The 230,686-nt window shown below is 62.0% G+C and carries 207 protein-coding genes and 5 pseudogenes (1 of these 212 running past the window's edge); 110 read left to right on the forward strand and 102 right to left on the reverse strand.

The annotated features are described in order from the left end of the window. The first annotated feature begins 120 nt into the window (after window positions 1–120). The 5 genes from CD04_RS0111055 (at window position 121) to CD04_RS23725 (ending at window position 4,509) form a co-directional block, all read left to right on the forward strand. Complete coding sequence (locus tag CD04_RS0111055) at window positions 121–381, forward strand: SHOCT domain-containing protein (protein ID WP_031406747.1); 261 nt, start codon at window positions 121–123, stop codon at window positions 379–381. Between the two features lie 69 nt (window positions 382–450). Next, window positions 451–1,167 carry a Spy/CpxP family protein refolding chaperone gene (locus CD04_RS22615; protein WP_156030225.1) on the forward strand — a complete coding sequence of 239 codons (717 nt, stop codon included), beginning with the start codon at window positions 451–453 and terminating at the stop codon, window positions 1,165–1,167. A gap of 610 nt (window positions 1,168–1,777) precedes the next feature. Next, entirely contained in the window at window positions 1,778–2,461 is a 684-nt protein-coding gene (locus CD04_RS0111065; protein ID WP_031406751.1) for a heavy metal response regulator transcription factor, read from the forward strand. Next, entirely contained in the window at window positions 2,451–3,854 is a 1,404-nt protein-coding gene (locus CD04_RS0111070; protein ID WP_031406753.1) for a Cu(+)/Ag(+) sensor histidine kinase, read from the forward strand. Before CD04_RS0111065 ends, CD04_RS0111070 begins: the two co-directional genes overlap by 11 nt. A gap of 262 nt (window positions 3,855–4,116) precedes the next feature. Further along, the gene (locus CD04_RS23725; RefSeq protein WP_197033084.1) at window positions 4,117–4,509 is read left to right on the forward strand and encodes a hypothetical protein; all 393 of its coding nucleotides are present in this window, start codon (window positions 4,117–4,119) and stop codon (window positions 4,507–4,509) included. Window positions 4,510–4,822: 313 nt separating this feature from the next. On the opposite strand, the gene CD04_RS0111080 is transcribed toward CD04_RS23725, so the two are convergent. From CD04_RS0111080 to CD04_RS0111095, 6 genes and pseudogenes are all read right to left on the reverse strand, one after another. Continuing rightward, complete coding sequence (locus CD04_RS0111080) at window positions 4,823–5,611, reverse strand: universal stress protein (protein ID WP_051849118.1); 789 nt, start codon at window positions 5,609–5,611, stop codon at window positions 4,823–4,825. A 150-nt stretch (window positions 5,612–5,761) separates the two neighbouring features. Next, window positions 5,762–6,217, reverse strand: a complete 456-nt coding sequence (locus tag CD04_RS0111085; RefSeq protein ID WP_304413001.1) for an NADPH-dependent FMN reductase — start codon at window positions 6,215–6,217, stop codon at window positions 5,762–5,764. A gap of 14 nt (window positions 6,218–6,231) precedes the next feature. Next, window positions 6,232–7,350: a transposase gene (locus tag CD04_RS21745; RefSeq protein ID WP_231480543.1), complete on the reverse strand. Its 1,119-nt coding sequence runs from the start codon at window positions 7,348–7,350 to the stop codon at window positions 6,232–6,234. A 9-nt stretch (window positions 7,351–7,359) separates the two neighbouring features. After that, complete coding sequence (locus tag CD04_RS24590; RefSeq protein WP_231480536.1) at window positions 7,360–7,521, reverse strand: helix-turn-helix domain-containing protein; 162 nt, start codon at window positions 7,519–7,521, stop codon at window positions 7,360–7,362. Between the two features lie 135 nt (window positions 7,522–7,656). Beyond that, a pseudogene (locus CD04_RS24595) lies at window positions 7,657–7,761 on the reverse strand (ACP phosphodiesterase); the annotation flags it as partial. A gap of 512 nt (window positions 7,762–8,273) precedes the next feature. Then, window positions 8,274–11,282, reverse strand: coding sequence for a transglycosylase domain-containing protein (locus tag CD04_RS0111095; RefSeq protein ID WP_051849119.1), 3,009 nt, complete (start codon window positions 11,280–11,282; stop codon window positions 8,274–8,276). A 587-nt stretch (window positions 11,283–11,869) separates the two neighbouring features. Between CD04_RS0111095 and fumC the strand changes: the two genes are divergently transcribed. The 5 genes from fumC to CD04_RS24605 all read left to right on the forward strand — a co-directional run bounded on the left by fumC (window position 11,870) and on the right by CD04_RS24605 (window position 17,037). Further along, window positions 11,870–13,264 carry a class II fumarate hydratase gene (gene fumC / locus CD04_RS0111100; protein WP_231480624.1) on the forward strand — a complete coding sequence of 465 codons (1,395 nt, stop codon included), beginning with the start codon at window positions 11,870–11,872 and terminating at the stop codon, window positions 13,262–13,264. 184 nt (window positions 13,265–13,448) lie between these two features. Beyond that, complete coding sequence (locus CD04_RS22620) at window positions 13,449–14,363, forward strand: alpha/beta hydrolase (RefSeq protein ID WP_051849120.1); 915 nt, start codon at window positions 13,449–13,451, stop codon at window positions 14,361–14,363. A 125-nt stretch (window positions 14,364–14,488) separates the two neighbouring features. After that, a complete protein-coding gene (locus tag CD04_RS0111110) occupies window positions 14,489–15,520 on the forward strand; it encodes an IS630 family transposase (RefSeq protein ID WP_031406767.1) in 1,032 nt (343 codons plus the stop codon). 231 nt (window positions 15,521–15,751) lie between these two features. Next, on the forward strand, window positions 15,752–16,276 hold the full coding sequence (locus tag CD04_RS24600; protein WP_231480544.1) for a helix-turn-helix domain-containing protein: 525 nt from the start codon (window positions 15,752–15,754) through the stop codon (window positions 16,274–16,276). Continuing rightward, window positions 16,273–17,037 carry a transposase gene (locus CD04_RS24605; protein ID WP_231480545.1) on the forward strand — a complete coding sequence of 255 codons (765 nt, stop codon included), beginning with the start codon at window positions 16,273–16,275 and terminating at the stop codon, window positions 17,035–17,037. Before CD04_RS24600 ends, CD04_RS24605 begins: the two co-directional genes overlap by 4 nt. A gap of 32 nt (window positions 17,038–17,069) precedes the next feature. Here CD04_RS24605 and CD04_RS0111120 read toward each other — a convergent pair whose 3' ends face one another. From CD04_RS0111120 to CD04_RS0111130, 3 genes are all read right to left on the reverse strand, one after another. Then, window positions 17,070–17,576: an RES family NAD+ phosphorylase gene (locus tag CD04_RS0111120; RefSeq protein WP_031406769.1), complete on the reverse strand. Its 507-nt coding sequence runs from the start codon at window positions 17,574–17,576 to the stop codon at window positions 17,070–17,072. Next, window positions 17,573–18,151: an antitoxin Xre/MbcA/ParS toxin-binding domain-containing protein gene (locus CD04_RS21755; protein ID WP_051849121.1), complete on the reverse strand. Its 579-nt coding sequence runs from the start codon at window positions 18,149–18,151 to the stop codon at window positions 17,573–17,575. The genes CD04_RS0111120 and CD04_RS21755 overlap by 4 nt, the downstream gene beginning before the upstream one ends. A 198-nt stretch (window positions 18,152–18,349) precedes the next feature. Next, complete coding sequence (locus CD04_RS0111130) at window positions 18,350–19,579, reverse strand: AI-2E family transporter (protein WP_231480546.1); 1,230 nt, start codon at window positions 19,577–19,579, stop codon at window positions 18,350–18,352. 411 nt (window positions 19,580–19,990) lie between these two features. On the opposite strand from CD04_RS0111130, the pseudogene CD04_RS0111135 reads away from it, so the two are divergent. After that, window positions 19,991–20,212 (forward strand): annotated as a pseudogene (locus tag CD04_RS0111135) (IS110 family transposase); the annotation flags it as partial. Window positions 20,213–20,391: 179 nt separating this feature from the next. Here CD04_RS0111135 and CD04_RS0111140 read toward each other — a convergent pair. After that, entirely contained in the window at window positions 20,392–20,892 is a 501-nt protein-coding gene (locus tag CD04_RS0111140; RefSeq protein ID WP_031406779.1) for a hypothetical protein, read from the reverse strand. Window positions 20,893–20,942: 50 nt separating this feature from the next. Here CD04_RS0111140 and CD04_RS0111145 point away from each other — a divergent pair, with 50 nt between their 5' ends. Next, window positions 20,943–21,209, forward strand: coding sequence for a hypothetical protein (locus tag CD04_RS0111145; protein ID WP_031406781.1), 267 nt, complete (start codon window positions 20,943–20,945; stop codon window positions 21,207–21,209). Window positions 21,210–21,253: 44 nt separating this feature from the next. Here CD04_RS0111145 and CD04_RS22625 read toward each other — a convergent pair whose 3' ends face one another. Both CD04_RS22625 and CD04_RS24610 read right to left on the reverse strand, forming a co-directional pair. Beyond that, on the reverse strand, window positions 21,254–21,703 hold the full coding sequence (locus CD04_RS22625; RefSeq protein ID WP_156030231.1) for a hypothetical protein: 450 nt from the start codon (window positions 21,701–21,703) through the stop codon (window positions 21,254–21,256). Window positions 21,704–22,031: 328 nt separating this feature from the next. After that, window positions 22,032–22,292 carry a hypothetical protein gene (locus tag CD04_RS24610; protein WP_231480625.1) on the reverse strand — a complete coding sequence of 87 codons (261 nt, stop codon included), beginning with the start codon at window positions 22,290–22,292 and terminating at the stop codon, window positions 22,032–22,034. A 309-nt stretch (window positions 22,293–22,601) separates the two neighbouring features. On the opposite strand from CD04_RS24610, the gene CD04_RS21765 reads away from it, so the two are divergent. Both CD04_RS21765 and CD04_RS0111165 read left to right on the forward strand, forming a co-directional pair. Next, window positions 22,602–22,805: a BrnT family toxin gene (locus CD04_RS21765; RefSeq protein ID WP_231480547.1), complete on the forward strand. Its 204-nt coding sequence runs from the start codon at window positions 22,602–22,604 to the stop codon at window positions 22,803–22,805. A gap of 55 nt (window positions 22,806–22,860) precedes the next feature. Further along, a complete protein-coding gene (locus CD04_RS0111165; protein WP_031406785.1) occupies window positions 22,861–23,103 on the forward strand; it encodes a BrnA antitoxin family protein in 243 nt (80 codons plus the stop codon). A 348-nt stretch (window positions 23,104–23,451) separates the two neighbouring features. On the opposite strand, the gene CD04_RS0111170 is transcribed toward CD04_RS0111165, so the two are convergent. Together CD04_RS0111170 and CD04_RS0111175 are read right to left on the reverse strand one after the other, a co-directional pair. After that, on the reverse strand, window positions 23,452–23,652 hold the full coding sequence (locus CD04_RS0111170; RefSeq protein WP_031406787.1) for a hypothetical protein: 201 nt from the start codon (window positions 23,650–23,652) through the stop codon (window positions 23,452–23,454). Window positions 23,653–24,091: 439 nt separating this feature from the next. Then, window positions 24,092–25,447, reverse strand: coding sequence for an IS1182 family transposase (locus CD04_RS0111175; RefSeq protein WP_031405719.1), 1,356 nt, complete (start codon window positions 25,445–25,447; stop codon window positions 24,092–24,094). A gap of 185 nt (window positions 25,448–25,632) precedes the next feature. Here CD04_RS0111175 and CD04_RS0111180 point away from each other — a divergent pair, with 185 nt between their 5' ends. The 4 genes from CD04_RS0111180 to CD04_RS0111195 are packed head-to-tail and all read left to right on the forward strand — an operon-like array spanning window position 25,633 to window position 28,155. Beyond that, entirely contained in the window at window positions 25,633–25,923 is a 291-nt protein-coding gene (locus CD04_RS0111180; protein WP_031406789.1) for a nucleotidyltransferase family protein, read from the forward strand. Continuing rightward, on the forward strand, window positions 25,920–26,315 hold the full coding sequence (locus CD04_RS0111185) for a DUF86 domain-containing protein (RefSeq protein ID WP_038167740.1): 396 nt from the start codon (window positions 25,920–25,922) through the stop codon (window positions 26,313–26,315). Before CD04_RS0111180 ends, CD04_RS0111185 begins: the two co-directional genes overlap by 4 nt. Next, on the forward strand, window positions 26,305–26,808 hold the full coding sequence (locus CD04_RS0111190; protein WP_156030233.1) for a hypothetical protein: 504 nt from the start codon (window positions 26,305–26,307) through the stop codon (window positions 26,806–26,808). The genes CD04_RS0111185 and CD04_RS0111190 overlap by 11 nt, the downstream gene beginning before the upstream one ends. A gap of 3 nt (window positions 26,809–26,811) precedes the next feature. Then, window positions 26,812–28,155, forward strand: coding sequence for an ISL3 family transposase (locus CD04_RS0111195; protein WP_031406794.1), 1,344 nt, complete (start codon window positions 26,812–26,814; stop codon window positions 28,153–28,155). A gap of 379 nt (window positions 28,156–28,534) precedes the next feature. Here CD04_RS0111195 and CD04_RS0111200 read toward each other — a convergent pair whose 3' ends face one another. Then, window positions 28,535–28,984, reverse strand: a complete 450-nt coding sequence (locus CD04_RS0111200) for a hypothetical protein (RefSeq protein ID WP_156030235.1) — start codon at window positions 28,982–28,984, stop codon at window positions 28,535–28,537. Window positions 28,985–29,350: 366 nt separating this feature from the next. Here CD04_RS0111200 and CD04_RS0111205 point away from each other — a divergent pair, with 366 nt between their 5' ends. The 10 genes from CD04_RS0111205 to CD04_RS0111250 all read left to right on the forward strand — a co-directional run bounded on the left by CD04_RS0111205 (window position 29,351) and on the right by CD04_RS0111250 (window position 44,169). After that, window positions 29,351–30,904 carry a sigma-54-dependent Fis family transcriptional regulator gene (locus CD04_RS0111205; protein WP_038167743.1) on the forward strand — a complete coding sequence of 518 codons (1,554 nt, stop codon included), beginning with the start codon at window positions 29,351–29,353 and terminating at the stop codon, window positions 30,902–30,904. Between the two features lie 131 nt (window positions 30,905–31,035). After that, window positions 31,036–31,377: a DUF4258 domain-containing protein gene (locus CD04_RS0111210; protein WP_038168276.1), complete on the forward strand. Its 342-nt coding sequence runs from the start codon at window positions 31,036–31,038 to the stop codon at window positions 31,375–31,377. Window positions 31,378–31,400: 23 nt separating this feature from the next. After that, complete coding sequence (locus CD04_RS0111215; RefSeq protein ID WP_231480548.1) at window positions 31,401–32,201, forward strand: VWA domain-containing protein; 801 nt, start codon at window positions 31,401–31,403, stop codon at window positions 32,199–32,201. Continuing rightward, window positions 32,202–32,912 (forward strand): protein phosphatase 2C domain-containing protein, encoded by a 711-nt coding sequence (locus tag CD04_RS0111220; RefSeq protein WP_031406804.1) that lies wholly within the window; start codon window positions 32,202–32,204, stop codon window positions 32,910–32,912. A gap of 8 nt (window positions 32,913–32,920) precedes the next feature. Then, entirely contained in the window at window positions 32,921–34,348 is a 1,428-nt protein-coding gene (locus tag CD04_RS0111225) for a lipopolysaccharide kinase InaA family protein (RefSeq protein ID WP_051849122.1), read from the forward strand. A gap of 6 nt (window positions 34,349–34,354) precedes the next feature. After that, entirely contained in the window at window positions 34,355–37,663 is a 3,309-nt protein-coding gene (locus tag CD04_RS22630; protein ID WP_031406807.1) for a DEAD/DEAH box helicase, read from the forward strand. 61 nt (window positions 37,664–37,724) lie between these two features. After that, entirely contained in the window at window positions 37,725–39,107 is a 1,383-nt protein-coding gene (locus CD04_RS0111235) for a hypothetical protein (RefSeq protein ID WP_231480549.1), read from the forward strand. A gap of 16 nt (window positions 39,108–39,123) precedes the next feature. Next, the gene (locus tag CD04_RS0111240; protein ID WP_081857903.1) at window positions 39,124–41,520 is read left to right on the forward strand and encodes an AAA family ATPase; all 2,397 of its coding nucleotides are present in this window, start codon (window positions 39,124–39,126) and stop codon (window positions 41,518–41,520) included. Continuing rightward, window positions 41,517–43,352 (forward strand): hypothetical protein, encoded by a 1,836-nt coding sequence (locus CD04_RS22635; RefSeq protein WP_051849123.1) that lies wholly within the window; start codon window positions 41,517–41,519, stop codon window positions 43,350–43,352. The genes CD04_RS0111240 and CD04_RS22635 overlap by 4 nt, the downstream gene beginning before the upstream one ends. Before the next feature lie 28 nt (window positions 43,353–43,380). Further along, window positions 43,381–44,169 (forward strand): hypothetical protein, encoded by a 789-nt coding sequence (locus CD04_RS0111250; RefSeq protein WP_031406815.1) that lies wholly within the window; start codon window positions 43,381–43,383, stop codon window positions 44,167–44,169. Window positions 44,170–44,186: 17 nt separating this feature from the next. Here the strand turns inward: CD04_RS0111250 and CD04_RS23730 are convergent, their stop codons facing one another. From CD04_RS23730 to CD04_RS0111270, 4 genes are read right to left on the reverse strand one after another with little or no spacing between them, the layout of a single operon-like run. Further along, window positions 44,187–44,576 carry a hypothetical protein gene (locus tag CD04_RS23730; RefSeq protein WP_156030237.1) on the reverse strand — a complete coding sequence of 130 codons (390 nt, stop codon included), beginning with the start codon at window positions 44,574–44,576 and terminating at the stop codon, window positions 44,187–44,189. Window positions 44,577–44,597: 21 nt separating this feature from the next. Then, window positions 44,598–45,557, reverse strand: coding sequence for an AAA family ATPase (locus CD04_RS0111260; protein ID WP_031406820.1), 960 nt, complete (start codon window positions 45,555–45,557; stop codon window positions 44,598–44,600). A gap of 7 nt (window positions 45,558–45,564) precedes the next feature. Beyond that, entirely contained in the window at window positions 45,565–47,619 is a 2,055-nt protein-coding gene (locus CD04_RS0111265) for a hypothetical protein (RefSeq protein ID WP_031406822.1), read from the reverse strand. Beyond that, window positions 47,616–47,879, reverse strand: a complete 264-nt coding sequence (locus CD04_RS0111270; RefSeq protein WP_031406824.1) for a hypothetical protein — start codon at window positions 47,877–47,879, stop codon at window positions 47,616–47,618. Before CD04_RS0111270 ends, CD04_RS0111265 begins: the two co-directional genes overlap by 4 nt. 372 nt (window positions 47,880–48,251) lie before the next feature. Here CD04_RS0111270 and CD04_RS0111275 point away from each other — a divergent pair, with 372 nt between their 5' ends. Beyond that, the gene (locus tag CD04_RS0111275) at window positions 48,252–49,613 is read left to right on the forward strand and encodes an IS1380 family transposase (RefSeq protein ID WP_031406827.1); all 1,362 of its coding nucleotides are present in this window, start codon (window positions 48,252–48,254) and stop codon (window positions 49,611–49,613) included. A gap of 527 nt (window positions 49,614–50,140) precedes the next feature. Here CD04_RS0111275 and CD04_RS0111280 read toward each other — a convergent pair. After that, complete coding sequence (locus CD04_RS0111280) at window positions 50,141–50,326, reverse strand: hypothetical protein (protein ID WP_031406829.1); 186 nt, start codon at window positions 50,324–50,326, stop codon at window positions 50,141–50,143. A gap of 193 nt (window positions 50,327–50,519) precedes the next feature. Continuing rightward, on the reverse strand, window positions 50,520–51,509 hold the full coding sequence (locus tag CD04_RS0111285; protein WP_031406831.1) for an IS5 family transposase: 990 nt from the start codon (window positions 51,507–51,509) through the stop codon (window positions 50,520–50,522). Window positions 51,510–51,801: 292 nt separating this feature from the next. Between CD04_RS0111285 and CD04_RS24615 the strand changes: the two genes are divergently transcribed. Both CD04_RS24615 and CD04_RS0111295 read left to right on the forward strand, forming a co-directional pair. Further along, a complete protein-coding gene (locus CD04_RS24615) occupies window positions 51,802–52,287 on the forward strand; it encodes a YafY family protein (protein WP_051849124.1) in 486 nt (161 codons plus the stop codon). A 237-nt stretch (window positions 52,288–52,524) separates the two neighbouring features. Continuing rightward, complete coding sequence (locus CD04_RS0111295; protein WP_197033085.1) at window positions 52,525–53,679, forward strand: PD-(D/E)XK nuclease family protein; 1,155 nt, start codon at window positions 52,525–52,527, stop codon at window positions 53,677–53,679. Window positions 53,680–53,927: 248 nt separating this feature from the next. Here the strand turns inward: CD04_RS0111295 and CD04_RS0111300 are convergent, their stop codons facing one another. The 10 genes from CD04_RS0111300 to CD04_RS0111350 form a co-directional block, all read right to left on the reverse strand. Further along, complete coding sequence (locus CD04_RS0111300) at window positions 53,928–54,332, reverse strand: hypothetical protein (RefSeq protein ID WP_051849125.1); 405 nt, start codon at window positions 54,330–54,332, stop codon at window positions 53,928–53,930. Between the two features lie 191 nt (window positions 54,333–54,523). After that, window positions 54,524–56,005 carry a PcfJ domain-containing protein gene (locus tag CD04_RS0111305; RefSeq protein WP_156030239.1) on the reverse strand — a complete coding sequence of 494 codons (1,482 nt, stop codon included), beginning with the start codon at window positions 56,003–56,005 and terminating at the stop codon, window positions 54,524–54,526. A gap of 42 nt (window positions 56,006–56,047) precedes the next feature. Next, window positions 56,048–56,686, reverse strand: coding sequence for an ATP-binding protein (locus tag CD04_RS0111310; protein ID WP_031406839.1), 639 nt, complete (start codon window positions 56,684–56,686; stop codon window positions 56,048–56,050). Further along, the gene (locus tag CD04_RS0111315) at window positions 56,683–58,806 is read right to left on the reverse strand and encodes an AAA family ATPase (protein WP_081858008.1); all 2,124 of its coding nucleotides are present in this window, start codon (window positions 58,804–58,806) and stop codon (window positions 56,683–56,685) included. The genes CD04_RS0111310 and CD04_RS0111315 overlap by 4 nt, the downstream gene beginning before the upstream one ends. 162 nt (window positions 58,807–58,968) lie before the next feature. Next, window positions 58,969–59,979 (reverse strand): YafY family protein, encoded by a 1,011-nt coding sequence (locus CD04_RS0111320; protein ID WP_051849126.1) that lies wholly within the window; start codon window positions 59,977–59,979, stop codon window positions 58,969–58,971. Between the two features lie 2 nt (window positions 59,980–59,981). After that, window positions 59,982–61,469, reverse strand: a complete 1,488-nt coding sequence (locus CD04_RS0111325; protein ID WP_231480550.1) for a DUF2779 domain-containing protein — start codon at window positions 61,467–61,469, stop codon at window positions 59,982–59,984. Between the two features lie 197 nt (window positions 61,470–61,666). Continuing rightward, entirely contained in the window at window positions 61,667–62,002 is a 336-nt protein-coding gene (locus CD04_RS0111330) for a hypothetical protein (protein WP_197033086.1), read from the reverse strand. Between the two features lie 657 nt (window positions 62,003–62,659). Further along, window positions 62,660–63,937 (reverse strand): AAA family ATPase, encoded by a 1,278-nt coding sequence (locus tag CD04_RS0111340; protein WP_031406851.1) that lies wholly within the window; start codon window positions 63,935–63,937, stop codon window positions 62,660–62,662. Continuing rightward, the gene (locus tag CD04_RS0111345) at window positions 63,924–65,054 is read right to left on the reverse strand and encodes a hypothetical protein (RefSeq protein ID WP_231480551.1); all 1,131 of its coding nucleotides are present in this window, start codon (window positions 65,052–65,054) and stop codon (window positions 63,924–63,926) included. Before CD04_RS0111345 ends, CD04_RS0111340 begins: the two co-directional genes overlap by 14 nt. Window positions 65,055–66,175: 1,121 nt before the next feature. Continuing rightward, window positions 66,176–66,874, reverse strand: a complete 699-nt coding sequence (locus CD04_RS0111350) for a TnsA endonuclease N-terminal domain-containing protein (RefSeq protein WP_231480552.1) — start codon at window positions 66,872–66,874, stop codon at window positions 66,176–66,178. Window positions 66,875–67,234: 360 nt separating this feature from the next. Between CD04_RS0111350 and CD04_RS0111355 the strand changes: the two genes are divergently transcribed. Then, window positions 67,235–68,437 (forward strand): IS4 family transposase, encoded by a 1,203-nt coding sequence (locus tag CD04_RS0111355; protein WP_031406857.1) that lies wholly within the window; start codon window positions 67,235–67,237, stop codon window positions 68,435–68,437. 755 nt (window positions 68,438–69,192) lie between these two features. Here CD04_RS0111355 and CD04_RS0111360 read toward each other — a convergent pair. From CD04_RS0111360 to CD04_RS0111380, 5 genes are all read right to left on the reverse strand, one after another. Next, on the reverse strand, window positions 69,193–70,590 hold the full coding sequence (locus CD04_RS0111360) for a TniQ family protein (protein WP_031406859.1): 1,398 nt from the start codon (window positions 70,588–70,590) through the stop codon (window positions 69,193–69,195). Then, the gene (locus CD04_RS0111365) at window positions 70,590–70,955 is read right to left on the reverse strand and encodes a helix-turn-helix transcriptional regulator (protein WP_031406861.1); all 366 of its coding nucleotides are present in this window, start codon (window positions 70,953–70,955) and stop codon (window positions 70,590–70,592) included. Before CD04_RS0111365 ends, CD04_RS0111360 begins: the two co-directional genes overlap by 1 nt. Before the next feature lie 61 nt (window positions 70,956–71,016). Next, the gene (locus CD04_RS0111370) at window positions 71,017–72,774 is read right to left on the reverse strand and encodes a TnsD family Tn7-like transposition protein (RefSeq protein ID WP_031406863.1); all 1,758 of its coding nucleotides are present in this window, start codon (window positions 72,772–72,774) and stop codon (window positions 71,017–71,019) included. A gap of 693 nt (window positions 72,775–73,467) precedes the next feature. Then, the gene (locus CD04_RS0111375) at window positions 73,468–74,091 is read right to left on the reverse strand and encodes a tyrosine-type recombinase/integrase (RefSeq protein ID WP_031406864.1); all 624 of its coding nucleotides are present in this window, start codon (window positions 74,089–74,091) and stop codon (window positions 73,468–73,470) included. Window positions 74,092–74,397: 306 nt separating this feature from the next. After that, complete coding sequence (locus CD04_RS0111380; RefSeq protein ID WP_031406866.1) at window positions 74,398–75,216, reverse strand: DNA-binding transcriptional regulator; 819 nt, start codon at window positions 75,214–75,216, stop codon at window positions 74,398–74,400. Window positions 75,217–75,312: 96 nt separating this feature from the next. Between CD04_RS0111380 and CD04_RS0111385 the strand changes: the two genes are divergently transcribed. From CD04_RS0111385 to CD04_RS25025, 19 genes are all read left to right on the forward strand, one after another. Beyond that, entirely contained in the window at window positions 75,313–76,293 is a 981-nt protein-coding gene (locus tag CD04_RS0111385; protein ID WP_051849128.1) for a tripartite tricarboxylate transporter substrate binding protein, read from the forward strand. A 31-nt stretch (window positions 76,294–76,324) separates the two neighbouring features. Beyond that, window positions 76,325–78,085, forward strand: coding sequence for an FAD-dependent monooxygenase (locus tag CD04_RS0111390; protein ID WP_031406870.1), 1,761 nt, complete (start codon window positions 76,325–76,327; stop codon window positions 78,083–78,085). Then, a complete protein-coding gene (locus CD04_RS0111395) occupies window positions 78,082–79,035 on the forward strand; it encodes a 3-carboxyethylcatechol 2,3-dioxygenase (RefSeq protein ID WP_031406872.1) in 954 nt (317 codons plus the stop codon). The genes CD04_RS0111390 and CD04_RS0111395 overlap by 4 nt, the downstream gene beginning before the upstream one ends. A gap of 10 nt (window positions 79,036–79,045) precedes the next feature. Then, a complete protein-coding gene (gene mhpD / locus CD04_RS0111400; RefSeq protein WP_031406874.1) occupies window positions 79,046–79,834 on the forward strand; it encodes a 2-keto-4-pentenoate hydratase in 789 nt (262 codons plus the stop codon). A 24-nt stretch (window positions 79,835–79,858) separates the two neighbouring features. Next, the gene (locus CD04_RS0111405) at window positions 79,859–80,800 is read left to right on the forward strand and encodes an acetaldehyde dehydrogenase (acetylating) (protein ID WP_031406876.1); all 942 of its coding nucleotides are present in this window, start codon (window positions 79,859–79,861) and stop codon (window positions 80,798–80,800) included. Window positions 80,801–80,811: 11 nt separating this feature from the next. Beyond that, window positions 80,812–81,870, forward strand: coding sequence for a 4-hydroxy-2-oxovalerate aldolase (gene dmpG, locus CD04_RS0111410; protein ID WP_031406877.1), 1,059 nt, complete (start codon window positions 80,812–80,814; stop codon window positions 81,868–81,870). Between the two features lie 55 nt (window positions 81,871–81,925). Continuing rightward, complete coding sequence (locus CD04_RS0111415; protein WP_031406880.1) at window positions 81,926–82,783, forward strand: alpha/beta fold hydrolase; 858 nt, start codon at window positions 81,926–81,928, stop codon at window positions 82,781–82,783. 86 nt (window positions 82,784–82,869) lie between these two features. Then, entirely contained in the window at window positions 82,870–83,982 is a 1,113-nt protein-coding gene (locus tag CD04_RS0111420) for an alcohol dehydrogenase catalytic domain-containing protein (RefSeq protein ID WP_031406881.1), read from the forward strand. Window positions 83,983–83,995: 13 nt separating this feature from the next. Then, window positions 83,996–84,538 (forward strand): cupin domain-containing protein, encoded by a 543-nt coding sequence (locus CD04_RS0111425; RefSeq protein ID WP_031406884.1) that lies wholly within the window; start codon window positions 83,996–83,998, stop codon window positions 84,536–84,538. A 55-nt stretch (window positions 84,539–84,593) separates the two neighbouring features. Continuing rightward, a complete protein-coding gene (locus CD04_RS0111430) occupies window positions 84,594–85,706 on the forward strand; it encodes a zinc-binding dehydrogenase (protein WP_031406885.1) in 1,113 nt (370 codons plus the stop codon). Between the two features lie 54 nt (window positions 85,707–85,760). Next, window positions 85,761–86,447: a flavin reductase family protein gene (locus tag CD04_RS0111435; RefSeq protein WP_031406887.1), complete on the forward strand. Its 687-nt coding sequence runs from the start codon at window positions 85,761–85,763 to the stop codon at window positions 86,445–86,447. Window positions 86,448–86,509: 62 nt separating this feature from the next. Then, window positions 86,510–86,758, forward strand: a complete 249-nt coding sequence (locus CD04_RS24620; RefSeq protein ID WP_231480554.1) for a hypothetical protein — start codon at window positions 86,510–86,512, stop codon at window positions 86,756–86,758. Between the two features lie 2 nt (window positions 86,759–86,760). Continuing rightward, the gene (locus CD04_RS0111440; protein ID WP_231480555.1) at window positions 86,761–87,498 is read left to right on the forward strand and encodes a tripartite tricarboxylate transporter substrate binding protein; all 738 of its coding nucleotides are present in this window, start codon (window positions 86,761–86,763) and stop codon (window positions 87,496–87,498) included. 34 nt (window positions 87,499–87,532) lie between these two features. Then, window positions 87,533–88,039 (forward strand): MaoC/PaaZ C-terminal domain-containing protein, encoded by a 507-nt coding sequence (locus CD04_RS0111445; RefSeq protein WP_197033088.1) that lies wholly within the window; start codon window positions 87,533–87,535, stop codon window positions 88,037–88,039. An 843-nt stretch (window positions 88,040–88,882) separates the two neighbouring features. Further along, window positions 88,883–89,086 (forward strand): hypothetical protein, encoded by a 204-nt coding sequence (locus CD04_RS23740; RefSeq protein WP_156030241.1) that lies wholly within the window; start codon window positions 88,883–88,885, stop codon window positions 89,084–89,086. 75 nt (window positions 89,087–89,161) lie between these two features. Further along, window positions 89,162–90,088, forward strand: a complete 927-nt coding sequence (locus tag CD04_RS23200) for an NAD(P)-dependent oxidoreductase (RefSeq protein ID WP_081858010.1) — start codon at window positions 89,162–89,164, stop codon at window positions 90,086–90,088. After that, window positions 90,085–92,436 carry a glycosyltransferase gene (locus tag CD04_RS0111460; RefSeq protein ID WP_031406896.1) on the forward strand — a complete coding sequence of 784 codons (2,352 nt, stop codon included), beginning with the start codon at window positions 90,085–90,087 and terminating at the stop codon, window positions 92,434–92,436. The genes CD04_RS23200 and CD04_RS0111460 overlap by 4 nt, the downstream gene beginning before the upstream one ends. Then, on the forward strand, window positions 92,433–94,103 hold the full coding sequence (locus tag CD04_RS0111465; RefSeq protein ID WP_031406898.1) for a methyltransferase: 1,671 nt from the start codon (window positions 92,433–92,435) through the stop codon (window positions 94,101–94,103). Before CD04_RS0111460 ends, CD04_RS0111465 begins: the two co-directional genes overlap by 4 nt. 8 nt (window positions 94,104–94,111) lie before the next feature. Continuing rightward, the gene (locus CD04_RS25025) at window positions 94,112–94,759 is read left to right on the forward strand and encodes a histidine phosphatase family protein (RefSeq protein ID WP_156030242.1); all 648 of its coding nucleotides are present in this window, start codon (window positions 94,112–94,114) and stop codon (window positions 94,757–94,759) included. Between the two features lie 314 nt (window positions 94,760–95,073). Here CD04_RS25025 and CD04_RS21780 read toward each other — a convergent pair. Continuing rightward, window positions 95,074–96,104, reverse strand: a pseudogene (locus CD04_RS21780) (IS630 family transposase). A gap of 274 nt (window positions 96,105–96,378) precedes the next feature. On the opposite strand from CD04_RS21780, the gene CD04_RS0111480 reads away from it, so the two are divergent. The 4 genes from CD04_RS0111480 to CD04_RS0111495 are packed head-to-tail and all read left to right on the forward strand — an operon-like array spanning window position 96,379 to window position 103,374. Continuing rightward, the gene (locus CD04_RS0111480) at window positions 96,379–97,998 is read left to right on the forward strand and encodes a class I SAM-dependent DNA methyltransferase (RefSeq protein ID WP_031406902.1); all 1,620 of its coding nucleotides are present in this window, start codon (window positions 96,379–96,381) and stop codon (window positions 97,996–97,998) included. Window positions 97,999–98,000: 2 nt separating this feature from the next. Beyond that, window positions 98,001–99,239 carry a restriction endonuclease subunit S gene (locus tag CD04_RS0111485; RefSeq protein WP_031406904.1) on the forward strand — a complete coding sequence of 413 codons (1,239 nt, stop codon included), beginning with the start codon at window positions 98,001–98,003 and terminating at the stop codon, window positions 99,237–99,239. Beyond that, on the forward strand, window positions 99,236–100,189 hold the full coding sequence (locus CD04_RS0111490; RefSeq protein ID WP_031406906.1) for a DUF4268 domain-containing protein: 954 nt from the start codon (window positions 99,236–99,238) through the stop codon (window positions 100,187–100,189). The genes CD04_RS0111485 and CD04_RS0111490 overlap by 4 nt, the downstream gene beginning before the upstream one ends. Then, window positions 100,186–103,374, forward strand: a complete 3,189-nt coding sequence (locus tag CD04_RS0111495; protein WP_031406908.1) for a type I restriction endonuclease subunit R — start codon at window positions 100,186–100,188, stop codon at window positions 103,372–103,374. Before CD04_RS0111490 ends, CD04_RS0111495 begins: the two co-directional genes overlap by 4 nt. A gap of 803 nt (window positions 103,375–104,177) precedes the next feature. Here the strand turns inward: CD04_RS0111495 and CD04_RS0111505 are convergent. The 6 genes from CD04_RS0111505 to petA all read right to left on the reverse strand — a co-directional run bounded on the left by CD04_RS0111505 (window position 104,178) and on the right by petA (window position 113,072). Then, entirely contained in the window at window positions 104,178–105,827 is a 1,650-nt protein-coding gene (locus CD04_RS0111505) for a hypothetical protein (protein WP_031406910.1), read from the reverse strand. Beyond that, entirely contained in the window at window positions 105,824–107,575 is a 1,752-nt protein-coding gene (locus CD04_RS23205; RefSeq protein ID WP_081857905.1) for a TnsD family Tn7-like transposition protein, read from the reverse strand. The genes CD04_RS0111505 and CD04_RS23205 overlap by 4 nt, the downstream gene beginning before the upstream one ends. Before the next feature lie 11 nt (window positions 107,576–107,586). After that, on the reverse strand, window positions 107,587–109,008 hold the full coding sequence (locus tag CD04_RS0111520; RefSeq protein WP_197033089.1) for an ATP-binding protein: 1,422 nt from the start codon (window positions 109,006–109,008) through the stop codon (window positions 107,587–107,589). 187 nt (window positions 109,009–109,195) lie between these two features. Then, on the reverse strand, window positions 109,196–111,370 hold the full coding sequence (locus CD04_RS0111525; protein ID WP_031406916.1) for a Mu transposase C-terminal domain-containing protein: 2,175 nt from the start codon (window positions 111,368–111,370) through the stop codon (window positions 109,196–109,198). Then, window positions 111,370–112,218, reverse strand: coding sequence for a heteromeric transposase endonuclease subunit TnsA (locus CD04_RS0111530; protein WP_051849130.1), 849 nt, complete (start codon window positions 112,216–112,218; stop codon window positions 111,370–111,372). The genes CD04_RS0111525 and CD04_RS0111530 overlap by 1 nt, the downstream gene beginning before the upstream one ends. 269 nt (window positions 112,219–112,487) lie before the next feature. Continuing rightward, a complete protein-coding gene (gene petA, locus CD04_RS0111535) occupies window positions 112,488–113,072 on the reverse strand; it encodes a ubiquinol-cytochrome c reductase iron-sulfur subunit (RefSeq protein WP_031406920.1) in 585 nt (194 codons plus the stop codon). Window positions 113,073–113,453: 381 nt separating this feature from the next. Here petA and CD04_RS0111540 point away from each other — a divergent pair, with 381 nt between their 5' ends. From CD04_RS0111540 to CD04_RS0111610, 14 genes are all read left to right on the forward strand, one after another. After that, a complete protein-coding gene (locus CD04_RS0111540) occupies window positions 113,454–113,993 on the forward strand; it encodes an arsenate reductase (azurin) small subunit (RefSeq protein WP_031406922.1) in 540 nt (179 codons plus the stop codon). 27 nt (window positions 113,994–114,020) lie between these two features. After that, complete coding sequence (locus CD04_RS0111545) at window positions 114,021–116,546, forward strand: arsenate reductase (azurin) large subunit (RefSeq protein ID WP_031406924.1); 2,526 nt, start codon at window positions 114,021–114,023, stop codon at window positions 116,544–116,546. Window positions 116,547–116,697: 151 nt separating this feature from the next. After that, the gene (locus CD04_RS0111550) at window positions 116,698–117,009 is read left to right on the forward strand and encodes a c-type cytochrome (RefSeq protein ID WP_031406926.1); all 312 of its coding nucleotides are present in this window, start codon (window positions 116,698–116,700) and stop codon (window positions 117,007–117,009) included. Between the two features lie 108 nt (window positions 117,010–117,117). Then, on the forward strand, window positions 117,118–117,486 hold the full coding sequence (locus CD04_RS21785; protein WP_231480557.1) for a metalloregulator ArsR/SmtB family transcription factor: 369 nt from the start codon (window positions 117,118–117,120) through the stop codon (window positions 117,484–117,486). A 286-nt stretch (window positions 117,487–117,772) separates the two neighbouring features. Beyond that, the gene (locus tag CD04_RS24630; protein ID WP_231480558.1) at window positions 117,773–118,729 is read left to right on the forward strand and encodes a nitroreductase family protein; all 957 of its coding nucleotides are present in this window, start codon (window positions 117,773–117,775) and stop codon (window positions 118,727–118,729) included. Window positions 118,730–118,757: 28 nt separating this feature from the next. Then, a complete protein-coding gene (locus CD04_RS0111565; RefSeq protein ID WP_051849131.1) occupies window positions 118,758–119,054 on the forward strand; it encodes a hypothetical protein in 297 nt (98 codons plus the stop codon). Then, the gene (locus tag CD04_RS0111570; protein ID WP_031406935.1) at window positions 119,051–119,392 is read left to right on the forward strand and encodes a helix-turn-helix transcriptional regulator; all 342 of its coding nucleotides are present in this window, start codon (window positions 119,051–119,053) and stop codon (window positions 119,390–119,392) included. The genes CD04_RS0111565 and CD04_RS0111570 overlap by 4 nt, the downstream gene beginning before the upstream one ends. Window positions 119,393–119,433: 41 nt before the next feature. Then, on the forward strand, window positions 119,434–120,570 hold the full coding sequence (moaA, locus tag CD04_RS0111575) for a GTP 3',8-cyclase MoaA (RefSeq protein WP_031406937.1): 1,137 nt from the start codon (window positions 119,434–119,436) through the stop codon (window positions 120,568–120,570). 4 nt (window positions 120,571–120,574) lie between these two features. Then, a complete protein-coding gene (glp, locus tag CD04_RS0111580; RefSeq protein WP_031406939.1) occupies window positions 120,575–121,870 on the forward strand; it encodes a gephyrin-like molybdotransferase Glp in 1,296 nt (431 codons plus the stop codon). Between the two features lie 136 nt (window positions 121,871–122,006). Beyond that, the gene (locus CD04_RS0111585; protein WP_031406941.1) at window positions 122,007–122,501 is read left to right on the forward strand and encodes an Rrf2 family transcriptional regulator; all 495 of its coding nucleotides are present in this window, start codon (window positions 122,007–122,009) and stop codon (window positions 122,499–122,501) included. Further along, complete coding sequence (locus CD04_RS0111590) at window positions 122,501–123,394, forward strand: Crp/Fnr family transcriptional regulator (protein WP_031406943.1); 894 nt, start codon at window positions 122,501–122,503, stop codon at window positions 123,392–123,394. Before CD04_RS0111585 ends, CD04_RS0111590 begins: the two co-directional genes overlap by 1 nt. A 22-nt stretch (window positions 123,395–123,416) precedes the next feature. Further along, complete coding sequence (moaD, locus tag CD04_RS0111595) at window positions 123,417–123,674, forward strand: molybdopterin converting factor subunit 1 (protein WP_031406945.1); 258 nt, start codon at window positions 123,417–123,419, stop codon at window positions 123,672–123,674. Between the two features lie 4 nt (window positions 123,675–123,678). Next, the gene (locus CD04_RS0111600) at window positions 123,679–124,230 is read left to right on the forward strand and encodes a molybdenum cofactor biosynthesis protein MoaE (protein ID WP_051849132.1); all 552 of its coding nucleotides are present in this window, start codon (window positions 123,679–123,681) and stop codon (window positions 124,228–124,230) included. A 475-nt stretch (window positions 124,231–124,705) separates the two neighbouring features. Then, window positions 124,706–125,506 (forward strand): MBL fold metallo-hydrolase, encoded by an 801-nt coding sequence (locus tag CD04_RS0111610; protein ID WP_031406949.1) that lies wholly within the window; start codon window positions 124,706–124,708, stop codon window positions 125,504–125,506. A 324-nt stretch (window positions 125,507–125,830) separates the two neighbouring features. Here the strand turns inward: CD04_RS0111610 and CD04_RS25250 are convergent, their stop codons facing one another. The 4 genes and pseudogenes from CD04_RS25250 to CD04_RS23745 all read right to left on the reverse strand — a co-directional run bounded on the left by CD04_RS25250 (window position 125,831) and on the right by CD04_RS23745 (window position 128,302). Next, the gene (locus CD04_RS25250; RefSeq protein ID WP_369792827.1) at window positions 125,831–126,241 is read right to left on the reverse strand and encodes a CZB domain-containing protein; all 411 of its coding nucleotides are present in this window, start codon (window positions 126,239–126,241) and stop codon (window positions 125,831–125,833) included. A gap of 48 nt (window positions 126,242–126,289) precedes the next feature. Then, window positions 126,290–127,096: pseudogene (locus CD04_RS25255) on the reverse strand (methyl-accepting chemotaxis protein); the annotation flags it as partial. Window positions 127,097–127,482: 386 nt separating this feature from the next. Next, complete coding sequence (locus CD04_RS0111625) at window positions 127,483–127,974, reverse strand: cytochrome c5 family protein (RefSeq protein ID WP_197033091.1); 492 nt, start codon at window positions 127,972–127,974, stop codon at window positions 127,483–127,485. 115 nt (window positions 127,975–128,089) lie between these two features. After that, complete coding sequence (locus CD04_RS23745) at window positions 128,090–128,302, reverse strand: hypothetical protein (protein ID WP_141202306.1); 213 nt, start codon at window positions 128,300–128,302, stop codon at window positions 128,090–128,092. A 660-nt stretch (window positions 128,303–128,962) separates the two neighbouring features. Between CD04_RS23745 and CD04_RS0111635 the strand changes: the two genes are divergently transcribed. Then, window positions 128,963–129,526 carry a CoxG family protein gene (locus CD04_RS0111635; RefSeq protein ID WP_031406958.1) on the forward strand — a complete coding sequence of 188 codons (564 nt, stop codon included), beginning with the start codon at window positions 128,963–128,965 and terminating at the stop codon, window positions 129,524–129,526. Beyond that, on the forward strand, window positions 129,523–129,918 hold the full coding sequence (locus CD04_RS0111640) for a thioredoxin family protein (protein ID WP_031406960.1): 396 nt from the start codon (window positions 129,523–129,525) through the stop codon (window positions 129,916–129,918). Before CD04_RS0111635 ends, CD04_RS0111640 begins: the two co-directional genes overlap by 4 nt. 120 nt (window positions 129,919–130,038) lie before the next feature. Here CD04_RS0111640 and CD04_RS0111645 read toward each other — a convergent pair whose 3' ends face one another. The 9 genes from CD04_RS0111645 to CD04_RS0111685 form a co-directional block, all read right to left on the reverse strand. Beyond that, a complete protein-coding gene (locus CD04_RS0111645) occupies window positions 130,039–131,325 on the reverse strand; it encodes an arsenic transporter (RefSeq protein WP_031406962.1) in 1,287 nt (428 codons plus the stop codon). 4 nt (window positions 131,326–131,329) lie between these two features. Continuing rightward, complete coding sequence (locus CD04_RS0111650; protein WP_031406964.1) at window positions 131,330–131,812, reverse strand: CBS domain-containing protein; 483 nt, start codon at window positions 131,810–131,812, stop codon at window positions 131,330–131,332. Next, window positions 131,799–133,223: an FAD-dependent oxidoreductase gene (locus CD04_RS0111655; protein ID WP_156030243.1), complete on the reverse strand. Its 1,425-nt coding sequence runs from the start codon at window positions 133,221–133,223 to the stop codon at window positions 131,799–131,801. Before CD04_RS0111655 ends, CD04_RS0111650 begins: the two co-directional genes overlap by 14 nt. 88 nt (window positions 133,224–133,311) lie before the next feature. After that, a complete protein-coding gene (locus CD04_RS0111660; RefSeq protein WP_031406968.1) occupies window positions 133,312–133,824 on the reverse strand; it encodes an arsenate reductase ArsC in 513 nt (170 codons plus the stop codon). Window position 133,825: 1 nt separating this feature from the next. Next, window positions 133,826–135,610, reverse strand: a complete 1,785-nt coding sequence (gene arsA, locus CD04_RS0111665) for an arsenical pump-driving ATPase (protein ID WP_031406971.1) — start codon at window positions 135,608–135,610, stop codon at window positions 133,826–133,828. 17 nt (window positions 135,611–135,627) lie between these two features. Beyond that, window positions 135,628–135,972, reverse strand: a complete 345-nt coding sequence (gene arsD, locus CD04_RS0111670) for an arsenite efflux transporter metallochaperone ArsD (protein WP_031406972.1) — start codon at window positions 135,970–135,972, stop codon at window positions 135,628–135,630. A 31-nt stretch (window positions 135,973–136,003) separates the two neighbouring features. Continuing rightward, window positions 136,004–136,483 (reverse strand): arsenate reductase ArsC, encoded by a 480-nt coding sequence (locus CD04_RS0111675; protein WP_031406974.1) that lies wholly within the window; start codon window positions 136,481–136,483, stop codon window positions 136,004–136,006. Between the two features lie 3 nt (window positions 136,484–136,486). Further along, the gene (locus CD04_RS0111680; RefSeq protein WP_031406976.1) at window positions 136,487–136,858 is read right to left on the reverse strand and encodes a helix-turn-helix transcriptional regulator; all 372 of its coding nucleotides are present in this window, start codon (window positions 136,856–136,858) and stop codon (window positions 136,487–136,489) included. Between the two features lie 312 nt (window positions 136,859–137,170). After that, window positions 137,171–138,205, reverse strand: coding sequence for an IS630-like element ISCARN25 family transposase (locus CD04_RS0111685; RefSeq protein ID WP_031406978.1), 1,035 nt, complete (start codon window positions 138,203–138,205; stop codon window positions 137,171–137,173). A 351-nt stretch (window positions 138,206–138,556) separates the two neighbouring features. Here CD04_RS0111685 and CD04_RS0111690 point away from each other — a divergent pair, with 351 nt between their 5' ends. Beyond that, window positions 138,557–138,949: a hypothetical protein gene (locus CD04_RS0111690; protein ID WP_031406984.1), complete on the forward strand. Its 393-nt coding sequence runs from the start codon at window positions 138,557–138,559 to the stop codon at window positions 138,947–138,949. Between the two features lie 129 nt (window positions 138,950–139,078). Here CD04_RS0111690 and glmS read toward each other — a convergent pair whose 3' ends face one another. From glmS to CD04_RS0111705, 3 genes are all read right to left on the reverse strand, one after another. Continuing rightward, on the reverse strand, window positions 139,079–140,887 hold the full coding sequence (glmS, locus tag CD04_RS0111695) for a glutamine--fructose-6-phosphate transaminase (isomerizing) (RefSeq protein WP_031406985.1): 1,809 nt from the start codon (window positions 140,885–140,887) through the stop codon (window positions 139,079–139,081). 5 nt (window positions 140,888–140,892) lie between these two features. Next, window positions 140,893–142,305 carry a bifunctional UDP-N-acetylglucosamine diphosphorylase/glucosamine-1-phosphate N-acetyltransferase GlmU gene (gene glmU / locus CD04_RS0111700; RefSeq protein ID WP_231480559.1) on the reverse strand — a complete coding sequence of 471 codons (1,413 nt, stop codon included), beginning with the start codon at window positions 142,303–142,305 and terminating at the stop codon, window positions 140,893–140,895. A 124-nt stretch (window positions 142,306–142,429) separates the two neighbouring features. After that, window positions 142,430–143,230, reverse strand: coding sequence for a hypothetical protein (locus CD04_RS0111705; protein ID WP_031406989.1), 801 nt, complete (start codon window positions 143,228–143,230; stop codon window positions 142,430–142,432). Window positions 143,231–143,579: 349 nt separating this feature from the next. On the opposite strand from CD04_RS0111705, the gene CD04_RS0111710 reads away from it, so the two are divergent. From CD04_RS0111710 to CD04_RS0111720, 3 genes are all read left to right on the forward strand, one after another. Continuing rightward, window positions 143,580–144,959 (forward strand): chloride channel protein, encoded by a 1,380-nt coding sequence (locus tag CD04_RS0111710; protein WP_081857909.1) that lies wholly within the window; start codon window positions 143,580–143,582, stop codon window positions 144,957–144,959. A gap of 90 nt (window positions 144,960–145,049) precedes the next feature. Then, window positions 145,050–146,348, forward strand: a complete 1,299-nt coding sequence (locus CD04_RS0111715) for an MFS transporter (RefSeq protein ID WP_031406994.1) — start codon at window positions 145,050–145,052, stop codon at window positions 146,346–146,348. A 132-nt stretch (window positions 146,349–146,480) separates the two neighbouring features. Then, window positions 146,481–146,993 carry a Dps family protein gene (locus CD04_RS0111720; RefSeq protein ID WP_031406996.1) on the forward strand — a complete coding sequence of 171 codons (513 nt, stop codon included), beginning with the start codon at window positions 146,481–146,483 and terminating at the stop codon, window positions 146,991–146,993. 42 nt (window positions 146,994–147,035) lie between these two features. Here CD04_RS0111720 and CD04_RS0111725 read toward each other — a convergent pair whose 3' ends face one another. After that, the gene (locus CD04_RS0111725) at window positions 147,036–147,467 is read right to left on the reverse strand and encodes a hypothetical protein (RefSeq protein WP_081857910.1); all 432 of its coding nucleotides are present in this window, start codon (window positions 147,465–147,467) and stop codon (window positions 147,036–147,038) included. A gap of 117 nt (window positions 147,468–147,584) precedes the next feature. On the opposite strand from CD04_RS0111725, the gene ubiA reads away from it, so the two are divergent. After that, window positions 147,585–148,442 (forward strand): 4-hydroxybenzoate octaprenyltransferase, encoded by an 858-nt coding sequence (gene ubiA / locus CD04_RS0111730; RefSeq protein WP_031407000.1) that lies wholly within the window; start codon window positions 147,585–147,587, stop codon window positions 148,440–148,442. A gap of 168 nt (window positions 148,443–148,610) precedes the next feature. On the opposite strand, the gene CD04_RS0111735 is transcribed toward ubiA, so the two are convergent. From CD04_RS0111735 to CD04_RS0111810, 14 genes are all read right to left on the reverse strand, one after another. Next, entirely contained in the window at window positions 148,611–149,903 is a 1,293-nt protein-coding gene (locus CD04_RS0111735) for a Glu/Leu/Phe/Val dehydrogenase (RefSeq protein WP_031407002.1), read from the reverse strand. 142 nt (window positions 149,904–150,045) lie between these two features. After that, entirely contained in the window at window positions 150,046–151,032 is a 987-nt protein-coding gene (locus tag CD04_RS0111740) for an aldo/keto reductase (protein ID WP_031407004.1), read from the reverse strand. A gap of 125 nt (window positions 151,033–151,157) precedes the next feature. After that, window positions 151,158–151,295, reverse strand: a complete 138-nt coding sequence (locus CD04_RS24645) for a hypothetical protein (protein WP_231480560.1) — start codon at window positions 151,293–151,295, stop codon at window positions 151,158–151,160. 261 nt (window positions 151,296–151,556) lie between these two features. Beyond that, the gene (locus CD04_RS22640; RefSeq protein WP_156030244.1) at window positions 151,557–154,397 is read right to left on the reverse strand and encodes a hypothetical protein; all 2,841 of its coding nucleotides are present in this window, start codon (window positions 154,395–154,397) and stop codon (window positions 151,557–151,559) included. A 102-nt stretch (window positions 154,398–154,499) separates the two neighbouring features. Next, window positions 154,500–155,060, reverse strand: a complete 561-nt coding sequence (locus CD04_RS0111760; RefSeq protein ID WP_156030245.1) for a hypothetical protein — start codon at window positions 155,058–155,060, stop codon at window positions 154,500–154,502. Next, window positions 155,051–156,289, reverse strand: a complete 1,239-nt coding sequence (locus CD04_RS0111765) for a PilW family protein (protein WP_031407011.1) — start codon at window positions 156,287–156,289, stop codon at window positions 155,051–155,053. Before CD04_RS0111765 ends, CD04_RS0111760 begins: the two co-directional genes overlap by 10 nt. 7 nt (window positions 156,290–156,296) lie before the next feature. Next, window positions 156,297–156,761, reverse strand: coding sequence for a prepilin-type N-terminal cleavage/methylation domain-containing protein (locus CD04_RS22645; protein ID WP_156030246.1), 465 nt, complete (start codon window positions 156,759–156,761; stop codon window positions 156,297–156,299). Continuing rightward, window positions 156,751–157,242 (reverse strand): Tfp pilus assembly protein FimT/FimU, encoded by a 492-nt coding sequence (locus CD04_RS0111775; protein ID WP_031407015.1) that lies wholly within the window; start codon window positions 157,240–157,242, stop codon window positions 156,751–156,753. Before CD04_RS0111775 ends, CD04_RS22645 begins: the two co-directional genes overlap by 11 nt. A 3-nt stretch (window positions 157,243–157,245) precedes the next feature. Continuing rightward, window positions 157,246–157,716 (reverse strand): type IV pilin protein, encoded by a 471-nt coding sequence (locus CD04_RS0111780; protein WP_156030247.1) that lies wholly within the window; start codon window positions 157,714–157,716, stop codon window positions 157,246–157,248. A 408-nt stretch (window positions 157,717–158,124) separates the two neighbouring features. Next, a complete protein-coding gene (locus CD04_RS0111785) occupies window positions 158,125–159,360 on the reverse strand; it encodes a type II secretion system F family protein (RefSeq protein ID WP_031407018.1) in 1,236 nt (411 codons plus the stop codon). 15 nt (window positions 159,361–159,375) lie between these two features. Then, window positions 159,376–159,900, reverse strand: a complete 525-nt coding sequence (locus CD04_RS25105) for a prepilin-type N-terminal cleavage/methylation domain-containing protein (RefSeq protein WP_369792800.1) — start codon at window positions 159,898–159,900, stop codon at window positions 159,376–159,378. Continuing rightward, window positions 159,803–161,728 carry a PglL family O-oligosaccharyltransferase gene (locus tag CD04_RS0111795; protein WP_031407023.1) on the reverse strand — a complete coding sequence of 642 codons (1,926 nt, stop codon included), beginning with the start codon at window positions 161,726–161,728 and terminating at the stop codon, window positions 159,803–159,805. Before CD04_RS0111795 ends, CD04_RS25105 begins: the two co-directional genes overlap by 98 nt. A 44-nt stretch (window positions 161,729–161,772) precedes the next feature. Continuing rightward, window positions 161,773–162,240 (reverse strand): prepilin-type N-terminal cleavage/methylation domain-containing protein, encoded by a 468-nt coding sequence (locus CD04_RS25110; RefSeq protein ID WP_031407025.1) that lies wholly within the window; start codon window positions 162,238–162,240, stop codon window positions 161,773–161,775. 759 nt (window positions 162,241–162,999) lie between these two features. Further along, on the reverse strand, window positions 163,000–163,863 hold the full coding sequence (locus CD04_RS0111810) for an alpha/beta hydrolase (protein ID WP_031407029.1): 864 nt from the start codon (window positions 163,861–163,863) through the stop codon (window positions 163,000–163,002). Window positions 163,864–164,013: 150 nt separating this feature from the next. Between CD04_RS0111810 and CD04_RS0111815 the strand changes: the two genes are divergently transcribed. From CD04_RS0111815 to CD04_RS0111825, 3 genes are all read left to right on the forward strand, one after another. Continuing rightward, on the forward strand, window positions 164,014–164,415 hold the full coding sequence (locus CD04_RS0111815) for a MerR family DNA-binding transcriptional regulator (protein WP_031407031.1): 402 nt from the start codon (window positions 164,014–164,016) through the stop codon (window positions 164,413–164,415). Window positions 164,416–164,504: 89 nt separating this feature from the next. After that, on the forward strand, window positions 164,505–164,978 hold the full coding sequence (locus CD04_RS0111820) for a PaaI family thioesterase (protein ID WP_051849136.1): 474 nt from the start codon (window positions 164,505–164,507) through the stop codon (window positions 164,976–164,978). A gap of 61 nt (window positions 164,979–165,039) precedes the next feature. Next, window positions 165,040–166,218 carry an isovaleryl-CoA dehydrogenase gene (locus tag CD04_RS0111825; protein WP_031407036.1) on the forward strand — a complete coding sequence of 393 codons (1,179 nt, stop codon included), beginning with the start codon at window positions 165,040–165,042 and terminating at the stop codon, window positions 166,216–166,218. Between the two features lie 65 nt (window positions 166,219–166,283). Here CD04_RS0111825 and CD04_RS0111830 read toward each other — a convergent pair whose 3' ends face one another. Continuing rightward, window positions 166,284–167,447: an aminotransferase class V-fold PLP-dependent enzyme gene (locus tag CD04_RS0111830; protein WP_031407038.1), complete on the reverse strand. Its 1,164-nt coding sequence runs from the start codon at window positions 167,445–167,447 to the stop codon at window positions 166,284–166,286. A gap of 212 nt (window positions 167,448–167,659) precedes the next feature. On the opposite strand from CD04_RS0111830, the gene aceK reads away from it, so the two are divergent. The 11 genes and pseudogenes from aceK (at window position 167,660) to bioB (ending at window position 180,198) form a co-directional block, all read left to right on the forward strand. Beyond that, the gene (aceK, locus tag CD04_RS0111835) at window positions 167,660–169,528 is read left to right on the forward strand and encodes a bifunctional isocitrate dehydrogenase kinase/phosphatase (protein WP_081857912.1); all 1,869 of its coding nucleotides are present in this window, start codon (window positions 167,660–167,662) and stop codon (window positions 169,526–169,528) included. Further along, window positions 169,525–170,706 carry an acetyl-CoA C-acyltransferase gene (locus CD04_RS0111840; protein WP_031407042.1) on the forward strand — a complete coding sequence of 394 codons (1,182 nt, stop codon included), beginning with the start codon at window positions 169,525–169,527 and terminating at the stop codon, window positions 170,704–170,706. The genes aceK and CD04_RS0111840 overlap by 4 nt, the downstream gene beginning before the upstream one ends. A gap of 110 nt (window positions 170,707–170,816) precedes the next feature. Then, on the forward strand, window positions 170,817–172,058 hold the full coding sequence (locus tag CD04_RS0111845) for an RNA-guided endonuclease TnpB family protein (RefSeq protein ID WP_038168305.1): 1,242 nt from the start codon (window positions 170,817–170,819) through the stop codon (window positions 172,056–172,058). Next, the gene (locus CD04_RS0111850; protein ID WP_231480561.1) at window positions 172,051–172,563 is read left to right on the forward strand and encodes a RidA family protein; all 513 of its coding nucleotides are present in this window, start codon (window positions 172,051–172,053) and stop codon (window positions 172,561–172,563) included. The genes CD04_RS0111845 and CD04_RS0111850 overlap by 8 nt, the downstream gene beginning before the upstream one ends. Window positions 172,564–172,565: 2 nt before the next feature. After that, window positions 172,566–173,693, forward strand: a complete 1,128-nt coding sequence (locus CD04_RS0111855; RefSeq protein ID WP_031407047.1) for an acyl-CoA dehydrogenase family protein — start codon at window positions 172,566–172,568, stop codon at window positions 173,691–173,693. A gap of 41 nt (window positions 173,694–173,734) precedes the next feature. Further along, the gene (locus CD04_RS0111860) at window positions 173,735–174,337 is read left to right on the forward strand and encodes a 2-hydroxychromene-2-carboxylate isomerase (RefSeq protein ID WP_031407049.1); all 603 of its coding nucleotides are present in this window, start codon (window positions 173,735–173,737) and stop codon (window positions 174,335–174,337) included. A 68-nt stretch (window positions 174,338–174,405) separates the two neighbouring features. Next, window positions 174,406–176,102: pseudogene (locus CD04_RS21800) on the forward strand (AMP-binding protein). A 15-nt stretch (window positions 176,103–176,117) separates the two neighbouring features. Further along, on the forward strand, window positions 176,118–177,737 hold the full coding sequence (locus CD04_RS0111870) for a carboxyl transferase domain-containing protein (RefSeq protein ID WP_031407051.1): 1,620 nt from the start codon (window positions 176,118–176,120) through the stop codon (window positions 177,735–177,737). A 62-nt stretch (window positions 177,738–177,799) separates the two neighbouring features. Next, on the forward strand, window positions 177,800–178,357 hold the full coding sequence (locus CD04_RS0111875) for a DinB family protein (protein WP_231480562.1): 558 nt from the start codon (window positions 177,800–177,802) through the stop codon (window positions 178,355–178,357). Beyond that, a complete protein-coding gene (locus tag CD04_RS21805; protein ID WP_231480563.1) occupies window positions 178,284–179,147 on the forward strand; it encodes an enoyl-CoA hydratase-related protein in 864 nt (287 codons plus the stop codon). Before CD04_RS0111875 ends, CD04_RS21805 begins: the two co-directional genes overlap by 74 nt. 19 nt (window positions 179,148–179,166) lie before the next feature. After that, on the forward strand, window positions 179,167–180,198 hold the full coding sequence (bioB, locus tag CD04_RS0111885) for a biotin synthase BioB (protein ID WP_081857913.1): 1,032 nt from the start codon (window positions 179,167–179,169) through the stop codon (window positions 180,196–180,198). 126 nt (window positions 180,199–180,324) lie between these two features. Here bioB and CD04_RS0111895 read toward each other — a convergent pair whose 3' ends face one another. After that, a complete protein-coding gene (locus tag CD04_RS0111895) occupies window positions 180,325–181,464 on the reverse strand; it encodes an RNA-guided endonuclease TnpB family protein (RefSeq protein WP_031407055.1) in 1,140 nt (379 codons plus the stop codon). A gap of 297 nt (window positions 181,465–181,761) precedes the next feature. Here CD04_RS0111895 and CD04_RS0111900 point away from each other — a divergent pair, with 297 nt between their 5' ends. The 14 genes from CD04_RS0111900 (at window position 181,762) to leuA (ending at window position 195,035) form a co-directional block, all read left to right on the forward strand. Then, on the forward strand, window positions 181,762–182,820 hold the full coding sequence (locus CD04_RS0111900; RefSeq protein ID WP_051849137.1) for an IS110 family transposase: 1,059 nt from the start codon (window positions 181,762–181,764) through the stop codon (window positions 182,818–182,820). A gap of 315 nt (window positions 182,821–183,135) precedes the next feature. Beyond that, window positions 183,136–183,849 (forward strand): DUF4126 domain-containing protein, encoded by a 714-nt coding sequence (locus CD04_RS0111905; RefSeq protein WP_081858011.1) that lies wholly within the window; start codon window positions 183,136–183,138, stop codon window positions 183,847–183,849. Window positions 183,850–183,853: 4 nt separating this feature from the next. Next, window positions 183,854–185,935: a biotin carboxylase N-terminal domain-containing protein gene (locus tag CD04_RS0111910; protein WP_031407058.1), complete on the forward strand. Its 2,082-nt coding sequence runs from the start codon at window positions 183,854–183,856 to the stop codon at window positions 185,933–185,935. Beyond that, window positions 185,932–186,882 (forward strand): glyoxylate/hydroxypyruvate reductase A, encoded by a 951-nt coding sequence (locus tag CD04_RS0111915; protein ID WP_031407059.1) that lies wholly within the window; start codon window positions 185,932–185,934, stop codon window positions 186,880–186,882. Before CD04_RS0111910 ends, CD04_RS0111915 begins: the two co-directional genes overlap by 4 nt. A 168-nt stretch (window positions 186,883–187,050) precedes the next feature. Next, window positions 187,051–187,383, forward strand: a complete 333-nt coding sequence (locus CD04_RS0111920) for a DUF1508 domain-containing protein (protein ID WP_031407061.1) — start codon at window positions 187,051–187,053, stop codon at window positions 187,381–187,383. Between the two features lie 65 nt (window positions 187,384–187,448). Further along, window positions 187,449–188,387 carry a hydroxymethylglutaryl-CoA lyase gene (locus CD04_RS0111925; protein ID WP_031407063.1) on the forward strand — a complete coding sequence of 313 codons (939 nt, stop codon included), beginning with the start codon at window positions 187,449–187,451 and terminating at the stop codon, window positions 188,385–188,387. Beyond that, the gene (locus tag CD04_RS0111930) at window positions 188,384–188,896 is read left to right on the forward strand and encodes a YbaK/EbsC family protein (RefSeq protein ID WP_031407065.1); all 513 of its coding nucleotides are present in this window, start codon (window positions 188,384–188,386) and stop codon (window positions 188,894–188,896) included. Before CD04_RS0111925 ends, CD04_RS0111930 begins: the two co-directional genes overlap by 4 nt. 15 nt (window positions 188,897–188,911) lie before the next feature. Further along, window positions 188,912–189,142 (forward strand): DUF1289 domain-containing protein, encoded by a 231-nt coding sequence (locus tag CD04_RS21810; protein ID WP_255333635.1) that lies wholly within the window; start codon window positions 188,912–188,914, stop codon window positions 189,140–189,142. A 94-nt stretch (window positions 189,143–189,236) separates the two neighbouring features. Beyond that, window positions 189,237–190,241 carry a tRNA dihydrouridine synthase DusB gene (gene dusB / locus CD04_RS0111940; protein ID WP_031407067.1) on the forward strand — a complete coding sequence of 335 codons (1,005 nt, stop codon included), beginning with the start codon at window positions 189,237–189,239 and terminating at the stop codon, window positions 190,239–190,241. Further along, window positions 190,241–190,480 carry a helix-turn-helix domain-containing protein gene (locus CD04_RS0111945; RefSeq protein ID WP_031407069.1) on the forward strand — a complete coding sequence of 80 codons (240 nt, stop codon included), beginning with the start codon at window positions 190,241–190,243 and terminating at the stop codon, window positions 190,478–190,480. The genes dusB and CD04_RS0111945 overlap by 1 nt, the downstream gene beginning before the upstream one ends. 75 nt (window positions 190,481–190,555) lie before the next feature. Beyond that, window positions 190,556–192,142 carry a bifunctional phosphoribosylaminoimidazolecarboxamide formyltransferase/IMP cyclohydrolase gene (purH, locus tag CD04_RS0111950; RefSeq protein WP_156030249.1) on the forward strand — a complete coding sequence of 529 codons (1,587 nt, stop codon included), beginning with the start codon at window positions 190,556–190,558 and terminating at the stop codon, window positions 192,140–192,142. Between the two features lie 83 nt (window positions 192,143–192,225). Continuing rightward, window positions 192,226–192,831 (forward strand): crossover junction endodeoxyribonuclease RuvC, encoded by a 606-nt coding sequence (ruvC, locus tag CD04_RS0111955; RefSeq protein WP_031407074.1) that lies wholly within the window; start codon window positions 192,226–192,228, stop codon window positions 192,829–192,831. Window positions 192,832–192,932: 101 nt separating this feature from the next. Continuing rightward, window positions 192,933–193,055, forward strand: a complete 123-nt coding sequence (locus CD04_RS25035; RefSeq protein ID WP_255333616.1) for a hypothetical protein — start codon at window positions 192,933–192,935, stop codon at window positions 193,053–193,055. A gap of 267 nt (window positions 193,056–193,322) precedes the next feature. After that, window positions 193,323–195,035: a 2-isopropylmalate synthase gene (gene leuA, locus CD04_RS0111970; protein ID WP_031407076.1), complete on the forward strand. Its 1,713-nt coding sequence runs from the start codon at window positions 193,323–193,325 to the stop codon at window positions 195,033–195,035. Between the two features lie 121 nt (window positions 195,036–195,156). Here the strand turns inward: leuA and CD04_RS21815 are convergent, their stop codons facing one another. From CD04_RS21815 to fabA, 4 genes are all read right to left on the reverse strand, one after another. After that, the gene (locus tag CD04_RS21815) at window positions 195,157–196,269 is read right to left on the reverse strand and encodes a transposase (protein ID WP_231480566.1); all 1,113 of its coding nucleotides are present in this window, start codon (window positions 196,267–196,269) and stop codon (window positions 195,157–195,159) included. A 9-nt stretch (window positions 196,270–196,278) separates the two neighbouring features. After that, window positions 196,279–196,440 carry a helix-turn-helix domain-containing protein gene (locus CD04_RS24665; RefSeq protein WP_231480536.1) on the reverse strand — a complete coding sequence of 54 codons (162 nt, stop codon included), beginning with the start codon at window positions 196,438–196,440 and terminating at the stop codon, window positions 196,279–196,281. A gap of 191 nt (window positions 196,441–196,631) precedes the next feature. Beyond that, window positions 196,632–198,017, reverse strand: a complete 1,386-nt coding sequence (locus CD04_RS0111980) for a Fic family protein (RefSeq protein ID WP_031407078.1) — start codon at window positions 198,015–198,017, stop codon at window positions 196,632–196,634. Window positions 198,018–198,214: 197 nt separating this feature from the next. Then, entirely contained in the window at window positions 198,215–198,730 is a 516-nt protein-coding gene (gene fabA, locus CD04_RS0111985) for a 3-hydroxyacyl-[acyl-carrier-protein] dehydratase FabA (RefSeq protein ID WP_031407080.1), read from the reverse strand. Between the two features lie 97 nt (window positions 198,731–198,827). On the opposite strand from fabA, the gene ruvA reads away from it, so the two are divergent. Both ruvA and ruvB read left to right on the forward strand, forming a co-directional pair. Further along, the gene (gene ruvA / locus CD04_RS0111990) at window positions 198,828–199,406 is read left to right on the forward strand and encodes a Holliday junction branch migration protein RuvA (protein WP_031407082.1); all 579 of its coding nucleotides are present in this window, start codon (window positions 198,828–198,830) and stop codon (window positions 199,404–199,406) included. Between the two features lie 272 nt (window positions 199,407–199,678). Beyond that, window positions 199,679–200,728, forward strand: a complete 1,050-nt coding sequence (ruvB, locus tag CD04_RS0112000) for a Holliday junction branch migration DNA helicase RuvB (protein WP_031407084.1) — start codon at window positions 199,679–199,681, stop codon at window positions 200,726–200,728. A gap of 25 nt (window positions 200,729–200,753) precedes the next feature. Here the strand turns inward: ruvB and CD04_RS0112005 are convergent, their stop codons facing one another. The 15 genes from CD04_RS0112005 to CD04_RS0112075 form a co-directional block, all read right to left on the reverse strand. Further along, window positions 200,754–202,046, reverse strand: coding sequence for a DUF3443 family protein (locus tag CD04_RS0112005; RefSeq protein WP_231480567.1), 1,293 nt, complete (start codon window positions 202,044–202,046; stop codon window positions 200,754–200,756). Continuing rightward, window positions 202,043–202,531, reverse strand: coding sequence for a DUF2844 domain-containing protein (locus tag CD04_RS21820; RefSeq protein WP_051849139.1), 489 nt, complete (start codon window positions 202,529–202,531; stop codon window positions 202,043–202,045). The genes CD04_RS0112005 and CD04_RS21820 overlap by 4 nt, the downstream gene beginning before the upstream one ends. An 86-nt stretch (window positions 202,532–202,617) precedes the next feature. Beyond that, on the reverse strand, window positions 202,618–203,265 hold the full coding sequence (locus CD04_RS0112015) for a histidine phosphatase family protein (RefSeq protein WP_031407090.1): 648 nt from the start codon (window positions 203,263–203,265) through the stop codon (window positions 202,618–202,620). A 102-nt stretch (window positions 203,266–203,367) separates the two neighbouring features. Continuing rightward, the gene (locus tag CD04_RS0112020) at window positions 203,368–204,969 is read right to left on the reverse strand and encodes a DHA2 family efflux MFS transporter permease subunit (RefSeq protein WP_031407093.1); all 1,602 of its coding nucleotides are present in this window, start codon (window positions 204,967–204,969) and stop codon (window positions 203,368–203,370) included. Between the two features lie 8 nt (window positions 204,970–204,977). After that, window positions 204,978–206,297 (reverse strand): HlyD family efflux transporter periplasmic adaptor subunit, encoded by a 1,320-nt coding sequence (locus CD04_RS0112025; protein ID WP_051849140.1) that lies wholly within the window; start codon window positions 206,295–206,297, stop codon window positions 204,978–204,980. A 66-nt stretch (window positions 206,298–206,363) separates the two neighbouring features. After that, window positions 206,364–207,911: an efflux transporter outer membrane subunit gene (locus CD04_RS0112030; protein WP_231480568.1), complete on the reverse strand. Its 1,548-nt coding sequence runs from the start codon at window positions 207,909–207,911 to the stop codon at window positions 206,364–206,366. Between the two features lie 69 nt (window positions 207,912–207,980). After that, window positions 207,981–208,517: a MarR family winged helix-turn-helix transcriptional regulator gene (locus tag CD04_RS0112035; RefSeq protein ID WP_031407099.1), complete on the reverse strand. Its 537-nt coding sequence runs from the start codon at window positions 208,515–208,517 to the stop codon at window positions 207,981–207,983. Window positions 208,518–208,615: 98 nt separating this feature from the next. After that, window positions 208,616–209,806: a deoxyguanosinetriphosphate triphosphohydrolase gene (locus CD04_RS0112040; RefSeq protein WP_081858014.1), complete on the reverse strand. Its 1,191-nt coding sequence runs from the start codon at window positions 209,804–209,806 to the stop codon at window positions 208,616–208,618. Window positions 209,807–209,828: 22 nt separating this feature from the next. Next, the gene (gene aroB, locus CD04_RS0112045) at window positions 209,829–210,968 is read right to left on the reverse strand and encodes a 3-dehydroquinate synthase (protein ID WP_081857914.1); all 1,140 of its coding nucleotides are present in this window, start codon (window positions 210,966–210,968) and stop codon (window positions 209,829–209,831) included. Between the two features lie 107 nt (window positions 210,969–211,075). Further along, window positions 211,076–211,639: a shikimate kinase gene (locus CD04_RS0112050; RefSeq protein ID WP_081857915.1), complete on the reverse strand. Its 564-nt coding sequence runs from the start codon at window positions 211,637–211,639 to the stop codon at window positions 211,076–211,078. Between the two features lie 21 nt (window positions 211,640–211,660). Further along, window positions 211,661–213,916, reverse strand: coding sequence for a type IV pilus secretin PilQ (pilQ, locus tag CD04_RS0112055; RefSeq protein ID WP_051849141.1), 2,256 nt, complete (start codon window positions 213,914–213,916; stop codon window positions 211,661–211,663). Then, window positions 213,913–214,467 (reverse strand): pilus assembly protein PilP, encoded by a 555-nt coding sequence (locus tag CD04_RS0112060; RefSeq protein ID WP_031407110.1) that lies wholly within the window; start codon window positions 214,465–214,467, stop codon window positions 213,913–213,915. Before CD04_RS0112060 ends, pilQ begins: the two co-directional genes overlap by 4 nt. Further along, on the reverse strand, window positions 214,464–215,156 hold the full coding sequence (locus tag CD04_RS0112065) for a type 4a pilus biogenesis protein PilO (RefSeq protein ID WP_031407111.1): 693 nt from the start codon (window positions 215,154–215,156) through the stop codon (window positions 214,464–214,466). The genes CD04_RS0112060 and CD04_RS0112065 overlap by 4 nt, the downstream gene beginning before the upstream one ends. A gap of 7 nt (window positions 215,157–215,163) precedes the next feature. After that, a complete protein-coding gene (locus tag CD04_RS0112070; protein ID WP_051849142.1) occupies window positions 215,164–215,790 on the reverse strand; it encodes a PilN domain-containing protein in 627 nt (208 codons plus the stop codon). Further along, window positions 215,787–216,860 carry a pilus assembly protein PilM gene (locus tag CD04_RS0112075; RefSeq protein WP_038167762.1) on the reverse strand — a complete coding sequence of 358 codons (1,074 nt, stop codon included), beginning with the start codon at window positions 216,858–216,860 and terminating at the stop codon, window positions 215,787–215,789. Before CD04_RS0112075 ends, CD04_RS0112070 begins: the two co-directional genes overlap by 4 nt. 648 nt (window positions 216,861–217,508) lie before the next feature. On the opposite strand from CD04_RS0112075, the gene CD04_RS21825 reads away from it, so the two are divergent. After that, on the forward strand, window positions 217,509–219,731 hold the full coding sequence (locus CD04_RS21825) for a penicillin-binding protein 1A (RefSeq protein WP_231480569.1): 2,223 nt from the start codon (window positions 217,509–217,511) through the stop codon (window positions 219,729–219,731). A 40-nt stretch (window positions 219,732–219,771) separates the two neighbouring features. Here CD04_RS21825 and cyaY read toward each other — a convergent pair whose 3' ends face one another. Further along, on the reverse strand, window positions 219,772–220,089 hold the full coding sequence (cyaY, locus tag CD04_RS0112085) for an iron donor protein CyaY (RefSeq protein ID WP_031407117.1): 318 nt from the start codon (window positions 220,087–220,089) through the stop codon (window positions 219,772–219,774). A 23-nt stretch (window positions 220,090–220,112) separates the two neighbouring features. Here cyaY and CD04_RS25260 point away from each other — a divergent pair, with 23 nt between their 5' ends. Continuing rightward, window positions 220,113–220,271 carry a lipoprotein gene (locus CD04_RS25260; protein ID WP_081857916.1) on the forward strand — a complete coding sequence of 53 codons (159 nt, stop codon included), beginning with the start codon at window positions 220,113–220,115 and terminating at the stop codon, window positions 220,269–220,271. Window positions 220,272–220,334: 63 nt separating this feature from the next. Continuing rightward, a complete protein-coding gene (gene lysA / locus CD04_RS0112090; protein WP_031407119.1) occupies window positions 220,335–221,636 on the forward strand; it encodes a diaminopimelate decarboxylase in 1,302 nt (433 codons plus the stop codon). Window positions 221,637–221,655: 19 nt separating this feature from the next. Here the strand turns inward: lysA and CD04_RS0112095 are convergent, their stop codons facing one another. The 5 genes from CD04_RS0112095 to CD04_RS0112115 all read right to left on the reverse strand — a co-directional run bounded on the left by CD04_RS0112095 (window position 221,656) and on the right by CD04_RS0112115 (window position 228,249). After that, complete coding sequence (locus tag CD04_RS0112095; RefSeq protein ID WP_081857917.1) at window positions 221,656–222,339, reverse strand: sulfite oxidase heme-binding subunit YedZ; 684 nt, start codon at window positions 222,337–222,339, stop codon at window positions 221,656–221,658. 18 nt (window positions 222,340–222,357) lie between these two features. Next, on the reverse strand, window positions 222,358–223,359 hold the full coding sequence (msrP, locus tag CD04_RS0112100) for a protein-methionine-sulfoxide reductase catalytic subunit MsrP (protein ID WP_031407123.1): 1,002 nt from the start codon (window positions 223,357–223,359) through the stop codon (window positions 222,358–222,360). Between the two features lie 239 nt (window positions 223,360–223,598). Beyond that, entirely contained in the window at window positions 223,599–225,032 is a 1,434-nt protein-coding gene (ccsB, locus tag CD04_RS0112105; protein WP_031407125.1) for a c-type cytochrome biogenesis protein CcsB, read from the reverse strand. Window positions 225,033–225,044: 12 nt separating this feature from the next. Next, complete coding sequence (locus tag CD04_RS0112110; protein ID WP_031407128.1) at window positions 225,045–227,234, reverse strand: cytochrome c biogenesis protein ResB; 2,190 nt, start codon at window positions 227,232–227,234, stop codon at window positions 225,045–225,047. A gap of 283 nt (window positions 227,235–227,517) precedes the next feature. Further along, entirely contained in the window at window positions 227,518–228,249 is a 732-nt protein-coding gene (locus tag CD04_RS0112115; protein ID WP_231480570.1) for a cytochrome c, read from the reverse strand. Window positions 228,250–228,299: 50 nt separating this feature from the next. On the opposite strand from CD04_RS0112115, the gene yihA reads away from it, so the two are divergent. Beyond that, a complete protein-coding gene (gene yihA / locus CD04_RS0112120) occupies window positions 228,300–229,043 on the forward strand; it encodes a ribosome biogenesis GTP-binding protein YihA/YsxC (RefSeq protein ID WP_051849143.1) in 744 nt (247 codons plus the stop codon). Between the two features lie 19 nt (window positions 229,044–229,062). On the opposite strand, the gene CD04_RS0112125 is transcribed toward yihA, so the two are convergent. Further along, window positions 229,063–230,686, reverse strand: partial view of a patatin-like phospholipase family protein gene (locus tag CD04_RS0112125; protein ID WP_031407134.1) — the 3' portion only. 662 nt of this gene lie beyond the right edge of the window; 1,624 of the gene's 2,286 nt are visible here — the last part of the coding sequence; its start codon lies off the right edge, out of view; the stop codon is at window positions 229,063–229,065.

Consider the following 230,686-nt stretch of genomic DNA (forward strand, 5'->3'; position numbering starts at 1 on the left):
TCAATCCTCAGCAATGCGCGGCACCGGGTCGTGATACAGCGGTGGGCGATTCAATGATCCCGGTTTTGGGACATGTCCGCCAGACTTGCTCCGCGAGGATTTTTCAAAAGGAGAACGATCATGATGTGGTTCAACCATCCTGGCGGGTTCGGTTACGGCTACGGGTACGGAATGATGGGCGGCTTCGGCTGGATCTTCATGATTCTGATCATCGTCGTTGTCTTTGTGTTGCTGTTCGGCGTATTCCGACAGTTCGTGGATGATCGCCGTGATCGTCGGATGCTCACGCGTGGAGCACGCGACATTTTGGACGAGCGTTATGCCCGCGGCGAAATCGACGCCGATGAGTACAAGCGCAAGCGTGCCGATCTTGATGCCTGATCACATTCCCCGCGCTCTGTGGTAACGGGGCCATTTGCAAGCGTTTTCGTTTTTCACAAGGAGATCATCATGAACAAGCAAACCATGCGTGCACTCGTTGCCGCACCTGCGCTGTCCTTGGCCTTGGCCGCGGGCGGCTTTGTCGCGACGCACGCTGCCGAGCCGGCCAGCTCTGCAGCCCCCTCCTATGGGCCCGGTTACGGTATGGGGCCTGGCATGATGGGCGGCTATGGTCCGTGGGGCAATGCTCCCGGTGGTGGTGGCTACGCCTCTGGTGCAGGCTATCACCGAGGCGGGCCTGGCGGCTATGGCCCCGGATCGTCCGCACGAGGCTTCGGTTATGGCGCCCCCTGGATGATGGGTGGTGGTTATGGCGGCTTCGGCATGGGCCCGTGGATGATGGGCGGTGGCTATGGCGGCTATGGCATGGGCCCGTGGATGATGGGCGGCGGCTATGGCGGCTATGGCATGTGGGGGCATGGTGCAGGCGCCGCGTTGGGCTTGACCGATGCCCAGCAGCAGAAGATTGCGGCGATCGAAGACGCGCAGTTCAAGAAACAGTGGGCATTGATGCCGCAAATGCACGCGGCGATGTTGGCGTCTTCGCGCAACTTTGAGGCTGGAAAGATTGACGTTGACGCGGCAATGAAGTCAGCCAAGGCGATGGAGGACCTGCGCCTGCAGATGTTGCGTAATCACCTCGAGGCGGTCAAGCAGATTGACGCCGTGCTGACGCCAGAGCAGCGCGCCAAACTTCAACAGGGCAGACCATGGCGCTCGCAGTAGACGCAGTACACGGGTGACCGTGTGGTTGAGACCGAAAACAACTCACGAGGTCCAAGCCGGGCCGTACAAAGCACCGAAATGCAGCTTTGTACGGCCTGCTGACGACGGTCCGAATAATCGGGCTTTTGAGATCCTTTCCGTGGTCAGCGCCCGAGAGTCCTGCGCGGCTCAGACGCGCGCCAGAGTTGCCCCTTGATGTGCACCGGCGGGCTGCTTTTTCCGGTGGCATGGCTGCCCCCCGCGCGCTTGGCACATTGTGAACGGGCTGACACGCTCGGCGCCGTCCTCGAAGCTGCACTTCGTGCACGCAAAGCAGACCGGCGTTTGGCGGCCGTCTTTTGCCACCTGCTCACAGCAGGCGCAGGTGCGGCTAGTATTTGGCTGCCGCATGCCAGGCGACTTTTCGCCACCGTGGGAGCTTGCCGCGCAGTTTACGGCGGAATGTACCCCCCAGCGCGATCGAGGATGGAACAGATCAGGCGCCGTCTGGCCAGCCCAACCCTGTCGTTTGCAAGAATGTCATACTCCTTTTTGCCTGCAGTTGGCGTTGCCGCTCGAGTCGGGCAATACGGGGCAGAATTGAAGGCGGTCACTTTGTTCGGGAGCGTTGATGAAACTGCTGCTTGTCGAGGATGAAATCAAGACCGGCTCGTATCTCAAGCAGGGACTCACCGAGTCCGGATTCATCGTGGACTGGGCGCGCAGCGGCTTGGATGGCCATCATCAGGCGATGACCATGGCATACGATCTGATCGTGCTTGACATCATGCTGCCCGACGTCGATGGTTGGCGCATCTTGCGCTCGCTGCGCGAGAGCGGAAACGACACGCCGGTGCTGTTCCTGACCGCGCGCGATAGCGTCGAGGATCGGGTCAAGGGGCTCGAGCTGGGTGCCGATGACTATCTTGTCAAGCCGTTCGCGTTCACTGAACTGCTTGCGCGCGTGCGCACGCTGTTGCGGCGCGGGCGTAGTGCGCCGCCGACCGAGTCCCTTCAGGTGGCTGATCTGATTCTCGATCTTCCCCGTCGTCGCGCCGCCAGAGGCGGGACACGCATTGCCCTCAGCAGCAAGGAGTTCGCACTTCTCGAACTTCTGATCCGCCGCCAGGGCGAGGTCCTACCCCGCTCCTTGATTGCTTCGCAGGTGTGGGACATGAACTTTGACAGCGACACGAACGTGATCGACGTCGCCATCCGGCGCCTGCGCGCGAAGATCGATGATGGCTTCGAGCCCAAACTGATCCAGACCGTGCGCGGCATGGGCTACACCCTGGATGTGCCCGATGCGCCGTGACGATGGCATGCGCCGTCCGACCTCCCTGGCGGTCCGCGTCACACTGTTGGTTGGGCTCGCGACGACCACGATGTTCCTGCTTGCAGCCTGGGGCATCGAGCGTTCGATCGAACGGCATTTCGCGCAAATGGACCTTGTCGAGCTTCAGGGTGCGTGGCAGTCGGTCAGTGCAGCACTCAAATCGATGAATCGCGCAACGAACGGCGCATCGGAACAACGCAGGCTGGCCGATGCGGTGGCGGGAAGCCACAATGTCTATGTGCTTGTGCGCGACGCCAGCGGCCACCGTCTCTACGAGACGACGCCGCCAGCGCTGTCGGCGTTGACGCGCGGAACTCCTGCGGCCGAAAGCCTCAACCTGGATACGCTTGTGGTCTGGAAGACGCCACAACACACCTACCGCGGCGCGGTGTTGCGCAGCGGCCGGGACACCGTGGTCATGGCCACGACGATCGACTTCCATCTGCAATACCTGCTGCAGTTGCAGGAAGCGCTGTGGGCAGGAACGCTGCTGGCAAGCGTTGTCAGCGTGTTCATCGCACGCCTGGCTGTGCAGCAGGGGCACGCGCCCCTTCGTCGCATCAGCGCCCGAATGCGTGAGATGACGACCGAGCGGCTTCATGTACGTCTGAGTCCCCAACAGGTTCCGGTTGAGCTGGCTGATCTTGTGATCGCCTTTAACGCGATGTTGACGCGCATCGAGCAGAGTTTTCTGCGGCTGCGGGATGTGTCGGCCGACATTGCCCACGAGCTGCGTACCCCTGTCACGAACCTGACGACGCACACCCAGGTGGCGCTGTCCAAGGCGCGCGACGTCGAGGCCTATCGGGAAGTCCTTTATTCGAACCTCGAGGAATTTGAGCGCATGGGTTCGATGATCAGCGACATGTTGTTTCTGGCCCAGGCCGAGCAGGGTCTCACAAAACAGCGCACCGAGAGCGTTGATCTCGCGGTCGAAGTGCGGGCCCTGTTCGACTACTTCGAGGCTTGGGCGGAGGAGCGCAAGGTGGGGCTCGAACTCGAAGGCGGTGCCAGTGCAGTCGATGGTGACCGCGCGATGTTGCGCCGCGCACTCAGCAACTTGATTACCAATGCGATCCGCTACGCACCATCCGGCCAAGCAATCGTCGTGAGCCTGTCGCAGAACGGCCAGCGGGTCAGCGTCAAGGTCTGCAACCCGGGTCCTGACATTGCGCCGGAACACCTGGGGCATCTTTTCGAGCGCTTCTACCGGGTTGATCCCTCACGCCAACGGCGCGGCGAAGGCGCTGGCCTGGGGCTGGCCATCGTCAAATCGATCGTCGAAGCTCACGGCGGTGAGGTCTCGGTGACGTCAACGCACGGGACGACGTGTTTCGTGATGCACCTTCGCGCGGCAGGCCCCCAGACATAGCGCCGTCACACGAGTTTGCCATTCCATGGCGTGGTGCGCCGGCCACGCGCCCCCAGCCCACGGATCGGCAATGGTGCACACGAAGCCCACCAGCCCAAGCAGGGCGCGCACATGGCGTGGCGTCACTCATGGTCCGGACTGCGTGAGGGCACGGCTCTGCACCAACCTGTCGCTCGGCCTTGTTCCGCAGCTTGCCAGATTCCACGCGCGCCGCTCCAAACGAGACGAGGCTGTCATCCTTTTGTCATATGCCATCGCTGTAATGCGTCGATCCGCATACGCCCTCGGACTTGGAACTCACCAGCCGGTGAGCATTGATGCGCCGTCGCACCCTCCGGTGGATTCCCCGACCAAACACTCCGTCCTTCGTGTGCGCTTTGCTTCGTCCTCCTCGGATTGCAGCGACACCAACTCTCAGCCCGTGACGCCAGAAGCGGCTTTGCAACGCCTTCGCGAAGGCGACGCCTGGGCCGTGCTCGCAGTCAGCGGGCACGATGTGCGCGAAGTGGGCGCCTGCTACCAGCGGCTGGTTGTTGGTGGCCACGCTGATCGGCTCAGCGTTCTGGCAATCGATCTGACCATTGCACGCGCATTGCCTTTGCACACCGACGCGTGCTGGCACGCGCCGCCGTGCAAGCGCACCGGCAATGCCTGAGCGCCCGGGGGGTCGTGGGCCGCCCGGTCGCGATGGCGGAGACGATGCCGAGGTCCCCAGCAGACATGCGTCGTCCAACGCTGGCCGGCGCGCAAGACCTCACCCGTCCGCGAGAGCGCTGGGGCCGCGCAGCCTTTGGTCCGTTGCCTGGCCCCGGGGCGGGCGTCGAGCTCCCTCCCAGCCCGCATGACCGCGTCGCCACGCCACGCTGCTACCTCAGACGAAACCACAGTTCGGCCATGGCGCCCGAGATCCGGGCTGATGTCTGGCCGCCCTGACCAACGAACAGCCGCGATCGGATCGCCACGTGCTGTCAATGCGACATGAACACCGGCACCGTCATCGCCGACAGGATCGAGCGCGTCACGCCGCCGAGCAACAACTCATGCGCGCGCGAATGACTGTAGCCGCCCATCACGATGAGGTCCGCAGCCATGTCGGTGGCATGCGACAACAGCAAGTCTGCCACGGAGGCGTCGACCACGGTGGGCGTCATCATCCGCTCATTGAACGCAATGTCGCCCATGCGCTCGGCGGCGTATGAGGCATTCACCCCATGCAACCGCAGGTAAGCACTCGCCGCAGCCAGCGAATCCGCAGCGGGCGCCTGCCTCGAACCATAGGCGCGCAATTGGACGTCGGTTGCACGCTGCAAGAGTGGCAGGGCGTCCCTCAAGGCGCGCGCACTTTCTCGCCCCGGCCCCCAGGCCACCAGCACACGCGAGCAACAATTCTCGGCCAACGCCTCGGGACCTGGCACGAACAACACGGGACAGCTTGCACCGATGAGCAGCTGCGAGGCGAAATGCAATGACGACGGCCGGCCCTCGCCCGCGTCCCAAGGCTGCCCGATCACCAGCAAGTCTGCCGTGCGTGCGCGCTCGATCAGCGGCGCAGGGCCCCGGTCAATGACGTGATGTTCCGCGCGCACGCCGGAACCTCGCGCCAGCTCGGCCATCCAGCCGGCGACAACCGCTTCGATTGGATGCACCGCGTCCACATCAGCGCCCTGTCCTGCTGCCAGCTTCGCAGCCAGTCCAAAGACCTTGCGCTCCTGGGCGGTCTCCCCCAGATACGCCAAGACGCTTCGGTAACAGTTCATTTGGCATCCCCTTGTGTGGCAGATCATGGCCAATGCCGGCCCACACACTGAAGATTAGGCGATTAGTCGTCAAGCGAATTGACCCAGCTCAACCCATCATGCCGATCGGCCACTCCTCTGGACGCGTCCACGCCAAGGCCATGCCCATCGTCAAGCCTTGGCGTTTGCTCCAACCCATGCGGCATAGGCTTGCATGTAGCTTTCCAGAAACTTGCGCGTCCCCTCGTTGACCATCTTGCCACTTGCATCGAACAGTTTGTCGGCGCCACCGAGATACGCTTCTGGCTGCGCCATCGCAGGAACATTTAAGAACACCAGCGATTGTCGAAGATGGTGATTGGCGCCGAACCCGCCGATGGCGCCTGGCGACGCACTGACGACTGCGCCTGGTTTGCCGCTCCCGACGCTCTTGCCATAAGGCCGCGAGCCGACATCCAAGCCGTTTTTCAATGCCGCTGGCACAGAGCGATTGTGTTCGGGCGTGACGAACAGAACCGCGTCGGCCGCCTTGATCCGCTCGCGGAACGTCGACCATGCTGTGGGCGGATTCTCATCGCCATCCTGGTTATAGATCGGCAGTTGCCCAATTTCCACGATGCTGAGCATGAACTCTCCCGCCACTAAACCGCTTGCGCGGTTGTAGTGGGGGTTTCGCGGGTCACAGACTTCGACTTGCCACGTTGCCATGGCAGAGGTTTCGGTCTCGCCGCCACGCCCGTCCCAGGCGTGTGTTGCGTATTGAATGCGTCGATGAGCACCACCAACGCGCTGTTTTGGTCGCGTTGCATGACATGCCCGCAGTGCGGGCAGACATGCACACGCTGCGCCAACGTCTTGGGAGCGAGTTCCCAGCACGCCGCGCAGCGCTGCGACGGTTTGAGCTGGCGCGTATTGCTCAGATGCAGCCGCGTACCAGCTTCTTCCGCTTTGTACGCCAGCATCGGATGCGCCATGCCGAACCCCGCCGAGAGGATGTCCCGGTTGAGTCCGGCCTTTTTCCTGACGCGCCGGCCCGGTGCATCCACCGTGCCCTTCGCGCTGCGGCTCATGGTCTTCGGGGCCAATTGCTCGGTCGCCAGGACGGCGCATTGCCGCACCATCCTGGTTGTTTCCTTGTGCACGAAGTCCCGGCGCCGATTGCCGATACGCTCGTGCAGCCGGGCGATGCGACGCCCGAGCCGTTTGAAGCGCAGCGATCCGTTCTTCTTCCTGCCGCGCTGCCGCTGCAGCGCGGCAAGGCGCGGCAGTTCCTCGCGCAGCCAGCGCGGGTTATCGATGGTCCGTCCATCATCGAACGTCGCCCAGTCGTTGATCCCGAAATCCACCCCGCGGCGCTGATCGCCCGTGCGCCGGCGCGCACAGGTCGCGTCGGGCACGCGCAGCGTCACCGACACGAACCACCCACCACCTTTGCGCGTGAGGGTGATGTCGTTGGGTTTTGCCTCAACCCCGAAGCGGTGACGCCCGCGCGCCCGGACGGACAGGGCCGTGTCTCCACTGCCGATGCGCAGCGTGGCACCACGGCCGCCGTGCTGCATGAGCTTCCAGCCAGCCGGGTCGGGATAGGCAAAGCCCGCGAACCGCTTCGCGGCCTTGAACTGCGGGAATCCGGGCGTTTGACCAGCTTTGACCCGGCGAAAGAACGACTGGAAGGCGAGATCCAGCCGCCGCAGCGTCTGCTGCAAGGCGTGGCTGCCGAGTTCGTTGAGCTCAGGCCGATCCGCCTTGATCTGCGGCAATGCGTTCTGCTACGCGTAATAGCTGATGGATTTGCCGGCCTTGCGCCAGGCGTCGATGCGCTCTTCCAGCGCCGCGTTGTACAACTCGCAGTGCAGCCGCGTCCAAGCCTCAAGCCGCGCAGCTTGCGCGGCATTGGGATACAGCTTGAGCGTGACTTTGCGCCGTTGCAGACTGGTATTTTATCCAGCCTGGAGAGGAACAACAAGCGAAACCCGCCCGCTTGACCCCCTCCTGCCCGGTCGGCTTCGCCTAAGCGACGCTGTGCGTCGGGCCGGGTGAGGAAGGGGAATGCGCGGGCATTTGTTCAAGCCCGCAGGAGCAAGTTCGATGAGCGCATTGGCCACCTTGCGATTGATCGAATCCTTCCTCAGGCTTCCAACGAGTAGGGCAACGTCATGAATCTTGTCCATCTGGCATCTCCTGGTTTCTCAATGACAGGAGCCTCGCTAAAGCGCTCGATTGGATAGTACTGAGTTCAATGCGCTGATCGCGCGCATGCGCAGGCGCTTCGCCCCGACCCGCCACTGAAACTCACGCCATGCAAAGACACTGGCGAGCCTTTGAACGGGTTGCCTCAACGGCACGCCCGCTCTGCCACGAGGGGGTCAAAAAGTGTTGGAAGGCCAATCGGAGACAAGTTCTACCGTGCGGTCGAGGCGACGCTGATACCGCTCAGCGGTCATGGTGGTGGGGCCCCTTCCACGTGGATGGAATGAACGCTCCCCCCACGACAACCGCGCGTGCGGTTGAGTGGCGGGAGCGTTCATCTCAACTCCACTGCTCGTGCCAAGCTCACGAGCGAACCGCGCCGGCCATCGATCGTCGCCGCGTGCTGGGTTCAGGCCGGCCTGTGGTGATGTCGCTATTTAGCGAAAGCTCAATAGGGGTGGGTGCGCTCATGCTCGATGATTGTGCTTGAGCCTCAGTCAGCCGCGGGCGTGCCGCTCGGGGGCTGCGGCGCAAGCCTCGCGTGCGGCGCGATCAGCGGCATCAATTGCGGTGCCAGGTCGCGGAGGAGCTCAACGGTCAGCGCGCTGGTGAAACGGTACCGCGCGGCATAGGGCTCACGCGCATACGCAGTGATCGTGCCGAAGAAGCGGTCGCCGAGGAAGAACACGAACGTCGCCGAGCGCTTGACGCGGCGGGATTCGATTAATCGCCCTCCCGGCGAGTAGACGTCGAAGCGCTGGTCTCCCGTGCCGGTCTTGCCGCCGACGGCAATATCGCTGCCATCGGCCAGGCGATAGGCTCCGCGCAGTCTCACCCCGGTGCCGCCATCGACGACGGACAGCAGTACCGGTCGCAGGGCCTCGGCGATCGCCGCCGGCAGCACGCGCCGGCCCGGTGCGGTCGGCGCCGTGAGGCGCGTCGCATACGGCGTACCGGTGGCGAAGTCGAGCTCGCCGAATTGGCGCACCGGGTCGAGCATGCCGCCATTGACGACGATACCGATGAGCTCGGCCAGCGCCGCCGGGCGGTCGCCCGATGCGCCGAGCGCGCACGCAAACGACGGCGTTACGGTGGCGAACGGATAACCGAGGCCGCGCCACGCCGCCGCGATGCGCTGGTACGCCTTGGCCTCCAGGACCATGCGGATACGCATGTCCTGGCGCCGACGGTCGTGGGTGCGGAACAGCCAGGCGTAGACCTGCAAGCGCTGAGCCTGGCTGGCCTGCAAGGTCTGGCGCAACGCTGCCTGCGGATGTTCGAGCAGATAAGACACGACCCACAGCTCCAGCGGATGCACGCGCGCAAGGAAGCCGCGGTCGGAAAGGTCGAAACGCGACGCTGCATAGCGTTCATACAGCGCGTCCAGGAGCGCGTCGTCGAGCTTCGCGGTGGGCAGCGAGGCACGCATCAGCTCGGCAAAACGCTGAGGCGTCGCGCGCGGCTCGATCCCCAGGATCGCGGCGGCCTTGCGGTAGGGCGCGTCAGGCACATTGGCCAGCAGCGCCGTTTCCATCGCCTGCGCTTCGGAAGCGCGATACTTGCGATAGAAACGCTCGACGAATACCGCGCCCTCGGACTCGGCAAAGCGCCGCAGGTATGCGATGCGCAGCTGCGGGTCGCGCATGACCTGGGCAGCCAGATCGGAGCGGCTGTCCATCTCGTAGCGCACGATGTCGCGCATCAGCCGCACGAACACAAGATTGACGGAATGCTGCAAAGCAGTGGCCAAGCTGAGCACGGCGTGGTCATCGTCCGCATCGAAATTGCTGAATCGCTGCAGCGATCCGCCGGTGAAAAATGCCTCGCCCGGATTTCCGGAGTACGTGCGCTGAAGCGCGGCGCACAACATCGGCAACAGGGCACGGTCGCGAGTCGTCTCTAGGTACCGCAATGCCCACGCCTTGATCGGATCCTGCGGCGCCACGGCCACACGGCGCAGCGCCGGCGCATCCAGCTGCGCATAGCGCTCGTGCAACTGCCACACGATTTGCAGATACAGGATGATGGTGCGCAGCTTGGCCGTCGATCCGAGGTTGAGCCGCGCGCCTTGGTTGATGTCGAAGGGCTGGTCGCCGCTGTCAGTCTGAACGCGCAGGAGATTCGCCCCGCCCACATGCTCGTACAGCGTGAAGCTGAACAGGATGTGAGCGGGGTCCGCGCCGGGAAGGAGCATGTTGTGGCCGTACAGACCCGCTGACTCCGCTCCCGTCGTGGTGGCCGCCGCGCGCAAACGCGCCGTCACCGCGCGCTGCACCGCGTCGTCCAAGGTACTGCGCACGCCCAGATCGAGGTGATCGAGCGCATACAGATCGCGCATACCGAGCAACTGGCTGAGCCGCACGCGCGCTGCAGTCGCGGCCTTCTGTGCCACGTACGAGACGCTCGGCCCCGCCGCAAGCACGGGCACAAATTGCAATGGTTGCCTCAGTGCGGCGTCGCGCAACGACGCGGGGATGATCTTGGCTGCACCCAGACGCATCAAGTAATTGTCAGTGAGCCTGTCGAGCGCGCCCGGATCGTGCAACAGGAAATGCGTTGGCGCGCGCTGTGCGATCATCAGCGACAGCGCCTGTTTGTACACGAGGGCCTGGGCCGCCGGCGCCACCGTCGACGATCTCAGCAAAACATCGACGGCGCCCGGATCACGCCCATACCAGTCGCGCAGCCCATCGCGCAGTCCGTGGATCGCGCCCAGCCCCGGCCTTGCCGCCAGCGGCACCGTGTTCAGATAGTCGACGACGATGCGCTGGCGCGTCGTCAACGTGTTGACCCCGCCAAGGTACGCGCGCGTCGACGCCGATGCCATCTGCTGGAGCTTATCGATGTCGCTGCCCGTTCGACCGCCGGGCGAATGACGGAACTTCTCGATCTGGGTGGCAAGCGTGCTCCCCCCCGGCCTGCTCGCCGCGGGCTCGACAAAAGAACGCGCCTGGTCGAAGAGCGCACGGCTGAAACGGCTCCACGACACCGCCGGGTTGCGCATCGGTTGGTCGGCATCGAGCAGATCGCGATCTTCGATGTACAGCAGGGTGCGAACGAGAAGCGGCGGCACGGCGGCGAAGTTCGCGTAGGCCGATGCCGGGAATGGCGCCGCGTAGAAGCTGATGCCGTGCGCGTCGCGCAGCACCAGTCCGGCCTGATCCTTCTCGCGATACGGCGGATACAGCCCCATGCGCGCCAGCGCGAGCATGCGCGGCGACATGCGCGCCTGCTCGGCCACGATAAATCCCTCGCGCTGCAGGCGCTGCGCGAACTGCGGGATCAACGCATAACCGAAGCTCAGATCATACGGACCTGAGCGCGGAAACACGATCGCGTCGCTCGGGCCCTGCGAGACGGTGAACGTCAGCGATCGCGCATAGCGCGACAGCAGGTGCGCCTCGAGCCAGGACGTGCGCGCCTCGAACCAGGCCCCGGCGGCCAGGCTCGAAACCACAACAACGAGGATTCCCCACCCTACCAGTCTGGCTCTCGATCGCATCTAAATCCATCATTCAGTCGGAGCCTTGCATGGCCGTATGGAAGACGAACGCGCGACCTGACAATCCGTGGACACGACGCGCACAAGGGCTCGAAATATTCCTGTGCGCCTGATGTCGAGACCTGGGCGAGGCAGTGCCTATTCGGTTGTTGATGAGCCTGGAACTTCGCAAGTCAGTGGCATTGGGATCTCACCGCCATTGACGTTCGCCACCGCGGGCGACAGGACCCATTCTTGCAGCCGCTCGCTCCGGCCGAGGCGGATGCCAACAGCCGCACCCAATCACTGCAACCGGGTGCATCCATGCGCTCGTGGGACGAGGGGCAAAAGCAAGGGGGTTCCGCTGTTCCGTAAACAGAATGGCTTGCTGCCCGTTGCAGCCTCACGCGGCGGTGAATGTGGACCGCTACATCGTTGACGCGGACCCCGGCTAAGTGGAACAGCACGAAAATCGGCTTGACTGGATGCGGCGCATGCATTATCCCCAGAAGTACGAGGCCCTTGTCGAATAGGCCGGAGAACAGAGCATGGCTCAGAGTAACGCACAGCAGGGCGCGGTTCCGCCCATCGGCATTGCCGCCACTGGCATGCGCACGGAATCGGATTCGATGGGGCAGGTCGACGTGCCGGCGAACCGGTACTGGGGTGCGCAAACCCAGCGCAGCCTGCTGCACTTTTCCATTGGTGAGGATCGCATGCCCAAGCGCATCTATCACGCCTACGGCTGCGTCAAGAAAGCCGCGGCGCTGGTAAACCTGGCGGCAGGTCGACTCGACGCGGACCGCGCCAATGCCGTCGTTCAAGCCGCAGACGAAGCCATGGCAGGACTGCTCGACGCCGAATTTCCGCTCTACGTTTGGCAGTCAGGATCAGGCACGCAGTCGAACATGAACGTCAACGAGGTCTTGGCCAACCGCGCGACACAGATTCTGGGCGGAGAAATTGGTTCCAAGGACCCGGTGCATCCCAACGACCACGTCAATATGGGGCAATCGTCCAACGACACGTTCCCCACAGCCATGCACATTGCAGCGCTCATGGCCATCGACGAGCACCTCATCCCCAAGGTCGATGCTCTGGCGATCTGCATTGAGGCCAAAGCGGCGGGGTGGATGGAGGTCGTCAAAACCGGGAGGACCCATCTTCAGGATGCGATTCCGCTGACGGTTGGGCAGGAATGGTCCGGATACGCCCACCAGATTCGTGATGCGATTTCCAGGATTCAACGGGAGAAGACCGCTTTATATGAACTCGCGGCAGGCGGCACAGCCGTGGGCACCGGTTTGAATGCCCCTCCGCATTTCGGCCGCGAGATGGCCACCAAGATCGCCGAACTGACTGGAAAGCCGTTCATCACCGCGCCGAATAAATTCGCGGCGCAGGGCTCTCTGGATGCCATGGTCGCCGTCATGGGGGCCATCCGTGGGCTTGCGGTGGCGCTGATGAAAATTGCCAACGACATGCGCTGGCTCGCCTCCGGGCCGCGCTGCGGGTTGGGCGAACTGATCCTGCCTGCGAATGAGCCGGGATCCTCCATCATGCCGGGCAAGGTCAACCCGACCCAGTGCGAGGCCATGGTGATGGTATGCATTCAGGTCATTGGCGAAGATAACGCGGTGGCCTTTGCCGGAAGCCAGGGCAACTTCGAACTCAATGCGATGCGCCCCATCATCGTCAATAACGTCTTGCATGCGATGGGCATTCTCGGGGACGCTTGCGAGAAGTTCCAGCAGTATTCGGTCAGCGAAACGCAACTGAACCGGCAGCGCATCGATGCATTCGTGGGTCAGTCGCTGATGCTGGTCACGGCCTTGTCTCCGGTCATCGGCTACGACCAAGCCTCGGCCATTGCGCATTTGGCGAATGCCGAAGGGTTGACGCTGCGCGAAGCGGCCTTCAGATCTGGCTTGATCGACATGGAGAAGTTCGACGCCATCGTGCGGCCCGAAACGATGGTGGGCAGCGGGCTGGCGGGGAGTTGACACTCCCGCGCCAAGGCGACCGAAAATGACTTGCTAAAGCGACAGTTTCCGAAAATTCGCGAAGTGGAGTGGGAACCTGATCTAGCATGGTTCGTCGGGCTGTTCGCGCTGATGTCGATGCCGGCTCGTTTCCGCTTTTATGTGCATATGTCAGGCGTCAAATCACGCTCCGGGGAGGTGCCCTATGCCGGTGGAACAAGCTGTCGAGTTCCAGTCTGAAGGCGCAACGCTGAGAGGCTTTTTGATCACTCCAGACGGCCACTCCGGGAAGCTGCCGTTGGTCGTCATGGCTCACGGCACTTCGGCCACCATTCAGATGGTCGCGATCGAGTACGCCGAAGCCTTCGCCCAGGCGGGCATTGCCGCGTTGATCTACGATCACAGGAGCTTCGGGCGAAGTAGCGGCGAACCCCGCCGCGAGATCAACCCATGGGTTCAGTGCCGCGGATATCGCGATGCCTTGAATTTTGCTCTCGAATTGCCACAAGTGAACCCGAACAAGTTGGCGCTTTGGGGCGACAGCTACACCGGCGGCCAGGTGGTCGTCATCTCCGCCTGTGACGAACGGCCGAAGGTCATCGTCGCGCAGTGCCCTGTGTTCGGACCTGTCGCACCTTCGGTCCCGCCGAGCCGCCCGACGATGGAGAAGATTCAGCAGACGCTGCAGTCTGGCGACATCCGCGGGACACCTGAGACCACGACAGGCCCGATCCCCGTGGTCTCACCCAGCCAACTGGCTTATCCGTCACTACTTGCCCCGATCCAGGCGTTCCGCTGGTTCATCGAGTACGGAGGTCGCCCCGGGTCCGGATGGTCTAACGAGGTGACGCGGGTCATACCGCCGACACCGATCACCTACAGCCCTTTCCTATGCGCTCCATACGTGCAAGCAAAGGCGCTGTTCATGGTGGCCCCGGAAGACGAGATGGTGCATGCCAACTACGACGTCACCCGACAAGCATTTGACCTGATCCCAACAGAGAAGCGCTGGCACGACATTCGTGACGGCCACTTCGGCTTGCTGTACCAGCCTGGTGATCGGTTCAACGAGGCGTCGCGACTTCAGGCGGAATACCTTCGTGCCACGCTTGGCGCCTAGCGCCTCGCTCGAGCCGACCCGCTGCATCGTGCTGCTGCGTCACGACCACGATGCATTGGGCTGCGTGCTTACTCATTGGTCAGTAGATTAGGGCACAAATTGCCGTGACGACGGTCGAAGCTGACATGAAGATTGATGGCCGTACGTTGACGCGTGAAACGCTGGAAGCGATGCGCCTGATGGCGCTGGAGCGGATGGTGGAGGGCGAGTCGGCGGCGGCGATCTCGGCGTCGTTCGGGATGCACCGGAGTTGGGCCTACAAGGTGCGGCTGAAAGCACGGGGACGCGGCAAGGGCAAGCGCGCGCTGAGGTTGCGGAAAGCGCCGGGGCGGCGGACGTTGACCGACGCGCAAGAACGTCAGGCGTTTCGCTGGGTCAACGGCAAGAACCCGCAGCAGTACGGTTTCGACTTCGGGTTGTGGACGCGCCAGATCGTGGGGGAGTTGATCACGCAGCGTTTTGGCGTGACACTGAGCTTGGCGTCGGTGGGGGCGCTGCTGGCGCGGGTCGGGCTGACGCCGCACAAGCCGTTGCAGCGAGCCTACCAGCGTGACCCGGAAGCCATCACCCGCTGGCAGCGGGAGACCTACCCTGCGATCGCCCGCGAGGCCAAGCGCGACGAGGCGGACATCTACTTCTGGGACGAATCCGGCTTCCGCGCCGATGCGGTGCACGGCAAGACCTGGGGAGCCAAAGGCCAGACGCCGGTGGTTGACGTGCCCGGTCAGCGCCAGGGCATCAGTGCCGCCTCGGCGGTCAATGCGAAGGGAGCGTTCTGGTTCACCACGTACAAGGGCGGCCTGAATGGCGATCTGTTCGTGACCTTCCTGCGTCGCCTGATGCGTGGTCAGCGCAAACCGCTGCACTTGATCCTTGACAACCTGCCCGCGCACAAGACCCGCGCCGCCAAGGCGTACGTCGCCAGACTGAAGGGCAAGCTCTCGCTGCACTTCCTGCCCGGCTACGCCCCGGAGCTCAACCCCGACGAGCTTGTGTGGAGCCATGCCAAGCCCACCGGCAATGCCCAGCGGCCGCTGCGCGCCGGCGAAAACCTGGAAGATCGCATCCAGCTGCAACTGGCCGACATGGCGGCGCAACCAGACCTGATCCGTTCGTTCTTCCGGCACCCAAGTGTTGCCTATATTACTGACTGCTGAGGAAGCATGCGGTGCGCCTTCCTCTTCATCACCAACCGGGCCCGCAGGTCGGCTCGTTGTGAGCGCCGGCGGATGGTCAGCGAAAAACAGACCTTGAACAAATGCTCGCGCATTCCCCTTCCTCGCCCGGCCCGACGCACAGCGTCGCTCAGGCGAAGCCGACCGGGCAGGAGGGGGTCAAGCGGGCGGGTTTCGCTTGTTGTTCCTCTCCAGGCTGGATAAAATACCAGTATGCAACGGCGCAAAGTCACGCTCAAGCTGTATCCCAATGCCGCGCAAGCTGCGCTGCTTGAGGCTTGGACGCGGCTGCACTGCGAGTTGTACAACGCGGCGCTGGAAGAACGCATCGACGCCTGGCGCAAGGCGGGCAAATCCATCAGCTATTACGCGCAGCAAAACGCATTGCCGCAGATCAAGGCCGATCGGCCCGAGCTCAACGAACTCGGCAGCCACGCGCTGCAGCAAACGCTGCGCCGCCTCGATCTGGCCTTTGCCGCCTTCTTCCGCCGCGTCAAGGCCGGGCAGACGCCCGGCTTTCCCGGGTTCAAATCCGCGAAGCGGTTCTCGGGCTTTGCGTATCCCGACCCGGCTAGCTGGCAGTTCATGCAGCATGGCGGCAGCGGCGCAACCCTGCGCATTGGCAGTGGCGACGCGGCCTTGTCCATCCGGGCGCGCGGACGGCACCGCTTAGGGCCGGATGCCGAACCCAACGACATCACGCTCACGCGCCACAACGGTCAGTGGTTTGTGTGGTGACGCTGCGCGTGCCCGATGCGGCCTGTGCGCGTGAGCGCACCGGTGATTTTCGACGTGGCGTGGATTTCGGGGTCAACGACTGGGCCACGTTCGACGATGGACAGATCATTGCGAATCCCCGCTGGCTGCGTGAAGAACTGCTGCGCCTTGCCGCGCTGCAACGTCAGCGCGCACGCAAGCGCCGGGGCTCCATTCGGCACAAGCGGCTTGGCAGTGCCATCGCCCGGCTGCATGATCGCATCGGCAACCTGCGCCGGGACTTCGTGCACAAGGAAACAACCAAGATGGTGCGGCAGTGCGCCGTCCTGGCCACCGAACAACTCGCACCGAAGAACATGAGCCGCAGCGCACTCGGCACGGTGGAGACACCGGGCCGTCGCGTGCGGCAAAAGGCCGGACTCAACCGGGAAATTCTCTCGGCTGCGTTCGGCATGGCGCATCCGATGCTCGCGTACAAAGCGGAAGAAGCTGGTACGCGGCTGCATCTGAGCAACACGCGCCAGATCAAACCGTCGCAGCGCTGCTCGGCGTGCTGGAAATTCGCTCCCAAGACGTTGGCGCAGCGTGTGCATGTGTGCCCGCAGTGCGGGCACACGGCGCCGCGCGACCAGAACAGCGCAATGGTGGTTCTCATCGACGCGCACAACACGCAGGACACGCCTGGGACGGGCGTGGCGGCGAGGCCCAAACCTCTGCCACGGCAACGTGGCAAGTCCAGGCCTGTGACCCGCGAAACCCCCGCTACAACGCCATGCGTTTAGCGGCGGGAGAGTTCATGCCAAGTCGTGCGGGGTCAAGGATTGGCGCGCAGCCGCGGGTCGAGGGCGAAGCGCTCGGATTGGATGTTGGTCATTAGCGGCAGCGCCGTCGTCACGTTGACGAGCAGATTCCACGAGTGCCCGCTCACCGCGCTGGGCAGCAGCACGTACGGGTGGGCGTCGATCAGCTGGTCGCCAAACTCCTGCTGGTCCTTGTTCGGTGGGATTGGGTGGAGCCAGTGCGGATTGGGCACGCCACTCGGTTGCACGACATGGACTCGGCCCGGATCGGTGATCGTGAACGAGTAAAGGTTGTGGGCGACAGTGTTGAGCACCTTAAACCCTTTGTGCACCGCCACCTCCAGGATGGCGGTGGCCGGGTCCAGGGCCGCATAGATCACGCGTTTGCCGATGGAGTTCCAGCGGCCGCCGTACGTAGCCGAGCCGATGCCTGAGTTCCAGGTGTCGGCATAGCGCGCGTCCTGGAGCGTCCACCCCGTGAGGGAACCCGTGCCGCCAAGGGACGCCGGCAGCGGGATCAAGCGTAGACCCCGTATTTCATTCGCTGCAGCAGGGTCTTGACGGCTTCGGCGCCCGGCGAAGTGCTCACCAAGTCAATCGGCTTCCTGAACTCCAGACCCATCGCCTCGGTATTCAGCCACTCGTTGGCGGCCTCCGTGCTGCCGAGCACCTCTTCTGCCATGGCGCGCACGGACTCGAGCCGGTAGATCCCGTCCGTCGTGCGCGCATCCAGCGGCTTGTCCGGATCGGCCTTGATGCGGTGTGCGGTGCGTGCGCTCACGCCAATGGCCTTGAGAATGGCATCTGTGGGCAGGGTACCCCTGGTGCTCTCCCAGATGCGGGTCAACGTCCTGCCTGACACACCCTTCATCACCGCATCGTGGGCCATGACACTGGAGCCCGCGAAAGCGACGAACACACCGGCTTGTCGCTCACCCATTCCGCCGGTGAAGGTCTTCACCTTCACGGCCTTCTTACCTGGGATTCGATGGACCTTCTTATACCCAGTGGTGCGCGTGTTCTCCGCGACGGTTGCGGCAACCTTGGAGGCGCCCTTCTGGGGCTTGGTGGTGAAAGTTTGGCTAGACTGCTTCATGCTGTTACTCCTGCCATATGGCACAAATTATACGTCACATGGCAAAACTCCACCACAGGCGCAGTGCCGGTGCCGAAAGGGGCAATCAGCCTGGAGCGGATGCTCGTGCAAACGCAATGGGCGACTGCTTGTGGCGATTAACGCAAACCCTGTGCAACCGTTGCTTGCGGCCAGCGGGGGGCAGGTCAGGGATGCCGCTTAAGTTCCGAGAAACTCACCGATCGGTTTCAAGCCATCCAAACGATCGCAGACGACTTTGACAATCATCAGAATCGGCACACCGAGCAGTAAACCCCAGATGCCCCAGAGCCACCCCCAGGCAAGCAATCCGACAAATACGGCCACTGGGCTGAGTTGGCTGCTACGACTGGTCAGCCAAGGTGTTAGCAAATTGCCAACCAGGGTATGGATCGTGAGGGAGACCCCACCGATAACCAAGGCCATGTCGAGTGAGCCAAACTGCAAAAAAGCAACCAGTCCAGATGTCGAAGCCGTGATCAGGGAGCCGACATAGGGCACTAGATTCAAGACGCCCGCCACGACGCCCCAGACAGCGGCGTTTTGCAGGCCCAGCGCCAGCAGAGCTAAGCCGGTGAGCACAGCCACCAGCGCACTCGTGAAAATCTGCACGAGAAGGTAGCGCTGGATTTGCTCGGTGATTTCATGGAGTGCTTGCAGCGTGATCTTTTTGCTGCTCAGGTTTGGGCCTGCTAGTTTGATCAATTTACGCCGGAAGCTGTCGCCAGAAATGATCAGGAAGTAGGTCAGGAACAGCACGGCTGCAGTCTGACCCAACAGGGTCAGCAAGCCGATTGTGCTTGACCACAAATAGTTTTTGATATTGAAGTTTGAAGGCTCGACGATCACGCGCATGGCTTCATGGCTATTGTGGACCTCGGTCTGACTGCCGGCCGCTTTTTCGAGCTGGTTCGCGGCCTTTTGCACTGTTTCAAGAGTTGTGTCGTGATGGGCATCGCTCGGCTTGATTTCCATCTTGAACTTCTCGACCGCAGCCGGCAACGCGACAACCAAGCGCGTCGCCTGGTTGCTAAGCAAGTACGAAGCAATCCCTATCGCACTGCAAATCGTCAACAGGATCATGGCGGCGCCGAGCCAGCGCGGTATGCGACGGTGTCCCAGCCAGTTCACGGCCGGCGACAGTGCATAGCTCAGCATCAGACTCGTCATGAGCGGTATAAAAACGGCCTTGGCCCAGCTCAATACGAAAATACTTGCCAACGCGGCTAGAAGACCAAGCGACATGCTGCGAGTGTTGATCGGCACATGTAGCGGCAATGGCGTCGGCTCGCTCGGGCTGTGCTCCTGATTTGCTTGCCCAAGGTGTGACGTCCGGTTGTTTGCGTCGGATTTGCGCATAATGTGTTCACCAAAAGTTATCGAAACGATAGCAAGCGAAACGATCTGCATAGATTGCGGTGAAGTCATTGGCTGGAGCTGGCGCCAGCGGTTTCGTCCTGCTCACCGCAAACGCTTGAGTCAGGGCAACGAGCAAGTTCTTCGACCTAGGAACCCATCAAAAATAAAAATCGGTGGGTTCAAATTTCTCGTAGAGTCAATGTCTATGCGGCTCTCCGTGGTGTTTTACTTTCCTATATATACATAGGGTGGCGGCGCTGACTTGTCAGCCAGCTGTCTGCTCATGGGATGGACGCCCCCACCCGCGGCGGCATCGATGTGCCTAAGTGGAGGGGTTGTCAGTCCACTTGAACGGATAGGATCGTCCATCATGAAGGTTACGACCATCTGGATCGATCTGGCGAAGAACGTGTTTGTGCGACCTGAAAGTCGCCTGAGTCTCTGTTCCACAGGAGGAGTGATGACACCTATCTGCGTACGCTGCTGATTCACGGGGCGCGATCAGTGATCGACAGCGCCCAGCGCAAAGCCAATGAGGTCGGCTGGCTGGCCAAGCTGATCCACAGGCGCAACGCCAACGTCGCGGCGGTCGCGCTGGCCAACAAGAATGCACGGATCGTGTGGGCGCTCCTGGCCCACAACCGCGAGTACCAACCAGGCTACACGGCACGCGCGACAGCCTGATCCAGGCGCCGGCGTCGACAGACAACGAGCGGCACGACAGAAGGAGAACCGACAACCACCGATTGCTCAGGCGATCAAGACGTGATGGCAAAGCAGGTCAGACCGTGGCGGCCAAAGCCCGTAGAAGTCAGAGCACTTCGAGTGCGCTTGCTGATCGAGGAGGCCGCCAGCGCATTCCATCAGGGACAGCGGGCATGTGCCCGAACCAAAGTCCGGAACATGGCTGCAATCTCCTTCCCCTCCATCAACAGCGCGCGAAGCTTGACAAGCCGGGGTCGTCCATACATGACTTCCCAAGGCAACAGCGAGCCCCAGCACATTGATCGCAACCAGCGTTTCGAGTTCTGGCCTCTCAGCTTGATCTTCGGGTCGCTCAATCGGCCGATGACTTCGAACACATTGGGTGCTTGCTGGACCACGTGCTCCCACAGCCTGGGGTGAAAGCGTGTGCCACCCAGGAGCCCGTCGAACCAGTCAACCAAGTGTGCCAGCTTAGGCGATTTCAAGAACAACGGCTCGAAGCATTCCAGGTTGTTGCGGATCTTTAGCGCCAGGTCGGCAATGAAGCGGCTGAGCAGCCCAAACGTAGCTTCGGTTTCCTCGCGGTCCGCCGGCTCGACTGTCCCCAGGTCGGGGTCCCAAATCCATGGGGAAAATTGCCCCTGCGGTCCCGCGCCCAACCTTCGATGGCGCCCAGCGGCGTTGATCGAGGATCTGTCCGATCAGCCCGATGAGCGCGACGGCACCGAAGAACAGCAGCGCCAGATTGTCCAAGGCCGTCAGCATCGGCGCCAGAGCGCGTGTGAACAGGCTGGCCGACAACGACGCGGTGGACATCCGCAACCCCGCAAACACGGCAATCCCCAGCAATCCACGGCCCCACCAGGACAGGGTCAGGAGGATCCCCAAACTGGAGGGCTGCGAGGGTCGTGAACGTCTTCGGCGCGGCATGACGATGAACGTGAACACAAAGGGCGGTGCAGGGGCGCACGGCTAGTGTAATGAGGCCCTGTCCCCGTGCAGACGACGCGCAAACAAGGTTCAAGCGTCCCGCGCCAACACGATCACCTTCCCCACATCGAACCCCGTGGTCTCTTCGTCATAGCCACGTGGGTTGCTCAACACCCGACGCCCCTGATCCTGTTGGAAGCTATCGGGATGGTTGTGCTCGGCTGATGGCATGCGAAGCCATCGACCACCTTCTTGAAAATACATGTTGTCCCCGTACTGCCGCTCCAAGCCCCCAAGGGAGTCAAGCCGCTTGTTCGGGCACTGCTGGAAATACTCGTTCATGCCAAGCACCTTGGTCAAGCGCATCGCGTAGACCAGCCGGCAGCCGGTGGACTTGGTCGAGTGACCTATGACCCAGTCTCCAGGCTGGAGCCTCGCATTCTTGTGGTTCGGCGTGCAAAGTGCCAGAGAACAGACATCGAAATGCGGATTGGGGGTGAGGCCCGAATCGGTGGTTATGACATACTTTAGCAACTTCACGCATTTCTCCTGATCAGACTGGCCACCCAAGCTCCCAACTCGGGGTAGTAAGCGCCGTCGATGACGAATTCCTGGCCTTTCGCGGCGGAGCGAAGAATCGCCTCATTGCCCCGGATTTCCCATTGCTCGTCGCGCGGGTGGTAGCTCAGCGGTTTCCGACCCTGGGGGTAAACCAGCGTGGTAAGGACCAGACGCTTCGGGAACGGCCCGGAGACGTGAGTTGCAACTCCAGTTGCATCAGCCAGAAGCGACCGCCTCCGACGGTGCCTGTCGACGCGTACGCCGAAGCGCAGCGTCCTACATACAGCGTGTTGCGCGGGTCTGTATATCAATCCGGGGGTGCGACGCGCGGGTGATGAACGATCCAGGGGTGGCGACGGACTACGCCATCCCGCTGCGTCACGACCGGCAGCACCTCGTCTACTTCGAGCCAGCCAAAGAGCACATGCAGATCCGGAGCGTCCGGCGCGTACCGCCAGCAACCGGCAACAGATTCGGCGCGGCGGAACCAGCCGAAGAATAGGAAAACGTCGCCGACGCCAACACCCTGATGTGCAAGATGGCTCTGCGCCGCACCGGTCTGCCCCAGCGCTGGGCGCCAGCCACCAAGCCGTTGGTGTGGCCACCACCAAGATCAGGATCGTGGTGGACTCGCGTTTCTAGGCTGATCCTGCCGCCCGACAGGCCGCGAAGCACTGGCTCCAGAGCCTGATCGGCATGTCCAGGCGAGCGAGGGTCGCAGAATCGCGTGTACTTGGAATTGGCAGAGGAACAATCCGGCCATGTCTTTCAGCATTGGCCCGCTCCTGCGTGAATTCCAGTGGCGGCATAGCAGGACAGATGGCAGGCCGCCACTTGGCGCGCCTTGTATATGCATTGAATATGTATAATTGCAGCGGTGGACATTGAGTTTGATCCGGCCAAGGCCCGCAGCAATCTGCGTAAGCATGGGGTGAGTTTCACCCATGCCGAAGAGGCCTTGCATGACGACATGGCCTTGACCATCGAAGACCCGGACGCACGCGGTGAACAGCGGTTCATCACCCTGGGAATGGACACGCTGGGGCGCATGTTGGTGGTTGTCCATACGCCACGCGGATAGGCCGTGCGCATCATTTCGGCCCGCAAGGCCAGCCCAGGCGAAACGGAGAAATACCATGCGTGAAGAGTACGATTTCAGCAAAGGCAAACGCGGCGCAGTCGTCACCACGCCCGGCAAAAAGCGCATCACCATTTATCTGGACGCGGACGTAATCGACACCTTCCAGAAGCAGGCCGAGCAAAAAGGTGTGGGCTATCAAACGCTCATCAATGCGGCGCTGCGCGAGGCATCGAGCAAAGAACCGGTAACCCTCGACGCGCTGCGGCGCGTCATCCGCGAGGAATTGCACACGGCCTGAACTCCATGGCGGCGGGCTGGAGTTGGGGCCGACCCGCTCCACGGGAGACTGGTCGTCGGCCTTATGTGGAGCTCCACATAAGGCCGAACTGCGGTCAGCAGACCGAACAGCATGGCGATCACTGGCCCGCACACCATATTGCAATCAAGGTCATGCCCGTCCCTATAAGAGTCGACTGATGTTCAACCAAGGGAACGTCCAGGCGAACGGCCGCCTAGACGCCAACGCACTTTATTGCAGTCGCCGGCGGCTCCCGGAACAACTCTTTTAGCCATAGAGGACCGTCTTTAACGGCACAGACATCTTCCTCATGGCGGTTGATCGACCAACTCTCCGACGCAGACTGTTTCACCGCAAAATGATCTTCACGTCTCGGCCATTTTGCCGAATGATGATCGAGCCGTCTTCCTGCTCACTGCGACTGGCGACGTTAAGCAATGCGACGGCTTTGCGCAAAATCTCTGCTTTCGAGCTTGCGTGGTAATGCGCCTTCAATGTTTCGAGCGTCTGTTCGAGCTTCGAGTCGATGTTGAACGAGGTGACGGCCACGATGTTTCCCTTGAGGATCCCTGTGAAATATATATAGATTTCACATACTCAACAAGTCCAAGTCCAGTCTTGCTTGACAGAGAGATTTCTCGGTGTCTTGGACTCTCCGGGGATCAGGGCAGATTTGAATAGCAGCGATAAAGCGCCGGCCATGTCAAAACGATGGCTCCGTCATCAAAGTTAGGTGGCGCAAAACCGGCACGAACCCCAACACTGCGGCGAAGGTACCAAGTGGTTTAAATGGGTATCCGGATTAGAGTGTGTATCCGCCCTAGGAGTCTGTCGGACTTGAGTTCGAGCGAACCCGGATAATCAGTGCGGCGCGTTTTTTTGGACGGCGGCGCGCTGATCGAGTGTTCTGGAGGGTTCAGGCGGCGCAGTGAGGGGGCATGAGGCCGCCTGAGGACTCGGTTTTAGCGTGATTGGGGCGCATTTTCCCTCACGCCGCGCGCAGCACGTACATGCGCTTGATGTTCCAGGCCATGGTCACCAAGCTCCACTCGCCTTGCGCTTTGGCCAGCCCACGCAGGCTCATCTGGCGCCAGCCCATCACCCGCTTGATGATGCCGAACACCGGCTCCACCGTCTGCTTGCGCAAGCTGTAGAGGGCTCGCCCAGCCTGTGTGCGCAGCCGGTGCGCCATCCGCTCCACCGCATCCGTCGTCTGAGGGTCGGGCGCATCGGATGCGAAGCGCTCCATCACGGGCGTGTGATGCGACTGCCTCTTGAGCGCCAGCAGCGGCTCGACCCCGGCATCGCCGCAGGCGATCACGTTGGCCTGGCTGCAGTAGCCGTTGTCCGCAATCAGGGACTGCACCTCGCCCAGCACCGCAGGCAACGCCACAATCTGCTCCAGCGTGGGCACGACTTCGCGCTTGTCGTTGGGCGCCTGGCTCACATGCCGGGTGATCACCATCATCGTCTGGGTGTCCACGCCGGCTTGGGCGTTGTAACTCTGCTCGAAGCTCCCGCCCGACACGGGCATGATGCGTGACTCCTCATCCGTGAGGTTGACTTGGTCGCTGTCCATGGGACCCGCCTGGGGCGGCTCGGGGTCCTTGCCGCGGGGTTTCTTGCCCGCGTCGCGCTGGGCCTGGCGCTTGGCCTGCTTGGCCTCGAACTCCTGCTGCTCCGTCTTGAAGCGTTCGGCTGCGCGCTGCGCGATCTTGGCCTTGGCCTGCGCAATGGCTCTGAGGCGATCCTCCCGCCGGGCGATCTCGGCGGGCACATCCATGCCGTCGGGCGCGCTGGCGCGATCGCTCGTCTCCGCCAGCGCCAGCAGGCCCTGGACTTCCTCGCGCAACTGCGCCTCAATCTTGTTGGCATGCGCCCACGACAGCGCCTTGTGCTTGCTGGCGTTGGCGTCGATCTTGGTGCCGTCCAGCGCAATGTGTCCGAGTTTGAGCAGCTTCATCTCGCGTGCGAGCACCAGCACCTGCACAAACAGGGACTCGACTTCCTTGAGGAAGCGGTGGCGGAACGTCGCCAGCGTGTCGTGATCGGGGTGGGTATTGGCGGCAACAAAGCGAAACGCCACCGAGTCGTAGGTCGCGCGCTCAATCTTGCGGCTCGAATGCACGCCGTTGGCGTAGCCGTAGATCAGCAGCCCCAGCAGCACGGCAGGGTGATGCGCCGCCGATCCGCGCCCCGCATACTGCTTGACCAGATCGTCCAGATCAAGGCGATCGATGACTTCCACAACGAACCGTGCCAAGTGATCCTGCGGCAACCACTCGTCCACCGATGGCGGCAGGAGGTAGGCAGTGTCTCGGTCAACGCTAACGAAGCGGCTCATCGCAAAAAACCCAGGAATGCACTGCCTCCATTGTCATGCATCGCCTTCAAATCCGAAAGCCTCGAAAGTCCGACAGGCTCCTAGCAGCAGATGCGCGTCACAGAAGTGCAATCTCGGATTGCGATGTTGACACCGAGGCGAGCGTCGCCTAGGATGAAATCGGACTACCTTGTGGAGCGCACGTCATGAAACCATCGGCAGCCCTGGAGTCGCACCGCGCGGCGATCCGCCGGATCGTCGAGGCGCACCGCGCCCGGAACCCGCGCGTGTTCGGGTCGGTCTTGCACGGCGACGACGCCGAGGGAAGCGACCTGGACCTGCTGATCGACCCGACCGCCGAAACGTCGCTGTTCGACATCGGCGCGATCCGACTGGAACTGGGCGCGCTCCTGGGCGTGCCCGTTGATGTGCTGACGCCGAACGGACTGCCGGACAAGTTTCGAGCACGGGTCATCGCCGAAGCGAGGCCGGTGTGACTCACGACGATCTCCGACTGCCCGACTACCTCGGGCACATCCTGGACGCCATCGAGCGCATCGAGCGCTACACCGCAGGCATGGACGAAGTGGCGTTCGCGCAGAACTCCCTGGTCCAGGACGCGGTGGTCCGCAACTTCGAGATCATCGGCGAAGCCAGCCGGAACATCATCAAGCGGCATCGCGACTTCGCCGCTGCAAACCCCAATTTGCCGCTCGCCGTGGCCTACGAGATGCGCAATGCCGTCGCACATGGGTACTTCAAGGTGGATCTCGGAATCGTCTGGAAAACGGTTCGCGATGACCTTGACGCTTTGAAACGCAGCGTCGCATCGGCGCTCATTGAGGTATGCACCAACCACGGCTTAGCCGGGGCGGACCATGACGAGTAGCAAGTTCGTCGATCTCGGCGCTGGGATGTTCCTGTATGAGCAGACGGTGGACGATGAAACGTGGGTCTGCGATAGCCAATCTGCATCATCCGACGTTCAATTCGGGTTTGCTTCATGGGATGGATGGCACGGTCCCGTTTCGGGTCGTTGCATCCTGAAGGCGTTGCCGACCCGAGTCGGCGGGTGGGGCCAAGTAAGCGATGAGGTCTGGGCCTGGTGCATGCCTGACGGGCAGGAGCTAGATGAACCGCCTCCCTCATGGCCGCGAATCGTGAATGTTCTCGATAGCCCGCATGCAGCGGCATTCGCAGGGCTAGCTGGAACCGTCTTCGGTAGTGAGGCATTGCTGACCGATGCGCTGCGCGAGATCACACAAACGCTACCCAAACTGCCGCTCAGGTTGGCGGGCGCGGATGCTCGCCTGGTCGCGGCGCAGTGGGCTCACCCTCATATCTTTGGCGAGCCGCACATGGCATCGAGTGAGGCACATTAGGCGATGCCCGTCAACATTCTGAATCTTCCCGCCTACAAGATTCTGCGGGTCGAGGAAACCGAACACGATTACCACATCCGCACCGAGCTTGCGCAGTCACCCACGCGCTGCCCGGCCTGCGGCCACGCTCGACTCCAGCGCTACGGGCGCAATGAGCAGGTCGTCCGCGACCTGTCGATCCACGGCAAGCGTGTCGGTATTTACGTGGATACCCAGCGTTGGCGCTGCCAGGCGTGCGGAAAGACGTTCATGGAGCCGCTGCCGGCTGTCAACGCCAAGCGGGAGATGACCGACCGTCTGGTGGCCTGGATCGGCCAGCAGAGCCTGCGCCGCACCTTCACCAGCATCGCCGAGGACATCGGCCTCGACGAGAAGACGGTTCGGAACATCTTCCGCGACTACGTGAACGAGATGGAGGAGACAGTCCGGTTCGAGACGCCAGCCTGGATGGGCATCGACGAGATCCATCTCATCCGGCCGCGCTGCGTGATCTCGAACATCCGCAGCAACACCGTCGTCAACCTGCTCCCGAACCGGAACAAGGACACGGTGGTCCACTACCTCTCGCACCTCGACGGCCGGCACCAGGTGCAGACCGTGGCCATGGACATGTGGACGCCCTACCGCGAGGCGGTGCAGTCGGTCATGCCCGACGCTCGCATCGTCATCGACAAGTTCCACGTTGTGCGCATGGCCAACGACGCCGTGGAGAAGGTTAGGAAGTCACTGCGCGAATCGCTGACCCCGAAGCAGCGCCGTGGGTTGATGCACGATCGCTTCGTGCTGCTCAAGCGCGAGCGTGACCTGAACGACAAGGAACGGCTGCTGCTCTCGGGATGGGCGGCGAACTATTCCGAGCTGGGCGAGGCGTACAGGCTCAAGGAGGCGTTCTACGGGGTCTATGAGGGCATGGGGACGCTCGACCAGGCGTTGGCTCGCTACTCGGCCTGGCATCGCTCGGTGAGCCCAGAAGTCCGCGATGCCTTCGCCGACCTGATCCGGGCGTTCACCAACTGGCAGCCGCAGATCCTCGCTTACTTCGAGCACCCGGTCACCAACGCCTATACCGAGAGCCTGAACAGCCTCATCCGGGTCATGAACCGCCTGGGCCGCGGCTACAGCTTCGAGGCCCTACGGGCGAAGATCCTCTTCACCGAAGGCGTCCAGCGCAAGACCCAGCCGAAGTTCCGGCGCCGCGAGGCCGAGCCGAGCTTCGGCTACGCCGCATTCGAGATGGTTGGTCGGACATCGTTCGGGCAGGATCAACACGAGATGGTCGAAGCCGCGAAGAACTACGGCGCCGACATTTCAACGCTGACCCGGCTGATCGAAGAAGGCAAGCTCTGAGCCCTCCTACACAGCCAAATCCGGATACCCGTTTAAATCTGGTGTTTATGACGCTAATTGCTCAGAACGCCTAGGCTGATGTGCCGACGCTAGCGCGACCACAACGCTCCTGTCAGCCCCCGCAAAACCGCCAATCCTCGACGGACTCTATTTTGCTCCGACGGACTTTATTCCTTTCGATCAAAGCTTGATCTACAGGAATAGAGCCTGTCGGGGCTCTCCCTCTGAGGGCGTACACGTTTAGAACGTGACTCTACCCTGTCGGGGCACACTCTTGGGTCAAACTCCAGTGGTTTTTTCCATCGAGTGTCGAACAGCAGGTGGCGAGCCTTGGATACGCCGCGTCGTTGCGCATGGTCATGATCAGCCATCGTGCCATTTATGAGGCTCCGGTCGCATCTCCTGCCGCCTGCGCCATCGCTCGGGTGTCGAGGCAACGGGCGATACCAACGTACGTACCGATGCGCGCCCACTCCTCCGGCTCGGCGCCGTAAACGTAATCTGGCAGTTGCAGCATGTGGGCTCGCGCCTCCGCATTGGCAACGATCAGGCGGGTAAAAGCCTCTACGCGCGAAGCGTGGGCGAACAATTCGGCCACCAGACCTTGCGGCATTTCGGCCAGTTCCGCATCGCTGAACCAGACCCGAGGATCCGTGGGTGACAAAAGTCCTCTACCTGAGTGCAACAACTGCCAGTCAGTGCATACGTCCCAGGCTGGCGAATTGATCAGAACATGAATATCTGCCCCAAGTGGGGTGAGCACTTTCGTCCACCCAGGCGCAACCTCCGCATGAGGGTTGTCCGGCCAGCGCATCTGATAGTACGTCACAGCTCGCCATCCATCTGTTCACTCGAGAGTTGGGGAACTCAAATCACAAGTCTTCGGCTATAGCACCCGCATTATCCCGTGCACCTGGCGCCTTTCCACAGGGGGGGGGGCAGAGATTCGAATGCAAGGGCACTCATCCGTGGGTAGCTCGCTTTGAGGTGCTGCACCCCACTTCATTCCAGCCGCGATGGCGCGGTCGGCTTGCCCTCGCGACGAATGCGCCAATGTAGTCGTTATCAGGCTGTCGAGTTCGCTGCAACGGGCATTCATCAATGCCGTTGTACCTGTCTTGTTGAGCGCGTCGCCAAAGACCCGAAAACGCACATAAATATTATTACTCTTTACCAAAATTCCTTATGATTGGTCATGACACGGGAACGCTGGTTGATATCTTGGGTCGGTCGAACCGACCATGAGGCGGCTGAAAACGGCGCCGAGCAAGACGTCGGGCCGATAGCAACGGCACTAGCGGGCCCCAAGCGGTACGACCGCATTTATCTGCTCACCAACTATTCCTTCGAGCGGAGCAGAAACTATTGCCATTGGCTGCAGAAACGCACCGGGTATAGCGATAGCAGCGTCGACCTCTTTCAGGTTGATCTGCCGAGCCCAATTGACTACGCCGCCATTTATGCCGAGGTTTCGAAGAACCTTAAAGAGGCCCGACTCCCTAGAGACGACGTCGACCTGACATTCCACTTGAGTCCGGGCACACCCGCGATGGCGGCGATCTGGATCATCCTAGCAAAAACACGCTTTCCCGCCAGGCTGATTCAGACCTCTCGCGAGCGGGGACTTGAGTCGGTGGATTTCTTCTTCGATCTGGCGAACGACTTTCTGCCAGAGTTTCTCCAGCGTAGCGGCGATCGAATAGAGCGGCTCGCGACTGGGCTAACCAACACCTCTCCGGGCTTCGCAAAGATCCTCCATGCGAGTGATGTCATGCGACGTCAGATAGCTCTGGCGCAACGAATAGCGGTGCACGAGGTTCCCGTGCTGATCTTGGGCGAGACCGGAACCGGAAAGGAGCTGTTCGCTGAAGCTATCCACGCAACGAGCACGAGGTCGGACAAGCCGTTTCTCGCTGTAAATTGCGGCGCCATCGCGCCAGAGCTCGCGAACTCAGAACTGTTTGGCCACAAGAAGGGGGCATTTACTGGTGCGACGTCAAACCGTACTGGACACTTCCGCGAGGCCGATGGAGGAACGCTTTTTCTCGACGAAGTAGGAGACCTTCCACCCGATACCCAGGTGCGGCTTCTCCGAGTCCTGCAGTCAGGAGAGGTTACCCCCGTCGGAGCGTCTACACCCGTCAAAGTGAATACGCGGGTCATTGCAGCAACACATCGAGACCTCCCTGCCGATGTGGCCAGCGGACGTTTTCGGGAAGATCTTTTCCACCGCTTGGCCGGCGGCATCTTGCGTTTGCCGCCTCTCCGAGAGCGCGGGGAAGATGTGGCGCTGTTGATCGACGCATTTTTGAAGCGCATCAACCAAGACGCCCAAGGTCGACCCGAGGCCCAGGAGAAAACGATCTCTCCGCAGGCTCGGACCCTACTGCTTTCGCACACCTGGCCTGGAAACGTTCGGGAGCTTTATCACACCCTGGTTAGGGCCTCAATCTGGTCAACGACACAGCAGATCCAGGCTTCCGATGTGAGTGCAGCTGTTCTGCAGCCATTCAGACGCGACATGACGCTACTCGATCAGCCATTGGTGCCAGGCTTCAATCTACAGAACGTACTCGACGAAGTGACCAGAACTTACCTCGCTCGAGCCCTGAAGCAGGCAGGTGGACGGAAATCCGTCGCAGCTTCGCTGCTTGGGTTCGCCAATTACCAGACGCTCGACAACCGCATGCGCAAGGTGCATCTGACATCCGACAGTCAGGCCACAGACGTCAAGAACATAAAAAAATAACATGAAATATAACTATTTTTATACCTTACTCCGCGATTGCATTCGTAAGTCTTTGATTTATAAAGGCATACGTCTCACCAGAAGGTGGAACGACTTTCGCAATACAGATGGCACACAGATTGGAGGCCATCATGTTTCACGGCGAAAACTTGGAATTGAATACATCGATCCCAGACCTGACCAAGCATGCAAGCGTTCGGATGCAGCAGCGAGGTATCCGGCGGGAGGACGTCGACGCAGCACTTGCCTACGGACGCAGGATCCACGCCAAAGGTCTAACCTTCTTTGTCATCGGGGACAAGGAGGTCCGGCAGTACATGGACAAGGGTATCAACCTCGCTCAGCTGGTGGGCGTTCAGGTACTGGTGTCCCGTGAGGGTTCGGTCGTCACCACGTATCGCAGCCGCGATCTCCACGCAATCCGGGCGACACCACGCTCAAACCGCCGTGCACGTACCAAGCGTCCGCATTGAATCACGTAGAAGGAGGCAAGAACATGGGCTGGGCAAGCATGAATGAAGATAACGAAAGCCGATTCTTCAACGCAACGATCATCAGGAACGAGGTAGACAAGAAGATGAATACACCAAAGAACAGCCCCGAAAAGGGCAGCGCCATCACCAAACTCAAGGCATTCGCGGCCCCTCAGGCGCGCCCGCTCCCCGTGATCATTCTTGCGGACGTGAGTGGCAGCATGGCCGAGAACGGGAAAATCGAGGCACTCAACGTAGCGGTCAAGCAGATGGTCGAGAGCTTTGCCAAAGAGTCGCGCCTGCGCGCCGATATTCAGGTCGGACTAATCACATTCGGCGGCCGTAAAGCTGACCTCCACCTTCCGCTGATCAGCGCCCACGCGGTTAGCGAAGTCGAGGCATTCACCGCGGCGGGGGCCACGCCCATGGGCGCGGCCTTCGCACTCGCGAAGCAGTTGCTGGAAGACAAGGATCGCGTGCCCGCACGTGCATACCGCCCGGTGCTGGTTCTCGTTTCGGACGGCGCCCCTACCGACGACTGGGAGAACCCGCTGGCCGCTCTAAAGGGCAGCGAACGTGCTCAGAAGGTTTCGCGATTTGCGATGGCAATCGGCGCAGACGCGGACCGGGAACTGCTGGCGCAATTCACCAACGACGTCGAAGCGCCAGTGTTTGAAGCACACGAAGCAGAAGACATCCGGCGCTTCTTCCGGGCGGTCACGATGAGCGTCGTGGCACGTTCCTCCAGCCCTAGCCCGGACCAACCGCTTGCGATCGACGTGAGCGAGATTCCTGCGGATGACCTCGACTTGGACGCCATCTGAATGTTGCGTGCGGCAGGTGCCTGTGTCACTGGGCCCGGCCACTTGCGGCTGGGAGAGCGCTGTCAAGACGCCTTGTCCTTAAGGGGCTGGCGAGGCGGATGGATCGCAGCCGTCGCCGATGGGTTAGGGTCTCGAGCCCAAAGCGCCCGTGGTGCACGCGCAGCCGTCGAAGCTGCGCAGGCCGTGGCAAGGAACTGGCAGCGCTCCGGCGAATGGCGTGACCTGCCGGCACGTCAGGTCGCCACGGACATCTACCGTCGGTGGCTCCAGGCGCTCCCTTGGAGAGACAAGTCGATTGCCGCCACGACTCTGCTGATCGCCGTTTGTGACGCGCACGGTTACGCGCGCATATGGCAGATGGGGGATGGCTTGGTGGTCAGCCTGGTGAACGGTCGCGCTGCTGTTCTGACCCCAGCGCGAGGCGGATTCGGCAACGAGACGCGCGCACTGGGAACGGACACTTCCTGGTCTGCATGGACGGCGCAGGACATCGTTCTCAGTTGTCGTGGCGACGCAATCCTCCTTATGACCGATGGAATTTCCGACGATGTGCCTAGCGAAATGGTCGAAGGTTTCGCGGCGGTAGTGCGGCGAGAACTGCGTAAGCGATCCCGGCGGGCCGGACGCAAGTGGCTGTACCGGGAGCTTACTCAATGGGCGACACCTAGGCACACGGACGACAAGACTCTGGCTGCCATTTATTTGGATTGAGGAAAAACATGGGAAAAACCTCCGGGTCCGCGAGCACTACACCTCAGCGCAAACCTCGTGTCGTCGACGACAAGGGAGGCCTGTACGAATTGGGCAAGCGCATTGCCGAGGGTGGCCAAGGGATCGTTTGCCCCACGCAAGATCCCCGCTTTCTTGTCAAGGTCAGCAGACATCCTGCCGACGATCCTCGGACAGATGCATGGAGCCGGCAGATTGCGGCTGTCCAGCGGATGCCGATCGAGGAGAACGACCTGCCGATCGCGATGCCAGTGGCCTTGATATCAAAACCAAGGCCGGGGTACGTCATGGAACTAATGGATGGACTCGTCCCGCTGGAGGACGTACTGCGGCAAGCGCACGAGCGCTTACTTGCCGAAGACAGCCTGGCAGGTTTTCTCGCCACCGGCGGCCTCGCCCGCCGGCTTCGTCTGCTCGCACGGCTCGGTCGTGTTTTAGCCCGGCTACACGGGCTCGGTATTGCGCACGGAGACCTTTCACCAAAGAACGTATTCGTGTCTCGTTCGGTTGAGCATGACCAAGTGTGGTTGATTGACTGCGACAACCTAACGTATGCGGTGAGGAACAGCGACTTGCAGATCTACACGCCCGACTACGGCGCGCCCGAGATATTTCGAGGCGAGTTGGGCATCAGTACCTATACGGACATCTGGAGCTTCGCCGTCATGGCGTTCCAGACGCTCACGCTTCTGCACCCCTTTAAGAGCGGCGCCTTGGTCGATACAGATAGCGAACTGGAGGCGGCGGCCTTCCGCGGCGATATTCCGTGGATTGACCACGACGGTGACGAGCGCAATCGCGCCTCCGCCGGTTTGCCGAGAGAGATCGTCTGCACGCCACAACTTGCAGCACTTTTCCGTCGCTGCTTTCAGGACGGCCTGCGCGCACCCGAACGCCGGCCCGTCATGGCTGAATGGGCTCAGGCGCTGGAGGCTGCAGCCGCTTTGCAGGTCCAATGCGAGGAAGGCGATGGTGGCTGCGGCAGCACCTTTCTTTGGTCGGAATCCAGGGAGTGTCCGTTCTGTGGGCAGGTGGGTCGAGGGGCCAATTCGTCCGTGCTCATGGACCACCTGGTGTTCGCGCCCAAGTCGTTCCTGGGCGAGGATGCGAAGCCGCAGGACCAGTGGACCGCTACAGGGCAGGCGCAGGTCGTTGGCGGTACACCCGTGCCGTTGCGCCTATCGCCCCCAGGTACAGCCAGCTTTCCGGACAGCCGGGCGCTCGCTTCCGTCTGGATCCAGAGTGGTGCGCTGACGATTCAGGTCGCTAGTGGCGAGAACGTGACGCTGCAGACGTCGGGGGTGAAGAAACTCGAACCATTGCACGGTCGCACCCGCCTGCCTGCACGTGGTGTCCGAATCGCACTGCACATGGGGCGGATCGACGCGCCGCATGGCGTATGGCGCCTGACTTGGTGAAGCCCGATGCAGTTGCATGAATCTCCACTGCTGCAGCCGGAAGTGCTGATTGCGCGTCCTAATGAACCAGCGTTCGATCCGCAACCCTGGGCCGTCAACGAAGAAGTCATCGTAAGGGCTGAACACGATGTCATTCTCGTCCGACAGGGTTCGCGTATTGCACAGCTCGCACCAGGGCCGCAGTCTGGCCAGTTGGAACAGTTAGCCTCGAATACTGACGTGCTCTGGCTGTTGGTACGTGTGAAAGCCAACCAAATCGGGCTCAAGTGCATGGTGCCCGTCAGCGCAACCTCGCTCGAAAGACTGGACTTCTCCGTGGACCAGCGCATCGCAGACGAGCTGTACAGAAAGGGGCGCATCGACAGCCCCGCTATTACCGAAGCAATCGAATGGTTAAACGAGGAATTCGTACAGGTGGGCGACCCTCACCGTGTTTTCGCCGTAGTGCACCCCCGTGGCGATGAGCGCAGGCTGCAGTTGCACGGCCGCCGCTACTTGGCCGACCTTACGCGGACAGCCGAGGGCCCCATCGTGGTGGATCGCGTGGCCGACCGGCCGAGAAATTCCTTGGCTCCTATTGCCGTCTTGTCGGGCAAGATCCGTTTTGTCAACGTCTCGGATCCTGGCTTAGAGGTGCCGCACATTGACCGCACGCTGCTGGACAGCGCAGTCACCAGCTACGGTGCATACCTGGATCTTTGGCGCCTCTACAGCGAGAAGGAGTGGCAGCGCGATGTAGCGCGAGCAGCCGCGATTGGCGCAGTTCGCTACGCCTCATGGCGGCCAATCAGCGAAGAGGGAGGGGGCTGGATACTCGAAATTGAAGACAGGCAACTGGCAGCGCTCAAGAATGCCTGGCGCGACCATGGGACGGACGACGACCAAGTCGAGCTGGATGAAAGCGCGCCGGACTGGACTTCTGAGCGCTACACCGATCTCAGTGCGGTGGACAAGCGAAAACGCGTGCGCGGACTCCCCAAGTTCACTGCCGATAGGCTACTCATCAAAACCGACGACCGACTGGTACCGCCGGAATCGGGATTCGTCTACCTCTCACTCACCGGAAATCGGACGCAGCAGGAGCGACGAGATCGTGCGCGCCGCTCCATTGAAGCGGGTGTGGGCGTACCAACTCTGAACCGACTGCTTCAGGACATGCCGCTGCCTTGGCAACGCAGATCAACCCACGGAGGCCTTACATCCCATGCGCGACAAAGCTTCAGGGAAGGAAAACCCACCGAGATGCAAGAGCGGGCGGTGAAGGTCGCGATTGAAACGCCCGATGTGGCGCTGATCATCGGTCCGCCGGGAACAGGCAAAACGGAGGTGATTGCGGCTCTCGAACGCCAACTGGCCGACCTCAACGAGGGACGTTCAATTGCGCAGCAAGTGCTGATTTCGAGCTTCCAGCACGACGCAGTCGAAACGGCGCTGGACAGAACCGAGGTATACGGGCTGCCTGCAGTCAAGGTCGGTTCCAGATCTCAAAGCGGTACTGACCCAGTCGAAAGCTGGCGCTTGGCACAGCATGCGAAGGTAGCGTCGGAACTGGAGATACTGGAGGAGCAGGATCCCGCCGCGAAACTCCTGCAGCAACTCGATGGCATGCTCAATGAATTGCTGGTTGCAGGCGCTGCTGCGGATATCCGGAGTGCAAAGTTCGATCAGCTGGAGCAGATACTTGACCAGCTTGCAGCTACGGCGCGGATCCGTACATCGCTCGACTGGCGCAGCAGGTGGGATGCCTACCGCGAGACGAAGCCAGGCATTCATTCGTCGAGCGGCCACCTGTCGGCCGTCACTCGAAGGCAGCTGACCCGAGCGGTTCGATCCCTGCGTGTGTTGCCTACCTCATTCGAGGACGACGGACCGCGACGCGCATTGCTGGTCCTTCGTCTTGCACATGGCTCCGCGTGGTGTACGCCTTACCAAACAGAAATTCTCACGAAGCTCGCTGAGCTCACGACTCCGTCGATGGCGGAACTAGATGAGCTGCGCGGTGTACGTGACGAACTATTGCACAGCCTGCGGGTGGATCGCCGGCCGGCAAAAGTCCGCAAAACGCTGGATGAAGAGGCGATCAACTTGCTGGGCGAACTACAGCATGAACTGGCTGCAAAGGTGGCTAAATCGCGCGCCGGCGCCTACGGAGTAGTACAGCGCTTCGCGGACGCCCTCGTCTCGCAACCAGCGTGGGTGCGACGAGCGGTGGAGAACTACAGCAGCATCGTGGGCGCCACTTGCCAGCAGTCAGCCAGTCGCATGATGACACAGCTGAAGAACCTCTCACCGGATGCCGCGCAGGCGATTCAGTTCCAGAGCGTGATCATCGATGAGGCGGCACGGGCTAATCCCCTCGACCTTTTCATTCCAATGGCCATGGCCCGCCGACGGATTGTTCTCGTCGGTGATCACCGTCAATTGCCGCACCTCTTGGACCCAGAGATCGAAGAAGACATCCGCGCCGAACGAGGCGACCAGGTGCACGCAGACACCTACCGACACAGCCTCTTCGAACGGCTCTGGCGGCAGCTCACCAAGCGCCAAGAGATAGACGGCATCCCGCGCGTTGTGATGTTGGACAAGCAATTTCGGATGCATCCGACACTCGGTGATTTTGTAAGCAAGCATTTTTACGAATCAGCCGGGCTGGGCAAGGTTTCATCGGGCAAGGAGGCCTCAGACTTCCCAGAGACTGTTCCCATCTACGGTCGCGCAGTGTGTGCTTGGGTGGACGTGGCCGCTCATGAAGGTGCGGATGCTAGGGTCGACGGTGGCAGTCGACTTCGGGGTGCCGAGGCGGCTCGGACCGCACAGGAAATCAAGCGCATGCTGGAGCAGCTCCCGCTCAATCAAAGCATCGGCGTGATCACCTTCTACTCGGCACAGCGAGACCGCATTTTTGAGGAGCTGGCTGCGCTCGGGCTTGCCGAAAGGGGACAAGATGGCTGGCGCGTTAAGGAAGAACATGCGTCGAATCCGCAATGTCGCGAGCGTCTGCGAGTAGGCACGGTCGACGCATTCCAGGGCAAGCAGTTTGACGTGGTCTTCCTGTCCGTCGTCAGAAGCAACACGAAAAAGCTCGAATGTCGCGCGGATCAGGACAGTCACGATGCCTTCGAGCAGCTTGCCAGCCGGAAATATGGTCACTTGCGAAGCGCCAACCGTCTAAATGTGGCCATGAGCCGGCAACGGCGCCTACTCATCGCCGTTGGCGATAAGAGCATGTTCATGGACGCCGCGGCAAGGGAAGCGGTACCCGAACTGTGTGCGTTCCTAGAACTTTGCGACGCGGAGGCCAACCATGTCGGCTGAACGCTATCTTCGCTGGGATCACAAGGCGCCTCGGGGTAGGCAACAGTCGCTGCTTTGGCCAGTGGAGGTCTGGACCATTCTGGCGCCTGATGCCAATCGGCGCCTCAACGTCTTCCAGGAAGCCATTCTCGGCCTGCTACGAACTGGAATGCGCGATCGACAGCAGATCGCCAAGCTGTTGGGGCTGGAGGAGAGCCTCGTCGCCTTCATTCTCGCTCACGAGCTGATGCCCGCCGGCTGGGTCGACGGGCAATTCCGACCAACACCCGCCGGAGAGGATCTCCTGTCCGGTGGCATCGATACCCAGGGTGCCCCTTCGCTGCAGTACGCCTATCGAGATAGTGTGTTCGGACTCTGGCTGCCCCGTGTAAGCAGCGATTTACCCGATGTCTATCCGCTTGAGATGGGCGCCCAAAGGTTCCCCACTTTCCGCGAAAGCCGAGAGGGCGGCGGAGAGGTTCGCCCCTTTTTGCTCCCGCGCCGCCATGAAATCGCCACGCCGGCCAAGGCAGACATCCTGAAAGCTTGGCGCGCCGGCCTACGTGACGCGCGAAAGGCTAATGGCGACGAGGAAGGCGTGCCGGAGATCCGCAGCGACGACATTGAAATACTCGGAAACAAACCCACGCTGGCCTACGTTTGGTGCGAGGTCATCCACGTTCCGGGCGACCTCCACCCGTGGCTGGTGACGGATCCTTGGCGCATCACGCCGGTCGCCAGATGGCTGCGAGAACCGTTGCAGGGGAGCCTGGACACGATGCCGGCGCTGGCGAACCGCATTTCCGCCTTGCTCCCGACGGCAGATGCTTCAGTGCTTTCCGCTGATGCGCTGAGCAGACAAATTGAGCGAGATGTGGAACTTCATCTCTCTCGATGGCCCGCACTGGAGAAGCCAAGCTTTTCGGAGCTGAAGCATCACTTGGGGAGGGTGTTAAGACAGAAGGCCAGGACGGAAACGCTTGAAAGGGCCACACAAGAAGAGTTAGCCAGCCTGGTGCAGGAATGTGGGTCTCTTTTAGAAGCGCTAGTCCAGTGGATGCTGGAGCGATGGCCGGCCGGCGAAAGAGTCTGGCCGCGCGATGGCCAGAACCGAGGTGCTGCTGAAGCCTTACTCGATGCCGTCCCCCTTCGGGCCCCGCTGCCTGACCGCAGCAGGGGTATGTTGGCCGGCCAGAACTTTCGGGACATTCGCCTTGCCGCGAAATCCCGCGATCGCCCCTTCAAGGCATTGTTGTTCGCCGCCCTGCTCTCGACGCACGAACACCTGGATCACCCTTTGCGCGAGCTTGATGACACGCAGGTGCAATGGGAGCGGCTTCTGGACTTGATTGGTATGCGCAACAAGGGCGCACATGCGAGCGGCAGACGTCTGCTTCGGGGAGAAGCTCTTTCCGAAGCTGAATTCGCGATTGCCTGGTTCGAGAATTTTTCCAAGTATTTTTGAAGAGGCCTGAAGAAAAATGGGTAAGAAAGGCAAGAGCAATCAAGCGGGACGTCCCGCAATTCCACAACCGGTGGCCACGGCGTCACCTGCACCATCGGCTCTGGTGAGGCTAATGGCTTCGGTTTCGCAGGTAGCGCCGCTGGTCGGGGAGTCGGTTCCGGAGTGGTCGGAAGACATCGTCAAGGAATTTGTCACCAAGCTGCCGGAGGGCGATAGGAGTCCGTTTCTGACGTTTGTCGACGACTTCGCGCGCTTGGGCGCCAGAGCACGGGAGGTCGTTGACGAAGTCAAGGCAAAAGAGAAATCTTTGGCGGATGAGCGCGCCGCAGTGCGGGCAGACCGCGATGGACTGGCAGCCGAAAAAACGTCGCTTGACGCCGAGCGCTCACAGTTCAATGCCGACGCATTGAAGCTGGCAGCTGAACGCGATGAGGTCTCCAGGCTTCGAAGCGAGCTCGTCGGAACCGAACAGAAACTTGCTCTTCGGGAAGCCGAAGTTCGGGGAGGGCTCGTTCTCGAGCGCGAGGCTTCGCTGAGGGTTCTACAGGAACAGATCAGCACACTTGAACGGCAGCGAGACCAACTTCCAATAGAGATTGTCCAACGCAGAAAGGAGCTCCTTGAGGAGGCTAGGCATGAGGCGGCCCAACTCCTAGAAACTGCGCGGCAACAAGCTGCTTCACTTGAGCAGAAGGAAGCTGAACTTGCACTTCAGGATGTCAGCTTAAAAAGACGAGAGGACAAGATCCGAGTTGAGGAAGAGGTTCTTCGCGTTCGTCAGAGAAATCTCCAAGAAGACGCCCGCCTGCATGCAAAAGATCTCCTTGAGGAAAAGGAGACGGAGATCGCCCGACATATGCGAGAGATCGATCGGCTGCGCAAGGTGGTGAGCAGACAACAGTCTGAACTCGATGAACTTGACGCGCTTCGGCAGGCGACTGGTGATGATCCCGAGAGACTGTTGCAAGAAGTAGAGTCGCTGCGTGAGAAGAACAGGGAGCTGGATCGAAAACTGCAGGAGATGCGCTCTAGCCAGTCTGAAGGTGACGCCAGGGAACTTCGAGAACAGCGAGATGCATTGCAGCGAAGCCTTGATGTTGCGATGGGCGAGTTATTTGGCCTTAGACAGCAGCAGGAACAGTGGAAGCTCAGCGTGATGGAAAGGGAGAACGCCGAAACGATGCGCGTGGTTCTGGAAAAGCACAAGGCGCTCTTGGGTAACGCGGTGCAAGAGCTTCGAGCGCAAGTGGATGACCTCATAGACCAAGGAAAGGAGGCAACAGCCTTCCCAGAGCTTACGCGCATGGACAAGGAGCTTGCGCTACGGATACCCACGGAACCTGTGCCTGCCTTGTCGACCTTGGTCGGCGACCTACAGGCCCGCATCGCGTATGCGGAGGATAAGAAGCAGCTGCATTTCTCCAAGGAAATCCTGCAGCTGTTCGTGGGCGGATTGGCGATGAGCCGACTACACATCTTCCAAGGTATCAGCGGGACCGGCAAAACCAGCTTGGCAACGGCGTTCTGCGCAGCCATCGGCGCCACTTGCACCGTTGTACCCGTGCAAGCGGGGTGGCGCGACCGGGCAGATTTGATCGGGCACTACAACGCTTTCGAAAAGCGGTACTACGAGAAGGACACATTACAGGCGCTGTACCGTGCTCAGACCGAAGCGCAGACCGACATGCTGCATGTCGTCCTTCTGGACGAGATGAATCTTTCGCGGCCCGAGCAATACTTTGCGGAGTTCTTGTCGGCGATGGAGCTCTCGCCAGCCAAGCGGCTCATGACGCTCATGGAATCACGCCCCGCGAATGGTGCTCCTGCGCTGTTGGTGGATGGACGTCAGATCCGCTTGCCCCCTAACCTGTGGTTTATCGGGACGGCCAACCAAGACGAAACTACCAACGCTTTCGCCGACAAGACCCACGACCGCGCCTTCGTACTTGAACTGCCCAAGCAAGTTCCTCCGGCTGAAAAGATCGCGCGACCATCCAATCGTGTGACCTGGTCATACGACAGCCTGATGCACCTGTTCGACGAGGCCGGACGGAAGCATACGACGCACGTGAAAAAACTACTCTCTGCGCTCGATTCCAGCCGCCTCACGAAAATCCTGAACGATAGCTTCGGCCTGGGCTGGGGTAACCGGCTGGAGCAACAGATGGTTCGCTTCATGCCTGTGGTGCTGGAGTGCGGGGGCACTGAGGCTCTGGCCCTCGACCATATGCTGTCCACCCGCATGTTCCGCGATGGCAAGGTCATCGGCCGGCACGACAAGCGCGCCGACGATCTGCGCATTGTGGAAGAAGCACTGAACGCGTTCTGGAAAGATACCAAGCTCGGGGATATACCAACGTCCTGCCTCACTGCGATCGAAGCAGACATCCAACGGTTGGAGCGCGGCGGATGAAGGTCTGGGATCGCCATGCAGGTCAGGAGGTTGAGCTGCCGGCGACGGTAGAGTCCGGACGATTCGAAGTGCTGGCGCCTTGCGTTCTCAATGGGCACACGTCCCTCGACATTGGGGACATCCTCTGGGGCGATGGCAATGTTCGCTGCATCTTGTCCGGAGATAGCTCAGACCGGAAATTTTTGCTTCCGGCAACTGGGTCCGCGGGAGATTCGCCGAACCCGTTGATCGACGAAGCTGTCGGCGCAGTGACAGATGGGCTCTTGGCAGGGGAGCTGCCGTCGCCCATCATGCCTGCGCAACTCGAGAAGCACGTGGACCTGCTGGACATCGAGAGACTTCTTTCTGAACTTCTCGCTGCTGGGCACCTTCAGGCAATCTCGGAGAGACCAAGGCTCGACATGCGCTACGACGCGGAGGTGCTGCCAGTCTCCCGTTCCAGAAGACTGTCGCAGGACGCGCTGACGACGCTGGCATCCAACTCAAGAGATTGGAGCCGTCGCCGCATCACGGGGATCGTGCCTGCACGCCTGAAGAGCTTGGTCAGCGAGGACGAGTACGCCATCTATGAGAACGTGGTTTTCGCGCGGCTGATCGACCGAGTCCTGGCGCTTCTTCGCGCCCGGATCCACGAGGTACTGCAACTGCTGAAAAAGCACGAGCAAGCAAAGCAGCTTTCGGATGCGCAGCATCTGGATCACCGGCTTCGCCAGGAAATCTGCTCACTGTGGGGTCAGTCCTTTGCTGACAACCCGGAAGCAGGTGCGCGAGCCAAGAACACACATGAAGTGCTGACGAGTCTGTACGGCAAGGTCAAGCAGCTCACGTATCGTGGGCTGTACCCGCAGGTCCCTCGGACAATGAATGTTCCCATTGCCCTGCGGAATACGAACATCCTTCGTCACGATCCTCACTACCGGCACCTGCGTCCACTCTGGTTGCTGGCGAACTCTGGCGCAGCCAAGGAAGTGCAGACACCACAGCAGAAGTTCGAGGTTGCCAAGGTGCGAGGTGCAAGATACGCGGCATTTATCGAACTGCTCGCTCGCAAAGCGTTAGATGTCAGCGCGCTGCTTGCCTGGAATAACGTAAGTCGGTCCGCGAGCTTCGGTCCCTGGAAAGTGCTGCTGCAATTGGAAAAAGGTGCTTGCCGCCTGGAACTCCTAGATGATCAGGGTGACTCTGTTGACCGATTGACGCTGGTAGCTGGCTGGCGGGGCCGGTTGTCTTGGATCCAGCAGCGCGACAACTACTACGTTTTCTTTTGCCACGATAGCGAGTCTATGGATGACGAGCTTGGCGAAAACAGCATCCTGCATCCATTACAGTTCTACGCCGTAGAGAGGGTGCGACTGGCCATTGAGAAGTGGTTGCTCAAGCAGGTGCTGAGGCGGTATCCCTTCACGGTTTCGCCAATTCCGGGAGAGCTACAAAGCGCCATCATTGCCGCTGCGGGGACCAAGGTGCAAAAGGCGGGCTACGGCGTCAGGTTTGTGGGACTGCTAACTCCCAAGGTAGAGGCTGATGTGGAGGCAATAGTGCAGCGAAGCTCCGCCAACGAAGCTACCAAGAGAACGATTCTCACTTCACTTGGGCTGGCACGACTTATTGGCTTGTGCCGCGTTTGCGGCCACCAACTCCCGCCTTCTTCATTTCACGGCTCAGACAATGGCTTCAAAGCCAACTGTGGAGAGTGCGGCTCGACTTGGATGCTGGCAACAACCAATGGCAATGCTCGGAGTGAGTACAGGACAGGAAAATTGGAGCGTCCATTTGCCGAGGTTGGGTGCAGAGAATTGACGATTAGCCTCAAGGTCGGGAGTCAGTTTTGACGCACCGGATGGGTATCCTGAAACTCATATGAGCACGAATCTTTTTACGCGTGAGTTGATTCAGGCGGTAAGCGACTGGCAGCGGAAACCGAAGACCCGAAAGCAGCGGTATCAGCGAGCCACTGCGCTCCAAGAGCATTGCAATAAGCTACCTGAAACGTTCCGCCAGACAAGCCTGACCTGCTTCCGTCAAATGTCCTTAGACAACCAAGGCGTGTGGAAACTGCTTGGCGTTCAGGCTTTGGACGAGCAGATTTCTTCATGGACTCTGGACATGTCGGTAGCCAAGACGCTTTTTGGAGGGGTGCCGCAGGCCGACACAGGTTTGACGGAGGTGATTTTTGCGATCCTCCCGAAGCCGGAGCAAGTCGTGGTGAACTTGAAGACGCTGCTGGATAACGACCAATTCAAGTTAGCGGCTGACGCCCACAAGGCCGACATCGAATATTTCTCGGAGGGCCTTGGAAAGTACAAGAACGACCAATCGGAAATCGTTCTGAACGTGGGCGTACTGGTGGAAGCCGATGTCTGGAGTTTAGGAGGTCGCTCGAGCAGCTTCGAGGAGTTGGTGTACCGAGCGTTTCTGCTTTGCCACAATCGCGAACCGATGGACCAGAACGAGTTCAATGCGTTCCGCGCCGGAGTTTCAGAGATGGAAAGCCAGGCCGGCGCACGCTGGCTTAAACATGAGTCGACAAAGAATGTTCTGCGGCGTGTACGCCCTCGGGCCGAGGTGCTGCAGGCCATCAAGGAAGAACAAGAACGGATGTGGATAGATTCGAACGCCGAAGTCAAGGAGACATCGACCGGCGATTAGGCAAGCCATGCGCAGGCTCAAGCCTGCTTCGTCAATCCGGCCAGCAGATCGCCAGCCGTTCGAAGCGACGTCCGGCGCTTCGGTGACTTCTGTGGCGGCACCGGGCTTACAGAAGATGGCAGTTGGATCACCGCCTGCGAAGTGCTCGGGGTTGCCCCGGTCGTGGGTTTGATCTGCACTGCCGATTTGCCCAAGGCCGCTGCCAGCTCACTTTTAGCAAGATGCTGTTGGCGCAACTTATCGGCTCGCTGTTTCATCGCTTGGGCTTGCTGGAGAGGCAGCTCGAACGGGCATACGTACTCATCGGGGACGTTGCTCAACCCCAGCAATGCACGATGGCACTGTTCAACCAGTTTCCGGTCCTCTTCATAGTCCAGCGAGGCATACGCCCTGCGAAGGTGATCCATGTGAACAACGACCCTCTCTGACTAACGGCTCCACTCCCGTCGGGCCATCTTGTAAGCAACAGAAATCAAGCGAATGAGAGGTCGCTTGAGGCCGCCGGTCAATTCAACGATTTCATACGAATCTTTGAACGGGTCGATCTCCAGGCGCCCATCCATTACCACCTTCAAGTCATCCAGATAAGCGCGGTAGTCGGGATCGTCACCATCATCGGGCAGCATCACGATGGGCGAGGACAACACCCGAGCACGCTCTTCAGGCGGTCGCTTCTTCAACTTGTGAACTAAGCTGTAGTTCATGGTGAGGGTCAGGGGGAGGCCAAGGTCGGCCAATCGGGTGATCAACACCGACACTTGGCTGTTCGCGTTGCTGCTGCGAGTCACGAACTGCAGTTCATCGGTCAAGATGCCGCATGAACCATGCTGGATCATGCGAAGCTGCAGATGCCTGAGATTCGCATCGGAACGGGCCTCGTACTCATGGTCGAGTCCAATCTCTCGGGCAACCAAGGTGTACATCTCTGCCTTGCCGATGTTGGACCGAATCGGCAAATGAATGATGGGTTTGATCGGGAACGGTGGAAGTTCGGCGCACAGCTTAATTTTGTCGGTCCCATGTAGAAGCCGGGCGATCGCAAGCAGAAGGGCTGACTTTCCCACGCCGGGCTGCCCTGTTAACACGGTGATGCGCGGGTCGGGTGCCAAACTGACCTGACCCATGGAAGCGCGGATGAACTGCTCTTCACTGCCGTAGTGCAACACAGCATGCGCTGTCACAGGGCCCATGACTTGCCTGATGATCTGCACGTGCTGATCGGACGCACGGTACGGCACTTTCAGCGCTGCCTGAAGAATCTCGACCGCAAGCTCAATGGGAATTTCATCGATGGAGCTAACGGGGACTGGCCTAATTCGAACCGCCTGCTTCAGCGCTTGATCCGACGCGGGAAGGGTGACACTTTGAATCCAGGGTGTTTGCCTCATATTTACCTTATGCCGTTTGCTTCAAACGCTTGACTTCATCCCTCTTCTCAGGGGTACGGTCTTTGGGGCGGCCTCGACGGGTCTGACCAGAGAACCATTCCTTGCCTGTCTGCAACTTGAAATCCTCTTGTTCGCCAACCCGTTCAGCAACGACACTGCGTTTTTGTCGAGTCGCCATCTTGCTGCGAGCTTTGGCAATCTGTTCCGCCTCAATGTCGGTAGCCGGCAAAGCGTCATCGTATTCATGACCGGTGGCCGCCAGTTCGATCAATTCACCGCCGAACTCAACCCATGCAAACAAGGGCACCAAGGGGATCACGTATCCCTTCAAAGCGGTTTTCTCGGTGTATCGAACGATTGCCGCACCCAGAGTCCTGTAGTGCGACTCGGGCACAAGGTAGCGATGGCCGCGGAACCACAGCATTCCATCCTGTGCATGCAGTTCAACCGGCTTCAAAAAGCTACGAACGGCATCGGCAAATGAGACGTCGAGCAAACTGCTGCGCCCGCGCTTGACCATATACCGATAGAGATCATTCGGACTGGAGACCTTGTCCTCAACCACGGCCCGATCCGGAGCACGGCGTGAGACATCGTCACTCCGATTTTTGCGAACGGTCTGGAAAATTTCTCGCTGCATCAACTCAATGACTGTCAAGTTACTGAGTCGGTACTCCGGGGCTCCCAACTTTCGATGAGACCTTGCGTGCTTGGACTCCACGGTGGCGTTGCTCTTGGGCTGGTAGGACGGGGTTCCCTCAGAAACTACGACCCATTTGTCCAACTCTCTTCTCACGGCCATGCTGCCACCAGGTCCTCTATCCGCAACCAAACTGGAGGGCAATCCAACGGACGGCCAATCGTCTTCGTCAATCTTGATCCCCATAAGACGTCCAAACTCTGGCTTGGGAATGACCGCACAGAACAACGCCATCTTGTAAGCATCGGCATCTTCACCGCCTAAGGAGAAGCCGACACCCAGAGTTTTTCCCACTACGGCGTCCACCAGTTCAACCTTCTTCAATGGCGGAAGATGAGTATCTGAGAGGTAACTTTTGGGACGCTCAAGAACCTGGGCAGCATCCATATGCGCACGCTCACCCACGTAATACAGGCCATCCATGATCTTGCCCATGTTCGGCTGATATTCGTTTCGCATCCGGACATCGCCAAGCAGGACCCGCTTGACTTCATCGCGACCGATGATCTTGTAAAGGTAGTAATAGAACTTGTCAGGCGAGGGAAAGGGTAAACCATCCGGGTGGTAAGTCTCAGAATCCCCGTTAGGAAGCTTTCGACGTTTGCAGCCGAATTCACGACGCAAGATGACGGGAATGACAGCTCCCAGTGTTCCTGCCGATTTCGCATGCTTCCGAAACCCATCGACAATCTTCTTGATCATGTCTGGGGTCGTCCGATGTTTGTATTTGCAACCGTATTCTTCGCTGGGGCGGCCCAACAGCGAGTGCTCATACAGGGGCGACAAGCGGTCCCAGCGTCCGCAGCGAAAACGCGGCGGCAACAAGACCCACATTCTTCTGTCGAAAACCAGATACAAATAAAACCAGAGTCGAAATCGTGTTTCGTGGGTTTGAGTCGGCAGACTCTTGCGAGCAAATTTGTTCAGTTCGATGTCGGGATGGTCGGCTGTAAAAATGACATCCATCGCATCGATCGCCGGGCGGATTCGCACCAAGCGATCGACGACCTCATCTCGAGGCGAACGCTGCGACTTTCCATTCGCCTTCAGCATGGCGGGTTCTGCGTCCAAATCACGCCCTTCGATGTCCTGAAGCCAAGGAGGCATCGCGCCATCCTTGATGGTCAGGACCAGCGCGGGCCCATGTCCCCGAGCGTCCACGTTCAGACCCTGTTCGAAGTCATGTCGAGACAACACATGAAGGGTTGCATTGCGTTGGCGCTCTGCGGAGCGCTTCATCGGGTGCTCATGAAATGCCACCAGCAGCACCCGCTCCTTGCGAACAGTCGTCTGCAACAGGTAATAGATAACTCCCTTTTTGAGGGATTTGAATCCCTCAGGAGCCGTGACAATCGTGGTCATGATGAGCGCTTGAACCAGTCCGCAAACTCAACCAGAACATCTCTGGTTTCCGGAATCATGGGGTGATCAGGCAAGCAACGTCGGTACAAATCCACTCGGATACGTCGTTCATAGATGGCGTGCTCAAGGCAATGAAGAACAAGTTGGGGGTTGACACCTGATTTGGCAAAGTCAACCATCACGTCGATGGGGGGATTGCCCTTTTCGAACGCCTCACCCAAAGCCATCAAGATCTCGGCATGCAACACTTCGTTGATCATGGGCAACTGCGCATGCCGAATGAACAGATAACGAAGATTCTCCCGAAGCCCTTTGGGTATCTCTGCTCTAGAAACCCTGACGATTCGAATATTGAGTTCACGCAGGTACTCTCGATATACGCGCTCCCTCGCCTCTGCTTCCTTTAGCGCCTTGGGCGAGTGGCGCTTGGTGTAATCACCAGGTCCAGGTTTTCCATGGTCTTCCGGGCTGGACTTGATGTCCCATGAAACGCAGTAAGGACCTATGGCATCTTCCTAATTCCGTGACCTAAATCGCCAAGAATCTCCATAACTTGTTGATTCATAACGGTTAAATCGCTAGAATAGCGTCTTTGTCTTCTCACCCGGCGGGTGAGTTTTCGGGGGAATGCTGTGGGGTTTGGATTTCGCGTCAAGCAACTTGGTTATGACCTCACGCCTGTGGCTGGTCTGGCTCTTGTCGGTCACCATCTCAAGCGCCTCGATCCCCTGTTCAAACGCCTGGACGCCCAGTGGCCTTGCCGCGGCGGGTTGCCGCCCAGCACCTTGATGCGCAGCTATGTCGGCTTGCTCGCCCAGAGCAAGAGCGACTTCGATGCCATCGAAGGCTTTCGAGGCGATCGTTTCTTCCGGGAAGCGCTGGGCCTGGCCGGGGTGCCGTCTGCGCCCACCCTGCGCCAACGCCTGGATGCGCAGGCCGCCCTGTGGTTTGACTTCCCCTCCCAGGCGATTGAAGCGCTGCTGCGCAAGAGCCAACCGGACTATGGCCTTTTGCCTTGCGGTTATGTGCCACTGGACATCGACACCTTCGCGATGGACAACTCGGGCACGGCCAAGGACGGGGTGAGTCGCACCTATGCGGGTGTGGATGGCTACTGCCCGCTGGCAGCCTACCTGGGCACGCAGGGGTTTTGCCTGGAGTTCGCCCTGCGGCCGGGCGCGCAGCACTCGGCCGCGGAGACGACCTACAACCTCCAGACGGTCGTGCCCATGGCGCAGCGCCTGTCGAGCGCAGGCCCCAAGGCGCCGATTCTCGTGCGCATGGATGCAGGGTTTTGCTCGGCCGCCTTGATGTCCGAGCTGCAGCGCTGCAACACAGCGGGACTGCCCCGGGTGGACTTCCTGATCAAGTGGAATCCCCGCAAGACCGATCCTCTGGAGGTCCTGCAGCGGCAGGAACGGCACGAAGCGGTGGTGTGGCAGCATCCGCGCCCCGGCAAGCGTGTGGCGGTATGGGAGATCGCCGTGCAGGTTCAAGGCATTGCCCACCCCCTGCGCCGGATCGTGCGGATCACGGAGCGCACCATCGATGCCCGGGGCCAGCAGTTCCTGGTCCCCGAGGTCATCCTGGAGGGCTGGACGACGACCTTGCCTGCGGCCCTCAGCGCCGAGGCGATCCTCAACCTGTACGCCGGGCACGCCACGCACGAGCAGTTCCATGCAGAATTCAAAACCGACATGGATCTGGAGCGCCTGCCCTCGGGGAAGTTCGACACGAACTATCTGGTCTGTCAACTTGCAGCGCTGACGATGAACGTGCTGCGCCTCATGGGTCAGCAAGGGCTGCTGGGGCCGCATGCACCGGTGCGCCATGCGGCCAAGCGACGGCGTCTGAAGACGGTGATCCAGGAACTGGTCATCCGCGCAGCACGCGTGATCAACCATGGCGGGCGGCTGTGGTTGGGACTGGGTGCCAACGACAAGGCGGCCCGGGCCTTTTGCGATCTGCATGCGCAGTTCGCTGCCAGCGGCTGAAGCCGCGCACCGAGCGCTCCCAGCACTCCAGGGTGCCGACCGCAAGGACTCGGCAGGCAAGCGGCTGCGCGCCTTCCGCTCCAAACGGCCGATCCAGGGCGAAAATCGCCTGCACACGACCCCACAAACCGCTGCACCACGGGAATCAAAGCGTGAATCCGCGAGAAATCTGGAAAATCGGACTGTCACGAGCAGATCTCACGTCAAAGCATTATCTGAAGTCACGGATTCTGGAGAGAGATTTCTCGGTGTCTTGGACTCTCCGGGGATCAGGGCAGATTTGAACAGCAGCGATAAAGCGCCGGCCATGTCAAAACGATGGCTCCGTCATCAAAGTTAGGTGGCGCAAAACCGGCACGAACCCCAACACTGCGGCGAAGGTACCAAGTGGTTTAAATCTGGTGTTTATGACGCTAATTGCTCAGAACGCCTAGGCTGATGCGCCGACGCTAGCGCGACCACAACGCTCCTGTCAGCCCCCGCAAAACCGCCAATCCTCGACGGACTCTATTTTGCTCCGACGGAATTTATTTCTTTCGATCAAAGCTGGTGTTCTCGCCAATTAAAGTCGAAAACAGGGCCCAAGCATTGGCGCGGCTTGCGCGCCCGCCGCGTTTCTTGGTCTCTCGCCTAAAGTCGAAAACACTGCGCCGTGTCAAACGTTGGATCAGCGCATCGGCGCAAATATTGTCGAAAACTTCGAGATACTGCACACATTACTTCAGACGCCATCAAAAGGTGCGTTTTCAATGACGCAATCGCTAGGGAAGCGCTGAAGAAGTGGCCTTTTTGAAGAACCAGGCGGTGTCCATGGTTGCGAATCGCTCAAAAAATGAGCATTTTGGGGTCAGGAAGGCCGCTGCACGGCTGAAAACAGGGGGCGAACGCCGCCCTTTGGCTCATTTTTCATGCAGCGGACGCACCTCGGGTGTCGAAGTTCAAAATCAGCCGGCGCGCCAGCACCAGGTTCGCCATGCCGAACAGCGTGTGCAACTGCGCCGTGTTCTTCGCCAGGCCGCGGTAGCGGGTCTTGCGGTGCCGAAACAGGTTCTTCACGACATGGAACGGGTGCTCGACCTTGGCGCGGATGCTGGCCTTGATCTGCTCGACCCACTCCAGCTTTTGCTCCCAGCCGTGGCCGGCCAGCGCGCGGCGCTTGCCGGGGCGCATCGCCACGTGCCACGTCACCGGAACGCCGATGTTCTCCTCGCGCTTGTCCACGCCCTGGTAGCCGGCGTCACCGAATGCGTGCTCCTCGTCGCCATGCAGCAGGTCCTGCGCCTGGGTCACGTCAGCCACGTTGGCGGCGGTGCCGATGACCGTGTGCACCAAGCCGGACTCGGCGTCCACACCGATGTGGGCCTTCATGCCGAAGTGCCACTCGTTGCCTTTCTTGGCCTGATGCATATCCGGGTCGCGCTCGCCCTTCGCGTTCTTGGTCGACGGCGGCGCCTCGATGATCGTGGCATCGACCACCGTGCCGCGGCGCAGGAACAGCCCCTTGGCTGCCAGGTGCGCGTTGATGGTCGTGAAGATGGTCTCGGTCAGCTGCTTGTCTTCGAGCAGGCGGCGGAACTTGAGCAGCGTCGTGGCGTCGGGCGCCGTCTCGCGGCCCAGATCGATCCCCACGAAGCGCCGGATCGCCTGACTGTCGTAGATAGCGTCCTCGATCCCCTCGTCGGACAGCCCGAAGCAGTTCTGTGCGATGTACATGCGCAGCATGCGCTCAAGCCCGATCGGCGGGCGACCACGGCCTTCGCCCTTCGGGTAGTGGCCCGCAATCGCCGCCACCAGTTCGCTCCATGGCGTCATGGTCTCGATCTCCGCCAGGAAGCGGTCGCGTCGCGTCAGCCGCTTCTTGCTCGCGTACTCGTACTCGGAAAAGCTCGTCTGCATCGTCGTTCCTCGCGCCCTGTGGCGCCCAGGATCATTGTTCCAGTTCGTTCCTCGTCCGGCCAGCGCGCGACGCCGGCCGCCGGGAATTGATCAGTGTTTCCCTAGTAGCGCGCCCTGCCTTCCCTGTCGACGCAAGAGTCCCTGTTGCTCAAGATGGCGCACGAGCACCTGCGGGCGCTGCTCCTCCGAAGCTGTGCAAGGCCCCGGAGGGGTTCTTCGAACAGGCTGAGCGCAGCCTTGGACCCGGGACTCAGCGAAGCTGGAGCGCGCTTGGCTGAACAAGGTGCGCGTCATGCCGACCAGCCAACCGCTGCTGCCACCCGAGGTTGGTCCGTCCGTGTTTGAGACGGTGGCGAACGCGTTGTTCGAAAACCGCCTGCTCGACATTGTGTACCGCAATGCCGCCGGGCGGACCGTCGAGGCGAGCGTCATGCCTCTGGGACTGGCCCAGCAGGGTCCGCGCCTGTACCTCGTGTGGCGCTTCGATGGCTACGACAACGAGCGCAATCTCGCGCTGCATCGCATCGCTAAGATCACCGCGTCGACCCTGACCTTCGAGTACCCAAAAGATTTCGATCTTGCGCATTACGACGCCGATGGGCGCTTCGGATACGGCGATGGCGAGAAGGTCCGGCTGACGTTCAGGATCGACAAGGAAGCGGGCTTCCACCTCACCGAGTCCGAGTCGCCGCTGTCGAAGGACCAGAGCGTGGTCGAGCATGAGCACTGTTATGAGATCAGCGCGACGGTTGGGGATTCGGTTATGCTGGAATGGTGACTGAGGGGTTTGGGGATGCACTATGTGGGGACGTCACGCGGGTGCCACTCGGCAAGGACGTCCGCGGCGTGAATCCGCGCTGACGATGAAATGAAAAACGAACATACAGAGACAGAGACTGAGGCGACAGGCCGGATCGGCGCCGTCAGCGCAGGTGTCCACGCCCGGGAATTGCTGAACCGTGTCACGCTGCGCCGCAAGGTGGTCAGCGAGACTTTTGCGCGCGTCGCGCCGGAGTTGGCACCGGACTTCGAGTTCTTTCGCTACGCGCGGCTGGACGAGAACGCGCTTTCGGCGATCTTCGCGGAGATGCTCAGGCCTGAGGGTTCGCACGGGCAGGGGCAGACTTTTCTACGGTTGTTCCTGGAAACAGTAGGCCTGGATACCCTGAGTCCGCCGCCCGCTGTCGATGTCGAAACGGAGTCTCAGGCTAATGGCCAACGCCGAATCGACATCGTCGTGCGGGCCGACAAATTCGTGATCGTGATTGAGAACAAGCCGTGGGCCTGGGACCAAGACGACCAGCTTCGCGACTATGCGGCGTTTGTTCGCTCGCTACCGGGAGTGGGCGAAAACTGGTGGATGGTCTACCTTTCCAACCGAGAGCCCGAGGAACGCAGCTTGCCCGCACACGAGCGCAAAGTGATGGTTGAAGACGGGCATCTCGTTGAGGTCGATTTCCGGCAAGTCGCGGCCTGGGTCGAGGCGTGTGCCAAGGAAACGCGTGCCTTGCGGGTTCGCGTCTTTCTGGAGGAGCTTGGGAAATTCGTCCGGCACGACATCAACGGGGAATTGCAATTGAATGAAGATGAAGAGGTGAAGAAGGTCGCTCTCGCATCGTCGGAAAGCATCGAGTCGACCATGGCGTTGACCCGGGCTATGAGTGGTGTCAGGATCGAACTCCTGCGGCAGTTGCGCGACGGTATTCATGAGCAGATCAAGCGGCGCGAGCAGGGGGTGCAACTGGTCTGGGAGACGGCTGCCCTGGAGTCGTTCAAGCGAGGCGCGGGGTTCGGGTTCAAGCTCCACGACGACCAGGATATTCAACTTCGGTTTCAGTTTGAGCGATCCGGCCTGAACGGATTTTCTTGGGGATTTCGTCGTGATGACGAATCCACAATGAGTGACCCAACCCGGTGGGAGAATATCTCGAGAACCATGAGTCGCCATGCTGGAGGAGGCAAGGCTTCCCCATGGTGGCCGTGGTACTCAGACGTCCCGGACTCACGCTTCGACGCGTCGTATCGCGATTGGGAGTGGTCGCCGAAACCATGGGTGGATATCCATAGCGGTTCGCTGGCGAGAAGGCTGGTGGAATGCGCCCTTGAGGTCTACAGTGTTTTCGATATTGCACTGCTCCGGCCGGGGTGGGGCCGTATGGTCATAGGCTGAAGTGCGCCCTGTTGCGTCAGGCTGCGATGGACGGCGCGCAGTGCGGCGAGCGCACCAAGGGCTAAGCCAACGCCCTGATCAGCCGCGACAGCGTCATCGCTCGGGTTGATCCTCCCCTCCTTGGCCGAGTGGCGGGAGCGCGTCGCAGCGCTGAAGCCCACAGATCGCGAGGAAGTTGGAGACAAACGATACATGGGCACAGAAATTTGGTACCCCGCTCAAATTTCAACCGACAAGCAACATCCTCGTTACCGGTAGTGGGAATCGCTCCTGACAATGACCTCGGCCTGTTTCAATCCGAAGGCTGCTTTAAGCGCATCGATGATCACGGGCTGCTGCAAGCGACGATCGGCATACAGGACGAAGCGTCGCGCTGGTGTCTCGTAAACAATTCGACCGCGCGGCCATTCGTCGTACTCGGTTGATGCAATACAAGCTGGATAGCCTGCCAGCGCAAGCCCAGCCCCGCCTAGATCCTGCCACTCTTGCCAGCGGTCATAGTGACCGGCAGCATGGGTGATGCACTCCGCATAGGGCTCCGCATTGTCCAATGTCGAACGGTCGACAACCAGAACCCCCGCCACGCGCCAGAAGATCCCGACGGCTGGTTGTGTGGGGGCGACTGCAGCGTTGGGAGTAATGATGATCGTCAAGGGACCGTCAGCGGCTAAACATCAGCGACGGGGCGCACGGAACCGAAACCGTGAGGGTCTCTTTGTTCCATTTCACGCCTCGGCCCGCAGCCACAATCGTTGGCCGAGTGTACACCGCGAAAGCCCGCAAAACGCCTGGAAAGACGTGTCTGTGACATGCATCGAGGGCGGGTCGCATCGGCCCATGCGATTCAGCGGTGCCGAAGGACGGCTTCGATGGCGCTTCGCAAGCAGCGCTCCATTTCCAGTGCTGGAGGGGCGGGGGAGCTGTTGCCCTTGCCACGATGTTCGACACCGGCGATCCGGTCGGCCGTAAGAGCAAACGCGATGGTTGAAACACGTACTCCGTGGATGTCGCGGATCGAGAACACGCGCCAATCGCCGCGAAAGCAGTCCTTCCAGAAGTCTGCAACACAGTGCTCCATGGCATGCCCCTCCTCGTGCAAGGCTTGGCCACTGAGGAGCTCGATGGCGAGCAGTTCACCGAACTGCACTTGCTCATTCAGTAGTGACGGCCACGAGGCCAGACGTCCATCAGGCTCGAAGGGGGCAGTCTCGTCAAGCCAACAGTGGATGGCGTCGAGCGCCTTTGCCACGCCCCTTTCTATCAGGATGTTGCGAAGGACCGAAATCCCTTCCGCGCGGCACCCGCAACCGAGATGGTCGGCGTAGGCACTGAAAACCAACCCGAAGGCACTATCGTCCTCGTCCTCCTGAAGGTATTCGGCCAACCGTCGAACGCGCGCCACGTCCAGCGTGCGAGCAACGCTCTCGACGAGTTCACGATCATCGATCCATCCCAACCCTGCCAGCCCGTTCACGAGATCTGCCAGATCCGCGCTGTCTTCGAATTTCGGCGCACCCGGAAGGCAGGCATCGAAGAGCCAGGCTACAGCCCTCGCCCGCTCGGCACATCGATTGACGACGTCGGGCGTCTGACGCATCCGTCGGATCGCCGCTGGGCGAACTCCAAAGGACCGCGCGATCGCCGGAAGCAGCCGCTGAGCGAGGTCGATGCAGTGCACCAGCTCATGCGAGGGCTCGGCGCCACCCGCAGAAGGGTTGCCTAGCAATAGAGGTTCAATCCAGTCAAAGGACCAGATGGCTTGAAGGCGGTACAGCCTCTGGGGCTGAGGCCACGCGATATAGTGGTTGTAGTCCCCAACGGTCACCGGACGATGAGCCAGCCGGCTGAGCTGACGCAGGACATGCGGATCAAGACGTGACAGAAACTCGCGCGTCGCCCCTCGTAGCCTCCTGCGCGTCTCTTCGACTGCGGCCTGCATTGCCTCGTCCATGGGTTCACGGACATCGACCCAGTCGAAAGCTTCGCGCACCAATTCGTCGGCCGGCTCGAGCGTCGCGGCGCGTAGTGCCACGGCGCGGTACTCTGGCGGGAACAACCATTGACCTTGCAGGCGATCTTTCAACGCGCTCCAGTCGCTTGCTCCGGACTGCAGTGCTGCTGAGAACGCCTGCAGGAATTCCGTCGTCGGTTCGGTCAGGTCGAACACACTCCAGGCCATCAGCGGACCCGAGCGCATTTCGAGCCAGAGCCAGAGGTGCTTCGTCGATGCCTCCGGGCCATTGCGCCGGTCGGCCCTTCGCGCTTCCAGCCAGAACGCTTGCCGGATGGCAGGCAGCGGCAACGGCAGCGAGTCGACACAGAGCATCGTGGTGAGTGGCGCCTGGCTTTGCACGACCGAAGTGCGGGTTCAGACGAAGCCGGCCCGCCGAACGGGCATGTGCTTCAAGGAGCATTCGCGCTCCAGCAGCGCCCGGGCCTGTTCCGGCCTCAGGTCATCGAAGCCGATCTTGAGGTCGACGCAGCGCAGCGCCGCCGGGTCGACCCGCTCCAGCAGATTGGCCGTTGCAATGAGCGCCCCCTCGATGGCGTCCAGTTGCATGAGCACCTCGTTGAGCTGAGTGACCTCCCAGTTACGCGCGGCGTATTGCCGATCCTGGATCAGCCCGTCGACTTCGTCGATCATCAGGGTTGCCCCTTCGCGCTGCGCATCCAGAAATGCGCGGGCGATCAGCTTCTCCGATTCCCCGACGTACCTGGACAGCAAGTCCGAGGCACGGCACGCGTGCAGGGTGGGGCCGCGCTGCCTGGCGCGGTGTAGCGCGTAGGCGCTCTTGCGCGTCCCCGCTGGGCCGTAAAGGCAGATTCTTGCCGCGCCCGCATCGCTCACCACACCGGCCACTTGTTCGAGATCGGAATTGGCATGCGCAAGCGCCGTGTCGTCAGCCTTGTCGAGCTCTGCGTATCGCTGGGTGGGGTAACAGGTTGACTCCTTGCCGGGTGGCGTCGGCGGCACCGCTGAGCGACAAGGTGCCGCCGCGGCGATCATTTGAACCCTATGGCACGCTTGGGCGCGTGCTTGATCGCGCACTCGGCTTCGAGAGCTTCTGCGAGTGCCATCGTCGTGGCGATGGGACGGAACCGATGCTGACGCATGACAGCGGCGAAGTCCCCCGGGGTGAGCGTTGCCGGCAGGCTCAGGCGGGCCATGTCGTCCGTAGGCGGGATGTCGATCCCCAGTACCGCACACGCTTGAGAAAACAGCGCCCGGGCCTGCGCCGCGTCGAGATAGCCGAACTTCACCTTGAGGTCAAAGCGTCGCAGCGCGGCTTCATCGAGGTCGTCCATCAAGTTGGTGGATGCAATGAACACGCCGTTGAATGACTCCATCTGCGTCAGCATCTCGTTCACGAGTGACGTCTCCCAGGAGCGCTCGGCTCGAAGGCGACTGCGCAGGAAGCTGTCGACCTCGTCAATGAGGAGCACCGCACCGTCGGCCTCGGCTTCGCGGAATGCCTTGGCGATGTTCTTCTCGTTATCGCCAAGCCATTTGCTCAGAAGGTCCGAGGCCCGGCGCACGTACAGCGGTCGATCGAGTTGCTGGGCAAGCCAGCGCGCATAGGCCGTCTTCCCCGTCCCAGGCGGGCCATACAAGCACATGCGTGCACTCTCCGAGCGGCGGATGCCCTCGACCAACTCCACAAGATCAGCATCAGCATGCACGTCTTGCGGGTCATACCCTTCGGGCAACCCCGCCATGGGGTTGGGCGCAAGAGCTGCGTGACCCTGCGCCTGCAGCGTATGGCTGACCAGGCGCAGGAGTGCCTTCGGCCGTGCCGCGACCGCCAACTCGCTACCGACCGCCTCCACCACGCTTGCGGCGCGCGTCAGCACAGCAGGGGCCAGCGTCTCGCATTCGGCCAGATTGCGCAGCGTGGACTCATCAACCAGCGAGCCGCACGCCTTTTGCACGATTCGCGTGCGCACCGACAGCGGCGGAATGGGGACCTGAATGACGAGATCAAAGCGTCGCACATAGGCCGGATCAAGACCCTGAATGGAGTTTGTCAGCCACAGCGTCGGTGCCTGATTGGCTTCCAGGGCCTTGTTGACCCAGCCCTTGCGGTTGCTGGTGTTGTTGGTCTTTGCGCCGCGTTGCGTCCAGAGAATGCGCGGCTCCGCCACTTCGAAGACATCCTCCACCTCGTCAAAGAGAACCAGCACCTCGCGCTGGGCGAGAAAGCGCTGGGCAGCCTGGTACGCACGCAGTCGCCGCGCGCCGCCAATCGGGTCGCCATCGTTGTCCTCGGCGGAGACCTCAAAGAGCTCGCACCCGATGTCAGCTGCAAGAACGCGTGCCAGCTCCGTCTTTCCCGTTCCCGGCGGCCCATAGACGAGCACGTTGACGCCTGTCTTGCGCTCTCGCAGCGCCACGCGAAGGTATTGCCTCAGCACCTGGAGGTCCAGTCCGAGATGCGGAAAGTCGTCGAGGCGCAACGTCGGCGCCGAACTCGGAGCCACGGAGCCGCGAAGCAGCGACAGCGGCTCGACATCCGGCGACAGGATGAAGTCGCTGAACTGGTCCGAGAGCATCTCGAGTTTTCCGGTCAACTGCTCGTGGCTGCCGCGGGAAAGGGTCAGCAATCCGGACTGGGCCAACTGCCCGCGTGGCGCCAGCGCCTGGCGAATGGCGGCTTCGGGTTGATCCAGAATCACGGCCAATGCCGCAACCGCCTTGTTGCTGTTCAGCGAACCCAGGCAGTCCGCGGTGTCATCCAGCACCCGGTGTGCATGCAGCATGCTGGCAAGCTCCAGCAATGCGCACTCAGTTGCGTTGAGCTGGATGAGGTCAGCAAGCTTGGCAACGTTCGCACTCAGGGCTGGTGGTGGGTGCGTGTGGGCTGCCTCCTCTTCGGCTCGTTGCCAAAGAGGCTCAAGGGCCAGGCGAACCTGTCGTGCCTGCGCATCAACCGAGTGCGCATCGTCAAACTCGACCTCCAGGCCGAGCAAGGCAAGGGTCTCGTGTTCGTTCAACGATTCCTTGTGCAGCGCCCTTGCGCCATTGAGCGGCACCAGGATGCGCAACATCCAAAGCTTCACGATGGGCTCAGTGGCAGCCGATCCCTCCGAAGGACCCAGAGACGAGCGGTGAAAGCGGGGACGTGGCATGACGGGCTCCATGGACGATGCGAGGCATCCATTCTTGGCCCACGGTCCGACATCTTGTGTCGCAGGCCAAAAGGCAGCTGTCATGTGCAAATTCACGAGCGTCGCGTGGCGCCGGCCGGTGGCTGCACATCATGCAGCCCGGCCCATCCCGAAAGCCCTGCCTCAATGCGCAGGCTTAGCCTGGGCGATTGCCTGACTGGAGCCCTGTCTTGGTAGTCGCCGACGCCGCTTGCTCACGCCCCACACGTCGCCTCCAAAGCCTCGCAGCCACCAGTCGAGCATCGAGGAATTGACGACGGTTGCCGTGACCACGTAGTGACCTTCCTTCTCGATCATGGTCTGGTCCTTCGACAACGGCGTCTCGGTGAGATGAAACCCCGCCGTCTTGTCGATACTGAAGCGCAACTGGATTTCCTCTGCGCGGCCAAACCCAAATCCGCCTTCGGCGTCATACCGGGCAAGATCAAAGTCCTTCGGATAGTCAAAGCTCAGCGTCGTGATCGAAGCGCTCTGGATGCGGTGCAGCGCAAGACTGCGTTCGTCGTCATAGCCGTCGAACCGGCAGACCAGGTACATGCGTGGGCCTTGCTGCGCCAGGCCCAGGGGCATGACGCGCGCTTGCTGCTTCCATCCCGCCGCATTCGCGTAGTCGACATCAAGGTAGCGGTTGTCGAACAGCGCCTCGCTGACCGACTCGAACACGCTCGGTTTGATCTCGGGTGCCAGCAAGGGCTGGCTTGTCGAGACGACCCGCACTTTGCGCAGCCATTGGCGCTCCAGCCTTGCGTTGCTGTCCGGGCCCAGATTGCGCGAGGCCTGCTCAAAAAACCCCTCCATGGACCGCATGAGCTTTGGGGGAAGCAGGGCATGCAGCTGCGCATGCGCCAGCTTCAGCAGCAGCGATTCCTGCGGCGTGAGGCTCGGCAGCGCAATCCCTTGCGCGCGCGCCAGCCATGAATAGCCATACGGTTTTGAGCGTGCATCGCGCTCCAGCTCGAACCGATCGGCAAGCGTATCGAGGTGGCGCTGGACCGTGCGAATGTCCCGATCGAAGCCCTCGGCGGCAAGCTGCCGGTGCAGTTCGGCTGCCGTGATCTTGCGATGTTTCGGGATGCGCTTGAGGATTTCCAGAAGAATAAGGGCTGTATCCAGGCCTTCCTTGCGTTGACCCATGCTCAAAGCCTCCAGCGGGTTCGGCCCGCAAATACTTGCCACAGCCGCACCATGGCGTAGGTGTCGAGCGCGCAATAAGCCAGTAGCTGCTGGCGCAGCACGGTGCGGCGCTCGGCGCGGGTCTCCACCCGGATGGCTTCGAGGAACGCTTGCTGGGCGTCACCGCCGTTCTGCACTCCATCAAGCTTCGCGTAAGACAATTCCGGGACTGCCGCAGGCAGCACGGCCTTGATGCTCCAGCTCCCCTCCTGCGCCGGGTGGTAGTACCGGTTTCGTGCAATGGGAAGCAGATCGACCACCCGCGCGCGGATGGCCTCCAGGCGCTTGGCCAGTTCCGGGAAGCGCTGCGCGAGCTCCGCCAGGCGCGATGTCTCGAAGCTGGCGTTGTAGACAAAGACTGGGCCGCTGCGCCCGCAATGCTCGATCAGGTGCTCGGCGAACGGCCTTGATGGATCGCCCCCGGACAGATCCAGGAACTCCGCATGATCCAGGGAGCCTTGGGGCGTCAAGACGTGCAGGCTGTATTGAAACGGGATCTGCTGGTAGGGACGCGTGCCGGCCCACACGGGCACGCCAAACTGAATGGTCTCGAAATCCAGGAAATACCCGGGGAGGGTATGTTCAGCCAAGTCGGCCTTGGCGCCCTTGCGGTCGAAATGGATCTTGTCTCCAACCGTGCAGTCGCGCACGCGCCTCTGCACATCATTGAGCGCGTCATCCGGGATGTCACGCATGTCGCGCACGCCCTGGGCCACCCAGGTTTGCTTCGAGAGGCGCGGCAACCAGGAGATGGGCATCTCCGCCTGGGGCTCCAAGCTCGAGCAGTACCCATAAAAGGCACAGTCGTAGGGATGGCTGCACTGGGGTCCCGTCGTCGCGTCCGGCATTTCCCCCTGATCGGCAATTCTGGATGCCTCAACAATCCAGGACTGCGCTTCGTGCGAGCGCTGCGCTGCCTCGGCGGTCAGATCCACCTCGGTGAGCAGCCCCTCGTAGCGGCCGTCTCCCGGGTAGACCCACGAGCTATTGATGTGCGCAAGCGCAACCGCGCTGAGATCGACCCCGGCGGATCGAACGACATGGGCCTGCAGGGCGACGTCGTCGCGGTGCACGTCATTGACCGACGCTGCGGATTTCACTTCCACCATGCGCCATCCTGTTGTCCTTGCACGCGCCTTCGCCGGGAGCAGGATGTCGGCGAGAACAAGGGCACCACCCGCGCTGAAGCTTCCTTCGAAGATGGGCTTGCGGATCGCCAGGGCCTGCATGGTTGCAATGAAGGCTGCTGGAAAGCCGAGTTGCGGCAGGTCGATGAGTCGTCCAGTTCCCGCAGGGTCGTACAAGTCGCGCGCCAGCACACCAACCTCCTGGCCGGCGGCGATCGAGATTGCCGCGCCGGCGCCTCCGTCCTTGAGGTCAGGACGATGCACGTCAAGCCAGAGGCGCCTCGGACATTGCCGATACGCGAGGATATTGGACTTGGATAGCAAGGAACCTCCCACCGGTTCAAGCCAAACTGCACATCGCACAGACGAATGATGCATGATTGCTGCGACAACCTGTGTCGCTGGCGTGAATCTGGATGTTGGCGACTCTTCGAGGTGATGCGAATCGATGCCGTAACGCGATCGCCTTCGGGGGCGCGATCGCTGCACAGTCCGCGCCAGGCGGAGGAGCCCTCTCGGATTCACCCAAGCTCGATGCGCCACATACCGCGATAGCCACCTTCGATCCACGAGCCTTCGAGAATCGAGGACTCCGCAAACATGTGGAGCGAAGCGCGACCGCTGACTTGCTCGGCGTTCAGCACGAAGTGGCCGCTACCGTCATTGGCGCCGCGGTATTGCACCAACCCATCGTCCTCGTATTCGACCAGGATTTCACCATCCGTGATCTTGACTACACATGGATAGTTCTCCGAAGCGCTGTCGTCGGAGTAGTAGACGCTGGACATCTTGCTGTTGTTCCAGATGGTCATGATGGCAGGCTCTCTTAGGTTGAACGGATCGGGATGTCGCTTCATGGCGACTTGGCTCCGTGGCAGCAAGTGCCTCACTTGCCAGGGGTTGGAAGCATGATGCGCGAGCTGTGCGACAACATGTGTCGCAACGGAGAAGACTGCCGGGCAGCGCAATCGATGCGGTACACCAAGCTCTTCCTTTCGAAGGTTGGATTCAGGGAAGCTTGGTCGAAAGGCGCGCATTGCTTAAGCTCATACTTCTGTCACCAGCCCTTGTAAATTCTCATCGCCGGCCGTTTTGCGGCCGAGTCGCCCGCTGGTAGGCCACGGCCAATACCGATCGAAGATCAATCGAGTGGCGGTGTCGTATCAAGTCAAGATGAAGGGATGATGGCCCCAAAGCAAGTGCCGGCCGTGGGGAGCACGGATCAGCGGTCGTTCAACAGAGCCGAATCCTGCCGACTCGCCAAAGGCCACAGAGTCTCGGCGAATTTAGCAAAACCTGAGCGCCAATTGGGCCGCTTGTTCGCGCTGATGCCCAAATGGTCAGCGCGTCGGCGACCGCGTGATCTGGAGCCCTTGCCCGAGACATCATGTGCGACAAAAGCGGAATGAGACAGAGCCTGATCAAGGAAAAGCTGCACGCTGCGCAAATTCGCGCGGGCGCGCACAAGTCGGGCCTGCTCATTTTCGTGATCGACGCGGTTTGGCGTGTGCCTCTCAAGACGACGCGCTCGTGCTCCAAAACGAAGACCAGAAGCCTTCATCGCTTGGCATTAAATCCTCGTACCGCGCCATTTGGCGAGGATCCTTACTGAGCAGTGCGGCCACTGCAGGTGCAACTGGCGCAAGCAGAGTGCCCGCCGCCCGCTTGAAATCATCGATGCGCAGGTCATCAACCTTGCGCTCGAATGCAACTCGATGTGCGGCGATCCAGAGGCAAACGATGAGGCGCTGAATTCCGGCGGTCAATTGATACACAAGGTATCGCAGCTCGCGATCGACTGTGATCGGCTTCAGTACAAATTGGTACCGAGCCAACTGGTCAACGAAAAATTCGAAGGCTTTGTCCTCAGCGCTCTGGAACGGCTCCACCTTGTGATATCCGCAGGTCACAAATCGCTGCACGTTGCTCAGTCGCTTTGAGAGTGCGGAAATCCCGTCGGGTGTCCCAGAAATCACCAAGGGAATTTGAGCCGTATTCGTGAACGTGATAATCGATTTCAGCGCCTGATCCTCAATTAGACTTAACTCAAGGATGCCATCGACTTTGCGCCGGCCACGCTGCTCCAGCGTAGGAACTTTGAAAAAATTTTGAATCTCGTCGAGATGCAGAACACCTAGAAAGTGCCCTTTTGCAACCTGCATCCATTCATCAAGCATTTGCGAGCCATTGCGCCGGCCGCGCGCGAGCGCCGTCGCAAACCGCGGGGGACGATCCGGCAGGTAGCGCGCAAACGCCTCGTCCATGGCGAACATCAGATTCGCAGCTAGGTCGGCTGCTCGACCGCTCGACGGCACATCGGCAGACAGCCACACCACCTGGTAATGTGGTCCGACAAGCTTGGGAAATTTGGGGTGTTTGATGACTTGGCTGGGGTAGAGGCTCAGCCTGCGTTTGGTTGCCACAGTCTTGCCAACGCCCGAGTGTCCGACCACGGCGGCCGACATGGCCGGTGCCTGGAGCGGTCTGCGATCCGGTTCATTCGCGACCATAGACCAAGTTGAGGCTCGCATAGGGTCGCGATACCGGTAACCCTGGCGCGTCATCAAATCGATTGTCTCAGCGGCCCGCGCGCCCTCGAGTGAGGGGACGTGTAGGTCGCGCAAGGTTGGAAGCATGTGCAGCCGAATATGCTTCGGGACACCTTCCAATTTGCCTGGTGGAGTCGGCAGAAACGTCAGACGCGCGAGCGTCTCTGCGCGTGAGAAAATCGGCCCAAGGGCCTCCGTCAGGATATTGCCGGCGTATGGATCATGTGGGTTAGGCAATGTCATGGCGATCTCCGACGTGGTTGAGCGAAGCCAAGATGCGCTGCATTTCGGCGTTGTGGAGCTCCTCGGCTTCCTCTGGCGACTTCACCTCCGGCGCCGCCGCTGGCTGTAATTTGTCGTGTAGTTGTAGTGCCGAACCTGCCCGGACTTCCAATTCCTTAGCCTCCGTCAAAGTGGGCGGTGATCGACCATCGCGGCTAACGGCCATTTTGGTAAGTTTCTTCGCGTTTTCGACGATTGCCTGCTTATCTCGCAGCGACTCAACTTTGATCTTCAAATTGCTGTGCGCAATCTCAGCATTTCGGCACAGGCTGTATTGGTGTGCGTCCGTAACTTCGTCAAACGTCAGCTCGGGGGATGCTGTCGACTGATCCATGAGGTGCAGATCTAACATGCCAACCCCTCCGACATTGGGTGTCCAGATGCTCCCGACGGCCCCCGGAAAATAGTGGGCCAAGAGATCCCAACCACCGAAGTTTCGAGCCTGCGCGGTCCATTGGCGGTCTCCGATCTTCGGCGCGGTGTAGTCTCGGCCGGCGAATCTCACGCCGCTCCTTGTCACGCGGCCCGGACCGGTTGGCAAAAGCGAACTGATGAGCTGTGCCTTCGGAATGCTGCGCTGAAATCCGATCCCGACCGCATGTCCCCAATGCCATAGGCCAGATGGAGTTGGGAAGACCCCGGAGCCCTTCATGTGCGCATCGAGGCGGTGCGAGCGATTTGCAGTGAGGTTGTACTCTCTAAACGTGACATAGAGATACTGGACGAATTCGTGCACGGTAAGCACGGCTTCGTTCGGCTTGAATCGGCGCAGCTCGTACTCGGCGCGGCGCGGGTCAATGGCTCCGGGGACAAAATAGTACTGCTTGTCCTTTTCGATGCGATGCAAAACCTCGACGATGCCTTTGTAATCCGGACGATAGGGCGGCGCGTAACTCAAAGCGGGCAGCAATTCAACACCTGTCTGGCTCGCTGCGCGAGACAGATACTCCCCGCGGTCGCAGAGAAGCACAGCCGGGAGCGTTGCGGCTGGTGATAGGCCCAGGGCAGTGTCAAAACCCCATAGTGAAGCCAACAGATCAGCGCCGATGCCCGAGCAGAAAAGCGCCACTTTGGCCATTGACCAACTGGGACCCTGAAGGCAGACGAAGAACCCCACCACTGCAGTCGACCAAGTGTCAACCATGACATACACGATCGGCCGACCAATGATCCACGCGCGATTAATGGACGATCGCAAGTAAAGGTCACCGACCGTCGAATCGATGGCCCACGTGTGCCCAGGTCCGGCAACGCCCTGCCAGTTTTTCCCTGACAGCCCTCGCATGTTGCGATCGAAGTGTCCTTGCGTCGTCGACTCGAGCAGTCGCTGCAGGCGCGGAACTTGGGTCTCGATCACGCGACGGATTTGGCTAACGTTCGGATAATCGCCGCGGTCAGGACTCAATGCGATGAGTTCTCCGTTGACCTGTCGATAGCGCCGCACAAAATGACTGCCAACGATCCGCGTGCATCGCTCCGACATGCGCGGCTTTGGTAATGGAATGGTCGCGTCCGCAGCCAAGATCATTGCCCGCCACGCCGTGCTCATGCCAGGCTGGTCCGCATTTAGGTTGAGGCCTGTGCGCGAGCCGAGGCGCTGCTCGGTGGTCTTGCGCCCCGCTTTTTGACGCCCGCCTGGGTCGCAGGGGCGAGAGGCGTTCGGCGCCCCGCATCGGTCATGTCGAGGCCGCAAGCTAGCCTCGGTAATGCCATATCGACACAAGAGCGACCAGTTCTTGTAGATCGCTGCGCGGCTCAGCTTGGAGACTTGCATGGCTTCGCGAACGAGGCCTCCAAGGCCACCATGCACAGCGATGCTCTCCTGGAGTCGATCAACGCTCAGGAAAGATGCCATTGCTTTCTTGCGCCTCTCGTAAAGGGCCTGGGCTCGTTCGCCGATGATTGGGAGTAGGTGGACTGAATCGGATTCCAGGTCCACCTTGTGAAGTTGGTGCGCATCGTCTAACCGCGCCAGTTCAGTCCCGTCGATCCGAATCAAGCTGCCGACGAGCGGCAATGACGCTTTTTTGCGAGGCCCTCTTGTTTTCTCTAATCGCTTTCGACCGATTTGCCGCTGCTCCAGGGCCGCTGGGCGGTCGAGGCGGACAGCGACCACGGTTGCATTGGTTCTGTCGTCGAAGATAAACCGATATAGACCGCTCAGATCACCGGAGGTAATTTGAAAAAGCGCGTTGAACATCAGATGCATGCTGACCTCCGTGCGGCCACAGGGTTGAGCTGAACAAAATCTTCGTGGGCCATGCGAACTGGCGAGACGTGCGGTCGCCAGCCACGACGCAAATCGATGGGTAGCTCTCCTTGCCAGACAGCTTGCCAAAGCGCGCGCTGGGCGCAATCCATGGATCCGACGACACGCGCAAGGCTCTCGAGAATCTGGGTCATCGAATGGTTGGCACATCCGTGCGCTGCGGCAACGGCGGCTCGCCGTTGCCGCGCCGAAGCATCGGAGCCAAGCGCCCAAGGGAATGTGTTCCGCAGCGTCAGCCCGACCGATTTGTCGTACTGCTCAGGCGTGACCAAGATCCATGGAACGTTGCGCACGGCCCAATAATCCCGTTCGAGACGGAGCAGCTCAAGCGTGCGCTTGCGTTCTAGATCACTTTTGTACTTGCAAGCAATGGCGAGCAACTGATGAGCGCGCCCAGGCGCCCCAAGCGTGACCACAAGATCCGTGGTCATCACCCATGCTGAGGAACGGCCATTGCCGTGAACCTGGGGGTGCTTGATCGCAAGGGAAGAGGCCAGATCAAGTGTGCCGGGGCATCTGGCGCACGAGAGGGTCACGTCGTAGCTGGCGAGCTCATGCGCCGCCAACTCGGGTGCCAGTGGAAACTGCTCCCGAATGTCAACGAGGTGAGGAAGCATCGTCACGAACATGGAAGTCTCCCACTCCAGATCGCTTAGAAGCTCTAGCTGGCGGCCCCGCCAAACCATCAAGTGCGATCGTCCGAGGCTTGCCGGGTCCGATCGACTGACTCGATGCCAAGGCACGTATCCTTGGTGGGTACCTTGCCCGCGGCCAGAGGCCCGGTATCGGTCAAGCAAAGCTGGGGTAAATCTCTTTGTCGTACGCATCAGTTCCCCTTGACGGCTTCTGGACTGGTCGCAGAACCCGCTGCAGAAAAGCGAAAAAAGGGGAATTGACGGGACCGCAGAGGGCCCCTAGACTCAATACTGTTCAGATAGAGTGTAATCAGCGATAATTCGTCCTCATTGAGACTTGGATGAGGGCGGGGCATGGCTAGAACACGCAAGACGCTTGCAGCGCAGGTGGATGTGGCGCACCTGATCAGCGCAGGCGTGCTCGCCAGCGTGTGTCCGCGGGCGCTGATTGAGGAAGTGCTGAGCGAGACAGGCCGAGCCAGTCAGCGTGAGCGTCTATTACCTGCACCGGCGGTGGTGTACTACGTGATGGCGTTGGCGCTGTGGCGCGAAGCGCCTTTGGAGGAAGTGCTGCGGGTGGTCTGCGAGGGCCTGCAATGGCTGGGTGGGGGTCGAGCCGGTGCGGTCCAAGCCAGCAAATCGGCGATTTCGCAGGCGCGCACGCGGCTGGGCGCCGAAGTCCTGCATCGGTTGGCCCAGCGGGTGTTGCGACCGCTCGCTCAGCCCGGGGCGCCGGGCGCCTGGTATCGCGGACTGCGCGTGATGGCCTTGGACGGAAGCTGCATGGATGTGGCCGACGAGGCGGCCAACGCCGACTATTTCGGCTATCCCGGTGCTGCCCGCGGCCAGAGCGCCTTTCCACAGGCGCGGCTGCTGGGCCTGGTGGAGTGTGGAACCCACGCGGTGGTGGCCGCCGACATTGCGCCCTATCACCAGAGCGAACGTGCCATGGCCAGCCAACTACTGCCTGGGAAGTTGACGCCAGACATGCTGGTGCTGGCCGACCGCGGCTTCTACGGATTCAAGCTCTGGAGCCTGGCGTGCGCCACCGGCGCCAAGCTGGCCTGGAGAGTGCGATCCACGATCAAACTGCCGATTGAAAAGACACTGCCCGACGGCTCCTATCTCAGCACGGTGTTCGACAGCGAGGATCGCCAGCGCGAGCGCGTCGGACACACCATCCGGGTCGTCGAGTACCTGTTGAGCAACTCCGCCACGCCGACGCAGGACAGCTACCGGTTGGTCACCAACATCCTGGACCCCGTGGATGCGCCGGCGCTCGAACTGGCGGCGCTCTACCACGAGCGTTGGGAGATCGAGAGCGTCTTCGCCGAATTCAAGACGCATCTGCGCTCCAACAGTACCGTCCTGCGCAGCAAGACGCCGGAGTTGGTGAGGCAGGAACTCTGGGGGTTGCTTCTGGCACACTTCGCCATTCGCCAGCTCATGGCGCAAGCCGCCTGGCCGCGCAGTCTCGATCCGGATCGCCTGAGCTTTACCCACGCGGTGCGTGTGATCAAGCGAAAAATGCCGCAAGCCGCGGCCATTCCCCCCTGAGCATCTGCCCCAGTGGCGCGACGCGCTGCTCGAGGAAATCGCCTGCGGCCGCTGCGTGAGCAGCCGAGGGCAAACCAATCCGCGCGGCGTCAAGCGCAAGATGAGCAACTACCCCTTGCGCCGTCGCGGCGAAACCCTCCATCAACGCCATCAGCCGCAACCGATCCTCCGTATCTGAACAGTATTGCCCCTAGACTGACAACTGGTGTTAAAAGTCTGGGTCAAATCCCCAGCAAGGCGGCACGCGGTCGGCAAACCGTGTGCCGTTTTTTCTTGGCTAAGGCGGGTCCATTTTGTTCTCCGGCTTGGACTGCAGGTTCAGGTGAGGTGCTGCCGCATACACATCTGACTTAACCTGAGCGGGCAATTGCCACCAAGAGCGACGCGCGCCAAAGACCGATGCGTCGGGCTCGCTGCGCTGAGGAATCGGCCGCAGTCGTCGATCTCCGACATGGATCTGGGTGCTGCGCAGTGGCATTTGGATTGCGCATAGAGCTAAGTTTGTTGGCAGGAGCTAACCCATGATGTGATTCGTTTGTGCCGTAGCGAGTGTATCTCGTGCGAGGCAATTTATCAAAAAAATTAATTATGTTTCGCGATTTGATTGTTTTTCGCAATATATGCGGCAGACTCGCTTCACCGTTGCGCGTTGTGGGAGTTCATGGATCCGGCATGGCCTGGACGCGGCGAAAGTCAGCTTAGCCTCGCCGCACGATCACACCTGCGAGACGAATGCGAATGCCTTCGCCGAGGAGCTATCGAAGCTGCGCGGCAAGCGCCATGCCGTCCTCGATGACCGCTTCTTTCAACGGCTGCACCGCGCCCGAATTTGTTGCAAACTTCGGAGCTTGGTGCGGCGCGGCACTTGGCTTCAGCCGCCGCGGGCGATCGCAGCCGATAGTTTTCCGCTGGATGGCGGCCAGGGCCGTACCCAAGGGGGCAGCGGCTTGGCGCAGCATTCTTTCCAAATCCTGCATGGATACGCCCGCCTTCTCACTCGCTTGCTGAAGTGGCATTTCCTCCAGAATGAAAGCGGCGGCAGCGCGCTGCAAGCCCTGGAGCGCGGAGTTGCCGAACCCGGGCAAGCCAAGACTTCGCAGGCGCCTGTTAATGGCAGTTGGCTCGCCATTCAGGATGCTGGCTGCGCCTCGATGAATGCCTCTGCCTTCAATGTAGGCTGCTCGTATTGCCTCATCGTTCCATTGACGCCGCGGCCCCTGAGCTGGACAGACCTCGCTGGTGTCAACAGTGGAAATCAGTGCCCCCAGTGCCTCAGCCTCGCAGTCGTACAGCACAGCTAGCGCGATAGCGTAGGTAGTCGTGCTGATTCCCGAGCGCCTTCCCCAAGCCGCCCGGTCCACAGCACACCAGGAGGGGCCATCCCGTGAGGTCGAGATCAGGCCCGGGTCAACGCAAGCAAGCCATCGCGAGTCAAATTTCTCTCTCACGAGGTCGCTGGTGAAGCGTTGCCGAGTTGCACCCCTGCCGCCCTGCAAGTCGAGCGCTCTGGCGCGCTTTCTAACCGCCTTCGACACGGTGCTCTCATTCAATGGCCATTTGCGGCTGATTAGATCGGACTCAACCGCGAGGAATGTCTGAACTGACTGGCTCCGTTGAAGCGCCTCGACCCAATGTGTGTCAATCTGTTCGGAGTCACCAATAAAAGCCGATGGCGACCGCCAGACAGCATTCGCGTTATCGACGACGTTCAGTGGGCAGCCGTGCTTGGGACACCAATACAAGCCTGGCAACTGGTGCTCGCGACGCCAGTAGGCAATGCCGTGAAAATCCTGGTCTTCCGTGACACATTGATTGCAAAAGTACGCGCTTGGCCTCGCCTCGCGCATCGCGCTCGCCCACAGAACCGACCCGCACTGCGAACTTCCATGGGGCACGTCGAAGCGGTCCCCCAAGATGGCGCGCCGCAACGGCAGACTTGTGTGATTCCTGACAAAGACCATGACGTCCAGCCCCGCCACGGCTGCCAAGAGTTCCACCGTTGAAACCTCCCGCCGTGATCGGGCCCCTTTACCCATCCACGTTAACAATGACTCAAACGTCTTGCTAGCCCCGCCGAAGCCGTTCAAACTCATAACCCGTCCGCAATAGCCGCTCGCCAATTCGTCCGGGAGGATTGCGGGCTGGATCAACATTACTCGTTCCCATGCCGGTCGATCGATCCCGGATCGCCTGGCGCCCTGAGGACTGAAAGTGATCGAATCACAGTCGACAACGCTTTCGCGTGCGCGGCCGAGCCATCCCAAGTGGTTTTGAGCGCCTCGATGAGTTCGTCGCTTTCACGCACGGCATCGGTCGTGACACCCTTGTCAAAACGTTCGACGAATAGACACACCTCTTCCAGCAACCGGGAATGACGCAAGCCGCGCCCGCTCAGGATGCGACTGACCTGCGACTGACTCGCGCCGACAGCTTCGGCGATCTGGGCCTGGCTGATGCCTTGTTGCCGGCAGATCTCTCCAGCTCGCATCACACGTGCATGGGATTTTGCATCTAGCATGCATAAAGCATACGTTTTTGCATAAACGCATGCAAGAGAAAAATTCCCTTTCGGCCATGCCCTAACCCAGTAGATCCTCTCGCTCGTGCTTAGGGACTTGGCGACTTAATGCTCGCTCGATCACTCGCTTGGTCAAGGGGAGGCGCTCCAATACTCTCAACTTTGGCTTGAGCTCAGGCACGGCTTGATAGATTTGCGAAAGGCGCAGCACACGTCCCTGATTGGCCAAGCTCAACTGGAGCACTGACTTTTCGACGGCCGCACTGAGCCATCGATCTCTTTCGTCCCAGAGCACCGGACCTCGGCGTGTGTAGGCCTCGCGTGGAACGCGCGGTGGTGTCATTTGCTGCAACCACGCCCGATCGTTGCGATACAAGCACGCATACAGCGCAGGGTTCATGGCGCGAAGCAGCTTCGGCCCCATCGCTGCGTGGTCACTCAATAGTGTCGTCCATTCGGAGCGTGCGTTCGCCTTTGCCGCTCGTTGCATGGCATGGCGCCATGCGGCGTGTAGCCCCACTTCGGTTCGCAGAACGCGTGTCACAGCCTGCAGCGATACGCCGTGACGTTGAGCGACAGTTTGCTTGTCCATGCCTTCCGTCAGATCCGCAATGAGCCTTGCAAGAATAGGGGGTTTGAGGGTCTTCGGGCGCCGTGACACGCGGATCCCTGCTTGTGTCGCCCATGCGAGAGCCGTGTCCACGTCTACTCCGGTCATCCGCGCTGCCGCCGTCGGTGACAGGCCCGAGCGCAGGAGCGCCGACAACCTGCTCCGGCGCGGATCACGGTCGGATGACTGGCCCGCACCAGCCACAGAGGATTCCGGCAGCACAGTCTCCTGCACGGCAGGAACCGCTTCGTACGCAACACGAAACGCCTCCCAACCGTCGTAAAGCCAGTTGACTGCCAGCAGGATGCGCAATGGATGGGTGCCACCGCCCATCGAACGGAACAGTCTCCCAATTTGCGTCTGGGCGCCCCCGAGGGTTATCGGCAGGGAATCCAGCTCGCGGGGGCCACGCAACCGCTGGCAATAGTGCATGTAGCTTTCACTCATCGCACGCAACCGCAGATTCCCGCCGCTTGTCATCCATCCACGCGCTGCGCACTGCGCGCGGATGGCCAGTTGTGCACGTGTGGCATCAAACCAACCCTCCGGCGCACGAGAATCGACCAGCGCGCAAACCAGGGAACCCAGCGATCCCAACGCCGCAATTGTTGGAAACCTCGTGTCATACTCCGCCGTTCGGAGTGATTCCTGGCTCGGTAGGTTCCATTGGAAGCGTTCGACGCCAGTTGACTTCACTGTGCTCTCACTCAGCGGCTGAGCATGTTTCGGACATATCCAAACGCCTGGGTACTGATGCTGCAAATGCCAGTACGCCCATCCATGCTCTGCCAGGTCGTCTCGCATGCATTGCGCACACGCCTTGAGCGGATGGTTCGCGCGAAACCGACTGGTGAGCAGCCCAAGCCGAAATTTCAGATGCGCGACTGACCCACCGCACATGGAGCTGACAAATTCTGGAATACGCGATGCATGTATGAACGGAAGGTAATAGTGAAGCAGCGTGCGTTGACGAGCGATCTGACCCGCCGTCCCAAGTTGACCCTTCGTTCGCCAGATGAGTGCATCAAGTGCATTCGGGAAATCATGATGCAATCCGGCTCGTTGTGCCCCGTATAGCAACATGCTGGTCTGCCAAGCCCGTGGATGCCCCCAGAGCACATGAAGCCGGCTTGCCAAGCTGAACAGCGTCTCGTCTGGCAGCCATTGCAGGAGTGGCTCGGGGGCGAGATCAAGTTCTCTGGGCTCCATAACGTGGCGCGAACGGCAGAACACAAGATCTGCATACTATGGCGAAGACACACTGAAGAAGGCACCCAAATACAGCCGCGCGTGAATTGCTTCGTCCCATTCTCATGGCTAGGTCACTCCCGACCTTTGGGACCCAGCCTCTTGGTCGATGTCTTGATCGGCTTGACCCGGCTCACCCATGCCATTCCGCGGATAGCGGCGAATGGCTCAAGTTCGGCCTGAACGGCCATTGGGCATGGGTTGCGGCGACGACCGCTATGCTGGTGCCAGCGGTCGCACCCAGCGTCAACCTCCCGAGCGTCAGCCTCCTGCGCCTGCGAACTGGCGCTCTCGACCCATTGCTGTCATTCGAGTCGCACCGCCGAGCGACCGCTGTGCAGCGGTTGGAGCCAGTCACTGGCGACAGGTGTACTCACGCTAACTGGTACCAAGCAGTCGATATGCAAAGCGACAGGCGACGGCCCCAACGGCGGCTGTATGAAGTACTGCGGTCATAGGATTGCGGACCCGGCTGGCGCCGGACGGACAGCATCCCCATCATCTGGACTGGTGCTACCGACCTTGAAACGACCTTGGTCGAGACAAAGTGAACTACCGCAGTTGGTTGAAAGCACCGCTCCTGATCGACTCCACATTGCAGCCATTGAACGCCGACGCCCAGTGCCGGAGCTAAGGCCGCCCCCGATGACCACCTCAGATTTCCGTCTCCTCGGAGATTTCAAGGGCGTCGTCGACTTCGATACCCAGGTACCTCACGGTCGATTCCAGCTTGGAATGGCCGAGCAACAACTGCACAGCTCGGAGGTTCTTTGTGCGTCGATAGATCAACGTCGCCTTGGTCCTTCGCATCGAATGGGTCCCGTATTCGGAACGGTCTAGACCAAGTTCATCCACCCAGTGCCCAAGAATCCGGGCGTACTGCCGAGTTCCCAAGTGAGGCGACTCGTGAAGCCTGCTGGGGAAGAGGAAATTATCTGATTTCAGTGCAGCCCGCTTGATCCAGGCATGCAGGGCTTCGCGGGTAACTTCCGTGATCTCGAACTGGACTGGGCGTTTGGTCTTGTGCTGCACGACAATAGCTCGCGTGGCCAACTGGTCGCCATGCGACACGTCACGAACCTTGAGTGAAACGAGGTCGCAGCCCCGAAGCTTACTGTCGATTCCAAGGTTGAAGAGTGCGAGCTCGCGGACCCGACCTTCCATCTGAAGGCGTACTCGCAGAGCCCAGATGTCCTTCACCTTGAATGGTGCCTTTTGCCCGACGATCTTGCCCTTGTTCCACGGCTCGTGATGAACAGCATTGCCTGAGTTTTCCATGATGGTCTCCCATCGAGTTGAGGGTCCCAGAGCATGCGCTTGGCACCGGCATCTCGCGCAGAGTCAAGTCTGAAAAGCTCAGTCACCCGAGTCCGTGGACTGCGCTTGAGCGCGCCGGCCAACCTGCGCATTCGGCCAGAACCGGTCGATTGGCTTTGCCGAACCGATGACCTCAGCTAAACAATGTCGGTTGAAGTAGCAGGATGAACCTGCCGCCACTGCTGTATGTTGTCCCTCAATTACATGAACAGCTTGGCAATGACGTGAAAAGCAAGGGTTAACCCGTTATCCCTAACATCGCTATGGTCATCCTCGAACCGAGCCGGCCACCCCCGCAGAAATCTCGTTTGAGAGCGTCCGCAGCCGTGGCACGTAGCGCGTAGCGATCTCCCGATCTGACACCGCGTTTTGCTGAAGAACGAGATTGATGGCCCCGATGGCGTGGTGGCCTACGAGTATCGGGAAGCCGATGGCGACAACGCTTGCTTCCGACGCCCATTCTCCCCGGTTCATCGAATAGCCGCGCTTTCTCGTCTCTCGGATGATCCGTTTCACGTAGGCCCCATCGCGCGCCAACGCACCGATCGCATCCGTTCTGGCGCGCAGTAAAGCCAGGGTGGCCTCTCGTTCTTCCACGTCGCACCAACTGAGCCAGGCACGGCCCAGTGAGGACACCAGCATGGGAATGCGGATGCCAATCGTGGCCCGGTGTTGCGACAGCAGGCTGGCGCGGTGGGTCGATTCCCGCACGATCATGAAGCCCCCATCGGGCGTGGCCAGATCGCTCGGCCATGACAGTGCGCGCAAGTGGTCTTTCATGGCGGGCGCGGCGACCTGGTCGATCCAGTCCGCGGCCACATAGCCTTCTGACAGGCGCCGAACTTCAAAGCCGAGTGAATAGAACGTGCCTTCGTCCTTTTGATGGACAAATCCCTCACCCCGCAAGGTTTCCAGCAGACGTTTGACCGTGGTGCGGTGGATACCGGTGTGCCGCGCAAGGTCGGTCACGCTGCCCACACCGCCAGGCATTTCGTTGAGTGCGCGCAGCACCGCCAACCCTCGGGTCAGACCCCGGACTTCCCGGTACGTGGTGGCGTCTTCTGCAATGGGGGCGAAATTCTTCATGGTGCACTCTGTGCACAGACTATACGCGGATCGACAGCTCCAAGACACTGCGTTGCACTGCAGAAAGCGATCAATTCCAAACGTCCAGTAGACAACATGTCGATCAACCGTCGCGAACTCATTTCATTGGCTGCACTTGGCCTGGATATGGCCATGGGCCAACCCGCTATGGCGCAAGAGTGGCCAGCACGCCAACCCCTCAGGATCATCGTTCCGTATCCAGCGGGCGGTAACGCCGCCTCGGCTGCTCGGGCGATTGCCGAGATCGTGTCCACCAACATCAAGCAGACGGTGATCATCGACAACCGCCCCGGTGCGTCGTCGATCATAAGGACCGAGGCCGCTTCACGCGCACCCGCCGACGGCTATACGCTGGGCGTGGTGTCCGACTCGCACGCCATCAATCATGCGATGGCCAAGCTGCCCAAGTCGGCCGACATTCTGGGCGCCACGGTGTCCTATGACGCCGTGCGCAACTTTGTGCCGGTAGCCGGGATGATCCAGGTGCCTCTGGTCCTGGTGGTCAACCCCAAGGTCTCTGCGCGCAGCGTCAAGGATCTTGTGGCCATGTCCACCAAGGCGCCAGGTACGAACTTCGGCACCATGGGAACTGGAAGTCCCTGGTCCATCCACATGCACCAGCTGAACAACCTGACAAAGGGCGCCTTTGTCGATGTGCCGTACAAGGGTCTCGCGCCAGCCGCGACCGATCTGCTTGCCGGCCAGATCGACTCGCTGGTGATGCCCGTGCGCTACGCACGGCAGCACATACGCGGAGGCAAGCTGGTGGCCCTGACCACGCTGGGCGCCCAGCGCCACCCGATGTTGCCCGATGTGCCGACGCTGGCCGAGGCTGGTTACCCCGGCCTGAGCATCGCCAACTACCTGTACTTCGTGGCACCTGCGGGCACTCCACAACCGGTGGTGGATCGCCTCTCGCGCGAGATCAATGCCGCACTGCGCCTGCCCGCCATGCGCGAAAAGATGATCACTTCGGGCGACCCGTACCACGCCGAACCCAGAGAACTGTCTGCACGGCTGCTGCGCGATATCGACGCGTATGGACCGGTGATTTAAGCCATCGTCAAGTAACCCATTGGAGGCCTCAATGAAACCCACGGAAGAAACCGACGTCCTCGTCATCGGGTCCGGCCCGATGGGCGCCACCACCGCACTCGCCCTGGCCCGATACGGCGTGCGCGTTCACATGGTGAACCGCTACAACTGGACCGCCAATACCCCGCGCGCCCACATCACCAACCAGCGCGCGGTCGAAGTGCTGCGCGACCTCGGTGTGGAAGCGGACACGCGACGCGAAGCCACGCCCTGGGAATGGATGGGCGACACCCTGTTCACCACCAGCCTGGCCGGACCGGAGATTGCGCGGTTGCGAACCTGGGGCACGGGTGACAAGCGCATCGGTGACTACCTGCAAGGCAGTCCCTGCACGATGCTCGACATCCCGCAGGACAAGATGGAGCCGATCCTGGTCAAGCACGCAGCGGCTCAAGGTGCGGTGCTGTCTTTCAACACCGAGTACCTCAACCATGAGCAGGACGCCACGGGGGTCACGGTCTTGCTGCGCGACGTGATGACCGGTCAGGAGCGTCAGGTGCGCGCACGCTACCTTGTGGGGGCGGACGGTGCTCGCTCGAAAGTCATGGATGACGCTGGCCTCAAGGTCGAGGGCCAGTTGGCCCGCGCGGGAACGGCGTACGTGCTGTTCCGCGCTGACCTGACGCGCTATGTGGCCCATCGACCCAGCATCCTGTACTGGATCGTCACCGCTAACGCCGCTTTTGGCGAAATCGGCATGGGCCTGCTGCGTGCCATCGATCCCTGGAACAAGTGGATCGCTGGCTGGGGCTTTGACATGGAGAAGGGCGAGCCGGACTTTTCGCCCGAAGAGGTGCTGAAGAAGGTCCGACTTCTGGTCGGGGATCCAAATCTCGAGATCGAGATTGAGACCACGTCGGTCTGGCACGTCAACCAAGCCTATGCACCGGTGTACTCCAAGGGACGCGTGTTCTGCGGTGGCGACGCCGTGCACCGCCACCCGCCGTCGAGCGGCCTGGGATCGAACACCTGTATGCAGGACGCCTTCAACCTGGCCTGGAAGCTCGCCTATGTGGTCAAGGGCCACGCTGGCGAGAAACTGCTGGACTCCTACTCGCTGGAGCGGGCACCTGTGGGCGAGCAGATCGTGAAACGCGCGAACCAGTCCCGCGTGGACTACGGCCCACTCAACGAGTGCTTCCGTGACAAATCTGCAGCGGATCCAGTGGCCACAGGCCTAACCAAACTGGCCGATCCAGGTCCCGAGGGGGTCGCACGCCGAGAGGCCATGGCCAAGGCTCTTGAGCTCAAGAACTACGAGTTCAATGCTCAGGGGGTTGAGCTGAACCAGCGCTGCGTGTCGGGCGCTGTGGTCTCCGATCCGAAGGCTGAAGAAGAGGTGTGGAAGCGCGACCCACAGCTGTACCTGCAGGCCACGACGCGCCCGGGTGCCAAGATCCCGCACGCCTGGCTGATCGGTGCCGATGGTCGCCGGGCGTCCACCCTGGATCTGGTGGGCAAGGGTCGCTTCACGCTGGTAACCGGCATCGCTGGTCACGCCTGGGTCAAAGGCGCCAAGTCCCTTGGGCTTCCGTACCTGGGCACGCTGGTCATCGGCGCAGCGGGTGCGCAGGATGTCTATTGCGACTGGCAAGCGGTGCGCGAGATCGAGGAAGCCGGGGCGCTGCTGGTCCGTCCGGATGGGGTGGTCGCATGGCGACACAATTCGGGCGTCGCCGATGCCAACGAGGCATGGCACGCGCTGGAGAAGGCCCTGACGGCCGTACTGGCCAAGTCGCTGGAGTTGGCATGAGCGCCCGTGCCTTCTTGGGCATTTCCCACACGCCGCTGATGGGCCTCAACCCCATCAGCCCGGCGGTGGAGCGTGAACTCCAAGGTGCTATCGCCGCTGCGCGCGAGCAGGCGCTGGGGTTCAAGGCCGAGCTGATCGTGCTGGTCGCGCCCGATCACTACAACGGGTTCTTCAATGAACTGATGCCGCCTTTCTGCGTAGGCACGCAAGCGCACTCGGTGGGCGACTACCTGACGCCTCCCGGTGACCTGAACGTCGATGCCACTGCGGCAGAAGCCCTGATGCATTCGCTGATGGAAGCGGACTTCGATGTTGCCCTGTCGCGCCGCATGCAGGTAGACCACGGTTTTGCGCAACCTCTGCAACTGCTGTGGGGTGATCTGGACACGCCACCGGTGATTCCCGTCTTCCTCAATGCGGTGGCTCCGCCCGGCATTCCCCGCCTGCGCCGTTGCCGCGCGCTGGGTGAGGCCATCGGGCGATTCATGCAGGGAGAAAAGCGCCGCACCTTGTTCATCGGGTCGGGTGGGCTCTCGCACGAGCCACCCGTGCCCATGTTGTCGGACCCCGACCCCGCTGTTCGCGACCGCATCACCCTGCGCCAGAACCCCAAACCAGCGGAACGCGAGGCCAAGACGCAGCGCGTCATGGCCGCTGGGATGGCACTCGCCTCGGGCCAGAGCGCCATGAAGCCGCTCAATCCGGCGTGGGATGAACGCTGGATGGATGCACTGGCCGGCGGCAGCAACGCCCTGGATGCTTTGTGCGCGATGACGGAAGACTCGATCGCCCAGGAAGGTGGGCGTTCGGCGCACGAATCGAAGAGCTGGCTGGTCGCACGCAGCGCCTTGCCCGGTCTGGGTGCACCTCGCTGCATGCAGCGGAACTACCAGGCCATCCCCGAGTACATCGCCGGTTTCGGTGTCATGTGGCTTGAGCCCAACCTCTAAAGGAATTTCCATGGACACCCGCATTGAAGCGTGGGCCGAGCGCCTGCGCAGAGCCGAATCACGCAACGAACCAATCCCGCCGCTGCGCGATGAAATTGGCGCTGACCCACAAGGGCACACGGCCTATGCCATTCAGATGGCCAACGTTCGCCACGCAGTAGCCCAAGGGCGCCGTATTGTGGGTCGCAAGATCGGCCTGACATCCCTCGCAGTCCAGAAGCAGCTGGGCGTGGACCAGCCCGATTTCGGCACCCTGTTTGCCGACATGGTGTACGGCGACGACGAAGAAATCCCGATGGTTCGCACGCAGCAACCCAAGGTGGAAGCCGAGGTGGCCATGGTGCTCGGACGCGATTTGCACGAAGCCGACACCACGCTGGTGGACCTGCTCTCCGCCACCGACTACGTGTTGCCCGCCATCGAGATCGTTGGCAGCCGCATCGCTGGCTGGAACATCCGCTTTACCGACACCGTGGCCGACAACGCTTCCAGCGGTCTGGTCGTGCTCGGCGGGGTTCCGACCAAGCTCGATGGCCTGGATCTGAAGCTCAGCACGATGAGCATGCTGCGCGGCGAAGAAGTGGTGTCCAGCGGCAGCGGCGCTGCCTGCCTCGGTCACCCACTGAATGCGGCGGTGTGGCTCGCCCGCAAGCTGGCCTCGCTGGGACAACCCCTGCGAGCTGGTGACTTGGTGCTCAGCGGTGCGCTCGGCCCCATGGTGCCCGTCAACCCCGGTGACCGCTTTGAGGTGCGCATCGATGGCGTGGGCACGGTGCGCACCCGTTTCTCTGCGGCCTGATGGTCGCCCCCAAAAGGAATCCACATGACCCGCAAGCTAAAAGCTGCCATCGTTGGCAGCGGAAACATCGGTACGGACTTGATGATCAAGATCCTGCGCCACGGCCAGCACATCCAGATGGGCGCCATGGTCGGCATCGACGCGGCCTCCGACGGCCTGGCCCGCGCCGCCCGCATGGGCGTGGCCACCACCCACGAGGGCGTGGCCGGCCTCACCCGCATGCCCGAGTTAGCCGACATCGACATTGTGTTCGATGCCACCAGCGCCAGCGCCCACATCCAGAACGACGCCTTCCTGCGCGGCCTGAAGCCCGGCATCCGCCTGATCGACCTGACCCCTGCGGCCATTGGCCCCTATTGCATCCCGGTGGTCAACGGCGAGGACCACCTCGACGCGCTCAACGTCAACATGGTCACCTGCGGTGGCCAAGCCACCATCCCCATGGTCGCCGCCGTCTCGCGCGTGGCCAAGGTGCACTACGGCGAGATCGTCGCCAGCATCTCCAGTAAAAGCGCAGGCCCCGGTACGCGAGCCAACATCGACGAGTTCACAGAGACGACCTCCAAGGCAATCGAGGTGGTGGGTGGTGCTGCGAAGGGCAAGGCCATCATCGTGCTCAATCCGGCCGAGCCGCCGCTGATCATGCGCGACACGGTATACACGCTGAGCGACCTCGCCAGCGAGGACGCCATTGCCGCATCGATTGAGCGCATGGCCGCCGACGTGCAGGCCTACGTACCCGGCTACCGCCTCAAGCAGAAGGTGCAGTTCGACCGCATCGACGGTCTGAACATCCCGGGCATCGGCAAGAACCTGAACGGCCTCAAAACCTCTGTGTTCCTGGAGGTCGAAGGCGCCGCCCACTACCTGCCCGCCTATGCCGGCAATCTCGACATCATGACAAGCGCCGCGCTGCGCACCGCCGAACACATGGCCGAACGCATGCTGGCCGCCGTGGTCGCCTGAAGGAGAAACACATGACCACAAAGAAAATCTACATCTCTGACGTCACGCTGCGCGACGGCAGCCACGCGATCCGCCACCAGTACAGCGTGGCACAGGCCATGCAGATTGCCACGGCGCTCGACGACGCCAAGGTCGATTCGATTGAAGTGGCGCACGGCGACGGCCTGCAGGGCGGCAGCTTCAACTACGGCTTCGGCGCGCACACCGACATCGAGTGGATCGAAGCCGTGGCCAGCGTGGTGAAGCACGCCAAGATCGCCACGCTGCTGCTGCCCGGCATCGGCACCATGCACGACCTCAAGGCCGCCTACGACGCGGGGGCACGCATCGTGCGTGTGGCCACCCACTGCACCGAAGCCGATATCTCTCGCCAGCACATCGAGTATGCCCGCCACCTCGGTATGGAAGCGGTGGGCTTCCTGATGATGAGCCACATGCAGACGCCTGAGGGCCTGGCCCAGCAGGCCAAGCTGATGGAAAGCTACGGCGCGACGGTCTGCTACGTGGTGGACTCCGGCGGCGCGCTCAGCATGAACGACGTGCGCGACCGCTTCCGAGCCTTCAAGGACGTGCTCAAGCCGGAGACACAAACCGGCATGCACGCTCACCACAACCTGAGCCTGGGTGTGGCCAACAGCATCGTGGCAGTGGAAGAAGGCTGCGACCGTGTGGACGCCAGCCTGGCCGGTATGGGCGCAGGTGCCGGCAACGCGCCGCTGGAGGTGTTCATCGCCGCGGCTGCGCGCCTGGGCTGGAACCACGGCTGCGACCTCTACAAGCTGATGGACGCGGCCGACGACATCGTGCGTCCGTTGCAGGACAGGCCAGTGCGCGTGGACCGCGAGACGCTGGCGCTGGGCTATGCCGGTGTCTACAGCAGCTTCCTGCGCCACTCCGAAGTGGCCGCCAAGAAGTACGGCCTGAAGGCGGTGGACATCCTCGTCGAGTTGGGCAAGCGCCGCATGGTTGGCGGTCAGGAAGACATGATCGTTGACGTCGCTCTGGACCTGCTCAAGGCCCAAGAACACGAGCGCATCCACGCGCAACCGGTGATGAGCGAGGCAGGCTGAGAACGCCGCCATCGCCGCCCGCCACATCCCATATCCACACCCTCACAGACACACCATGAACACGCCCATCACCGAGGCGGCGAGCAGCCGCTTCATCACCATCGAAGAAAACGGCCAGCCTCTGAAGCTGCACTACAACGACGTCGGCCAGGGTGACCGCACCGTGGTCATGTTGCACGGGTCGGGCCCAGGTGCCAGCGGGTGGGCCAACTTCCACCGCAACATCGAACCCATGGTGAAGTCGGGTTGCAGGGTGATCCTGCTCGACTGCCCGGGATGGAGCAAGAGCGACAGCATCGTGAGCACCGGCTCGCGTTCCGAACTCAACGCACGCTGCCTCAAGGCCGTGTTGGACGGTCTGGGGATCGACCGGGTGCAAGTGATCGGCAACTCCATGGGCGCTCACAGCGCCGTGGCGTTTGCCCTAACCAACCCGGCACGCACGGACAAGCTCGTGCTCATGGGCGGTGGCACTGGTGGACCCAGCCAGTTTGTGCCCATGCCCACCGAAGGCATCAAGCTCATTGGCGCGCTCTACCGTGAGCCCACGGTGGAGAACATCAAACGCATGATGAACGTCTTCGTCTTTGATGCCAGTAGCCTCACCGAAGACCTCTACCAGCAACGCCTGACCAACATCCTGGCGCGACGCGACCACCTGGAGAACTTCGTCAAGAGCGTGGAGGCGAACCCCAAGCAATTCACCGACTACGGCCCCCGTCTGGGTGAGATCAAGGCACCCACGCTGGTGATCTGGGGCCGTGACGACCGCTTCGTGCCTCTGGACATCGGCCTTCGCGTTATCTGGGGCATTCCCAACGCCGAGATGCACATCTTCAACCAGTGCGGCCACTGGGCACAGTGGGAGCACGCCGACAAGTTCAACCGCATGGTCACCGAGTTCCTGACGTGATAGCCCAGGCACTGGCCCATCGTATTGCTCACCCCCTGCCATGCCTGGTCCGCATGGCGTCACATCACCAACCACAAGGAGACAACATGACCAAGATGATGCGTGCAGCTCGCCTGCACAAGATTGGCGATCCGTTCCAGATCGACACCATCCCCATTCCGGCGGTTCGTCCGACCGATGTGCTGGTGGAGGTCAAGGCGGCGGGCGTGGTGCCCAACCTGCGCAACGTCGTCACGAACTACCCGCAGTGGTTTCCCTTCCTGCCTTTGCCTCAACTGCCCGCTATCTACGGTCTCGATTCGGCTGGCATCGTCAGCCAGGTAGGCAGCCAGGTGCGCTCCGATGTCAAACCTGGTGACCGCGTCTATGTGAATCCAGGTCTTTCCTGCGGCACCTGTCAGGCCTGTCGGCGTGGCGATCACATCAACTGCACTGCCTACACGTTTCAAGGCTACTTCGGCTTTGGCCCGGGCTCACAGCAGATTTACGAAGACTACCCCTACGGTGGTTTTGGTCAGTACCTCACGGCGCCTGCGGCCAATCTGGTCAAGCTGCCCGATTCCATCAGCTTTGAACAGGGTGCTCGTTTTGGCTACATGGGTACGTCGTATTCCGCCTTGCGCAAGGCGCAGTTCTCGCCTGGGCAGACGGTGTTGGTCGATGGTGGTACCGGAACCCTTGGGCTGGGCGCCGTCATCCTGTCGCTGGCCATGGGGGCGGCCAAGGTGTTTGCCACGGGCCGCAACCAAGCTTTGCTGAAAAAGCTGCACCAGATCGATCCGCGCCGGGTGGTCCCGATCACCCTTGGAGAGCGACCGACCGCAGAGATCGTGATGGAAGCCACCGGCGGCTACGGCGTGGACGCACTGATCGAGACACTGGGCCCCAACGCACCGGTGGCGACCGTTCTGGATTCCTTCAACGCGCTGCGTCGCGGTGGTAAGGCCATCAACATCGGCGGCGTGGCCGACCCGATTCCGCTGGAGCCGTTCCCGCTCATGTGCCTGCAGAAGTCATACATCGGCTCCCTCTGGTTCACCACGGCCGAGGGGCAGGACATGGCCGCCATGGCCCATGCAGGCACGCTGGACCTCGGCGTGTTCGAACACGAGCGGTTCCCGCTCGACCAGGTCAATGAAGCGTTGGACGCGATCGACAAGCGCACCGGCGGATTCACCAACGTTGTGATCATGCATTGAGGAGACCAGCACCATGACCATCCGACGCATCGTTACCGGCCACAACGCAGCCGGCAAATCCGTCTTTGTCTCCGATTCGGAGGCCACCCGCAACACGGCCTTTCAGCATGTTCGGGGTTTCGTGACCTCCCTTTTGTGGGAAACGCTGCCCGGCGCGAAGGTGCCTGCTGAGGCCGGCGATCCTGCGGTGGCTGCGACTTCATGGGTGCCCGCGCCCGGAGGCAGCAACCTAATGTTCATCACCTTTCCGCCCGACTCGGTGATGGGCAGCCCAGACTTCGACCCAGCTGCGGCCGGTGGTGAGTACATGGCCGTGCTGCCCGGGCTGGCAGAAAAATTCGAGATGGACAACCCCGGCATGCACTGCACCGACAGCGTCGACTACGCCGTGTTGTTGGAGGGCGAGATCCATCTGGAGCTGGACGACGGAGCGTCCCGACAGCTCGCACCGAAGGATGTCGTGATCCAGAACGGTACCCGCCACGCCTGGCGCAACAAGAGCGAAAAGCCCGCCACCATGCTGTTTGTGCTGGTTGGGGCGCAGCGCAAGCTGTGAGCATTCGTGCATCTGGCCGATGCGTCTTCAGAACATTCCAGCAAGGACAACTTCTATGAACACTATGAAAGCTGCGCGACTTCACGAGGTTGGAGGATCGTTCGAGCTTGATGACGTCGAAGTCCCGGTTCCTGGCGACGATGACGTAGTCATCGAGGTCAAGTCCGCAAACCTCGTGCAAAACCTGCGCAATGTCATCGCAACCTATCCGACCGAGAAGCCATTTCTGCCGCTGCCCGAGTTGCCAGCCATCTTTGGCATGGACACCGCTGGGGTTATCTCCGCGACGGGGCGACGCGTTCGAAACCTGAAGGTGGGGGATCGTGTCTATTTGAACCCAGGCAGGGCAACTAGCGACTCCTGGGCTTCACGCACCGGTGATCCCCTGAGCGACCCAGACTTCACGTTTCAGGGCTACTTCGGATTTGGGCCAGGTTCAGTCGCCATTCACAAGGACTATCCGCATGGCGGGCTCTGCCAGTACGTGAAAGGCCCGGCCAGTGGCGTGATCGGCATTCCGGACAACGTGAGTTTCGATCAGGCCTCGCGGTTCGGCTATCTGGGTACCTCCTATGCGTCACTGCTCAAAGGGGGTGTGCGAGCAGGATCAACGGTCATGATCCTTGGAGCTACGGGCACCCTGGGCGTTGGCGCGGTCCTGCTTGCACTGGCGATGGGGGCCACCAAGATTTTGGGAGTGGCACGCAATGTTGAGCTTCTGGAACGCCTGAAGGCGATTGCACCCCATCGCATCAGCGTGCTCTCCTACGGTAGCTCGGACCTTGGCGCTTGGGCGCGTGAGCACACAAACGGCCGCGGGGTCGACGTGTGCATTGACGCGTTGAACCACACCGCCCATTCTGACGTCACGATGTCTGGCATCTGGTCGCTGCGGCGAGGTGGCGTACTTGTATTTATCGGGGCAATGCCCGAGGTGCTTCCGCTGCCGATCTACCGTCTCATGACGCTTCGCATTTCGATATTGACGTCGTTGTGGTTCACCGTCGCCGAGGGTGAAGACATGGCGCGGATGGCATCGGCTGGAACGCTGGACCTCAGTCATTTCGAGTCTCATCACTTCAGTCTGCGAGACACCTCAAATGCGCTTGCGGCAGCCTCAGAGCGTGCTGGTGGCTTCACGTCGATCATCGTCAGACCATTTGACTGATAGGTGGCGACTCTGAATGAGCGTCGTCTTCACTACCTAGAACCGAGCCAACACATGTACTACGAACCTGGTGTGATTCCTCACGGACTCAAGTACGACCCGTTCAAGTCCTGCGTCGTCCCCCGGCCCATCGGCTGGATATCGACCCTGGACCGTGACGGCAACCACAACCTGGCGCCTTATAGCCAGTTCCAGAACGTCACGTTCGACCCGCCCATCGTGATGTTTGCCGCCAACCAGGACAGCAAGGGTGTCCGCAAAGACAGCGTGCGCAACGCTGAAGACACGGGCGAGTTCGTCTGGAACATGGCCACCTGGGATCTCCGTGAGGCCGTCAACATCAGCGCACAGGAACTGCCGCGCGATGTGGATGAGTTCGAACGCGCCGGACTTGAAAAGCTCGCGTCGCGATTGGTCAAACCCATGCGCGTCAAGGGCTCACCGATCCAGTTCGAATGCACCTACCTGAACACCCTGCGCTTCCCCGGCAACGGTGTGATGGGAAGCGCCGACGTCGTTTTCGGCAAGGTGGTGGCGGTGCACATCGCCGATGAGGTGCTGGACCCGAATGGGTTGGTCGACATCCTCAAGATCCGCCCCATCGCCCGCATGGGCTACTTCGACTACACCACGGTGGACAGCAAGTTCCGTATGGTCATACCCGGTGACCAGCGCGCTTTGCTCGGTGGGCTGGAAGGCTCGCCCGACAAGGCACGTGCTGAAGCTCAAACACCCGGTTGATACCCGAGGGCTGCTGCACGCATGCAGCGGCCCAGGTTCAGAACAACGATCTGGAGACAACGATGAATCGCACTTTCTTTCAGCAAGGTCGCCGCCTGGTGCTCGCCACTTTTTCCACCTTGGCCCTTTTGCCGTTTGCGGCCGAGAGCCAAACCTTCCCGGACAAACCCATTCGACTCACGGTCGGCTTTCCTGCAGGCGGTGGCCCCGATGTGCTGGCACGCGTTGTCGGCCAGCGCCTGACCGAACTGGTCAAGCAGCCTGTCGTCATCGACACAAGCCGGGTGCGGGCGGACAGATTGCCACGCTGACGGTGGCTCGGGGTCCTGCCGATGGGTACAACCTGCTTCTGGCCGAAGTGGGGTCGGTGAGCATTGCGCCGGCGGCCTTCAGCAAGCTGCCCTACGGCGCCGCCAAAGAGTTTGTGGGCGTGGCCGAACTGGCGTACGCGGATTTTGTGCTGGCGGTCCCTGCGAATTTGCCTTACCGCACGCTCGATGACATGGTCAAGGCAAACAAGGGAAAGACCGATCCCCTCAAGTTTGCCACATTCGGTGCGGGTACACCGGGGCACTTTGGTGCCGCAGAGTTCGGCGATCAGGCGGGCGTCAAGGTCGAGCCTGTGCACTTTCGCTCTACGGGCGATGCGATCAGCGCCATCATGTCGGCACAGGTGAGTGGTGCCTGGATTTCGACTGCCGTGGCGCACGCCCAAATCAAGGGCGGCAAGATGCGCGCGTTGGCCATCACGGCCACCAAGCGGTCGCCGTTGTTGCCCGTGCTACCCACCACGACCGAGGCGGGCATGCCTAAATTGCGCTTCTCAGCCTGGTTGGGCGTCTTGGCGCCGTCGGCCACGCCAGCAGCTCTGGTGGACGCATTGAACAAGCGTCTGGTGGAGTTGGTGCAGTTACCCGAAGTGACTCAGAAGCTGGTGGACGCCGGGTTCAGCGTCACGGGCACTTCCACTGCAGACACCGACCGCATGCTCAAAGCCGAAGCCGCCCGCTGGGGGGCCATCGTCGATTCGACCGAATTCAAAGGCGACTGAGTCCGTCCGAGGCTTGACTTCCATGGACACGGCCATGACCGCATTTCTGATGACCAGCGCTGGACAGGACAACGCCAACACACAACCTGCGCAGCCTGCTGCTCTGTACTTTGAAGACATGGAGCCAGGCCGCTGCCTGAGTAGTCCAACCCACCGCATCTATCGGATCGAACTGGTGGCGTTCGCCAAAGTCTGGGACCCGCTCCCTTTTCATGTTGATGAGCTAGCGGGTATCCAGGCGTTTGGCAGTCTCACGGCGCCTGGCCTCTACATGCTGGCGGTGAAACAGCGATTGATTCACCAACTGCCGACAATGAAAGTTATCGCGTCACTGGGCTACGACGAAGTACGGTTCATTGCTCCCTTGCGGCCGGACGACACCGTGGTGCTCAGGCTGGAATGGGTGAATCGGCGGATCTCCGAATCGAAGCGGGATCGGGGCATCGTGACAGTCAGGTTTTCACTGATCAATCAACACGGGGATACGGTCATGAGCCATCTCGACACGATCTTGGTTCGGCATCGAGAGTTGAAGGTGTGAGTGAGAAATCAAGCTGAAACGGATGATCGGTTTGCAAGTTGAAAGACGGCTCCGGATCAAAAGCGACAACTCGTCCAAGGCGTGAGCGATCATTTGCGATCTTTGCGCCTGTCGCCCCAGTCGAGCGACCGATACTGATGGTTGAGCGGTCGTTCGAGATTCGGCGCATTGAACGACCGGTTGCGGTGCCGGGACAAGACTCAGTCTTCGAATTCGTGTGACTGCAACCAGCCTGAAGCCGTCGTTTGAGCGATCGCAACAGGCGACCGCTCCTGGCCGATTGCAGGCTTTGAGCCCACCCTAGCATTTGATCCTAAGTTGGCGCTTCGGCGACGGGGGCTGCCGATGACCGGCCTCGGCCATCACCTGCCGCTCGACTTTACCGACTGAACGTCGGGAACAGGCTGGTTGCTGCCGGTGACCCTGCACGCTTGAATGTCGGCCGCCACGGTCACCTGACATTCGAGGTTGGAAGGGCGGAACGACCGTTGCACCTACGTCACCGGCCATGCAACGCAGCCCGGTCAATTCAACAGACGTACTTCTAGACTGTTCCTAGTGAAGGGCGATACAGCCGCCAGCAAGCTGAATCGTCACGTTCGTGATTCTGAATTGACAGAAGGTATGCGTGCTAGCTTACTATTTTAATAAGCGTCGTTACTTCTCTTCATGCCCTGGTTCGGGTCCGGGGCGACGGCTTTTCCGTTGAGCCAGTACCTTCGTTGAACATGACCCGGGCTACATTGACCACATCTGCGTAATCACGCATGCCTTGCTCCAGGCAGTCTCTCCGACCCGAAGAGGCGTTGTTGGTCCATGTCGGCTCTTATCTGGAGCAAATGCATGAGCAAATCCGTACTCAAAGCCGCGTTGGACAATCGATCCAACCAATTGAACCCGCAGCACCCCCTGTACTACCTCAGTCGGGGACTAAATGATGCGCAGGCAATGCTGCAATCACGCGCACCGATCTCCCCGGTAACAGCGCAGCCAGTGAACAGTCTGCCTGTGAAGGCAAAACGTTCTGCCAAGGCATCTTCTGAATAAAGCACCACACAGCCATGTTGTTCCGCCGCCGTGGCTCTTGAGGCCTCGGCGGCTCACGTCTCATGGAGCAAACAATTGACTCAACGAATACTGATCACTGGGTCAGAAGGGCTGATTGGTCGTGTCGTCCGAGAGGACTTGACCGCGCACGGCTACCAGGTAAACGGCCTTGACCTGCGGGGATTAGGTGATGAACGAGTCGATGTCTGTAACGCTGCTCAAGTGGTCGACGCTGTTGCCTCTTGCGATGGCGTGTTGCACCTCGCAGCCGTATCGCGTGTTGTTTGGGGGGAGCTTGATCCAGAGCATTGCTGGGCGACCAATGTTGGTGGTCTTTGCAATGTTCTTGAGGCAGCGCAGTCGAATGTGCGCAGGCCCTGGGTCATCTTTGCAAGCAGCAGGGAAGCCTACGGTCAGCCAGAGCTACTCCCAGCAACTGAGGACACGCCATTGGCCCCCGTCAATGTCTATGCGCGATCCAAAGTAGAAGGGGAGCGTCTGGTGGAACTGGCACGCCGAAGCGGCCTGCAGACGGCAGTGATTCGACTGTCAAACGTCTTTGGTCGATCTCACGATCATGCTGACCGCGTTGTCCCGGCATTCGCGAGGGCTGCAGTTTCGGGGCAGCCTTTGCGCGTGGATGGCCCGAGTCATACCTTTGACTTCACCCATGTGGAAGACGTCAGTCGTGGCATCGTTTCGTTGATTCAGCTTTTGACTGCCGGTGAGGACTGTTCACGCCCGATTCACTTTGTCACCGGCCAGGCAACCACGTTAGGAGAGCTGGCCGCGTTGGCTATAGAAATTGCGAGCAGCTCATCGTCCGTGGTAACTGCACCTCCGCGCAACTTCGATGTGGCCAGGTTTTATGGAACGCATCAACGCGCCACGACCACTTTGAACTGGACCCCCAGGGTGCCACTGCGAAATGGGCTGGCCCGGCTCATTGCAGATTTTCAACTTGAGGCGTCCTTGCCCACCTCCACCTTGAGTGCCGCATGAAAATTTTGAAAGTCATCCATGGCTACCCGATGCGATACAACGCAGGCTCGGAGGTCTACAGCCAAACGCTTTGCCACGGGCTGGCAGATCGACATGAGGTTCACGTCTTCACCCGAGAAGAAGACTCCTTCGCTCCCGACTACCGTCTCAGAACGGAACTGGACCCTGACGATGCGCGGATCACTCTGCATCTGGTGAACAACCCACGCAATAAGGATCGCTACCGCGTTTCGGGAATAGATCAGCGCTTTGCCGAGCTTCTGGATCGCCTCCAGCCTGACATTGTTCATGTCGGCCATCTCAATCACTTGTCAACGTCCTTGTTGAGTGAAGCGGCCAGCCGAGAGATACCCATCGTGTACACACTTCACGACTACTGGGTCATGTGTCCACGTGGTCAGTTCATGCAGACCTTCCCGGAGGATCCAGACAATCTTTGGGCTGCCTGTGATGGTCAGGATGACAGGAAGTGTGCCGAGCGCTGTTACTCACGCTATTTCAGTGGCGCTCCCGATGAACATGCCCTTGACATCTCTTACTGGACTCAATGGGTGGGCCGACGAATGAGTCACATGCGGGAGATGACAGAGTTGGTCGATGTGTTTGTGGCGCCAGCTAGGTACCTGCTTGAGCGATATCGGAATGACTTTAGCCTGCCCGCCGCGAAATTGAAATACCTGGACTACGGCTTTGACCAAAAGCGATCTGAGGGCCGTTCACGGGCTTCGGGCGAGCCGGTGACCTTCGGCTACATCGGCACTCACATTCCCGCTAAAGGCATTCACGATTTGATCAGCGCCTTTGGTCAATTGCGCGGCGATGCCGTCTTGCGGATCTGGGGGCGTCATCGTGGGCAGGACACGGAATCGCTTAAAGCGCTGGCTCAGGACCTTCCCGCAGAGCTGGTGAATCGTGTCGAATGGATGCCTGAATATCGAAATCAGGACCTTGTTCGCGACGTCTTTGACAAGGTGGATGCGATAGTCGTGCCGTCGGTCTGGGTTGAAAACTCACCCTTGGTCATTCATGAGGCTCAGCAAGCCAGAGTGCCGGTCATCACTGCTAACGCGGGCGGGATGGGCGAGTATGTCGAACACGAGGTCAATGGTCTTCTGTTCAAGCATCGATCACACCATGCACTTGCGCAGCAGATGCAACGATTGATCGACGAACCAGGTTTGCTGGGGCGTCTGGGGCAACGTGGCTATCTCTTTAGCGAGAGTGGGCAGATCCCCCCCATTGATGAACACGTTCGAGACATCGAGGCCTTGTACGAGTCACTGATTCGGCGTCGACATCGCACGCATATTCCGTCTTCAGACGGTCCCTGGCGCATCACGTTTGACACCAATCCGGACACCTGCAACTTGAACTGCGTAATGTGCGAGGAGCACTCGCCTCACAGCACCTTGCAGGAACAGCGCAAGGCTCGTGGTCAGGCTCGTCGGATCATGCCTGTTCGCTTGATCGAGCAGGTGATTGAGCAGGCAGTACCTCATGGCTTGCGCGAAATCATTCCTTCCACCATGGGCGAGCCGCTGGCCTACGATGATTTCGATCGCATCCTGGAGTTGTGCGAACAGCACGGCGTCAAGTTGAATCTCACGACCAACGGTACGTTCCCTAGGCTGGGTGCCAAGGCATGGGCCGAGCGCATCGTGCCAGTGACATCTGATATCAAGATCTCCTGGAATGGCGCAACGCAGGCTACCCAGGAAGCCGTCATGATTGGTGCACGCTGGGACACGATGCTTCGGAACGTCCGGGACTTCATCGCCGTTCGGAATGCTCACGCAGTTGGTGGCGGTCATCGTTGCCGAGTGACCTTTCAGATGACTTTTCTGGAATCCAACGTTGGCGAGTTGGCTGACATCGTGCGGCTTGCCGTCGAACTGGGTGTGGATCGCCTGAAGGGCCATCACCTTTGGGCGCATTTCAAGCAGATTGAGAGCCTGTCGGTGCGTCGCAGTCCTGCGTCGATTCAACGGTGGAATGAGGCCGTACTAGAGGCGCGTCAGGCAGTGTCAGAGCGGATGTTGCCCAATGGCAAGCTGCTCTTGCTGGAGAACATCTTTCTTCTGCACGAGGGCGCTTTGACCGATCTTGCGCCAGAGGCGGGCTGTCCCTTCCTAGGGCAAGAGGCCTGGGTGAGTGCCGAGGGGCGCTTTGACCCTTGTTGCGCCCCAGACGCTCAGCGCCGTTCTTTGGGCGAATTCGGCAATCTCCATGAGCAAGGCATCATCCAGATTTGGAATGGCAAGGACTATCAGGACTTGAAATCGACCTATAGGAACAAGACCCTCTGCTTAGGCTGCAACATGCGCAAGCCTGTAGAAGGCACGACATGAACTGGGCAGATCTGGTCGTGTCACCTTGCGGCACCCACCACCTTTGGAGCAATGCGCCCGCTTACTCAGAGCGCTTTGATGAGGTTCTGAAGTTTCATTCACCAGGCTTGGCTCCGGTGCGTTGCGCTGGTCTCGCGTGGCATATCCAACCTGATGGCAGGCCAGCCTATGTCCGCCGGTTTAAGCGGACATTCGGCTTCTATGAGGGATTGGCCGCAGTCGTGGCGGATGAGATGGCTTTCCATATCACACCCGCTGGAGAGACAGCCTATTCCGAGCGATACGACTGGTGTGGCAATTTTCAAGAGGGCCATTGTCCTGTACGTACTTCTGATGGCATCTACCTGCACATTACCCAAGACGGTCGGCCAGCCTACACCGAGCGCTGGAGGTATGTCGGTGACTTCCGCGATGGCGTTGCAGTCGTTCAGTCTGATGATGGCCTCTCCACTCACATCAACATGCATGGTGTGAAGCTCCATGACGCTTGGTTCGAAGATCTGGATGTTTTTCACAAAGGATTTGCGAGAGCCAAAGATTCGCGCGGCTGGATGCACATCAATACAAATGGTCGACCGATCTATGAGCGGCGTTTTGCCTCTGTCGAGCCCTTCTACAACGGACAGTCGCGTGTCGAAACGCTTTGCAGTGGCTTGGAGATCATCGATGAGCTTGGTTTTACCGTGGCGGTTCTGCGTGAACCAAGTCGGTCCGAGTTCGCTGCGTTGTCTGGTGACATGGTCGGTTTCTGGCGCACTCAAACCATTGCTTCTGCAGTGGAACTAGGTGTGTTTGATGTCTTGCCAGCCACTACAACCGCCATTGCCCAACAGTTGCAGATGCACTCCGATCGTTTGGTTCGCTTGCTTCGCGCCTTGAGTGAGTTGAACCTTATTCAGGAAGTTTCGGGGGCGTGGCGAGCAACCGAGCGTGGATCATATTTGCGTCGGGATCATCCTCTGTCTTTGTCACACGCAGCCCTGGAGTTTGGCCATCACTTTCGAGTGATGTGGATGCAACTGCCAACAGCTTTGAGAAGGGAGGGGGAGTGGTCACCTCCCGATATCTTTGGCATGCTGGCGTCGGACCCCAAGAGAGGAGCTCTGCATCATCAGATGCTTCGCAGTTATGCACGTCATGACTATTCATGCGTTCCCGCTGCTTTGAGTCTGTTCGGCACTGAGCGCGTGATTGACGCCGGTGGCGGGTTGGGTGAGTTGGCCGATGTGTTGTTGAAACGGTATCCCGCTCTTCATTTGACCGTACTGGATCGCCCAGAAGTCATTGAGCAAGCCAGTACGACACACCCACGGCGCGAGCAGATCACGTGGCTCTCAGGAGACTTTTTTGGTGACTGGGGCACCTCCGCCGATGTAGTGATGATGGCACGCATTCTTCACGATTGGGATGATGCAGACGCGCTTCGCATCTTGGTCCGTGCTCGCGACAGTCTGCCAAGAGGTGGACGCTTGCAAATTGTCGAAATGGTTTTGCCCGATGGCGATCCCAGCGGTGCCCTTTGCGATCTTCATTTACTGATGGTCACGGGTGGGCGCGAGCGTACCTTGGCCCAGTACGCGGACTTGTTGACTCGTAGCGGCTTCAACCTCAAGGAGGCTAAGCGCTTGAACGCTTTGTCCTCCGTTTTGATCGGTGAAGCAACGTGACTGTGTTGATGAACTCAGCTGTGAAGCGCACCTTGCGCTTGATTCAGTCCGTCCCGGAAGGCTCGCCTGTTGCGCTGCTCATCAGGCACTCCGCTCGGGATGACATTCCGGATCGAGACACAGGCATTGAGTTGCCACTCAATGATCTGGGCATTCGCCTATGCCAAGAGTTAGGTCGTGAGTTGGCGGGACGGGTTAGGTTTGTTCGGTCAAGCCCCGTTCTCCGGTGTGTGCAGACCGCCAAGTTGTTGGGCCAAGCTGCGGATACGGATGGAGAAGTCATATTGGACAAGCGCCTCGGCGCACCTGGTGCCTATGTTCTGGACGAACAAGTGGCTTGGGGAAACTGGTTGGCGCATGGTAATGAAGGTGTGATCCAACATCTGCTTTCAGGATCACGGGCGTTGCCCGGCATGGCTGATCCAGCCGAGGCAGCGAATGGCCTCATTGAACATTTACTTGAATGCGCTGGGGTCGAACCTGGCCTGCATCTGTTCATTTCACATGATTCGATCGTGACGCCCACAGTGGCTCGCGCGTTTGGCCAAGACATGCCCAAAAGTCAGTGGCCGGAGTACCTGGACGCTTCTGCGTTCTGGCGACAACAGAATGGTCGGGTGATGGCATATAGAGATATCGTCCAAGGTGGTTTGTAGGCTCTAGTACGACCGCAGTATCTCGCGCAGGCGCCACTCTCGTGTCAGCGCCAGTCGCAGTGCCCAACAGCCGCTTCGTGGCGATTATCGTGAGTACGCCAGGCTGCACCCACTGGCAGCAACCGCTGCAAAGCGGCCACTGGGCGGGACAGGCCGTGTAACTGGAACGGGCCGAGAGCGCCAATTCGCAGACGTGGGAGGCCGACGCTCAGCCGATCGAAGCTGCCAGTGACGGCCACACGGCGGTAGGGGCCTAACGCGGCTTGTGCTGGCGCCCAGGTCCGACCGAACTATTGCTCCGGCCCTGTGAAGTATTAAGCTGCGTAGCGAACGCGCCGGTCCTGGAAGTAGCTCATCACACGCTGCGGGTTTTGTTCCAGCATCGCCATATGGTCGTTCGCAGCTTCGCGTAATTTGGCCTTGGTTCGCACCGGCACGCGTTTGCCCATTTCCTGTTTGAGATCGGCGTTGAGCCTCTCCTCAGGGTTGAGTTGGGGGCTGTAACTGGGCAGGTAAAACAGCTCGATCTGAGCGTGATGCAAGGCCACCCACGCCTTCACCAACTTGCTGTGATGCACCCTCAGGTTGTCCAGAATCAGGAACACCTTCCTGCCCGCATCCTGGATCAACGCCTGCAAGAACTCAATCAACTTGTCGGCATCAAACGCCTCGTCGATGATCATCCAGCGGGTCTTGCCCTGGTTGGTCACCGTGGCGATCATCGAGAGCTTCTGGCGCGTGCCGCCCACCGCCATCGCCACGGGGGTTTTGCCCGCAGGGGCAAAGCTTCTGCCGCGCACGTCCGTGTTGACCAGCGCGGTTTCGTCTCCCCAGTGGATTTCCCCGCCCTGGCGCGCTGCTCGATGGCGGGGTATTCCCCCTCCAGCCAAGCCTGCACCGCCGCGGGGCTTTGCTCATAGGCTCGCTTGATGGGCTTTTGCGGCGTAAAGCCCCAGCGGGTGAGGTACTTTCCAACGCTGCGCACCTGCAGTTTGATGTCGAACTCTTGTTCAATGAGCTGCATCACTGCAGCGCGGCTCCACAGGTGAAAGTCCATCTTGAGTTGCTCGGGACGTGTGTCAATGATCATGCGCTGGATCGTCTCTTCTTGCGCTTGACTGAGCACCCGACCGTCGCCTCTGGCGCGTCCCCGCCGAGTCGGCCGGATGGCGCTCCAGCCGCCAGCCTCGTACAAGTCGATGGCCGCTCGAACCGGCGGGTAACTCAGCCCCGTCATGTCCACGATCTGCATGATCTTGACGCCCCGCTTGTGCAACCTCACGACTTGCTTGCGTCGCTCGTGAAGTTGCTCCAGTGTTTGCTTCCTTGTGTTTTCTTTTTCCATCATCAATGGATCAAAAACTTGCTGAAAGTTCATATTTTATTGGGCCTTATCTATAAGAGCGGGCCTGAACTGTCGATGGCAGAAGCTTTCGTTCTTGCGCCTGCGTACTATCTATGGTGCCCGTTCGATGCACGCGCGGGTTGCTCATGCAGGGGCGCGCGGAAAGTCGGCCCGCATCTCTTAGCATTGCCGCCATTACTCCTATTGAAGAAAAACGGCGCACATCCGAACCCAATTGGGGCAGGATCGCGGCGCACATCGAGCAGATCAAACCATGCAGTGGATTGCCCCTTCTGAAAGAGATACTTCCAACGCCACCCTGGAAAAGTACCTGTGGGACTCGGCCGACCAGTTCCGCGCGAACTCCAGCCTCAAGCCGCAGGAATACTCTGGCCCCATTCTGGGGCTGATCTTCTTGCGCTTTGCCGAGGTGCGGTTTGCCGCGCAGCGCGCCAAGCTGAACGCCACGGCCAGTTCTTCCCGGCGTGGCAGTCGGCTCGACGAACCTGCGGCCTATCACGCTGAAGGCGTGCTCTTCCTCGCCCCCGAGGCGCGCTACGACTATCTGCTCGGTCTTCCCGAGTTCGAGCAAATCGGCGCCAAGGTCAACGACGCGATGCGCGCGATCGAGAAACACAACCCGCAGCTTGCCGCCGTGCTGCCCAAGACCTACAACCTGTTCACCAGTACCCTACTCAAGGAGTTGCTCAAGAAGGTGTCTGAGGTGCCGGCCACTGTCGACTACGACGCCTTCGGCCGCATCTACGAATATTTCCTCGGCGAGTTCGCCCGCACCGAAGGCCAGAAGGGCGGCGAGTTCTACACGCCCTCCAGCATCGTGCGCCTGCTCACCGAAGTCATCGAACCCTTCCATGGCCGCATCCTCGATCCCGCCTGCGGCTCCGGCGGCATGTTCGTGCAGTCGGCGCGCTTCGTCGCCGAGCACCAGAAAAACCCCGCCGCCGAACTCGCGATCTGCGGCGTCGAAAAAACCGACGAAACCGGCCGTCTGTGCCGCCTCAACCTCGCCGTGCATGGGCTGGAAGGCGACATCCGCCACGGCGGCAACGTCAACAGCTACTACGACGACCCGCACAGCGCCACCGGCCAGTTCGACTTCGTCCTCGCCAACCCGCCGTTCAACGTCAACGCCGTGGACAAGGAACGCCTGAAAGACATGGTCGGCGCTGGCAGACGATTCCCCTTCGGCTTGCCGCGCACCGACAACGCCAATTACCTTTGGATTCAGCTCTTCTATTCGTCGCTGAACGCGAAAGGCCGCACCGGTTTCGTCATGGCCAACTCCGCCTCCGACGCCCGCTCGTCCGAACAGGAAATCCGGCAGAAGCTGATCGAAGCGCGAGCCGTGGATGTCATGGTCGCCGTCGGCCCCAATATGTTCTACACCGTCACGCTGCCGTGCACGCTGTGGTTTCTGGATAAGGGCAAGGCCAAAACCCCGCGCGCCGACACCGTGCTGTTCATCGACGCCCGCCACATCTACCGGCAAGTGGATCGCGCCCACCGCGACTGGACCGCCGCGCAGATCGGCTTCATGGCAAACCTGGTGCGGCTGTATCGCGGCGAGACGCTGGACTTCACGCTCGGCGGCGACGAGGCCGAGGCGAAGATCAAGGCTGTCTTCGGCGACCAAGCCGCCTACGCCGACGTGCCCGGCCTGTGCAAGGCAGCGACGCTCGAAGAGATCGAAGCCCAAGGCTGGTCGCTGAACCCCGGCCGCTACGTCGGCGTCGCGCCGGGCGAGACCGTCAGCGATGAAGATTTCAAGGCGCAACTCGAAACGCTGAACGAGGAACTCGAATTGCTGAATGCGCAGGCGCGGGAACTGGAGCAGACGATCGCTGCGAATGTGGCGGGAATTCTGGAGGCGTGAGGATGTCGGTTGCTGACTGGAAACCAGCCAAGCTGGACGAACTCGGCTTCGTTGGCCGTGGTAAATCTCGGCATCGGCCGCGAAACGCCGCATTTCTTTACGGCGGTCGCTATCCATTCTTCCAAACGGGCGACATTAAGGCGGCCAATTTCTACCTGACAGATTACTCGCAGACATACAGCGACGACGGGTTGGCACAAAGCAAACTTTGGAAGCCGGGAACTCTCTGCATCACGATTGCGGCCAACATTGCAGAGAGCGCAATACTAGGCGTCGAAGGGTGTTTCCCAGACAGTGTCGTAGGGTTCGTTGCCGACCCTGACAAGGCCGACGTCCGCTTCATCAAGTACTACATGGAGACTCTCAAGCTCCGGATGCAAAACGTTTCGCACGGCGCCACTCAGGACAACTTGAGTGTGGACAAGCTGCTGTCCTTTGACTTTCTCGTGCCTCCTCTCCCTATCCAGAAACGCATCGCGGGCATCCTGTCGGCCTATGACGAGATCATCGAAAATAGCCAGCGGCGCATCAAGATTCTGGAGACGATGGCCCGCGCCCTTTACCGCGAGTGGTTCGTCCACTTCCGCTTCCCCGGCCATGAAAACCACCCTCGCGTCGCTTCCCCCCTTGGCGAGATTCCGCAGGGGTGGGAGATGAAAACGGTTGCGGACGCATTCGTAATTTCCGGCGGCGGCACGCCCTCAAGGAAGGAAGATGAGTTTTGGACGAACGGCACGATTCAGTGGTATTCACCATCTGACCTGACCCGAGCAGGCACGATGTTCATCGACGATTCCAGTGACCACATTACTGAACGCGGGTTAGCGCAGAGTTCTGCGCGTATGTTCCCGGCTCGCTGCGTGATGCTTACCAGTCGTGCCACCATCGGCGCAATCGCAATCAACACGTATCCTGCGTGCACCAATCAAGGCTTCATCACTTGCCTGCCGAATGAACAGGTGCCGCTTTACTACCTGTTCCACTGGCTGACAGAGAACGTGCAGACCTTTCAGCGAATGGCGTCTGGGGCGACGTTCAAGGAAATCAGTCGGGGCGTGTTCAAAACCATCGATTTTTTACAACCGCCAGATGAATTGGTCGGACGGTTTGAAACCTTAGCTGCCCCGATGGCCGAACAAGTTCTCGCTCTCCAACGCCAAATCCAAAACCTCCGCCGCACCCGCGACTTGCTGCTGCCGCGCCTGCTCTCCGGCCAGATCGACGTGGAGACCCTCGCATGAGCACGAAAAAGAACCTCGGCAAATTGGTGTCGGTATCGCTGCGCGAGGCGTGGAAACACGAAGCCAACGATTTCACGCCCTGGCTGGCGGAGGCCGACAATTTGAACGAGCTGGCCGACGCGCTGGGCCTGAGCGAACTGGTGCACGTCGCCACCGAGCACTGGGTGGGCGACTTCAAGCTGGACATTCTGTGCACGGACGGCGACGACCAGGTCATCATCGAAAATCAGCTTGATAAAACCAATCACTCGCACCTGGGCCAGCTCATCGCCTATGCAGCCGGGGTGGGCGCGAAGAAGGTGATCTGGGTGGCGGAGTCATTCCGGCCCGAGCATGCCGCCGCACTGGAGTTCCTCAACGAGAACACGACCGACGAGCTAAGTTTCTTCGCCGTCGAGGTGGAGCTGTGGCGCATTGGCGATTCGCCGCTCGCGCCAAAATTCGAGGTGGTGGTGAAACCCAACGATTGGGTGAAGTCCGGCCGCGAACAGGCACGGGCCGCGTCATCCGCGTCACCGACCAAGCAATTGCAGCAGAAATTCTGGATGGCGCTGATCGACAGGCTGGCTGCTAAGGCGCCGCACATCCGCCCGCAGAAACCCCGCCCCCAGCACTGGCTGAACAACTCCATCGGACGTTCCGGATTCGGCCTGAACATCACGGCCAACACCCGCGACGAACGGCTGGGCGTGGAACTGTGGATTCCAGGCGCGGCGGCCAAGCAACATTTTGCCAACCTCTCCGCGCACAAACAGGACATCGAAGACAAGCTGGGGTTTGAGCTGGACTGGCAGGAGCTTCCCGACGCTATGGCTTGCCGGATTGCCACCTGGTATCCACACGCCCCCATTGAGGATGAAAGCCGATGGAATGAGTATCTGGACTGGCTGACGCAACGATTGGTGAAGATGGATCAGGTGCTGCGGCCGTTTGTAAAAGCGTTGCCATGAGCGCCCACGCCTACACGGAAGACCAGCTCGTCGAGCAGCCCGCCATCGGGCTGTTTGCTGCGTTGGGCTGGCAGACGGTGTCGGCAATGGAAGAGACCTTCGGCGCTGGGGGCACGCTGGGGCGCGAAACCAAGAGCGAAGTGGTGCTGACTCCTCGCCTGCGTGCGGCGCTGATGCGACTCAACGCGGCGCTGCCGCCAGAGGCGATCACTGCCGCCGTCGATGAGCTCGCGCGTGACCGCTCGGCGATGAGTCTGGAAGCGGCCAACCGCGAGGTCTATGGATTGCTCAAGGAAGGCATCAAGGTGTCGGTGCCCGACCACGACCACGGCGGCCAGAAGACCGAACGCCTGCGCGTGGTCGACTGGGCGCAGCCGGACAACAACGACTTCCTGCTGGTCAGCCAGTTCAGCGTGGTCGGCAACCTCTATACCTGCCGGCCCGATCTGGTCGGCTTCGTCAATGGGTTGCCCTGGGTGGTGATCGAACTCAAGAAGCCCGGCGTGCCAGCGCGCGCCGCGTTCGACGAAAACCTGACCCACTACAAGCAGCAAATCCCGGCGCTGTTCTGGAGCAATGCGCTGCTCATCGCCAGTAACGGCACCGACAGCCGGGTCGGTTCCCTCAGCGCCGACTGGGAACGCTGGGTGGAGTGGAAACGGATCGAGCGCGAGGACGAACCTCGCCGCGTGTCGCTGGAAGTGATGCTGCGCGGCACCTGCGACCGCACCCGCCTGCTCGATCTGGTGGAGAACTTCACCCTGTTTTCCGAACACAAGGCCGGGCTGGTCAAGATCCTCGGCCAGAACCACCAATACCTTGGCGTGAATAACGCCATCGCCTCCATGCTTGAGGCCCGCAAGCTGGGTCACGGACGCGGCGGCGTGTTCTGGCAGACCCAGGGCAGCGGCAAGAGCTTCTCCATGGTGTTCTTCGCGCAGAAGGTGCTGCGCAAGCTGGCCGGGAACTGGACCTTCGTGGTCGTGACCGACCGCATGGAACTGGACGATCAGATCGCCAAGACGTTCAAGACGACGGGTGCGGTCAGCGAGGCCGAGGGTGACGCCTGCCATGCGGGCAGCGGTGCGCATCTGCGCGATTTGCTGCGTGGTAACCACCGCTATGTGTTCACCCTCATCCAGAAATTCCAGAGCCCGGAACTGCTGTGTGACCGCTCCGACGTGATCGTGCTGACCGACGAGGCCCACCGCAGCCAGTACGACACCCTGGCGCTGAATATGCGCTCCGCGCTGCCCAAGGCCATGTTCCTGGCCTTTACCGGCACGCCGCTGATCGCGGGCGAGGAGCGCACCAAGGAAGTCTTCGGCGATTACGTGTCGATCTACGACTTCCAGCAGTCCATTGAGGACGGTGCCACGGTGCCGCTGTTCTACGAGAACCGGACGCCGGAACTGCAACTGATCAACCCGGACCTGAACGACGACCTCTACCGACTGATCGAGGATGCCGCCCTAGACGACGACCAGCAGACGAAGCTGGAGGGCGTGCTCGGGCGGCAGTACCACCTGATCACCCGCGATGACCGGCTTGACACGGTGGCGAAGGACATTGTGCGGCACTTCCTGGGGCGGGGTTTCGTGGGCAAGGCGATGGTGGTGTCCATCGACAAGGCCACGGCGCTGCGCATGTACGACAAGGTCCGGAAGTACTGGTCCGAGGAAACGGCGCGGGTGCAGAAGGAACTGGGCGAACTGGCCTATCGACCAGGTGGCGGCGAGATGACGCCGGAGCAGGCGCGACGCGATGCACGCAGGGCCGAACTGAAGCAGCGGCTGGAGGTGCTGACCACCACCGACATGGCGGTGATCGTCTCACCCGGGCAGAACGAAATCCAGCAGATGCACAAGCTGGGCCTGGACATCGAGCCGCACCGCAAGCGCATGAATACCTCACAGCCGCCCCTGGACGAGAAGTTCAAGGACACCGAGGACCCGCTGCGTCTGGTGTTCGTCTGCGCCATGTGGTTGACCGGATTCGACGCGCCGAGTTGCTCAACGGTGTATCTCGATAAGCCGATGCGCAACCACACCCTGATGCAGACCATCGCCCGTGCGAACCGTGTGTTTCCGGGCAAGCACAGCGGCGTGATCGTCGATTACGCCAACGTCTTCGCCTCACTGGAGAAGGCACTGGCCATCTACGGGGCTGGCAAGGACGGCAAGAGCCCGGTGCAGGACAAGCAGCGCCTGGTGAAGGACCTACGCCAGGCGGTGGCCGACGCCACGGCGTTCTGCGCCGCCCATGGGGTGAATCTCGACGCCATCGAAGCGCTAGATGTCGGCAGCATGGAGCGCCTGCAGCGCATCCATGACGGTATGAACGCGCTGATCTCGCCTGACCCTCTGCGCAGTGCCTTCTTCGGCCATGAGCGGCTGGTGAGCACGCTCTACCGAGCGGTCAAACCGGATCCGGCGGCGTTGGAGTTCGCCGCCAGGGTTGCGGGACTCAGCACCCTGGCCGAAACGATTCGTGCCAAGCTGAATCCGAACCCGCCGGATATCACTGAGGTGATGGGGCAGATCGCAGGACTGCTCGACGCATCGATCATCGGCCACGATATTCGCGAGCAGGGGCCGACACCACTCGACCTCTCGAAGATCAACTTCGAGGCGCTGGCGCAGCGCTTCAAGCAATCAAAGCAAAAAAACACCGACATTGAAGTGCTCAAGGCGGCCATTCGCGCCAAGCTGGAGAAGATGATTCAGTTGAATCGCACACGTGCGGACTTCGCGGAGAAGTTCGAGGCGCTGATCGAAAGCTACAACGCAGGCAGCCGCAGCATTGAGGAACTGTTCGAGGAACTGGTGAAACTATCCAACAGCTTGAGCGTGGAGGAGGAGCGCCATGTGCGGGAGCACATGAGCGAGGAGGAATTGGTGATCTTTGACATCCTCACACGCCCGGCACCCGAACTGAGCCCCGATGAACGCGCCGAGGTCAAGAAGGTGGCGAGAGACCTGCTGTCGAAGCTCAAAGGGCTGCTGGTGCTGAACTGGCGGCAGAAGCTCACGGCGCGCTCGCAACTCAAGCTGCTGATCGAGGACACCCTCGATACCGGCCTGCCGCGTGCCTATACGCCGCAGATCTACGAACAGAAATGCGCGGCCGTGTTCGAGCATGTGTATGAGAGCTACCCGGAGCGGGACGTCGGCGTGTACGCATGAAGCGCCGCGGGTAATGGACGAGGCCGCTTCGTCGTGAAAGCAGGGAATGTCACTTGAACCGATCTGGGTTCAGTGGAGGCCGGTTGGCTTGAGTCAGGCCGGGATGGGGACCGGGCTAGTCAGGGCGGTGGTGATCTCGGCGACCGTTGCCCACACGATTGCTGCCGCCGGCATCGGCTGCGCCCAACGCCTCCTTTGGCGAGGACCAGCCACTCAAGACGTCTGGCTTAAGTCAAGATCAACGCCCCAGTCGCTACGTAGCGCATCTTCCCACTCACCTTGCAGCTCGACCGAATGAGCCGTTGAGCGACAAGTTGCTGGAACGATCCGCGCAGGCAATGGAGCCGTGGTGCTGCCGAAGCGGATCCGGTCAACTCAGCGGTGCGTCCGAAACCTGCTCGATGAATGCGCCTGCGGCGAGGAGCTCGCGGGCGGCTTGGTACTGACTGTGCATAGTGACCTCAACATCCGACATGGACGTCGTGGACAGCCTTTTTTATACGTGGACCGTCTTTCCTAAATGGAACAGCCTCCATGAAGTACAAGCGCCACGATCACCTGTTTACGACTTTAATGACTTGTTTACGAGTTTAATGTCCTGTTTACAACTTTAATTGGTCAGAACACTTGTTTACGACTTTAATTGGTCAGAACACATGGTGTTCGCAACAAATAAAGTCGCATCCTAAAAAGACATCAAGTTATTGATTTTATTAGACTTTAACTTGCAGTCCAAATCGAAAAGTTCTATCCTGATTTGATCAACCGGCGCCGTGCATGCGCCAAACACACAAAATAAAGTCCTATCCTGCGCCGGAAGAAACAGGCGCAACTTCCAGCCCAAGCCTGAGTAGCAGTTTCATCGCCCATAAAGCGGTTTGTCCTTCTGCATCAGCCTTGTTTCTCGGGGTCAGCATCTTGGGCATTCGCTCGCAAGCGCACACTTTGGACAATTCTTGCTCAACCTCATGATCCCAGTGACCGCTGGCATCGACCAAGCCATCCAGAGATCGTTGGACCGAAGCCTCGACGACATCAAAAGTCGTGCGATGGCGGAAGCGCAAAGCAATCAGGGACAGTGCGACATCCCCAGTGCGCTCCACATCCAGCAGCACGATAGGCGGATACCCTGGCGGCATGATTGTTACCACCAGCCCCACTCGAGGCTTGCGGTTGGCCATCGAGAACACCCGCCCCGTCTTGAGATAACACAGTGACATCCCAAACTGGATCTGAGGCTTCCTTTGCGCCATTTTCTGTACCGTACCGGCCAGCGCACTCAGGTCGCCAGCACAATCCCAACTGGCTGGCTTGAGCAGCTTGAACTCAAGCGGCGGCAACGTTGCACTGAGTCTCTGATCGCCCGAGCTGACTTTGATGGTTTTACGAACCTCAACCATCGGCCCCGTGGTGGACACGGGTTCCGTTGCCCAGTTGCCGCCCGGCCTGTCCAGCTTGATCAGTAATTTTTCAACTGTGATGCTACGGTCGAACTCAGATTGCTTGGAATAGATATCCGTCGCTTTTTCGCCGTGCGTCTTGGCTCCGTCTTGCCCATCGTCCAGTTCATAGTCGTAGACGAAGTGCTCCCTAGATACATCATCACCATTGGTGTCTGCCCCTGGCTTTCTTTCTGCGTTTTCTTTGCTGCGGATGACCTCCTTCATGGAGGGGTGCCCGTAATACAACTCGTCGCAAGGATGGTGCTTGCCAGTCAGATGCAGGAGTTCGAGCACCAACCATTGGTTGCCCTGCTGAACGCCTCGGAATTTCCATACTGAATTTCTCAGTTGTGGCGGGGTGAAGGACACATACTCCTTGCCGATGGATTGGAGGCAGACACGATCCCAAGCGCGCCGCGCACCTGGATCGAGTGCGATCCACGCAAATTCCTGTGCGAACTGATGCGACAGGCACCTCTTGGGTAGCTTTGACGTGAAGCGCAACGTCAGCACACGTTGATAGCCAGGAGCTTCGGGGTGGAAAAGCAGATTCAATGCACCGGGGCGAACGATGGCATGCGCCAGTGTGCTGTTGTGCAAGAAAAGGAAGCGAACCAGTTCAATGGTAGGAATCAGCACATCCCCTTGCGCTGTGCTGTACCGGAGCAGGCGCTGAATGCCACTGCCCCTGCGGTCGAAAGAATAGAGACCTGCTGGTATATCAGCCGAGGTGATTTCTTCGCATTCCGACGTATCCGAAATCGTCGCTTGCCCAATCAACCCACGCGCTGGCAAGGACTGTCGTTCACCCCGCGCGAAAACATGCCCAAGCGACAAAATTGGAAGCAATCCTATCGGCAACTCGACCTTGCTGTACTGACCCGACTCGACCCCCCGCATGGCAGCCCGGACGAACCAACCGCTCTCCTTCTCGACTAGGCCTGCAAGCCAATACATCTCGACATGTTCAGGGCCGAGGTTGGTAAGCTGCCTGATCAATAAACGGCTCATGCTGCAATGCGCATCATGATGGGGGCCTCATCAAGTATTGCGTGAATTCGCGCCAAGTTGTTTGAGCGTAGACCGGCTTTTCGCATGATTTGCCACGCCTTGACGGGAGCGCCACACAACTCCAATTCGGCGATCGCCCAGTGAATGCGGCGAAGCTGGAATTGCTCTACCGTTTCCACTGCTTGATCCAAGAACTCCATCGTCAACGGCATGTGATGCCGACGCTTGAGTAGCCAGTCGCGCCGGTTGGCCCGACGCTCGAGTTCGGCAACAGTGATACGCACAGGCGGCCTCTCTTGACAAACAATGTCGACCCATGCACTGAGCTTCGTGACCCAGTCACGATCGATCTCCGGCCACGCACGACGAGTCCGGCGTGCCACGTCGCGAGTCACCGGCACTGCTGGGCTGGCTTGAGCCAAAGATGCTGCGGAGTCGGCAACTGATTCCGGCGATACCAGCACCTTTTCAATATGCGGCAACGGCTTCCATGGGATTGCGATGCCCAACTCACCCGCCAAACGCACCACAGTTTTCGGATCGAGTTGTAGAAATCGACCGACCTCGCGCAGCCCTTTCCCAGCGATCACGAGTTGACGCAATGCAGGTTCCAGAAGTGGCCCGTATTGGAGAAAACGTGGTGCCCCAAGTGCGCCCGTCTTCGATTGAAGGCAGCGGGTGTAAACATAGCCACAACCACAGGAGAACACACCAACCCTGTTACCGTGGTTCCAATGCTGGGTGAAACTCTTGATCGGTGCCGATGAGCGGTGGTTTGCCAATGGGTTGATACAGGGCCACGGTCCGGCACCGAATACAGAATCGAGCCGCTCCCTTTGTGCCAGGAAATCCTGAACCAGAATGTGATGCAAAGGATGATGGGCTTTGCGATGTTTGCGCACCATTGATGCCAACCAATCGCCTGCGAAAGCGCCGTCGTCCATCACTGCGGGCAGCAGATCCAAAGCGCCGCCAAAGAAATTGCGGAAATCCCTGTCAAAGCGATGCTGGTTCATCGTCACATCCGACTTGGACAACCCGATTTCAAGCATGTGACTGCGATAAAACCCAGTCCACTGCCACAAGGTGCGCCCGTCTGGTGGGCTACACAATAAATCGGCGCTTCTCCGAGCTACACGTTGCAGGTGCGCCAAACTTACATGCTCCATCAAGGGGGCGACTGATCGAGCATGTGATGGGCAGTTATCTGGTGTTGCCGCAACGAACTCGTGTCGGCTAACTTTCGCTAGGCGGACTGTGCTTCCTTGTAGAGGGCACCCGTGTTCTGGGCAGACGAGGACGCCGGGTAGTTGGTGATCACGGCGCCACCAAAGCTCTCCATAAAGCGCCTTCATCTCCCATGCGCATGTCGGACAGAAGCGCAGTTGCTGGACCCGCCCAATACGAAAGGCAGATAGTCCGAGGCGAACATGTAGTCCATCAATGGCACCTTGCCCCATTGCTCGGCGAACTTTCTCTTGCAGTGCGGGCGGTTCGAATGCCGTGAGGTAGGGATAGAGCGTGAGCGTGTCGATGACGCGATCCACGTTCAACGCCCGATCTGGAGGAATTCGATCGGCCAACGCCTGAAGATGCCCTGGCAAGTCAAAAGTGGCGATGACTTTTCGGTTGCCAAACAGCGCATCTAGGGTATGCATTGGACTTGGCGCACCGACATGACGGTGGTAGCGAGCAAGCACGCTGTACAGGAGTTCACCAGGATAGACCGTCGGAAAATACGTGAGCATCTACGCCACCGTCACGCCGCAAGATCAAGCAATGGCGGTTTCACAAAACCAGCGGCCAGCAGCGCTTCATAGCCGGACTGACCGGCCTGCTTGCCAAGCGTCACGATGTGACGCAAGTCCTGTGCGGGCGTTGCCGAGGCCTTTGGTGGCTTGCGCGCCTGGGGCTTGCGCACCTGCACCAGGCGCTTCGCCAACCGCTCCGTGATCGCTGCCATCAGCAAAAGCGGATCGGCTGATGGATTCAGGCCGCTCGCTTCATTGATCAACACGTCCACCACATCGTCGGCGACGCCGAGTGATCTCAGGGCCGCACGAGTCGTGTCAATGCCGTCATCTTGCATTAGTACGCTCGCGGGCTCTACGACAGCAGGCGATAGCACCACGTCAGGCAACTGTGTCTTGAGCGCCGAAGCCAACACTTGATCCACATGAGCGTGCAGGGGCAGTAAGTCGTCGTATTTCAGTAATGCTTTTTTGTCATTCGAGCGAAGCGCATCCAGCATCGGTCGAACCACCTGGAAGTCTTCTCGGGCGACCTTGCGAAGTAATTCGACAGTCAATCTTTCTGGCCCGCGCCGAACCTCACCAATGCCGATCACACGCAACTGCGCCAGCATGAAAAGCTTGACGACGATGTCCATGATGCCCTGGCTCTCGTCATAGAGAGCCTCACGGATCTCAGGGTTTATCTCCGTCGGCTCACATGTCCATTGATACTGCCAGAGCTGGTCAATGAAGTAGTCCCAAGCCTTGCCCTTGGGCATGCGATCCCAGACCAGTGAGCCCAGTCCACTGGCACGCCGGGCCTGACGGAAGTTCTCCTGTAACAGCGGGATCGCACTGAGCGTGCCAATCAAGATCACCGGAACGCCGATGGTGTTTACGAGCGTGACAAGAAAATTCAGCAATGCATCGGGACCGATCTTGGTCTTGTTCAGATGTTGAATTTCGTCGATGACCAGCACGCCCAAGGCGTGGAGGTTGGCGACGTGCGCCATATGCACCATCATCTCGTCCACGCTGGCACGACGGCTGCCGTACCAGTTGAAGTAGTTGGTACCAACTAATCGATCGACCGCCGAGAAGAAGTTGATACAGAGCTGCTTGGGAGACCCCTGGTGTGGGCAGTCCAGTTTCAGCCATGTGATTTGCACCAGACTAAAGGGGGCTGTGTGCTGGAAGCATTGCGGGTACTGGTGCAGGACTTTCTCGATAGCCTTGGACTTGCCGATGCCGGAGCAGCCGACCAGCGCGAAGCTGGTGGCAGTGTTCTCCACCGGCTGACGAGTCGGGATGGTCAGTGACTTCGCCTCGATCCGCTCGGCACCGCTTTGCAAATGCCGGATGTAGTCGTGGGTGAGTGGGTTGCGACCAACATAGCCTTGGCGTAGCAGCATGCCGAAGCGATCGGCCAACTGGATCTGGCGTTCCAATGGCTCGAAGTACCGCCCCAACCGCATGATGCAGTGCTTGCGCAGACTGGCTGCGTAGCCTCTCTCCCGCACATGAAATTCCGGCCTCGCCGCGAGGGCGTCAAGCAACTGCCGCTGCGACCCCAATGGCGGCAGGCGTGCGATAAAGGGATTGCCTTCGTACTCGGGCAACGAAGATGTCGGCGTTTCAGGGCTTGTCATCATGGCGTTGAGTGCTACCCAGAATTTCGGTGATGTCCGGCTCGCTGTAATCATCAGGCACAGCGTTTGGAAACTGAATGATGTCAGCACTCTTGCTGGCGTTCTGACTCGATGGTTCAGCCTGAAAGCGGAAAGTCTCGGCGCTTCGATTGACCAACTTCTCAACGGCGCGGTTGGCGCGGATGTTCTTGGTGCGTTTGGCCGCACTCTCGGTGCTGGGTTCACCCTTCAACTTCACGGCATCGGACACGATCCCTTCGATGCTGGCAGCCAAGTCGGCCGCGGCCAGTTGCTGGCGTGGTTGTCGTTTCGCCGAAATCTGCTTCTCTGCCTCTTGCAGTTGCCCGAGTTCCCATACTGATATTTGTTGATGTGCCCGGCTGCGCTCGGTTAGTTGGCAGACTTGGAATTGCATCGGCGCCTCGGGATCGTGCAGGTAGATTTCATCGAGGTTGCGTGGATCGCAGGAGATTTTCACCTTCCAGTTGCCACGCTGTCGCGCCTTGTCGAACCACCTTTCCTCCAGAGCTTTCTGGCATGTGTAGAAGATGCCTCGCAGGCGGATGCCGTTGAGCGTGACTGTGGCCTCTTCGACCGGCAGCAGGCTGAAACGAACCAGATTCTCCGGGTATTGGCGTAGGCTGCCACTGCGGTTGGCGATGCCCCAGTTCCATAGATCGATGGGCACCGCTGCAATGTTGTCGGCTGCGAGGTCACGGTCCTTGTCGTATCTCTTCAGTTCATGATGATTGTTGTAGTACAGAACACACGCGATCACGATCCGGGTGAACTGATCAAGATCAAGTACGGCATCAAGCCGATAGTCTTTGCCACCACGGGCGCGGTAATCCACATCGATATAGCCAGGCACATACGGCTTGAACTTGGCAGGGATCAGGCGGAATCGTTGCTCAACAATGCCTTTCCAGTCCGCACGGTATGCCGCAGCACTTTCAACCGTGACATTGAAGTTGTTGATTAACGTCTCGATCATGCGGCCTTCGATTTCACCCCGGTCACCCAGCAGCGTGGCTGGCAGGTGGTGGCAGGGCCAGGTCTCAGAATCAATCTCGTGGCCGCTTCGCTTGCAGAAGGACTGCTTGTCGCAGGCCGTATTGGCCAGGGCCATCATGGCTCCAACCCATGACGGGCCCTCAAGACCGACATAGATGCCGACAATCATTCGACTGAATACATCGATCACGACGTAGAGCACTGGACGGCCAATGATCTTGCTTCTGTCGATGCGCGAAACCAGATACACGTCGGCGATTGTCGCGTCGATCTGATAACGCGCACCCGGACCCCAGACCTCCGCTGTCGATGTGCCAATGAGCCCGCGTAGGTCCTTGTCATAGATTCGTGGTCGCAACCGCTCACGCTTGATGTCCAGTCGGTCGTGATCCTGCTCCAGCCAGTAATTGAACTGGCCAAAGCTTGGGAAACCGCTGGCCGAGGCGGCGCCATTTGGGGCATGGGTAACGCGGCCAGTGCCAGGATCAATCGTGCGCTCGCAGAAGAAATCCTTGATCATCTGGTCGTACGCACCACGCAGCGTGAACTTGGTCTGTGTGGTGTAGTAGCGTGCCACGGCGACGCGGAAGATCTTGCGGATGCCATCGTCGACATTGAGACCCGGTAACTCACCGAGCTTGCGGGGACGGCCGCGCTTGATGTCCGAGCTGCTGGCTGAACGCGCCTTTCCCTTGCCACCTGAGTTTGCGTAGTCGGGAAGCAATGCATTTGGCGTCTGACCGCGCTGCCAATAGCGCCGTAGATAAAGGTAGATGGTGGCTCGCGTTGCCAGTCCGGCGGCGACGCACCCGGCGACTTTTTGTGCTCGGTGCCCGGGGTAATAGATCTCGGGCTCGTCACAAATCAAATCGGCAACGATTTGCCACGCACGGTCTCGCTTGATTTTGCGCTGCTCAGGCAGGGATGCTTCCTCCACAATGGCCAGATAGGGGTCAGCAGTCAGCAACCTTGAACAACCTGCTTGCAAATCGGATTGCAGGGCCTGCAACTGCACCAGTTCCGGCGTGGCATCGTGCGCTTTGGTGTCGATCACGAACCCGACAGGCTGTGTCGGATGTAACCACAACAAACGTATCGTGCGAGCATGCGGCTCGCCGTATTCGAGCAGATCATTTCGCAACAGCATCAGGCACTCTTCCTGGTTTGTTGCGCCGCAGTATTTGGAACTACGACTTCAAGCGAATCCACTTGCATTTGCATGTCGAACTTGGTATTGAGATCGATGGTGATTCGTTTGTTGGCAGCAAGATGCCGTAAGACGGTCAGCGCTTCGCCGATGGCGAAGCCTTGCGTGCTTTCCAGAAGCCGGAAGAATTGCTTGATGGACATGCCGGTCGCCTGAGGCAAACAGGCCAAGAAGTTCCCGCATCGCTCATCCCAGTAGCTGGGTTGCGGTGCCGTCATCAGTTGCAATGACTGCATCTCATGCAACCAACGAAGATTCTTGATACGTTGGGCAGGCAGATCGAGATCGGTCACCAAGCCCCAGTCGACCCCTTTGATTTGCCAATAGCGGCGTTCGATTTCTTGCTTCTCAAGCGTACGGTCCTCATCGAGCTCAGACGCTGGTTTGACGGACCGAGCGACGAGCGCACTCGTGTTACCTGCCCCCAGGTTAATCATGAAGTCGGTTGTCATCACGATGTCGGTGCGACTTTGTGTATCGATTGGGTGCCGAACTCCCATGTCGGCAGCAATGCGTCGTGTCTCGTCCCGATCCAGTGGAAACTGCTCACGAATGTCGGTGACCGCATCTGACCAGTCAAGCAACAGGAACAACGCTGTCTCCATATCCGACAGCAGATGATGTTCGCGACCCGTCTTGCGGCTGTGAATCCGAGAAGATCGACCCCGTGAAGACACATCTTGGACGTTGAGCCAAGGTCGGTAATCCTTTCCACGCCCTTGCCCACGCCCTTCCTTCAGGAATCGAGCGATTTTGTCCTCATCGAAACCGTACCTGCGCTTGGCCACCTGGAAGTCCTGTTAGAAGCAATTTGACAAATTAAGCCCGGCTGGGCTTCATGCTTGCGTCGCTGGCGCCTCCAGAAGATCGACCATCCCAAAATCTGGCGGACAAATCCGGGACTCGAACCAAGAGAAGGTGAGCCTGGGACAGCAAGTTGAGGCGAGGCGATTGCGCTGATCTCCGGTCAATTGGCTACCGATGCCCAAGAAAAGGGGCGCCCTCGATGATGGCTTGATCACCCGCGTGCTTGATCATCCGCAGCACCGGCACGGTCCTACGAACCATGCGGCGGAACGCCAAGGATGATTTCAGTGGGCCGCACAAAATGATAATCAGGAATAGCCATATTACCTGGTGCTGGCATATTCTTGAAAACTCTGGCTGCCAGATCATAAGTCGAGCCATGACACGGGCACAGAAAACCCCCAACCCAATCTGATGGCAAGCCTGGCTGTGGTCCCGGATTGAGTCGATCTGTGGGCGAACATCCAAGGTGTGTACAGATATCGGTCCAGATGAAATATTCTGGTTTGGTGGAGCGCCACTGGTTGCGCGCCCATTCTGGCGTCGGGTATTGCGTGCTCTGGGAAAGAGGGTCGACGACCCTGGACTGTGTGACATTCAAGGAAGCCAGCATCGCAGGCGTGCGATGAAGGATTCCGATCGGCTGGCCGCGCCACAAAACTGTTTTGCGCTGCCCGGGCTCTAGGCCGGTGAAATCGACTTTGATCGGGCCACCTTCTGCCCGAGCCGCTGCCGAAGGGTCCATCGATTCGATGAACGGGACTGCCGTGGCCGCACAGCCGATGCAGCCGGTCGCGCCCGTGGCGAGCAGCCAGAAGCGTCGTTGTGGATCCATGTTGATGTCGCTTTCCCTGTTTGCGATGAGTTCGATAGGCGCTCACGTGAAAGCCACGCGACCTACCACCAACATGGATCGGGAAAGCTCCGCTCGGTTCCAGCGATTAGGGTATTGCCGAATATCATTGACTCGAATCGAGGAAACGAACAGGTCGTTCTTTGCGCGAGATTTTGACGTTCGAATGTTACGTTATCGTAACGCGACAAAATCCAACGTTACGATAACGTAACGTAAATGGAGTACTCGGCGGTCCGTGATAAACTTGCCACTGATGGGATGCGTGTTTTCACTATATCTATGGCTCTTGTTCGGATGTAAAAAGCGACTCTTCAACTGTTAGCGAGCTTTAACGAGCTTTAACTCACCCGAGGAGGCATCATGACTGAAAAAGTATCGCGCCGGATTTTCCTGAAAGTTGCCGGCACCAGCGTAGCAGGGGTCGGAGCGGCCGTCAGCCCGGTTGGCTCCGCCGTGGCGGCGGGGAATAACCAAGCCGCTATCCAGACTGCAGCCGGCGCCGCAGTACTGCCGTATCCCAAGATTTCCGTCGGCAAGGCCCAAAGCATGCAGGCCAACACACCCGTGTCGTTCAGCTATCCGGATGGCGACTCGCCTTGCGTGGCCATCAAGATGGGGCAGCGTGTCGCAGGCGGCGTTGGCCCCGACGGGGACATCGTGGCGTACAGCAATCTTTGCACCCACATGGGCTGCCCCTTGATGTACGACCCGGCCACGCAGCGCTTCAAGTGCCCCTGTCACTACAGCATGTTCGATCCCGAGAAGTCGGGTCAGATGATCTGCGGCCAGGCGACCGAAGATCTGCCGCAAATCCAACTCGAGTACGACCCGGCCTCCGACAGTGTTCGCGCCGTGGCCGTCACCGGCCTGATCTACGGCCGCCAGGCCAACGTGCTGTAAGCCCATCACCGTCAGGAGACGAACACCATGTCGCAATTCAAGGATCGTGTCGCGCTGCCGCCGGCAGATGCGCAAAAAACCAATTTGACCTGCCATTTCTGCATCGTGGGCTGTGGCTACCACGCCTACACCTGGGATGCCGACCGCGAGGGCGGGCGAGCGCCCCACCAGAACGCGCTGGGGCTCGATTTTCGCAAGCAACTTCCGCCCTTCGCCACCATCATGACCCCGGCGATGACCAATGTGCTGACCGACAAGAACGGCAAGCGTAAAGCCGTCATGATCGTGCCGGACAAGGCCTGCGTCGTCAACCAGGGGCTGAGCTCGACCCGGGGGGGCAAAATGGCTTCCTACTTCTACAACGCCGATGGCCTCGCCAAAGAGCGTCTGCTTCATCCCCGTGTCTACTATGGTGACCAGTGGATGGACACCTCCTGGGACTACGCCTCCCAAGTTTATGGCGGCATGGTCAAAAAAATTCTGGACGAAGATGGTCCGGACGAGATCGCTGTGGCCATGTTTGACCACGGGGGGGCCGGCGGAGGTTTCGAGAACACGTGGGGCACCGGCAAGCTGATCTTCACCGGTATTCAGACCCCGACGGTGCGCATCCACAACCGTCCGGCGTACAACTCCGAATGCTTCGGCAACCGTGACATGGGCATTTTCGAGCTGAACAACAGCTACGAGGATGCCGAATTGGCGGACGTCATCTGGTCCATCGGCAACAATCCTTACGAAAACCAGACGAACTACTTCCTCGTGCACTGGCTGCCCAATCTGCAGGGCGGCACGGTGGACAAGAAGAAGAAAATGTTCCCTGGCGAACCGGTCGGTCCTGGCAAATTCATCTTCGTCGACCCGCGTCGCAATCCGTCGATTTCGATTTGTGAGGATCTGGCCAAGGATCAAGTTCTGCACTTGGCGATCAATCCCGGCAGCGATGGCGCCCTGTTCAATGGCCTGCTGACCTACATCGTCGATCAAGGCTGGATCAATAAGGACTTCATTGCCAACCACACGGAAGGTTTCGAGGCGGCTGTCAAGGCCAACGCCATGTCGCTGGACGAATGCAGTCGCATCACCGGCGTTCCGGTGGCGCAGATCAAGCAGGCTGCAGAGTGGAGCTACAAACCCAAGGCTCCGGGTAAGCAGCCACGCACCATGCATGCCTTCGAGAAAGGCATCATCTGGGGCAACAACAACTACGTCACTGAACAAGCCATCGGTGCCGTTGTCGTGGCCACGCACAATGTGGGCAGCCGACGTGGGACAGGCTGGGTGCGCATGGGCGGTCACCAGGAAGGTTACACACGGCCCCCATATCCGGAACCCAAGTCCCGCTATCCGGCCGCCGACTTTCCCATTCCGCGCCATGACAAATTGATCGAGGTTGATACTTACCTCATCAATGGCAAGGGCAAGATGATGACGTTCTGGGCGTGCAACACCTTCCAGACTACCAACAATGCCCAGGCTCTGCGCGAAGCCGTCATTCGCCGCAGTCAGATCGTCAAACAGGCCATGGGCCAGGCACGTGGCGCCACGCCCAAGGAGATGGTGGACGTGATCTACAAGGCGACGCAAAAGGGCGGGTTGTTTGTCGGGATGATGGATATCTATCCCACCATGATTGCCGAGGCGGCCCATGTGATGTTTCCGGGCGCTCTGCCGGGAGAAATGAACCACACCTCGATGAACGGTGAGCGCCGCCTGCGCATGTCCGAGAAGTTCATCGATCCCCCAGGCGAAGCCTTGCCCGACTGTCTGACCGCAGCGCGAATCGCCAACACCATTCGCGTGATGTACGAGGCCGAAGGCAATGCCAAGATGGCCAAGCGCTTCGAAGGTTTCGAGTGGACAACCCCAGAAGATGCCTTCAATGATGGATTCCGCCAGGTCGGTCGACCGGGCGCACCCAAAATCGACAGCGAGGGTTACGCCACGGGCTACATGGCCACGTATGCACTGCTTCGCAAAGCTGGCAACAACGGCGTGCAGATGCCGATCAAGCAGGTTGATGGAGACAAGCTGCTGGGTTCGCCGACGCTTTATCCCGACGACAAGTTCGACACGCCCAATGGCAAGATCCAGGTCTTTCCAGCGAAGTGGGATGGTTGGCTCAAACAGGCAGCCGAGGTCAAGGCCAAGTACAAATTCTGGATCAACAACGGCCGGCTCAATGAAGTCTGGCAGTCTTGGTACAACAACCAATACGACCCCTTCATCATGGACCGTTACCCGATGGCGGTGATCCAGATGAATCCTGCGGATATGGCGACCCTCGGCGTCAAGCCGACCGATGTGGTTGAAATCTACAACGACTACGGCACCACGATGGCAATGGCCTACCCGGAGCCGACCATCAAGCTCAACCAGTCCTTCGTCGTTTTCGGCGCGCCCAAAGGGGTCGTGGGTTCCGTCGTGACCACCGCAACGGATGTGCATTTCCTCGAGTACCACAAGGGAACCTGGGCCGACATTCGTCGGGTCGGCCCGATGCCCGACTGGAAACGTACGGTCTCGACCAAGAGCCGCATGTACGGGGTTTGAATCGCCGCCATTCTCCCAGGCCGAGAAGGCCTTGGGGGAACCGCTGTCCTCCTCCTCGGGCGGCAGTTCCTTGGGCTCCTACCCTGGAGCCCATTTTTTGAATGCGGGAGTCAGTGCATTCCATGTCAAGCCATCAAAACTGAGGAACACGATGAACAAACTTCTTTTGTGCACATTCCTGGCCCTGTTCGCAGCCCAAGCCTGGGCCGCCCCTGACATGTTGGCTCTGGCCAAGCAGAAGAACTGCCTGGGCTGCCATGCAGTGGACGCCAAGATCGTTGGCCCCGCCTACAAGGCCGTGGCCGAGAAATACGCTGGCAAGCCCGGTGCCGAGCAAATGCTGGTCAAGGCCGTGTTGCATGGCCATGTCGGCACCTGGGGTCAGGTGCCGATGCCGGCCAACACCGATGTCACCCCGGCGCAGGCCAAGCAGTTGGTCGAGTGGATTTTGAGTCTGAAGTAAGCCCGTAGGCCAGAAGGCGGAGCAGCCGAGGCCTCATTGAAAGAGGCCTCGGCTGGCGTAACCGCCCACAATCTCTCAGGGAGTTCCCGTCTTTCCACACCGCCAAGCATGCGCTACCAACTTCCTTTTGCCCGCAACATGGGCAGCAACACGGGTTTGCGCGGACAAGCCTCCCGCAAGCCTCTCGGCACGCGGGAGGATGACGTCACTGCGGTCTTCGAGGCCGCTGCCGAATTGTTCGCTGCCCTGTCATCCCCGATGCGATTGAGCATCGTCTGCCACCTGCGCGGGCAGGACATGAACGTGCAGCAGATTGCCAACCGGATCGGCAGCAGCCAGCCCAACACGTCCCTGCATTTGCGCCAACTGCACCAGATCGGCATTGTGGATCGGTCGAGGAGCGGTCAGTCGGTGACGTACCGCATCCGCAACACCTTCGTGGCCGATCTGTGCAAGATCGTTTGCCCAGGCCATTGAGGGCGCGTGCAACAGCACTTGATCAGACCTCACCGCCATGCATACCCCACCAGCCTCGCGCTCCAAACCCACACCCACGCACGAACTGCCGTTCGGGGCGACCCTGCGCAAGCTGCTCCTGATCATCCCGGCGAGCTTCGCGCTGCCCGTGATCGTCCTGCTTCTGATCGCTTCCTACCTGTCCAACACAGTGGGACCAAACCCGGATTCGTCGCCGATGTCCACCCGCGCCATCGTTCGGCGCATTGCACCAGTGGCACAACTCGTGGTCGCATCCGGCCCTCGAATGGCCGAAAAGTGGAACGCCGCCTCGCTCTCCGCGGCAGCGCCGACACCGAACGCCCAGGCCAAGACACCGGCCACCGCCCACGCACCTGTGGGCGGCACCAGCGCTTCGGCCATGCTGACCCTGGCCCGGCGGAAGAACTGCCTGACCTGCCATACCGCCGATCACAAGGTCGTCGGCCCCGCGTACGAGGCCGTGGCCGAGAAATACGCGGGCAAACCCGGTGCCGAGCAGATGCTGGTCAATGCGGTGCTGCACGGCCACGTCGGCACCTGGGGCCAGGTGCCGATGCCGGCCGAACCGGGTACCAACTCGATCGAGCTGCCCTCGGCATATTTTGACTTTCCTATGTCCAACGCCATGACTCTCGCGGAACCGATCGACTACGCCGAACTCATTTGCGAGCTCGTGCGCAAACGCCAGCAGACCTCACCCAAGCGGCTGGGCGAACCCGGCCCAGATGCCGGGCAGGTTCGCGAACTCTTCACCGCCGCTGCACAGGCGCCCGACCACGGTTTGATCCTGCCCTGGCGCTTCGTGCATGTCTCGGACGCCGGGCGCCAGCGGCTCGGCGAGGCGTTCGTGCAAGCCCTGCTCGAACGCGACCCCGACGCCACCGCGCAGCAACGCTCCGAGGCACGGGCCAAGGCTGCGCGCGCGCCCTTCCTGGCGCTGGCCATCGCCCGCCCGCACGACGATGCCAGCCCCGAGATCCCGCCGCGCGAGCGCCTGGTCTCGCTCGGCTGTGCACTGCAAAACATGCTGCTGCTGGCGCACGCCCAGGGCTTCGGCGCCGGGCTGGTCAGCGGGCAGGCGATGGAGTCGAGAGCCTTGCGCGACTTGTTCAGGCTTGCCGACAACGAACAAGCGGTTTGCTTCATCGCTGTCGGCACGGTGGCCAAAGCCAAGACCAGCCGGGTGCGCCCGTCGCCTGTCGATTTCGTCGAGACGTTGTGAAACTTTCAGTCGACGCACGGAGATTTCGATGCAGACATCACCCCGAAAAACCACCCACCAAGTCGTGTATTTCGCCCAGAGTTTTCACCGCGGCGAGCCCGACCAGCGCAGCATGGTGCTGGCCATCGGCTCCCAAGGCTATGTCGAAACCGCAGCGCGCGCGCACCGTGATTTGCATCCCGAGGACGGCGTTGCCGTCTATCGGGCACTCATGGACGAGCCCACACCGATGAGCTATCGCCTTGTGGACTACTTCAGTTCCGAGCTCGGCGAAGCCTGGCATGAGGGTTTCGCCCCGCACTACCAGCATGGATTGCTCGAGTGACGCACGCCCCGCAGATTTTTGCCAACACCCTCGCGACGACCGACCAGGCCCAAGAAGGTGACGCACTGGAGGCGGTGTTCCAGGAGGCCGCCGAACTCTTCGCAGCCCTCGCTTGCCCGACGCGGTTGCAGATCGTCTGCCAGTTGCGCCACGGCGACCAGACCGTGCATGGACTGGTTGACTGCATTGACAGTTCCCAACCCAATATCTCGGGCCATCTGCGCCTGCTCAGACAGGCCGGCATCGTGCGCCGCGAGCGTAGCGGGCGACAGGTCACGTACCGCCTGAGCAGCACACTGGCCGACGCCTTGTGCGCAGCAGTCTGCATCGTCAACTGAGATGCCGCACGCGCTGCATCCATCCCGCCCTCAGCCCCTGTATGTCCGAGCGAACCATTCCCATCGTCGATCACCGCTACGCCTCCAGCGTGCCGGCCGTTCCCGCGCACTCCCACGCGCCCGGTGCGCTGCTGGCCGACAAGTTGGGCCGGCCGCTGCACGATCTGCGCATCTCCATCACCGATCGCTGCAATTTCCGCTGCACCTATTGCATGCCGAAAGAGGCGTTCGACGCGCATTACGAATTCCTGCGCCACGCCGATCTGCTGCGCTTCGAGGAAATCGAGCGCCTGGCGCGCGTGTTCGTCAGCTTGGGCGTGCGCAAACTGCGCATCACCGGCGGTGAGCCGCTGCTGCGCAAGGGCGTGGAGGACCTGGTGGCCATGCTCGCCGCCATCCGCACGCCGGACGGCGAGCCGGTGGAACTGACCATGACCACCAACGCCTCCATCCTCGCGCGCAAGGCCGAAGCACTGGCGCGGGCCGGTTTGCACCGCGTGACCGTGAGCCTGGACGCCATTGACGACGCCGTCTTCCGCCGCATGAACGATATGGACTTCCCGCTGCAAACCGTGCTGGAAGGCATCGCCGCGGCGCAGGCCGCCGGACTGCGTCCGGTGAAGGTGAACATGGTGGTGCAGCGCGGTGTGAACGACGACCAGATTCTGCCCATGATCGAGCATTTCCGCGGCAGCGGCGTGGTGCTGCGCTTCATCGAATTCATGGACGTGGGCAACACCAACGGCTGGCGCATGGATCAGGTCCTGCCCTCGGCCGAGTTGCTGGCGCGCATTGCCCAGCGCCACCCGCTGCACGCGCTCGACCCCACCGTGCTGGGCGAAACCGCCGAGCGCTGGCTGCTGGACGACGGCAGCCTTGAAATTGGCGCCATCTCCAGCGTCACCCAGGCCTTTTGCCACGACTGCAACCGCGCCCGCTTGTCGATGGAAGGCAAGCTCTACCTTTGCCTCTTCGCCAGCCACGGCCACGACCTGCGCGCCCTGCTGCGCGGCGACGCGCAGCAGGGCATACAACAGGCGAGCGACGCCGACTTGCAGGCCGCCCTCGCCCAGGTCTGGAGCCGGCGTGACGATCGCTATTCCGAGTTGCGCGGGTTTGATGGCGCAGGCTTGCTGCAGGCCGTGCGCAAGCCCGAGATGTTTGCCATCGGAGGGTGAGCGCATGTCCGCAAGCCTGACGTTTCCTGATCTCGCCGCCGTCGTCTGTTGCGTCGGCAGCTACGACCCCGACGCCCTGCGCGTCGATCAGGTGCAGGACATCATCGCCTGTTTTGTACGCTCCGTGCGCACCGCCGAGCGCGTCGATATTCGCGCCGCGCTCGGGCGCGTGCTCGCCGCAGACGTCATCGCTCCGTTCGACGTGCCCTCGCACGACAACGCCGGCATGGACGGCTACGCGCTGCGCGGCGCCGATCTGGCGGCCGGCGGCGCGGCGGCGCCCACAGTTGTCGGCAAAGGTTTGGCCGGCCATGCCTACACCGGCGCCGTGCCGAGCGGCGCCTGCGTGCGCATCATGACCGGCGCCGTCATGCCCGAAGGCTGCGACACCGTCGTGCCGCAGGAATTCGTGCGCTTGGAAGGCGACGTCGTGCACATCCCTGCAGGCGTGCTCAAGCCAGGCGACAACGCCCGCCAGCGTGGTGAAGACCTGCGCGCCGGTCAACCCGCACTGGCTGTGGGCAAGCTGCTGCGCCCGGCCGATATCGGGCTGGTTGCATCGCTCGGCTTACCTGAAGTAATGGTGTGGCGCAAGCTGCGCGTGGCCTTCATGTCCACTGGGGATGAACTGCGCAGCCTGGGCGAGCCACCCGCGCAAGGCAGCGTGTACGACAGCAATCGCTACACCCTCTGGGCCATGCTCACGCGCCTGGGCTGCGACGTGCTCGACCTCGGCGTGGTGCGCGACGATCCCGCGCTGCTCGAAGCCGCGCTGCGCCAGGTTTGCGAAAACGCCGACGCCGTCATCACCTCCGGCGGTGTGTCGGTAGGCGAAGCCGACCATTTGCGCGCCGTCATGGCCAAACTCGGCGACGTAGCCTTCTGGCGCATCGCGATGCGCCCGGGACGTCCAATGGCTTTCGGCCGCATCGCCAGCGGGGTGCACACAGCGGTGCTGTTCGGCCTGCCGGGCAACCCGGTGGCGGTCATGGTGACCTTTTACGCCTTCGTGCGCGAGGCGCTGCTGCGCATGATGGGCGCTAGCCCCAAGCCGCAGCCACTGCTGCCGGTGCGCGCACTGCATGCGATCCGCAAGCGCCCGGGCCGCACCGAATACCAACGCGCCGTGCTCGAGGCCCAAGCGGACGGCGGCTGGGGAGCACGCACCACTGGCGATCAGGGCTCTGGCATCCTACGCTCGATGAGCGCGGCACACGGCCTGCTGGTGCTGCCCCACGACCAGGGTGGCATCGACGCCGGGAAGATGGTCGATTTCCTGCCGTTCGAAGGGCTGGTGTGATGCGAATCTTGCAAACGCGTCGCGGCCAGCGTCTCGTGGAATCGGTGTCCGTTTGGCTGTGGGCGAGACAAGAGGGTTTCCCGCGGACAAGATCGCGCGTCGAGCGTGTCCTGGGGCAAACATGCGGAGGCGACGGATGAAACCGACCCACCAGGAACAGCTTGCACTCGAGGTGATGTTGGCTCTGGCCAGGGCGCGCAGTGGGTCCACCAGCGTGCGGGATCTCGGAGCGGCGCTGCAGATGGCCCCGTCCACCCTGAAAACCTTGTTCGAGCGCTTGATGGACGCAGGACTGCTGCGCTGCAAGTCCGCCCCTGATGATTGTTATGGGCTGGCACGCGCGCCACGTTGGATCACCGCGGCGGATATCGTCCTGGCGAGCCAACAAGGGCCTGGTGAGGCCGCCCATGGCCGGCTGATCGGAGCGCGGAACCGGGCCAGCCTGGAGGCCACCGCCTTGCGGGCACTCGAGACGGCCTTGAATCGCTGCAGCCTGGAGTTTTTACAAGCGATCACGCTGCAGGATCTTGCTCGGGGTGCGCCATGTTGCGGGAAGACGCGTTCCCATGCGCTGCAGGCTGTGCCAAGGCATCGCCGCTTTGTCGCAAGCCAACCCGGAGCGCGAACGTGATGAGCCGACAGCACGAGAGTGAGGGCGTACGCAAGGGTTGCGCCCAATGCCACCAATGCGCAATACGCGCACAGTGCATCTTCAAGCATTGGCCCCTGGAGGAGCTGAACGCTGTTGCCGAGAATATTGACGACGTGCAATACGGCCCACGGCAAGTACTCTACGAGCCTGGGAAGCGCGGCGACCATGTTTACGTGATCCGCACCGATCTCGTCACGCTGGCTTGCATCGAACCCGACGGCCAGCGCCGGATCTCCCGGGTCGCCAAACGCGGGGACGTGATCGGACTGGAGAGTCTGGTCACCCAGCCCTTTCTGCATCGGGCTTCGTCCGTCAAAACCGTGCGGGTCTGCCGCATCCCCATCACACGGCTCCAGGACAAGGACGCAGGGCGGTGCGATGGGGGTCTGGACATGATGGAGCGTTGGCATCGCGCCCTGCAGCAGGCGGACGACTGGTCCTGCCTCTACGGGGGGCAGCGCCCCGTTGTGCCCCGGATGGCGCAATTGATCTTGGCGCTGACGGATCCGCCGTGGAGCGAGACGCTGTTGCTGCCCAAGCTGGACGATCTGGCTGCCCTGCTCGGCGTGGCGATGGAGTCGGCCAGCAGAGCCTTGTCTCAACTCAGGCAGCGCGGTTGGCTTGTGCGGCTGGGGCACGGCCGCTACGCCATCGAACGCGATGCGCTGGATGCCTATGTGCAGGTCCGAAAGCCGCTTTCGGCCCGGCAGCGCCGCGCGGGTATTGCGTCTGGCGCCAAGAGGCCGCAAGCTGAAGCGGGCTCTACTCCGGCCACGCAGGCATCATCCCTGCCCACCGTTCCTCACCGCCGGTCCGGCGGTCAATTTGTCGGCATGGATCATGCACCCGTGCAGAACCGGCATCTGCCTTGATTTCCTTATCCTGGAGGTTCCCATGAACATCACGGTTCGATACTTTGCCCATGTGCGCGAGTGCCTCGGCACGGGCCGGGAAGACCATGAACTGCCGGAGCAGATTCGCACCCTGGGTGAGATGCGCGCCTGGCTGATGACACGCAGTGAGCGCCACGCAGAGGCGCTGGATTCCGCGCGGCCCTTGCGCATGGCCTGCAACCAGACGATGGGGGATACTCAGACCGAGCTGCAGGCCGGATGCGAAGTGGCATTTTTCCCGCCGGTCACCGGGGGGTGAGGCCGTGAACACCCTTCGCATCCAGTCTGAAGTCTTCGATGCCGGCGCTGAGCTGCGCGCATTGCGCGAGACCCGACGCGACATCGGCGCGGTGGTCTGCTTCGAGGGCGTGTGCCGCGACAGTCATCCGGAACAGGGTGCAGCGTCGGCCGACGTGCAGGCGATGGAACTCGAGCACTATCCGGGAATGACCGAGCAATCCATCGCGGCGATGGTGGCCGAGGCGCAAAGCCGCTGGTCCTTGCTCGGCGTCACCGTGATCCATCGCGTCGGCCGTTTGTTGCCTGGGGACCCGATCGTCCTCGTGCTGGTGGCCAGCGTGCATCGCGCTGCGGCATTTTGCGCCGGGGAATTCTTGATGGACTATGTCAAAACGCAAGCCCCGTTCTGGAAAAAGGAAACCACAACGCTGGGCCCGGCTTGGGTCGATGCCCGCGAAAGCGATGACACGGCACTGCAACGCTGGGGGATCGACGCGCGGAATGCATCGACAGGTCACCGTGCCAATGCGCAAAATATCGAGCAGGGCGCAGCGCCTGGATCACGACATGAGTGACGCAAATGGCCCTCGATCTTGTCCTGAAGCGTCGTGAAAGATGTTTGACCGGTTTCCGATGCGATCGGCCCTGAGCATTCTTCGACTCGATCCGTCTCGCCAAGCTACGGGATCGACCCGATTGTCGATTGGGCCGAGAAACCAGCCGAGCGATGATGGCCCGGCAGCTTGGAACGTCGAAACACCGGGGGGCGTGTGATGTGCAGGAAGAAGCGCAGCGATATCGACGAAACATTGGATCGCGCTCTTCGGCGCAGCACTTGGTCGCCCGACCACCCGGAAGCCGTTGATCCCGACCATTCGGGAGGGCGTCACCGGTGGGCCCGATGGGCGCATGGCCTGATGCGCTGGCTCCGTACCCGGCATGCTTCCAGCGGCCGTGTTGCAAGCCGAAAATGAAATGCACCCATTCGCCCGCCTTGCCATTCCAATGATGAAGGACGCGCAGCCTCCCGTTCTCCACTCGCGGTGATCCATGTCCATCGAACTCTACAAAGATCCGAACCACGCCTGCGTGATGTTCACCGACCTCGTGCCCGAAGAGGCCGAGGCGGTGCAGGCCAACCAGTTCCTGATCGTCGACCATGGTGAGGGCGTCATTCTCGACCCCGGCGGCAACATGACGTACAACGAGCTGAGCCTGGCCATGCGCAAGACCATCGCGCCGCACAAGCTCGACTACATCCTGGCCTCGCACGCCGACCCCGACATCATCGCCTCGCTGGACCGCTGGATGACCTCGACCCAGGCCAAGCTGGTCATCTCCAGGCTGTGGGCGCGCTTCGCGCCGCATTTCTGCAAGCTCGGCAAGACGGACGACCGCGTCATCGCCGTTCCCGACGAGGGCGGACGGCTGCGCTTCGGTCGTACCGAACTCTGGCTGCTGCCAGCGCATTTCATGCATGCCGAAGGCAATTTCCAGTTCTACGATCCGGTGAGCAAGATCCTATTCTCGGGCGACCTGGGCGTATCGCTCGTCAGCGGGGAGAAAGCTTCGCACTTCCTGGAAAGTCTGACCCCCATGCCGCCGGGCATGGAAGCCTTCCACCGCCGCTATATGGTGAGCAACAAGATTCTGAAGCTGTGGGTGCGTATGGTGCGCGAACTCGACATCGGCATGATCGTGCCGCAGCACGGCGCGCCGATGAAGGGAGCCGCGATCGTCCAGTTGCTGGACTGGCTGGACGAACTGGCTTGCGGCATCGACCTGATGAGTGCCGCTCACTACCAGATTCCTAAACTGGAATTGAGCCCCTTGATTCGTCTGGGTTCATAGGCAAAATCAGAGAGCGAAGACGTCGAACTTGGGTGCACACATTCCTCGACGCGTTGGCCTATCACGGGAGGTCATTGCACCATCGACCTCGCTAACAGCCCCTCTGAGCCATTTCATCGTCGCGGGATCTGCAGGACAGCAAACTGGCGTTCTGGCATGCACGCGTACATGGGGGAGGGGCAGGATGCCGCGAGCAAGGAACTGACACGGCTGTTGGTTGAACAGGTGGGTTTTGAGGCAGTCGATGGAGGTCGAGGACCCACTCAAGGATCCGACTGATCCAGTCTTGAGCTTCATTGGGCTCATTGCTGAGCGGGTCATTCCTCAGGCATGTTCACCAGCAATCTGCTTGGAATGGGTCGTCGTTTGACGACCAATGTCGCTGCCCAGGATATGGAGCTTTTCCAGAACGTCTGCTTGAGCGTCCAACAGCGTGGTCGACAATCGGATCACCTCGGCGCGGTGATTGCTTTGGGCCGATTGCAAGATCTGGCGCGCTACGGTATGGAGCTGGGCATGGATGGGCTCGATTGCGCGGAAGGCCGCGAGATCTCCGAACGTCGCCTTGCCTTGCGCGTCATACCATTGACCAAACGCACACTGGTGATGATTGGACACGTCCTCTGTTGGCATGGTGGACGGGCTCCGATCGGCTTCGGCCAGAATCTTGACAACGAAGTTTTTGTGATCATCCTCCGCAGCCTTGAGCAGCATTTGCGTGGCGAGCCTTTGCATGTCTCGGACCTGACCCTGCAACTTGGACACGATGACATCAACGGCCGCCAGCTCCTTCCTGGACTGGCTGCTGGCGCTTCCGATGCGGTGTACCTGCCCGGCCATGGTTTCGGTGTTGGTTTCAATGCGGACGGTGGCATCCTGCACCTGGCGCGCGAGGTTGCGAACCTCATCAGCCACCACTGCAAAGCCGCGTCCGGCCTCGCCGGCGCGTGCTGCCTCGATAGCGGCGTTCAATGCCAGCAGATTGGTCTGATAGGAAATTTTGCGAATATCGTGAACCAAAAGAGCGATGGACTTCATCTGGTCGTTCAGCTCGGTGACCGAGCGCTCGTTGTCCATCATCACCGCATCCACCTTGCGGATGGCTTGGTCGACCGCTTGCATCGACTCACCAACTTCCGACTCGGCACGGGAGAGCGCTCCCAAGGTTGCCTTGAGTCGCTCGTTGAGCTGCACGGCTTCACGTCGGGCAGAGATATTGCGCAAACTGGCATGCAGGCAGCAGACTTGGCTCTGCGGGTCGCGAACGACCGCAATCACGACGGAAAACAGGAAAGTCCCGATTTCCACTTGCTGGCGAAGAGCGTCACGAGTTCCGCTGGCCACGTCCCGCAAGGCCATGCGCATCTCATCTCCCCTGCCGCAGATCGGCCACAAAGGGGCGCCGATGACCTGACGCGGTTCAATCCCACCGAGTGCGGGTTTGAACATGTCGGCGAAACGCTCGAATGTGCTTTGCGCCGTGGGATTGGCATAGAAAATGGGAAAGTCCCCTTCGGCATCGGCCAGAAGATCCAGCGTTTCCAGGCTCTGCAAGGCTTGTTCGAGAAAATGGCGTGTGGTGTGATCCATGACAAAGATTTCGGGGGCAGTGGTCGAATCAATCGGGGACGATATTCTCGGCCGTCGATCGGCCCACCCACCCCGCCGTCTCTCGGTGTCCGGTGGCCGCAGCGGTCGCACGCGCAAGATCGCGCAGTCTGTCCAGACTCGCCAGAAACCTCATCCACACATCATGGTGACAGCCCCCTGAGTTGGCATGTAGGCCTCTCAACATGTCTGCCTGCTGTCTGAGTTCGCTGACGGCTTCAATCAGGGGCAAGGTGTCGATCTCGCAGCCTAGAGAGGCATGCCGGATGTACTCGCTGACGGTCAGGCTGTGAGACGAGGCGAGATTGATCAGTCTCTGGTGATCGGAGGCTTCCAGTTGGATCGTAAATCGGCGTGGTCGCCGCACATCACCTCGAGACACGATTGTTCTTGTACCTGTCCTCTGGCTTGCCCGTCAGATTCTTGGAGGGTCGATTTTGTGGCGGAGCCAACGACGCAAGCATGAAGTCCACGGCAGCCTTCACATCGGCGTCGCTGGCATGGGATCCGCCGCGTGGCGGCATCACGCCCGCACTGCCGGAGTAGCCGTGGATGGCGTGCTCATCAAGAACATCGATACCCTTGGCGAGATGCGGTTGCCAACTCCATGCGTCCCCAAGCTTGGGAGCGCCGGAGTGCTGGGCAAATTGGATGGCCTGTTGCAAAGACGTCAATTTCGAATCGACCCATGGCCGATCCGACGCCACGGGGCCGTGGCAGGCGCTACACACCTGTTTGTACAAAGCCGCGCCGCGCGCAAGGACCTTTTCGCTCGCGTTGACATGAATCGTGACCGACGCTGTACTCGCCGACTTGGAGGGGACTTGGGTCGCCGGTTCCCCTGCCGCAGATGCCTGCATCAGAGCGAGCAGGGAAACGGCAGCCACAGCAAACGAAGACGAAAAACAAACTCTCATCCTGAAGACATCGCGCAATGATGGACTCATTGGGTTTGCAGACGGTTTTGCCGTGATCTCAATTTTGTGCGCTGGATGTTTTGGGCGACATTTTCGGAGTGGCTGTGAAAAATGCAAATGCCGCGATGAATAATGAAAAACCAAGTGCCAGGAATGGAAGATTGTGGGTCATTCCGTGCATCCATCCCCCAGACCAACTCAGAGTCGCACCTAAAAAGATGGCAAACCCGACGAGAAGACTGATCATTCCATAAAGATGATGTTTTTTCAAAATAAATCTCCTTGAACAAGTTTCAAAAAGGTTTTCCCTGCCCCTGGGATAAACCGGCGAATTGAGCCCGTGGTGGTCCCGCCTTCGCCCTGGCCTTTGCCGAAGATTCCATGGACTCGACGCAAGGAAGCGCTCTGGGCCACGCAACCTGGCGCGCCTGTGGCAACCCACCCCATACGTCGTTGAGGATTCATGGCTTGCCCTCATGCATCCTCGTGCAAGACTTTATTGGGCCACACCGACTCCAGCTATTAGGGAAAGTCTGCATAAGCCGTGGCTGATATTGGGGCAACATACACGGTTGATCTTGCTGCGTCACAAACGCATGGGAAAGGGGGCGGCCTCAAATCTGAAGTGCAACACCCCAAGCCTGGGTGGCTTCAAGAGCGCAAAAACCACGTCGTACCCGTGCGCCTGCGACGGACTCGTTTACTCAGACAAGTATCGGAACGATGCATCATGGAGTTTGCCCGGACAAACGATGGGATTTTCCAGCCGGGCTGATCGTGCCGAACACATATTCTTGACTTGAATCAAGATCGCTGCATTTGAAAATACTTAGCGTGGAAAATGGAAACGCGTCGGTCGTTTGCCATAGTTGGTCAGATCCCTCCGAACAATCGATCCCGCTTCCCCGTCAATCATGTCGAGACATCACCCATGGACGTCCAAGGCAAACGCCACATTCCCCTGACTCCTGCGCAAACCTGGGAGGCGCTCAACGCGACCCGGATGCTGAAGGCGTGCATTCCAGGTTGCGAGTGGGTGACGCAGACTGGCGAGGGGCAGTTCGAAGTCGTGCAGGTGCTCGATATCGCCGGCTACAAGACGCGTTTCTCCAGTACGCTGACGCTCGAGGACGTGAACCCGCCGCACAGCTATGTGCTGCGCTTCGAAGGCAATGGCGGCAATGCCGGTTTCGGCATCGGCCGCGCGCTCATCGCGCTGCAGCCCAGCGACGGCGGGACGCGGATGAACTATCAGGCCAGCGCCGAGGTGGGCGGCGCCATCGCGCAGATGGGACAGAGTGCGGTGGATCAGGCCGTCAAGGGCTTGATCGAGGAGTTCTTCAACCGCTTCGAGCGCAATGTGCGCGGCGAGGCGGCCGGCCAGACCCCGGGCAGCATGGTCGAGCGCCTGTGGTTCATGATGCCGCCCTGGGCCTGGGCCATTTCCACGCTGGTGGCCGTGTTCATCCTCTACTGGGGCGTCATGCAGTCGTGAACGCGCAGGCGATATCCGCCGCAGACCGCGAGCCAACCTCTGGACCCTTGATCGTGGCCTGCCTGTGTGCGCAGTGGTGCGTCGCGTGCAACCTGTGGCAGGCCAATTTCCGGGCATTGGCGCAGCGCATCCCACGAGCCAGGATGCTGTGGGTGGATGTGGAGGATGCGCATGCCGTGCTGGGCGACTACGAGGTGGAGAACTTTCCCACCCTCATCGTGCAGCGGGGCCCTTGGCTGCTGCATGGAGGCCCGCTGCCACCGCAGATTGGAGTGTGGATGCGTCTGGTCGAGGAATTCGTCCGCCTGTCCGCGGATGAGGCAGCGGCAGTGGCGGCCAAGCTGGCACAAACGCAACCCGAGCTGCCCGATCTTCGAGCTTTCGCGGAATAGGTTTCGCGCGTGGCAATGTCACTGTTCTCGGCATCGCCGATCGATGATGAGAACGGGTCTGGCTGTGCAACGCATGTTGCCATGGACCCGCTTCGTATCCTGGCACGTGCGATGAACGCTTCAAGCCAGACTCAGACGCAGTGCGAGCGCGGTCAGCGTGATCAGCAGGACGGGCACGGTCAGCAGGACACCCACCTTGAAGTAGTACCCCCAACCGATGGTCATGCCCTTGCGCGCGAGCACGTGCAGCCAGAGCAAGGTGGCCAGACTGCCGATGGGCGTGAACTTCGGCCCCAGATCACAGCCGATGACATTGGCATAGATCATGGCCTCGCGCACCGTGCCAGTGGCGTTCGTCGTCGCAACGGAGAGCGCACCCACAAGGACCGTTGGCATGTTGTTCATCACCGAGGAGAGGAATGCCGTCAGCACGCCCGTGCCAAACGCCGCGCCCCAGACACCATAGTTGGCGAAAACATTCAGCAGGTCCGCCAGATACCCAGTGATTCCGGCGTTGCGCAGGCCATACACCACCAGATACATCCCCAGCGAGAAAATGACGATCTGCCAGGGTGCTTCGCGCAACACCTTCCGGGTGCTGATGACATGGCCGCGCGCAGCCACGCCGAGGAGCAGCAGCGCACCGAAGACCGCGACGGCGCTGACCGGCACACCTAGCGGTTCAAGACCAAAGTACCCGAGCAGCAGGAGCGCCAGCACCACCCACCCGATGCGGAACGTGGCCGGATCGTGAATGGCCTCCTGCGGCTGTTTGAGCTGCGCCATGTCGTATTGGGCGGGGATGCTGGGCCGGAAATAGAGCAGCAGCACGACCAAGCTGGCGGCGATCGCGGCGATATCCACCGGGACCATGATCGCGGCGTATGCGTTGAAGCCGATGTTGAAGAAATTGGCCGAGACGATATTGACCAGGTTGGACACCATCAACGGCAGGCTGGATGTATCGGCGATGAAGCCGGCGGCCATGACGAAAGCCAGTGTTGCCGCCGGACTGAACCCGAGCGCCAGCAGCATCGCCATCACGATCGGCGTCAGAATCAGCGCTGCGCCGTCATTGGCGAACAAGGCCGCCACGGCTGCGCCCAGCAGGACCAGGAAGGCGAAGAGTCCGCGCCCGTTGCCGCGCCCCCAACGTGCCACACGCAGCGCCGCCCACTCGAAAAAGCCGGCTTCATCGAGCAACAGGCTGATGATGATGGTGGCGACGAAAGTAATGGTGGCGTTCCAAACGATGTGCCAAACCGCCGGAATATCGGCGAGATGAATCACGCCGGTCAGAAGGGCGGCAATGGCGCCGAAAGTCGCGCTCCAGCCGATGCCCAGCCCGCGCGGTTGCCAGATCACCAAGACGAGCGTGGCGATGAAGATCAGCAGTGCGATCAGCATCGGCTCAGTTCTTGCGCATGGGGTTGAAGGCATCCGGGCCGCTGTTGGCCAGGCGCTTGACCAGATCGAAGCGCGAGATCATGCCGACCAGCCGTTCGTGCTCGATCACCGGCAGGGACTTGATGCTGTGATCCACCAGCAGACGCGCGGCCACGGTGACATGGTCTTCGGGTGCCACGGTGAGGACTTCCCGCGTCATGACCTGCGCGGCCGTGCGGCCCTCGGCCTTGTCCGGCTCCGGCGTACGCCGGCGAAACACGGAGCGGTAGAAGTTCTCCTTCCAGACCGATTCGCGCGGCTCCAACCGCTCGTCGGCCGCACGATGCACCAGGTCGCCCTCGGTCACGAGGCCGAGCAGGTGTCCCTCGGCATCGGTCACCGGAACGCCGTTGATGCGGTGCTCGATCAAGATGCGGGCGATCTCCGCCACGGGCGTCTCCGGTGCGATCCGGATCGGGTTCGGGGTCATCAGGTCACGGACTTTCATGCTGTGTTCCTTTCTCAAGATTTGTGGGTCGATCGGCGGTGAACGACTTGTCAGCACCGGTTTTCACCGCGCTCATCCAGGCCTGCGCCCCCATCTGCACCGGGTCCCAGGGGCTGCTGAACGGAGGTGTGTAGCTGAGATCGAGATCGTTCAAGTCTTCGACGCCCATGCCGTGGAACAGGGCTGCTGCGAACACGTCGATGCGTTTCGACACCTCCGAACGCCAGTGGCCGAGGATCTGCGCGCCGAGGAGACGACCAGTGCGGCGATCGCCGGTCACCCGGATGCGGAGCTTATGCGCGCCTGGGTAATAGGCCTTGTGATCCCAGGTTTCGATCTCGAGGGTGACGGGATCGAAGCCGGCCGTGCGCGCCTCAGCTTCGCACAAGCCCGTCCGTGCGATCGCCAACTCGAACACCTTCACGGTCTGGCTGCCGACCGAGCCCGCGAAAGAGCGCTCTCCGCCCACCGCGTTCTCGCCGGCCACACGGCCCTGTTTGTGCGCGGTCGTCCCAAGCGGCAGGTACACCGGTCGCTGGAGGATCCGATGCCAGGTCTCGACGCAGTCGCCGGCGGCCCCGATGCCGGGGATCGTGGTTTCCATGCGCTGCGTGACGCGGATGGCGCCCGAGGGCCCCAGTGCAATCCCAGCCGTGGCGGCAAGGGTGGTGTCAGGGCGCACGCCGGTGGCGACCAGCACCAGATCGGCAGTGGCGGCAAACCCGCCCGAACCCGACACCGTAAGACCGCGCCGGTTGCCGGCGGCTTCGATGCGCTCGACGGTGCAACCGGCTACGACCCGCACGCCATGGCGTGACAACTCCTCCCCGATCAGTCTGCCGAACGACGGATCGACGCTTGGGAACACGGGATCGGTATGGCTCACGAGTGTGACATCGATCCCCCGATGCCGCAGCGCGTCGGCCATCTCCACGCCGATATAGCCCGCGCCGACGATGAGGGCCGAACGCGCTTCGCCCGTCGTGAGATGGTGATGGACCGCGAAGCTGTCCGCCATGGTGTGCAGGCCATAAACGCCGGGGAGATCGAGGCCGGGTAACCCTTGGGGACGGACTGGGACGGCACCGGTGGCGATGATCAGGTGGTCATAGCGCATCGTCTCCGCACGGCCGTTCGCCCCGCGCACGACATCGACCCTCTTTCCCGCGGGATGAATCGACACGACCCGACGGTTCGTCAGGATGTCGATGCCGTCGAACGCGGTGCGATGGGCGAGTTGCCGGTGATCCGGCGTCTCGCCGCTGAGGTAGAAGGGCAGGCCGCAGATGCTGTAGTTCGGGTACGCGTCGGCCAACAGGACGGATATCTCGGCTCGGGGATCGATCTCGTGAGCCCGCAATGCCGCGCTGATGCCCGCATCGCTGCCGCCGATGATGAGCAGGCGCGTCATACTTGTTCCTTTTCCAGGTTTGGCGCCGGAGAGAATCGCCTCGTGCTCCGCCGCTGGCGATCCGGAGCGATGCATACGCGATGAGGGGTCACGCCCTGTTTTCTGTACGTTGTTGGCCCAGATCACGCAACTGGGTTTGCAGCGACATGCGGTCGATCTTGTCGATAGGCAGGGCGAGGAGCGGACGGATGCGAGAGGCGATTTGGAAGTGCACGTTGGCGAAGGCCTTGAGTTGACGCTCACGATCCCCGACAACCGCGGCTGGATCAGCGAAACCCCAGTGGGCGGTGATGGGTTGACCCGGCCATGCGGGACAGGCTTCGCCAGCCGCCTGATTGCAGACTGTAAAAATGAAATCCATCGACGGCGCATCCGGCGCCGCAAACTCCGTCCAGCTCTTGCTGCGCAAGCCGTGAAGGTCATAGTGCTGACCGGCGAGCACTTCGAGCGTGAGCGGATGCACTTCGCCGCGAGGATGACTACCCGCGCTGTACGCCTTGAACCGATCTCGACCGAGATGGTTCAAGATGACTTCCGCCATGATGCTGCGCGCGGAATTGCCGGTGCAGATGAACAGCGCGTTGTAGATTTTTGCGGCCATGTCAAGCTCTTTCGGTGATGAGGCTGGGGCGGGCAGTCAGTTCCAGCAGGCGATCGACGCCGACGGGCTCTTCTTTCAGCAGCGGCACGACCGCGTAGCGCCGGGCATGGCGGGTCGCGACGGCGTCGATTTCCCGCAGTTCGTGGCTGGCACGCTGACGCAGCAAGGGCGAGTTCGGCGCGGCCGCCGCGATGCTGTTGTTGATGATCCAGGCCCAGGGCTCGATCCCGGCGCGGCGCAGGTCGGCCTGCAGGTTTGCCGCCTCCAGCACCGGGGTGGTTTCGGCCAACGCCACGATCAGCACCTTGGTCTGCCTGGGGTCCTGCAACTGCATCATCGGGGTGGTGTAGTGCAGCCCGGTGCCGGCCATCTGGCGGGCGATTTCTCGGTGATAGGCGCCTGTCGCGTCGAGCAGCAGCAAGGTGTGGCCGGTCGGTGCCGTGTCCATCACCACGAACTTCCTGCCTGCCTCGCGGATGATGTGCGAGAAGGCCTGGAACACCGCGATTTCCTCGGTGCAGGGCGAGCGCAGGTCCTCGTCCAGCAGCGCCCGGCCTTCCGCATCGAGCCGCGCGCCCTTGGTGGCCAATATGTGCTGCCGGTAGCGCTCGGTTTCGATGTGCGGGTCGATCCGGCTGACCGTGAGGTTGTCCAGCGCGCCGCTCAGCGTCTCAGACAAATGCGCTGCCGGGTCGGACGTGGTGAGATGAACCGGCAGGCCGCGATGGGACAGTTCGGCCGCGATGGCGGCGGCCAGGGTGGTCTTGCCTACGCCGCCCTTGCCCATCAGCATCACCAGGCCGCGGCCGTCTTCGGCGATGCCATCGACCAAGGCGGACAGACTGGGGGCATCAAGTACGAGTACGGCCGGAGCCGCATGGGTGCTGGGCGCTTGCGAGGCCGTCGTGACCAGCAACTGGCGCAAGGCATCCAGGCCGACCAGGTTGAAGGGCTTGAGTGCGACCCGATCGCGGGGCAGAGTTTTGAGCACCTCAGGGATTGCGTCCAATGCGGTCCGTTCGTGCGCGCAGATGGCTGCGGCCAGAGGGTCGTGCGCGGCTTCTTCCGGCGGCAGGACGCCGTTGATCACCAGATACTGCTGCGACAGGCCAATGCCGGCGAGTTCCTCATGGGTGCGTGCAACCTCCCGCAAGGCGGCTGGCTGGGCGCGGGCCACCAGAATCAAGCGGGTACGCTGGGCATCGGCCAAAGCCTCCACGGCCGCCTTGTATTGGGCGCGCTGCTTGCCCAGTCCGGCCAATGGGCCGAGGCAGGAGGCATCGCCCTTGTCCGCTTCAAGGAAATCACTCCATGCGCCGGGCAATTGCAACAGCCGGATGGTATGGCCGGTCGGGGCCGTATCAAAAATGATGTGGTCGTAGTCAGCGGTCAGAGCCGAGTCGGTGAGCAACGCGGTGAATTCGTCGAAGGCGGCGATTTCGGTGGTGCAGGCGCCGGAGAGCTGTTCCTCGATGCCGTTGACGATGTCGTCCGGCAGCGTCCCGCGCACCGGGCCGACGATGCGCTCCCGGTACTGCTGCGCCGCTTGCTGCGGGTCGATTTCGAGAGCCGACAGGCCGGGCACACCATGGATGCGCGTGATCGTGTTGCCGATGGCCTGGCCGAACACCTGGCCAATGTTGGACGCTGGATCGGTACTGACCAGCAGCACCTGTTTGCCTTGCCCGGCAAGTTGCATGGCGGTGGCGCAGGACAGCGATGTCTTGCCCACGCCGCCTTTGCCGGTGAAAAAGAAAAAGCGCGGCGGCTGTTCGAGAAATTTCATGACGGTATTTCCCGCGTTCAGCAGCAGTCTTGCGCGGCTTTCGACTCTGCTGCCGGTTGTGAAATGCCTGCCCAGCGAGCCAGCTCCATACGGTTGGGGTAGCGGCCCGCCAATGCCACTGCACCGTCCACCAGAACCAGGGGCAGGGCTTCCTGGCCGGAGCGTTCCAGGAACGCTTTGACCGTCGGGTTTTCGGCGAATGCCAGCGGTTGCCGGGCCAGATTGAAACGCTCGATCTGCGCACCGTTTTGCTTGGCCCAATCGGCGTCCGCCGAAAAGCTGACCAGACTTTGATCGACCTCCACGCCGCACACGCCAGTGCTGCAGCACAGGGCCGGGTCATAGACTTGAATGGCTTTCATTATGAATCTCCATCAATGGTTGAAATTTGTGTCACAAAAAAGGCGTACCGATTCGATCTAGATGCGTCTTCAAGCATGCAGGATCGCTCTTCAACTCCGTCAGCGGCAGGGAGAGGAAGGCCTCGATGCGGGTGCGCAGGATGCGATAGGCTGTCATGAAGGCAGCATTGATGGCCTCGTCGTCCCCAGTTGCATGCGCAGGGTCTTCGACACCCCAATGCGCGCGCAGGACCGGGCCAAGATAGGCCGGGCAGGCTTCGCCTGCGGCGCTGGAGCAGACGGTGATCACGATGTCCGGGGTTTTGGGCAAGTCGTCCCAGGACTTGCTGGAGAGTCCAACGGCCGGGATGCCTTCCCGCTCCAGCAAGGCCAGCGAGCGCGGATGCACCTGCCCGGTTGGATGGTTGCCCGCGCTCATCGCCATCCAGCCGGCGGGAGCCAGGTGGTTGAACGTGGCTTCGGCCAGAATCGAGCGGCAGGAGTTCCCTGTGCAGAGAAAGAGGATGTTCATGGCTCAGGTTTCGACTAGGGTTGGCGAAGCTGTCGGCAGTGCCGTGTCGCAGTAGGTTGAAGCGCTGCTCAAGCCCGGACATTGCCCCGGGCGCCCGGAGCAGCACTCCTCGGTGAGATAGGCGATCAGATCCAGCATCAATGGAATGTTCGCCCGATAGCGCAGGTAGCGCCCCTCCTGTTCCACAGTGAGAAGGCGGGCCTGGGTCAGGGCCTTCAAATGGAAGGAGAGGTTGGTCGGCGGCACGTCAAGGGTGATCGCGATCTCGCCAGCCACCAAGCCCTCAGGCCCCTTTTTGACAAGCAGCCGATACACGTCCAACCGCACACCTGACGAGAGCGATTCGAAGATTGAAGTTGCGGATATTTTTTCCATTTTTCAAGTCTACAACAATGATTGAATTCATGCCTTGTGCTGTACGCATGCAGACATATGAATGACATGCAGTTGCTTTAGCAAGAGTCAACAATCACGAAATTGTCACATCGTGAGCCTAGTGTGAAAGGCCCTGCTGCATTGCATAACAGGGGCCGAGACTTTCCTGTGCCGTCCTTCGACCCGACCGTTGCGATGGTGCCGAGCGTTTCTGGCCAATTCGTAGCGCGCGTGCCAAAATCCATCCACGCCAAGCTCTCTCGTGCCCAAGCCGAGGGCGTGCCTTATTGAGCCGGCATCAACGAACTTGAATCAAGCCGCATAACGAACCGGTCCATGTTCGAAGTATTTGCGAATCCGCTCAGGCTGACGTTGCACGCTGCGCAGGTGGCGTGCGGTGGCCTTGACCAGTTGCAGCTTCGTGCGCGCCGGGGCCAGAGTCGTCACCGCTTGCTTGATGTCGGCGTTGGCCATCTCGTCGGGGTTGAGTTCGGGGCTGTAGCTGGGCAGGTAGAACACCTCGATCGCATCGGCGTGCTCGGCCAGCCAAGCTTTCACGGGCTTGGCGTGATGCACCCGCAGGTTGTCCAGGATCAGGAACAACTTCTTGCTCGCCCTTTTGATCAGCCGGCGCAGGAAGTCGATCAGGATGTCCGTGTTGAGCGCGCCGTCGAAAATGCGCCAGCGCATCTGCCCCTTGTTGGTCACGGTGGAGATCACCGACAGGCCGTGGCGCTTGTTGTTGACGCGGATCACCGGCGTTTGCCCCTTGGGCGCGAAGCCGCGACCCCGTACGTCGTCGCTGCGCAGCCCGCTCTCGTCGCCCCAGTGAATCTCCGCACCTTCGGACTTGGCCTTCGCGGCGATGACCGGGTAGTCCTCCTCGAGCCACTTCTTGACCGCCGCGGGCGACTGCTCGTACGCCTTTTTCATCGGCTTTTGCGGCGTGAAGCCCCAGCGCGCCAGGTACAGGCCCATCGTGCGCACCGCCAACCGGATGCCAAAGCGCTGCTCGATGAGCTGCGCGACCGCCGTGCGGGTCCACAGCGCGTAGGGCATCTTCAACGGGTCAGGCGTCTTGTCGGTGATGAGCTTGCGCACCGTCGCCTCCTGTGCCGCGTCCAGCAGCCGGCCATCGCCGCTCTTGCGCCCACTGGGTGCGTCGCGCAAGGCCTTCGCGCCCGCCGCTTCGTGGCGCTTGCAGATGTCGAACACACCGGTGCGGCTCAACCCAGTCTGCGCCGCAATCTCGTCGTAGGTCCGGCCCGCTTTGCGTAGGCGGATGACCTGCACGCGTCTCTCGTGTCGCGCGTCGCGCGACAGCGATCTCATGTCAGTTGCTTCCATCACACCAACATGATGGCGCATGCGAATACTTCAAGTTAAATACTTCCGAATCAATAATGCGTTGGCCTTGGTCGCGGAGGGCCTGGGGACGCGTGATCCTCATCCCTGAACGCTGTCTGTTCCCGGCGGTCCGCTTGGGATCGTCTCAGAAACGGATCGCAAAGTGCGTTCAGCGTATGTCCTCTTTCCCTGCCCTACCCTGGGCTCATCCCCGTACCCCACCCGTCTGCCTCCACTTCAGCTTCCACTGTCGAATCTTCCAAATCTGCATCCCTGGACGCTGCGCTGGCCCAAACCCGGGCGTTCAACCGCCTGCGTAACCTCGCGGAGAAAGCCGCCAAGGATGCCGGATTGCAGGTTCTGCGCCCGGTGGCGCAGACCTATCTGGCCGGCTTGCCGGTGCTGAAACTGCAAGCGGCTGAGGATGACCAGCCCGGTCGTGCGCCCTATTTGCTGCCGTTGGCGGCGGACATTCACACCCAGTTCGCGCGGTGGATGCGCGCCCAGCCTGCAAGCCAAACCCTCTCGGGCACGGCTTTGCATCCGTTGTCCAAGCAACTGCTGTATCCGCATCTCTCCTCGCCAGCGTACAGGCGGGTGGTTTGGGTGCGCACCTGCGGGTCAACCTGGATGGCTCGCCCGCAGGGGCCATCACCCCGGGGCGCCGGGACGCGGCCCGGCAACGCCTGGCCCGCCAGCCTTGAGTCCGCCATGACGTTCAGCACCCGAGTCGGTAACGACTGAAAAATCCGTAAACAGTCCAGTAGTTCCTTAACGCGACAGGATAGAACTTTATTTTTCAGGATAGTACTTTATTTGTTAGGATAGAATTTCATTTGGCGTCAACACATGGATTGCTCAGAACACCAAGAATCACTCCACCGTGACACTCTTCGCGAGATTTCTTGGCTTATCGACATCCGTGCCGCGCGCTACGGCAGTGTGATAGGCGAGCAACTGGAGGGGCACGACATGCACGATCGGGGAAAGCAATCCGTAGTGCTCTGGCAAACGAATGGCATGCACACCTTCACTGCTGTCGATTCGGGTGCCCGCGTCGGTCAAGACATAGAGCTCGCCGCCCCGCGCCCGCACTTCCTGCAAATTGCTCTTCAGCTTGTCAAGAAGTGCATCGTTCGGCGCCACGGTCACAACCGGCATTTCATCCGTGACCAAGGCCAGCGGGCCGTGCTTGAGTTCACCTGCGGGATACGCCTCCGCATGAATGTAGGAAATCTCCTTGAGCTTGAGCGCACCCTCCTCGGCAATCGGGAAGTGCATACCGCGGCCAAGGAATAGCGCGTTGTTCTTGCGCGTGAAGGCCTCGGCCCACGCCATGATCTGTGGCTCGGTGGCCAGCGCCGCCTGCAGCGCAGCGGGCAGATGGCGCAGCGCCTGCAAATATTCGTGCTCCGTTTGAGCGGCAAGTCGACCGCGCTGCTTGGCCAAGGTCAGAGCCAGCAAAAATAGAGCAACCAACTGGGTGGTAAACGCCTTCGTCGAGGCGACGCCAATTTCCACGCCCGCATGGGTAAGAAAGCGAAGCGAAGCTTCACGCATCATCGCGGATCCAGCAACGTTGCAAATCGCGAGTTGTCGCAGCATGCCCAAATCGCGGGCATGGCGCAATGCCGACAGCGTGTCGGCCGTCTCACCTGACTGCGACACTCCGACCACCAAGGTGTCGGGGTCCGGCACACTGTCGCGGGTGCGGTATTCGCTCGCCACTTCCACATCAACCGGGATGCGAGCCAACGCCTCGATCCAGTGCCGCGCCACGCTGCCTGCGTAGTGGCTTGTGCCGCAGGCCAGGATCAGAACCCGGCGTGCGCTGCCGAGCATCCCTGCAGTGTCACCGAACAACTCAGGACCGATGGAGGCAATCCCGTCCAGCGTGTCAGCCACCGCGCGCGGCTGCTCGAAGATCTCCTTTTGCATGTAGTGCCGGTAAGGGCCCAGCTCGGTGGCGCCGCTATAGGCCTCCACCGGGTGCCAGGCACGCTCCACGGATTCCTGTCGAACGTCGACCACGGCCGCCGCATCGGGGCTTATGCGCACCACGTCGCCTTCTTCGAGATAAGCCACGCGCTGCGCAGCTCCGGCAAGCGCCAAGGCGTCGGATGCCAGGTAATAACCATCGTCGCCTTGCCCCAACACCAGCGGGCTTCCGGCTCGTGCACCGACGACGACCAGCGGTTCAGCCGTATGCACCACCGCGATCGCATAGGCACCCCGCAACCGTCCGGTGGCCAAGCGCACAGCGCGCAAGAGATCCCCGCTGTACAAGCTGTGGACGAGATGGGCGATGACCTCGGTATCGGTCTGGCTTTCAAACCTGTAGCCTGCCTCGAGCAATTCGGCGCGCAACGCTTCGTGGTTCTCGACGATGCCGTTATGCACCAACGCAACCTGGTCACGCGAGATCATGGGGTGGGCGTTGTGCGTGGCCGGCGCGCCGTGGGTCGCCCAGCGGGTGTGACAGATCCCGGTCGCTGCGTCCAGCCCGCCGGCTTGGACGCGAAGATCAGCCACGCGCTGGGTTGTCCGCATGCGCCGGATGGAGCCGTCCTGCAAGACTGCCAGTCCACACGAGTCATAGCCGCGGTACTCCAAGCGCTGCAGGCCCTCAAGAAGCGTGGGCACGATGTTGTGACGGGCGCTAGCGCCGACGATTCCGCACATGGGATTCAGCTTCCTTGTTTGTCTTGTTTCACGGGCCGCGCCCATCCCGGAACGGTGGCCTGCCTCGCGCGTGAAAGCGTGAGCTGGTTGGGCGGTGCATCCGTGGTGAGGGTCGTGCCAGCGCCGAGGGTTGCGCCCTGACCAACGCGGACCGGAGCGACGAGCTGCGTGTCCGATCCAATGAAGACGTCGTCCTCGATGATGGTGCGATGCTTGTTCACACCATCGTAATTGCAGGTAATCGTGCCCGCCCCGATGTTCACGCGCGCACCCACGCTGGCGTCGCCCACATAGCTCAAATGATTGGCCTTGCTGGCAGGTCCGATATGGCTGTTTTTGATCTCGGTGAAGTTGCCCACATGCACGTGCTCGGCCAACTCGGTTCCCGGGCGCAGTCTCGCATAGGGCCCGATGCGCACGCCGGGCCCACACCGCGCACCGTCGATGTGTGAGAAGGCCTCCACGCGCCCACCCTCGCCCACGCTGCAGTCGCGCAGCACACAATGCGGGCCGACATGCACCCCGTCTGCAAGCTCCACACGCCCCTCAAACACGCAGCCGACGTCGATCAGCACGTCCTGACCGCAGCGCAATTCGCCACGAATGTCGATCCGCGCCGGATCGGCCAGCGTCACGCCTTCGGCCAACAGCGCCTGGGCCTGCCTGCCTTGCACGATGCGTTCGAGCTGGGCGAGTTGGGCGCGATCGTTCACCCCCAGGGTCTCGTGGGGATCGGCGCACGCCACGGCCTGCACCGGCACGCCCTCGGCCCGCGCCAGCGCAACGATGTCCGTGAGGTAGTACTCACCCTGTGCATTGTCGTTGCGCAAGCCCGCAACCCAACGCTTGAGCAGACCGGCCGGCGCCGCCACGATCCCGGTATTGACCTCGCGGACGGCGCGCTCGGCAGGGCCTGCATCCTTATGCTCAACGATGCGCTGCACCACACCGGCTGCATCACGCATGATGCGACCATAGCCCGTGGGATCGTTGAGGGTGACGGTCAGCAAAGCGAGATGCCCGCTTGCGGCGATATCGAGCAACGGTGCAAGCGTTGCAGGCCGCACCAGCGGCACGTCCCCGTAAAGCACCAGAACGACCGCTGTGTCATCAAGCAACGGCGCGGCCTGCAGCACGGCGTGACCCGTACCCAGCTGCGGGGCTTGCACGACAAAATCGACCCCGGCTGGGGCAAATTGCGCGCGCACCTTCTCGGCCCCGTGGCCGACGACGATGATGGCGCGCTGCGCTGCAAGCGCACTTGCCGTATGCAGCACGTGCGCCAGCAACGGCCTGCCCGCCAGCGGCTGCAAGACTTTGGGATGCGCTGAGCGCATGCGCGTGCCCTTGCCTGCGGCGAGCACAACGACCTGCAGAGGATGGGGCGATGCGCTGTGATTGGGAATCGGATCGAGCATCGTCCGATTCTAGGGTTTACCTGCAACCGACGGCCCCCCCTGCTGGGGGATAGCCCGGCAGGCACAGACAACAAAAAGGCCGGTGCTGAACCGGCCCTTTTGTTGGTGCGGAGCGTCCCGGATATCAGGTCGGCAGCGGCTGCTGGGTCGATTTCGTGGTGGACGGCACCTCAGAAATCAAGCGCTGCTGCAAGAAACCGGGAAGGCCGATCCACATGTCGAGCAGCGAAACGCCCATTTCGAGCATCGCAATCGGGCACGACAACGCCCCACCGATCAAGACCATCCAGGCAAAGTTCGGGTTCTGCTTCGTGAGGAACCAGCCCGAGTAATCCAGGAGCATGGCCAGAAAGGGGGTGAGCACTGAAATCGCCTTGATCTGATCGTTCACCCGCGTCTGCAGAAACAGCCAACCGGCAATCCAGAAAATCACGCCCAGCATCGTCAAGTGCACCATGCCGCCCATGAACATGCTGCTGTAGCTCATGCCCGTGTTGACCTTGGCGACATTTTTCACGTCTTCATAGGTGACAAGTGGGGGGTTATGCAACTGTTGGCTCATTGCCACGCTGTGGCACATCAGGCAGTGCTGCGCGATGATTGGTTTGATCTGCGTCTCATATTCGGCTTTGGTCTGGCCACCCGCCACCCAATGATCGATTGTTTGCGTCAACTGCGACCATTGCGCCTTCGGAACGCCGGCGTTGGTGAACATCGTGGGCAATACGGTCTGCAACTTGCTCGAGGAGCGGTCACCGTAATAGGAGAGCTGAACGTCCTTCAGCGTCACCCCCGATTTGCCGTCGAGTCCGGTGTGCGTCACATAGAGATAGGCTTCCGCGGCGAGGAGGCCAATGCAGACCAGAAAGATGAATCCTGTATGCAACAGCTTTTCGGAGAAGGACAGCTTATTGAGAAGGCGCATGATGGGAAATCGAGCGGTGTGAACGAGAAATGACGGGGGTCAACATCTTTAATGGTTTTCCCGAATCGTACTCCGCTAAAACCCTAATAGGCAATGCTGGTTTGGAATCTTGGAGTATCCAGATATTTCATCCTGACGTCCACCCGAACTCCCCGGGGGTATGAGGTACGGACCAAGCGCACCCGGTCGCAGTGCATGACCTCGGCGGGACATTGCCCATCGGGAACGGGCGTCACGTTTTGCCATCCATGTGACGCCAAGCCGCGACACGCGGCGTTGATCGCTCGCAGCGCAAAGGCGCTGGCCCGGGCTCTCGGGTTTAGGATGCAAGTTTGCTCTTAACGGACCCATGGGAACGCCTGCGAGTGAAAACCCGAGCGCCTACGGCGCATTGCGCAAGCGCGCGTGGATGCGTCTGGCCAAGACGCGATCGCGGCGGCTGTTCCTGCAGTTTGGTCTGCCGTGGGGCGGCGCGCTGCTGGTGGGGCTGGTGGCGGTGCTGTATGCGCGCTGGAGCAACGACGCCTACGAGCTCTTCCTGGGCTGGATCGCCGGGCGGCCCTGGCTGGCCTTCCTCATCACGCCCGCCTTCACCGTGCTGGCCGTGTTCCTCACCCGCCGCTGGTTCTCCGGCAGCGAAGGCAGCGGCATCCCGCAGGTCATCGCCGCCCTGCATGCCCCGCCCGACGAGACCCTCATGCACCGCCTGTTCGGCCTGCGCGTCATCGCCGGCAAGCTCGTCGTCTCGCTGCTCGGCTTCCTGGGCGGCATGACCATTGGCCGCGAAGGCCCCACGGTGCACATCGGCGCAGCCATCATGGCCGAGACGCGTCGCTTTTATCCCCATCGCAACCCGCGCCTGGAGCGCCAGCTCCTGCTCGCAGGGGCCGCTGCCGGGCTGTCGGCAGCCTTCAACACGCCGCTGGCCGGCATCATCTTCGCCATCGAGGAGCTGGCGCGCGACTTCGAGAGCCGCACCAACGGCACCATGATCACCGCCGTGGTGTTCTCCGGCCTGACCTCGCTGGCGCTGGCCGGCAACTACCTGTACTTCGGCCAGCTCAACGTGCCGCAGAACTTCCACCTCGCGTTCGTCCTGCCGGTCGTGCTCACTGCCATCGCCTGCGGCCTGCTGGGCGCCGCCTTCAACTGGGCGCTGCTGCGTTGGGAAATCTGGATGCCACGCCCGCTGCAGGCATGGCGCGCGAACAAGCCCCTGCTGTATGCGCTGGTCATCGGCCTGGCCATCGCAGCCCTGGGCGTGGGCACCGGGGGCCAAACCTGGGGCAGCGGCTATGACCAGGCCCGGCACCTGCTCGACGGCGCCGCCCCCCTCAGCGAAGGCTACGCCATCACCAAATGGGCTGCCATGGTCGTCAGCTACATGGCCGGCATCCCCGGCGGCCTGTTCTCCCCCTCCCTGTCCATCGGCGCCGGACTCGCCCAGTGGATCCATGCCGCCTTCGCCTGGGCGCCCATGCCCGCCCTCATCGCCCTGTGCATGACCGGCTACCTCGCCGCCGTCACCCAGTCCCCCCTCACCGCCTTCGTCATCGTCATGGAAATGACCAACGGCACCGGCATGGTCATCCCCATGATGGCCACCGCGCTCCTCGCCTCACGCATCGCCAACCTCTTCACCCCGCCCCTGTACGAAGCCCTCGCCGAAAAAAACTACTTCCCCAAACTCCCAACACCGCCCACGCCTCCCACGCCTTCACATCCCTGAGCCCCAACCCCCACGCCCGGCGCGGCACGCCTGACACGATCGGTCGTTCCGCTACGCTTGCGCCACAACGATAACCCGGAGGAGACAAGCATGTCGGCCATTTCCATGCCTGCGGGCGACACGACAGCCCTTGAAGCGGCCTACCGCAAGGTGGGCTGGCGGCTGATCCCGTTTTTGATGCTGTGCTATTTCGTGGCCTACCTGGACCGCGTCAATGTCGGCTTCGCGCAGCTGCAGATGAAGTCCGACCTGCAGTTTTCGGACGCCGTCTACGGCTTCGGCGCCGGCGTGTTCTTCCTTGGGTACTTTTTGTTCGAGGTGCCCAGCAACCTCGTGCTGCACCGCGTGGGCGCTCGCATCTGGATTGCCCGCATCATGATCACCTGGGGCATGATCTCGGCGTTGACCATGTTCATTCAGACGCCCACGATGTTCTACGTGGCGCGCTTCCTGCTTGGCCTGGCCGAGGCTGGCTTTTTCCCCGGCATCATTCTGTACCTCACCTACTGGTACCCCGCCGACAGGCGCAGCCAGATGACCGCCTGGTTCATGTCGGCTGTCGCGCTCTCGGGCCTGATCGGCGGCCCCGTGTCCGGCTGGATCTTGCATCATTTTCACGGTCACTCGGGCCTGGCCGGCTGGCAATGGCTGTTCCTGCTCGAAGGCGTGCCGGCCGTCGTGCTGGGTCTTGCGGTGCTCGTGTATCTGGACAACGGGATTGCTGCGGCGCGCTGGCTCACCGAGGCTGAAAAGCGCCTTCTGGCAGGGCGCATTGACGCCGAAGCCCAAACCAAGACCCACGTGTCCGCCTGGCAGGGCATGGGCAGCCCGCGCGTGTGGATTCTGGCTCTGGTGTATTTCTCGGTTGTGATGGGCCTGTATGGGCTGGGGTTTTGGCTTCCGCTGATGTTCAAGACAACCGGGGTGACCGACCCGCTTGCCATCGGCTGGCTGGTGGCCATTCCCTATGGCGTGTCCATCATCGCCATGATCCTGGTCGGCCGCCACGCCGATGCAACACGCGAGCGTCGCTGGCATGTGGCCATCCCCGCAGCGCTGGGTGCGCTGGGGCTTGTGCTGTCCACGCTCTGGACGACGAGCACCGTGGGCGCGGTCCTCACGCTTACCCTTGCCACCTGCGGGATCATGACGGTGCTGCCCCTGTTCTGGAGCCTGCCGACCGCCTTCCTCTCGGGCACGGCAGCCGCCGCCGGCATCGCACTCATCAATGCACTGGGTAATCTGGCCGGCTTTTTCGGGCCCAGCATCGTGGGCTGGGTGAAGCAGGCAACGCAGAGCACAAGCGGCGGCGTCCTGGTGCTGGCCGGGTTCATGGTGCTGTGCGCGTCGCTGGTCCTGAGCCTGCCGGCGCGCGACATCAACCATTGACGGCGACTGTCCTGGGTTGAAGCTGCAGCCATGAAAATTCTTCGCACCGCTGCTACAGTCGATCCATCACCGCGACGCCACGGCTTGGCGACATCCGCGGCACCTCGCCGAGCCGCGCAAAGGAGTCCCACGATGAGCAAGAAAGACACCCCGAAACTTCACGCCACGTCCAAGAATGTGCAAATCGGCATTGCCGACAAGGACCGGGCGGCCATCGCCCAAGGCTTGTCCCATCTCCTGGCGGACACCTACACGCTGTATCTGACGACCCACAATTTCCACTGGAACGTCACGGGACCCATGTTCAACACCCTGCACCAGATGTTCATGACCCAGTACACGGAACTGTGGAACGCCGTGGATCCCATAGCCGAGCGCGTTCGCGCGCTTGGCTATGCCGCGCCGGGCTCCTACACGGCCTTCGGCCAACTCACCAAGCTGGATGACGTGCCGCTTGCCCCACCCAAAGCCGAGGACATGATCCGCATCCTGGTCAAGGGCAATGAGGCCGTTGCGACCACGGCACGCGACCTGCTGCCGCTGACGGAAAAGGCCGGTGACCAACCCACCACCGACCTCTTGTCCGCGCGCATGGACATCCACGAAAAATCCGCCTGGATGCTGCGTTCCCTGCTCGAAGGCTGAGAGCGGCGCGGGCAGCCAAGCTGCCAAAGACCATGCACGACGTCAGTCGTCGCCGTGGCCGTGCCCGTGGCCATAGCCGTGCCCATGACCATGACCATGATCGTCATGACCATGCTTGTCGTGATGCCCGCCTGGCCGATCCCAGCCGGGGCCGTACTCAGGCCCTCGCACAAAATACACCGGTACGCCACAGGCGTTGTAGCGGCGACAGTATCGACTCCACTTCCTGGCCTGGCCTGGCGGCACGTGCATGTACACCGGAGCCGGCTGCACCACGGCGGGCGGTGGAGGGGCAATGATGACAGGCTGCGTGTAGACCACTGGCGGCGGGACGTTGCCGATGTCCACACGGCCATATACGCCAGGGCTAATCTGCCCGGCAACGCTGAGCGACACACTCTGGGCTTGCGCGCCGGTGGCCGCGATGTCGGCGCCGACCAGCACGGTGATGGCGAAGGCGAAGGGGCTCGGCATCAATGCAACTCCTCGATTGTCGTAAAAAAGGCTCTACCCTAACGCATTGGCTTCGCGGACGCTGACAGGCGGCACCGTCGACCGTGTTGGGCACCGTGGACAAGGGATAATTCGGCCATGTCCAATCGTCTTCGCCTTTGGCTCGACCTCATCCGCTGGAATCGCCCTGCGGGCTGGCTCCTTCTGCTATGGCCCACGCTGTCGGCGCTGTGGATCGCTTCCGGTGGGTTTCCCGGCTGGTTGCTGCTGACTGTGTTCACGGTCGGCACCATTCTCATGCGCTCGGCCGGCTGCACCATCAACGATGTCGCCGACATCGATTTCGACCGCCACGTGCGCCGCACCGCGCGCCGTCCGGTCACGAGCGGCGCCGTGTCCCCGCGCGAAGCCCTGGCCGTGGGCGCGGCCCTGGCGCTGGCCGCCTTCTGCCTGGTGCTGCTCACCAATACGCTGGCCACCGGCTTGTCGTTTGCCGCGCTGCTCATTGCGATCGCATACCCCTATACCAAGCGCTGGCTGGCGCTGCCGCAGGCCTACCTGGGCGTTGCCTTCAGCTTTGGCATTCCGATGGCCTTCGCCGCAGCCCAGGGCGCAGTGCCACTCCTGGCGTGGTGGCTGCTGCTTGGCAACCTGTTCTGGGTCCTGGCCTATGACACCGAGTATGCGATGGTCGACCGCGCCGATGATCTGAAAATCGGCATCAAGACCTCAGCCATCACCTTTGGTCGCATGGACGTGGCCGCAGTCATGACCAGCTACGCGCTTTTCCTGGCGATGTGGCTGGCTGCGGGCCTTCAGCTCGGCCTGGGCTGGCCTTTTCAGCTCGGCCTGCTCATTGCAGGCGCCATGGCCGCGTGGCATGTCCTGCTGATCCGCAACCGTGACCCGGAACGCTGCTTCATCGCGTTCAAACAGAACCACTGGCTGGGTTTTGCGGTCTTCGCGGGAACGGTGGGAGCGTACGCACTGCGCTGAATCCCCAGCTTGCAAAGCGCGTGGCATCCTGTTCTGGATGCCACGCGCTTTGCGAGCATTGCCGGAGCGGTCGGCAGCAGACGCACTCAACCGCGCCCACCCAGGCAATCCCCGCAGACCCGGACCTGCGGCTCGTACACCGATGGCGCCTCCCCCGCGATCAGGAAATCAGGGATAAAGCCCGCGCTCTGCACGCGCTTGCAGGACACGCTCACATGCCACGACGAAGGCAGCCGTGCGCAGCGTGATCTTGAGCCTGTCTGCCGTGTCCCAGATATGGGCGAAGGCAGCCCCGAGGATCTTGTCCAGGCGGGCGTTGATCTCGTCTTCGCTCCAGAAGAAGCTGGAGAAATCCTGGACCCACTCGAAGTAGCTCACGGTCACGCCCCCGGCATTGCAGATCACGTCGGGCACCACCATCACGCCGCGCTCGCTCAGGATATCGTCGGCACCCGGCAGCGTGGGACCGTTTGCACCTTCGAGCACGAGCTTGGCCGTGGTCTTGCGCGCCCGCGCCTCGGTAACCTGGCCTTCCAGTGCCGCGGGAATCAGGATCTCGCAGGGCACGTCCCAGAAGTCCGCTGCGGCAATGGCCTGCGCACCGGCAAATCCGGCCACCCCGCCGTGCGCCAGCACATGTGCCTGCAGGGCCGCCACGTCCAGCCCCGGCTCATGCAGCACGGCACCCGTGTGGTCCTGCACCGCCACGACCTTTGCACCGGCGGCGGCGAACAGCTCGGCAGCCGTGGACCCCACGTTGCCAAACCCCTGCACGGCCACGCGCGCGCCTTGCAGGGGCAGCTTGATGCGCCGTGCCGCTTCGCTTCCCGTGACGAACACGCCGCGCCCGGTGGCCTTCACCCGCCCGAGCGAGCCGCCAAGCTGGATGGGCTTGCCGGTGACCACGCCCGTTGCCGTGCCGCCGATGTTCATCGAGTAGGTGTCCATCATCCACGCCATGATCTGCGGGTTGGTGTTCACGTCCGGCGCCGGGATGTCCTGCTGCGGCCCGATGATGATGCCGATCTCACTTGTATAGCGCCGCGTCAGGCGCTCGAGCTCCTTGTGCGACAGTCCCGAGGGCTCCACGCGGATGCCGCCCTTGGCCCCGCCATACGGCAGGCCGACTGCGGCATTTTTCACCGTCATCCACGCCGCCAGCGCCATCACCTCTTCCAGCGTGACCTGCGGGTGGTAGCGCACACCACCCTTGCCCGGCCCGCGCGACAGGTTGTGCTGCACCCGAAAGCCTTCGAAGTGCCGTACGCTGCCATCATCCATCTCGATGGGCACGTCCACGATGAGCGCACGTTTGGGGCGACGAAGGGTTTCGGCCCAACGCGCCAGATCGCCCAGGTAGGGCAGCACCCGCTCCACTTGGGAAAGATAGGTCAGCCAAGGGCTGTCGGCCTGGGGATCGATGTAGGACAGGTGGTTTTGCGGGATTGCTTTTTGCAGCATGGAGGTCTCCGTGTTGTGGGGCGCTTGTGGCGCCGTGCGTTGTCGAGGGTCGGCCGGTGAGGCCACCTCAACTCTACGCTCACGCAGAAAAGGATTCCACCGCAGTTGCGCGTGGTTGCAGGAATGCGCTCCGGTTTGAGCCTTAGCGATTCACCGCACTCAACGCCGCCTCCGGATAGCGCGTGCCTTTGGCCGCGCCCGGGGGCAGCGCCTGGTGAATGCGCAGCAGGTCATCGGTCGACAGCGGCACCTTCAAGGCCCCCAGGTTCTCCTCCAGACGGCTGATACGCCGTGTGCCGGGGATGGGAATGATGTCGTCACCCTGCGCGAGCAGCCAGGCCAGCGCGAGCTGCGCTGCCGTGCACCCCCGCTCCGCGGCCATGTCACGCAGGATGTCGGCCAGGTGCAGATTGGCCGTGATCGCATCGGGCTGGAAGCGCGGCGAGTGCAGCCGCCAGTCGTCGGGGGCAAGGTCCGCCGTCTTGCGGATGGCACCGGTGAGAAAGCCACGCCCCAGCGGACTGTAGGCCACGAACGCGATCCCGAGCTCCCTCACCGTGTCCAGCAGTTCGCCTTCCGGATCCCGGCTCCACAACGAGTATTCAGTTTGAAGCGCCGCGATGGGGTGAACCTTGTGCGCGCGGCGGATGGTGTTCGGCGCCGCCTCCGACAGGCCCAGCCAGCGGACCTTGCCTGCGCGAACCAGTTCCGCCATCGCACCCACCGTGTCCTCGATCGGCACTTGCGGATCGACCCGGTGCTGGTAATAGAGGTCAATCACGTCAACCTGCAAGCGGCGCAGGCTCGCGTCACACGCCTCGCGTACATATTTGGGGCTGCCATTGACGCCCAGAAAACTGCGATCCGGTCCACGCACGTTGCCGAACTTGGTGGCGAGAACCACCTGGCCGCGGCGGCCTGCGATGGCACGTCCCACCAGTTCCTCATTATGCCCGGCGCCGTACATGTCGGCCGTATCGAGAAAGTTCACCCCGAGATCGAGCGCGCGGTGGATGGTCGCAATCGACTGCGCCTCGTCCGCCGGCCCGTAGAACTCGGACATGCCCATGCAGCCCAGGCCCAAAGCTGACACCAGCGGTCCGCTGGTGCCGAGATGACGTTTTTGCATCGCCGTAGTCTCCCATGCATGCGCGGGCGCCCTGCGCGGCGCCCCTTCCACCATGCTAGGAAACTCCTCGCGCTGGTGTTGCAACAGTTTGTTCGCGGCTGTGGCCAGACATGAGGACCCACGAGTCAGCCGGAGTTTTCTTTCTTGAGGGCCGCCCTCGCAGCCCGCCGCTCGGCTTTGCGCGACTTGCGATGGACCCCGGCCTTGCGCTGCAGCGCCGCCGCCACCAAGGTATTGCGCGGCGTCGAACGCGGTGGATGCATGATCGTTACGCGAGCGTGCCGTCGGGAGTTCTTCATTGCTTCGTCTGATGATCACTGAACATGTTGACCCGCAAGCATCAGCGTTCCCGTATAGGCCACCTTCGTCGCCCCCCTCGGCACGCTACCCCAAGTCCACGGGTTCCTTGGCCAACCTCCTGGCCTCCAGCATCGGGACGCCAGGCACGCCCTCCATCAGAGCCGCCGAACCCCAGCGCCCCACGAAAACGGCAGCAAGCCGATGCGAGACGGAAAACGACTCCGTCAATGCACGCGCCACTGCACCACTGCGTCAATGCCGTGTTTATTGAATACAAGTGGTGCACTCGGCGTCGCCGTCTGCTGCGTCCCGCCGAAGACCGGTAGGCCGCTGCTCGAGATTGACATGCTTGGCGAATAAGCTGCACCCGCCCCGATATTCACATCGGCAAGAATGAAATTCCCCAGAACGTCCTTGATCTGGTTTTTCGGGAATGTTCCACTGGCGAGGCTAAAGAAATCGTAGTAACCCTTCCCGGCCACGTTGCATGTGTTGCTGCTTGACGGTGGAACATACACGGGGATATCGACAATTCCCGCGACTAGCGCTGGCGCATCAGAAACTGTCGCCCCAGCTTGTAGAGGGGCAACGGTACTCGATGCGCTCCAAACGCCCTTATTATACTGATAGCCACCATTTCCGTCCGTTGCCCACAATGGCCCAAACCCAGATGACCCAATACCAAAGGCTGTCAAGCCCTTGCTCGAAGCCGCCAAAAGATAAGGAAGGTTATTGGCGTACTGGTAATTGATAAAGTTCACCGCAAGCCCGTCTTTGGTAGCTCCCAAATTTCCAATATTGCCGACATCTGTTGCTGCCTGTCCCGTAAAAGACATCACGTAGATATTTCCGGCGGAATCGCCAAAGTAGAGCTGGCCTGACGCAGTATCAAGAAAAAGGTTACTGTTCACAACACCCGATATACTTTTTGAGGGAATCGTCGCCGAGGTCGAGGCGCCAGTCGCGACATTGAACTCATAAAGGGCGCTATATGCGCTCGTGCCGCTGCCGACATTCACAATGAATGCTGCGATCTGACTGCCATTGATGTTTCCGACAACGGGCGCCTGTCTTTGCGGATAGGTGGCCCCCTGGGGCACGGCTGGCGCTTGTATCACCGCTGCGGGCATCGGGACAGCTCCGTTGCTCGGATTTCCAAGCTTCATGTCATACCAGTATGACCCGCCTTGGCCAACCGTAACGACCTTCGTGCTGGATACTGTAACATTCCGCGCGGATCCAATGATATACGTCCCCCAATTCCCCGAGGCGTCGACCGCATCCACAATGCGGAACTTCCCATCAAACAGGCCTTCTGTAGGGACCACTGAATAGTTTTGCAGTTGCGCGACGAAAGGTCTTGGCATCCAACCCCAGTTCAACTGACCCGAAGCCGCGTCCACGGAATACAAAAAGCCATCGTTATTCGTAAAGAGCAATGCATTTGGCCTCTTGGACTGACTGGCTGCATAGGCTGTATATCCCGCTAAACCCAAATCCAGAGGATTACCGGGAGCCGCGAGGATGGACGCGAAATCCGAGCTCGAGAACGCGCCGAGTAACCAGTTCGGCGCACGCCCTGCAAGATAGCTGCAAGCACTGCCGTTACCCAAGTAGTTCGGGTCAATCGTATATTGGGCAATGGTATTGGTATTCGGAACGCACGTCGTTGCCTTCAACGAAAACGCAGCACTATCCGTACTGCCCATTGTGGCAAGGAGCTTCGGTGCGGCGCCCGAGGCATCCGTCGAATACAGAACCGTCGCACGATTGTTACCGGGCACCGACATCAGTGCGCCGGCGTCCCAGGACGCGGTCGTGGATGGCACTCCAGTGGAAGAGACCGGAAACGCCTGAACAAAGCCCTGAATCGGATTGGGATTGCTGTTCAGTGTATAGATCTGACTGCTTGACGAAATTGACAGCGGCGTCACTGGTGCGCTGATTGCTCGAACGGCCGGGCTTGCCTCGAAACACGTGATTTCATGCACATCATTCAAACCTCCCGTTGACGCACCAAATCCAAATCGCAGATAAGCCGGCAGCGGTCCATTATCCGTCGTAATAGGCTTATTCTGAATAATCGGCGTGTAAGAACTCCCATTCACGCTATATGCCAGATTCAGCAGCCCCGATGTTGTAATGATCAGCTTGTAATTAATGGGGGTTGCCTTTGACCGCACGCTCACATTCGTTTGCGCAATTTTAATTGTTTGCCCGCTCGCGTTGAGAATCGGCGATCCGGCAATATATCCATAATCAAGATTACTCTGCAGAGGAGTCAACGTGTTGGAAGGGGTCCCGTCAGAAAAATCCCAGACGGTGTTTGTTTTGCAGGTTTTATTGATTGCGTTTTGCTGGGTTCGCGCCGTGGTAGTTGAATATAAAGGCAAGTTTGCCGGATAATCGTCAGGATACAAAGCATTCAAGACGCTGTAGGTCATGTTCCCCGCCCCCCGCATGCTGACTCGGTTTGCGATAAATCCCGGCCCGGTGTTCGTGTTGTCGGAAGGATTTGAATAGTTGCCGTATTCGTCAATTCCGAGCCCTAAATAGGCGTTCGGCATGCCTTCCCAGCCACCGGTTTGCGAAGCATTGACGTTCGTGGGGTCGTTGGTGCAGCTGTAGCCAAGACTGCCGCCAACGGCGCCTATGGACGTCGGGGCTGGTTTGGTCCCGTCCAGCAAATAAAACCCGATGCCATCCGCGCCAGTGCCGCGATAAGCGTAGGCTGTGAAAGTCACCTGGAGGCCCTCATTGGAAGGGAACGGATTCACGGAAAAAATGGCGCCGTGTTGATGATTCACGGCGTCGGTGAGGCGCAGCGCACCGGATCCAGCGGCGTCGGTGATTGATGTGCAGGCAGGAATCGTGGTCGCCGGTGTTGTGTAGGGCGGAGGCGAACCGGCCGTTAAGCAGGCATTTCCCAGGTGTGTCCAGGGTAGATTCGTCGAAGATCCGGTAAAGTCATCACTGATGATGTTCGTGGTCTGCGCCCAGGCTTGCGACCCCGCAGTGCACAGTGCCAGGATGGTCAGAGCGAATTGTCTTGCGATTTTCATCATGCTTTTCTACCCAAGTTTTGGCATCCTCGGCTGACCCCGCGTGCCCTGCAGTCAGCTGCGTATGACTCAGACCGACGGCGATCGAAAATCACCCCGATGCGCCTAAGGTGCGCTTCCGCCCAGCACGCAGAGTTTGTAGACGGATTCAGTGTCCGCAGATACTTGACCGCGTGCATCGATCGTGTGCGTCCAGACATCGTAATAAATAGCCGTGAGCCCTTGCGTATTGCCACAAGCCGTGGGATCAATACGACCCGTTGGCTCAACGAAGGTCCATGCCGACTGAGGGACGTTACTGGGCATCGGCACGGCTTGACACGTTATCGTGCTGGTCGGATTGCTCATGCAGGTCTGCCAATAGGCAGCTGTAGGCACAACAGTCTGGGCCGGCTGAACATTGAGATACCAAGGCTGTGCACCTGCGGAGATTTCCAGGGCCTGCTGGTTCCCAAGAGCTGCGATTTGATTGGCGATCCATTGCAAAGCCAAATCGCTGGTTTGTATATTTTTTTGGCGCCCCGAATATCGGTCCGTCAATCCGGTATCCGTCAGGACGCCACGAAGAGTAAATAATGCGCCTAAAAACATGATCAGAAGCGCGACCAGAGCGAACAGCAGGATCGCGCCGCCCTGCCGGTGCCCGGACGTCATTTTCAATTCCATGTCATATTCCTCAATGAAAGTTGGGTGACATAGACCGAGAAATGATCGTGGATTTCATTCGGCTGAGGAACATAATCGACAAAGGCGTTCGGCGATGCAAGGCCAGTTGACGGTTGGGGCACGACGACCTTGGCGGGCGCCGTATACTGAAAATCTTCGTGTACGGAGCGCAGGACCAAGGCGACATCCGCTGCCAAAACTTGATCGGATGAAAGCACATTACCCCATGTTTTCCACGTCACCGCGGCCCCGGGCAAGGCCCCCGCAGGGATCGTGGCAAAAAGGACTTGAAGACTCACGACACCGGGTGCAATAGCCTGGGTACCAATCAGACTATCGTCTAGGGCGCTGTAAGTCGAACGCATCAAGACGGGAAAACCATTGCTCGCGTCGATCCAATATTGAATGATCTGCAGCGTGTTACTAAGATGCCCAAGGTCAAGAATTCGAGAATGAAGGAGGTAACTGTTGGATAGCGTCCCGAAACTCGCCGGAATTTGTGCGGCATAGTCCGAATATCCATTGGTGGGCATCAAGGGTGACGGCTTGCTATCGATGTAGGCAGCACCTTGCCCGGTGGTGGTCCCCAGCTTAACGATAGGGATGCGCATACAGACGTTCCCCCCATTCATCGGAACTTGCAGGATCGCCGTGTCGCCAGCGTTGATGCCCTGTGTCGAGTTCAGTTGCAGGGACGATACGGGGAGCTGGGTGCTATTAAGCGCCCCTTGGCCGGAGCTTGATTGGGTCGTTCCAAATTGCACGACGTAAATCGGGGCTGCAGACTGCTGGATATAGGCTGGGACACTTGGCGCTGCAGCCATGAGCAGGACTTGCGCCACATAACCAGCGTTGCTGTTACCGGCGGCCGGGTAATTGACGGCCCCTCCGCCCATCGGTAAGGTCTGGCCCGCTGCCTGCGAGGCCGCCCAAATTGGATGCTGCGGCTCAAAACTCGGCGTTGCGTTGCTGTTGTAGGTGATCGAGATTGCGCACTGCGATTGCGCTGCTCCGAACATGAACCCCGCACTGGCCACGTCGCGTGTGAGAAGAGTCAGTGCCGCACGCGCGTTATCGTTGATATGTGTCGTTTGGGTGCTAGCCGTATCCTGGCGGACCCCGAAGCTCATTGCTGCAAGAATGGCCACGGACAGCACAGCCCCCACTGCGAGGGCGACCAACAATTCGACGAGGGAGAGCCCTGACTGTGTGGCGCGGATGGCGCTCATGCGACGATTAGCGGATGCCGATTTGGCCATGGAACACCTGTGTGCGTTGGGCGGCGAGCTGTGTCCAGGAAAGCGTCAGTTTGACACCGCACGCTTGCGGTGAGCACGGAGCGCTCGATCCCGAAGACGGCCCCGAAACCACGGGCCCAGAGACGACTGACACCGACAGACCTGGAAGCGACAGCGCGGATTGGGTAAACCATCCTTGTGTGGCGGCGTCTGGCATCGCTGACGCCGCCGTAGCACTGGCTACGGTCATCGGAAGCGCGTTGGGATCGCTAGCCAGCGTGGACATGAAGCTGTCCGCGACGCTTTGCGCGCTGGTTGTGGATTGGTTTTGGTAGGGCGCTGGCGCAGCGCGCACGTACAGCGCTGCTAGGCCGAGCAACCCGAACGCCAGCACCAGCATCGCAACCAGAGCTTCGATCAGCCCCACGCCGTGCTGCCTGCCCCGAAGACGCTTAGGAAGCATGTTGTGGGTCCTCCACGATCACTCCCGACCCGAAAATCTGCACACTGACTGGCGCGCCACCTGCCGATGAATTCACCGTGATGATCGTGTTCGGGTTGGATGTACTGCCGGATGGGATGCTCACCATTCCAAGGCTGTCAAAGGTCATGACCAAGCCACCCGCCGGAACGCCGGTACACGATATGCCAGGCGCGTTGTTCTGAAGTTGCGCGATCGTCATGGAATGGTGCGCATCTTCCGCGCCCTGCCCCGTATTAACGGTCCACGTACAGTCCGCATTCAGTGTCATGGACACGCTCGGCGAATTCGAGATAGCCTGCCCGCGTGCCCAAGCAATGTCTTGCTCAAAGGCAGAAACAACGGAGACCGATTGCCGCCCCTGGATCGATGAAAGAAATGAGGGCAAGGCAACCGAGAAGAGAATTGCGGCGATCACGATGACCACAAGCAACTCGAGCAACGTAAATCCGCGCTGTTTCATCGCTCACTCCACCGCACAGTCACCTTGCTGATCGGCGATCCAGCAAGCGGGATTTGCCGCCCAACCGGCGGGAACCTGCGCGGTCACGCGCGCACCGGTTTGATCAAGCGTGAACAAGAAGCCTGCAAGACTCCCGGTGCCAAGAGCCTGGACGGTATATGTGGTCTGGGTCAGGGTGGGGCACGAAATTTGGAAACCCTCCGCAGCAACGGGCGCCGTACAACTTCCGACATACGTCTCGTGGTCCTGGGCGTACTGCCGCACGTCGTTAGCAGTAACCAACAACGCGTTCTGGGCGGCCTGAATACGCGACTTCACAACGTAGTTCGAGTAAGCGGGAATGCCAACGGCCAACAGGATCCCAGCGATGGCCACAACGGCCATCAGTTCGACAAGACTGAAGCCCTGAGTCTGGCGCCCCGAGCATGCCGGCGCACAGAGGCGGGTTGAGGCAAGATCGATTCGCGAAAACACGGCAGTAGCGCCCCCTATTGATGAACTGGATTATCGAACGCAGAGGCACGCGCTTTGACGGGATCGGGATGGGCGGTAGATTTCGTCCGACAAACGGTGCATCACGGCGTTGTAAGGAGTCACTCCGCTTTGCCTTTTCGCCACGCGCCCATCATGACGGGTTCTCCAGGGCGGGTCGCACACGGTCGCCCTAGCGTGCATTCGCATGTCCGCGCCGTTTTAAATTTCCATCGCAATCCGCGCGAAAGCGGGGATTGCTCCGCAGACCCCAGTTACAGCACGACGCCTCAAACTCCACATGGAGCGCCTTTCGGATTTGATTGCCATGGTGGCCACACAAACTGGGCTAGGCCTCAGTCGATCTGGGGTGAGGCGTCCCCGAATCGGCGAATTGCGGCGGTGTGGCAGTCACTTGACGACCGCACCAAGCTTGAAGATGGGCAGGTACAGCGCGATGACCAGTCCGCCAATCAAGATGCCGAGAATGGAGATGATCATTGGTTCCATCAAGGCAGATAGATTCTTGGCAATCTCGTCCACCTCCGACTCGTAGAAATCGGCGACCTTGCTCATCATGTCGTCCATCGAACCCGTCTCTTCGCCAATCTGGGTCATCTGAAGCATGAGCGGCGGGAATACACCCGTGGACTGCATGGCAACCGCCATGGATGTGCCTGTGGTGATCTCGGACTGGATCGCAAGCGTGGCTTTGCGAAAAACGTCGTTGCCCGCCGCGCCCGCAACAGCATCCATCGCGTCCACCATGGGAACGCCTGCGGCGAACATGGTGGCAAGCGTGCGCGACCAGCGGGCCAGCGCACCCTTCTCAATCAGATTCCCAAAGACCGGCATCTTGAGCAACCACCTGTCGACGGCTGCTTGCACTTTTGCCGACCGCTTCCACGCGTTAAAGCCAAAATAGCCACCCCCGCCAACGATCGCGAGCAAGATGTACCAATCGTGCACGAAAAAATTGGAGATCGCGATGACCGCTAATGTGGGCGCCGGCAAGGTGGCGCCGAACGATTCAAAGGTTTTAGCAAAAACGGGCACCACGAAAAGCATGATGACAGTTACAACAACAGCCGCAACGATGATCACCGCAATCGGGTAGGTCAGGGCACCCTTGATCTTCTTGCGAATCTCGTAGGTTTTCTCCTGGTAGGTTGCCAATCGATTGATCACGACCTCAAGCGTGCCCGAGTTTTCGCCCGCGGCCACCAAGTCGCAATAAAGCGCATTGAAATGACGCGGATACTTGCGCAGCGCGTTCGAGAAACTCGTTCCCGTTTCGAGATCGTCGCGAATGGCGAGGACCATTGCGCCCATGGATGGGTTAGGGTGACTGCTACCCACAATTGAGAGAGACTGCACCAGCGGCACGCCCGCCTTGAGCATCGCAGTGAGCTGGCGGCTAAAGGTCATCAAATCTTTCAGATTGATGGTCTTGCCGCGTCTAAGCCTTTTCTTGCTGACCTTGGTGATGGTGATGCCTTGCCGCCGCAAAGAAGCGGTCACGACATTGACGGAGGCCGCCCGCATCTCCCCAACCTGCTTATGGCGGTTGCGGTCCATACCCTCCCAAGCAAAAAGTGCCTCGCCAACAGGGCCTTTGCGCCTCAAGGAAAGAGAAGAAGTCGCCATCAGAGAATCCTTGACTCAGGGACAATCGCTTTGGCCTGGGGTGAGGCCTCGCGCAGAATTACAAAGAGTGCCAGTCATCGACCAAACCGCAGCAGTGTTTCCACCCATCGACGGAGAGTCGCTAAACTGAAGTTTATTCCCGTGCGAATCGGTAGCACGGCTAGTACCCTTAATTAAGCCGTTCGCGACGCTCGGCAGCCCCACGAACCCTCCGGTTGGGGTTGCCACCGGTATGCCGTTCGTACCAGTGTTGCACCCAGTTAGTGTCCCTTTGCTAGCGATGCATGAACTCACTGCGAGTTTGAGGGAGGCGAGTTCGGTCTGGGTTGCAGCCGCCTCCGCCCTGCTCGTGTAATCGCCATACATTGGAATCGCGATGGCCGTAAGGATGCTGATGACCGCGACGACGATCATTAGCTCGATGAGCGTGAAGCCGCCCTTCTTATTTCGAGACATAAGAAGCGCTCCTGCAAGTACCGGCAAGGGCTGAAAATTGTGAAAAGCCCCGATGAGCCAGTGCATTGAAAATGCGGCCCGCATCTGGTGCGATTCCTGGATTGGCTGAGATCGCCTCGCCGAGAAGACGGCGTGCCCGATCTTCATCTCCAACAAGGGCCAGCAATTCAACTTGGGTAATCGGGACGTCTCCGATCGGCCTGTAGAACATTAGGTGAGTATTTTCCCTTAAGCGAGGCGCCCAAGTTTCTGACATGAGGAATACCACAGGAATGTTGGACTGCTCCACACGTGCAACTGGACGCAGGATGCGCTGACCCCAGGTTTTCGCGGACAAAAATCCTTGCAAGGTTGACATTCTTGCAGCAATTGCCCGCGTGTCACGAATATTTATTGGTGTCCGCCAGTCCTCCTGAAAAACCTGCATTTCCATTCGCATTTGTAGCGCCGCGCTTAACAAAACACAAAGCGCTGCAAATGCAGCGATCGGCCCCACGCTGGACAGCACGCCCAGACGGACTCCTTTCCGCCAAGACGGCGACCAATCCCGGCTTTCTCCCATGCGCACCGAGAGAGCCCCGAGCAGCGAGGCAAAGAGTCCGAGGAATGGCAGCGTCCAAAGCGGATACTCCACCATGCTGTGCATGCCGACAACACCTAGGCATCCTGTAGCCCAGATCTGCCAAGTCTCACCCGAACGAAGGGCTCGCCAAGCAGTGACTATACCCCAAGCAGCGAGTATAAGCACGGCAACAAGCCCAGCAACCCCGAATTCTAGCCCGAGTTGAAGGGGAAGGTTATGGACGTTGTTCCAGCCCTGATTATGGAATGCGGCATAGGCAGGTGTGTCTGGAAGGCTCCCGGCAAAATGGAAAAAAGCAAGCGCTGTGCCGCCAATGCCGACGCCGGATAGAGGACGGTGCGCCATAAGCCGCAATGCCTCCATCCAAAGAGTACGCAAAATGGGCCCCGCGAAGGCGTGCCCGGATGGAGAATCTGCCTTTCCATGAAAACTAAAGGCCAGGAATACGCATACGGTCACGCCGGCCACCAAAGTGCCAAGGCGTTTGTTTGAGCGATTAGAATCTTTGATCATGCTCGCATCGCGACGCATCATCATAGACATTCCAAAATAGATCACGCCAAAAGCGAGATAGCCAAGAGCTGCATAAGAAGTCGACTCCACGATACTAACAAGCAGCAAGCCACAGACAAACACAAATGCCAATACCGGAGCGAATCTGCGTACGCTTAATGGAAACAGGGCAACCAAAAGCAGTGCCGAAAATAGAGCAAGCGTCTGCAGGTCAGCGAATAAGTTGCGTTGTGCGAGCAGTCCAACTGCAACTCCACTCGCTGAATAGAGTACTGGAATGTGCCTGAACACGGCATATTCTTGAACCTGAATCCAGCCGATAAATCCACCGATCATGCCAGCAACGAGCAGTCCGCAAGCAAGTGCCTTTGCGAACAAATCCGCTTTGCCCTGGCCCACCAAAGCCTGCGCCGAGAGCATCAGCAGCGTCGCCCACACCATCTCCAGGATCGTGAGCAGCGCGCCGCTGCGGAGTGCGGCATGATGGGTCAGAAGTTGCACCCCAGCGACTATGGCGAGCAGCAAGGGAGCGAGAAATATCGAAGACAGTCGCAGTTCGCGCCACGCAGCACTACGAAGAAGCGGTGTGCAAGCAAGTAATCCGCTAAGTGCTGCGAAGAATTCACCTTGCCAGCTTGATAGCGGGCCTGCATGATTCCACGCAAGCGGCGGGAGGCAAGCGAGGAGGAAAAATCCCGAGAGGCCGGCGTACAACAAGGTCCGCTCTGCCCACGGCCAAGGCAAAAGATCCGTGGGCTCCCCTGTGTAACCCGTCAGGCGCAAGAGCCATGCGGAAAATCCCACTTGGATGTCCATAGTGGGATTTTTAACACGTCGAAAATACACTGCTATTATGGCATTTACTTATGGCAGTCGCCTTGCCCAGAGGCCATGCCGCGCGACCCACCATCGCAGATAGTTCCGGTATTATTCCATGTCATCGCCGTTTGACCCATGGTGGCAGTGTCAACCACCGTCAAATTGTTGCCCTTGGTATCCGTGGCCAAGCTACTCGCGTTAATGACAAGACCCGTGTTTGTACCCGCAGCAGGAGCGGTAAGTGTAGGTGTAATTAAGTTCGCTGACGCTGTGATCGTAGGAACGCCATTCTGACCTTGTGTCCCGCAAGCCGACAAGGTCCCTGTAGTCTGCGCGCATATACCTAAGGCCGTCTTGAGCGGATCAAGCTCGGACATGGTGGCTGCAGCGTGAGCGCGACTCGTGTAGTTGCTGTACTGCGGAATCGCGATCGCCGCCAAAATGCCGATGATCGCCACAACGATCATCAATTCAATCAGGGTGAAACCCTGTTGGATTTGCTTCTTCATGAAATGCTCCTGGGTTTGAACGGCGTGGCCCATGCGCCAAAATCAAGAAAGCCAGCGCCGGGCCGCGGCTGGGTTGAAAGCAGTCCCCCCTTGGGGTGATCGTTAGTTAGCAGCTTGCATGCCAGCTTGCGATTTGCCGATTTTCGTGAACTGCTTCACACAATTACGCTGAGCCGCGGGGTCTGGATGCCAATTGAGGGCAGGCTAGTGACGAATTTTGTCGATTTCTCGAAAAAAACGTCAATGTAATTGCGATGCCATCCAAGCACTGCTACCCATAGCAATAAAAAGCCCGCCTTACGGCGGGCCAAAGTCCCGGAGATGACTGAACAAGCCAACTTGTTCACCGTTGACAAAGCATATCGCGTGCCATGTCTCACCGTGCCAAACTCGGCGCAATCCAGATCGTGGTGTAGGCGATTCACCGTGGCTCCTTGCCCGACGGCAAGGGAGCACTGAAAGCGAAGCAGGGCCATCGCCGGCGATCAGCAATTATTTCGAGCCTTCTGGATTCCAACGGGTTTGGATCCGCCAAAGCCTACGCCGATGCACGGCAGATAGTCCCCCTGAACGCCTGCGCCGGATGCGCGCTCAAGCCGCCAGTCGGACTCGTGAGGGCTCAAACCCGCCCAAGACCAAATCGCGCCACATCGATCGCAAACTGACCTAGCACCCTCACCGATTGGGCTCGGGAATGGCCCGCGAAACCTTGGATCCTTGGCATAATGCCCCGCGCGCTCGGCGAACGACCCCAGCATCTCAGGCGCAACGGCCTGTGTCCGCAGCGAGTTCGATGGCCGCCTTCAGCAGTGCGCCGTCCGGTTGTTCAAGGTCACTCAAAATGTCGAAGTGATTGCGCCACGGCAGAACGGCGAATTGGACGGATTCACTGACTGCCTCCAATGCAGCAGCGTACTCGGCGCTCTGACGCTGAAATTCGGGCAATTCTGCCCCACCCACGGCCACAACGGTCGTTGCGCCAGTGCCGATGCGCAGCCTGGGGCTGCAGGAAGCCACCTCTGCGTCTGTCAGCTGAAGCGCATCATTGAGCGCCCCGCGGGCGATGGGCCCCAGGTCAAACAGGCCACTGACGCTCAGCACGCCGGCCACTGCCGGATGTTGGCGGTGCATCGCGGCTAAATGGCCACCCGCTGAGTGTCCGGCAAGGACAATGCGCGGCGCCTCGCCGGGTTTTTGCCCAAGTGTGGGATGGGTCTGGAGCCCGTCGAGAAGACAGCCGATTTCGGCCACGATCTGCGACATGCTGGCCTGGGGCGCGAGGGTGTATTCGGCCAGAACCACATGCATGCCTGCTGCCAAGGCACCTGCCGCGACGCACGCAAAATCCTCCTTGCTTCGCCACTGCCAATAGCCTCCGTGGAGAAAGACAAGGACTGGCGCGTCCGTGCCCTCCCGCCACAGGCCGTTTGCGTCAAACCAGTCAAAAACCTGCCTGGGGCGCGGACCGTAGCGGAGGTTGCGCTTGCAAGCATGGTGCGCATAAACGTCGCGACTACGCTCGAAAAAGCCGTTGAGAAGTTGCTCCGCATTCGGCACGGCCGCGGCGTTGTCGTATGCGGCCGTGTAGTGCTCGCGGGTGATGAGGGTTGTCGGCTGCGACATGCGTGGCCTCTTTGGTGGGTTGGTAAGCCATGAACAATCGCCCGATTGTGCATGCCCGGCGCCCTCGGCAGAGCAGCATTCGCGCGAGGCCAGGCTGGCTACACTTGACGTATAGGTTAATCAACGTTCACCAAACTCAGCGCTCTGGGCATGGCCGAATCCACCAAGAACCGCTACACGATCACCGAGCTGGCTCGTGAGTTCGATCTCACGGCACGCGCAATCCGCTTTTATGAAGAGGCCGGGCTCCTCGCACCCTTGCGCGAAGGGCGCAAGCGCGTGTACTCCCAGGGCGATCGCACACGCCTCAAACTCACGCAGCGTGGCAAGCGCCTGGGCCTGAGTCTGGCCGAGATCCGTGAATTGGTCTTGATGTACGAGTCGCCCCGCGACACCGCACCCCAGCTGCGCCGGTATCTGGATGTGCTGGCTGCGCACCGACACGACATCGAAGAACGCATGGCGGACCTGCAAGCCACGCTGGACGAGATCAGCAGCTACGAGGCCGAGGCACGCGCGCTGCTCCAACAACACATCCGCCGCGACAGCTGAATGCCCGATCATTGCAACGCCTTGCTATGATTGACGTTAACGTAAACGTCACTTTGATATCGAACCATCCGCCTGCGAGTTGCTCCTCCATGCCAACGCCCTCTGCAAACCACCATCCCAAGCCAGGCACGGGGCTCTCCGCCGCCCGGGACGCGGCCGTTCGGACAAGCTTTGCGCGGCAAGGGCTGATGCACCACTGGGGCGCGAGCCTCACCGCGCTGGAGCACGGCGCTGCCGAAGTTCGGCTGCCCCACTCCGAGCGCGTGACGCAGCAACAGGGCAGCTTTCACGGTGGAGCCATGGGAGCGCTCGCCGATATCGCCGGGGGGTACGCCGCCATGACGGTCGCCCCCGAGGGCGTGGAAGTCACCACCGTGGAGTACAAGATCAATTTTCTTGCAGCGTGCGCGGGTGGGGAACTGGTTGCCCGGGGACGGGTGATTCGCGCCGGCAAGCGCATCATCGTGACCACGGCCGACGTGTTCCACCGCGACGCCGATGGCCACGAGACCCACTGCGCCACCATGCAGCAAACCATTGTTCCTGTGCCCAAGACCTATTGACTGCATCCGGCCCGTCAATGCCGAACGCATCCCGACACAATGATGACAAGGAGACACTGCCATGAACCTGCCCGGACTGGATTTTCAACTTGGTGAGGACATCGGCGCGCTGCGCGAAGCCGTGCGCGACTTCGCCCAGGCGGAGATTGCTCCGCGCGCCGCCGAGATCGACCGCAGCGACCAGTTCCCGATGGACCTGTGGCGCAAGTTCGGCGCGCTCGGTCTGCTGGGGGTCACCGTGCCCGAGTCGGATGGCGGCAGCGGCATGGGCTATCTGGCCCATATGGTTGCGATGGAGGAAATCTCCCGCGCCAGCGCCTCCGTGGCGTTGAGCTATGGCGCGCACTCGAACCTGTGCGTCAACCAGGTCCGTCGCAATGGCAATGCAGATCAAAAGCGCCGCTATCTGCCCAGGCTGCTTTCCGGCGAGCACGTCGGGGCGCTTGCGATGAGCGAACCCGGTGCGGGATCGGACGTGGTGAGCATGAAGCTGCGCGCCGACAAAAAGGGCGATCGCTACGTGCTCAGCGGCACGAAAATGTGGATCACCAATGGGCCGGATGCCGACGTCCTGGTGGTCTACGCCAAAACCGACCCGCAAGCGGGCAGCAAAGGCATCACGGCCTTCATCGTCGAAAAGGGGTTCAAGGGCTTTTCAGTGGCGCAAAAGCTCGACAAGCTCGGCATGCGCGGCAGCCATACCGGGGAGCTCGTGTTCCAGGACGTGGAGGTTCCGGCCGAAAGCGTCCTCGGCACCGTGGGCGCAGGTGCGAAGGTGCTGATGAGCGGACTGGACTACGAGCGCGCGGTTCTGGCCGGCGGCCCCGTGGGCATCATGCAGGCCGTGATGGACAGCGTCGTGCCCTACGTGCATGAGCGCAGGCAGTTCGGCCAGGCCATTGGCGAATTCCAGCTCATCCAGGGCAAGCTCGCCGACATGTACACCGTGCTGCAAGCCGCGCGCAGCCTGCTGTACACCGTGGGCAAGAATCTGGACGCCCTCGGCGATGGCCACAGCCGCCAGGTGCGCAAGGACTGCGCGGCGGTGATCCTGTGGTGCGCCGAAAAAGCCACCTGGATGGCCGGCGAAGGCATCCAGGTCTTCGGCGGCAACGGCTACATCAACGACTATCCGCTGGGGCGCCTGTGGCGCGATGCCAAGCTGTATGAGATTGGCGCTGGCACCTCGGAGATCCGCCGCATGCTCATCGGCCGGGAGCTGTTTGCGGAGACGCGGTGATGCGCATGGGCCGGCCCCGGCTTGCTGCACCTGCCGCCAAGGCGCGGCAGGTGACTCCCGCTCGCTCAGGCGTGTTGAGGCTGTGCCTGCGCAAGAAGCTTCAGGCCCACGGCGTCGAAGGCTGCGTCGATGCGCGCCACGGCGCCGGGCACGTCCTTCCATTTATCCAGGCCGAAGAGGCCGATGCGGAACGTCTTGAAGTCCGGCCCTTCGTCGCATGCCAGCGGAACACCGGCGGCAATCTGCACCCCGGCGGCGACAAACTTCTTCGTATTCTGAATCTCGGCATCCCGCGTGTAGCTGACCACGACGCCCGGCGACTGAAAGCCAGCGGCGGCCACACTCTTGACGCCGCGGCGAGCCAGGGAGGCGCGCACCTTGGTGCCCAGTTCGATTTGCGCGGCTTTGAGCGCGGGCAAACCGAACGCAAAGGCCTCCTGCATCACGTCGCGCACCTGCACCAGCGCGTCGGTGGGCATCGTGGCGTGGTAAGCGTGGCCACCGCCTTCATACGCCTGCATGATCTGGTGCCATTTCTTCAGATCACAGGAAAAACTGTCGCTTTGCGTGGCAGCCAGCCGCTCGAGCGCGCGGCTGCTGAGCATGGCAAAGCCCGCACATGGGGTGCCGCTCCAGCCCTTTTGCGGGGCCGAGACGAGCACGTCCACGCCGAGCGCTTTCATGTCCACCCACATCGCGCCCGAGGCGATGCAGTCGAGCACGAACAAGGCGCCCACCGCGTGCGCCGCGTCCGCCAAGGCCTTCAGATAGTCGTCGGGAAGAATCATCCCGGCGGACGTTTCCACGTGCGGGGCGAACACGACCGCGGGCTTGTCGCGCCGGATCGCGGCCACGACGTCGTCGATCGGTGCCGGCGCGAAGGGGGCTTCGGCGTCGTCGGCCGTTCGCTGCGCCTTGAGCACGGTCATGTGCTGGGTGAGCTTGCCGGCTTCGATGATCTGCGACCAGCGGTAGCTGAACCAGCCGTTGCGCACCACGACCACCGGCGCGCCCTGCACGAACTGCCGGGCCACCGCCTCCATCGCGAAGGTCCCGCTGCCAGGCACGATGACCGCCGCGTCAGCCGCATAGGCCTCCTTCAGCATGGACGACAGATCGACCATCGCGCGCTGGAAACGGCGGGCCATGTGGTTGAGCGCGCGGTCCGTGTAGACCACGGAATATTCCAGCAGGCCCTCGGGGTCGACAGTGGGGAGCAATCCGGGCATGAAGCGTCTCCTGAAACGTGGACGGTTGGGAGCGCGACGCCTCGATCATGCACGATGCGTGATGCATGGTTGGGCGCCGGCACGCGACACGGCGGCCGCGAACGGAAAACGAGCCTAGCACGCGTGCGGCTCGCGCGCATCCCGGCCCGCCCTGTTCGGGGTCGCGCGCCGGAGGTAAAGTGGGCAGCTCCGTGTTCCCGAGCGAGCGCCCGATGAACCAGTTTCCTCCCCGCCTGGACTCGCAGGTGGCTTTCGCCATCGCGCGCGCCATGCTCGACGGCTTCAACAAGCATTACCGACTGTTTCGCGAAGTCAGCCGCGAGGCCAAGGCACGCTTCGAGGCCGCTGACTGGGCCGGGCAGCAACGCGCGCAGCGCGAACGCATCGCGTTTTACGACACGCGGGTGGACGAGGCCACCGAGCGGCTGCAGACCGAGTTTGACGCGGGGCACCTGGACACCGAAATCTGGCACCAGGCCAAACTGCACTACATCGGTTTGCTGACCAACCACCTGCAGCCCGAGCTTGCGGAGACGTTTTTCAACTCGGTCACGACGAAGATCCTGCACCGCCGGCATTTCCACAACGACATCCTGTTCGTGCGCCCGGCCATCTCCACCGAGTACATCGAGTACGACGAACCGGCTGCGCAACCTACCTTCCGCGCCTACTACCCCACGCACGACAGCCTGCGCGAGACGCTCACGCGCATCATCCACAATTTTCAGCTCCAGCGCCCGTTCGAGGACCTGGAGCGCGACATCGGGCTCGTGCTCCAGGCCGTGCAGCAGCGTCTGCAAGGCGCGCGGCTGCGCAGCAACTTCCAGATCCAGGTCCTGTCATCCCTCTTCTACCGCAACAAGGGCGCCTACGTGGTGGGCCGGATCATCAACGGCTTCTGGGAATTTCCCCTGACCCTGCCCATCCTGCACAACGAGCGCGGCCAGCTCATCATCGACACCGCGCTGCTGCATGAGGACGACCTGCTGCTGGTGTTCTCGTTTGCCCGCGCCTATTTCATGGTGGACATGGCCGTGCCCTCGGCCTACGTGCAGTTCCTGCGCAGCCTCATGCCGCGCAAGCCGCGCTCGGAGCTGTACAGCGCGCTGGGCCTGGCCAAGCAAGGCAAGACCCTGTTCTACCGGGACTTCCTCTACCACCTGCGGCATTCAAGCGACCGCTTCACCACGGCGCCCGGCATCAGGGGCATGGTGATGCTGGTGTTCACCCTGCCCTCGTTTCCCTTTGTCTTCAAGGTCATCCGCGACTTCTACCCCGCACCCAAGGACACCACGCGCGAGAAGATCAAGGCCAAGTATCTGCTGGTCAAGCAGCATGACCGCGTGGGGCGCATGGCCGACACGCTGGAGTATTCCAACGTGGCCTTTCCGCGCGAGCGTTTCGACCCCGAGCTCGTCGCCGAGCTCAAGGCCACCTGCGCCTCGCAACTGGAAGAGGACGGCAACCTGCTGGTCATCCGCCACTGCTACATCGAGCGACGCATGATTCCGCTCAACATCTACCTGCAGGAAGCCACGCCCGGGCAGCTCGAAGCCGCGGTGATCGATTACGGCAACGCCATCAAGGATCTGGTAGCGGCCAACATCTTCCCCGGCGACATGCTGTGGAAGAACTTCGGCATCACGCGTCACGGCAAGGTCGTGTTCTACGACTACGACGAAATCGAGTACATGACCGACTGCAATTTCCGCCGCGTCCCGCCCGCTCGCTGCGAGGAGGACGAAATGGCGGCCGAACCCTGGTATCCCGTCGGTGCCCACGATATCTTCCCGGAAACTTTCGGCACCTTCCTGCTTGGCAACCCCCAGGTGCGCGCGGTCTTCATGCGCCACCATGCCGACCTGCTCGACGCCGCCTACTGGCAGGCGCAGCAGCAGCGCACGCGTGAAGGCCATGTGTTCGACGTCTTTCCCTATGACACGAGCCGACGCTTCATCCATGGCGCGGCGCACGCGTCACCTTCCCCATCCGACGGCGAGTCCGGGCCCAGCCAGGCTGGCGCACCGGCTCCATCCTCGCCAGGATCCTTACAACCCACAACCCTTCTGGAGGTCTCATGAATGCCGATCCCATTGTCATTGTTTCCGCCGCGCGCACGCCCATCGGCGGCCTGCTCGGCGACTTCGCGTCCGTTCCTGCCTGGCAGCTCGGCGCTGCGGCCATTCGCGCCGCGGTGCAGCGCTCGGGAGTCGCGAGCGACGCGGTGGATGAAGTCCTCATGGGCAACTGCCTCATGGCCGGGCAGGGCCAGGCTCCGGCACGCCAGGCCGCGCTTGCCGCGGGCCTTCCGCAGTCGGCCGGTGCCGTGACCCTGTCCAAGATGTGCGGCTCGGGCATGCGCGCCATGATGTTCGCCCATGACATGCTGAGCGTGGGCTCGGCCTCCGTGCTGGTGGCCGGCGGCATGGAGAGCATGACCAACGCGCCGCACCTGGCTTTCGTGCGCAAGGGGGTCAAGTACGGACTGACGCAGTTCTACGATCACATGGCCCTGGACGGCCTGGAAGACGCCTACGACCGCGGCAAGGCCATGGGCGTGTTCGCCGAGAGCTGCGTGGCGAAATACAGCTTCACGCGCGAAGCCATGGACGCCTTCGCCATTGCCTCCACCGAGCGCAGCAAAAAGGCCAACGAGGATGGCAGCTTCAACTGGGAGATGGCGCCCGTGACGGTGGCTGGGCGCGGCGGCGATGTGCAGATCAGCCGCGACGAGCAGCCATTCAAGGCCAAGCTGGACAAGATTCCGGGGCTCAAGCCGGCCTTCAAGAAGGACGGCAGCATCACAGCGGCCACCTCCTCGAGCATTTCCGATGGCGCCGCCGCGCTCGTGTTGATGCGCCAGTCCACGGCGCAGCGCCTGGGTTGCACGCCCCTTGCGCGCATCGCAGCGCACGCGGTGCACGCGCAGGCGCCCGAGTGGTTCACCACGGCACCCGTGGGCGCCATCCACAAGGTGCTGGGCAAGGCCGAATGGCAGGCCAAGGATGTCGATCTGTGGGAGGTCAACGAGGCCTTTGCCGCCGTGACCATGGCAGCCATGCACGAATTCAGCCTGCCGCACGACATCGTCAATGTGCACGGCGGGGCGGTCGCACTGGGTCATCCGATCGGCGCCAGCGGTGCGCGCATCGTCGTCACGCTGCTGGGCGCGCTGCGCACGAGGGGCCTTAAAAAGGGCGTGGCCGCCTTGTGCATTGGCGGCGGCGAAGCCACGGCCATGGCCGTGGAGCTTCTGTGACCCGATGCGCGACAGGCCCGGTCCTTCAGTGCGGGGAAGGACAGGGCCGATGCCACAGGCATCCATCTTTGCTTGAAGTGACGCCGTATGCGCTGTATATTCACCCAGTCATGAAGCGACTCCAAGCCTTCAAGTACGAACTCATGGCGACCGGCGAACAGCAGCGCCAGATGCGCCGCTTCGCGGGCTCGTGCCGGGTCGTGTTCAATGAGGCGCTGGCGTTGCAAAAGACCCGCCACGAGCGGGGCGAGCAAAAGCTCGGCTACGCCGGGCTGTGCAAGGAACTCACGGCATGGCGCAACGGGGCACCGCTGCCTTCGGGGCGCGTTGCGCCCTGGCTGGCGGAGGCGCCGATCCACCCGTTGCAACAGGCGCTCAAGGATCTGGACCGCGCCTACACCCATTTCTTCGCCAAGCGCGCGGACTTTCCGCGATTCAAGAAGAAGGGCCAGGGCGCGAGCTTCCGCTACCCCGATCCCAAGCAGATCAAGCTCGATGCGGGGAACAGCCGCATCGCTCTGCCCAAGCTGGGGTGGCTGCGCTATCGCAACAGCCGGGATGTGCTCGGCGCGGTGCGCAACGTCACGGTGTCGAGCAGCGGCGGCACGTGGTTCGTGTCGATCCAGACCGAGCGTGAGGTCGAGCAGCCCATCCCGAGCGCCACCCGCGCCATCGGGATCGACGTGGGCATTGCCCGCTTCGCCACGTTCAGCGACGGTGCGTTTTTGCCACCGCTCAACAGTTTCAGGACGCACGCAGTGCGGCTTGCGCGGTACCAGCGGGCGATGAGCCGCAAGGTGCAGTTCAGCAAGAACTGGCACAAGGCCAAACGGAGGGTTCAAACCCTTCACACCCGTATCGCCAATGCCCGGCGCGACGATCTGCACAAGGCCACGACCACGATCAGCCAAAACCACGCGATGGTGTGGATCGAGGACTTGCAGGTGAGGAACATGTCGCGCAGCGCTGCGGGAACGGCCGAGCGACCGTGCAGGAATGTCCGGGCCAAGAGCGGCTTGAACAAGTCGATCCTGGACCAGGGCTGGGCCGAGTTTCGCCGGCAACTGGACGACAAGCTCCAGTGGAGCGGCGGATGGCTCGTTGCGGTGCCGCCGCACAACACGAGCCGCACCTGTCCAGACTGCGGCCACATCGCGGCGGACAATCGCCGCACGCAGGCCCAGTTCAGATGCGTGGCGTGTGGCTATGCGAATCATGCCGATGTGGTCGGCGCGATGAATATTTTGGCGCGGGGACACCGCGTTGCAGCCTGTGGAGAGGTGGTGCATTCAGGCCCCTCGGCGAAGCAGGAACCCACCGAAGCGACTGCGTATGAGGTCACTCATGCGTAGCGCCGTAGGAATCCCCGTCCTTCCCGCGCAAGCGGTGGCGAAAGCCAAGGGCGGGGAGGATGTCAAGTCGCCAGGCAGCCCGTCTGGCACAGCGCCGACCATGGACGCACGACACCCCATGCGTCGGCTGATCCGTTCGGGCTCCAGCTTCGAGGCCTTGGCCGGCTACAGCCGCGCCGTGGTCGACGGCCGCGACGTGCACGTGTCGGGCACGACCGGCTTCGACTACGCACGCATGACCATCGACGAGGACGCGGTGGCGCAGACGCACCAGTGCTTTCGCAACATCGACGCCGCGTTGCGCGAAGCCGGGTGCACACTGGATGATGTGGTGCGCGTGCGCTACCTGCTCACCGACGCGGCGCTGTTCGAGCGCCTGGCGCCCCTCTTCGGCGAATACTTTGCCCGCGCGCGCCCGGCGGCCACCGCCCAGGTCTGCGGACTGGTGGATCCGCGCATGCGCATCGAAATCGAAGTGACGGCCAAACTTCCGGAGACCGCCTGACCATGCTGCTTGATGCCGACCACCAGATGATCCGCGACGCGGTGCGCGACTTCGTGCAAGCCGAAATCGCCCCCCACGCGGCGAGCTGGGCGCAGCAGTCGCGCTTTCCCCGCGAAGCGCTGGAGGGGCTGGCGGCGCTGGGTTGCCTGGGCATCGCCGTGCCCACGGCGTGGGACGGCGCCGGGCTGGACTATCTGGCGCTGGCGCTGGCCATCGAGGAAATTGCCGCAGGCGACGGCGCAACCAGCACCGTGGTCAGTGTGAACAACTGCCCCGTGTGCTCGATCCTCCTGGCCTGGGGCAGCGACGCGCAAAAGCAGCGCTGGCTCAAGCCGGTGGCGCGTGGCGCCATGATCGGCGCCTTCGCGCTGACTGAGCCGCAGGCCGGCTCCGACGCATCGAACCTGCGCACCACGGCTCGCCGGGACGGCGACGATTACGTGCTCGACGGGGTCAAGCAGTTCATCACCAGCGGCAAGAACGGCCAGGTCGCCATTGTCCTGGCTGCAACCGACCGCGCAGCCGGCAAGCACGGCATCAGCGCATTCATCGTCCCCACCGATGCGCCGGGCTACAGCGTCGAGCGCCTGGAACACAAGGCCGGCCAGGCGGCCAGCGACACGGCGCAGATTCGCCTGCAGGCCTGCCGTGTGCCAGCAAGCCAGCGCATCGGGCGCGAAGGCGAGGGCTACAAAATCGCGCTCTCAGGCCTCGAAGGGGGCCGGATCGGCATTGCCTCGCAGGCCGTGGGCATGGCACGCGCGGCGTTCGAGGCTGCGCTGCGCTATGCACGCGAGCGCAGTGCCTTCGGCCGCACGCTGTTCGAGCACCAGGCGGTGCAATTCAGGCTCGCGGAGATGGCCATGCGCATTGAGACCGCGCGGCAGATGGTGTGGCATGCCGCCCAGCTCAAGGATGCCGGCGTGCCGTGCCTGAAGGAGGCGGCCATGGCCAAGCTGTATGCCAGCGAGATGGCCGAGGCCGTGTGCAGCGACGCGATGCAGATCCACGGCGGCTACGGCTACGTGGAAGACTTCCCCGTCGAGCGCATCTGGCGTGACGTGCGGGTATGCCAGATTTACGAAGGCACGAGCGACGTGCAGAAAATACTCATCGCCCGCGCGCTGTAATGCAAGACCGACAAGAGCCCACCCCACCGAGGAGACCCGTCATGCCTGTGGCACCCATCGCGTTCTTTTTCGATTTTTCCTCACCCTATTCCTACCTTGCGAGCACGCAGATCGAGGCGCTGGCAGAGCGGCACGACCGCGGCATCGAGTGGGTGCCGATCCTGCTTGGTCCGGTGTTCGCCACGACAGGGGCCAAGCCCCTGGTCGAGCAGCCTTTGAAAGGGGATTACGCGCGCATCGACATTCCCCGCTCGGCACGCTTTTTCGGCGTGCCGTACCAGCATCCGGCGCCCTTCCCCATCGCCACGCACCATGCGGCGCGCGTGCTCATCGGCCTGCAGCGCGAGCTGCCCGCACAGGCTGTGCCCTGGGTGCACGCGGCGTTCAGCGCCTATTTCATGCAGGGCAGGAACATCAGCCAACCCGAGGTGCTGCACAGTGTGGCGCAAGACCTCGGCATCAACACGGCCCGCATTGATGGCTGGTGCAACGAGCCGCAAATCAAGGCACAGCTCAAGGCCAACGTCGACCGCGCGATGCAAAGCGGGGTTTGCGGCGCCCCGTTTTTCGTGGTGGACGATGAGCCCTTCTGGGGGGTGGACCGCCTGCCCCAGATCGACCGCTGGCTCACGGCCCGGTTTTGACAACACGCCATCCATCCGGTTCCGCAGACGACGCCCGAGCGCCGCGAACCCCAACCCCGGAGACATCCATGACCGCTGTATTCACCACCAGCTACGCCTGCGGCGAACAACGCCAGCCCCTGCTCACCCAGACCCTCGGTGCCTTCTTCGATGCCATGGCGGAGCGCCAGGGCGCGCATGAAGCCCTGGTGTCCCGTCACCAGGGCCGGCACCTGTCGTACACCGAACTGCGCCGCGAAGTCGACCAACTGGCAAGCGCCATGCTCCGAAGCGGTTTGCGCAAGGGCGACCGCGTGGGCATCTGGGCCCACAACTGCGTGGAGTGGGTGCTGATGCAACTGGCCACCGCCAAGGTGGGCATCATCCTGGTCAACATCAATCCTGCATACCGCACCACCGAGGTCGAGTACGCCCTCAACAAGGTGGGCTGCAAGGCGCTCGTCACCATGACCCGGTTCAAGACCAGCGACTACCTGGCGATGCTGCGTGAACTGGCGCCCGAGATCTCCGCCAGCACACCCGGTGCGCTGCGCGCGGCGAGACTGCCCGACTTGCGGCTCGTGGTGCATCTGGGTGATGCTGCGGAAGCCGGCATGCTGCGTTTTGCCGACTGGATTGCCCAAGGCAGCGCAGCCGACCCGGTGGTGGCCCAGGCCGCGGCGCAGCTCAGCGCCACGGAGCCCATCAACATCCAGTTCACCAGCGGCACCACGGGCTTTCCCAAGGGCGCCACGCTCACGCACAGCAACATCCTGAACAACGGCTATTTCATTGGCGAGGCGATGAAACTCACGGCCGCCGACAGGCTGTGCATTCCCGTGCCGCTCTACCACTGCTTCGGCATGGTGCTGGGCAATCTGGCGTGCCTCACGCACGGCGCCACGATCGTGTATCCCAACGATGCATTCGACCCGCTGCTGACGCTGCAAGCCGTGCAGGACGAAGCCTGCACCGGACTGCACGGCGTGCCCACCATGTTCATCGCCATGCTCGATCACCCGCGCTTTGCCGAGTTCGATCTGGGCACCTTGCGCACCGGCATCATGGCCGGCAGCCCCTGCCCCACCGCGGTGATGAAGCGCGTGGTCAGCGACATGCACCTGTCAGAGATCACCATCGCCTATGGCATGACCGAGACGGCGCCCGTGAGTTGTCAAAGCTCGACCGACACGCCGCTGGACAAGCGGGTGAGCACGGTCGGCCAGGTGCAGCCGCATCTGGAGGTCAAGATCGTCGACGCGCAAACCGGCGCGGTCGTGCCCCGGGCACCCCCGGTGAGCTGTGCACCCGTGGCTATTCGGTAATGCACGGCTACTGGGGTGACGAGGCGAAGACGCGCGAGGCCATCGACCCTGAGGGCTGGATGCACACCGGCGACCTGGCCACGATGGACGCCGAGGGCTATGTCAACATCGTCGGGCGCATCAAGGACATGGTGATCCGCGGCGGCGAGAACATCTATCCGCGTGAGGTGGAGGAATTCCTCTACCGACACCCCCAGGTGCAGGACGTGCAGGTGGTGGGCGTGCCCGATCCGAAGTACGGCGAGGAGCTATGCGCCTGGATCATCCCCAAGCCGGGCACAACCCCCACCGAAAGCGACATTCGCGCGTTCTGCAACGGGCAGATTGCCCACTACAAGATCCCCCGCTACATCCGTTTCGTGCAGAGTTTTCCCCTGACCATCACGGGCAAGGTGCAAAAGTTCAAGATTCGCGACGAGATGAAACAGGAACTCGGCTTGCAGGAACAACGCACCGCCTGACCCCTGCCGACCATCATGCCCCACATCGAATCCCGTATCGACATCCGAAGCGCCGCCTGCGCCGCCAACGCGCAGGCCATGCGCGCGCTGCTCGATGACTTGCGCGCCAAGCTGGAGCAGGCCGCCGTGGGCGGTGGCGACGCCGCGCGCGCCAAGCACACCGCGCGCGGCAAGCTGCTGCCGCGTGAGCGCGTGGCGCAACTGCTCGACCCCGGCACACCGTTCCTGGAATTCTCGGCGCTTGCGGCGCTTGGCCTGTATGGCGACGCCGCGCCGGGTGCCGGCCTCATCACGGGCATGGGCCGCGTGGCCGGGCGCGAGTGCGTGATCGTGTGCAATGACGCCACGGTCAAGGGCGGCACCTATTACCCGATGACCGTCAAAAAACACCTGCGCGCGCAGGACATCGCCCGGGAAAACCGTTTGCCCTGCATCTACCTCGTGGACTCCGGCGGCGCCAACCTGCCCAACCAGGATGAGGTCTTCCCCGATCGCGACCATTTCGGGCGCATCTTCTACAACCAGGCCACCATGAGCGCCGCAGGCATCCCGCAAATTGCCGTGGTCATGGGCTCATGCACCGCCGGCGGTGCCTACGTGCCGGCGATGAGCGACGAATCCGTGATCGTCAAGGGCCAGGGCACCATCTTCCTGGCTGGGCCGCCGCTGGTGAAAGCCGCCATCGGCGAGGTGGTGAGCGCCGAGGACCTGGGTGGAGCGGACGTGCACACGCGCTTGTCGGGCGTGGCCGATCACTTTGCCCACGACGACGCGGAAGCGCTGGCCATCACCCGCCGCATCGTCGGGCATCTGCCAGCCCCCGCCGAGAAGGGCCTGGGCCAGGGCCTGGACCTGCGCACACCGCGCGACCCCGCCTACAGCGCAGACGAGCTGCATGCCCTGGCCCCGCTCGACCTGCGCAAACCCCTGGACGTGCGCGAAATCATCGCGCGCATTGTCGACGGCTCCGAATTCGACGAATTCAAGGCCCGCTATGGCGCGACGCTGGTGTGCGGTTTTGCCCACATCCAGGGCATGCCGGTGGGCATTGTGGCCAACAACGGCATCTTGTTTTCCGAGTCCGCCGTCAAGGGCGCGCATTTCATCGAGCTGTGCTGCCAGCGCCGCGTGCCGCTCGTGTTCCTGCAGAACATCACCGGCTTCATGATCGGCAAGAAGGCCGAGAACGAGGGGATCGCCCGCAATGGCGCCAAGATGGTCACCGCCGTGGCTTGCGCCCAGGTGCCCAAGTTCACCGTCATCATCGGCGGCAGCTTCGGCGCGGGCAATTACGGAATGTGCGGGCGGGCGTACGGCCCGCGGCAACTCTGGATGTGGCCGAACGCGCGCATCAGCGTGATGGGGGGCGAGCAGGCAGCCGCCGTGCTGGCCACGGTCAAGCGCGACGGGATCGAGGCCCGCGGCGGCCAGTGGAGCGAGCAGGAGGAGGATGCATTCAAGGCGCCGATCCGCGCCCAGTACGAATCCCAGGGCCACCCCTACCATTCCACCGCCCGACTGTGGGACGACGGCATCATCGACCCCGCCGACACCCGCCGCGTGCTCGCGCTCGGCCTGTCGGCGGCGCTGAATGCGCCCATCCCCGAGACCCGGTTCGGGGTGTTCCGGATGTGATGCATCCGATCCCTCCGACACAGGACTCCGCCACAGACCATGCGTGCCATGATCGACAATCCATGGCGACTGCCGACAATGCCCTTGCCATGAGCCTGCATGCCCATTTGCTCACGATGGCCCGCTATCACGCCTGGGCGACCCGCAGGCTGCTGGAAGCCCACGTCGCCGCCGTGTCCGAGGCCGACTACCGGCGCGATTGCGGACTGTTCTTTCACAGCGTGCATGGCACGCTCAACCACCTGCTGGTGGCCGATGCGCTGCTCTGGTTTTCGCGCTTTGCCCAGGGCATCTCCAACACGGTGGCGCTCGACCTGCTGGCCGAGCCTGACCGGGCACGCCTGGTCGAGCGCCTGCTTGGGGCCACCGCCGCATGGGAACCCTTTGTTCGCGCCTTGCCCGAGGCAAGCCTGCGCGGGGATCTGCATTACACGAGCACCCGTGGCCTGGCCATAACGCTGCCTTACGCCTCAACCCTGGCGCATGTCTTCAACCACGGCACCCACCACCGTGGCCAGATCACCGCTGCACTCACCGCAATGGGCTTTGCATGCCCTGAGCTGGATCTCGTTTATATGCTGCAGGCTGAGCGCCGCCAACAGGAGCAAAAGCAACGATGAACCCTGCACCAGTCGTGGTGTCCCGCACCGACGCGGTGGCCACCGTTCTTCTCTCACGCCCGAGGTACGCAACGCCTTCGATGCGGCCACCGTCGCCGCCCTGCATGCCGCCTTCATTGAACTGGGCAGCCAGGACCCTGTGCGCGTGGTGGTGCTTGCGGCTGACGGCCCTGCCTTTTGCGCCGGGGCGGACCTCAACTGGATGCGTGCCATGGCCGCATTCTCGGATACCGAGAACCGCGACGACGCCTTGCAACTCGCGCGCATGCTGCGCGCCATCGCGGAGTGCCCCAAACCCGTGATCGCCCGCGTGCAAGGCGATGCCTTCGCCGGAGGCTTCGGCCTGGTGGCCGCCTGCGACGTCGCCGTTGCCGTGCGGACGGCGCGGTTCTGCTTGAGCGAGGTCAAACTCGGGCTCGTCCCCGCCACCATCATGCCCCATGTGCTGCGCGCCATTGGCGAACGATCGGCGCAGCGCTACACCCTCACGGCCGAAGTGTTCGATGCGGCAACGGCGCGTGCGATCGGGTTGCTGCATGAGGTTGCTGCCGACACGGCAGAGCTGGACGCCCAGGTGCAACAATGGGCGAATGCCCTGGCGGCTGCATCGCCTCAGGCGCTGGCGGCCGCCAAGCGGCTGCTGGCCGAGGTGGCGCACCGCCCGTTGAATGAAGCGCTGCTGGCCGATACCGCCGAGCGCATCGCCGTTGCCCGCGCCAGCCCCGACGGGCGCGAGGGCATTGCGGCGTTCCTGCAGCGCCGCAAACCTTCCTGGATATCCTCATCCTGATTGTGCTTTGGACCCCGACATGACCGCAACCACGACACCCACCTGGACTGCAGAACGCATCGAAGCCCTGCTCGCCCTCCCCCTTCCTGAACTCATGTGGCAAGCGCAGCAGGCGCATCGCGCCCACTTCGACCCCACCGCCGTCCAACTGTCCTCGCTGCTGTCGATCAAGACCGGCGGCTGTGCCGAGGACTGCGGCTATTGCCCCCAATCCGCGCATTACGACGTGGGCGTGAAAGCCGACAAGCTGATGGACGTCGATCTGGTCCTGGCCAACGCGCAGGCCGCCAAGGACGCCGGAGCCAGCCGCTTTTGCATGGGTGCGGCGTGGCGCGAGCCCAAGGACCGCGACATTGACAAGGTCGCCGCCATTGTCGAAGGCGTCAAGGCTCTGGGGCTCGAAACCTGCATGACCCTGGGCATGCTCAAGCCCGAGCAGGCGCACCGGCTGGCCGACGCCGGGCTGGACTACTACAACCACAACCTCGACACGTCACCCGAGTTCTACGGCAACATCATCTCCACGCGCACGTACCAGGAACGCATCGACACGCTGCACGCCGTGCGCGAAGCGGGCATGCACGTGTGTTGCGGCGGGATTGTCGGCATGGGCGAGGGGCGGCGCGACCGCGCAGGCCTCCTGGCCGAACTGGCGAACCTCAATCCGTACCCCGAATCGGTTCCCATCAATGCACTGGTTCGCGTGGCGGGCACGCCCCTGGAGCACGCACCCGACCTCGACCCCTTCGAATTCGTGCGCACCGTGGCCGCCGCTCGCATCGTCATGCCCCGCGCCTGGGTGCGCCTGTCGGCCGGCCGCAAGGAACTGGGCGATGGCATTCAGGCGCTGTGCTTTCTCGCCGGCGCCAATTCCATCTTCTACGGCGACACGCTGCTCGTCACCGGCAATGCGGATGTCGATGCGGACCGCGAACTGTTCGCACGCCTGGGCATGCATGCCGTTGGCGTAGCCGGCGATGCGCCGCCATCGGCGGCTCCTGCGCGCAAGCGCGAATCGATTCCCCTGCATGTGGCTGCCACCGAATCCTGATTGCTGCCATGCGCACAAACGCTGCAGCAGCCGATTGGCGCCATCGCGCTGCATGCACTGAAGGTTGACTGCTCCCCGGCCTGAAGGCCGAAGATTCCCACTTCACAGAGCCCTGCCCATGCCGCTTTACAGCAACACAGGACTGACAGTCTCTCCATGGGCTGCTACCGCAAGTCCTGCGGCCAATACATTGCGCGCTGCGTTCACGTCGCGATCGTGGCGCGTGCCGCACTCCGGGCACGTCCATTCGCGCACGCTGAGCGGCATCCTGCCTTGCACATGGCCGCAGGCCGAGCAGGTCTTGCTGCTCGGGTACCAGCGGTCAATGCCAATCAGCGTGCGCCCATTCCACTGCGCCTTGTACTCAAGCTGCCTGACGAACTCTGACCAGCCTGCATCGCTGATCGACTTCGCCAAGCAGTGGTTGCGCTGCATGTTCGACACGGACAGCGTCTCGACGGCGATCACTTGGTTTTCGCTGATCAACCGGGTCGAGAGCTTGTGCAGGAAGTCCCTGCGCGCGTCCGTGATGTGCGCATGCAGCGCTGCAACTTTCAACTTCAACTTCGCCCGGTTCTTCGAGCCGAGCTTGGCTCGCGCCAGCCGGCGCTGGCGCACGGCCAGTCGCGCTTCGCAGCGGCGAAAGGCCTTGGGGGATGCGACCTTCTCGCCACTGGAGAGGATCGCGAAGTGGGTGAGCCCCAGGTCGATGCCGACCTGGCCGGATGCGGCCTTCCTGGACGTGACCACGTCGTCGCACAGCAGCGCGGCGAAGTACCGCCCCGCAGTGTCGCGCGAGATGGTCACGGTCGTGAGCTTGGCCGCCTGTGGCAAGGTGCGCGACCAGCGGATGTCCAGCGGCGCGTCCATCTTCGCCAGACGCAACTCGCGCCGGCCCGCGTCCCATCGGAATGCGCTGGTGGTGTACTCGGCCGCCTGCGGCCCGTCCTTGCGCTTGAAGGACGGGTACCGGGCTCGCTTGGCGAAGAAGTTCGAGAACGCGGTGTTCAGGTGCCGCAGCGCCTGCTGCACGGGCACGCTGCTGACTTCGTTCAGCCACGCATGCTCGGGCGTCTTCTTGAGCATGGTCAGCGCGGCGGAGGTTTCGTGGTAGCCCACGCGCTCCTGGCGCTGCATCCAAGCGTCGCTGCGCAGTCGCAGCATGTGGTTGTAAGCGAAGCGTGCGCACCCGAAGGTTCGAGCCAGTGCGTCAACTTGCTCGGGCGTCGGGTAGAAGCGAAAGCGATAGGCGCGCTTGACCTGCATGCCTCACATGCTATGCGTATTCCGTGTAAATTGTCAACACAGCACCGATCTTCGATCGGCGCTCCTTTCCTCCCCGCCCTAAACGGCGGGGTTTCTCGGAGATGTGATGGATGCCTCCCTCCCTGCGGGGACTGAGACAGGAGTATGGAGATGAACGCGAGGCCGTTCGGAGTCGACCTGGCCGCCAGGGTGGCGGGGTGGGTCCCCGAGTGGATACGGCATCGATGTGCCCAGGACGTGATAGACCACGGTCTTCACAAACACCCTCGGAGACCCGACATGAATCGTAAGACAGGCATGAGCGCAGGGCAAATCATCGGCACGATCGACGGCCTGCAGGTGGTGGGGCTGGACATCGCCAAGCTGGTGTTTCAGATGCACACGGTCGACATGTTCACGGGCGAGATTGCCAATGTGCAGATCAAGCGGGCCAAGGTGCTGGAGCACTTCGCCAACCGGGCGCGGTGCCTGGTCGGCATCGAGGCCTGCGGCGGGGCGCACCACTGGGCGCGCGAGCTGCGCGCGCTGGGCCATGAGGTGAGGCTGCTGCACGCCCGGGCGGTGCGGCCGTTCGTGTCGGGCAACAAGACCGATGCGACGGACGCGCGAGCGATCTGGCTGGCGGTGCAGCAGCCGGGCACCAAGTTCGTCGGAGTCAAGTCGCTGGCGCAGCAGGCCACGCTGACGCTGCATCGCCAGCGCGAGCTGCTGATGAAGATGCGCGTCATGCAGACCAACGCGCTGCGCGGATTGCTGTACGAGTTCGGCACCGTCTTCGCCAAGGGCAGCCGGGCCATGCTGGGCGAGGTCGAGGCGGCGCTGGAGGCACTCTCGACGGCGCTGCCGCAGATGGTGGCCGACAGTCTGCGCGAGCAGGTGCAAAGGATCAAGGCGCTGGGCGAGGACATCGCCGCCATCGACAAGCGTCTGGCATTGCAACTCCGCCAGGATCCGGACATGCGGCGCATTGCCGAGATCCCCGGCGTCGGGGTGCTCACCGCCACAGCGGCGATCGCCACCATGGGCGACGCCCGCGCTTTCGGCTCGGCGCGCCAGTTCTGCGCCTGGCTGGGCCTGGTGCCCGCACAGCGAGGCACGGGCGGCAAGATCCGCCTGCAGGGCATCTCCAAACGCGGCGACGCCTACGTGCGCACGCTGTTGATCCATGGCGCGCGATCCGTGCTCACGCACGCCAAGGAACCGGGGCCATGGTTGGAGCAGATCCGGCAGCGGCGCCCGGCCAACGTGGTCATCGTGGCCCAGGCGGCCAAGATGGCGCGGACGATCTGGGCCGTCACGGCCAGACAACAGGATTACCAGAGGGGCCACCGCAGCGTGCGGCCGCAAGCGGCCTGAACGAACGGTGACCATGGATCAACTCTTACTTGATGAAAGGAATGGACCGCCTTTGTAGGCGATGAGGCAGCAAGACGCAGCGTGATGTGAACCGGTCGGACCGGGGCAAGCCAAACCTGAATCCGTTGTCGGACTTCAACAGTCCGCTCTAGGAGATGAGGCGCTTGTCCGCGAATGACATCGGGGCCGGCGGCGCGTCTGGGCAACCAGACAACCCGCGATCGAGGCCGGATATAAGGCGGCAGCCGACTCTTCACAGCACAACGCCGATTGCTCTTGATCGCCGGGAGGCATCCATATAAGCAACGGATGACCATGACGGTTGCCTCGCCTGACACGCTTCAACTCCTGGCCCTGGCCGCTGCGCTTGGATGGGCCAGCGGGTTTCGCGCCTTCCTCGTGCTGTTCGTCGTGGGCATGGCCGGGCTGGCCGGGTGGGTGCACTTGCCAGCGGGCTTGCAGGTCCTTGCCAACCCGGTGGCCGTGGGTATCACCGGTGTGCTGGCATTTGCCGAGTTTGTGGGCGACAAGATCCCGGGCGTGGACAGCCTGCTCGACTTCATTTCCACACTGCTGCGCATCCCGCTGGGGGCGTTGCTTGCCGCCAGCGTGTTCGGGTTGGATCATGGACTGGTTGCAGCGCTGGCCGCTGCCGCTGGCGGCAGCCTGGCCGCGGTGAGCCATGGCACCAAACTGGCCACGCGCGCGGCGATCAACACCTCGCCCGAGCCGTTTTCGAATATTGGCGCGTCGTTTGGCGAGGACACCCTGGTGCTGGGCGGCTTGTGGTTATCGTGGTCGCATCCGCTGCTGTTCTTCGTCGCCCTCGTGCTGGCGCTCATCGCCATGGTTTGGCTGGCGCGCCGCAGCCTGCGCTTCGTGCGTGGTCTGCTTGCGCGCCTGGTGCGCCTGTTCAGCGGGCGGCCTGAACCGGGACCGCCTGCGACGCCTCCTGCGGTCCCAACCTCGCGCGCGCTGCCCGACCGGCATGACGTCACCGACGTGCAACCCCTTGATCCGAAAGCCTGAAACCATGTTCTCCAAAATCCTGATCGCCAACCGCGGCGAGATTGCATGCCGCGTGGCCGCCACCTGCCGCGCGCTCGGCGTGCGCACCGTGGCCGTGTACTCGGACGCGGATGCCGAGGCGGCGCACGTTGCAGCCTGCGATGAAGCCGTGTCCATCGGCCCGGCCGCTGCTGCGCACAGCTACCTGGACGGCGCGCGCATTCTGCAGGCCGCGCGCGAATCGGGAGCGCAGGCGGTGCATCCGGGCTACGGCTTCCTGAGCGAGAACGCGGCGTTTGCGCAGGCCTGCGCCGATGCCGGGGTTGCCTTCATCGGCCCGCCGGCCAGCGCCATTCATGCCATGGGCCTGAAGGCCGAGTCCAAACGCCTCATGCAAGCAGCCGGCGTGCCACTGGTGCCGGGTTACCACGGCGCAGCGCAGGACGACGCCCTGCTCGAACGGGAGGCCGCGCGCATCGGCTATCCGGTGCTGATCAAGGCCAGTGCCGGAGGTGGTGGCAAGGGCATGCGGGAGGTGCACCGTGCTGCCGATTTCGGCGCCGCGCTCGTCTCGTGCAGGCGTGAAGCCGCCGCGGCGTTCGGCAACGACGCCGTGCTGATCGAGAAGCTGGTGGCCAACCCGCGCCACATTGAAATCCAGGTTTTCGCCGATACGCAGGGCAACACCGTGGCGCTGTTCGAGCGCGACTGCTCGCTGCAGCGCCGCCACCAGAAGGTGGTGGAAGAAGCCCCCGCGCCGGGCCTGAGCGCGGCGCAGCGCGCCGAGCTGGCACAGGCTGCCGTGGCTGCGGCACGCGCCGTGGGCTATGTGGGCGCGGGCACGGTGGAGTTCATCGCCGAAGGCGATGGACAAGGCGGCATCCGGGCCTTTTATTTCATGGAGATGAACACGCGGCTTCAGGTGGAGCATCCGGTGACGGAGATGATCACCGGACTCGACCTGGTGGAGTGGCAATTGCGCGTGGCCGCCGGCGAGCGCCTGCCAGCGGCGCCACCTGCGCCGCACGGACATGCCGTGGAGGTGCGCCTGTATGCCGAAAGCCCCGCCGCCGGGTTTCTGCCCTCCACCGGAAGGCTCGCGCGCTTTGCGCTGCCGCTGCACGTGGCCTTCACGCATGGCACGGACGCAGCCGGACGGCCGGCTGCGCTGCGCGTGGACAGCGGGGTCCGTGAGGGCGACGCCATCACGCCCCATTACGACCCGATGATCGCCAAGCTCATCGCCTGGGGTGAGACGCGTGACCAGGCGCTTGCGCGCATGACGCAGGCCCTGGAGACCCTGCGCATCGCGGGCCCGGAGACGAACGCATCCTTCCTGCACCGCCTGGTGCAATCGCCCGCATTTGTGGCGGGACGCATGGACACCGGCCTGATCGCCCGCGAACAGGCCACACTGCTGGAGAGCGACCTCAGCGCCGAACAAGCGGGACTTGCGGCCATCTGCGCGCTGATCGAAGCGGAGCGCACGCAGCAAACGCGCGACCCCTGGAGCCAGGCCGATGCCTGGAGCAACGGCGTGCTGCCGCCGCGTCGTCTGCGCTGGACCCAGGACCGCCACGCCCCTGCCAGCGCCTGGCTCGCCCGCGCTGCGGGCGGCGGGTGGCTGCTGGGCTTTGGGGAGGATGAGCCCCACGCCTTGCACTGGCACGCTGCGCCGAGTGGCGTGGCTGAACTGTCCCTGTCCATCCGTTGGGGCGCGCAGACCCTGCGTTGTCACGTGGTGCAAACCGGGCCAGCGCCGTCGCGTCTGCATGTCTTTGCGCACGGGGCTCACGCCGCGCTGGCATGGGCCGACGCGGCGGCGCATGCTGCAAAGGGCCACGGCGGCCCGGCGCGGCTGACCGCGCCCATGCCAGGACGCATCGCCGCCGTGCTCGTGCAGGCCGGACAGACGGTGGAGGCAGGCCAGGCCTTGGTGGTGCTCGAGGCCATGAAGATGGAACACACCCTGCAGGCGGCCGACGAGGGTGTGGTGGGCGCCGTGCTGGTGCGCGTGGGCGAGCAGATCCAGGAGGGCGCCTTGCTGCTGCGTATGCAGGAAGCAGCCGAACTGAGCGAATCGTCTGACGCCCTGAACGCCGCATGAAGCTGGCTGTCTGGGATCCCGACGAGCCGTTTCGCCGCTGGCGCGACGCTCTGGTTCAGCACGCCTCGGAACTGGGTCTGGCGGTGGAGGTCATCGACGCCACCACCGAACCGGACACCCAAGCCGATTTCGCGCTGGTCTGGAAGCCCCCTGCGCACTGGCTTGCCGGGCAACTCGGATTGCGCGCGGTGTTCAATCTGGGCGCCGGCGTGGACGCCGTGCTGCCGCTGATGCGCCGCGCCTTGCCCGGTGTTCCCCTCATTCGTCTGGAAGATGCGGGGATGGGCCGGCAGATGGCCGACTATGTCGCCGAGGCCGTGCTCCACGCCTGGCGCCGCATGCCCGACTATGCCGCGCTGCAGTCGGCGCAGCGCTGGGAGCCTTTGGTCCTGCCCCCGCGTGGCAGCTTCCACGTGGGATTCCTCGGCCTGGGACAGATGGGGTATGCCGCTGCCCGGCGGATCGCCGCCATGGACTTCCCGGTGCTGGCCTGCACCCGCAGCGGCCAGCCTCGCCCGACATTCGAGGCGCCCTGGCCCCTGTATCCCTTCGATCGGCTTGACGCCTTTCTCGCGCAAACGCGTGTGCTGGTCGTGCTGCTGCCGCTGACGGCGCAGACCACGGGGCTGCTCGATTACGCCGTGCTCAGCCACTTGCCGCGGGGCGCGCACGTGGTCAATGCGGGGCGCGGGGCGGTCATCGAGCAGGCGGACCTGCTCGATCTGCTGGGTTCAGGCCACATTGCCAGCGCCACGCTCGACGTGTTCGCCACGGAGCCCTTGCCCGAGGGCGATGCGCTGTGGCGTCACCCGCGCGTGCGCATCACCCCGCATGTGGCCGCGCAAACCCTGGTGGGACCGGCCGCGGCGCAGGTCATGCGCAAGATTGCCACGATCGAGCGTGGCGAGGCGCCCTCGGGCGCGGTGGATCAGCGCCTGGGCTATTGAGCCACGGCCGACGGCTGCAGGCGCGAAAGCCGGATGATCCAAAACACTGGCACGCCAAGCCCAACCCTCCTACCATCGAACCTGGGCGTCAGCATCTTGGACGCCCCCCGTGCGGGACCCTTCACTGCGATGTTCCGCAACCCTGCGACCAACCCTCAGGAGTCCGACATGGCAGCCAGCTTTGAATTGCTCAAGAATGACAAGGGACACTTCCACTTTTCCCTCAAGACGGCCAGCGGCGACACCCTGCTGCGCAGCGAAACGTATGAGGCCAAGGCGTCGGCCGAGGGCGGGATCGCGTCGGTCAAGAAAAACAGCACCGATGCCGCCCGGTTTGAGAAGCTGCAGGCCAGCGACGGCCGCGCCTATTTCAACCTGAAGGCCGCCAACCATCAGATCGTGGGCACCAGCCCGCTGTTCGCCAAGGCCGAAACGCGCGACGCGGCCTTGGCCGCAGTGCAGGCCGAGGCCGCTGGGGCTGCCGTGCACGACCACAGCTAAAGCCCGCGCGGTGCGCGCGGCCGGCCAAGCGCCGCTGCGCGCACCACCCTTTCCCGGAGATATTCATGCCCAGCCTGAACCTGCCATCCCGCGTCGACGTGGTCGAAGTCGGCCCTCGCGACGGGTTGCAGAACGAAGCCACTCCCGTGCCCCTGGACGTCAAGGTCGAACTCGTCGACCGCCTGTCCGCAGCGGGCTTTCCCAACGTGGAGGCCGCTGCCTTCGTCTCGCCCAAGTGGGTGCCCCAGATGGCCGACGGCGCCGCGCTCATGGCGCGCATCCGCCGCCGCAGCGGCACCACCTACTCGGCGCTCGTGCCGAACATGAAGGGCATGGACGCAGCCCTGGCGGCCGGCGTGAACGAGGTGGTGGTGTTTTCGGCCGCAAGCGAGGCCTTCGCGCAGGCCAACATCAATTGCAGCATCGCCGAGTCGATCACACGCTTCCAACCGGTGGCGCATGCGGCCAGGAGCGCAGGAGTCAAATTGCGAGGCAGTATCTCGGTGGCGCTGGGTTGCCCCTATCAGGGCGACGTGCGGCCGCAGGCGGTGGCCGAGGTGGTGCAACGCATGGCCGATCTGGGCTGCGACAGCATCGATATTGCCGACACCATCGGTGTGGGCACGCCGCTGGCCGTGCAGCGGGTGTTCGAGGCCACGTCCCGTGCCTTCCCCATCGAGCGCCAAGCCGGACATTTTCATGACACGTATGGCCAGGCGCTGGCCAATGTGCTGGCGGCGCTGCAAGCCGGGGTACGCACCTTCCACGCCTCCGTCGCAGGCTTGGGCGGCTGCCCTTATGCCAGGGGCGCGACCGGTAACGTCGCCACCGAAGATGTGCTGTACATGTTGCATGGCATGGGCATCGCCACCGGCGTGGACCTGCGCACGGTGGTCGAAGCCGGCGATTTCATCAGCCGCGCCATCGGCCGTCCGAACAACAGTCGCGCGGGGCGGGCACTGCTGACGCGTTGGCAGGATGCCCAGCGCACTGAGGTCGCGTGACAACCGGTCCCGCCTCAGTCGCCACGCTGCCCGAGGCCGTGCAGCGCGTGGCCGCTGCCTTGGCCGCGCTCGGCCATCCCGGTTCCCCGCTGATGCTCGACGCTGCTGCGCGCACCGCGCAGCAGGCGGCCGATGCTCTGGGCGTGCGACTCGGGCAGATCGCCAAGTCCATCGTCTTTCGCCATGTTGCCAGCGCGCGCGCCGTACTCGTGGTGTGCGCGGGCGACCGGCGCGTGGACGAGGCGCGCGTGGCGCAGCACGTGGGCGCGCTGGCACGGGCCGATGCGGCGTTCGTGCGCGCGCGCACAGGCTTTGCCATCGGAGGCGTCAGCCCGCTGGGCCACGCCGAGTCCCCCATCGCGTTGATTGACGACAGCCTCTGGCGCTTTGATCGCATCTGGGCCGCAGCCGGGCATCCGCACGCCGTGTTCGCGCTGGCGCCGGATGATCTGCAGCGCTGGCTGGGCGTGGCGGCGAGCGCCGTGAGCGCGCCTCCCATGCAGGGCTGAGGACGCCCCGTGGCCGTGCCCTCGCCCTGCATCCAGGTCTGCACCATGAACCCGGCCACGGGCCTGTGCCGCGGGTGCTGGCGCACGCTGGAGGAAATCGGGTCCTGGAGTGCGCTTGGCGACGCCGACAAGCTGCAGGTGTGGCGGCGCATTCGTGTGCGCAGGGCCCAGGATGCATTGGGCTCTCAGGGGCTCGCTGATGAGGTGCAGCACGGTCCGGGCGGCGCGCTGAAGGCACGGGACTAGAATCCGCCACCTGCACAAAAAACAAGCAGCGCCTACCCGCGCCCCAGCACGCGCTTCCATGTTGCCCACGCCTCCAACCCCCTACGGCACCCCCTTGCGGATCGGCCCTTTCCTTGTGCCCAACCGTGTGTTTGCTGCGCCCATGGCCGGCGTCACCGATCTGCCGTGGCGGCACATGGCGCGCAAGCTCGGCGCTGGACATTGCGTCAGCGAGATGGTCACGTCCCGGCGCGAGTTGTGGGACACGCTCAAGACGTCACGCCGCATGAGCCACGCCGGTGAGCCCGGCCCGGTGACCGCGCAACTGGTGGGCGTGGATCCCGGCGACATGGCCGAGGCTGCCCGAGCCAACGTCGCAGCTGGCGCGCAGATCATCGACATCAACATGGGCTGCCCGGCGAAGAAGGTGTGCAGCCGCTGGGCTGGATCCGCGCTGATGCAGGACGAGGCGCAGGCGCTGCGCATCATCGAAGCCGTGGTCGCGGCCGCGCACCCGCTAGGCGTGCCCGTCACGCTGAAAATGCGCACGGGATGGTGCGCCATCGCGCGCAATGCCCCGCGCATCGCACGCGCTGCGCAAGACGCCGGCGTGGCCATGATCGTGGTCCACGGCCGCACGCGTGACCAAGGCTATGGCGGCCTGGCCGAATACGAGACCGTGGCCGCCATCAAGCGCGCACTGCACATTCCCGTCGTGGCCAACGGCGACATCGACTCGGCGGCCACGGCGCACGGCGTGCTGGCGGCCACCGGGGCCGATGCGGTGATGATCGGCCGCGCGGCTCTGGGCAAGCCCTGGCTGCTCGGGCACATCGCCCAGGCGCTTGCCACCGGGGCCGAGCCGCCGCCGCCCCCGTGCTGGCAACAGGGCCTGTGGCTGCTCGAGCATCTGCGCGCACACCACGCGTTCTATGGCGACGCCGGCGTGAAGACCGCGCGCAAGCACGTGGGCTGGGCCGTGGCCGAACTGCCGGGCGGCGCGGCCTTTCGCGCGCACTTCAACCAACTCACCCAGGCTACGGCGCAGATCGATGCCGTGACCGCCTATTTCGACGCGCTGCAAGACGGCAGCGCAACTCCTTATCCTCTGGCTGCGTAATGAGCAAGAAATCACCGCTTGAGCAATGTGTGATCGATGGCCTGGAAACGTACTTCCGGGACTTGAACGGCACCGAACCGCACGGCATCCACGCCATGGTCATGCAGACCGTGGAAAAGCCCCTGTTGGCCACCGTGATGCGCCATGCGCAAGACAACCAGTCGCTTGCAGCCGATTGGCTTGGCATCAACCGCAACACGCTGCGCAAGAAGCTCAAGGATCACAAGCTCATCAAGTGAGCCGCGCGCACCCGCCCTCCACCACGGCGCCGTGATGCCCGCCTCGCATCGTCCGCTCGCCGAATCTGACCTCCTATTCGTATGTACGCACTCATCTCCGTATCCGACAAGACCGGCGTGCTTGACCTCGCCCGCCGCCTGCACGCCAAGGGCGTCGCGCTGCTGTCCACCGGTGGCACGGCCAAACTGCTCGCCGAGGCCGGCCTGCCTGTCACGGAGGTCGCCACGCACACCGGCTTTGCGGAAATGCTCGACGGGCGTGTGAAGACCTTGCACCCCAAGGTGCATGGCGGCCTGCTGGCGCGCCGCGATGTGCCTGCGCACATGCAGGCCATCGCCGAGCATGGGATCCCGGCCATCGACTGGCTGGTGGTCAACCTGTACCCCTTTGAAGCCACCGTGGCCAAACCGGGCTGCACGCTGGAGGACGCCATCGAAAACATCGACATCGGCGGCCCGGCCATGGTGCGCTCGGCTGCGAAGAACTGGCAAGGTGTGACCGTGCTCACCGACGCTGCGCAATATGAGCATGCGCTTGCCGAGTTTGAAGCGCACGAGGCGGTCTCGCAGGCCACGCGCTTCGCGCTGGCGGTGGCTGCCTTCAACCGGATCGCCCAGTACGACGCGGCCATTTCCAACTACCTCTCGGCCCTGCAGCCGGGCGGCACGCTGGCGGCCTACCCGGCGCAGCTCAACTCCAGTTTCGTCAAGCTGCAGGATCTGCGCTACGGGGAGAATCCGCACCAGACGGCGGCCTTCTACCGCGACCTGGACCCCGCCCCGGGCTCCCTGCCCACGGCGCACCAGCTCCAAGGCAAGGAGCTGTCGTACAACAACATCGGGGACGCCGACGCGGCGTGGGAATGCGTCAAGAGTTTTGCCGCCTGCGCCTGCGTCATCGTCAAGCACGCCAACCCCTGCGGCGTGGCGCTGGCCGAGACGCCCGAGGCAGCCTACCGCAAGGCGTTCGCCACCGACCCCACGTCGGCCTTCGGCGGCATCATTGCCTTCAATCGCGCCGTGGACGAAGCCACAGCGCGTGCTGTGAGCGGCCAGTTCGTCGAAGTCCTCATCGCCCCGGCCTACACGCCCGAGGCACTGGCCGCACTGGCAGCCAAGGCCAATGTGCGTGTGCTCACCATTGAGCTGTCAGGCGTCGATCCTCGGGGTGCCACGCCCTGGGCACGCGGTCAGAATGCGCGGGACGTCAAACGCGTGAACTCGGGCCTCCTGGTGCAGACGGCTGACAACGCGGTCATCACGGCAGCCGACCTCAAGGTCGTCACCCGGCGCGCCCCGAGCGCCGCCGAGATTGCCGATCTGCTGTTTGCCTGGACGGTGGCCAAGTTCACCAAGTCCAACGCCATCGTGTTCGCCCGCGATGGCCAGACCCTTGGCGTGGGTGCGGGGCAGATGAGCCGCGTCGACTCCACCCGCATCGCCACCATCAAGGCCGCCAACGCGGGGCTGGACGTGGCAGGCAGTGCCGTGGCCTCGGATGCGTTCTTCCCCTTCCGCGACGGTGTGGACGTGCTCGCCGCGGCTGGCGCCAAAGCCGTGATCCAACCGGGCGGCTCGATGCGTGACGCCGAGGTCATCGCGGCCGCCGATGAGCACGGACTGGCCATGGTGGTCACCGGCGTGCGGCATTTCCGGCACTGAAAACACGCGGGTCAGGCCACGGGGCGTTTGAGCCCGCGCATTGCGCGCCCTGTTTGCACGACCACATCAGGCCATAATGCGCCATGCGCATCCTCGGTATTGACCCCGGGCTCAACACGACCGGCTACGGCTGCATTGACAGCGGCGGGCAGCGCCTGCATTACCGCAGCAGCGGCGCCATCCGCATTCCCCGCGGCACGCTGCCGCAGCGGCTCAAGACGCTGTTCGAGGGCGTCAGCACGGTGGCGCAACAGGCACAGGCCGACGTGGCGGTGGTCGAGATCGTCTTCGTCAACGTCAATCCGCAGTCCACCTTGCTGCTGGGCCAGGCGCGCGGCGCGGCGATTGCGGCGCTGGTTTCCAGCGGGATGCCGGTGGTGGAGTACACCGCGCTGCAACTGAAGAAATCCATCGTGGGTTATGGGCGCGCGAGCAAGGCGCAAATGCAGGAGATGGTGATGCGACTGCTCGCGCTGCCCGGGCAGCCGGGCCCGGATGCGGCCGACGCCCTGGGCCTGGCCATCTGTCATGCGCATGCCCAGCGCGGGCTGGCGGCGTTGCGCCAAGCCGACGCAGGGCAAAACGCGGCCGCGGCTGCGCCCCCACCCACCGCGCAGCCCCGAGCGGGATCCCTGACCGCAGCCCAGTTGCGGGGCATGCAGGTGCGGCGCGGACGATTGATCGGATGATGCAAGCCGACCCTGCGTGCGCCGCGCAGCTGACGCCGGGCGTGGCCCCCAAAGGCCCTGCGATTGACGCACCGCACCGTTTTTGATAACGTACGGGGGTCATGAACCTGCACGTGTCCCCCATGCACACCTCGGCCGCAGCGCTTGCGGCAATGCAGCGCGCCCAGATGCTGCGCCTGCTACGGGTGGATGTCGAGCGGCGACTGCGCCCAGCGCGCACCTGAACTCGCCTCTTCGACCCGTTGCCCCTTCGGGGGCTTGTGCGCCAGCCTTCGGCGCGAGCAGCAGCCCTCGGCATGTCTTGCCCTCGCTCTGCACCCTTTCCGGAATGTGCCATGCATGCCACAACGCCCAGCCTCTTGCTGCGACTACCCATCGGCAGCCAGGCCTTGTGCGTGCGACAGTCTGGCTGCCCCGGGTCGCGAACCCATGGGTGTGCAAGCCATACCCATCACTCTGCCTGAATACCTGATTTGCTGGAGATTGCCGCCATGTTGAACCATCCTCACACCAAGTACCGCCCGATGCCGCCCGTGGGCCTACGCGACCGCACCTGGCCCGATCAGGTCATCAGCAAGCCGCCCATCTGGATGAGCACCGACTTGCGCGATGGCAACCAGGCGCTGTTCGAGCCGATGGATGCCCAGCGCAAGATGCGCATGTTCAAGATGCTGTGCGCCATCGGCATCAAGCAGATCGAGGTTGCCTTCCCCTCGGCGTCGCAGACGGATTTCGACTTCGTGCGCGAACTCGTCGAAGGCGGCCACATTCCCGACGACGTGACCATCGAAGTGCTGACCCAGGCGCGTGAAGACCTCATCCGGCGCACCTTCGACTCCGTGCAAGGGGCCAAGCAGGCCATCGTGCATGTGTACAACGCCACAGCACCCAATTTCCGTCGCATCGTGTTCAACGTCGACGAAGCCGGCTGCACGCAGATCGCCGTCAACGCCGCGCGCCTCATCAAGCAGCTCGCTGCCGAGCGCCCTGAAACCCGCTGGACCTTCCAGTACAGCCCCGAGGTGTTCAGCGGCTCCGAACTGCCCTTCGCCGCTGCGGTGTGCAATGCCGTCACCGAGGTGTGGCAGCCCACGCCCGAGCACAAGATCATTTTCAACCTGCCCGCTACGGTGGAGATGAGTACGCCCAACATCTACGCCGACCAGATCGAGTGGATGCACCGCCATCTCAATCGCCGCGACAGCATCGTCCTGTCGGTGCACCCGCACAATGATCGCGGCTGCGCGGTGGCGGCCGCCGAGCTTGCGGTGATGGCCGGGGCCGACCGTGTCGAGGGCTGTCTGTTCGGCAACGGCGAGCGCACAGGCAACGTGGACCTCGTGACCCTGGCCCTGAACCTGTACTCGCAGGGCATTCACCCCGGACTGGACTTTTCCAACATCAACGCCATTGCCCGCACGGTGGAAGACTGCAACCAGTTGCCCATCCATCCGCGTCACCCCTACGTGGGCGATCTGGTGTTCACCGCGTTTTCGGGCTCGCACCAGGACGCGATCAAGAAGGGGCTGGCCGCGCAAGATCCCAAGGGCATCTGGGAGGTTCCCTATCTGCCCGTGGATCCGGCTGACCTCGGTCGCGCCTACGACTCGGTCATCCGCGTCAACAGCCAGTCCGGCAAGGGCGGCATCGCCTACCTGCTCGAATCAGCCTATGGCCTGGTGATGCCCCGGCGCCTTCAGGTCGAATTCAGCGGTGTGGTGCAACAGCACACCGATGCCACCGGCGCCGAAGTCACCGCCCAGGAACTGTGGGCGATGTTCAACGCGGAATACGTGCAGGCGGCGCAGCCGCTGCATTACGTGGCCCATCACCTCAACGAGCATGGCCAGCAACAGGGTATCCGCTTGGAGCTCGAGGTGGGTGGCAAGCGCCTGGTGCTGCGCGGCGAAGGCAACGGCCCGATCGACGCCGCGGTGCAGGCGCTGCATCTCCCGCTCGTGGTCCATAGCTACGAAGAGCGCGCATTGGGCCTGGGTTCGGGCGCGCGCGCGGTGGCCATGGTGGAACTGGCCATGGAAGGCATGCCGGCCACAACCTTCGGCGTGGGGATCGACCCCAATATCGTCACCGCATCGATCCGCGCCATCGTCTCGGGCGCCAACCGGTTGCTGGCGCGCGCGGACACGACGGAGCGCGAGACGCTGCTCAAGGGCCTGCAAGCCAAGCTCAAAGCCGTGGCCTGAAGGCAGGCCCGGGGCCAGCAGCGGTTGGCTTCACCCACGAAGCCAACCGCTGCTGGCCCCCCGACCGATTGGCTTCCACCCCACGCCCCGGGCGCTGACAGCGTCATGAACTCTCCCGCCGCTAAACGCATGGCGTTGTAGCGGGGGTTTCGCGGGTCAAGGACCTGGACTTGCCACGTTGCCGTGGCAGAGGTTTGGGTCTCGCCGCCACGCCCGTCCCAGACGTGTCCTGCGTGTTGAATGCGTCGATGAGCACCACCATTGCGCTGTTCTGGTCGCGCGGCGCCGTATGCCCGCACGGGCACACATGCATGCGTTGGCTCAGCGTCTTGGGAACGAGTTCCCAGCACGCCGCGCAGCGCTGCGACGGTTTGAGCTGGCGCGTGTTGCTCAGATGCAGCCGCGTACCAGCTTCTTCCGCTTTGTACGCGAGCATCGGATGCGCCATGCCGAACCCTGCCGAGAGGATCTCCCGGTTGAGTCCGGCCTTTTGCCGCACGCGACGGCCCGGTGCATCCACCGTGCCCTTCGCGCTGCGGCTCATGGTCTTCGGGGCCAATTGCTCAGTCGCCAGGACGGCGCATTGCCGCACCATCCTGGTTGTTTCCTTGTGCACGAAGTCCCGGCGCCGATTGCCGATACGCTCGTGCAGCCGGGCGATGCGACGCCCGAGCCGTTTGAAGCGTAGCGATCCCTTCTTCTTCCTGGCGCGCTGCCGCTGCAGCGCGGCAAGGCGCGGCAGTTCCTCGCGCAGCCAGCGCGGGTTGCCGATAGTCCGTCCATCATCGAACGTCGCCCAGTCGTTGATCCCGAAATCCACCCCGCGGCGCTGATCGCCCGTGCGCCGGCGCGCACAGGTCGACTCGGGCACGCGCAGCGTCACCGACACGAACCACCCACCACCTTTGCGCGTGAGGGTGATGTCGTTGGGTTTTGCCTCAACCCCGAAGCGGTGACGCCCGCGCGCCCGGACGGACAGGGCCGTGTCTCCACTGCCGATGCGCAGCGTGGCACCACGGCCGCCGTGCTGCATGAGCTTCCAGCCAGCCGGGTCGGGATAGGCAAAGCCCGCGAACCGCTTCGCGGCCTTGAACCGCGGGAATCCGGGCGTCTGCCCCGCCTTGACGCGACGAAAGAACGACTGGAAGGCGAGATCCAGCCGCCGCAGCGTCTGCTGCAAGGCGTGGCTGCCGAGTTCGTTGAGCTCAGGCCGATCCGCCTTGATCTGCGGCAATGCGTTCTGCTACGCGTAATAGCTGATGGATTTGCCGGCCTTGCGCCAGGCGTCGATGCGCTCTTCCAGCGCCGCGTTGTACAACTCGCAGTGCAGCCGCGTCCAAGCCTCAAGCCGCGCAGCTTGCGCGGCATTGGGATACAGCTTGAGCGTGACTTTGCGCCGTTGCAGACTGGTATTTTATCCAGCCTGGAGAGGAACAACAAGCGAAACCCGCCCGCTTGACCCCCTCCTGCCCGGTCGGCTTCGCCTGAGCGACGCTGTGCGTCGGGCCGGGCGAGGAAGGGGAATGCGCGAGCATGTGTTCAGGCGCAGGTGACGGGGAGGTGCCGGTCGGAGACCTTGGCTTCCCACGGGAAACCTTACGAAGGGCGCCCCAGGTCTATCCACTCCTGGGTCTTGCCCATGGGCAGCCGATACCGAGCGCAGTTGTAGGGCTCCAGATGCTGCAACTCAGCCTTGAGCATGGCATTGAAGACTGCGCTATCAGCGTCGGGTATCGAAAGGCTCGTGACGGCCTGGTCCAGGCGGGCTCCGAAATACACAATCTTGCGAATAGCCTCGCCGAGTTGCTCTCGGTAGCGCAATCGCATCGGGTCAGGCCCACCCATCGACTCGACCACGACCTGATACTTCTCGATGGAACGGCGATAGGTCCACTCAAAAAGCTCGACTGCTAGCGTCACGTCCAGGCGCTCATAGACGCCTAGCATGGCAAGCGCATAGTCCTGTTGCCCAACGTCAAGAAACGAAAGCGGCGCGCAGTTTGCCAGTATGTAAGGCATGTTCGCTGCCAAACGACTCGTTCGCTTGTTGCCGTCCACGAAAGGCTGGAGGTATGCGATATTCACCCATAAATAGAACGAGGCCTCTACCGGATTGCGAATTTGACGCGCCTTGTCGACGATGTGCCCGAGCATTTCTTCGAGAAGATTGGGAACCTGGCTGGGAACGTAGACGGTGTCTTGAATGTTGACGATTTTCTTGCGGATGGCGCCGAGGTCCGCTGGGTCCGCCAGCAGGTCGCGCATGAGCAGGCTTTGAATGTTCCGAACGACTGGAACGGTGATGCCCTCCGTCGGCACCGCATCGACAAGGAATTCGATGGTCTCCTTGTGGTTCAGGAGCATCGTTGCGTCTCTATCATCAGCTTCCGAACGCCCCTTCTCAAACAGGTGGCGCGTGTCCAAGAGGCTCTTGCGATTGCCCTCAAGCCGCGAGGAGAACCACGAGAGGTCGATGAGCAGTTGCTCCAAGACCTTGCGAGCGTATGTTCCTGCGGGCAACTGGTCCTTTGACCTGCCAGCCTCATACAACTCGTTGGCAAGGAGCGCAGGCAGGAACGAAGACGCGTTCGGCTTGTAGTTGTCGACGAATGACCGCTGGTAGGTGACGGGCTTCCTCGTCCCCACTGGTTCCGACAGTTGAGCCACGAGCGCACGTGCCTGCGGGCTCCACGGCAACGCTTGCTGAGGCTGTTCCGGGGTGCTCAGAGGGCGCTCGCCCGCGGCGGTCATTTCTGGGTAAACCGCTCCGGCTGCCTCTGGTATCCGGTAGACGATGGCGCGACCGGCGCCGTGCCTTTCGAGACGACCCGTCTTCGCAAGGTTGGCCAATGCACGGTTAACCGTGGCCCGGGGGCGACCAAGATGGGACTCGATGGCGCCTGCAGAGACTCCTGCAGAGCTCCCGCCCTGGCGTTGAGCCACGTACGCGACGATGGCAGTGAGAAGGTCCTCCTTGGGCATGAATTCCCGCAATGAAGTGCATCCTATCATTTATTTTATCATAATTCCGCAATCTTATCAAAATAGTGACAAGAAAAAGCGAACGTGATAGGTTTTTGATAGAAAAACAATTTCGTATCGAGAAATGACAAGAATGAACTCTCCCGCCACTACAACCGCGCAAGCGGTTTAGTGGCGGGAGAGTTCATTAGCCAGATTCAGAATCCCTCGGTGGATGTGAACAGCCCGACCCGCAGATCCTTGGCTATGTAGATTTCGCGACCGTCGACCCGCATGATCCCGTCGCCAATGCCCATCACCAGGCGGTGATTGATCACGCGCTTGAGATCGATCTGGTATGTCACCAGCTTGGCCGTGGGCAGAACCTGACCGGTGAACTTCACCTCCCCTACGCCCAAGGCGCGGCCGCGACCTGGTGCGCCCATCCAGCCGAGGTAAAAACCCACGAGCTGCCACATCGCGTCCAGCCCAAGGCAGCCGGGCATGACGGGGTCATTCTCGAAATGGCAGCCAAAGAACCACAAATCAGGCCGGATATCGAGTTCGGCACGCATCTCGCCCTTGCCATAGGTTCCCCCGTGGTCGGCGATGTGGGTGATGCGGTCCATCATCAGCATGTTGTCCAGTGGAAGCTGGGCGTTGCCGGGTCCGAACAGCTTGCCGTGGCCGCAGGCCACCAGCTCATCATGGGTGTAGGAAGATTGGGGTTTCATGGGCAGTGGCGCAATGGAACCGTGCAGTTTAGCCGGCCGCGGCGTTTGCCCGCCCAAGGAGGCAGCCATCGGCCTGCGGGCTGTTAAAGTGGCGACCATGATCGGACGCATCCACGGCACCCTGCTCGACAAGACCCCACCCCAGATCCTGGTGGACTGCTCCGGCGTGGGCTACGAAATCGATGTCCCGATGAGCACGCTGTACACCCTTGCGGCCATTGGGCAGACGGTGACTCTGCTGACGCATCTGGCAATTCGCGAGGATGCGCACCAGCTCTTCGGTTTTGCCACCGCTCAGGAGCGTGAAGCCTTTCGCGCACTGATCAAGATTTCCGGCGTGGGCGCGCGCATTGCGCTGGCCGTGCTGTCGGGCCTGAGCGTGAACGAACTCGCGCAGGCCATCGCGGCGCAAGATCCTGCGCGACTCACGCGCGTGCCGGGCATCGGCAAGAAGACCGCCGAGCGGCTGCTCCTTGAGTTGCGCGGCAAGCTCGGACCGAATCTTGGCCGTCCTGCTGGAGCGATCACGGCGCCTGGTCATGCCGACGTGCTGCAGGCGCTGCTGGCGCTGGGCTATTCCGAACGCGAGGCAACAGCCGTCGTGGGCAAACTACCCGCCGATTGTGGCGTGGACGATGGCATCCGCCAGGCACTGAAGCTGCTGGCCAAGGGTTAAGTGTGGCGCATGCGTGTGGGCTCTGCCCAAGCCAGGCGCAGGGAGCCAGGCACGACGCCCGTGTTTCCGTTTCCGCGAAACTGGATAAAATGACAGCCTCATCCGGCACCATCAAGCATCAGGCTCATCAGGCTCGGGGGTGTCCTGGCGATCGCAATGCCGCACCGATGGCGCATTGCGACCGCCAAACCTGTGCGTCCCCAACCGGGATGCCTTGCGGCTGGCTGCAGCACGTTGTTCATCCCCACCGAACCTGAGGCATCTTTCGAATCATGAGCATCCAGGCCGACAGCTTCGAAGCCACCCGCGTCATCAGCCCTGCACCGGCGTCGCCGCAGGAAGAGGCCGTGGAACGTGCCCTGCGGCCGCAGATTCTTTCGGAGTACGTCGGGCAGGTCAAGGTGCGCGAGCAACTGGACATTTTCATGGGCGCGGCAAAAAAGCGTGGCGAGGCACTGGACCACGTGTTGCTGTTCGGCCCCCCGGGGCTCGGCAAGACCACGCTGGCGCACATCATCGCGCGCGAAATGGGCGTGAACCTGCGCTCCACTTCGGGTCCGGTGCTGGAGCGCGCGGGTGACCTGGCTGCGCTGCTCACCAACCTCGAGCGCAACGACGTGCTGTTCATCGATGAGATCCACCGCCTGTCGCCCGTTGTCGAGGAAATCCTCTATCCCGCGCTGGAGGACTACCAGATCGACATCATGATCGGTGAGGGTCCAGGCGCGCGCAGCGTGAAGATCGATCTGCAGCCCTTTACCCTGGTGGGCGCCACCACGCGCGCGGGCATGCTCACCAACCCGCTGCGCGACCGCTTCGGCATCGTCTCGCGTCTGGAGTTCTACACCACCGAAGAGCTCACGACCATCGTGCAGCGCTCCTCGCAACTGCTGCAGGCCCACATCGAGCAGGACGGTGCCCTGGAGATTGCGCGGCGTTCACGCGGCACCCCGCGCATCGCCAACCGGCTGCTGCGCCGCGTGCGCGATTACGCCGAGGTGCGCGCCGACGGACGCATCAGCCGCGATGTGGCCGATCGCGCACTCAAAATGCTGGACGTCGATCCCCTGGGCTTTGATCTGATGGACCGCAAGCTGCTGGAGGCCATTGTCCACCGATTCGGCGGCGGCCCGGTGGGGCTGGACAACCTGGCCGCAGCCATCGGCGAGGAGCGCGACACCATTGAGGACGTGATTGAGCCGTTTCTCATCCAGCACGGCTACATTCAGCGCACCCCGCGCGGGCGCATTGCCAGTGCAGCCACCTATGCCCACCTCGGACTGGCGGCGCCGCGTGCCCCTGGCGACCTCTTCAGCGGCTAGAACCGGCGCCAGGCCGCGTGCGCCGTCAGAACGCCACAAAGCCGTTTGGGAATTGCGTGCCCTGAATACCGGTTGCAATGGGCCGCCCGAAGTAAAACGGCAAACCCAGATCGATCTGGCCGGAGACTGCTGCAGTGCCGCCCAGCGCCGGCAGCGCCGCATTCGCCGTCTGGAACATGGCATCGGCGCTGGCAATGGTGATGCCCGCATTGGCAACGATCGCGCCCGAGGAAAGCTCCAGGGCCTCATTGGCGGGCGGGAGCGGGCAATAAAAGCCGGTTGATTGGGTGCACGGGGGCAGATTCAGGGCCAGGTAGTCGCCATTGGAGCCGCTGTCGATGAAGCCCGTACCCGCACTGCCGTTGACGGCGACCGACAGATTGCCAATATTGTCCAGCGGGAAGACCTGCGCGCCGGATGGCAGCTGGTTGTTGCTGGCGGTGTTGATCCCCAAAACAAGCACCCCGGTCGCTGTCTGCGCCCCCCACGGCAGGGGTACCGCAGGCAGCAGCAGGATGCTGCCGTTGTTGTCGGACGCCAGAGCCGCAACCGGGTTGATGCCTTGCTGGTCGAGGCTCGCGCTGGTTTCGGTGCAGGTGGAGCCGCTGCAGGAGAAGTAGATACCCGGAGTTGTCTTGTATTGGGAGGTACAGGCCTGGCCGCAGTCATACGTAAAGTTGCTGATCCCCAAAATGCCGTTGACCACCCCGGCCAGTTGCCCCGAGAAATCCGGCCCCTGGTTCTGGCAGGCCAGTGGCGCGGTCGTCGGGATTGCAGGATCGTTGATGACCTCGATCGGTATGGCGCCGGCGGTGCTCAGGCCGCCGATCTGCACGGTGGCCTTGCGCATGCTGCCCCAGGTGTAGCCCGAGGCGAATTGCGCGCAGGCGGCAAGTTGTCCGCTTGCGGCAGGAATACCGGGCAGGTTCACCGACCCCAGTTGGTTGGCGAAAATGCGAAGGCCCGCAGAGCCGGTATCGACGAGCACATTGGGGATGCTCTGGCAGGCGTTGCTCGCATCGCACACCGTCACGGTGACATAGGGGGTGTTCGCTGTGCTTGTGCCGCTCGTGTTCAGCTGCCGGACGCTGACCGGCACCACATTCGGCCCGCTGGGTGGCGTGGCCAGACTCACGCCGGGGTTGGTCGTCGCCGCTGGAACCGCTGGCGTGCTGCCGCCGCCCCCGCCACAAGAAGCCAGCAGGGTCGACGCGGCCAGCGCCAGACCCACCGCAACCCTGCGCATGGGCGCCTCAGGCACGCGGCGCATGATGCCGGTACGTGTCAAGAATCGTTCGCGCAGGAGGCTCAGGCTCATGGCTGCAAACTCGACACATCGAAGCCCGCCGGCACCAGCGACGGCACCCAGGCGACGCCATAGAAATTTCGCATGCGGCCGGCGCTGTGCACCACAATATCGTCACCGTGCACGCTCGACGCGGCCAGGCCCATGCCCGCGCGCGGCCTGCCCCCAAGGTAGGGCTTGAAATAGGCACCGAGCAACTGCTGAAGGTCGGGTTTGAACGGCCCGCGCCACGTCAGGGCAAACACCGTACCCGTGGCATCGGCATATTCAGTGACTGTTGCCCCGCGTGGGGTCTGCACAACCTGACTCTGGATCGAGGCCGCGGCTTGCGCTGCTGATGTGGATCGTGCAGCCAGGCGCTGTGACGGTGCAGCCACCGTGCCGTCCTCGCCGGCCGCACTCAGTGGCCGGCCCAAGCCGGCTTGGGCGCCCGTTTGCGCGAGCAGGACCAGCGCACAGGCTGCAAACCAACGCAAGATTTGCTTGAAAGGCGTCATGACAAAGGAGGTTGATGCAAAGAAAAACCGGATCCTGCCGTTCAGTCTATCCGAACCTCAGGCACGCAACCGCCGCACCGCACCGCTCAGGCCGCGGTTTCATCGAGCACGCTGTCCAGGTGCCCACTGTCGTTCCATCCCACCAGAATGAGGCGACCGTCGACCGCGAGCACGCGGTTGATCGCGGCATTGCGCAACTCCCAGGTGCGCGGCGCATCCAGGGCCTGGCCCGTGGCGCAGCGGTGCAGGCAATCCAGTGCGCCACCATGCGTCACGATGGCCAGGGTCTGGCCCAGATGGCGCTCGGCGATGCCCAGCACGGCCGCCGTGACGCGCGCGTAGAACGCATCGAGGCGTTCGCCCCCGCCCGGCGCTGCGAAGGACGGGTCGCGCTTGCGCCAGCGCATGCATGCATCGGGATGGGTGTCCTGCAACTGCGCAAAACTTGATCCCTCGAATGCGCCGAAGGCGCGCTCGCGCAGGGCTGCGTCGGTGCGCGGCACAAGGCCCTGCGCCGCGGCAATAGGAGCCGCCGTCTCGCGTGCGCGCAACAGGTCGCTGGCGTACACGCCGTGGATTTGCATCTCGCCCAGCGCTTGCGCCACAGCCTGCGCCTGGGCCTGGCCGCGCGCGTTGAGCGCAATATCGGTGTGCCCCTGAATGCGCGCGCTGGCATTCCAGTCCGTTTCGCCGTGGCGGATGAGCAAAAGCAAGGTGGCTTCGTCTTGGAGCATGGCTGGCATGGTAGCGCGAGTGACCGTCCCAAAGGCCTCGATCACGCCGCCGAACCGCGCACCCGAACGTGGCGACGTGAGGGGTTTGGCACCAGCGCGGGGTCAATGCGCCGCACTGGCGTCGACCGGCCCGGACGTCTTGGCGGGTTTGATCAGCCAGACGATGCCGATCATCGCCAGGAACAGCCAGGCGCTCAGGCGAAACATCTCGTCCACGGAGATCGTATAGGCCTGCTGGTCGATGAGGCGGTTGATCACCCCCAGTGCCTGTTCATAGCTGAATCCACCCTGCTGCAGGCCCTGGATGACGGGGTCCGAGACCGGGTTGCCGGCGTAGATGTGGCTTACGAGCTGCTCGTGATGCAAGCTGGCGCGATTCGCCCACAGCGTGGTGTAGATCGAGGTGCCGAATGATCCCGCAGTGATGCGCGCAAAATTCGACAGCCCCGACGCCGCGGCGATGCGCTGCGGAGGCAAGCCGCCGAGGATGATGCCCAGCAGCGGGATGAAGAACGTGGCCGTGGCGATGCCCTGGATCACCGTGGGAATCGAATATTCCCAATAGCTGTCCGCCACGGTGAAGCGCGAACGCATCCAGAACACCAGTGCAAATACGGCGAACGAAAGGGTCGTGATCCAGCGCATGTCCACCGCGTTCATGTAGCGACCGATGATGGGCGAGAGCATCAAGGCGAACAGCCCCACCCAGGCCAGCACCTCACCGGCGTCGGTCGCGGTGTACCCGACGAACTCCTGAAGCCACAGGGGCAGCAGCACCAGGCTGCCGAAAAACATGCCGTAGGCCAGCGCCAGCATGATGGTGCCGAGGGTGAAGTTGGGCAGTTTGAACAGGGTCAGGTCCACCACCGGATGCTCATCGTAGATTTCCCAAATGAGGAAGAGCACAAAGCCGATGAAAGCGCTCACCGCCAGTGCCAGGATGACGTTGGAGCCGAACCAGTCGAGTTCCTGGCCCTTGTCCAGCATGATCTGCAGCGACCCCACCCAGATGACCAGAAGGCTCAGCCCCGTCCAGTCGATCGGAAGCTTGCGGATCGGGGTCTCCCGGTCTTTGTAGATGGCCAGCGTGACGAGCGCACAGATGATGCCCACGGGCACATTGATATAGAAAATCCACGGCCAGGAAATATTGTCGGTAATCCAGCCGCCGAGAAGCGGTCCGGTAATGGGTGCCACCAGCGTGGTCATGGACCACATCGCGATGGCCATGCCCGCGCGCTGCGGCCGGTAGCTCGACAGCAGGAGCGTTTGCGACAGGGGAATCATCGGGCCTGCGCTGGCGCCCTGCAGCACGCGGAAAAGGATCAGGACTTCCAGGCTCGGCGCCTGGCCGCAGAGGAAGGAAAACAGGGTGAACAGCAGGATGCTGGAGAGAAAGACCTTGACCGCTCCGAAGCGCTGGGTGAGAAAGCCGGTGAGCGGCACGGCGATGGCATTGGCCACGCCGAAGGATGTGATGACCCAGGTGCCCTGCGACGAGCTCACGCCCAGATCGCCTGCGATCGAGGGGATCGACACGTTGGCGATCGAGGTGTCGAGCACGTTCATGAAGGTCGCCAGGCTCAGCGCAATCGTGCCCAGCACCAGGGCACCGCCGGCAAGCGGCTTCAGGTGTGCAGGATGCGATGGCGGCTCTGGCGTGGCGCCGGCTGCGGCTTCCTCGACCGTGGTGATATCGGCCATCGTCGGCCTCAGCGCTTGGCGGGAGCAGGCGCGGCGGCACCGTGCCCGGCTGGCGTCTTCGCGTCCGGCAGGCCGACTTGCCCGTCGGGCATGCCACCGGCATTCGCCGCGATGATGCTGTTGACCAGCGCGTCGGCCTTGTCCCAGTTGGCCGCATAAACGTCGGTCTGCGCCGCCGGCTTGCTGGGTGGCTCGTCCACGACAAGCGGTCCGCCATGGTGGCTGATGTCCACGGTGACCTCGGTGGACAGGCCCACGCGCAACGGGTATCTGGCCACCTGCGCGGCATCGAGGGCAATGCGCACCGGCACGCGCTGCACCACCTTGATCCAGTTGCCGGTGGCGTTCTGTGCCGGCAGCAGCGCAAACGCCGCACCGCTCCCGGCGGAGATCCCGACGACCTTGCCGTCATACGTCACGTTGCTGCCATAGAGATCGGCCGTGACCTTGGCGGGCTGGCCGATGCGCAGCTCACGCAACTGGGTTTCCTTGAAGTTGGCATCCACCCACACGTCCGATAGCGGCACCACGCTCATCAGCGGCAGGCCTGGGGCCACGCGCTGGCCGAGTTGCACCGTGCGGCGTGCCACCACACCCGTGACCGGTGCGAGGATCGTGGTGCGCTCGTAGGCCAGATAGGCCTCGCGCACACGCGCTGCGGCCAGGCGCACAGTGGGGTTGCGGGCCAGCACGCTGCCGGCCGTCTGGGCCTCGTTTGCCGTCACCTGAGCCAATGCGGCTTTCACACCGGCCTGCGCGGTCTGCAGGGCGCTCTTGGCCGCCTGCACGGCGATCTGCGCCTGGCGGATTTCCTCGCCACCCACGGCCCCGGTGCCCGCAAGCGCCTGGCGGCGGTGGAGCGCGTCCTCGGCCTTGGCGAGATTGGCCTGGGCGGTGGCCACGTCGGTCTGGCGCACGCCCACCAGCGACTGCAAGGCAGCGGTCTGGGCATAGGTCACCCGCAGGGCGCGCACCGCCTGTCCGAGCTGTGCCTCGGCCTGCTGCAAGGCCACGCGGGTATCCGCGCCGTCAAGCTTGAGCAGGGTCTGCCCAGCCTGCACGAGTTGGGTGTCATCGGCGTTGATGGCCGTGACCGTGCCGCCCACCTGAGGCGTGATCTGCACCAGGTTGCCGCTGACATAGGCGTCGTCCGTGTTGACCTCCGACAGCGACAACCAATAGTGGTAGCCGCTGTAGAGGACGCCGGCGATGATGAACACGGTGATGGCCCCAAGCATCAGCTTGCGGCGCTTGGCCGCCTTGCCGTTGCCCGAGTCCGGTGCGCTGTCTGGCGTGTTTGCGTTGGACGATTGCGGATTGGCGCTCATGGAAAGCTCCGAGTCGATGTCATGTGTTGTTGTGATGGATGCGAGGAAGGGAGAGAGCGCAGCCCCTCAGCGCCGAGCGGTTGCCGTGTTCACGCCACCCTGCAGCACTCCGGCACTGGGCGCAGGCGCCGCAGCGGATGCCGGCCCGGCGGCCTGCGGCAGCGCCTGCGCGGCGTAGCCTCCGCCCAGGGCACGGATCAGCGCCACGTCATCGACCAGGGCCTGGGCTTTGAGATCCGCGCCGGCCTGTTCGAGTTGCAGCACGGCGTTTTCGGTGGTCAGCACGTTGAGGTAGTTGCCCAGGCCGGCGCCGTACCGCTTTTGCGCCAGTGTGAAGGCGTCCTGTGCCAGGCTCAGGGCCTTTTGCTGCTGCACGATCTGCGCCTGCAGCGAGCGGCGGTCACTCACGGCGTCAGCCACTTCGCGCACGGCGTTCACGAGCGTAGCGTTGTATTGGTCAATGGCCGCATCAGCTGCCGCTGCCTGGCCCCGCAGATTCGCGCGCAACTTGCCACCCTCGAAGATCGGCAGCGTCAGCGCTGGGCCCACACCGTACGCGCGGCTGCCCGTGGTGAGGAACTGGCTGAACCCCAAAGCGGTGAATCCGGCAAAGGCCGTGAGACTGATGTTCGGATAGAAGGCTGCACGCGCCGCTTTCACGCCGGCCAGCGCGCTTTGCACCTGCCAGCGCGCTGCCACGACGTCGGCACGGCGGCCAATGAGTGCAGCCGGAAGCGTCTGCGGCAATGCAGGCATGGGCATGGTCCCCAGGCTTGGACTGAGGGACTGGGTTTCGCCGGGCCCCCGTCCAAGCAAGGCCGCAAGCGCGTGCCGGGCCTGCTCCATGGACTGCGCGTTTTGCTCGAGCTGCAAGCGGATCTGGGGAATCTCGGCTTGGGCCTGGCGCTGCTGCAAGGTGGTTTCCAGTCCTGTGCGCACGCGATCGCTCACCAGGCGCTCGATGTCCTGTCGCTGCTGCAGCGTCTTGTGCAGAACGGCCCGCTGCGCAGTCAGTCGCGCAAGATTGATGTAGGCGCCGGCGACGTTGGCGGCCAGCAACACGCGGCCGGCTTGCGCTTGTGCTTGCGCAGCGCGCGCCTGGCCGACCGCGGCCTGCAGTTGCGCGCGGTTGCGGCCGAAGAAATCCAACGTGTAGCTACCTTGCAGCAGGGCCTGGTTTTCCGTATAGACACCACCGCCAAGGGGCGGTGGATAGATGTCGTTTTCGCTGAAGCGTTGGCGCGTGGAATTCACCGCCGCACCGAGTTGCGGCTCCAGGCTGCTTTGCGCCACGCCCACGGCGGCTTGCGCCTGACGCATGCGCGCCTGGGCTTCCTGCAAGCTCGGGTTGTCGGCCAGGGCCTGGGTCACCAGGCGGTCAAGCTCCGGGCTGTGAAAGCTCGTCCACCAGTTGTCCTTGGGGAAGTCTGCCGGGCTGCTGCTCAGGCCCAATTGGGCGGGCCCGACGGTCTGGGCCGTGGGCCGAACCCCTCCGGTGGAGGCGCAACCGGCGAGCATCACGGCAGCGAGAAGCGGCGCAAGGCTCAGCAGGCGGCCTGCGTGTTGCGCCGCGCGAGCGGATGGGAACAGCGGTGTGAGCGGCATGGTGGTCATGGAAAGGGTAAGTGGCACGCGTCGAGCTTGCCTGGAGGATGTTGCGCTGCGTTGATGCGCCTGAGCCGTTCAATCCTCGCGCACGGTGAGTCGAGGTCCCGGCCCCGCGTTACTGGCGGCTGCCAGCGCTTCGCCGTTGCCTGCAAAGCGTCGCAACAACTCCATCAGCGTGGCGAATTCCTCGCCGCTGAACCCGCGCAGATGTTCATTGAGGACGGCGGCGAGCACGGCGGGAACCTGCTGCGCGACCTCACGTCCTTTCGGCGTGAGCGCCAGATGGACCACGCGGCGGTCGACCGTGCTGCGGCTTCGCGCCAGAAGCCCCTTGGCTTCAAGACGGTCGAGCATGCGGGTCATGCCACCTGCGTCCGTCTGCATTTCACGCGCACAGGCAGCCACCGTGTCGCAACCTTCCAGCACGTGAATCAACGGGTGCCACTGCGTGCCCGTGAGATCCAGCACCTGCATGCGATGGTCGAGATTGCGCACCAGCACGCCCAGGCAGCGCTTCATCAAGAAACCGACCGAGGTGTCCTTGCTGTAAGTCTGCGCGTCGTAGAAGCACGGCGGATCGGCCGCAGGAGAACTGGGGGACTTCGTATTCATGCCGTGCATGATACTGCCTAGGCAAATACCGCGATGTCATTATTTGATACACCTGCGCGGTTTGCGGGATTTCCGGCGCCTTCAGCGCTCAGGCCGCCTCACCAGTCTTGCACGGAGAACAGTTTGCGATGCTCCTTGATCGCGTAGCGGTCGGTCATGCCGGCGATGTAATCGGCAATCGCGCGCAATTGCCCGCCTCCCGCCGGGCGCTGGTGGTCGGCAGGGAGCAGGCGCGGCTCAGCGGCGTAGGCCTCAAACAGCTCGCGCAGCACGCGCGCCGCCTTCGTCGTGGAGCGCAGCACCTGCGGATGGCGATACAAGGCCTGGCGCAGGAACTGCTGCAGCTGGGTGAGCTGATCGCGCACCGGCGGGCTGAAGCCGACGAGCGCAGGACGCAGGCGCACATCGGCCGGACTGCGCACATCGGCCTGGGCGATGCGCGCAAGACTCTGGGTCACCAGATCGGCAATGAGCGCGGAGATCATGCGCCGCACGGTCTCGGCCACCAAGCGCTTGGGTGCCAGCCCTGGGTAAGCCGTGCGCACAACGTGGCAATGGCCGCCGAAAAAGTCGATGGCCTCGAGCTGTTCGATCTGCAGCAGGCCAGAGCGCAAGCCGTCATCGATATCGTGGTTGTTGTAGGCGATCTCATCAGCCAGATTTGCCACCTGCGCTTCCAGGCTTGGCTGGCCACCATGCAGAAAGCGCGCAGCAACATCCCCCAATCGCTCGGCGTTGCGCCGCGAACAATGCTTGAGAATGCCTTCGCGGGTCTCGAACGTGAGATTCAGCCCGTCAAACGCGGCGTAGCGCTCCTCCAGCTTGTCGACCACCCGCAGCGACTGCAGATTGTGCTCAAAACCCCCGCCCTCGGCGTGGTGCTCGCGCATGCAAGCCGCAAGGGCGTCCTGTCCGGCGTGGCCGAAGGGCGTGTGTCCAAGGTCATGCGCCAGGGCAAGCGCCTCGGTCAGGTCTTCGTTGAGGCCAAGCGCTCGCGCAATGGACCGTGCGATCTGCGCCACTTCCAGGCTGTGGGTGAGCCGGGTGCGAAACAAATCCCCCTCGTGGTTGAGAAAGACTTGGGTCTTGTACTCCAAGCGCCGAAATGCGCCGCAATGGATGATGCGGTCGCGGTCGCGTTGGTAGTCGCTGCGATCGCTTGGCGGGGGTTCGGCATGGCGGCGGCCGCGCGAGGTCGCGGCGCTGCAGGCATACGGTGCAAGCGCGTGCGGCGCCGCTTCGCGCGCCAGCGCGGTGTCCGCGGCACGGGGCGTGATGGCGTCGTGCATGGCTTGCACGGGAGGGTTGCGCTCAGGCGCGCGTGAGCGCGTCCATGGATGCGCTGGGCGCAGCAGCCGATGCGTCGTCAAGCGCTCCATGCGCGGTGAGCGCGGCACGCACAACATCGTCGGGCACCGTGCGCAGCACGCAATGGCCCAGACCATCAAGCAAAACAAAGCGTACGGCACCGGCCTCGGCCTTCTTGTCCACCTGCATCAGCTCCAGGTAGCGCCCAAGCGCCAGCTCGGGAGCCTGCACCGGCAGACCCGCGCGGCGCACGAGCTCACGCAGTCGGGCGGCTGCCTCGGGTGCCAGCAGCCCCAGGCGCACGGACACATCGGCAGCAATGACCATCCCTGCACCCACGGCCTCGCCATGCAACCATTGGCCATAGCCCATCCCGGCTTCAATGGCGTGGCCAAAGGTATGGCCGAAGTTGAGAATGGCCCTCAGCCCCCCCTCGGTCTCATCCTGTGCCACGACGGCAGCCTTGATCTGGCAGGAGCGCTGCACGGCATGCGCCACGGCAGCGGGGTCGAGCGCACGCAGTGCGTCCATATTGCGTTCGAGCCACTCGAAGAACGTGGCATCGGCAATGGCACCGTGTTTGATGATCTCGGCAAGGCCCGCTGCAACTTCGCGCGCGGGAAGCGTGTGCAGCGTCTCGGTGTCGGCCACGACCAGGCGCGGCTGGTAGAACGCGCCAATCATGTTCTTGCCCAGGGGATGGTTGATCGCCGTCTTGCCGCCGACCGAAGAATCCACCTGGGCCAGCAGGGTGGTGGGGATCTGCACGAACGGCACGCCGCGCATGTAGCAGGCGGCGGCAAACCCGGTCATGTCGCCGATCACCCCTCCACCGAGCGCGCAGAGCACCGTCTTGCGGTCGCATTGATGTTCCAGCAGGGTGTCGAACACGCGGTTGAGCGTTGCCCAATCCTTGTATTGCTCGCCATCGGGAAGCACGCACACGAGCACCTGCGAAAAATGCGGGGCCAGCGCCTGCTGGACGCGCTGCGCATACAGCGGCGCAACCGTGGTGTTGGTCACGATGAGGGCTCGGGCCCGCTCATTTGCCACCCCTGCGAAGGTGTCTGGCCGCCCGAGCAGGCCGGACCCGATGTGGATGTCGTAGGCACGCTGGTCGAGTTCGACACGGACGGTGGTCATGGCTGGGAGCTTCTCTTCGAAATCAGGCCGCATTGTAGGAGGCCCTGTGCGGTGCCGCCCTCTCACTACTGCTCTGGCCGGAGCCCCCGCGGCGAGCCAAGCTTGCGCTAGCGCGGAGCTCGGGCAGGGGCTGCCGGATCGAGCACCCCGGCGAGCTCCAACTGGGTCAGCACCAGCTGCGTCAGCATGGCCGCTGAGGGACGGCCGGTGTCGATGACGAAATGCGCGGTCTCCCGGTACAGCGGATCGCGCTGACGGAACAATTCGCGCAGCTTGGCGCGCGGGTCACCCGTCTGAAGCAGCGGGCGGTTGCGGTCGTTGCGTGTGCGATGCGCCAACTCGTCAGCACTGGCGCGCAGGTACACCACCACGCCGCGATCGTGCAGCGCGCGCCGATTGTCCTCACGCAGCACGGCGCCGCCGCCGGTGGCCAGCACCACGCCATCGCGCCGTGTGAGCTCATCGATGACCTTCGATTCGATCGCCCGAAACCCCGCTTCGCCGTCGCGCGCGAACAGGGCTGCGATGGTGCAACCCTCCTGCCGCTCAATCTCGTGGTCGCAATCGACGAACGTCAATCCTGCCCGCTGCGCCAGCGCCCGACCGACCGTCGTCTTGCCGGCGCCCATCAGGCCGATGAGGAAGATGCGGGTGGGAGGCGACAAGGGCAGCGCGTGATGTCGACTCGGACCCTAGCGGGTCAGATCCGAGCTCGTGACGATTTTCGGCGTCAGGAACACCATCAACTCATCCTTCTGGATGCTCTTGCTGTTCGTCTTGAACAGGTACCCGAGCACAGGAATATCGCCCAAAAGTGGAACTTTGTCGGTCTGGTTCTGCTCCTGGGACGTATAGATCCCGCCAAGCACAACTGTGCCGCCATTCTCGACCTGCACCTGCGTTGTCACGGTATTGGTGTTGATCGCCGGTCCTGCCGAGGTGTTTTGCCCCACGCTGTCCTTGTGGATCTCCACATTCATGATGACGTTGCCATCGGGCGTGATCTGGGGCGTGACCTGCAGACTGAGGACGGCCTTCTTGAAGGCGACCGAAGTTGCGCCCGCGGACGTTGCTTGCTGATAGGGGATTTCGACACCTTGCTCGATCGTGGCCTGCCGCTGATCCGCCGTTATGACACGCGGGGAGGAGATGACTTTGCCCTTGCCATCAGCCTCGAGGGCCGAGAGTTCCAAGTTGATGAATCGATTCGCCGCCGCATTGAACAAGCTGATGGCAACGGCTCCAGGAGCCACGCCCGTGAGGATTGTGTTGGCGATGGTCGTTGCTGGCAGGTTGACGAATTGCGTGTCTGAAAGCACGGCTCCCGTCGCGAGGTTCTGCCCTGTTTGTTGCGCCACGCCCAAATAGTCGCCGGACACACTGGCGCCCGGGTTGTTGCCTGGGCCCGGCACATTGTTCGAGGAGAATCCGAGCTTCGCCCCAAGGCTGCGTCCGAATTGGTCAGTGGCCTCCACCACCCGAGCCTCGATGAGCACTTGGCGAACCGGCTTGTCGATCTTGCTGATGAAAGCGCCAATTTCCTCCAGCTTGGATGGAATATCCGTGACAAAAATCTGATTGGTCCGTGGGTCGGCGATCACCGTACCCCGCGGGGAAAGAATTCGGGAGGTCTGCGTACCGGTCAGGGCACCCGCAAGGCCGGGTAGGGCCGACGTTCCCATGGCGGGCAAATTGGCCGCCGCAGACGACCCCGACTGGGCACCACCGGTGGCGCCCGTTAACAACTGCACCACGGTGCTTGCGGTCTGGTAGTTGAGCTGAAAAGCCTCCGACTTGAGCGGCTCAAGCGACTTGAGGGAATTGGCAGCCTGAAGTTCGGATTTTTCGCGCGCGAGAATCTCCTCGCGCGGGGCAATCCACAGCACATTGCCGTCCTTGCGCTCACCCAGGCCCTTGGCCTGAAGGATGATGTGCAGTGCTTGATCCCAAGGCACATCCTTCAAGCGCAGGGTGAGATTACCGGTGACTGAGTCACTCACCACGACATTGAGCCCCGTGAAATCGGCAAACACCTGCAGCAGCGATCGAACATCAATGTTCTGAAAGTTGAGCGAAAGCTTCTGACCGTGGTAGCCCGGCCCGTTGCCCGCTACGAGTTGACTGGGGTTGGACACTTCCGGGCGAACTTCCAGCACAAACTTGTCATCAGCTTGGTAGGCGCTTTGCTCGTAGGCGCCGCTGGGCTGCACGACCATGCGCACGTTGTCACCCACTTGAAATGTCGTGACCGACTTCACCGGCGTGGCGAAGTCGCCCACGTCCAAGCGGCGACGCAGGTCGGGCGGCAGCGCGGTCTTGAGGAAATCGACCACGATGTTCTGCCCTTGTTGACGAATGTCGACGCCAACTTGGTTATTTGGAAGATTCACGACAACTTGGCCCGAACCATCCGCACCCCGGTGGAAGTCAACCCCACGCAGGGGAAGCTGCTCGGCGTTGAGGCTGTCGGCAAAGTGTACGGGCTGCGTAAGCGCCGAGCCTGACGTGGCTGACGCCGTCATCGGTGCCGATGCCACGGGGTTGATCAACACCAGCAGGCGCTTGCCCTGCAGTTGGGTCGTGTAGGTGGTCGACCTACGCAGGTTGAGCACCACGCGCGAACGTCCCTGCGCCTGCACAACATTGGCCGAACGCAGGTTTCCCTGCTCAAAGCTCACCGCACTGCGACTGACCCCGGACTTCACACCTGGAAAATCAAGAACGATGCGTGCCGGTTGGTCGATCGTGAAACCGGCAGGGGGAGTCGCCAATGGCTGAGAAAATTCGAGCTGCACGACGATTTGACCGCCTTGGCTGCTGGCACCGACGCTCTGCAGCACGTTGGTGCCCTGCGCCCCGGCCACACTGGCCAAGCCCAGCATCAGCGCCAAGCTGGTCAAAACCCGGACCAACCACGGCGTTGCACGGTCAAGCGGAAGGGACGTCATTTGCTGCTCTCCTGCAATTGAAGGGTTGCGGTGCGTTGCACCCAGTCTCCGGTGGCATCCTGCACCAGTTCCTGCAAGACAACCTGGTTTTCGTCGATTTTCGTGATCCGCCCATAATGCTGGCCCGCATATTCGCCCACATGGGCGCGGTACAGCAAGTTCCCTGCCTTCAGCAGCGCATAGTCGTCACCCTTGATTTTGACGCTACCCACCATCTGGATCTGATCCAGCGAGAACTGCTCGAGCGGTTCCTTGGGGCGATTCATCTGCGCCATCACTTCCGGGCTGAGCTGATTCATCTCTTGCCGCACCCCGGTTTGCAGCTTTGTTGCCGAAAAGGGATCTGTCCGGTCTGCCAAGCTGTAACTTGCAGGGGTGAAGGGTTTCGGCGGTTCAATCGGCTTCACATGCGGATGGAGCTTGGCACGCTGGGCACTCATCCACGTGCGCAGGTCCTGATGCGGTTGCCCCCCGCATCCCGCAAACACAGTTGCGAGCGCCACGAGCCCGATCCAGCCCGCAATACGCAACCTCGGAGACAGACGGGTCATTTCTTGCCCCCCGGCTTCTGGCTCTTTTGCTGCGCGGCCACCTCGTCGGCATCAAGGTAGCGGAACGTTTTGGCCGTGGCATCCATGGTCAGTTTGTCGCCGCTTGGCGCATTCGCCACTTTCGCCGCGCCGGTGATGGCGATGTTGTTGATGGTGACGATGCGCGAGAGCTTGGCCACATCCGCGGTAAATGCAGCCAGATCGTTGTAGGTGCCCTGCACCTTGATCGCGATCGGCAGCTCGGCGTAATAGTTCTTCACGTCCACCTGCCCTGGGCGAAACAGGTCGAACTGCAGCCCGCGGCCGATGCCCGCCTGGTTGATGTCTGAAAGGAGCGCATCCATCTCGGCCTTGCTGGGCAGTTGCTTCTCAAGGAGCAAAACATATTGCTCCACCTGTGCCTTCTGTGCCTTCAGCAGATCCAAGTTGACGGCTTGGGCCAGCTTGCCTTTGTATTCTTGGCGCAACTGCACTTCCTGCTGCTGCGCTTGGTTGAGCTGGTTTTTCACACCCGACAGCCATGCGTACCACCCTGCAACGAGCACCACGATGAGGGCAAAACCATAGGCTGTGGCACGAGGCAAAGGTGGCCACGTCCCAGGATCGTTCTGGTTCAGGCCGCGAAACTGTCCCGCAATACGCTCTTTCAGCGCCGCGAAATCAATCTGCATATTGATGGATTTGGCCATGCTTTCCTTAGCCAGCAGGGTTGGAATTTCCGGTCCGGGCCGCGTCCGACGCACCGTCGGCTGGTGCGGCCGCACGCTTGAGCGTGGCGCGAAGCTGGAAGGCCGACTCGGTCTGGGTGTTGCCCTTTCCGATCTGCTGCGTGACCGAATGGATTTCAATCAATTCCGGCTTTTCCAGCCACCCCTTGCTGTCGGCCAGGTTGCGCAGCAAGTCCGCGACACGCTCCTGGCTCAGTGCTGTGCCCTGAATCAGCACCGACTGCCCCTCCTGCTTGATCGACGTCAACTGCACCCCGGCGGGCGTGTCTTGCGTCAGATCGTCGAAGAGATACACGGAAAGGTTGCGGTCCGATTGCAGGTTCTCCACCGCCTGCTGACGCGCGCGAAGGCTTTCAATCTGCTGGCGCAAGGTGGCAATGTCCTTGATCTGCACGTCAAGCTGAGCGATCTGTGCATTCAAAAAGTTGTTGCGTGACTGCTGAACGCTGATCATCTCGCTCAATACCGTGTAGCCAAGCCCCAGCAAGATCAGGCCAGCGAGCAGGGAAAACACGACCCCAGCGTAGAACGCTTCGCGCCGCTTCTTGCGCTTGGCCTCGCGGTGAGGCAACAGGTTGATGAGGACAATATTCATTGCAGAAACCTGCGCATGGCCAGACCACAGCTCGTGAGATAACTCGGCGCCTGCAGCCGCAACTTCTTCTCGCGTACTTGATCCCCGATGGCCATGCCTTCGAAAGGATTAAGTACCAGGCAGGCCGTGGACGTAAGCTGGGTGATCTTGTCCACCAACCCAGGTAGCGACGCGGTACCGCCTGCAAGCAGGATGTAGTCCACCTTGCTGTTGGGGGTGGCACGAAAGAAGAACTGCAGCGCACGCGCCAATTCCTGCCCCATGCCTTCGATAAAGGGCTCGAGGACTTGGCTGGTGTAGTCGTCGGGAAGATCGGCATTGCGCTTCTTGGCTTCGGCCTCCTCCTGGGAAAAGCCGTAATGCCGGGCGATGGCTTGCGTGAGCTGCTGGCCGCCAAAGGCCTGGTCGCGGTCATACAGGGTTTCGCCGTTGACAAGCACCTGCATCGCTGCGCTGGTGGCTCCGATCTCGAACAGCGCCACCAGGAGATCGTGCCCGCCACGTGGCAGTCGCTCGATCAGCCGACTGGCTGCCAGGCGCGACGCGAAGGCATCAATGTCAATGATCTGGGGTTTGAGCCCTGCCGCCTCGGCAATGGCCTGGCGGTCCAAGACCTTGTCCCGGCGCGACGCGGCGATCAGCACCTCCTGATCGCCGGGCGAGCCCAGGCTCGGCCCCAGCACGCTGAAGTCAAGCGCCACATCTTCGATCGCGAAGGGAATGTACTGATTGGCCTCCGTCTCCACCTGCACCTCGATTTCCTCTTCGCGCAGGTCGCCCGGCAGCACGATCTTCTTGCTGATCACCGCCGAAGACGGCAAGGCCAACGCAACGTTCCTGGTCTTCGTGCCACTCTTCTTCACCAAGCGTCGTACGGCCTCGACCACTTCATCATGTTTCTCGATGTTGCCATCGACGATCGATCCCTTTTCCAGCGGCTCAATCGAAGCGCGCTCCAGGGTGTAGCGGTTTTGATCATCAAGTGACAGCTCGACCAGCTTGACGCTGGAGCTGCTGATGTCCAAGCCGATCAGCGGCGCATAACGCTGGCGAAACATGCTGCTGAACATGGACAACGCAACCCCCTAGATGAATGGGAACTTGAAAAAGCCCGCCTGGAACTGACCGACGTTCGGTGCGCGACGGCTCAAGTTCACTGTTTTTTTCAATCCTAACAACAAGTCTTTGATTGCCTGCCAGGTTTTCCCGGAACCGGGCCGGAAGCGTTGCAAATCTCCCACTTGTGCGCTCCCGATCGGGCAAAGCACGCGGAAAATCAGGCCCTGTCGCCATCTGTTTTTACAATCGCATCTGCGCGAGTCCCGATGGCCTGCATTGCGCGGCGACGACCGTGGAGGCCAGTGGCCGTGACCGTGCCGATACCGGCCGCTGGTCACGCCACGCACCAAACGCCGATGCCTGGCGGGATTGGGGCATGGCCGGATCGATCTTGCCAAAGCGGCCACACAAGCCTGCATGCCTTGCCCAGGCTGCCCCAGCGCCGGACTGGGCATGCGGCGCTTCCCCATAGCCCCATTTGTCGTCACCCCCTGGATTCCAATCACCATGGCGCGCTCCCCAACCCCACCTGCGGCGCCGCCGGCACGGCGCGGCGCCGCAGGCCACACCGGGCGCTCCCCCGCCAGCCGCGTGCTGCTGGGCCTGATGGCACTCGTCATCGCCCTGCCCCTTGCCGCCGCGCTGCTGGGGGCGTGGCCGTGGCCTTTGCATGGCCGCGCCTGCCCGATGTGCAGCAGCTTGTGGATTACCGGCCCAAACTGCCCTTGCGCGTGTACTCGGCCGACCATGTGCTGCTGGGTGAGTTCGGTGAGGAGCGCCGCGACTTCGTTCCCATCGCACGCATGCCGCAGGTGATGAAGCTGGCCGTGCTGGCGACGGAAGATGACCGTTTCTACCAACACAGCGGCATCGATTGGCGGGGATTGGCCCGTGCGGCCGTGGCCAATCTGAACAGGGCCAAGAGTCAGGGCGCCTCCACGATCACCATGCAGGTGGCGCGCAACTTCTACCTTTCAAGTGAGAAGACCTTCACACGCAAATTGTTCGAGGTGCTGCTGGCGCTGAAAATCGAGCGCGAACTGAGCAAGGCGCAGATCCTGGAGCTGTACATGAACCAGATCTACCTCGGCCAGCATGCCTACGGCTTTTCCGCTGCGGCACAAACCTATTTCGGCAAGCCGCTGTCGCAGATCAGCCTGGCGCAAGCAGCCATGCTTGCCGGACTGCCCAAGGCGCCGTCTGCCTCGAACCCCTTTGTCAACCTACCCCGGGCGAAAATCCGCCAGCAATACGTCCTGGGGCGCATGCGCGCGCTCGGCTGGATCAGTGATACCGAGTACGCGCAGGCCAAAGCCGCGCCGCTCGGCTTGCGCGTGGAAAGCCCGGACCGCATCACGCATGCGCATTACATTGCCGAGATGGTGCGACAAGCGATGTTTGCGCGCTTTGGCGAGCAGGCCTACACGCGTGGCCTGAGTGTCACCACCACCATCATCAGCCGCGACCAGCAGGCGGCTTGGCAGGCACTGCACACCGGGGTCATGCACTACGAGTTGCGCCAGGTCTGGCGCGGCCCTGAGGCTTACGTTGATCCCCCAGCGGACGGCGCGGGCTGGCCCCAGACTGTTGACGATGCCTGCGATGATCATCCAGATACTGACGGCTTGCAGTGTGCCGTGGTGACGGCCGTCAGCCCCAGGCAAGTGCAGGTCATGCGCCCGGGCGGTGCGGTCCTTGACCTGTCGGGCGACAGCCTGCGGCAGGCCGCGGCACTGGGCCTGGGGGCAGGGGCCCAACCCAACGTGGCCCTTCGCCCTGGCGCCGTGGTGCACCTGTGGAAGCCCCAACAAGGCCATTGGGTCATCACGCAGATCCCACGGGTGCAGTCAGCCTTCGTCGCGATGAATCCGGAAAACGGTGCCATCCAGGCCCTTGTCGGCGGCTTTGATTTTCAGCAAAATGCCTTCAACCACGTCACGCAGGCGCAACGCCAGCCTGGCTCGAGCTTCAAGCCCTTCATCTACTCGGCTGCGCTGCACAAGGGCTTCATGCCTCCCACGCTCGTGAACGACGCGCCCCTGTTCTTCGATGCCGCGGCAACCGGCGGACAGGCCTGGGAGCCGAAGAATTATGACGGCACCTACGACGGCCCCATCACGCTCAAGCGCGGCATGGCGCAGTCGAAAAACATGGTGGCCATTCGGGTCCTCAACGCCATCGGCCCGAAGTATGCCCAGCAATGGAGTGCGCGCTTCGGCTTCGATCCCGCCACGCAGCCGCCCTACCTCACCCTGGCCTTGGGCGCAGGGACGGCCACGCCGCTCCAGATGGTGCGCGCCTACTCCGTGTTCGCCAATGGTGGCTACCTGGTTCAGCCCTACCTCATCGCCTCCATTGCCGATGGCTCGGGCAAGGCTCTGGCGTCCCCGGAGCCGCAGCGTGCCGGCGACGAACGCCTGCGCACGATCACGCCGCGCAACGCGTTCGTGATGAATACGCTGCTGCAGGAGGTCACGCGCACCGGAACGGCAGCGCGCGCGCAGGCCGAACTCAAGCGCCCGGACCTCTACGGCAAGACCGGCACGACCAACGATGCAGTCGACGCCTGGTTCTGCGGCTACAACCCGCGCCTGGCAGCCGTGGCCTGGGTGGGTTACGACACACCGCTCAAGCTCGGGGCCCGGGAAACCGGTGGGCGCGTGGCACTGCCGATCTGGATCGACTTCATGCGCACCGCGCTGCGCGGCGTGCCCGTCACCGCGTATAGGCCGCCACCCGGCGTGGTGCAGATGGGCGACGCGTATGTGTATGAAGAGTTTGCTGCGGGTGCAGGCATCCATGCGCTGGACGTGCCAACCCCGCCGCCGGCCGCTCCAGCCAGCGGCGGCGCAGCGTCCAAATTGTTCCCGAACTGGAATTGATCCGCCGCCTCGGCCCATGCGCGCCGGGGCAGCCCGCTTCTCAGTCCAGCACGAGTTGTGGACCGCCCTGCTTCGTCACGGCCTCCTGCACCAGGTTGGAGAAACTGCGCCCGCCGCGTGTGTCCAGCCACTGCCCCCCTTTGGCGCGGAAGTGGTACGCGCCAGACTTGCTTGCCAACCACAACTCCTGAATGGCCGGCTGCAGATTGATGATGACAGACTCGCCGTTATCCAGTTCGAGAGTCAACACCGAGCCCTCGCGCTTGGAATCGAGATCGGCGGCATCAGCCGCCGCTTCCAGCGCGCCGAGCGTGGTTTCGGCAAGACGCAAATACTCACTTTGAGGCAGGTCGTTCATGACGTGGCTGATACACTCATTCGATGCAGACCAGAGGCATTCTAGGAACAAGATTTGCCCGCGCCAGGACCGCAGGTTTACTGGCCGCACTGCTTGCGGCCAGTGCCCTGATGGCTGGCTGCGGGCAAAAGGGCCCCCTGTACCTGCCGAAGCCGCCGCAGACCGCACCCGCGCAAGGCTGATGGCAGGCAAGCCGATTCGATGGCCTGCGCACACTCCTTCCCTGACCACGCCACCTTCGCTCCATGCCGCAGCATTCCACCCCATATTCTGATGAGCTTGCAGGCCATCCGCAGATCGCTTACCGCAACGGCCAGCTGATGGTCGAGGCCGTGCCGGTTGCCGAGCTTGCGCAGCGCTTTGGCACCCCGCTCTACGTGTACTCACGCGCCGCGATCGAACAGGCTGCGCGCGCCTATCAGAATGCGGCACAAGGCAAGCGCGTTGCGCTGCGCTATGCGGTGAAGGCCAACTCGAACGTGGCCATCCTGCAGCTGCTTGCGCATTGCGACTGGGGCTTCGACATCGTCTCGGGTGGCGAGCTCGCGCGCGTGCTTGCCGCGGGAGGCGACCCCGGAAAGATCGTCTTCTCCGGAGTGGGCAAGACCTCCGCGGAGATGCGCTCGGCCCTGCAGGCCGGTGTGCAGTGTTTCAACGTCGAGTCGCAAAGCGAACTGCGCCGGCTGAGCCAAGTCGCGGGTGAAGTGGGAGTGACCGCACCTGTGAGCCTGCGCATCAACCCCGACGTCGACGCCAGAACCCATCCCTACATCTCCACCGGACTCAAGAGCAACAAATTCGGCATTGCCCAAGGCCTGGCGCTGCGGGCCTACCTCGACGCCGCGCTGCTGCCCAACCTGCACATCGTGGGCATCGACTGCCACATCGGCTCCCAGATCACACAGCTCGAACCCTACCTCGACGCACTTGATCGGGTGCTCGAGCTGGTGCACGAACTCGAGCACCACGGGATCATGCTCGAACACATTGACCTCGGCGGCGGCCTCGGCATCCGTTACGCCGAGGAGACACCCCCCACTCCGGTTGCCTTGATGTCTGCCCTGCTCGATCGACTGGAGCGAGCAGGGCAGGGACATCGACAGGTGATGATGGAGCCGGGCCGCTCCGTGGTGGGCAACGCCGGGCTGCTGCTCAGCGAAGTCATCACCCTCAAATCGAGCCTGGAGCGTCATTTCGCGGTGGTGGACGCCGCGATGAATGACTTGATGCGCCCGGCGCTATACGAGGCGTGGCAGGCGATCGTGCCGGTACGCCCGCGTGACGGCACACAGGCGTTGCGCTACGACGTGGTCGGCCCGGTGTGCGAGTCGGGCGACTGGCTGGGGCGCGCGCGCGAACTCGATCTGCGCGAGGGCGATCTGCTGGCGGTGCTGTCCGCCGGTGCCTACGCCATGGCGATGGCGTCGAACTACAACACGCGGCCGCGCGCTGCGGAGATTCTTGTCGATGGGGCGGAGGCTCACCTCATCCGCGAGCGTGAAACCGTCGAACACCTGATGGCGGGCGAACAGTTACTCGTCTTCTGAGACCGCCCCTGCTGGGCCTTCAGGCCCGTGCATTCGCGGGCTGCCTTCGCCCTTGCCTGCGCCGCCCCTGCCATGCCCTGACCAGTCGCCAGGCCAGAAGCGTGGCCAGAATCGCCGCGTAGATTTTCGGGTCGGCCGTGTTGTTCTTGGCCAGCTTGCCCCACCAGTAATGGAACACCGCGACCACGCCCACAACGTATATGAGCTTGTGAAGCGCCTTCCAGCGCGCCGCGCCCAAGCGCTTGATCATGCTGTTGGTGGACGTGGCGGCAAGCGGCAGCATGAGCGTAAGAGCCGTCATGCCGGCCAGGACAAACGGGTGTTTGACCACGTCCTTGGCCACCGCGTCCAGGCTGAACCCGTTCACCAGACCGAGGTAGCAGGTGAAGTGCAGCAGCGCGTAGGCAAAGGCGAACAGCCCGAGCATGCGCCGCAGCCGCGCCAGCTCAGTCCAGCCGGTTACCCCGCGCAGCGGCGTGATCGCCAGCGTGATCAGCAAAAAGCGCAAGGCCCACAGACCCGTGGTCCAGATCAGCGTCTGCTCCGGGTTGGCGCCGAGTTGCACGGTCAGCGCGCGCCATACCAGCGTGCCCAGGGGCACGAGGCAGGCCGCAAACACAACAGGCTTGAACCCTCGGGCCTGCAGGGTCACGCGGCGCAGCCACGCTGCCGCCCGCGCCGTGATCCGGAAAAAATCCTTCATGCCGGGCTCGCGTGTTTCTCAGAAATCCTTGGTCAGATTCATGCCCTTGTACAGACTGGCCACCTGCGCGCCATAGCCATTGAACATTTGCGTTGGAATGCGCGGCGCGAACAACCCTCCAAATGCGCCTTGGCCGATGCGGCGCTCGTTGGCCTGGCTCCAGTTCTGCGGACTGACGTCGGGGTTGACGTTGGAATAAAAGCCGTACCACTGTGGCACGGCCCGCATCCACGAGGTGACCGGCTGCTTTTCCACAAGGCGGATCCTGACGATTGATTTGCCCCCCTTGAATCCATATTTCCAGGGAATGACCATGCGCATGGGAGCCCCGTCCTGGTTGGGCAGCACCTCACCGTACAGGCCGAAGGTCAGGAGCGTGAGCGGGTGCATGGCTTCATCCATGCGCAGGCCCTCGAGGTAGGGCCATTGCAGCACGGGATCATTCTGGCCGGGCATCTCGGCCCGGTTCAGCAAGGTGATGTATTCGACATATTTGGCGTTGCCCGTCGGCTCGACCGCCTTGAGCAGGGTCGCCAGCGGATAGCCGATCCACGGAATCACCATGGACCATCCCTCAACGCACCGGTGGCGATAAATGCGCTCCTGCATTGGGGCGAGTTTGAGCAAGTCCTCGATGCCAAAGGTGCGCGGCTTGTGCACCGCGCCCTCCACCACCACGGTCCATGGCCTCGTCTGCAGGCTGCCGGCGTACTTGGCTGGGTCACTCTTGCTGGTGCCAAACTCGTAGAAATTGTTGTAGGTCGTCACATCCTTGTAGGGCGTCAGCGGCTCCGATGTGGAAAAGGCGGCATTGCGGGTCGCCGGCAGCGTGGGCAGCGCGCCGGGGCGAGCCGCCTCGGCAGGCAAGGCATGCGCGCGCTGTGCTGCCACCGCGGCCACGGCAGCTGCTGCGCCCACGCCGGCCATGGCAAGGAGGCGTCGTCGATCGTGATACACCTCGCGCGGCGTGATCTCGGATGGGACCCCATGCTCGAAACCATCATCTTGTCGCTTGTTCATGACAAACTCCGGGAAATGTGCAATCGATTCGTGCTTGGATGGATGTTGCGTCGTCCATCGCGCACGCCCTGGCCTTCACATTTGCGTTAACAACGATGCTTAGTCGGCCCACGAACCGAAACCTTACATGCGGATTCGCAACCCTGTTGAACGGGCGGCTAATCACCCCCGTGTGCGGGGTCATCAACATGCAAAACGGGCCCCGAAGGGCCCGTTTTCATGCAAGGATCATGGCCGGCTTAAAGCTTGCCATAGGAATGCAAACCGGAAAGGAACATGTTGACGCCGAGGAAGGCGAAGGTCGTCACCAGCAGCCCGGTGAGCGCCCACCACGCCGCCACTTGCCCGCGCAAACCCTTCATCAGGCGCATGTGCAGCCAGGCTGCGTAGTTCAACCACACGATCAGCGCCCAGGTTTCCTTCGGATCCCAGCTCCAGTATCCACCCCAGGCCTCGGCAGCCCACATCGCGCCGAGGATCGTGGCGATGGTGAAGAAGGTGAAACCGATGGCGATGGATTTGTAGATGACGTCGTCCATCACCTCAAGCGAGGGCAGATGCGAGGCGATGCGCTGGCGGGCGTACAGGATGCCGCCGACGGCCAGCGCCGAGACGCCGGCGAACACCCCCCAATACTCGGAGATGCCGCCCTGGCGAAACACCAGGGGCTCGAAGAACATCACGAAGCCCAGCACCCACAGCGGACCGAGCTTCCACAACGAGGTTTCCTGCGCATGGGCCTTGATGAGATAGGCAAAGCCCACCATCGCAGCGATGGCAAACGTGCCGTACCCGATGAAATTCGCGGGTACGTGCAGCTTCATCCACCAGCTTTGCAGCGACGGCACCAGCGGCTGGATTTCATAGGCGCCCTGCACCATGCTGTACCACAGCAGAAAAACCACGGCGGCACTGACCACCAGCATGGCGAAAGCGCCCATGCTGCGCGTCTTGTAGCGGTGCTCCAGGTACAGGTACAGCGTCGTGGTGAGCCACGAGAACAGCACGAACACTTCATACAGGTTGGACAGCGGAATATGACCGACGTCCGGGCCGACCAAATAGCTCTCAAACCAGCGCATCATGGTGCCCACGAGCGCCATGGTCACGCCGATCCAGGCCAGACGCGATGCGAAGAGCTGCGGGAAATTCGACTGCCAGCCACGGTCATTGCGAATCATCGCGCCGCCACCCGCAATGGCACCACCCGCTGTGACCTGCGCCGGACCGGTGAACATCCCGACCCAGTAGCTGGCCGTGCTGAGGAAGAACAGGAAGGCCATCCACATGATGGCGGTCTGACTGGAGAGGAAGAATTTGAGGACGAAGTCCTGCTCGCCGCGAGCCAATACCGGCACGCCGTTCGGTCCGTAGTACTGCCAGATGCCGAACAGGGACAAGGCGGCCACGGCGATCGCCAGGTTCTTGATCGCGGTCCAGCCCCAGCCAAGAAACAGCAATGCGGTCGTTGCGCCAAGGAAAATGAGCTTGACGTAATAGCCCATGTTCTGCCCGTACTGGCTCAGCACGGTCACGTCACCGGCCAAAATGAGCGCAAGGAAAATCCAGTCGTAAACCGACCGGCGCCGCAGGTAGGCCATCGGGCCGGTGTGCTTCACATCGTGAGGCGCCGGCTTGAGCCCTAACGTGTGGGATTTGCTCGTAAGTTCCATGGCGAAAGCCTTTCAGGTTTGATCCGGACCCGGCGATGCTGATGCCGGCGCTTGTGATCCTACGCCCAGGGTGGCGGTGCGCAGGGTTTCAAATTCTTTCTCGAAATCGAGCGTGCGGCGGTTGGTGCTCATGGCCATGAGGGTCCTGCTGCCCGAGGCGCCGCTGTCGCGCACGACAAACCATGCGCGGCGCTCGCGGATGTAGAGCATGGCGAACACGCCGAGGATGAGCAGGATGGCGCCCAGATACACGATGGTCTTGCCCGGTGCGCGCGCCACCTGGAAAATGCTCGCCTGAACCTGCTTGAAGTCCGTGGGTTGCAGGTACAGGGGCGCGGGGTAAAAGGTCGAATCCGACAGGGCCAGCACCGCGGCGTTGAAAAAGCGCGTGTTGGCAGGGCTGTCGACGGCCGCCGGCAGGCCCGCCTGAACCCGAGAGACCTGCCAGAGCTGCCACAGCGTGCCGTTGAGCACACGGATAAAGACATCCGATGCCTTGGCCAACTGATCCTTGGGCACGTTGCGCTCGAGGAACTCGGCCAATGCGGGCAGACCACCAGGCGCCTTCACGAGGGGCGCACCACTCTTGGGGTCGCGCGGGATGTCGCCGGCGAAGATGTCCAGCGTGCGCCCCGCCGTGTCCTTGAGCTGGTTGACCAGCGTGGGGGATGCGTCAGCCGGCAAGGAATCCTTCACATACGCATCCACGGCCTGCTGGCGGGCGGCCGGGTTGTCCAATGCCGCGCGAAACCGCATCCACCCGTCGATCGAGTCCTTGGAGTCGGCTGGCATGCGCAGGTAGTGATACGCACCACCGAGTTCGCTGCGCTCGCCGGCGAGAAACATCTTCATGCCATCGAGTTCGACAGGAAGCATGTAGTTAAAGAACTCGTGGGCCTGGCCCGCTGCATCGCGCAGCTTGTAGATCACGGCAGGGCCAACGTTCGTGAGCTTGGTGGTCTGGTTGCGCTTGACTGCAGCCCCCAGGTGCTGGTCGAACTTCTGCATGAGGTCCGTCTTGGGGGGCGTCCTGCCATCTTGTTGGGCAGCACTCATGTTCTCCACGTTCATCAGGCGAAAGCCCGTGATCTCCAGCCGCAGGGCCTGCTGGCCGTTGGTCAGCTGGCGCGAGCTGCCGACATCACCGTCAAGCGTGAACGCCTTGTCACCTGGCCCCTGCATCGGCCAGGCCTTGAACTGCAAATGCGAGCCGCCATCATCGAATCCGGACTGGAACACGGTCACGCCGTCGTAGGTCAGCGGTTCGTTGACCTTGATCGTGGCCGGAAAGGTCTTGCCGGTCTTGCGATCGGTGATCTCCACGTTGCTGGCGAACAAGCGAGGCATGCCGGTGGAGTAAAAATCCACCACAAACTTCTTCAACGTGATGCTGAAGGGCAACGGCTGCAGCACGGATCCATCCCCGATCGTGAGAATCGCCATGTTGGAGCTGCCACCCTCGGGAATGGACAGGTTGCCGCGGTAGGTCGGGTTGCGCACGGAAAGAATGTTCTGCTTGGGAACCTGGGAGATTTCCATGTTCGTCTTCAGCACATGCTTGCCCAGCAGCAGCATCTGCAGCTTGATCATCATGTCGCCGTCGAGCAGGCCCCCGACGCAGATGAGCACGAACGCGCTATGCGCAAGGATGTAGCCGATGCGGTTGAGCCCGCCCGTCTTGGCCGCCACCATGGTGGCGCCCTGCGGGTCGCTCTCCACGGGCTGCACTTTCACGGCGTAGCCATGGCCCTTGAGCTCGCTCACGATGTGCGCCACGGTGGTCTCGCGCGACGTCAACTGCTCCACCTCGGCCTTGTCATGGAACGAGCGCAGCCCCTGCTCACGGATATTGGCCTTGAAGCTCTTGAGGTCGACGATGATCTTGGGCGTGTTGCGCGTCAGACACAGCGTGGTGGACACCACAAGGAAAGCCATGATCAGCAGGAACCACCACGAGCTGTACACGTTGAACAGATCGATGCGATGGAACACGGCCGTCCAGAACGGACCGAACTGGTCCACATAGTTGCTCAGCGCCTCGCCTTGCTGCAGCACGGTGCCGATGATGCTGGCGATGGCCACGATCACCAGAAGGGAAATCGCAAAACGCATGGACGACAGCAATTCGACCAGGCTGCGCCAAGCGCGGGAGCCGCGGCGCAACTGCAAACCGGAGGTGCTGAGGTTGGAAATGGAAGACATGTGATGCCGATCAGATGCCGGGGCTGAGCCGGTCGGGTGTGGCTGTACGGGTGCTGGTCGCGCGCGCGCAGTTTGCGCGGGCGACCGCAGCCGCTTTTAAGCCCTTTTCATGCCTGTTGCCGGGCCATACACCAGGGTGTAGGGAAACGCCACCCTTGCTGCCTCGGCGCACAAGGCGATTGGAGCGTCGCAATATAGCAAAATCCCAGATTCCAGGCCTAGCCAAGTCCGCAGTCGATTTGTGGAAATCCATCATGCATGGAGCGATCTCCGCGCAAATCGTTCACCGCAAACCTGCAACAAAATCTGACACATCACGAATCTGACGGTCGCTCATGCGCGAAGCGATGTCGTGCATGGGCGTGAAATCGCCGCGTGCTCCGGTACGAAACGCATGCAGCTGCGCCTCGATGTAGGCCGACCACTGCCCAGCCAGACGCGGGTACTGAGGCGGCATGCCCAGCCCACCGGGTCCATGGCAGGCAGCGCAGGCAGGCACCTGACGGTCGGCGATGCCCCCGCGCCAGATCTGCATGCCAATCTTGGCCCACTTCGCGTTGGAGGCGATGGCAGGCTTGATGGGTTGACGGCTGTAGTATGCGGCAAGATCATGCATGTCCTGCGGCGACAGCGCCATGGCAATGCCATTCATGATGGCGTTCACACGCTCGGGCTTTTTGCCCGGCGCAGCCTTGAATCGCATCAGTTCCTGAGCAATGTACTCCTGGCCCTGCTGCGCCAGCTTCGGGAACTGCGCGCTTGTCGCATTGCCGTCCAGCCCATGGCATGCGGCGCACGTCTGAGCCAGTTGCCTGCCGTGAGCGATTTGCGCAGCAGTCGGCGCCGCAGCCGAGACCTCGAAGCTCGGTGCTGCCGGGGTGGCCCCCTGCGCCGCGCTCGCCGGCCCCCCTGTGGTCGATGCAAGCGCCAGGGCTCCAAGCGCGGCCCGAAGGGGCCTGCGCCAGCGTTGGGCAAAAGTCGGAAGGATGCGCATACCTTTGTCGTCTGGCAGCATGGAGATTCAAGCAGGGGAATAAGATGCCGCATGCTAACGATGTATAAGTCATGACGAATATAGGGAATTCCAGCACACCCGCTGCCAAACGCGCGGCCGATACCAGCCCGCTGCTGCAGTCAGCGCGGTTTTTCACCACGGCTGCCCAGTTCGATCAGCTCCCGGCGAGCGACTGGCCGGAGGTGGCTTTCGTCGGACGATCCAACGCTGGCAAGTCCACGGCCATCAACGTCCTGTGCGGCCAGCGCCGGTTGGCCTTTTCCTCCAAGACACCTGGGCGCACCCAACACATCAACCTGTTCAGCGTGGGTCTGGGCGGCGCCACGACCGGACTGCTCGCTGACCTGCCAGGCTATGGCTACGCCTCGGTGCCGCTGGCCACCAAGCAGCGCTGGGAGCGCTTTATCGCCCAATACCTGACTCAGCGCACGCAGCTCGTGGGCCTGATCCTCATCGCCGACAGCCGGCACGGACTCACGCCGCTGGACTGGACGCTCCTGAGTTACTCGGCGCCAGCCGCGTTGCCTGTGCACGTGCTGCTGACCAAGGCCGACAAACTCACGCGCAGCCAGCAGCATGCTCAGGCGCAGGCCGTGCGTGACGACCTGCAGCGCAATGGCGCGCGCGCAGGCCTGATGGCACCCACCTCGGTCCAGATGTTCTCGGCCACCAAACGACAAGGCCTGCTCGAAGCCAGCCAGTTGCTCGAGGAGTGGCTGCAAACGCGAGGACTCGGCGCAGACGAACCCGTTGCCTCCACCTCCCCGAGCGCGCCGCAGCCCAAGCACGAATGAGGCCCCGCGCGGCAGGCGTTCAGGGCCGGCCCAGCATCAAGTAGTAGTTCACCACCTGTCCAGGCGCCTTGCCGATCCCGAAGTACACCGGCCCCAGCGGCGTGTCGGCCCCCAGGTACAAGGCGATGCTGGAGCGCAAGTCCCCCAGGGATATCTGGTCCCGGCTGGCCCAGGCGTTGCCACGTTCCAGATTCAACCCGGCATAGGTGGCGCCACCGAACAGGCCCGCCGTTGTCAACTCGGTGCGCAGGCCCAGCCGGAAATAGGCCAGGTAGTTACCGATGATCTGGCCTTCGCGAAAACCCGACAGCAGGTCGAACCCGCCCAGCGCAAAATAGTTGTAGCCGGTGCCGGAGATATCGCGAAAGCTTGCCAGCCGCGCAGCCGCCTCGACCGTCTGCCGACCGAAGCTGTGGTTCGCTTGGCCTGACAGGTCGATGCGCACATAGTTGGCCGCGCTGCCGAGCTTGCGGTCGGCACTGAACGTCTCAAGTCGGGCGCGCCAGCCCTCGCGCGGGAAATAGGCGTGGTCAAGCCTGTCGAACGTCGCCACGGCGCGTACCCCGGCCTCGCGCACGCTGCCACCAAGGTCAGAGGCCCCCAGAATCGTGTTCGCCGCGATCTGCGCCACGCTGTAGCCCAAGCGCAGCTCGCCATAATCAGCCACGGGCATGCCCAGATCCAGCCCCACGCGTGACGTGGTCAGCCGGTAGCGGTCGATGGGCTGGCTGCCCCGGTACATGTCGATCGGCCGCGAATCCACATCCAGATAGGGGGCCAGGAACAGCGTGTCCGTCGCATTGACCGGCTGGTACAGCTCTGACAGCCACCGGTTCTCCCAGCCCAGCTGGAGGAAGTTGCGCCACTCCCCGCCCAGGCTGTTGAGCCAGGGGCGGCGCTGGTCGAGCGTCAACTCGAAGCGGGTCTGATTGCGCAGATCGGTGTAGAGCCCCAGGCCGAATCGCAGGAAATTGGGACCCCATGGCTTGTCGGCCACGTGATAGACCAGCGCGTCGCCATCACCTTCGCGGACCAAGCGATAGTCGACGCGGGAAAAGTCGCCCATACCGGCAAGGAAATCGAGGTCTCGGTGCACGTCGGCGTAATGCAGGGGTTCACCCGCCTTCTGCTCCAGGTTGTCCTCGAGCGTGGCCGCAGGCGCCCACGCCGAACCCTCCACGCGCACGGCCTTCAGCGGGCGATCGGACAACCCGGCCACCAGCTGCTGCGCCCGCGTGTCCACACGAATGCGCCATGCAAGGTAGGCCTGCGGCGACAGCGCGTAGCGGGCCAGCCGCGGCGCGGCCGCCATGGTGGCCGCATAGCCCTGGCGCAGTGCCTGCTCGCCCTTGTCGAAGTCCAGCGAGGAAATCCCATCCAGATTGGGGTCGATCAGCACGTCCGCCGGCGTCAAGGTGGCGAGCTGCGCGTTCACGTTCTGCTCCATCAGGATGCTGATCATCTGCCCTGTCACGCCCACGATGCTGCCAAGCTCCTTGCGCGAGGCCAGCGGGGTCGAGATATTGACCGCGATCACGACCTGCGCACCCATGGCGCGGGCCACGTCGATGGGCATGTTGTCCACCAGCCCGCCGTCGCCGAGCAACGCCCCGTGCACCTCAATGGGTGGAAACAAGCCCGGC

The organism is Thiomonas sp. FB-Cd (genome assembly GCF_000733775.1).
Taxonomy (GTDB): Bacteria; Pseudomonadota; Gammaproteobacteria; order Burkholderiales; family Burkholderiaceae_C; genus Thiomonas_A.

Bases quoted from the DNA above. Each gene is read 5' to 3' on its own strand.
- CD04_RS0111055 (WP_031406747.1), top strand. From the start codon at position 121: ATGATGTGGTTCAACCATCCTGGCGGGTTCGGTTACGGCTACGGGTAC.
- CD04_RS22615 (WP_156030225.1), top strand. From the start codon at position 451: ATGAACAAGCAAACCATGCGTGCACTCGTTGCCGCACCTGCGCTGTCC.
- CD04_RS0111065 (WP_031406751.1), top strand. From the start codon at position 1,778: ATGAAACTGCTGCTTGTCGAGGATGAAATCAAGACCGGCTCGTATCTC.
- CD04_RS0111070 (WP_031406753.1), top strand. From the start codon at position 2,451: ATGCGCCGTGACGATGGCATGCGCCGTCCGACCTCCCTGGCGGTCCGC.
- CD04_RS23725 (WP_197033084.1), top strand. From the start codon at position 4,117: ATGCGTCGATCCGCATACGCCCTCGGACTTGGAACTCACCAGCCGGTG.
- CD04_RS0111080 (WP_051849118.1), bottom strand. From the start codon at position 5,611: ATGAACTGTTACCGAAGCGTCTTGGCGTATCTGGGGGAGACCGCCCAG.
- CD04_RS0111085 (WP_304413001.1), bottom strand. From the start codon at position 6,217: ATGCTCAGCATCGTGGAAATTGGGCAACTGCCGATCTATAACCAGGAT.
- CD04_RS0111095 (WP_051849119.1), bottom strand. From the start codon at position 11,282: ATGCGATCGAGAGCCAGACTGGTAGGGTGGGGAATCCTCGTTGTTGTG.
- fumC (WP_231480624.1), top strand. From the start codon at position 11,870: ATGCGCACGGAATCGGATTCGATGGGGCAGGTCGACGTGCCGGCGAAC.
- CD04_RS22620 (WP_051849120.1), top strand. From the start codon at position 13,449: ATGCCGGTGGAACAAGCTGTCGAGTTCCAGTCTGAAGGCGCAACGCTG.
- CD04_RS0111110 (WP_031406767.1), top strand. From the start codon at position 14,489: ATGAAGATTGATGGCCGTACGTTGACGCGTGAAACGCTGGAAGCGATG.
- CD04_RS24600 (WP_231480544.1), top strand. From the start codon at position 15,752: ATGCAACGGCGCAAAGTCACGCTCAAGCTGTATCCCAATGCCGCGCAA.
- CD04_RS21755 (WP_051849121.1), bottom strand. From the start codon at position 18,151: ATGAAGCAGTCTAGCCAAACTTTCACCACCAAGCCCCAGAAGGGCGCC.
- CD04_RS0111130 (WP_231480546.1), bottom strand. From the start codon at position 19,579: ATGCAGATCGTTTCGCTTGCTATCGTTTCGATAACTTTTGGTGAACAC.
- CD04_RS0111145 (WP_031406781.1), top strand. From the start codon at position 20,943: ATGAGCGCGACGGCACCGAAGAACAGCAGCGCCAGATTGTCCAAGGCC.
- CD04_RS0111165 (WP_031406785.1), top strand. From the start codon at position 22,861: ATGCGTGAAGAGTACGATTTCAGCAAAGGCAAACGCGGCGCAGTCGTC.
- CD04_RS0111175 (WP_031405719.1), bottom strand. From the start codon at position 25,447: ATGAGCCGCTTCGTTAGCGTTGACCGAGACACTGCCTACCTCCTGCCG.
- CD04_RS0111180 (WP_031406789.1), top strand. From the start codon at position 25,633: ATGAAACCATCGGCAGCCCTGGAGTCGCACCGCGCGGCGATCCGCCGG.
- CD04_RS0111190 (WP_156030233.1), top strand. From the start codon at position 26,305: ATGACGAGTAGCAAGTTCGTCGATCTCGGCGCTGGGATGTTCCTGTAT.
- CD04_RS0111195 (WP_031406794.1), top strand. From the start codon at position 26,812: ATGCCCGTCAACATTCTGAATCTTCCCGCCTACAAGATTCTGCGGGTC.
- CD04_RS0111205 (WP_038167743.1), top strand. From the start codon at position 29,351: ATGACACGGGAACGCTGGTTGATATCTTGGGTCGGTCGAACCGACCAT.
- CD04_RS0111210 (WP_038168276.1), top strand. From the start codon at position 31,036: ATGTTTCACGGCGAAAACTTGGAATTGAATACATCGATCCCAGACCTG.
- CD04_RS0111215 (WP_231480548.1), top strand. From the start codon at position 31,401: ATGGGCTGGGCAAGCATGAATGAAGATAACGAAAGCCGATTCTTCAAC.
- CD04_RS0111220 (WP_031406804.1), top strand. From the start codon at position 32,202: ATGTTGCGTGCGGCAGGTGCCTGTGTCACTGGGCCCGGCCACTTGCGG.
- CD04_RS0111225 (WP_051849122.1), top strand. From the start codon at position 32,921: ATGGGAAAAACCTCCGGGTCCGCGAGCACTACACCTCAGCGCAAACCT.
- CD04_RS22630 (WP_031406807.1), top strand. From the start codon at position 34,355: ATGCAGTTGCATGAATCTCCACTGCTGCAGCCGGAAGTGCTGATTGCG.
- CD04_RS0111240 (WP_081857903.1), top strand. From the start codon at position 39,124: ATGGGTAAGAAAGGCAAGAGCAATCAAGCGGGACGTCCCGCAATTCCA.
- CD04_RS22635 (WP_051849123.1), top strand. From the start codon at position 41,517: ATGAAGGTCTGGGATCGCCATGCAGGTCAGGAGGTTGAGCTGCCGGCG.
- CD04_RS0111250 (WP_031406815.1), top strand. From the start codon at position 43,381: ATGAGCACGAATCTTTTTACGCGTGAGTTGATTCAGGCGGTAAGCGAC.
- CD04_RS23730 (WP_156030237.1), bottom strand. From the start codon at position 44,576: ATGGATCACCTTCGCAGGGCGTATGCCTCGCTGGACTATGAAGAGGAC.
- CD04_RS0111260 (WP_031406820.1), bottom strand. From the start codon at position 45,557: ATGAGGCAAACACCCTGGATTCAAAGTGTCACCCTTCCCGCGTCGGAT.
- CD04_RS0111265 (WP_031406822.1), bottom strand. From the start codon at position 47,619: ATGACCACGATTGTCACGGCTCCTGAGGGATTCAAATCCCTCAAAAAG.
- CD04_RS0111270 (WP_031406824.1), bottom strand. From the start codon at position 47,879: ATGATCAACGAAGTGTTGCATGCCGAGATCTTGATGGCTTTGGGTGAG.
- CD04_RS0111285 (WP_031406831.1), bottom strand. From the start codon at position 51,509: ATGCAGACGAGCTTTTCCGAGTACGAGTACGCGAGCAAGAAGCGGCTG.
- CD04_RS24615 (WP_051849124.1), top strand. From the start codon at position 51,802: ATGCCGACCAGCCAACCGCTGCTGCCACCCGAGGTTGGTCCGTCCGTG.
- CD04_RS0111305 (WP_156030239.1), bottom strand. From the start codon at position 56,005: ATGCTCTGTGTCGACTCGCTGCCGTTGCCGCTGCCTGCCATCCGGCAA.
- CD04_RS0111310 (WP_031406839.1), bottom strand. From the start codon at position 56,686: ATGATCGCCGCGGCGGCACCTTGTCGCTCAGCGGTGCCGCCGACGCCA.
- CD04_RS0111315 (WP_081858008.1), bottom strand. From the start codon at position 58,806: ATGCCACGTCCCCGCTTTCACCGCTCGTCTCTGGGTCCTTCGGAGGGA.
- CD04_RS0111320 (WP_051849126.1), bottom strand. From the start codon at position 59,979: ATGGGTCAACGCAAGGAAGGCCTGGATACAGCCCTTATTCTTCTGGAA.
- CD04_RS0111330 (WP_197033086.1), bottom strand. From the start codon at position 62,002: ATGAAGCGACATCCCGATCCGTTCAACCTAAGAGAGCCTGCCATCATG.
- CD04_RS0111340 (WP_031406851.1), bottom strand. From the start codon at position 63,937: ATGACATTGCCTAACCCACATGATCCATACGCCGGCAATATCCTGACG.
- CD04_RS0111345 (WP_231480551.1), bottom strand. From the start codon at position 65,054: ATGGCCAAAGTGGCGCTTTTCTGCTCGGGCATCGGCGCTGATCTGTTG.
- CD04_RS0111350 (WP_231480552.1), bottom strand. From the start codon at position 66,874: ATGTTCGTGACGATGCTTCCTCACCTCGTTGACATTCGGGAGCAGTTT.
- CD04_RS0111355 (WP_031406857.1), top strand. From the start codon at position 67,235: ATGGCTAGAACACGCAAGACGCTTGCAGCGCAGGTGGATGTGGCGCAC.
- CD04_RS0111360 (WP_031406859.1), bottom strand. From the start codon at position 70,590: ATGTTGATCCAGCCCGCAATCCTCCCGGACGAATTGGCGAGCGGCTAT.
- CD04_RS0111365 (WP_031406861.1), bottom strand. From the start codon at position 70,955: ATGCTAGATGCAAAATCCCATGCACGTGTGATGCGAGCTGGAGAGATC.
- CD04_RS0111370 (WP_031406863.1), bottom strand. From the start codon at position 72,774: ATGGAGCCCAGAGAACTTGATCTCGCCCCCGAGCCACTCCTGCAATGG.
- CD04_RS0111375 (WP_031406864.1), bottom strand. From the start codon at position 74,091: ATGGAAAACTCAGGCAATGCTGTTCATCACGAGCCGTGGAACAAGGGC.
- CD04_RS0111380 (WP_031406866.1), bottom strand. From the start codon at position 75,216: ATGAAGAATTTCGCCCCCATTGCAGAAGACGCCACCACGTACCGGGAA.
- CD04_RS0111385 (WP_051849128.1), top strand. From the start codon at position 75,313: ATGTCGATCAACCGTCGCGAACTCATTTCATTGGCTGCACTTGGCCTG.
- CD04_RS0111390 (WP_031406870.1), top strand. From the start codon at position 76,325: ATGAAACCCACGGAAGAAACCGACGTCCTCGTCATCGGGTCCGGCCCG.
- CD04_RS0111395 (WP_031406872.1), top strand. From the start codon at position 78,082: ATGAGCGCCCGTGCCTTCTTGGGCATTTCCCACACGCCGCTGATGGGC.
- mhpD (WP_031406874.1), top strand. From the start codon at position 79,046: ATGGACACCCGCATTGAAGCGTGGGCCGAGCGCCTGCGCAGAGCCGAA.
- CD04_RS0111405 (WP_031406876.1), top strand. From the start codon at position 79,859: ATGACCCGCAAGCTAAAAGCTGCCATCGTTGGCAGCGGAAACATCGGT.
- dmpG (WP_031406877.1), top strand. From the start codon at position 80,812: ATGACCACAAAGAAAATCTACATCTCTGACGTCACGCTGCGCGACGGC.
- CD04_RS0111415 (WP_031406880.1), top strand. From the start codon at position 81,926: ATGAACACGCCCATCACCGAGGCGGCGAGCAGCCGCTTCATCACCATC.
- CD04_RS0111420 (WP_031406881.1), top strand. From the start codon at position 82,870: ATGACCAAGATGATGCGTGCAGCTCGCCTGCACAAGATTGGCGATCCG.
- CD04_RS0111425 (WP_031406884.1), top strand. From the start codon at position 83,996: ATGACCATCCGACGCATCGTTACCGGCCACAACGCAGCCGGCAAATCC.
- CD04_RS0111430 (WP_031406885.1), top strand. From the start codon at position 84,594: ATGAACACTATGAAAGCTGCGCGACTTCACGAGGTTGGAGGATCGTTC.
- CD04_RS0111435 (WP_031406887.1), top strand. From the start codon at position 85,761: ATGTACTACGAACCTGGTGTGATTCCTCACGGACTCAAGTACGACCCG.
- CD04_RS24620 (WP_231480554.1), top strand. From the start codon at position 86,510: ATGAATCGCACTTTCTTTCAGCAAGGTCGCCGCCTGGTGCTCGCCACT.
- CD04_RS0111445 (WP_197033088.1), top strand. From the start codon at position 87,533: ATGACCGCATTTCTGATGACCAGCGCTGGACAGGACAACGCCAACACA.
- CD04_RS23740 (WP_156030241.1), top strand. From the start codon at position 88,883: ATGAGCAAATCCGTACTCAAAGCCGCGTTGGACAATCGATCCAACCAA.
- CD04_RS0111460 (WP_031406896.1), top strand. From the start codon at position 90,085: ATGAAAATTTTGAAAGTCATCCATGGCTACCCGATGCGATACAACGCA.
- CD04_RS0111465 (WP_031406898.1), top strand. From the start codon at position 92,433: ATGAACTGGGCAGATCTGGTCGTGTCACCTTGCGGCACCCACCACCTT.
- CD04_RS25025 (WP_156030242.1), top strand. From the start codon at position 94,112: ATGAACTCAGCTGTGAAGCGCACCTTGCGCTTGATTCAGTCCGTCCCG.
- CD04_RS0111480 (WP_031406902.1), top strand. From the start codon at position 96,379: ATGCAGTGGATTGCCCCTTCTGAAAGAGATACTTCCAACGCCACCCTG.
- CD04_RS0111485 (WP_031406904.1), top strand. From the start codon at position 98,001: ATGTCGGTTGCTGACTGGAAACCAGCCAAGCTGGACGAACTCGGCTTC.
- CD04_RS0111490 (WP_031406906.1), top strand. From the start codon at position 99,236: ATGAGCACGAAAAAGAACCTCGGCAAATTGGTGTCGGTATCGCTGCGC.
- CD04_RS0111495 (WP_031406908.1), top strand. From the start codon at position 100,186: ATGAGCGCCCACGCCTACACGGAAGACCAGCTCGTCGAGCAGCCCGCC.
- CD04_RS0111505 (WP_031406910.1), bottom strand. From the start codon at position 105,827: ATGAGCCGTTTATTGATCAGGCAGCTTACCAACCTCGGCCCTGAACAT.
- CD04_RS23205 (WP_081857905.1), bottom strand. From the start codon at position 107,575: ATGCTCACGTATTTTCCGACGGTCTATCCTGGTGAACTCCTGTACAGC.
- CD04_RS0111525 (WP_031406916.1), bottom strand. From the start codon at position 111,370: ATGCTGTTGCGAAATGATCTGCTCGAATACGGCGAGCCGCATGCTCGC.
- petA (WP_031406920.1), bottom strand. From the start codon at position 113,072: ATGGATCCACAACGACGCTTCTGGCTGCTCGCCACGGGCGCGACCGGC.
- CD04_RS0111540 (WP_031406922.1), top strand. From the start codon at position 113,454: ATGACTGAAAAAGTATCGCGCCGGATTTTCCTGAAAGTTGCCGGCACC.
- CD04_RS0111545 (WP_031406924.1), top strand. From the start codon at position 114,021: ATGTCGCAATTCAAGGATCGTGTCGCGCTGCCGCCGGCAGATGCGCAA.
- CD04_RS0111550 (WP_031406926.1), top strand. From the start codon at position 116,698: ATGAACAAACTTCTTTTGTGCACATTCCTGGCCCTGTTCGCAGCCCAA.
- CD04_RS21785 (WP_231480557.1), top strand. From the start codon at position 117,118: ATGCGCTACCAACTTCCTTTTGCCCGCAACATGGGCAGCAACACGGGT.
- CD04_RS24630 (WP_231480558.1), top strand. From the start codon at position 117,773: ATGGCCGAAAAGTGGAACGCCGCCTCGCTCTCCGCGGCAGCGCCGACA.
- CD04_RS0111565 (WP_051849131.1), top strand. From the start codon at position 118,758: ATGCAGACATCACCCCGAAAAACCACCCACCAAGTCGTGTATTTCGCC.
- moaA (WP_031406937.1), top strand. From the start codon at position 119,434: ATGTCCGAGCGAACCATTCCCATCGTCGATCACCGCTACGCCTCCAGC.
- glp (WP_031406939.1), top strand. From the start codon at position 120,575: ATGTCCGCAAGCCTGACGTTTCCTGATCTCGCCGCCGTCGTCTGTTGC.
- CD04_RS0111585 (WP_031406941.1), top strand. From the start codon at position 122,007: ATGAAACCGACCCACCAGGAACAGCTTGCACTCGAGGTGATGTTGGCT.
- CD04_RS0111590 (WP_031406943.1), top strand. From the start codon at position 122,501: ATGAGCCGACAGCACGAGAGTGAGGGCGTACGCAAGGGTTGCGCCCAA.
- moaD (WP_031406945.1), top strand. From the start codon at position 123,417: ATGAACATCACGGTTCGATACTTTGCCCATGTGCGCGAGTGCCTCGGC.
- CD04_RS0111610 (WP_031406949.1), top strand. From the start codon at position 124,706: ATGTCCATCGAACTCTACAAAGATCCGAACCACGCCTGCGTGATGTTC.
- CD04_RS25250 (WP_369792827.1), bottom strand. From the start codon at position 126,241: ATGCAAAGGCTCGCCACGCAAATGCTGCTCAAGGCTGCGGAGGATGAT.
- CD04_RS0111625 (WP_197033091.1), bottom strand. From the start codon at position 127,974: ATGCAGGCATCTGCGGCAGGGGAACCGGCGACCCAAGTCCCCTCCAAG.
- CD04_RS0111635 (WP_031406958.1), top strand. From the start codon at position 128,963: ATGGACGTCCAAGGCAAACGCCACATTCCCCTGACTCCTGCGCAAACC.
- CD04_RS0111645 (WP_031406962.1), bottom strand. From the start codon at position 131,325: ATGCTGATCGCACTGCTGATCTTCATCGCCACGCTCGTCTTGGTGATC.
- CD04_RS0111650 (WP_031406964.1), bottom strand. From the start codon at position 131,812: ATGAAAGTCCGTGACCTGATGACCCCGAACCCGATCCGGATCGCACCG.
- CD04_RS0111655 (WP_156030243.1), bottom strand. From the start codon at position 133,223: ATGACGCGCCTGCTCATCATCGGCGGCAGCGATGCGGGCATCAGCGCG.
- CD04_RS0111660 (WP_031406968.1), bottom strand. From the start codon at position 133,824: ATGGCCGCAAAAATCTACAACGCGCTGTTCATCTGCACCGGCAATTCC.
- arsA (WP_031406971.1), bottom strand. From the start codon at position 135,610: ATGAAATTTCTCGAACAGCCGCCGCGCTTTTTCTTTTTCACCGGCAAA.
- arsD (WP_031406972.1), bottom strand. From the start codon at position 135,972: ATGAAAGCCATTCAAGTCTATGACCCGGCCCTGTGCTGCAGCACTGGC.
- CD04_RS0111675 (WP_031406974.1), bottom strand. From the start codon at position 136,483: ATGAACATCCTCTTTCTCTGCACAGGGAACTCCTGCCGCTCGATTCTG.
- CD04_RS0111680 (WP_031406976.1), bottom strand. From the start codon at position 136,858: ATGGAAAAAATATCCGCAACTTCAATCTTCGAATCGCTCTCGTCAGGT.
- CD04_RS0111685 (WP_031406978.1), bottom strand. From the start codon at position 138,205: ATGGAAGCAACTGACATGAGATCGCTGTCGCGCGACGCGCGACACGAG.
- glmS (WP_031406985.1), bottom strand. From the start codon at position 140,887: ATGTGCGGAATCGTCGGCGCTAGCGCCCGTCACAACATCGTGCCCACG.
- glmU (WP_231480559.1), bottom strand. From the start codon at position 142,305: ATGCTCGATCCGATTCCCAATCACAGCGCATCGCCCCATCCTCTGCAG.
- CD04_RS0111705 (WP_031406989.1), bottom strand. From the start codon at position 143,230: ATGCGCCTTCTCAATAAGCTGTCCTTCTCCGAAAAGCTGTTGCATACA.
- CD04_RS0111710 (WP_081857909.1), top strand. From the start codon at position 143,580: ATGGGAACGCCTGCGAGTGAAAACCCGAGCGCCTACGGCGCATTGCGC.
- CD04_RS0111715 (WP_031406994.1), top strand. From the start codon at position 145,050: ATGTCGGCCATTTCCATGCCTGCGGGCGACACGACAGCCCTTGAAGCG.
- CD04_RS0111720 (WP_031406996.1), top strand. From the start codon at position 146,481: ATGAGCAAGAAAGACACCCCGAAACTTCACGCCACGTCCAAGAATGTG.
- CD04_RS0111725 (WP_081857910.1), bottom strand. From the start codon at position 147,467: ATGCCGAGCCCCTTCGCCTTCGCCATCACCGTGCTGGTCGGCGCCGAC.
- ubiA (WP_031407000.1), top strand. From the start codon at position 147,585: ATGTCCAATCGTCTTCGCCTTTGGCTCGACCTCATCCGCTGGAATCGC.
- CD04_RS0111735 (WP_031407002.1), bottom strand. From the start codon at position 149,903: ATGCTGCAAAAAGCAATCCCGCAAAACCACCTGTCCTACATCGATCCC.
- CD04_RS0111740 (WP_031407004.1), bottom strand. From the start codon at position 151,032: ATGCAAAAACGTCATCTCGGCACCAGCGGACCGCTGGTGTCAGCTTTG.
- CD04_RS24645 (WP_231480560.1), bottom strand. From the start codon at position 151,295: ATGCATCCACCGCGTTCGACGCCGCGCAATACCTTGGTGGCGGCGGCG.
- CD04_RS22640 (WP_156030244.1), bottom strand. From the start codon at position 154,397: ATGATGAAAATCGCAAGACAATTCGCTCTGACCATCCTGGCACTGTGC.
- CD04_RS0111760 (WP_156030245.1), bottom strand. From the start codon at position 155,060: ATGGAATTGAAAATGACGTCCGGGCACCGGCAGGGCGGCGCGATCCTG.
- CD04_RS0111765 (WP_031407011.1), bottom strand. From the start codon at position 156,289: ATGAGCGCCATCCGCGCCACACAGTCAGGGCTCTCCCTCGTCGAATTG.
- CD04_RS22645 (WP_156030246.1), bottom strand. From the start codon at position 156,761: ATGCTTCCTAAGCGTCTTCGGGGCAGGCAGCACGGCGTGGGGCTGATC.
- CD04_RS0111775 (WP_031407015.1), bottom strand. From the start codon at position 157,242: ATGAAACAGCGCGGATTTACGTTGCTCGAGTTGCTTGTGGTCATCGTG.
- CD04_RS0111785 (WP_031407018.1), bottom strand. From the start codon at position 159,360: ATGGCGACTTCTTCTCTTTCCTTGAGGCGCAAAGGCCCTGTTGGCGAG.
- CD04_RS25105 (WP_369792800.1), bottom strand. From the start codon at position 159,900: ATGCGGGCCGCATTTTCAATGCACTGGCTCATCGGGGCTTTTCACAAT.
- CD04_RS0111795 (WP_031407023.1), bottom strand. From the start codon at position 161,728: ATGGACATCCAAGTGGGATTTTCCGCATGGCTCTTGCGCCTGACGGGT.
- CD04_RS25110 (WP_031407025.1), bottom strand. From the start codon at position 162,240: ATGAAGAAGCAAATCCAACAGGGTTTCACCCTGATTGAATTGATGATC.
- CD04_RS0111810 (WP_031407029.1), bottom strand. From the start codon at position 163,863: ATGTCGCAGCCGACAACCCTCATCACCCGCGAGCACTACACGGCCGCA.
- CD04_RS0111815 (WP_031407031.1), top strand. From the start codon at position 164,014: ATGGCCGAATCCACCAAGAACCGCTACACGATCACCGAGCTGGCTCGT.
- CD04_RS0111820 (WP_051849136.1), top strand. From the start codon at position 164,505: ATGCCAACGCCCTCTGCAAACCACCATCCCAAGCCAGGCACGGGGCTC.
- CD04_RS0111825 (WP_031407036.1), top strand. From the start codon at position 165,040: ATGAACCTGCCCGGACTGGATTTTCAACTTGGTGAGGACATCGGCGCG.
- CD04_RS0111830 (WP_031407038.1), bottom strand. From the start codon at position 167,447: ATGCCCGGATTGCTCCCCACTGTCGACCCCGAGGGCCTGCTGGAATAT.
- aceK (WP_081857912.1), top strand. From the start codon at position 167,660: ATGAACCAGTTTCCTCCCCGCCTGGACTCGCAGGTGGCTTTCGCCATC.
- CD04_RS0111840 (WP_031407042.1), top strand. From the start codon at position 169,525: ATGAATGCCGATCCCATTGTCATTGTTTCCGCCGCGCGCACGCCCATC.
- CD04_RS0111845 (WP_038168305.1), top strand. From the start codon at position 170,817: ATGAAGCGACTCCAAGCCTTCAAGTACGAACTCATGGCGACCGGCGAA.
- CD04_RS0111850 (WP_231480561.1), top strand. From the start codon at position 172,051: ATGCGTAGCGCCGTAGGAATCCCCGTCCTTCCCGCGCAAGCGGTGGCG.
- CD04_RS0111855 (WP_031407047.1), top strand. From the start codon at position 172,566: ATGCTGCTTGATGCCGACCACCAGATGATCCGCGACGCGGTGCGCGAC.
- CD04_RS0111860 (WP_031407049.1), top strand. From the start codon at position 173,735: ATGCCTGTGGCACCCATCGCGTTCTTTTTCGATTTTTCCTCACCCTAT.
- CD04_RS0111870 (WP_031407051.1), top strand. From the start codon at position 176,118: ATGCCCCACATCGAATCCCGTATCGACATCCGAAGCGCCGCCTGCGCC.
- CD04_RS0111875 (WP_231480562.1), top strand. From the start codon at position 177,800: ATGGCGACTGCCGACAATGCCCTTGCCATGAGCCTGCATGCCCATTTG.
- bioB (WP_081857913.1), top strand. From the start codon at position 179,167: ATGACCGCAACCACGACACCCACCTGGACTGCAGAACGCATCGAAGCC.
- CD04_RS0111895 (WP_031407055.1), bottom strand. From the start codon at position 181,464: ATGCAGGTCAAGCGCGCCTATCGCTTTCGCTTCTACCCGACGCCCGAG.
- CD04_RS0111900 (WP_051849137.1), top strand. From the start codon at position 181,762: ATGAGCGCAGGGCAAATCATCGGCACGATCGACGGCCTGCAGGTGGTG.
- CD04_RS0111905 (WP_081858011.1), top strand. From the start codon at position 183,136: ATGACGGTTGCCTCGCCTGACACGCTTCAACTCCTGGCCCTGGCCGCT.
- CD04_RS0111910 (WP_031407058.1), top strand. From the start codon at position 183,854: ATGTTCTCCAAAATCCTGATCGCCAACCGCGGCGAGATTGCATGCCGC.
- CD04_RS0111915 (WP_031407059.1), top strand. From the start codon at position 185,932: ATGAAGCTGGCTGTCTGGGATCCCGACGAGCCGTTTCGCCGCTGGCGC.
- CD04_RS0111920 (WP_031407061.1), top strand. From the start codon at position 187,051: ATGGCAGCCAGCTTTGAATTGCTCAAGAATGACAAGGGACACTTCCAC.
- CD04_RS0111925 (WP_031407063.1), top strand. From the start codon at position 187,449: ATGCCCAGCCTGAACCTGCCATCCCGCGTCGACGTGGTCGAAGTCGGC.
- CD04_RS0111945 (WP_031407069.1), top strand. From the start codon at position 190,241: ATGAGCAAGAAATCACCGCTTGAGCAATGTGTGATCGATGGCCTGGAA.
- ruvC (WP_031407074.1), top strand. From the start codon at position 192,226: ATGCGCATCCTCGGTATTGACCCCGGGCTCAACACGACCGGCTACGGC.
- CD04_RS25035 (WP_255333616.1), top strand. From the start codon at position 192,933: ATGAACCTGCACGTGTCCCCCATGCACACCTCGGCCGCAGCGCTTGCG.
- leuA (WP_031407076.1), top strand. From the start codon at position 193,323: ATGTTGAACCATCCTCACACCAAGTACCGCCCGATGCCGCCCGTGGGC.
- CD04_RS0111980 (WP_031407078.1), bottom strand. From the start codon at position 198,017: ATGCCCAAGGAGGACCTTCTCACTGCCATCGTCGCGTACGTGGCTCAA.
- fabA (WP_031407080.1), bottom strand. From the start codon at position 198,730: ATGAAACCCCAATCTTCCTACACCCATGATGAGCTGGTGGCCTGCGGC.
- ruvA (WP_031407082.1), top strand. From the start codon at position 198,828: ATGATCGGACGCATCCACGGCACCCTGCTCGACAAGACCCCACCCCAG.
- ruvB (WP_031407084.1), top strand. From the start codon at position 199,679: ATGAGCATCCAGGCCGACAGCTTCGAAGCCACCCGCGTCATCAGCCCT.
- CD04_RS0112005 (WP_231480567.1), bottom strand. From the start codon at position 202,046: ATGAGCCTGAGCCTCCTGCGCGAACGATTCTTGACACGTACCGGCATC.
- CD04_RS21820 (WP_051849139.1), bottom strand. From the start codon at position 202,531: ATGACGCCTTTCAAGCAAATCTTGCGTTGGTTTGCAGCCTGTGCGCTG.
- CD04_RS0112015 (WP_031407090.1), bottom strand. From the start codon at position 203,265: ATGCTCCAAGACGAAGCCACCTTGCTTTTGCTCATCCGCCACGGCGAA.
- CD04_RS0112020 (WP_031407093.1), bottom strand. From the start codon at position 204,969: ATGGCCGATATCACCACGGTCGAGGAAGCCGCAGCCGGCGCCACGCCA.
- CD04_RS0112025 (WP_051849140.1), bottom strand. From the start codon at position 206,297: ATGAGCGCCAATCCGCAATCGTCCAACGCAAACACGCCAGACAGCGCA.
- CD04_RS0112030 (WP_231480568.1), bottom strand. From the start codon at position 207,911: ATGACCACCATGCCGCTCACACCGCTGTTCCCATCCGCTCGCGCGGCG.
- CD04_RS0112035 (WP_031407099.1), bottom strand. From the start codon at position 208,517: ATGAATACGAAGTCCCCCAGTTCTCCTGCGGCCGATCCGCCGTGCTTC.
- CD04_RS0112040 (WP_081858014.1), bottom strand. From the start codon at position 209,806: ATGCACGACGCCATCACGCCCCGTGCCGCGGACACCGCGCTGGCGCGC.
- aroB (WP_081857914.1), bottom strand. From the start codon at position 210,968: ATGACCACCGTCCGTGTCGAACTCGACCAGCGTGCCTACGACATCCAC.
- pilQ (WP_051849141.1), bottom strand. From the start codon at position 213,916: ATGACGTCCCTTCCGCTTGACCGTGCAACGCCGTGGTTGGTCCGGGTT.
- CD04_RS0112060 (WP_031407110.1), bottom strand. From the start codon at position 214,467: ATGACCCGTCTGTCTCCGAGGTTGCGTATTGCGGGCTGGATCGGGCTC.
- CD04_RS0112065 (WP_031407111.1), bottom strand. From the start codon at position 215,156: ATGGCCAAATCCATCAATATGCAGATTGATTTCGCGGCGCTGAAAGAG.
- CD04_RS0112070 (WP_051849142.1), bottom strand. From the start codon at position 215,790: ATGAATATTGTCCTCATCAACCTGTTGCCTCACCGCGAGGCCAAGCGC.
- CD04_RS0112075 (WP_038167762.1), bottom strand. From the start codon at position 216,860: ATGTTCAGCAGCATGTTTCGCCAGCGTTATGCGCCGCTGATCGGCTTG.
- cyaY (WP_031407117.1), bottom strand. From the start codon at position 220,089: ATGAACGACCTGCCTCAAAGTGAGTATTTGCGTCTTGCCGAAACCACG.
- CD04_RS25260 (WP_081857916.1), top strand. From the start codon at position 220,113: ATGCAGACCAGAGGCATTCTAGGAACAAGATTTGCCCGCGCCAGGACC.
- lysA (WP_031407119.1), top strand. From the start codon at position 220,335: ATGCCGCAGCATTCCACCCCATATTCTGATGAGCTTGCAGGCCATCCG.
- CD04_RS0112095 (WP_081857917.1), bottom strand. From the start codon at position 222,339: ATGAAGGATTTTTTCCGGATCACGGCGCGGGCGGCAGCGTGGCTGCGC.
- msrP (WP_031407123.1), bottom strand. From the start codon at position 223,359: ATGAACAAGCGACAAGATGATGGTTTCGAGCATGGGGTCCCATCCGAG.
- ccsB (WP_031407125.1), bottom strand. From the start codon at position 225,032: ATGGAACTTACGAGCAAATCCCACACGTTAGGGCTCAAGCCGGCGCCT.
- CD04_RS0112110 (WP_031407128.1), bottom strand. From the start codon at position 227,234: ATGTCTTCCATTTCCAACCTCAGCACCTCCGGTTTGCAGTTGCGCCGC.
- CD04_RS0112115 (WP_231480570.1), bottom strand. From the start codon at position 228,249: ATGCTGCCAGACGACAAAGGTATGCGCATCCTTCCGACTTTTGCCCAA.
- yihA (WP_051849143.1), top strand. From the start codon at position 228,300: ATGACGAATATAGGGAATTCCAGCACACCCGCTGCCAAACGCGCGGCC.